Raw genomic sequence first — 230,686 nt, forward strand, 5'->3', positions numbered from 1 at the left:
AAGATTGATATCGTCCTCCCTTCGGCTTCGGGGATGAGGTTTGCAGCATTTTCAATGGCAATTTTCTTCTTTGTAGGATTAGTACTGATAAGGTTTTTAAAGCTGAATCCTCCCAAAAATAATTAATAGAAATAAATAACAATATGGAAGACACTTGCAAAAGTGTCTTTTATGTTTTATATAATATTGATTTTATTTTAAAGACAATAAATATTATTATTTTAATGGAACATGTGTTAAATTCATACTAATTCTAGATTTTTTTTGTTTATTTGTAAATCGTAAATTGAATATAAAAATGATAAAAAAAATACTCATATTCTGCATACTACAATGCGCAGTTTTTGGTTTTTCACAGGATTTGAAACCTGTTGCCCGGAAAATTTCCGAATATCACAATCAAAATAAAGATTTTCAACAATATGACTTGTTTACAGTCAATAAAACCTCAGAGAAGCTAGCTGAATACAAAAGGTCAGCAACAGATATTTCTGTTCTTAATATTGATGCTAAGCAACTGAAAAAGCTAGTGCATGAGAAGCCTGAATACTTTGAAATATCATTTCCATTTGACGGAAAGCAGATCACGATGGAACTTTACAAAAATAATATCTTTACAAATGAATTTAAAGTAAGAACCAGTAAAGGTGAAATTGTAAATTATACTCCCGGCGCCTACTATCAGGGAATTGTAAAAGGAGATAACCGGTCAGTTGCTGCCTTCAGTTTCTTTGATAATGATATTGTAGGTGTTGCTTCGACACCGGAGTCAGGAAATATTGTAGTAGGAAAAGTAAAAAATTCTGCAGATTTTGTAAGTTATTCAGATTCAAAACTCACAGGTATTAATCCCTTTATCTGTGGTGCTGAAGAATTGGCGGAAAATCACAAACAAAAAACTTCTTTTGACCCCAATGCCGGCAAAACAAGCGGTAAGTTACTGACTCAGAACTGTGTAAGGATTTATTATGAGATTTGCTATACTCCTTATGTTAACAACGGATCCGATACGACAACGACAACTAACTGGCTTACGGCCATTCATAACAATATTTCAACACTATATAATAACGATGATGTAAAGATTGCCCTTAATGAGATTTATATCTGGACTACCGCAGATCCTTATACAGGAACTCCCAATGCTAATCTGGGAAGTTTCAGAACAAACCGGCAGACCTTTAATGGAGATTTGGCACATTTGGTTAACCAGCCTTCTACAACGAGTGTTGCTTATGTGAACTCTCTTTGTACAAACAGCAGACACGCTTATTCAGGTGCTGCACAGACTTATAATAACGTTCCTGTATATTCATGGACGATCATGGCAATGACCCACGAAATGGGACACAGTATGGGTTCTCCACATACACACGCATGCGCATGGAACGGCAACAATACAGCCATTGACGGTTGTGGGCCTGCAGCAGGAGCTGATGAAGGCTGTACGGGGCCAATTCCTTCTACAACGGAAAAAGGAACCATTATGAGCTATTGTCATTTGATTTCAGGAGTAGGCATTAATTTCAGCAATGGTTTTGGACCTCAGCCGGGAGCTCTCATAAGAAATACGGTTGATTCCAAAGCCTGTCTGGGAACAAATTGTATTACAGCTTGTCCTACGACCGTTTCAGGACTTTCTGTGTCAAATATCACTCAGATTTCGGCCAATGCAGCCTTTACAGATGCGACCTCCACTTCATGGAAATACAGACTTACAAAATTTGACGGTACTAGTGTTTCAAGTGGTACGACTTCTACTCAGTCTTTGAGTCTTGCAAGTCTTCAGCCTGCGACATATTATCTTTTATCGGTTGGAACTGATTGTTCTGCGGGATACCAGAGAACACAGTTATTTATGACAGATGGTGACTGGTGCAATGATACTATTTTTACAGATACGGGTGGTACGACGGCTAACTATGGAAACAACCAGACGATTGTAAAAACGTTTTATCCAAGCTCAGGAGCGCTGACAATGAACTTTACAGAATTCGGGCTGGAAGAAGACTATGATTTTATGTATATCTATAATGGTCCCTCTACAAGCTCACCAATGTTTGCGAATGGAAATGGTTTAACGGGAGCTTCATTACCGGGAACGTTCACTTCTACACACCCTTCCGGAGCAATCACCGTAAGATTTGTCTCGGATCCTGCTGAAAATGATATAGGATGGAAAGCCAATTTTTCATGTGCAGTTTTGGCAATTGAAGATGTGAATATCAAAGATAATTCTGTAAGTATTTACCCTAATCCTGCAAAAAGCAGTATTACCATTTCGTCTAAAGATGGCTTGAAATCATTTAAGATTTATGATGAATCCGGACGTTTGATAAGATCAGAATCATCATTAAAAGGAAGCAGATTTGATGTTAATATATCTTCAATGCAAACCGGAAATTATGTGGTTACAGTTGAAACGGAAAAACAGAAAATTACCAAGAAATTAATTAAACAATAATTTTAAATAAAATACAATTAAAGCCTGAAATAATCAGGCTTTTTTATTAACTTTAATAAAAATTAAGCGTTTTTTTAATATTTAAAATTTGTCACTATTACAAATGTTAAATTATGTTAGAATTCGGCGCGGGTTTTGCTTATATTCAACAGAATAATTTTACATTTGCAAAAAATTTATTTACATTAAATGACAAACCCATTATTTTACGCGAAAATTCTTTTGTTCGGAGAATATGGAATCATTGAAGATTCCCAAGGTTTGACATTACCTTATAGTTTTTATAAAGGTACCCTCAAGTTCTCATCATTAGATTCCGAATTTGAAAAAAAATCTAATGAACATCTTAAGAAATATGCCGATTATCTTGAAAATCTGGAACTTCCACAAACTTTTGAACTAAATGTTTCAAAATTTAAAGAAGAAATTTATTCAGGTTTATTTTTCGACAGCAATATTCCTCAGGGATATGGAGTAGGCAGTTCCGGAGCGCTTGTAGCAGCTATTTTTGAGCGTTATTCTATTTCAAAACATGAACCAGACAATATTTCAAAAGACGAATTAAAAAGTCTTAGATATGTTTTTGGTTTAATGGAGAGCTATTTCCATGGAAAAAGTTCGGGGATAGATCCTCTGATCTGTTACATGAATCTTCCAATCCTTATTGAAAGCAAAGAAAGTGTAGACAGAGTTGCGATCCCGGAAAGTGAAGCAGGAAAAGGAGCTATATTCCTTATTGATTCCGGTATGACCGGCGAAACCGGGCCGATGGTTCAGATTTTCTTTGAAAAAATGAAAACCGAAGGCTTTAGAAAAACGTTGAAAGAAGAATTTATCCGCTATAATAACGCCTGTATTGATGCATTTTTGAAAAAAGATATGAATCCTTTCTTCAGAAACCTTAAAAAACTTTCGCACTGGGCATACGAGCATTTCCGTCCGATGATTCCGGAAAGTCTTTTCAATGTATGGAAAAAAGGTCTGGATTCTAATGCGTATTATTTAAAGCTATGCGGAAGCGGTGGCGGTGGATATATTTTAGGTTTTACCAAAGATTACGAGAAAGCTGAAAAAATGCTTGACGGCTTCAATAAAGAAGTTATTTACAGATTCTAAATCATTGGAAATGAATTCTGAAAAGGAAAATTTCCAGGAGAAAAATTATATAAAAAAATCTTTATATTACAGATTTTCACAATTTGTGGGCTTCCTTTTGGGAGCTCGCTTTTTTGTTGCAGTTCTGCTTACTTTTGCGCTGTACGTATCAACATTTTTCCTGTTTAATCAGGATGAAAGTTTTAGGAAATTTGTCTTTGATTTCAAAGTTCACGGGATCATTTTCTGTACCGTACTCACCATTCTTGCAGGAGGAATTATTAATCAGTTCTATGATTTTGAAAAAGATCATGTGGTAAAGCCTTTCAGAACAAGGATTCAAAGTTTTATCAAGCAGAAATATTTCCTGTATGCTTATCTTTTCCTGAGCTTGATCTCTTTAAGTGTCGCCTGGATGATTTCACATAAGGTTTTTGCTTTTTTTATTGTTTATCAATTTTTCATGTGGTTTTACAGCCATAAGCTGAGCCGTATTTTGATTTTAAACAATCTTACTTTTGTAAGCCTTACATTGTACCCTTTTTTTGGAATGATGGTGTACTATGAAACTTTCTCAAAAAAAATTTTGTTGATGGCCATTTTTCTTTTTCTGATTTTATTATGTATTGATATTGTGAAAGATACTTTGACAAAAAGTGTTGACAAAGCGTTTGGCTATACCACTATTCCAAATTATTTTAATGCTAAAACAACAAACGGAATTATCGTTTCTCTGATGATTGTAACAATGGCTGTTTCCATGAAACTTATTCTGCGTACAGGGATTGCCGGGTTTATGGCTTACTATTTCGCGGGTGGACTTTTTGTTTTTATTCTGTGCATCTACTTCATTATCAATCATTCAAGAAAAAATAAATTCCTGACCATTAATATCCTCAGATTATGGGTTTTTTTTGGAATTATCTCTATGCTTCTTAGTGGTCTGGAAGGTAAATTGTAGAAAAATTTCTTTAAAAAACCTACGGTTATGCTTACCTTTGCAAAACCTTAAATTTATATAAGTAATGCCCATTTTTAACGATACTAAAATCGCATTTGCGGATAAATCTGATGCACAGTTAAGAAAAGCGTATTGGATGTTCAAATTGATTGAACAGCCTTCACTCACAAAAGTCGGAACTTCTGTCCTTAATTTTACCGTTCACAACAATTTTCCATTCGTTACCGGAATTGTAAAAAATACTTTATTTGAACAGTTTTGCGGTGGAGAAACACGTGAAGAAAGTATGAAAGTTGTAAAGCAGCTTTTTAAAAGAGGTGTAGGGAGTATTTTTGATTATTCTATTGAAGGAAAGGAAGATGAAGAAACATTTGATGCAGTATGCAATGAGATCAAAGATATCGTTAAATTTTCCGTTGGGAATCCTGCTATTCCTTTTATTGTTTTTAAACCCACCGCTTTCGGAAGAATAGATTTGTATGATGCTGTTGGGAACAATGCAGAATTAACTTCAAGCCAGAAAGAAGAATGGGAAAGAGTAGTGAGAAGATTTGATGAGGTTTGTAAATTATGCCATGAAAATGATAAAAAAGTAATGGTAGATGCTGAGGAAACCTGGATGCAGGACGCTGCAGATCAGCTTTGCGAAGAGATGATGGAAAAATACAACCAGGAAAAACCTATCGTCTGGAATACCATTCAGATGTACCGCACCGGAAGACTGGAGTATATGGAGGAGCAATTACAGAGAGCAAGGGAGAAAGGATATTTTATTGGCTATAAAATCGTTCGTGGTGCTTATATGGAAAAAGAACGTGCGAGAGCTGCGGAAAAAGGTTATCCTGATCCGATACAGCCAAATAAGGAAGCTTCTGATAAAAATTATAATGCAGGAATTGATTTTGTGATGAATCATCTGGATAAAGTTTCAGCTTTTTTTGGAACACATAATGAAATTTCTTCTGAGCTTGTGATGGATAAAATGAAGAATAAAAACCTTGAAAATGGTAATCCTCATGTTTATTTCGGGCAATTGTATGGGATGAGTGATAATATTACATTTTACCTGTCAGATAAGGGATATAATGTAGCGAAATACCTTCCTTACGGACCTGTAAAAGATGTTGTGCCGTATCTTACCAGAAGAGCGCAGGAAAATACTTCTGTAGCCGGACAGACCGGAAGAGAACTTGGTCTTATCAAGAAAGAACTTGAAAGAAGAAAGCAAAGCAGATAATTTTCTGTTTTTTTTAATATAGATAGAACCTTGCAATTTGCAAGGTTTTTTTATGATCGATAATTTTTACCACTTTTATGGCTCGAAACTTTCAAATTTTCCGTTATCATAAAAAATAACAATACGTTTTATAGTACTTCCTTGATTTCCAGCAGATTGGTTTATAGATGGAATGTTGAAATTTTCTAATCGCTGAGAATCTGATATTTTTTCCTGTGCTTTACGTTGGGATGATATAAACGATTCTCCGGAGGTTACTTTCTCAGTTTCAATTTCTTTTTCTTCAATGCCAAAATCTTCATCATCATTCATCATTGTAAAAAGATCCGGAAGAGAAGTAGGTTTTGTTTTTTCTTCTTCAGGTAAATCATGAGTTTTATTTTCAGCTTCTTTAATTTCCTGCAAATCTGATTTCAGCATTTGACCTTCACCGGTTACGAGCCAATCCCAAAGAATTTCCGGAAAGCGGGATTTTATTTTGATGATAAATTCCAGAGACGGTTTATTTCTTCCGGATGTTACATGCGAGATAGAAGAGCGTTGTACATCAATCTCATCGGCAAACTCAGAAGGAGTCAGCCCGGAATAATCAATGACCTTAGAAATTCTTTCATTTAGACTCATAAAATACGCTTTATATTCACTTTACAAATGTAAAAATAAAATTTACAATTGCAAAATACAAAAGTAAATTAATTTCAAGTATTTTGATATACAAATGTAAATAAATAACCAATTGATTATCAAAACATTATACTTAAATAAATATAATACAAGAAATTTTATTTAACAAATTTTCCACAGACTGTAATATATTAGATTGTACTTCAAGTATTACATGAAGTAAGTGAAATATTGATTAATTAGAGATAATTTGCAGATAATTTTCTTAGTGTTAGTGGATGATAGCTGGCTTTTGGAGGCAAATATCTGAGAGAATAGAGTAGATATCCGTAAATCTCTGATTAACTGCTAAAATAATCGATAAATCATATAATTTTAAATATAATGAACCCTGTAAAGTACTATTAACATTGATATTTGATAGTACATTTCAAAACTAAAATATGCCTATATTTTTCAATCATTAAAATAAGTTACATTTTTAAAAGTTCTTCAATTTTCATCAGAATTTAGGATTTAAACTTCTAAATTATTAACAATTCACATTTGTATATTGAATGAATTTTAAAATTTTCCACAGCTGTACTTGTTTGACAGAATTACACGCAAATGTAGAAAACCACAGTTTTTACTACTTAAAGTAATCTTAAAATTAACATTTAAGTAAAAATTATAAATAACTCAATTTTAAATAATTAAATATATATTATTGAATTATTATTAATCCACAATTTTATCCACAGACATTTTGGCAATTAACATTGTTTAACTCAATTACAAATGTTAATCATATATTTTGGCAAAAAATCGTTAAATTTGACTCTTGTAAATTATTACACAATGACTTTTGAACAGATCTATCAGCAGAATACTAACTTCCCTAATCGTTATATTGCACCCGAAAAATTATTTTATTACTTACAGACGAATCTCAGCGATTATATTCAGGAGATCGGAAAATCCCATTTGGAGAAACCTATTTACAAATTGACCATAGGAAATGGCAACATTTCTGTGTTGGCCTGGTCGCAGATGCATGGAAATGAATCGAATGCTACTCATGCTATGCTTGATCTTCTGACAACTTTAGATAAAGCTCCGGAATTAAAGGATACATTGTTTGAAGCTGTAAAGCTTGATTTTATATTCATGCTAAATCCCGACGGGTCAGAAAAATGGACCAGAATGAATGCTTCGGATATTGATCTTAACAGGGATTTTCACAATGAAGCAAGCAAGGAGATTAAAGTGTTAAAAGAAGTTGCCTCAAAGAAAAAATATAATTATGCTTTGAACCTTCATGAGCAGAGAACGATTTTTACAACTGACGGAATTCATCCTTCTACGCTTTCTTTTTTAGCCCCTTCTGAAAATGTTGAACGTACCATTACAGAAAACAGAAAGAAATGTATGGCTGTAATCGCCAATGTTTATAATCATCTTAAAGAGATGATCCCAAACCAGATCGGGAGATATTCTGATGAATTTTATCCTGCTTCTACCGGAGATAATTTCATCAAAGCTGGAATGCCTACAATTCTTTTTGAAGGAGGACATTTTATAAATGATTACACAAGAAAAGAAACCCGAAAATATTACGCTGTCGCATTATATTATGCATTAAAAGCAATCGTTGAACTTAATTCAAGCATAGAAGGCTGGGAAACTTATCTGGAGATTCCGGAAAATAAGGAAACGCATTACGATATTATTTACCGAAATGTAAAACTGAATACCGATCATGAGTGTGTCCTGGATATTGCTGTTCAGTACCACGAAATAAAAGAAGATGGCAAAGATGATATATCTTTTATCCCTTTTGTTATGGAAGTGGGAGATGTGAAGAAACGAAAAGGATGGCTGGAAATAGACTGTACCGGGAAAAAGTTTGTTTCTCCTACTAAATATCCCAAACTTGATACAGAAGTAAATTTCATAATAGAAGACTAAAAAAAAGCAGATCCATTATGGATCCGCTTTTGTTTTTATGATAAAGCCGTTAAAGGCTTTTTGTTTGATGAAAAAAGTTTAGTTTACAACCTTGATTCCGTTGGCTACAAACCTGATCTCTTCTTTCGGAGTTGTGATAGCATCGATCTCAGACTGAGGCTTCTTAGCATCTTCTGCATAATGTTTCTGTTCGTCTACGGAAGTTACTTTTCTTTCTGCAGAACCTTCCAGAACTACATTCTTACCTTTCAAAGCGGTCGGAACAAAGAAAGCATAATCTTTCATCTTTACGAAGAACTGAGAATTGTCTTCTGTCTGAATGGTCAGCCAGCATCCTTTTTTATCGCATACATCTGTTACTTTGCCTTTTATGGCAACATTTTCGACTTTCTTATTGTCTTTCTTCAGCTTTTTGCTTAGCTTATCTACAGAGATAGCTTTAGATTCTGCGTTAGAAGCAACGCCTCCGCCATAAGTATCACCCACAACAGCATTTCCTGCCGGTGGACCGAATTTTTTTGATTCCTGTGCAAAAGCCAAAGTGGAAACACTTACTGCAACTGTCAATAATAATGATTTGAATTTCATTTTTAATATTTTTTTCAAAAGTACTAATAAAATCTGAATGATAAAATTGCTGAATACCTGATAAAAAACGGGTTATCTTTCTGTGAGTATAGCTTTATTTTTAAGCGCAAAGTCCGCAAAGAAATAATCAATCATCCTGCTAATTTGTTCGCAAGGGCGTTTCACTCAGCTAATGAGAGCAGCGTATTATACGTAAAGCCTTTGCTGAATAGAACGCCTTCGCACCGAAAAATATGCTCCCTGTTATTCAATGAACCTTAGCGCTTCCTTCGCGTTAAAACAATAAATGCCTCTTGATCATTCAATAAACTGTGCTCTCATTAGCTGAGTGAAACGCCTTAGCGACCGGAAAATATGCTTCCTGTTATTCAATAAAATCCTTGCGACCGTTGCGTTAAAAACAAATAAGACACCTTAGTCATAATTTAAAACAAACTAATCCTATAATTATTTATATTTGAAGCCTATACTTCACTATGCAGAAAAAACTAAAACTATGGGATGCCATTATGCTGGTAATGGGTTCAATGATCGGAAGCGGAATATTCATTGTAAGTGCTGATATGATGCGTAACCTCGGATCGGGCTTCTGGCTAATCGTTGTCTGGGTTATCACAGGAATCATGACGGTTGCTGCAGCGATAAGCTACGGTGAGCTTTCAGCCTTATTTCCTAAAGCGGGTGGGCAATATACTTATCTCAAAGAGATCTTTGGAAGAAAGATGGGATTTCTTTACGGATGGGGTCTCTTTACGGTAATCCAAACCGGAACGATTGCTGCTGTGGCTATGGCTTTCGGCAAATTTACCGCTTATTTGGTTCCCTCTCTCAATGATGCAGCACCGATTTTCCAAAGTGGTGAATTCAAGATTACGTGGATCCAGATGCTGGCCATTGCTATTATACTTTTACTTACTTACATTAATACAAGGGGCGTTGAAAGTGGTAAATTACTTCAGAATGTTTTTACTGGATCTAAAATTATTGCGTTGCTTGGACTTATTGCGGCAGGATTTATTTTGGTAGACATTTCCAAGCTTGCAGAAAATTTTAGTTTCGGGTATGATGCTTTTAATAATCTTGCAAAAGACAGCTTTGGTAATTTCCTGAAAGAAGGTTGGGAACCTATCGGCGGGATGACCCTTCTTGGAGGAATCGCTGCAGCGATGGTAGGCTCGGTTTTCAGTTCCGTAGCATGGGAAAGCGTAACGTTTGTATCGGGTGAAATTGAAAACCCTAAAAAGAATGTAGTCAAATCCATGATCTATGGAACAACAGCAGTGATGATTCTTTATATCGCCGTTAATTATGTTTACCTGAATGCACTTGACAGAGATTCCATTGCCTTCGCAGAAAATGACAGGGTAGCAGTTGCCGCTTCGCATTTTATTTTTGGAAGTGCAGGAACCGTTATCATTGCTATTCTTGTGATGGTTTCTACTTTTGGATGTAACAACGGATTGATTCTGGCAGGAGCAAGAGTTTTTCAGACCATGGCCAAAGACGGAATGTTCTTCAGACAGGCCGAAAAGAACAATAAAAATGATGTTCCTGAAAATGCACTCTGGATGCAGGGCATCTGGGCTTCGCTGTTATGTCTTAGCGGACAGTACGGAAACCTTCTCGACATGATTTCCTTTGTCATTGTTTTGTTCTACATGATTACCGTTTTCGGGGTTATTTATTTAAGATTTAAAAAACCTGAGCTGGAAAGGCCTTACAAAACATGGCTGTATCCTGTTACGCCTGTTATCTATTTGTTGATAGGGACGGGCTTCTGTATATTATTATTGATCTACAAGCAGCAGTACACCTGGCCTGGTTTTGTGATGGTGCTGATTGGGCTTCCGGTATATTATTTTATCAATAGGAAAAATCCTCAGCAGTAATCCCGGAAGGTTGCAAGATATGGAGTAAATCATCCTTTACTAAGAGTGTGCAGGATGTAATAAATGAAGTTTATATCCAAAAATACATCCTTACTTATAAGTCTTTCAACTCGTGCGCAGGAGTTGACAAAACCTAAGCACATGTTGCTCAACTCCTAAGCAAGAGTTGGTGAACTCCTGCGCAGGAGTTTAACGGATCATAAGTATGAGTTTAAAAAGAGGAAGGAAATGACTCAAGATTTATACCCGGATCGTTTTATTTTTTCTGGAGCTGAATCTTTTTTCCTCACCCTAAATCCCTCTCCCGAGGAGAGGGGCTTGTAGCCGCAACCCAAAAGGATGCCGCTGCAATCAAGGCTAGGGTATTCATATGTATCATTGCTATTGGACATACAATAAACAGAAAACCACATTAAAATCGATATAAGCAGATTCGCTAATACTTAATATCTATAAGGGGTACACCTTATATTTTTTGTTTATAAGTAATTATGCTTATATTTGCAGAATGATAGCTGTCATTACCGGAGATATTATAAATTCACAACAGGCGGATACGGAAGTTTGGATTACCAGACTTAAAAATCTTCTCGAAAACTGGGGAAGTGCCCCTAACACATGGGAAATCTACAGGGGGGACGAATTTCAGTTCAAATGTAATATTGATGATGTTTTCTGGCGTTTCTTAGCGATAAAATCATTAATTAAAAGTCAGGAAAACTTAGATGTAAGAATTGCCATCGGTATCGGTGAAGAAAACTTCTCTTCAGATAAGATCACAGAATCCAACGGAACCGCTTACGTTCACTCAGGAAGACTTCTCAACGATCTTAAAAATGACGGCCACACCGTATCTATCAAAACTTCCAATGACTCTGTAGACAGGGATCTTAACATTTTACTGAAATGGTCATCTAAAGATTTTGACAACTGGACGATGGCAACAGCAGAGATCATTCACGAAATGATTATGAACAAGGAGATCACACAGGAAGACCTTGCGAAGAAATTTGCCATCTCACAGTCCTCGGTAAGCCAGAGGCTGAAGCGTTCCAACTACGAACTCATCGTGGAAACCAATCAATATTTCAGAAAGAAAATTTCAGAACTCTAAGCATGATTTTTATTAAACTCATATTGGCGCATCTACTCGGAGATTTTATTCTCCAGCCGGATTCATGGGTTGCAGACAAAGAAAGCAAAAAGCTGAAAAGCATATATCTGTACATTCATGTGCTGATTCATACGGTTTTGAGCTTTGCGTTTCTCTGGGATATTCAGCTTTGGTGGATTGCTGCTTTGGTAGGAGTTTCACATTTTATTATCGATGCTTCAAAACTGAGTTTTCAGACGGTACAGAATAAAAAAAGCTGGTTTTTTGTTGATCAGGCTCTGCATGTTTTGGTCATTGCAGCAATATCTTTTTACAGTAATGAATTCAGCTTTGATTTTCTCAAGGATCATACTATTTTAAAAATACTGGGAGCAGCTTTGTTTTTAACGACGCCTGCATCTGTAATCATCAGAATATTGCTGTCTTCCTGGACACCCGCTCCGGAAACTGCCGGTAACATTCAGACTGATTCTTTATCAAATGCAGGAAAATATATTGGAATTCTTGAACGTCTGCTGGTATTTACCTTTATTATGGTAGATCATTGGGAAGGCGTAGGTTTTATGGTAGCAGCAAAGTCGGTGTTCAGATTCAGTGATCTTGCACAGGCCAAACAGAGAAAGCTCACGGAATATGTACTCATCGGTACGCTCCTCAGCTTCGGAATGGCAGTTTTAATGGGAATAGTAATCAAATAAATATAAATCTAATAAAGACAATTTAGAAATGGAAAAGAAAGAAATGTTGTACGAAGGTAAGGCAAAACAAGTATTTGCAACCGACAATCCTGATCAGGTAATCGTGCGTTTCAAAGACGATGCTACTGCATTTAATGCTCAAAAAAGAGGATCTGTAGATCTTAAAGGAGAAATGAACAACGCCATCACGACTCTTATTTTTGAATATTTAAATGAAAAAGGGATCAAGACTCATTTCATTAAACAATTGAACGAAAGAGAGCAGCTGGTAAGAAAAGTATCAATAATTCCTCTGGAAATGGTGGTAAGAAACTATTCTGCCGGAAGTATGGCTCAGAGATTAGGAGTGGAAGAAGGGATCAAATCTCCGGTTACCATTTTCGATATCTGCTATAAGAAGGATGAGTTGGGAGATCCGCTTATCAACGATCACCACGCCGTTTTCTTAGGTGCTGCAACGTATGAGGAGCTTGACGAAATGTACGAACTGACTTCAGATATCAATGAAATCCTGATTGATCTTTTCGACAAAATGAATATTATCTTAGTCGATTTTAAAATCGAATTAGGAAAAACTTCAGACGGCGAGATCATCCTTGCAGACGAAATCTCTCCGGACACTTGCAGACTTTGGGATAAAGATACCATGAAGAAGCTGGATAAAGACAGATTCAGAAGAGATCTTGGAGAAGTAACCGAAGCATATGTTGAGATCTATAACAGATTGAAAACTGTACTTAATAAGTAAGATTTCAGATCTTAGACATCAGATGCTAGATTGGCTCTGAAAATGATTTGTTATTTAACAAAATTATAATTGAAGTTAACTTAGACTAATTTCTAACATCTAATAACTAACTTCTAATTTAGAAAAAATAGAAATGAAAAGTTTAGACATTCATAAAAGTGAATATTTAAAACAGTTTGAAACTCAGACCTACGGAAGAAATCTTTTCAGAACGCAGGAAGAAGAGAGACTGGATGCTCCGAATGAGGAGTGTGGTATCTTCGGAATGTATTCTGATAGTGATCTCGATACGTTTTCACTTTCACAGTTCGGGCTTTTTGCATTACAGCACAGAGGCCAGGAAGCGTGTGGTATTTCTGTTTTAAAAGACGGAAAAATTACCAATATGAAAGATGAAGGTTTGGTTTTGGACGTTTATAAAGAGATCCATGATCCTGAAACTTTTATGGGAAATTCTGCCATCGGACATACTCGATATACCACGGCAGGAGACAAGAAAAAGTATAATTTCCAGCCTTTCTTTGCAAAGAATGAATATGACCAGATCATCCTTTCGATTGCGCACAACGGTAATCTTACCAATGCAAAAGAGCTGAAGGCAGAGCTGGAAGCAGAAGGAGTTGTCTTCAGGGCAACTTCTGATTCTGAAGTGATCCTGAGATTAATTCAGAAAAACCTTGATCTCGGACTTCGTGGTGCCATCAAAATGACCATGGAAAAGATTGAGGGAGCTTATTCGGTGGTGGGAATGACGAGAAATAAGTTTTTTGCTTTCAGAGATTTCAACGGGATCAGACCTCTTGTGTTGGGAGCAATAGACGAAAAATCTTATGTTGTTGCATCGGAGTCTGTGGCATTGGACGCAGTAGGCGCTCAGTATGTTCGTGATATTTTACCTGGTGAGATTGTTTATACCAATGAAAACGAACCGGGAAAACTACATTCTTACATGGCAGATGAAGCAAAAGGAAAACAGAGAATATGTTCTTTTGAATATATTTACTTTGCAAGACCTGACTCTTCGTTAGAGAATATTAACGTTTATGAAATCAGAGAAAAATCGGGAGAGAAGATCTGGCATCAGGCGCCGGTAGAGGCAGATGTTGTCATCGGAGTTCCTGATTCGGGAGTTCCGGCTGCAATCGGTTTTTCCAAGGCTTCAGGGATACCTTTCCGTCCTGTTTTAATTAAGAACAGATACATCGGAAGAAGTTTTATCGTTCCTACTCAGGAAATGAGAGAAAGAGTGGTAAATCTTAAGCTGAACCCGATCATTTCAGAAATAAAAGATAAAAGAGTTGTTATTATCGATGATTCTATTGTTCGAGGGACAACTTCCAAAAGGCTTGTTAAAATCTTAAAAGATGCCGGTGTAAAAGAAATCCACTTCAGAAGTGTTTCTCCGCCGATCATAGCTCCTTGTTATCTGGGGATTGATACCCCATCGAAAGATGATCTTATTTCAGCGAATATGACGATACCTGAACTCAGAGATTATCTCGGAGTAGATTCTTTAGAGTTTTTAAGTGTAGAAAATTTAAAAGAGATTTTAGGCTCTGCCAATCACTGCTTCGGATGTTTTACGGAAGAATATCCTGTAGGAAAAGGTGAAGAAGTAGAATTATTTAGTTAAAATATCTCCATTTATATAAAGCAAAAGGTCAGGTTTAATCATAAAACCTGACCTTTTTATTGAAATCAAAATTGTTTTAATTCCTAGAACTTAAATGCTACTCCAACTTGGAAAACATTGTTTCTGATAGCATCAGAGCCACTTGGTCTGTCTTTAGCAATATCCGTAAGACCTGCTACGTATCTTGCTGTGATACCAATATTATCTGTGAAATAATATCCTGCTCCTAAACCGATACCGAAGTTAAAAGTATTGATGTTATCCTTATCAATATCTTCTGAATAACTTGTTGTTGCGCTTGAACTACCTGAAGAGTTGCTAGTAGTCACAGTTCTGTCTCCTTTGTTTTTAGCAGTTACGTTGAAACCGAATTCAGGACCTGCTTCCACATAGAAGTTAGGCACGAAATTATACTGGAACATTACTGGTACTGTAATATAATCTAAGTGTGTAGAAGATGAGTTTACTGTTCTTGTTGTAGTACCAAGTACTGTAGATTCATTTACGCTTTCGATTTTAGCACCATACTGAGAATACATAACCTCCGGCTGGATGCTGAATGAACTTGCTAACGGAATGTTGGCAAAAACACCTGCGTTAAATCCAATCTTTGATTTTTGATCTTCAAGACCTGCATCTTTAGAAAGGGATGCTACGTTCATTCCTGCTTTCGCACCGAATCTAATTGGACTTGTTGAAGAACCTGTTGTAGTCTGAGCAAACGCTAATGAACCAGCTGTAAGAGCTATTCCTAAAATTAACTTTTTCATAACTGTAATTTTTAATAATTTACTTTTTCTAATTTTAAATTTTACTACTGTCAATCAATTTGACGGGGAGTATCTTTCAAATTGCTTGCCAAAAAAATAAATTATGATAAATGTCAGCGAAAAACAGTATTTAGTAATAATGAAATTAAATGCTAAGTTATTGTATTACTTGTTTTTATAGATTTAATTAAATGTATGTTTAGAAATGCTCTAAATTGACAATTTTGTTAAATATTTAATGATTCTAGGCTTTATCAGCCGTAAAAATCTCTAGGCATCATTCAGTTTTCTGTAAAAATCCAGGGAAGAGGAGATATTTTTCTTGCTGCACTGATAATCAAATGTACAGGATCCGATTCCTGAAATCAATGAAAAATTGATCTTACTATCCGTATTCTTTTTATCATTAATCAACAATTCGAAGATATCATCATCTTTAAAATCACTGATGTCCAGATAAGGATAACATTTCTGAATATTTTCAATAACAATGTTGCAGATTTCTTCCGAGATAAGCCCTTCCAAAAAAGATAGATGAGTTTCGGTAATCATTCCCATAGCGACAGCCTCACCGTGAAGAATAGGATTTCCCTGATTTAAACATAAACTTTCAATAGCATGACCGATGGTATGCCCAAAATTTAACGTTTTACGGATATTCTTTTCATGAAAATCCTGTTGAACAACATTTTGCTTAATTTCCATAGAGGTAGAAATATGAGGAATAACCGACTCAAAATCAAGTTTAGAAATATGGATAAGATTTTCCCAGTGTTTTTCATCTGCAATTAAACCATGTTTCAGCATTTCTGCAAAACCGCTTCTTAATTCTTTATAAGGTAAGGTTTCCAGGAATTTTGGATAAACAAATATCTGTTCCGGGAAAGTAAATGTTCCGACCATATTTTTATAATGCATCAGGTCAATTCCGGTTTTCCCACCAATGGAAGCATCACACATAGACAAAAGGGTAGTAGGAATGTTAATAAACGGAACACCTCTTTTATAAGTAGACGCTACAAATCCTCCCATATCTGTAATCACACCGCCTCCGAGATTGATTACCAAAGCTTTACGGTCCGCCTGCATTTCTGTAAGGATTTCCCAGAGCTGGTTGGCTGTCGTGATGTTTTTCATTTCTTCACCCGGTTCGATTTCAAGAATCTCAAAAGCCAGATCCGTTTCCAGATTTCCCAACAGAACAGGAAGACAATATTCATGCGTATTTTCGTCAACCAGAATAAAGATCTTGCTGAAAGATTTTGAGTGTAAAAAATCGTTTAACTGAGAAAAATTATCGTTTAATACTGTTATCATTTTTGGGTTTTCTGTTTAGTTAACATAAGACTATATTGCAAAGTTATGATTCTTAATTTTTAACTCGTTATTAAATATACTATCTTTGCAGAAATTTTTAGAATGAGCAGAGATAATAATAATTCAGAACGACCAAAGAGACCAAGAATTTCAACCAAGAAAAATTCTGATAATTCTCGTGCTTCCAGATCTGGAAATTCTTCAGAGTCAAAACCTTTTAAAAAGTCTTTCCCGAAAGCAGGAGAGAGAAATTCAGATTCGAGGAGAAGCGGTGACACCAGTTACCAGGCTCGAATGGATAAGAAATACGGAAAAACGGAACAGGAACCTTTTATAACCAGTTCAGGGGAAGAAAAAAAATCTTTTGGAAAATCTGCACCGAAAAGAGGAGGAAGCAGACCCAATAATTTTGATACCAGAGATAAATACGAAAGAGGCAGCCTGAAATACGGAAAAAGACCAGGAACAGAAAACCGTGAAGATAAAAATAAATCTTTTGTACAGAAAAGGAGGTTGAACAAAATTGAAAAGGATGTACATAAAGACACTATTCGTCTGAATAAATATATCGCCAATTCAGGGATCTGCAGCAGAAGAGAAGCGGATGATCTTATTACACAGGGACTTGTTGAGGTCAACGGGAAAGTGGTAACTGAAATGGGCTATCAGGTTCAGAAGACGGACAAAGTTGTTTTTGACGGACAGAATATTACCCCTGAAAAACCTGTTTATGTTCTTTTGAATAAACCTAAAGGATATATTTCTACCACAAAAGATGACAAAGCAAGAAAAACAGTGATGGATCTTGTGGCAAATGCTTCACCTTATCGATTATTCCCGGTGGGAAGGCTTGATCGCTCTACAACGGGAGTTATTCTTTTAACAAATGACGGGCATATGACCAAAAAACTTACGCATCCGTCTTTTGATGCGAAGAAAATTTATCACGTGACTTTAGATAAAAAACTTACTCATGAAGACATGAAGCTTATTGCTGAAGGGATTCGTCTGGATGAAGGGGTAGCAGAAGTAGATCAGATTTCTTTTATCGAAGGAAAACCTAAGAATGAAATAGGAATAGAGATCCATATTGGCTGGAATCGTGTGATCAGAAGAATTTTTCAGAGATTAGGATACGAAGTGGAAGCACTTGACAGAGTGATGTTTGCAGGACTTACTAAAAAGAATATCAAAAGAGGACACTGGAGAATCCTTACAGAACAGGAAGTCAATAATCTTAAAATGCTTTAATATAAGTATTTACAAATAATAGAGACGCTGAACCGGCGTCTTTTTTTATACCTTAAATTTAAGTTTTAAATGGTTATATTTAATTCCATTTAATCTTTAATGATAAAATCGAATTTCGTTAATTTTTTATCATAAAACTGAATTTTTCCCCTCATTATCATTAGAAATCAATGTTAAAATTCTATGCAATTCCGTATCTTTGGGAAAAATTTTTACAACAATGATCGAGTGGAAAACCGCCAAAGAATACGAAGATATTACCTATAAAAAATGTAATGGTGTTGCAAGAATCGCTTTCAACAGACCGGAAGTTCGTAATGCTTTCAGACCTAAAACTACCTCAGAATTGTACGATGCTTTTTATGACGCTTACGAAGATCCTTCGATAGGTGTTGTTCTGCTTTCCGGAGAAGGACCGAGTCCGAAAGATGGAGGTTGGGCTTTCTGCAGTGGTGGTGATCAAAAAGCAAGAGGACATCAGGGATATGTTGGTGAAGACGGAAGACATCGTTTGAATATTCTTGAAGTTCAACGACTGATTCGCTTTATGCCAAAGGTTGTGATTGCCGTTGTTCCGGGATGGGCTGTGGGTGGAGGACACTCTCTTCATGTGGTTTGTGACTTAACATTAGCAAGTGAAGAACACGCTATCTTCAAACAAACAGATGCTGACGTAACAAGTTTTGACGGTGGTTATGGCTCTGCATACCTGGCTAAGATGGTTGGACAGAAAAAAGCCCGTGAGATTTTCTTTTTAGGCAGAAATTATTCGGCTCAGGAAGCTTTTGAAATGGGAATGGTGAATAAAGTGGTTCCTCACGCTGAGCTGGAAGATACCGCTTATGAGTGGGCACAGGAAATTTTAGCAAAATCTCCGACTTCCATCAGAATGCTGAAATTCGCCATGAACCTCACCGACGACGGAATGGTAGGGCAACAGGTTTTTGCAGGAGAAGCAACGCGTCTCGCTTACATGACGGAAGAAGCCCAGGAAGGAAGAAACGCTTTCCTTGAAAAAAGAAAACCGGATTTCGGCGAAAATCAATGGATATCTTAACAAAATAAGTAATGAATAATTAGTAATGAGCAATTTTTTTCCATTACTAATTACTCATTGCCCATTACTTATAAATTATGACTGATTGGATAAAAGCCGCAAGGCTTAGAACATTACCACTTTCATTAAGTGGGATTATTATGGGAGCTTTCATTGCCAAATGGAGATTATATGGCGAAGGCGGAGCCTGGGACTGGAAGATTTTTGCTCTGGCACTTTTAGTGACTTTGCTGTATCAGGTTCTGTCAAACTATGCAAATGATTATGGTGACGGAGTAAAAGGTACCGACGCAAAAAGAGCTACGGAGGCAGAAGCAAGAGCCGTAGCCTCAGGAAAAATTACCGCAAAACAGATGAAAAATGCAGTAATTCTGCTTTCAGTTTTATCTTTTGCAGCAACGGTTGCTTTGCTGTATGTAGCTTTCATTCCGGATTATATGAATGAATTTTACATTTTTATCGGTTTGGGAGCAGCAAGTATCTTAGCTGCAATCGGATATACAGTAGGTAAAAAACCGTATGGCTATATGGGACTGGGAGACGTTTTCGTGTTCATCTTTTTCGGTTTGGTGTCTGTTTGCGGAAGTTATTTCTTATTTACAAAAACATTCAGTTGGGATATGTTGTTGCCAGGAACTGCGGTTGGAATGATGAGTATGGCTGTTTTAAACCTGAACAACATGCGAGATATCGAAAGTGATAAATTATCCGGAAAAAACAGCCTTGCATTAAGAATTGGATTTAAAAATGCAATGATTTATGAGATGATTCTTTTGCAGCTTCCTTTAATTTTAATGCTGATATTTTTAGCTGTAAATGGGTTTTTCCAAACTCAGAATTATTATGTTTTCATTGTGATGATTTTGATGCTTCCTTTGATGAAGATCAGGAGAAAAATAATGACCGTAAAAAATCCCAGAGAGCTTGATCCATTCTTAAAACAGGTAGGAATTATGACTTTAATGATGGCAGTGCTTACGGCTTTAGGGCTTAATTTCTTTCATTAAAAGCTGGTTTGTTAGCTCCACATCATGCTGAACTTGTCGAAGCATCTTAATTAAATAATCTTCAAAAATAAATTAAAAATGAAAATAAAATTCTTAGGACAAAATTGTTTTTTATTCACATACAAAGACAAAACAATTTTATCAGATCCTTTTTACAACTATAAAAAAGCAGAATCGGGGTTTGATATTTCTGCTCAGAAAATCGATTATATTTTATTGACTCACGCGCACGGAGATCATATTGCAGATGTTGAAGAGGTTTTGCATTATCACCCTGAAGCAACAATTATTGCTGTTCCTGAAATCTGCGGATATTTTAAAAATGCAAAAAACAAAGACGATGTAAACTTAGGAGGATCGGCAAAAATCGATGATCTTAAAATTTCGATGGTTCCGGCTCATCATACAAGTTCATTTCCGGACGGAAGCTACGGAGGTGTTCCTGTAGGATACATTTTCAGACTTCCTGAAGGTAAAAATCTGTATATGGCAGGAGATACCGGCGTAATGGCTGATATGGAGTTATTTCCAAGATTATACGGAAATTTACACCTTTCGATTCTTCCGATTGGCAGTCATTACACAATGTGTCCTAGAAAAGCGGCTTTCGCATCATCAGAATTATTAAAAACACCAAAAGTGATCGGATGTCATTTTGATACGTTTCCTGCGATTGAGATCAATCACGAAAGTGCAATGAAACATTTTGCAGATAAAAACGTAGAACTTGTTTTACCAAAATTGGGAGAGGAGTTCGAATTTTAAATAAAGTTGAAAGGTAATTTGAAAATTAAAATAGAAATGTTGGAAAGTTTAGACATAAAAAAAGATAATCTTCAAATTACCTCTCTTCAACTTAAACCAATAAAAAATGGCAAGCTACCTAAATCACACCGCTACGACCAATTACCTTTGCTGCGTTCCCACCCTGGAGGATTCTCAGGAGCTGGTTGTTTAGGACTTGCCGTTGCAAAGATAGGAATATTTTATAAAATTAAAAGTGTTATCAAAGAAAATTAATTGGAAAAAGCCTTAACCAACGCTAAATTGCTGAGATTAAGAGCAATAATTTTCAGAAATTTTCTAAAAATTTAGATATGACAAAAAGCCATTCCACATTAGGAATTTTATTATTTGGAGCTACGATGATCGTTTTTTTCGTGGTGTATTACTTCTTTTCAGGAGTTGAATATTTTGATATTTCATTGAAAGCCAATGCTTTCATTTTACCGATCATTTATGCCGGAGCAGCCTTTTGGTCAGTAAAAACATATTGGAGCAGCCATAAAGTGGTAAGTTTTAAACAAGCTTTTAAAAGAGCTTTTGTTCCGATGTTTATCGGTGGAATTTTATCGATTTTAAGCATTTATGCATTTCTGAATTTTGTTGATACAGATGCAAAAAAGCTGTTGAATTATCAGTATGTTACGAGACAAAAATCTGAGCTGGACAAAGAATATACTTCTGCCAGAAAGATTTTAAAGCATCAGAAAGATATCGACGAGCTTGATCACAAGTATAAAGAAAGGATTCAAAGTTTTACACCAGAAGCGGTTAAAGGAAAAGATATGCTCACAGCAAGTCATTTTTCAGGATATTTTGCGGCGATACTTATATTTTACGTAGTTTTGTCGTTGTTTTTCGGAGCGTTTTTCAGAACAAAAACAATCTATCAGGAAACAGAAATCAAAGAATAATTTTTTATCAGAATTAAATGAATTTATCTATAGTTATTCCGTTATTAAATGAGGAAGCATCTTTGGAAGAGCTTTTTTCACGGATTGATAATGTGTGCAGATCCAACAGTTTATCTTACGAGATCTGGTTTGTAGATGACGGAAGTACAGACTTGTCATGGAGTATTATTGAAAACCTTAAAGTTCAGAATCCACAGATCCATGCCATCAAGTTTTCTAAAAATTACGGAAAATCCCAGGCACTTCATGCTGCTTTTGAAAGAACCAGCGGCGATGTTATTATTACCATGGATGCTGATCTACAGGATTTTCCGGAAGAAATACCGGAATTATATTCAATGGTTGTCAATGAAAATTACGACATCGTTTCCGGATGGAAAAAGAAACGTTTTGATAATGTCATGACGAAAAATGTGCCGTCAAAATTGTTCAATGCAGCGGCGAGAAAAGTTTCAGGAGTTTATCTTCATGATTTCAACTGCGGCTTAAAAGCATACAAAAAGCAAGTAGTAAAAACCATTGATGTTTACGGAGATATGCACCGTTATATTCCGGTATTGGCTGCCAATGCGGGTTTCAGAAAAATTACAGAAAAAGAAGTTCAGCATCAGGCAAGGCCTTACGGAACTTCAAAATTTGGTACAGAAAGATTTATCAGAGGTTTTCTGGATTTGGTAACGCTTTGGTTTGTAAGTCGTTTCGGCGGCAGGCCAATGCATTTTTTCGGTGCGGTTGGAACTTTGATGTTTATTGTCGGATTTCTTTCAGCGCTCTGGCTGGGAATTTCAAAATTAATTGATGTTGCAAGAGGGATTTACGGACATTTAATCACAGATAATCCATGGTTTTATATTGCTCTCACAATGATGCTGATGGGAACATTGCTTTTCGTAGCAGGATTTTTAGGTGAAATGATTATCAGAACAAACAGAGAACATAAAAATTACAATATTGACGAGGTGATTTAAAGATGAACAAAAAAAGTTGCTTGAACTGTGGTCATTCAGTTTCCGATGAGTTTTGTCCTCATTGCGGACAGAAAACCGACACAGCAAGAATAACTCCACGTTCTCTTATCAAAAATGATATTCTTGGATCGATTTGGCATGTCGAAACGAAATTTTTCAATACTTTAAAAGATATTTTTTTCAGACCCGGTGAAACGGCAATGGATTATATTTCAGGAAAAAGAATCAGATACAGCAGTTTTATACCGTTGTTGCTGATTCTTTTCAGTTTCAATGTATTAGGAATACATTATTACGAAAAATTTGCACCACCTGAAGTTTTTGAAGATGATTTTGAAATAAGGAATTTTCTGTCAAAATATTCCAAAACAATATTATTTGTGATTATTCCGATGCTTGCAAGCAATGCTTATTTCATTTTTAAAAAAGTCAAATTGAACATTGCGGAACATTTTATCATTGGAACGGTTAGTCTTTTAGGAATTTTAATCATATTTTTGTTAGATGATATCGTGAGTTTAATAGGTCTGTGGCAGCCTGTTTCAAAAATTTTCGAATTTATCGACAAAATTATATTCGGTCTTTCTATTATCTTCCCGGCAATAACTTATTGGAATGCTTTTAAAAATTCATACTCAAAAACAGGCTTACTGTGGAGAGTATTAGTTCTTTATGTTTTGATGGGAGTGGAAAGTTCGGCGATAAGTTTGATTTTATATAAAATGTTTTAAATTAAATATGAAAAATATATTTTACACATTCATACTGGTAGCGTTAGTTTCCTGTGGAAAGGTTTCTCCGAAAGGAAATATTGAAAGGAAAGATGTAGATGTTTCGGAATTTGTAAATCTTGATCTCGAAGGGAAATTTCGGGTATTTTATGCAAGAGGAGCAAAAAATTTTGTTGAGATTGAAACTTATCCGAATGTAGCTGATAATCTCGATGTTGATGTAAAAGATAAAACATTGACAATTAAAGAAAAGCGCAGCACTAAAGGCGTAGATTTTTATAATATTACGATTTACTCAAAATACAATCTGGAAAAAGTTACCATTTCTGATTCGGTAGAAATGAACATTTCAAGTGAAATTAAGACTGACAATTTTAGGCTTAATTTAAAAAATTACGCTACATTTATGGGTTCGGTAAATACAAGAAGAGCGGAAGTTGAAATGCTGAACCGAAGCAGAGCTAATTTTTTAGGTCAAACGAAAGATGCTGTGATAAAGATCTCTGATACAGCAAGTTTGATTGCACCTTACTGGAAAATTGAAAATTTGGTTATTGATTCAAAAAATGGGAATTACGCTGAAGTAAACGTGAAAGATTCATTAAAAGGACATGTGCAGAATACTGCGAAATTTATTTATTATGATGATCCGATCCGGGCGTTTAAAATTGATAAAACAACTCGTGTAGAAAATAAAAAACTAGATTAAGAAGATCACAATAAGAAGGGCTTCTGATTCTGTTGCTCTTAATATTTCTGAAGGAAGTATTTTACAGTCAAGATTAGAGTTTAGAAAGTTTTTAGGATACTCAATCCGCTCTTTAGCTGAAGTTGTAACCTGCTTATATAAAGCGAAAAATAGGAAATATATCTCAGAAGATGATTTTGATAAATTATATAATGAAAGCTATAATATAATGAACCAGATTATAGCATTTAGAAACCAGATAAAAGAATAATAAATTAGCTGGGAGTTTGAAGCTGGAAGACTTCATGCTTCTATCTTCCAATTTCCGGCCCAAAAATATACGAAATACAAATATGACAACATTAGAAAAAGCAAAACTTTGGTTGCACGAATCATTTGATGAAGAAACAAGAAATGCTGTACAGTTATTGATTGATGGAAATTCACCTGATCTGGAAGACTCTTTTTACAGAGAACTGGAATTCGGAACAGGAGGAATGAGAGGAATTATGGGTGTTGGAACCAATCGTTTAAATAAATATACGTTAGGCCAAGCAACACAGGGACTTGCGAATTATATGTTAAAGCAATTTCCAAATGAAGAAATTAAAGTAGCGATTGCTTATGATGTAAGAAATAACTCAAAAGAATTCGGAAAATTGGTTGCTGATGTTTTAACGGCAAACGGAATTAAAGTGTTGCTTTTTAAAGATCACAGACCTACTCCGGAATTGTCTTTCACCGTTCGTGATAAAAAATGTAATGGAGGGATTGTACTGACAGCTTCTCACAACCCACCGGAATATAACGGCTATAAAGTATATTGGAATGACGGCGCACAAATAGTTCCACCACATGATGAAGCGATTATCAATGAAGTTTATTCCGTAAAATTTGACGAAATTAAATTTAATGGAAATGATGATTTAATCGAGTGGATCGGAGAGGAGCAGGACGAAGTTTACATCGATGCATGTATCGAAAATTCTACCTATCAGAATGTTGGAAAAGGAAATTTAAATATTGTTTTCACATCCATCCACGGCACAACCTACACTACAGTTCCGAAAGCTTTGAAAAAAGCAGGTTTCAAAAAGATAGATTTAGTTAAGGAACAAATGATTCCTAGCGGAAATTTCCCGACTGTTGATTCTCCAAATCCTGAAGAACCTGCTGCGTTGGAAATGGCAATGGATTTAGCAAAAATTACCAATGCTGATATCGTAATCGGGACAGATCCGGATGGCGACAGACTGGGAATTGCCGTAAGAAATCTGGATGGAGAAATTCAGTTATTAAATGGGAATCAGTGTAATACAATCTTAACGTATTATATTTTAAATGAATGGAGAAAGCAGGATAGAATTACAGGAAAAGAATTCATCGGTTCTACGATTGTAACTTCTGATATTTTCTTTGATATTGCTCAGAAATTCGGTGTTGAATGTAAAGTTGGATTGACTGGATTTAAATGGATCGGAAAAATGATCCGTGATGTTGAAGGGAAAGAAAAATTCGTTTGCGGTGGAGAAGAGAGTTTCGGATTTATGACAGGAGATTTCGTTCGAGATAAAGATTCTTGCGGAAGTATCGTGCTTGCATGTGAAATTGCAGCATGGTGCAAAGCCAACGGAAGAACAATGTACCAGTATCTTATTGAAATTTATCAGGAAACCGGAATGTATTACGAAGGTTTGGTGAATTTGGTAAGAAAAGGAAGAGACGGTGCGGAAGAAATTCAGAATATGATGAAAAATTTCCGTGAAAATCCTCCAAAAGAATTGGCAGGTTCTCCGGTAGAAGAAGTAAAGGATTTTAAAGAGCAGACAAATTTCATCGTATCAAAAGGAGAAAAAGAAGTAATGAACGACATTCCAAAATCGAATGTGCTTATTTATTATACTCAGGATGGAACAAAAGTCTGTGTAAGACCTTCCGGAACAGAGCCGAAAATCAAGTTTTATATCTCGGTAAAAGATGAGATTACTTCTGAAGCGGATTTCAGAGACAAATTAAAATCTTTGGAGGAGAAAATTAATCAGGTGAAAAAAGATTTACAACTAACATAACTAAATCTAACAATGTAACAGTGTAATAATATACCAATTATTGTTATCCTGTTACACTGTTATATTGTTACATTAAAATAATTAAATAAAAATAAAGTGAAAGTTTCAAAATTAGCGGCGAACCTGATCGGTTCTGAAATTGTAAAAATTGGTAATGAAGTAAACGATTTAAAGGCAAAAGGTGCGGAGATTGCTAACCTTACGATTGGTGATCTTAATTCTAATATTTATCCGATTCCTGCCAAACTGAAGGAGGAAATTCAGAAAGCTTATCAGAATAATCTGACAAATTATCCGCCTGCAAATGGACTTTTATCTTTAAGAAAAGAAGTTTCCAAAGATTTAAAAACAAGATGGAACCTTGATTATTCGCCCAACGATATTTTAATCACTGCTGGTTCAAGACCATTAATTTATGCGGTTTATAAGACAATCGTTGATGAAGGAGATAAAGTAGTTTACCCGATACCTTCATGGAATAATAACCACTATGCGTACCTTACTTCAGCTGATGCCGTAGAAGTAAAAACAACTCAGGAAAATAATTTCTTGCCGACTGCAGATGATTTAAGACCTCATTTAGAAGGAGCGGTTTTGGTAGCGCTTTGTTCGCCATTAAATCCTACAGGGACAATGTTTACAAAAGAACAGCTTTCTGAAATCTGTGAATTAATTTTGGCAGAGAACAAAAAAAGAGGAGAAGACGAAAAACCATTATATTTAATGTATGATCAAATCTATTCTAACCTTACTTTTGGTTCAGAACACGTTGATCCTGTATCTCTTTTTCCTGAAATGAGAGCATATACCGTTTACATTGACGGGATTTCTAAATGCTTGGCAGCAACCGGAGTTCGTGTGGGTTGGGGATTCGGTCCTTCTCATATTTTAGATAAAATGAAGGCTCTTTTAACGCACGTGGGAGCCTGGGCGCCAAAACCGGAACAGGAAGCTACTGCAAAATATTTTGAAAATCCGGATGATGTAAATGCCTTTGTAGAAGATTTTAAAGGAAAATTAGACGCTAGCTTAAAAGTTCTTCACGCCGGAATTCAGGATCTGAAAGGAAAAGGTCTTGCAGTTGACAGTATTGAACCAATGGGGGCGCTTTATTTGACTATTAAATTAGATTATATCGGAAAAACAAAACCGGATGGTTCTGTGATAGAAAATTCTTCTGATTTGGTATTCTATTTAATTAATGAGGCAGGAGTTGCTTTGGTACCTTTCTCTGCCTTCGGAGAAGAAAAATCTGAGCCTTGGTTCAGAGCTTCTGTTGGAGGTTTGGCTACTGAAGAAATTTCTACGATGATGCCAAAATTGGAAAATGCTTTGAACAATCTTAAATAAATTTATCAATGTAACAGTTTAACAATGTACCAATGTTGAATTCGTTTATTGCTAAACTGTTACATTGTTATATCGATACATTTTGTTATGAAAATAATCGCAGTTATTCCCGCGCGTTACGAAGCCAGCCGTTTTCCGGCTAAGCTGATGCAGGTGCTGGGCGAGAAAACCGTTATTACGACAACTTATCAGAATGTTGTGGAAACGGGCTTGTTTGATGAAGTTTTTGTGGCCACCGATTCGGAAATTATCTTTAATGAAATTGCTGAAAATGGCGGAAAAGCCGTAATGACCGGACAACACGAAACCGGAAGCGACAGAATTGCAGAAGCTGTACAAAATATTGACTGTGATATTGTGATTAATGTTCAGGGTGATGAACCTTTTCTTAAATTAGAACCTTTACAACAGTTAATTGAAGTTTTTCATCATGATGAAAACCAGGAAATTTCTTTAGCTTCATTAAAAATAAAACTTCAGAAAAAAGAAGAAATTGAAAATCCGAACAATGTAAAAGTTATTACGGATAACAACGGTTTTGCTTTATATTTCAGCCGTTCTGTAATTCCTTTTCACAGGGAAATTTCTTATGATGTAAATTATTTTAAACATATTGGCGTTTACGCTTTCAGAAAGCATGCTTTGATTCAGTTTTCAAAATTAGAAATGAAACCTCTTGAAATTTCAGAAAAGATTGAGTGTATCCGTTATCTCGAATATGGTATGAAAATCAAGATGATAGAGACCAATTTCATAGGAGTCGGGATCGATACGCCGGAAGATTTGGAGAAAGCCCGGAAATTGTTATCCAATTAATTGCTAAACTGATACATCGGTAAATTAATAAAACCTTATATTTGACTTTATAAATAAAATTAATGAAGAAGTTACTTTTAGTATTCGTCCTGATATTTTCACAGTCAATTTTTGCACAGACCGCAAAAGAAATCATTGATAAAAACATTGAATTATCCGGAGGATTAACCAACTGGAAGCTTTTAAATTCTGTATTGCTTCAGGGTAAAGTAATTTTAGGAATTAAAGATGAATACCCGATAAAAATTTATCAGCAACGTCCGAATCTTACAAAGACAGTGATCACAATCGGAGGAAAAGACACAGCGATCGAAGGCTACGACGGAACCAAAGGGTATGCAATGAATTACGCGGCCAATAAAGTTCAGGAATATCCGGATTATATTGCAGAAAGTTTTGACAATGATTTTATCGATTGGGAAAGCAAAGGTTTTGATGCAAAATATCTTGGAAAAGAAAAGATCGGAAATGTTTACTGTCATAAAGTGGAATTAACGAAAAATGTAAATAAAAACATCTATTATTTCGATACAAAAGATTATATGCTTGTAAAAGAAGTGAAAAAAGATGAAACTTTACTGTACTCGGAATACAAAAAGGTTGGAAATTTGTATATGCCTTTCAGGATTGAATCTTCCAGTACAAAGAAAGATGGAGATTATGTAATGCTAATCAACAGAATCGATATCAACAAAGTGTTTCCTGCCAATACATTTAAATTTTAATTAATAAATAAAGTTATGAAAAAAATATTTTTAATGCTGCTTTCATTTGTAGCATTTTTCAATAGTTGCGCTCAGAAAAAAAGCGATGTCTCTAAAGCTAAAACCAAAGAACTTATGGGAAAATCAATATATGATTTCAAAGTTGATGCTCTGGAAGAAGGCAAACAGATCAATTTTGCAGATTTTAAAGGAAAGAAAATTCTTATTGTAAATACTGCTTCAGAGTGTGGGTTTACTCCTCAATACGCTGATCTTGAAAAAGTTGCACAAGAGTATAAAGATAAATTGGTCGTTGTAGGATTTCCTGCCAATAATTTTGGAGGACAGGAACCGGGAACCAATAAAGAAATTGGTGCTTTCTGCCAGAAAAACTATGGGGTAACATTTCCTATGGCTGCAAAAGTTTCAGTAAAAGGGGAGGATACGGCGCCGATCTTTAAATATTTAACTGAAAAAGATTTAAACGGTGTAAAAAATACTACCATCCTTTGGAATTTTACCAAATTCTTAATTGATGAAAACGGAAAATTAATCGATTCTTTTGTAAGCACCACTAAGCCTACGGACGAGGCGATTACAAAGTATTTGAAATAACAGTATTATTTAATATAACAATATAACAGTGTAGCGGTTTACCAATTCAGTTCGGAATTATTAAATTGTTATACTGCTATATTGATACATTGTTAGATTATTGTATCATTTCTCTGCGAAACAGAATATATTCCCTAATTCTATACTTGAATAGCCATTGCTTTTTATCTTTGACGAATTAATCATAGCCTTCGCTAAAACATCTGTTGGTAATGGTTTCTGACTTTCAAGAAGTCCTAACTTATTGGCAAATTTTATAATCCGGCTTCCCAAAACTTCTCCGGCTCTGTCGGAATCTTTTCTTTCTAACATTCCTGGTTTGAAAATAGTAATTTTCTCAAAATGGAGCTTTTTAACGGCTTCTTCCAGTTCTCCTTTCATTTTGGAGTAAAAAATTTTGGATTTGGGATGGGCTCCATAAGAAGACACAAGAATATAATCGTCAACGTTGTTTTCTTTAGCTGCTTTGGCAAATTCGTATTGATAATCGAAATCAACCTTTCTTTGAGCTTCTTTGCTTCCTGCGGCTTTTAATGTAGTTCCCAGGCAGGAAAAAGCAACATCACCTTTCACTTTATCTTTCCATTCTTCGGGATTTTCAAAGTTTACGACATGTGCCTTTAGCTTTTCATTCTGAATATCAATAGGTTTTCGCACAAAAATATTGACTTCTTCAAAATCTTTATCCTGTAGCAGTTGATTAACCAAATCTTTTCCCGTAGCGCCTGTAGCACCGATGACTAAAGCTTTCATAATAATCTCGTTTGTGAAGTTGTTGTTTGCTTCTTAAATTTACTAAATTTGGAGCAATAAACGGTAAAGAAAGATAACTTTAGATAAACATCAATTATCAATTATTAATTATCAAAAAAATAGCCATTACCAATTACTTATTACTCATAAACAATGGATGCCAACGAAATTTTAGATTATTGTCTTGCTAAGAAAGGAGTGACAGAAAGTTTTCCTTTTGATAATGAAACTCTTGTACTTAAAGTAGGAACAAAAATGTTTTTATTAATGGCACTGGAAAAACAACCGTTGGCAATCAATGTAAAAACAGATCCGGAATGGAGTGCCGAACTTCGTGAGCAGTACCCGCAGATCACAGGCGCCTATCACATGAATAAAACGCATTGGAATTCGGTTATGGTAGAAGGTTTAAAACAAGATCTGATTTTAAAAATGATCGATCATTCGTATGATTTGGTATTCAATTCTTTGACGAAAAAAGCAAAAGAAGAGATTCTTAAAAATTAAATTCTTCAGTCAACCTTTTATCTTCATCCAGTCTTTCAATTAATTTCTCAAGCCCTTCAAATTTTATTTCGTCGTGAAGAAAATCTCTGAATTTTACGGTAATTTGTTCATCATAGATATCACCCTCAAAATCAAGAATATAAACTTCAATTGTTAGTTTTTCTCCATTTACGGTAGGGTTGGTCCCGATGCTCAACATTCCTTTGTATTGCTGATTTTTAACAAAAACTTCAACGATATACGCTCCTTTTTTAGGCAAAAGTTTTATAGAATCCGTTTCAATATTTGCCGTAGGATAGCCGATGGTTCTTCCAATTTTTTTTCCGTGTACCACAGTTCCGGAGACAGAATAGGGGTAGCCCAGCATTTCATTGGCTTGTTTAATATTTCCTTCTAAAAGAGCATTCCGTACTTTGGTAGAGCTGATGTTATTTTCATGAATATTAATGGCTTCCATCTGTTCAACCTCAAAACCAAGTTCTTTTGAAAGTTCTTGAAGGAGTTTGAAGTTTCCGCTTTTGTTTTTGCCGAAAGAATGGTCGTAACCAATGATCAGATATTTTACATTTAATTTGTCTACTAAAATCTGACGCACAAATTCTTCACCCGTTAAGTTTCTGAACTCTTCATCAAATTCTTTCAGAAATAAATTTTCAATGTCATATTTTTCCATTAAAAATTTTTTCTCCTCCCTTGTATTCAATAGTTTAAGATCTTCATTAGGATTGAAAACGAATCTCGGATGCGGCCAGAAAGTAAGAACGGCAGTTTCCAAATTGTTTTCTGAACCCACTTTTATCAATTCATCTATAATACTTTTATGACCAAGATGCACCCCGTCAAACATCCCTAAAGACAATGCTAAAGGCTTTTGAGGAGTATAATCATTAAAATTCTTAAAAACTTTCAACCGGAAAAAATTTGACTGCAAATATATGAAATAATGTAACAATGTATAAATATAACAGTGTATCAATAATTTTAATAGTATCTATTGTTATATTGGTAAATTGCTGTATTGTTACATTGCTTGAAAAGTATGATAAAAATCTGTTTTTTACCAATTGCGGGTTAAGCAAGAATCATTATATTTGCACCAAGAAAAAATTTAGCAATGGCAAACCAAATTAAAGGTAAAATTTCTCAAATTATTGGTCCGGTAATCGACGTTGTCTTTACTGATGTGGAAGCAATTCCAAGCATTTATGACGCGTTAGAAATTACAAAGGATAACGGTGAAAAAGTAGTTTTAGAGGTAGAACAACATATTGGAGAAGATACAGTAAGATGTATCGCAATGGACGCTACTGATGGTCTTAAAAGAGGGCAGGATGTAATCGGATACGGAAATCCTATTACAATGCCAATCGGAGAGGCTGTAAACGGAAGACTTTTTAACGTTGTTGGTGATGCTATCGACGGGCTTCAGAATATTTCTAAGGAGGGAGGTCTTCCTATCCACAGAGAAGCTCCAAAATTTGATCAACTTTCAACTTCTGCAGAAGTTTTATTTACAGGTATTAAAGTAATCGACCTTATCGAGCCTTACGCAAAAGGAGGTAAAATCGGTTTGTTCGGAGGTGCCGGTGTAGGTAAAACAGTATTGATTCAGGAGTTGATTAATAATATTGCAAAAGGACACGGAGGTCTTTCTGTTTTCGCCGGAGTTGGTGAAAGAACGAGAGAAGGAAATGACCTTTTAAGAGAGATGTTGGAATCTGGTATCATCAAGTATGGTGAGGATTTCATGCACTCTATGGAAAACGGAGGTTGGGATCTTTCTAAAGTGGATATGGAAGCTATGAAAGATTCTAAAGCAGCATTCGTTTTCGGACAGATGAATGAGCCACCTGGTGCAAGAGCGAGAGTAGCACTTTCCGGTCTTACATTAGCTGAATATTATAGAGATGGTGGTGAAAGCGGACAAGGTAGAGACGTACTTTTCTTCGTAGACAACATTTTCCGTTTTACACAAGCTGGTTCTGAGGTATCTGCACTTCTTGGTCGTATGCCATCTGCGGTAGGTTATCAACCGACACTTGCTTCTGAAATGGGTGCGATGCAGGAAAGAATTACTTCTACTAAAAATGGCTCAATTACTTCAGTACAGGCGGTTTACGTACCTGCGGATGACTTAACGGACCCGGCTCCGGCAACTACATTTGCCCACTTGGATGCAACAACGGTACTAGACAGAAAAATTGCTTCATTGGGTATTTATCCTGCGGTAGATCCATTGGCTTCTACTTCAAGAATCCTTGCGCCGGAAGTAATCGGTGAAGAACATTATAACTGTGCTCAGAGAGTAAAAGAAATCCTTCAGAGATATAAAGCGCTTCAGGATATCATCGCCATCCTTGGTATGGAAGAACTTTCAGAAGAAGATAAATCAGTAGTTTACCGTGCAAGAAAAGTTCAGAGATTCTTATCTCAGCCTTTCCACGTAGCGGAACAGTTTACAGGTATTCCGGGATCATTGGTAGATATCAAAGATACGATCAAAGGATTCAACATGATCATTGATGGTGAATTGGATCACTTACCGGAAGCTGCTTTCAACCTGAAAGGAACTATCGAAGAAGCTATCGAAGCCGGACAAAAAATGTTAGCTGATAACGCTTAATTAGACATAAGATTTTTAGATGTGAGATGAGAGACATTTAATGTTTGTCAAAATCTTTTAATCTTCAATCTTTTAATCTTTTAATCTAAATTAAAATGAATATAAAAATTTTAACACCAGAATACGTAGTTTTTGAGGGAGAAGTAGACTCAGTATTATTGCCTGGAAAAAATGGTGAATTCCACATCATGAAAAACCACGCAGGAATTGTTTCTTCTTTAATCGGTGGTAAAGTGAAATTGTACACAAAATCTGTTGATGAAGCGTATAATAAATATTTTACCAAAGAAAATGAGAAAGACTCTGTTTTTTCTTATCCTATCAAAAGCGGTGTTGTAGAATTTAATCATAATAAAGGAATCATCCTTTGTGAATAATTAAATGAAAAGCTAAATATATTTTCAAGAAAGTGTAACTTTGGTTACACTTTTTTTATGTTATGTAAAATCTGGTTTTTATGAAGAAGAATTTAATTATAGTGTTTACAATTTTAGGATTTTTGCTTCATGCCCAAACGGTCAAGATCAAAAGAGGAATCGTAACTCTTGAAGGAGTACACGTTGCTAAGATTTCAAATAAATCCAATATATACACTTTCATGGATCTTAAAGAAACCCCGATCTATACCGTAGAATTTGTAGATAAAAGTATAGTAGATTCTGTGAGAGACAGTTATATAAAACTAAACAGAATTTATAATAAAGATAAAACCCTTGAGTTAGATTATATTTCACCATCGGCATTTTCAGGTGAGGAAAAATCAGCGGCTTATACTTGTGTTAAAAGCTTAAAAATTATTGATGAAAGAGGAATCAATATCAAAAATTTAGATGAACTTTTCAAGAATTCTCCTAAAAGAAAACTGGATACCAAAACAAAAGATGCCTATACCATCAGAAGTAAGATTGACAGGTTAAATATCACGGTCAACACGGTAGGTGAAATTCTAAGTAATGGAAAACCAGTCGGTTATTTTACAAATTTACCTGTAAGTTTCGGAGCGGATGATACTATTGCCGATAAAACTTTTGTTGATATAGAAATTTATGATGCCAACAGCAAATATATCGGAAAATATATCACCACCACAAAACAAATAAAAACCGCCGGCGGAAAAACTTTCACTTTATATAGAGAAATGTCCGGTCGAGCATCAATTCTGAAATTTCCAACTTATAAAGCTATTGCGGAAAGAATGGCAATTCTGGATCCTAATTTTATTAAATTTCAGGAAAAAGTAATTGTAGGGGAAGTCACTAAGGACGGAGTTCAGAAATAAACATCAATAGAAACGGGCTTTAGCCCGTTTTAGTTTTAGTAAAGAACATTCAATTGGCTTTAGCCAAAATCTATCAGAGTTCCAAAAATTATCTGAAACTTTCCTATTTAAATTTTCAATAATTTGTCATAAAAATCAAAGTTATTAAAGTTTTATAAAAAATTTACAAACTTAAAATTACACCATTTTCTTTAAGTTGCTGTACCGGTTTTGAAAACCAGAACAATTCAAAATCATCAAAATTTTCTTCAAATTGAGTCTTAAGTTGCTGAAGGGTAACCTTTTTGGGATTTTCAATAGTATTTTCATTGAATATTTTCATCAGCCAATCTGCATGCTGATTATCAAGTTCTATGCTGACAATATTCGTTTTTAAGTGAATCGTAATTTTCGTGTATGAGTAATTGTATTTCTTTTTTGTTTTTACACGATTCTCAGCGATTACGCTTTTGGTTAAAAAAATAATTTTTGAATTGGCTTTAAATATAAAATCATCATCTTCAAGTAAACTGTCATGAATGTAATCCTGATGAATCGTTGTCCTTGGAATTTTAAAATCAAACCACTCTTGTAATGGAAGTTCAAAATTAATTCCGTGCATATAATTAAACAATGATTTTTTCAAACCGAAACTAAATTTTCCATGATCGATTCCGGTTTTGTCTTTAAAATCAATATCGTTATTGGCAAACAAAATTTCCTGTTTTATTGGTGTAACTCCAAATTCTTCAGGATTTAATCCGACAGGTGAGTGGGCAGTCATAGCAAACTGATGCCAGAATGCACTTTGTAAAATTCCCATTTCAAAAAGTTGGCGAACCATCTCCAAAGAATCAACAGTTTCCTGAACAGTCTGCGTTGGATATCCATACATCAGATAAGCATGAATCATGATTCCGGCTTCCGTGAAATTTCTGGTCACCTTCGCAACCTGCTCAACGGAAATTCCTTTATCAATAAGTTTTAGCAAACGATCACTTGCAACTTCAAGTCCTCCCGAAACCGCAACGCAACCGGAAAGTTTTAATAGAAAACAAAGATCTTTAGTAAAACTTTTTTCAAAACGGATATTCGTCCACCAGGTTACTACAAGATTTCTTCGCAAAATTTCCAAAGCAACTTCCCTCATCAAAGCGGGCGGGGCAGCTTCATCTACAAAATGAAATCCTGTCTCTCCGGTTGTCCGGATCAGTTCTTCCATCCGGTCAACTAAAATTTTTGCTGAAATAGGTTCGTAAATTTTTATGTAATCTAAAGAAATATCACAAAAAGTACATTTTCCCCAGTAACATCCATGAGCCATCGTAAGTTTATTCCACCTTCCGTCGCTCCATAAACTGTGCATGGGGTTAGCAATTTCAATAACGGAAATATATTTATCTAATTGTAAATCAGCATAATCGGGAGTACCAATGTCGGCTTGTTTGTAATCGTGTCTTGTAGAATTGTTTTTATAGACTACTTCTAGATTTTCAACTAAAAAAGTTCTTTTATATTGAAGCTCTTCGCTTTGTTCGGAAAGAAAGATATTTTCGCAGAGCAATTCGATCGGAAGTTCGCCATCGTCTAAGGTAATAAAATCAAAAAATTCAAAAACACGTGTGTCTTTAACTTCTCTCAATTCGGTATTCGGAAAACCGCCGCCCATCGCAGTTTTGATATGAGGAAAATTTTCTTTTATTAATTTCGCGCACCGAAATGCAGCATATAAATTTCCCGGAAACGGAACCGAAAAACAAACCAGCTTTGGTTGAATTAATTCTAATTTTTCTTTAAGAATTTTTAAAGTAATACTATCAATAAATGTATGATCTCCGGATAATTTTGAATATAATTCATCAAATGAATTGGCACTTTTACCTAAACGTTCCGCATATCTGCTGAAGCCAAAATCAGAATCAATATTTTCTATGATATAATCGGATAAATCTTCTAAATATAAGGTAGCCAGATGTTTAGCTTTATCTTGTAAGCCCATGTTTCCAAAAGCAAATTCCATATCATCCAGCTGATTAAATCTTGAGGCTTCCGGAAGAAAATTCATTGAACAGATCTGCCTTGCCAGTGTAGGCATTTTGCCTTGCAAAAAAGAAATAACCTGATCAATGGTTTTACTATATTCTTCTCTTAGTATAAAAATTCGCTGCGAGTTTTCTGAAACATTCTGAATATCAATTTCTTTATCAAAAATTTTATGAAGTCCGTCTTTTGAAAATAATTCCAAAATTACTTCAATTCCCAAATCAACCTGATAGCTTGAAATATTTTTTGTATTCAAAAAACCTTTAATGTAAGCCGTTGCCGGATATGGAGTATTAAGTTGTGTAAAAGGCGGAGTGATAAGGAGAAGGTCTTTCAACAGTAAAATTTTTGCAAAGTTAAGGTTTTCAAAATATATAATTTCAAAAAAAACCACTGATCACTCAGTGGTTTCTATTTATAATTTTTAAATTTCTTTAAAACTTAAACCTTGTTCGGCCAGCAGTTTTTGCTCCTGATCTTTATAATAGCCACCTACCAGTTTATCATGAATAGCTTCAAAAGCAGCAAGCGTTTCATTGATTTCAGAGTCTGTGTGAGATGCTGTAGGAATTAATCTCAGTAAAATCATTCCTTTAGGTATAACAGGATAAACAACTACAGATGTGAAGATTCTATAGTTTTCTCTCAAGTCTTTCACTAAGAGTGTTGCTTCTACGGGAGTTCCCTGCATCATAACCGGAGTTACACAAGTATTGGTATCACCGATATTAAATCCTCTTTCTTTTAAACCGTTTTGAAGTTTGTTTGTATTTTCCCAAAGTTTAGCTTTAATCTCAGGTCTTGTTCTCAGAAGCTCCAGTCTTTTTAAACCTCCGATTACCATTGGCATAGTCAGAGATTTTGCAAAAATCTGAGATCTTAAGTTAAATTTCAGGTATCTGATGATTTCTTTGTCACCGGCTATGAAAGCCCCAAATCCTGCCATTGACTTTGCAAAAGTCGAGAAGTAAACATCAATTTGGTCCTGGCAGCCCTGCTCTTCACCAGCTCCGGCTCCGGTTGCTCCCAAAGTTCCGAAACCGTGTGCATCATCTACCAAAAGTCTGAATTGATATTTTGATTTTAATTCACATATTTCTTTAAGTTTACCTTGCTGCCCTCTCATCCCGAAAACGCCTTCTGTAATAACAAGAATACCGCCACCAGTTTCTTCCGCTACCTTAGTTGCTCTTTCAAGATTTTTTTCAAGGCTTGCAATATCATTATGTCTGTAAGTAAATCTTTTTCCGGCGTGAAGTCTTACACCATCAACAATACATGCATGAGAATCAACATCATAAACGATCACGTCATTTCTTCCAACCAAAGCATCAATCGTGGAAACCATTCCCTGATATCCAAAATTCAATAAATATGCAGATTCTTTTTGTACAAAATCAGCCAGCTCTCTTTCCAGTTGCAGATGTTGTTCAGTTTCTCCGGACATTGCTCTTGCACCCATCGGATAAAACATTCCGAATTCTGCAGCAGCTTTTGCATCAGCCTCCAGAACTTCGGGGTGATTACACATTCCCAGATAATCATTAGCGCTCCAGAAAATAACTTCTCTTCCCTGAAACTGCATTCTTGGGCCAATCGGTCCTTCTAATCTAGGGAAAATAAAATACCCTTCACCATAATCTGCAAATTGTCCAAGAGGTCCTGGATTTTCTTTTATTCTGTCAAAAATATCCAACATTTTATTAATATTTTTAATTAAAAAAGCCTTTTATGGTTACAAAAGGCTTGGTTTGTATAAATTTATTTTATCCTTATTTGATGAATTCAGTTTTAAAAACTTCATCATAATTGTGTACACAGTTGTTAATAAATCCCTGCTCGGCCATCCATTTATCACTGTAGACTTTTGTGATATATCTTGAACCGTGGTCAGGATAAATAAGTACAACTAAATCATTTTCAGTAAATTCATGAGATTGTGCATATTGAATCAAAGCCTGGGTAACCGCTCCGGTTGTATATCCTCCCATAATGGCTTCCTTTAATGCAATTTCGCGGGTTCTGTAGGCCGACATTTCATCATTAACTCTTACAAATTCATCCACTTTATCAAAAAGAAGAGCGGAAGGGATAAGATTTTTCCCCATACCTTCGATTTGATATGGATGAACATCTTCCTTATGAATTTCTCCTGTTTCGTGATAGCTTTTAAGAATAGATCCGTCTGCATCTACCCCTATGATTTTAATATCAGGATTTTTTTCTTTTAAGAATTTTGCAGAGCCTGATAATGTTCCACCGGTTCCGGTACATGCAAAAAGGTGGGTAATTTTACCTTGTGTCTGTTCCCATATTTCCGGACCTGTCGTCTGATAATGCGCATCTATATTCAATTCATTGAAATACTGATTGATATAGATAGAATTAGGAGTTTCCAGGGCAATTCTTTTAGCCACTTCGTAATATGATCTTGGATCGTTCGCGGGTACATTCGCAGGGCAGATATAAACAGTAGCGCCAAGGGCTTTCAGATAGGCAATTTTCTCAGGCTTTGTTTTGTCACTTACCGCAAGAATACATTTGTATCCCTTAATAATGCAAACCATTGCGATTGAAAATCCTGTATTCCCGGAAGTAGTTTCTACAACTACTGAATCTTCTCTTAATAAACCTTTTTTCTCAGCGTTTTCTATAATATGAAGTGCGATTCTGTCTTTAGTGGAATGTCCAGGATTATATGATTCTAACTTGGCATAAACGGTTGCAGGAATATCTTTCGTCACAGTGTTAAGCTTCACCATAGGAGTATTTCCTATTAGGCCAAGTATATTATCGTAAACATTACTCATTATTTGTTATTTTTCAATAAAAATCTGTCGGCAAAAATACAAAAAAATAAATTTATTTCTAAACTTTTGTTTTGATTTCTAACGTCTAAAATAGATAAAAATTATTTTTCCCTCACTATCCAACGATGAAAGTTTTCAAAAAGTGAGCCAAAACCTTTAAATTTTGTTAAAAACCCTCTAAAATCATATAAAAGCCTTATTTTCGCGTAATTGATTTAATACTATGAAAAATTGGGCTTTCAGGCAATGGAACACCGTTCTAGGATGGGTGATTTTCGCCATTGCATTTATTACGTACTTGTCCACCATAGAACCGAATTTCAGTTTTTGGGATTGTGGCGAGTATATTTCCTCTGCGGTAAAACTTGAAGTAACGCACGCTCCGGGAGCTGCTTTATTCCAGATTGTGGGTGCTGTGGCAGCCATTTTTGCTTTAGGAAAAGGCGAAAATTATTCTATCGTGATCAATGCGATGTCCGCATTGTTCAGTGCGTTTACGATTTTGTTTTTGTTTTGGACGATTACCCACTTCGTAAGAAGACTTTTAAACAAAGATTTTGATGAAATCACAAAACATCAGGAAATCTCTATTCTTTTTGCCGGAATTGTAGGAGCGTTATGCTTCACTTTCTCAGATACATTCTGGTTTTCTGCGGTGGAAGGAGAAGTATATTCCATGGCGTCTATGTTTATCGCACTCTTAGTCTGGCTGATTACCAAATGGGAAAATGAATATCTGGCGGCGGATAATGAAAGATGGATTATCTTAATTTTCTTTATTCTGGGACTTTCTGTGGGGGTTCACATGATGTGTATGCTGGCGATCCCGGCGGTTTGCCTCGTATATTATGCAAGAAAATATACGTTTACCTGGAAAAATTTTATCTGGGCAAATGTGATTACTTTAGTGATTTTGGCTATAGTTTTTAAAGGAATTTTCCCGTTTATCATGACGATGTTCGGGAAGCTGGAAATTTTCTTTGTTAATGGATTAGGCCTTCCTTTTCATTCAGGGACGATTGCTGCATTTATCATAATGATCGCGATCTGTTATTTCCTGATTTCTTACACCAGAAAGATGAAGAGAAATGTTTATCAGACGATTGCATTATCAGTTGTTTTTATGATGATCGGATTCTCCTGCTGGATGGTAATTCCTATCAGAGCCAACGCCAATCCTCCGATGAACCTTAATGACCCTGACAATGCCATCGGAATGCTGGATTATTATAACAGAGAACAGTATGGTGACTGGCCGACAATTTATGGTCAGAATTATACAGCTTATCTTGATGCCAACGGAATTGAGAAAAATGAAGACGGAAGTTTTAAAACCCAGAAAACCGGGGAAATTTACGAAAAAGACGAAAAAACAGGAACGTACAGAAAGACTGGTGACAGATTCAATTATGTATTTAATAAAGCGCATGTAGGCTTCATGCCGAGAATGTTTAATGAAGATAAAGATGTCATGGCCAACTATATTTCCATGTATGGTGCGCCTGATTTTACTTTTAACTATTCAAATGAAGATGTTGCAGACAGTCCTGAAGCTAAACAAATTTTTGATGAGCTGAGAAAAAAATATGAAGACGGAACCATTACCGCCTCAGATTATTTAAAGGTAAGACCTTACAATCTTCTTAACGTTCAGAGACCATCTCTGGGACAGAACTTAGATTACTTTATCACATTCCAGAACGGATATTATTTTGTAAGATACCTGATGTGGAACTTTGTCGGTCGTCAGAATGATCTTGAAGGAAATATGGAAAGCACGAGAGGAAACTGGATCTCAGGTATTCCTTTCATCGATAATGCGCTTTGGGGAAATCAGAGTAAAATGCCTGCAAAATTCAAGAATGAAAGTACGGTGAAATTCTTCTTTTTACCGCTAATTTTAGGGCTTATCGGATTCTTTTTCCAATTGAATAAAGACTTCGGAAGATTCTACGCTATGCTTTCAATTTTTGTATTGATGAGTGTAGGAATTATTTTCTATACAGGGGTAAAACCTTTTGAACCCAGAGAAAGAGACTATGCAATGGTCGGCTCATTCTATGTTTTTGCCATATGGATCGGATTGGGAGCAGGAGCTATTCTTTGGTTTTTACAATCTAAAATCAAATCAAATGCTGCCAATATTGTAGCGGGTGTGGTTTTGCTGGGAGTTCCTTTTATGATGGGATTCCAGAACTATAATGTACACAACAGACACGACCGATATACTTCTTATGACTACGGATATTCTGTATTAAAATCATTACCTAAAAACGATATTTTATTTGTTTACGGAGATAATGATACGTATCCGGTTTGGGCCATTCAGGAGACTGAACAATTCAGAGACGATGTAAAAGTAGTGAACTTTACTTTAGCATCAACTCCATGGAATATCGATCAGATCAAAAGAAGAACGTATAATGCGGCACCGGTTCCGGGAGTATTAACGCATGATGACTACAGAGATGGCGTAAACGACCAGATCTACATGATGAAAAAATCAGACTGGGAAGGGCTTTTCTCTATGTTGAAAGAACAGGGCGCACCTGAGACGGAGTTTGCGGAATTCAGAAAGTATCTTACGCAGGATTCAATGACGATGAAACAGGCAATAAGCTTCCTTAAATATTCATCTCCTGCGAAAAATGAACTCCTTAAAATGTATTTCGGTGAAGAAAAATTTGAGAAATATAACATTCTTCCGGTTAATAAATTCATCCTTCCTGTCAATAAAGAAAATGCGGTAAAAGCAGGAATCATCAATGCGGCAGATCTTCCCAACACGGTAAACCAGATTATGATTACTTATAAAGCCAACACATTATATAAGAATAATCTGATTATGCTTGATATTCTGGCCAACTTTGACTGGAAAAAACCAATTAGCTTCTCTTCAGGAGGAATTTATGACAGTGAAAATATTTTCTATCTTGATGAATATCTCCAGTTTGACGGATTCAGTTACCGACTGATCCCGATCCATACACCTCAGACCCCGGACGGAGAGATGGGTAGAGTAGATCCGAATTCTCTATACAATGTCGTTAAAAACTTCAGATGGGGTAATTTTAAAAATCTGAATACTCATTTTGACGAAACAGCAACTTCAAACATTATGAGCTACAGAGCTTCAGCAAGCAGAGCAGCAGCGGCCTTAGCAACAATGGGACAAAAAGGAAAAGCGCTGGAATTACTGGATCTCGCATCAAAAGAAATTCCTGCAGAAAAATACAATGATCCTCGTTCATTAAGTTCAATGGTTTACGGATATATCGTTTCAGGACAGGAAGCTAAAGGCTTGAAGCTGGCGGAAGTTCTGAAAAAAGGTATTTTCGAAGAGTACGATTATTATATGAGTCTGAGTAAATCTGACCAAAGCTATCTGAGAAGACAGATCAGAACAAAACCAATGGAATATTCCTTAGTTGTTTCGGCTGTTACAGATGGTTATACAACAATCGGAAAGAAAGACAAGGCTTATGATTATCTTGTGAAATCCATTGAACCAATTGATAAGAAATTCAATACATTCATTGAGAATCTAAAAGAAATGGGCAAGGAAAAAGCAATGAATGAATCTGAGCAGGTACAGAAGATTACGCCATTCTACCAGTATTTATTTGATGTGATGGAACCTTTCGATTCCACTTACTCAAAAGAAAAGGAGGCACAGATCACCAATTCGATTATTAAAGCAACGCAATAATAACAAAACTTAAAACGGAACTTCGGTTCCGTTTTTTTATGTTGGGATTCAAAAGTATAAAAGATTATATTTGCGAGATCAAAGAAACACAATGTCAGAAGCAAAAACTCAAAAGATCCCGATGTATGCCGTATTGTTTACGGTTATTTTTAAACTGCTGTTTTTACTCACACACTACATTCAGGAAGATGCATTTATCACCTGGCGGGTAGCTCAGAATCTCTTGGATTACGGAGTGATAGGATTTAATGGTCCTACAAAAATTTCCGCCTCTACAACACATCTTTACGTCTTTATTTCTTATGTTTTTAATGCAATTTTCGGAAAAGAAAATTTCATTGAACCGCTTTTGATTTTCAATTCAATCCTTTTTACCATCGGAAGTCTTTTTCTCTCACATTTATTATTGAAAGATGCCTGGAACAAAGCAATATTTATATTTTTAATTGGAATTTTACCGCCATCCATAAAAATTTCCATCCTGGGAATGGAGTACGGTTTGCTCTTCTTTCTTGAAATGGCGTTATTGTATTATGGCTTTTATAAAAGTAAAAAATGGGCTCAGATCATCTTTCCGGTTTTAATTTTATTTACAAGAATTGATACTGCAATTTTTCTCGGAACCGTTTTTTTAATTGATTTTTTCTGGAATAAAAAAGTGAAATGGTCATATATTTTGGGAGGAATATTAGGAATTTCTGCAGTGCTGGGATTCAACTGGCTATATTTCGGAGAGTTCATTAATAATACGATCGTAGCTAAAAAAGTTGCCTATGACAACGATTTTACGCTTGAGCAGAATCTTGAATATTTTGTCCAGAATTTTGGAAATTTTTGGGGAATGCTTAAGCTTCCGGGAAATTTTAATCCGCTGACTGTTTTTCTGCTGATATTTGAATTGTTATCCTTTATTTATTTAATCAGGCAAAAAAAGTATAGAAACTATTTCCTCTGGATAATCTTTGTTTTCGGATGGATAAAACAATTGATTTTTCTGTCTCAGAGAAGTCTGTTCGACTGGTATTACTGGGTTCCTCAAATACTGCTTTTTGTTCCGGTTTTAATTTTTGTTTTAGAGCAAAGAGTAAAAAGAAATCTATGGCTTTTATTATTGATGACTTTCTATATAATACCGATGCTCGTTTTCCAGACTGTGCATTCTATAGCAACAGGGAATGGAGAATGGAATTACAGAAGAAGTATCGGATTATTTTTAAACACGTACGAAAAAGACAAAAATCAATGGATTTTTCTGGAACCAGCGGGTTATATACCTTATTTTTCAGGCTTAAAAACGATCGACGAAGTTGGCTTGGTAGACAAAGGAGTCCAGAGAGAGATTCTAAAAGACAAACCAAATTTTTGGATCAATACCGTAAAGGACAGAAAACCGAAATATCTGCTTACTTATGATAATTTATACCAAAGAAAAGATGCTGTATATTTCAGAATACATTATAAGCTCATTAAGGAATTCCGTGTCAAAGACCATCTTAAAAGCACTCATCGGATTATTGAAAAAATCTACATTTTGAAGCCTTCCGGATCAGATTATAATTTATACGAAAGGATTGATTAATTTGGTGGAATACAAGTTAAATTTTATATTTAAAATTCTTAACCATAATCTCAATTTTATAAAACAACCAAAATGAAATACTGTGCATTTCTCCGCGGCGTTAATGTCAAAGGAACCAATATGAAAATGGCCGAAGTCTGCGATGTTTTTAAAAAAGCAGGAGTTGAGAATGTTACTTCTGTATTGGCTTCAGGAAATATAATATTTTCATCTGAAAGAAAAGCCGAAGAATTAAAAGTACTACTTGAGAAATCAATGTCTGAGCATTTTTCCTATGATGCTTTTCTATTCATAAAATCTCAGGAGGAAATAGAAAATTTCTGGAACGGAAATCCTTTTCTAAAGGAGGATCACCTTCATTGCTATGCTTTTATAGGAAATAATGGTATAGAAAATATTTTAATGAAAGAATTTGAAAATGGTTCGAAGACTGAATATGAAGATGCGAAAATCGTTAACCATATTTTTTATTGGCAGATTTCTAAGGGAAATACTCTGGATTCTAATTTCGGTAAAATTTTAGGGAAGAAAACCATGAAAGACCAGTTTACAAGTAGAAATATAAATACTTTTGAGAAAATTTTAAAAGTTTTAAATAAAAATTAATGCAGATTATAGATATTGAAAGCTGGAAAAGAAAAGAACATTTCGAGTTTTTCTCCAAGATGGCAAGTCCTTATTTCGGCTTTACCTCTGAAGTTGATTGTACGATGGCATACGAGAAATCAAAAGATAATGGACAATCTTTCTTTGCAACATACCTTCAAAAATCGATGATTGCGGTGAATGCTGTTGAAGAGTTAAAGCTAAGACTTGTTGACGGGCAAATTATCCTTTATGACATGATTAACGCGGGAACCACCATCGGCAGGGCAGACGGAACGTTTGGCTTTGCATATATTCATTTTTCAGAGGATTTTGAGATTTTTAATGCTGAACTGCAGAAAGAGATTGATGAAGTACAAAACTCTGCAGGATTAAGAATGAATAATGGAGAATTGGGTAAGGACCTGATAAGGCATTCAACGATTCCGTGGACTTCTTTTTCTGCAATTCTGCATCCGACGCCACTCGATAAAACCGAGTCTGTCCCGAAAATTACATTTGGAAAGTTTGGCGTAAGAAATGGCAGAAAATTTCTCCCTGTTTCTGTGGAGGCTCATCACGGGCTTGCAGATGGCTTTCATCTGGCAAAATATTTTGAGGAATTCCAGAATCAATTAAATATATAAAATTTAAATTACTGATGCAGCTGTCATTTTAGCTGTTTCAAAATATAAATTTGGTTCGTTATTTTCTGAACAATAGATTATTGAAAATTCAATTTTGTGATTCATTATTCATTTATTTAAAAATTTATCATTATAATTCAGATATTAAATATTAGTCGTTTTTTTATAGTATAAAAGTAAGAGTTAAACTCTTATATTGTTGGAAATTTGATCATATAAGGTGCTACCATAACGGTACCACAAATCGTATCAGTTGATCTTAAATATGAATACTTTATGTAATTCATAATAAATATAACTCATATTTTTTAGGTCTATTGATTATAATCATAAAAAACAAAATTATAAAACAATAGTTTTGTTCTCAGATTAATGAAATATTATATATCCTGATGTAATATAAAGAGAGTATTAAAATTATTCGTGGTATGTATGTGGTATTTTAATTAAGGAAAATTTTAATCATTTTTTCTTTCTTTGCCTTTATTTAAAAGTATAATAGAAGATTTGAAGAAATATTTACCTATTAAAATACAATAATCAAGAATGCGTAATTGCTACTAATGCATGCCGATTTTCAAAATGATAAAATATCATGAATAAATTGGAAAACTTCAAAAAATAAAGAATAAATCTTTACTGAAGTTGAAAGCGAAAAAAATTAATGCAGAAGCTTACGAAAGCATCAGGATTACTAGAGATGAGAAAATATTATGAAAAACGAAAAAACTGAATTCAATTTAGAAGATTTAAACCAAAAGATTTTTGTACAGGATGAAATTCTGGCATTAGCAAAAGAAAATTCCCCACGTCTGTTGAGTAAATTCAGACTAGTGGATCCTCAATTTTTTAAGAAACTTGCTGCTATTCAGCCTGATTTAAAAAATTCTGAACTGATTTTCTGTATTTATTTAAAATTTAATTTAACAACAAAGGAAATCGCAACATACACTTATGTTACTCCTAAAGCTATCCAAAACAGGAAAAACAGGCTTAGAAAAAAATTGAATATTGCGTCAACAGTTGATATTTACAAATGGTTTAATGAACTTTAAACCATTTTTTCTTTTTGTGAAAGTAGAATAACTTTCACAAAATTTTCTAACAATTCTTATGTTTCTTTGCTGTTAATCCTTAGTTTTATCGTTTTCTCTACGTCAGGTAAATTGGTATTATAAATTTTGCACTAATTTCTGATCTTTGAAAGTTTTCTATCAATTGAAATCATCGTAAAACCGATACATTCTTTATTTTCTTTTGTTTCAAATTAAGTATTTTTGTATTTCAAATTTCTTAATTCTTAAACAAAATCTATGCATTTGAATTCTGCCAACGGTATTTCACGTACTGTAATTTGGTTGATGACGGTCATTTCGGGACTTGTTGTAGCAAATATTTATTATAATCAGCCTTTACTTTCACTTATTGCTGAAGATTTGCATGTTCCGGAAGCTGCGGCGAGTAAAATCTCTGTTCTTACCCAGTTAGGATATGCTGCAGGACTTTTGCTTATTGTTCCTCTGGGCGATAAATTTTTCCGCAAAAAACTTATTCTTATTGATCTTTTTCTGGTTTTTGCCTCTTTGCTGTGGATGACTTTCGCAAAAGAATTATGGATGCTGTACGCTGCGAGTTTGCTCATAGGTACAACTTCTGTTATTCCGCAGTTGTTTGTTCCGATGGCAGCAGAACTGTCTCCTGATAAGGAAAAATCGTCAAATATAGGCTTGGTAATGTCTGGTTTGTTGTTGGGAATACTTTTATCCCGATTTATCGGCGGAATCGTTGGAGAAGTGTTTGGCTGGAGAGCCATGTTTGGAATCGCTGCAGGAGTGATGATTCTGGTTTGGCTGGCAGTCTACAAAATGCTTCCCGAGCTTCATCCAAACTTCAAAGGAACTTATGGAGAGTTAATGAAATCGGTTTTTCATTTAGCTAAAACCCAACCTGTTTTAAGATTGGCATCATTTCGTGGTGCAATGGCTTTCGGCTCGATGTGCGCTCTTTTTACAACATTGGTTTTTCATATGGAGAAACCTCCTTTTAGTGCGGGTCCGTCGGTGGTGGGGAGTTTTGGTTTAGCCGGAGCAGTAGGAGCTTTAGCAGCTGCGAAAGTTGGCAAATTACAAAGGATACTGGATCTCAACAGGATTATTTTTTATGCATTAATAGTGGTTCTGATGAGCTGGGCCTTTACCTATTTTGCAGGTGAAACGTATTGGGGGTTGATCGCAGGAGTAATTTTGGTGGATCTGGGCGTACAGTCTAGTCACATCATGAATCAGACGAATTACTTTCTGATAAAATCTAATGCAGTAAACAGACTGAATACGGTTTATATGGTTTCCTATTTTATCGGTGGATCTATGGGAACCTGGCTGGCTTCAATCGCGTGGCAACATTTCCAATGGGGCGGCGTTTGTTTTGTAGGTGTTTCGATGGGAATACTTGCCCTGACTGCTCATCTGATTTTTAGCAGAAAAATTAAAAATTAATATAATTCAATCGAAAAATAAATACTATGAAAATAGAAATCTGGTCGGATGTGATGTGTCCGTTTTGCTATATCGGGAAGAATAACTTTGAAAGAGCACTTGAAAAATTACCTTTCAAAGATGAAGTGGAAGTAGAATGGAAAAGTTTTCAGCTTGATCCTACTTTAAATGCTGATGAGACAAAAACTACTTTTGAATATTTTAAAGAAAAAAAAGGATTTCCCGAAGCACAGGCTAAACAAATGATAGGGCAGGTATCCCAGATGGGAAAAGATGCCGGTATTGAATTTAACTTTGAAAAAGCGTTGATTACCAATACTTTTTCCTCTCATAAATTATTACATTTAGCTAAAAAATATAAATTGGCCGACAAGATGGAAGAAGCACTTTTTATTGCTCATTTTGTTGACGGAAGAAATGTGGGAGATAGAGATACATTGATTTCTATCGCCCAATCTTTAGGACTCGATAAAGATGAAGTTCAGCAGGTTTTAGTGTCGGAAGAATTTGATAATGATGTACAAAATGACATTTCCGAAGCAGGAAGTCATGGAATTTCAGGAGTTCCTTTCTTTATTTTAAATGGAAAATATTCTGTGTCAGGAGCGCAGCCTGTCGATTTTTTTGTCAGTGCCCTTCAACAGACGTATGATGAAACGGTATTTCCGTTAAAGAATCTTTCAGGTGATGGAAATTCGTGTGATGCAGATGGTTGTAGTATTTAATTTAAATTCAGCTTCTGTAAATTTTAAAAATACCCAGTTTTATTATGATTAAAGTAAATGAAGACCACCAGTTTCCCTTAGACGAAACTCTTTTTGTATTTGCATTGGATTCTGAAGCGGGAAAAGTTTTTAACGATAAAAATAAACTTATTACCGGTATCGGAAAAGTAAATGCCGCGATGGAGCTTACCAAAGAAATTCACCGCAGAAAGCCTAAATTGATTATTAATCTAGGTTCTGCCGGAAGCAAAAGTTTTCATAAAGGAGAAGTCGTGTGCTGTACAAAATTTATCCAGAGAGATATGGATGTAACAGGTCTTGGCTTTAGTTTATACGAAACGCCATTATCAGGAATCCCTCCGTTGTTGGAATACGGACTGAAAAAACATGATCTTCCTGAAGGAATCTGCGGCAGCGGAGACAGCTTTGAAATGAATCATTCTGAAAAAGATTATAATATTGTTGATATGGAAGCCTATCCGCTGGCTCTGATTGCTATGAAAGAGAAAATACCTTTTCTTTGTCTGAAATATATCTCTGACGATGCGGGAAGCGATGCTGCAGATGACTGGACGGTGCAGGTACATAGGGCTTCGGAAGCGTTTAACAGAATTTTATTTGTATAACAGCGGTTGCTGAAATCATATTTCATAAATTTCAGCATCAGTAAAAACATAGAATCTTCCTTTTTGGGGAAGATTTTTTGTATCCAGACCTGTAAATTCACTGAAGGCAGGCAAAAGAAGCTGGTTTTCTGTCACCACAAAACAAGGCAGTTTTATTTTTTTAACAGGAGAGTTAATGACAAATCCGGGATGGATGTGACCGGTAATCTGAAATTTCCTGTGTTTTTTTTCAAAGTCGTGAATCAGCATGAAATCATCAATTTCCAATGATTCAGATTTAAAATTTAAACATAATTTCGATTCCAGCTTTTTTGATATTCTATCGTGATTGCCTTCTATAAGATGAAACTGAAGATCATTATACTGATTTCTCCATTCGCAGAATTCATCTACATCGGAATTGTCACCTGCATGAAGCAAATCTCCGACAACAATGAATTTCTCCGGTTTGAAATATTCGATCAGTATTGAAAGCCTTTCCAAATCATTTTTCATGATCTGATTCGCAAGAGCAATGCCATTTTTCCTGAAATGTGCAGTTTTTCCGATATGTAAATCCGACAGAATAAGGGCTTTTTGTTCTTCCCAGAATAAAGCCCTTTGATTGGTAAGCGTAAATGTTTCCTGCTGTACGTTTATACTTTTTGTCTGTACATTCATTCTTTTACAGAATATTTATTTAAATTTTATCTTTAATAATATCTGATTCAGCAATCTTTCTTATTCTCTTAGCAGACATATTCAGGAATCTTTTAACCAAAAAAACTGCGGAAATCGTCAATCCGAGACCAAGTGCAATCCACATTCCGAAAGCGCCCATTTTCAGGGTTACACAAAGAAAATATCCTAACGGAATAGTAATGATCCAGTAAGCGATAAATGTGTAGATAGAAGGAATTTTTACATCCTGCATACCTCTCAGTGTACCCAAAGCGGTCACCTGAATTCCATCCGAAAGCTGAAACAGCGCCGCAATAATCATTAGCTTTGCAGCTAGCGTAATCACTTCAACTTCTTCTTTTTTCGTGAAAAATGTAGGCAGGATATTTCTTCCTAAAATAAACATCACTCCACAGATCGCCATGAAAATAAAAGCGATCTTCAGGTTATTAATTCCTACCTTTCTTAACTCAATAAAATTCTGCTCACCAAGCTTTCTTCCGATCATGACGGTAGAAGCAACACTGAACCCGATGCATAAATTGAATGTAAATGAAGCCATGCTCAATGCAATCTGGTGAGAAGCGATATCATGAGCTGAAATCAATCCGCAGATAAAAGCAGCGCCGGCAAAAGCGGTAACTTCAAAAAACATTTGTAGTGCTGTCGGTAGGCCTAAACGTATCATTTTTTCAAACATTTTCTTCGAAAAGGCTTCAACTTTTAGCGAAAAATCTTTGATATAGCGTCGTGTTTTATCTTGCTTTAAAAGAACAAAATAAAGGAACACCACCATGAAAATTCTTGCAATAAGACTGGCTAAAGCAGAACCCTTTACACCCATTGGCGGAAGCCCGAAAAGTCCTTTGATAAAGACATAATTAAGAACGATATTGATCACATTGGCAATAATTGTCGCTTTCGTTACGCCGATGGTATACGATAAACCTTCAGAAACTTCCCTCAAAGTCTGAAACGCCATAAACGGAACAATACTGATCGCCATAATCGTAAGGAAATCAACCGTATCGGGAATTATTTTATCCGGTTGTCCGGAATGGTAGAGTAGTGGCATTCCTAAAAGAAGGACAGCCATCAGTATAATTCCCACGGTCATATTAATAACAAATCCATGGCTGAATACTGAATTAATTGTTGGGTGATCATGCTTTGAATGTGCCTCCGAAACCAATGGCGGAATGGCAAAAGAAAAGCCTAATGCCAGCACAAACATTGAGAAAAATACGGCATTTCCTAAAGATACGGATGCCAGTGCGTCGGCTCCCAGTAATTTTCCCACGATAATATTGTCGAAAAGATTCACCGAGACCTGACCTACCTGCGTCAGCATGACCGGAAGAGCCAGGGTAAGGCATTCTTTCGTATAGTTTTTATGTAAAAATTTCATGATATTTTATGGTTCATACAGTTTTATTCAAAAAAAATTGCAGTAACAAATGATACTGCAATTTTCATAATTTATTTAAAATAATACTTACATTATTTCCTTACAAAACTTGCAACGTCTTCGGCAGAAACTGTATTTCCTCCGAGGATGATTAGTCTTTCCACAACGTTTCTCAGCTCTCTGATGTTTCCTGTCCAGGAAAGTGACTTTAAAGCTTCGATAGCTTTATCATCGAATTTTTTAATGGCTGTGCCGTGTTCATCTGAGATCACTCCTGCGAAATGTTCAACCAGTGATTTGATGTCTTCTTTTCTTTCATCCAATGGCGGAACATAGATTTCAATCACAGAAAGTCTGTGGTAAAGGTCTTCACGGAATCTTCCTGCTTCAATTTCCTTCTGCATATTTTTATTGGTAGCGGCAAGAACTCTTACGTCTACCTTTATTTCTTTATCACTTCCTACGGGAGAAACTTTACTTTCCTGTAAAGCCCTTAAAACTTTAGCCTGTGCAATCAGGCTCATGTCACCGATTTCATCAAGGAAAATGGTACCACCGTTAGCCTGTTCAAATTTTCCCTGTTTATCCTTGATTGCTCCTGTAAAAGAACCTTTTACGTGTCCGAATAGTTCAGATTCAATTAATTCAGAAGGAATTGCGGCACAGTTTACCTCTACCATCGGGCCTCTCGCTCTGTCGCTCTGGTTGTGAATAGCGTGAGCAACAAGTTCTTTTCCGGCTCCGTTTGGACCTGTAATTAAAACCCTTGCATCAGATACCGCTACTTTCTCGATCATATCCTGAATCTTTTTCAAACCTGCAGATTCACCGATCATCTGGTACTTTTTGCTTACCTTTTTCTTTAGCGTTTTGTTTTCTGTCTGAAGGTTTTTGTTCTCCTTCTTCAGTGTTTCTTTAGCTAAAGCATTTTTTACGCTGGTAATCAATCTGTTGATATCGATAGGCTTTGAAATAAAATCGTACGCACCATCTCTAAGGCAGGAAACGGCAGAATCGATGTCTGCATGCCCTGAAATCATAATGAAAGTGGATTCCGGCTTTAAGGATAAACTCTGTTTCAAAAGCTCAGTTCCTGAAAGTTTAGGCATTTTAATATCAGAAATCACCAGTGCGAAATCTTCTTTTTCTATCTGTTTGTAACCTTCAAGGCCGTCTTCAGCGATAACGAATTCATAGTCAGTAAGTTCATCGGAAAGAATACTTTGGAGTACTCCTGAAATTGTTTTTTCGTCTTCTACAATAAGGATTTTTTGCATAGTTGCAAATTTAGATTTTTTTGATTGAATTATTAGCAAAAACCATACCTAATCATCTATTTTGAGTAATCTCTTCTGCCGAAAATTGCCGATCCTACACGCACAGAACTGGCGCCGCATTCAATGGCAATAGGGAAGTCATCACTCATTCCCATGGATAAAGTTTCGAGAGTTTTTAGTTGATTTAATTCGTCAAAAAGTCTTTTAAGGTTTAAAAATTCCTTTTTTATCTGATTTTCATCGTCTGTAAAAGTTGCCATTCCCATTAATCCCGTGATGAGAACGTTTGGAAATTCTCCGCTGAGGTATTCTTGAAAGATATGTATTGCTTCTTCAGTTTCCAACCCGAATTTGGATTCTTCTTCTGCAATTTTTACCTGAAGCAAAACTTTTATTTTACGGCTATGCTTTGCTGCTTCTTTATCAATTTCCCGGATCAGTTTTTCAGAATCAACACTTTGGATGGTGTCAATAAATTCAGCAATATACTTTACTTTGTTTGTTTGCAGATGGCCGATCAGATGCCATTGGATATCTTTCGGAAGCAGAGGATACTTTTCTGTCAGTTCCTGTACCTTATTTTCACCAAAAACTCTCTGTCCGAGATCGTAAACTTCCTGAATGACGGAAGTAGGATGCGTTTTAGAAACGGCAACCAACTGTACATGTTCTGGAAGCTGATTTTTGATATGGCTGTAATTTTCCTGAATACTCATAACTGCAAATTTCCGAATTTTAAAGAGGAAAAGCTAACGAATATTAAAGTTTTTAGATTGAGAATTTTATTGAGGTAAAAACACAATGTTTGTCATTCTGACGAAAGAGGAATCTAAGCTATATTAGAGATTCTTCACTCTACTTTGTTTCGATCAGAATGACAAACATAATATTATATGCATCTGATGAGATTAATTTAAAACTTCATTAATATGAGGATATTCCGAGATTTTTCTAAAAACGAAACGATTGCTTTTTTGGAGCTTCTCAATAAAAAGATCCAGCTCATCAATGGAATCTGCATCCGTTAAATATTGATCATGCGTAAGAAATACAAGATGTCTGGACGTTTTTTCAAGGTCATTGAAGAAGATGCTGTCTACTTTTTTGAGCATGGCTTCGTGGTTTCCTTTTAGGGTCATTTTATGAGTTGGTTTCCATTCAAGATCCCATCCGATTAATTTGTAGCCTGCTTTTTTCAGACTATTGGCTGCTTCAGAAGAACTTTTAAGATCGGTTACCGTAATATCATTAAGCCTCCAGATATTTCTTCCCGGCGTTCTGGCAATTTTATCAAAGAGTTTCAGGCTGTCCTTTGCAGTGTCAAAATCACGAACTACCGCTACCGGATCCTTATAAAAATCGGTGTATTTATTGTGTGCGTGCGTAAAACTGTGGTTGGCAAGTTCTATCAGTTTATCCTCTCTGAGAAGCTTAAGATCTTCCTGCTGTTTCTTACTTCCGTAAGCGTGTTTTCCGACAAGGAAGGCAGTTGCACAGATATTTCTTTTGTGCAATATCTTAAGGAGATTTTCTGTTCCACGGTTGGGGCCGTCATCGAAAGTGAGATAAATAACTCTCTTGTCGGAAGGAACGTTTTCATCACCAATGTTAGGGACAATTTTTGCGACGGGATGATCTTTCTGAATCATTTTTTCTGATTCTTTCCTGCTTTTTTCCTGATTACAGCTGTTACATAAAATCGAAGTTGCACTCATCAATGCAAACATCCCTAGAAAAGTCTTTTTTACAGACTTTTCCGCAAAGTTTTTTGTCATAAAATTAAATGGAATTTATTGTTAAAAAATGTTAAATTTCACAAATAATTTTTAACAATAAATATGCCTGATTTTGTTAAATTTTGTTTTTTAATTTTATTTTAATAAAAACAATTTATTCAAGAATATCTTTAAGATAAAGCGAATTTTTAATAGCTGAAGTTCCCCACGTATTGTTGAAAAATACAAATGCTTTATGATGAGATTTTTTGAGGTTGTCGGCTAAGATTTTTAGAAATTCTTCGCTGTATTCGGATTTGTAGAGAACAGGCTTTCCGTGAAGTCTGTAGTACAAAATGTCAGGATGGTTGATGATAACATCTTTCGGCAGATTTCCTGGAAAACTTACTCCTGAAAAAACAATATTATTTTTTTTCAGAGTATTAAAGATTTCATCGTTCCACCATGATTCGTGACGGAATTCAATAACGTTTAAATACCCGGAATCGATATTAGTAAAAAGCATATCTAAATTTTCCGGAGTATTTTTAAATGACGGCGGAAACTGATACAGGAAACCGGAGAGTTTTTCTTTTAAATGAACCTGAATATGTTCACAGAAAGCGGCAATTTCTTCTTTGGAATCTTTCATCCTTTTTTCATGGGAAATTGTCTTCGGTATTTTTATAAAAAACCTGAAATCGTCAGGGGTTTCATCAAACCATTTCGTCAGCGTTTTCGCGGTGGGTTTTCTGTAAAAAGTTGAGTTGATCTCAACACAGTTGAATTCCTTAGAATATAAAATAAGAAAGTCTTTGCTTTTGGCATCTTCAGGATATAATGTGCCTTTCCAGTCATTATTGTAAAAACCTGAACATCCAATATAGAGATTTCCCTTTTCCATAATTTTATATTATTTGATATCTAAATCCACAGAATTCAGCCGCAATGAATTTAAGATGACAGACAGCGAACTTACACTCATCGCTGCCGCAGCAATCATGGGTGACAGCAGAATTCCAAAAAATGGGTACAATAATCCTGCCGCAACCGGAATACCTAAAACATTATAAATAAAGGCAAAAAATAGATTTTCTTTGATATTTTTAAGTAATTTTTCACTCAGCAGTCTGGATTTTGCCACTCCCGAAATATCGCCTTTAAGCAAAGTAATTTCAGCGCTTTCAATCGCAACATCGGTTCCTGTTCCCATAGCGATTCCGATATTGGCTTGTGCAAGGGCAGGAGAGTCGTTGATGCCGTCGCCGGTCATGGCTACTATTTTTCCCTGTTGCTGTAGCTTTTTCACTTCATTTAATTTATCTTCAGGCTGGCAACCAGCTTTGAAATGTTTTATTCCAAGCTCATCGGCGACAGCTTTTGCGGTATGTTCATTGTCTCCGGTCATCATGATGACTTCAATTCCTTCATTGGCTAACTGATGAATCGCTTTTTTTGCATTTTCTTTAATTTTATCAGTAAAACTAATAAATCCCAGTACTTTATCATCTTCTGCAACATAAGAAATAGTGTGTGCTTTCGCCTGTACTTCGGCGGCTTTTTGTTTCAGGTTTTCAGGAATTGAAATAGTATGAGTGGTTAAAAGACTTTCGTTTCCTACGTAGACTGTTTTTCCGTTGATATTTCCCTTTACCCCTTTACCGGAAATATTTTCGAAATTTTCTGCTTTTTCGGGTTTAATATTTTCTTCTTTCGCTTTTTTTATCACGGCATTCGAAAGCGGATGCTCTGAATTTTGATTTAAAGAATAGGCGAGTTTCAAAATTAAATTTTTATTGCCATCAATCGCTTCAATATATTCGGCAGATGGCTTTCCTTCGGTTAAAGTGCCTGTTTTATCGGTAATTAAAACATTTACTTTATTCATTTGTTCAAGTGCTTCAGCATTTTTGATTAAAATTCCGTTTTTGGCGCCTTTACCGATTCCTACCATTAAAGACATCGGCGTGGCAAGACCTAATGCGCAAGGACACGCGACGATTAGTACCGCAACGGCGTTAACGAAAGCGAACAGGCTTTTCTTTCCTTCAGGACCGAAAAGCTGCCAGAGAATGAAAGTAAGAACAGCTGCCAAAACAACTGCAGGCACAAATATTTTGGAAACTTTATCCGTTAATTTCTGAATAGGAGCCTTGCTTCTGCTGGCTTCGTTGACCATCTTTATTATTTGGGCCAATAATGTATCGTCGCCCACTTTTTCTGCCTGCATCACAAAAACCTGGTTTCCGTTGATGGTACCTGATGAAACTTTATCATTCACATTTTTTTCTACAGGCACTGGTTCGCCCGTAATCATACTTTCGTCGACGTAAGAATTTCCTTCTGTTATTTTTCCGTCAACAGGTATTTTTTCACCAGGCTTTACCTTTAAAAAATCACCGATTTTAACCTGAGAAAGCAGTACTTTTTTCTCTTCTCCGTTTATGATAAGATGGGCTTCGTCCGGAGAAAGATTCATCAGCTCTCTGATGGCATTTCCTGTTTTTCTATGTGCTGCAGCTTCCATCAATTGACCTAAAATAACAAGAGTTAAAATAACACAAACAGCTTCAAAATATAACGGACTCTCATGATTATGTCCACGGATTTCATGAGGAATACTATCTGGGAAAACCAACGCCACAATGCTGAAAACAAAAGCCGCAACCACTCCAAGTGCGATAAGACTGAACATATTCAGGTTCCATGTTTTAAATGAAACCCAGCCCCTTTTCATCAGAAACCAACCGGAATAAAAAAGTACAGGAAGGGTTAATATAAATTCAATAATTCCCTGAACTTGGTGGGAAAATGGAAAATTAATCAGCATTCCGCCCATTGAGAGGATAAAAACAGGAACTGTGAATATCAGAGAAATGATCAATTTTCTTTTTAAAATACGGTAGGTTTCATCTTCATCATCGTCTTTTTCGGGGATTCTGACAAGGTCCATTCCGCAGATTGGGCAATCTCCCGGTTCATCCCGAATAATTTCAGGATGCATCGGGCAAGTGTATTTTGCAGTTTTCTTTTCAGGATATTTCACAAGATCCATTCCGCAGACCGGACATCCGACATTGGAATTATATACTTTATCTCCTTCACAAAACATGGGACAATAGTATTTACCGGCCATTTCATCCGTCACTTTCGGAGCTTCGTGATGATGGTTATGATGATAGTGATGTGAATGAGCTTCTCCATTTTTTACCAGATCTTCCGTAATTTCTTCTAAATGCATATTGCAAACCGGACAATCTCCTTTGTCAGGATAAATCTTGTCTCCCTCACAGAACATGGGGCAGTAGTATTTTCCGATATTATCTTTAAAGTTTTCAGGAAGGTTGGCCGAAGAATAGGCAGGTTTAAAATTTGGATCCTTGGCTTGTTTTTCCTCAATCGGAACCAGGTACATATTACAGACCGGACATCTTTTCCCCTGTTGAAAATATACTTTTTCGCCTTCGCATTCCATCGGACAATAATATACCGAAGACGGAGAAATTCGATCCTGTGGCTTTATAAAAGTTTTATCCGGACTCGACGGGTCCTCAAGTTTGTAGTTTCCGATTTCTTCAAGAGCCTTATTTAAAACATGTAATTCAATTTCTTTATCAGAGATGATCGCGGCCGTATTTTCTTCGAGATTGATGTCAGCTTTGATGCCTTTCAGGCTATTGAGTTTTTCAGTAATTTTTTCCTGACAGCCCGAGCAGGTCATTCCGAGAATTTTATATTGATGTTCCATGATTCTTTATTTATACTACAAATTTCCAAAATGCATTCGGAAGGCTGTTATAAATTTAAGGATAATGTTTATAAAATTCTGTTTTTAAAGTAGGTGAGTTTTAGCGTTGGAGCGTTTTAGAGTAGGAAAATGTATTAAATTTCTCTTGTAGATCAGGCGGTTTACGAAGGTTTTTTTTAATTTAATACAAGAGAAACTACAAAAATATCTGTGCAATCTACGAGACTTTAAACCCAAAAAACTCTCCCATTCTTAAACCCTCCAACTTAAATTTGGTCGAGTGGTTTTCTGTTATGAACTTTCAGTTTTTTAAATTCGGTAGGAGTGAACCCCGTGACATTCCGGAATTGAGAAGATAGATGCTGAACGCTTTTGTAACCTAATTTTCCTGCAATTTCTGTTAACGTAAATTCATTGTAAAGGAGCAATTCTTTCACTTTTTCAATCTTTTGAAGAATAAAAAACTGTTCAACAGTGAGGTTTTCGTTCTGAGAGAAAGTTTTGGAAAGGGTGCTGTAATCTTTATGGAGCCTGTTGCTCAGGAAATCGGACAGGAGAAAGTTTTCATCAATATCAGTTTCGCTGATTTTTTGAATGATGAGGTTTTTCATCTTTTCGATCAGTTGGTGTGCGGAATCTTTTATCCTCTCAAAACCTGTTTTTTCCAACAGATCCTCCAGAATTTCCAGTTTTTCTTCTGAAATATCATATGCTGTTTCTATTTCTCCGAGGCTGATGTTTTTAACTTCAACATTTATTTCATTAAAAATATTTGAAACTGCAGCAATACACCTTCCGCACACCATATTTTTTATAAAAACTCTCATTCCTGATTCTGAATGTTTAATCTGTCTTTTACAAACTCGACTTTAGTTTTTCCGTGCGGTGCAGGATTTCCCTGTTCGTCAAGATTTACCATGACAATTTTATCAACGGTGATGATCGTCTGATGGGTCATTTTGTTTCTTACATCACACCTTAGCGTAAGAGAAGTAGATCCGAAAGAAGAAACTTCGATGCCAATTTCAATAATATCTCCCTGTTTGGCTGAGCTTACAAAGTTAATTTCTGAGATAAATTTTGTAACTACTTTTTTATTTTCAAGCTGAATAACTGCATACAAAGCGGCTTCTTCATCAATCCACTGTAAAAGTCTTCCTCCGAATAATGATTGGTTGGGGTTCAGATCTTCGGGTTTTACCCATTTTCTTGTGTGATAATTCATAATTCCTGATATTTCCGGGTACAAATTTACTATTTAAAACCGGCATCATCAAAGGATTTATATTTAGTATGATAAAGAGAATTATTTATTTTCTCGATGATAAATGAGGTAAAGGATCGCTTTGTATTCTCAATTATTTAAGAATTGCTTTATTATCAACAATTTTAATGATAATGAGTTTTTTACTAAATATTCATAAATATTTAATGATGAATTAATACTTTTTAACAAAGTAATATTTTGATTGAAAATTTTAATAAAAAAAAATCAAAAAACGTTTTGATATGAAATTATTAATCGTATCTTGCACCTGTCTTATATCTGGAATCAATATTTGTTCATTCTTTATGTTGTTTTTCTTTTATAAACCAAATCATTTTTAACATTTTTAATTTTTTTACTCAGATGAACATTTTTGTTTCAAACATCAATTACGCAACTAAAGACTATGAGTTGCAAGATCTATTTTCAGAATTTGGAGAAGTTTCTTCAGTAAAAATCATTACAGACAAAGAAACTGGGCGTTCAAGAGGTTTCGGTTTTATCGAAATGGAAGACGCTGAAGGTCAGCAAGCTATTGAAGCTCTTAATCAAAAGGATTTCAACGGAAAAACACTTAATGTTTCAGAAGCTAAACCAAGAGAAGAAAAGCCAAGAAGAGCTTTCGGTAGTAACAACGCAGGCGGAAACAGAGGCGGCGGTGGTTACGGAGGTAGCAGCAACAGAAGCGGCGGTGGTGGTTACGGAGGTAACAACAGAAGCGGCGGTGGTTACGGCGGTGGAGACCGTGGCGGTAACGGCGGCGGAAAACGTTGGTAAAAATACAAGCGGCTTCAATCTGAAGCCGCTTTTTTATTCTTTAAATCAGGAAAATTATTCCTTTTTCTTTTTTTTCTTCTTTTTGCTCTTTTTCTTATCTTTTTTCGGGTTGAGAATTTCGTTTACATAATCAAACTCCGGTTCTTTTCTTTCTACAGGATTAATGTCAATATTAAATTCTTTTAAATCTTTTGGTGAAACCATATGCTCACCAATCATAAATCCTAAAATTTCTTTTCCGGAACCATTGAAGAAATTCTCTGCGAGTTCTGTCAATAAAAATTTTCTGTATTCTTCAAATGGAACAACTGTCTGATACCTGAATATTCGGCCTTCCTTCTGTGTAGATAGATATCCTTTTTCAATCAATATTTTCAGATAGGTAGAAACTGTATTTTGGTGTGGTTTGGGATCCGGATGCTGCTCCATAATCTCTTTCAGATAAAAAGACCCTAGTTTCCACAATAATCTCATTAAGTTTTCCTCCGCGGATGTAAGATGATTTATTTTCATATAGAATTCTTAATGTTGAAACTGAATATTGCAATAAAGATATAGAAAAGATACCACAAATGCAATGCCGGCGCCCATGAATACTTCTTTCGGAGTATGTCTCTTTAAAATAATCCTTGTAATGCCTACCAAAGTTGCAATACCCAGCCAAAGGAGTCCCATATATTTATCCATCGCAAAGAAGAGTGCGGCAACAAATATATTAAATGCCGTATGCATGGAACTTTTAATGAAATAATTGCTGATCTGCATGGTTAAAAGCAGAATGAAAATGAAAAGCATTACAAAATCAACATATCCATTTTCAAAATAATTAAAAATAAGATACGAAATAACACATCCTGCAATGAAGAAATAAAGGCTTTTTCTTTGCCTGCGGTCAGATACATCCATATTCGTATATCTTCCGGTCTTTACATTCCATACTAACCAGATTATGATGGGAAGGATAATCATTAATAAAATCGGAACAAAGTAGAGTAGAGAGTCTTTCACAGCGTAATTTTTGATGCTCATGTAGATGAAAAAAATCACCAGCGAAATTAAAGGATTGAAAAAATCTGATATAATTCTTGAAATTTTACGAATGAATGAAGGCTGTTTTTCTTCCATAATTAAGTTTGACCATGTAAATATAATATTATAACTAAAAAAACAATTGGTATCTATACAATAAAAACAAAGTTTTTTTTATAATTTTGCTCAACTATTTCATAATAAATAAGCAAGAGCTCAACACATGAAAGAATTTTCTAAAGAGGTATACCTGAAGTGGTATGAAGATATGACAATGTGGAGAAGGTTTGAAGACAAATGCCGTTCTCTTTATCTAAAACAAAAAATCAGAGGTTTTTTACATTTGTATAACGGTCAGGAAGCCATTCCTGCCGGATTTACACATGCAATGGATTTAACTAAAGATAGTATGATCACTGCTTACAGATGCCACATCCATCCTATGGCGATGGGAGTAGATCCTAAAAGAATTATGGCAGAACTCTGTGGTAAAGCTACAGGTACGTCAGGAGGTATGGGTGGATCTATGCACATTTTCAGCAAAGAGCACCGGTTTTACGGAGGTCACGGTATCGTTGGAGGACAAATTCCATTGGGAGCCGGTATTGCTTTTGCAGACCAATATTTCGACAGAAAAGCGGTGAACATCTGCTTTTTCGGAGACGGAGCAGCCAGACAGGGATCATTACATGAAACGTTTAACATGGCCATGAACTGGAAACTTCCTGTAATTTTCGTTGTTGAAAATAATCAGTATGCAATGGGAACTTCTGTAAAAAGAACTGCCAACCACGAAGATATCTATAAATTAGGTTTAGGATATGAAATGCCTTGTCTTGCAGTAGATGCAATGGACCCTGAAAAAGTGGCGGAAGCTGCTTATGAAGCAATCGAAAGAGCAAGAAGAGGAGATGGTCCTACTTTCATCGAAGCGAGAACATACCGTTACAGAGGACACTCAATGTCTGATGCTGAACCTTACAGATCTAAAGAAGAAGTTGCGATCCACAAAAATGATGACCCTATTGAATTGATCAGACAAAGAATTCTGGCTAACAGCTGGGCTACTGAAGAAGAATTGGAAGCAATGGATAACAAATCAAGAGACTTTGTTGAGGAATGTATCGAATTCATGGAAAATTCACCATATCCGGATGCAGAAAAAATCTATGAGTATGTATATTCTCAGGAAGATTATCCGTTCTTAGACAAATTAGAAAACTAAAAGATAATAAGTCAATTTGAAAGTTTGAAAATTTGAAAATGATTTATTATCATATCTTTTTTAATTTTCAAATTAACAAATTACCAAATTTTCAAATTAAAATAAATTATGGCAGAAGTAATTACAATGCCACGTCTTTCCGATACAATGACGGAAGGAAAAGTGGCTAAATGGCATAAAAAAGTAGGAGATAAAGTAAAGGAAGGAGATATCTTAGCTGAAATTGAAACCGACAAGGCTGTTCAGGATTTTGAATCTGAAGTAGAAGGAACCCTTTTATACGTTGGTGTGGAAGAAGGTGGCGCGGCAGCTGTAGATTCTGTTTTGGCAATTATCGGTAATGAAGGAGAGGATATCTCCGAACTAACAGGTGGTGAGGCTCCGAAATCCAATGATTCTGAAGAGAAAAAAGTCGATGAAGATCATAAAACAGAAAATAACTCGACCAGTATAGAGCAAGCTGATGCTGAAATTCCTGCAGGAGTAGAAGTCATTACCATGCCACGTCTTTCCGATACAATGACGGAAGGAAAAGTAGCAAAATGGCACAAAAATGTAGGTGATACTGTAAAAGAAGGAGATCTTCTTGCGGAGATCGAAACAGATAAAGCCGTTCAGGATTTCGAATCTGAATTCAACGGAGTACTGTTGAAGCAAGGTGTTGAAGAAGGTGGTGCTGCTCCTGTTGATTCAGTTTTAGCGATCATCGGACCTGAAGGAACAGATGTTTCAGGAGTTGGTGCTCCAAAAGCAGCTTCATCATCAGAAGAAAAACCGGCTGAACAAAAACCGGAAGCTAAATCAGAAGAAAAAGCTGCTCCGGTTGCAAATTCTTCATCTTCAGACAGAGTTGCTATTTCACCACTAGCCAAGAAAATGGCTCAGGATAAAGGTGTTGATATTAACAGTATTCAGGGTTCAGGAGAAAACGGAAGAATCGTTAAAAAAGATATTGAAAATTATCAGCCTTCTGCAAAACCGGCAGCTTCAGCTTCATCAGCAAGTCCTGCTGCGGCTCAGGTTGCATTAAGCTTCGTTCAGGGTGAAGATACAGAAACTCCGAATTCGCAAGTAAGAAACGTTATCGCAAAACGTCTTTCTGAAAGTAAATTCTCTGCGCCTCACTATTATCTGATGGTAGAAATCAATATGGATAAAGCGATTGAAGCAAGAAAAGAAATCAATTCTTTACCGGATACTAAAATCTCTTTCAACGATATGATCATTAAGGCAACAGCTGTTGCATTAAGAAAGCATCCGCAGGTAAATTCAAGCTGGGCTGGTGACAAGATCATTCACAGAGGAAACATCAATGTCGGTGTAGCAGTTGCAATTCCGGACGGATTGGTTGTTCCGGTTCTTAAGAATACAGACCAGATGAACTACACGCAGATTTCTGCCGCAGTAAAAGATATGGCAGCAAGAGCGAAAAACAAAGGTCTTAAAGCTAATGAAATGGAAGGTTCTACTTTCTCAATTTCAAACTTAGGAATGTTCGGAATCGAGACCTTTACAAGTATTATCAATCAGCCAAACTCTGCGATCCTTTCAGTAGGAGCGATTATCGAAAAGCCTGTTGTGAAAAACGGTCAGATCGTAGTCGGAAACATTATGAAGCTTTCATTAGCTTGTGACCACAGAGTGGTAGACGGAGCTACTGGTGCTGAGTTCCTGCAGACTTTAAAGACATATTTAGAAAATCCTTTAACTTTGTTACTGTAATTTCTAACGTTTTGAATATAAAAACGCTTCTCAAGTTTTGAGGAGCGTTTTTGTTTGATTATATTTAAATGAGATGTTTCGACAGGTTCAGCAAGACATCTCAATATTATTTATTTAATATTCATAAATTTATGTAATGGTCATAAAAACAGTTAGTATTCGCAATGTCATGCTGAGCGCAGTCGAAGCATTTCTTTATATCTGAAGGTAAATATTTGACGAAAAAGAGAATTTTTCAAGATATAAATCCATTTAAAACTATCCAATATTTCAAATCAATTCACTATTTTTGAACTATGATTAAAGCAAGAAATATCCATAAATCTTATGGGAATTTAGAAGTACTGAAAGGGGTTGATATTCATATCAAAGTCGGTGAGGTTGTTTCAATTGTAGGGGAATCCGGAGCAGGGAAATCAACTCTTTTGCAGATTCTCGGCACATTGGACCAACCAACAAATTCCGGTAAGTATGACACGGAAATTAGTATTGCCGGAGAATCTTTTATCAATATGAATGATAAACAGCTTTCTAAATTCAGAAATCAAAATATTGGTTTTGTATTTCAGTTTCATCAGTTGCTTCCGGAATTTACAGCTTTGGAAAATGTTTTACTGCCCACAAAAATTGCGGGAGCGAACGAAAAAGAAGCGATTGAAAAGGCTTATGCTTTATTTGAAGATTTAAGGATTGAACAGCGTCTGCACCATAAACCCAATCAGTTATCCGGTGGTGAAGCACAAAGGGTAGCAGTGGCGAGAGCTTTAATCAATTCACCGAAAATTATCTTTGCGGACGAACCAACAGGAAATCTTGATTCAAAAAACGCAGATGACCTTCACCGATTATTTTTTGATTTGAGAGATAAATATAACCAGACATTTATCATCGTCACTCATAATCCGAATCTTGCAGAAATCACTGACCGGAAACTTGTGATGAAAGATGGGATGATCATCGAATAAATAAAGCTCCGCAAATGATGAAACACTTTATTTTTTTATTCCTTTTATTCTTTTCATGCTCCCAATTTGAATCTCAGATTCAGACCTATTCTGATTTGCCAAAATCTAAAATTTCGCAGATTAAAGACTATCTGAGAGGAAAAAACTATAATCAGGATCTTGCTATTTTTATCAACTTTAAAATCCATTCAGGAAAATACAGATATTTTGTCTACGATCTGAAAAATGATAAAATATTACAGAAAGCGATTGTTGCACACGGAGACGGTTCCGTTGTTCAGAATTCACAGACTTTACGTTTCAGTAATATTGACGGCTCACATCAGTCTTCGTTAGGTAAATACGAAATCAGAGAAAGTTATTCCGGAAAGTTCGGAAAAGCTTACCGTCTTGAGGGCCTTGATGAGACAAACAGTAATGCAAGATCCAGAGCAATAGTTCTTCATTCATATTATTGTGTTCCTGATAAAGAGTCTGAAGAAGTTACATGCCTGAGCTTTGGCTGCCCGATGCTTTCAAAAAATGCTTTTAACAAGACCGCAAAATATATAGACGAATCGAAACAGCCCGTGATCTTATATGCGTTTTACTAAACAATTTCATAATTCTTAACTTATACTCTTAAAATGTCTATTAAATTTTTAGCTGAAGACGACCGACCACGGGAAAAATTTCTGCTTAAAGGCAAAAGTTCGCTTTCTGATTCCGAGCTTCTGGCTATCATTATGGGAAGTGGAAGCAGAGACGAGACAGCGGTTGAACTGGCGAGGAAAATTTTAGCCTCCGTTGGCAACAACTGGCATCAGTTGAGCCTGCTTTCTATTCGTGATCTGATGAAATTTAAAGGAGTGGGAGAAGTTAAGGCCATCAGTATAACTGCTGCGTTGGAGATAGGCAGGAGAAGAGCCAAACAGGAAATTTCAAAGAAAAAAGTGATATCAGGCAGTAATGATGCTTATTTAATTTTTAAAGATGAATTATCAGATTTAAGGACAGAAGAATTCTGGGCTATTTTTCTTAATCAAAGCAATAAAGTTATTTATCTGGCGCAGCTCACACAAGGCGGAATAAGCCAGTCGATTGTGGATATAAGAGTTTTGTTTAAAACTGCTTTCGATCATTTTGCAACGGGAATTATTGTGGCACACAACCATCCTTCAGGTAATTTAAAACCGAGCAGGGAAGATATAGAGATTACTCAAAAGATAAAAGAAGCAGGAAAAATACTGGGTATTCAGCTCCTTGATCATCTTATTATTACGCAGAATTCATATTTTAGTTTCTCAGACGACGGATTACTATGATTAGACGACTGAAATATCACGAAATCGACTTCGAAAAATATATAAAATGTCTTGAAAATTCTGAGCAGCGGAAATATTCTGCGTCCAGACTTTTTCTTGATATCACATCACGAAGAAATTGGGAAGTTTTAATTTTTAATGATTATGAAGCAGTAATGCCAGTACCTTTTATCAAAAGATTCGGAATAAAAATCGTCATCAATCCCAGACTGTGCCAGCAATTGGGTGTTTTTTCAGAAAAAGATGATAAGAAATTGAATGAGTGTTTCCTTACCTATTTTAAGAAGAATTATAACATATGGTATTATGCTTTTAATGATAAAAATTCATTTATAAGCTCTTTAAAAAAAAGAAAAAACTTCCTGATCTATCCTGATGAATATGAAAAGGTAAGACAAAAATATTCACCGAAAAGAAAGAGAAAATTAAGATTGGATGAAGATGTCCTTGCGGTATCTGAAATCCGTGATATAAGAATAACTGAAGCACGTGACTTTATCTCAGAAAATATGATCGGTGCAAAAAATGATGATGACAAAAATAAGTTTCTGAAGATTTTTGAGGATTTTGATAAGTCGGGATCTCTTACCATTTCTGCATTCTTTTATAAAAACAGAATCATTAATGCCATCGCAATTTATCATGATGAAAAAACATCTGTTTTGTTGGGAACATTCAATGATCGTGAGTTTGTAAAGCTTGCCGGCTCTTCAGTTATCATCGATGATGTGATCAGAAAAAATATAAAAGAAAAGATTTTCGATTTCGAAGGAAGTGAAGTTCCGGCCATTGAAGAATTTTTTAGAGGTTTTCGACCTGAGCTGAAACCTTATCCATTTATAAAACATTCTAAGAAAGAAATGTTGATAAAAGTTTTTAAATTGAATACAGGACACTTATTTATTAGTAAGCGTAATTAAAAAAACAATTAAAATGTCAAAAGCAGGTAAGGGTATCGTCGGTTTTCTGTTAACAGTTTATTTATGCATAATGTCATATTATCTGTACACGCACCAATATTACAATGCAGATATTGAAGCATATATGGGGATCGTTTACAAGTACAATTTTCCTGATATGAAGATTGAAGACATCCACAAAAAAGTGTACGACGAGCTTAAATCGAAAGATTCTGATACCGGTAAAAGTGATCTCAGCCATAAGGAAGAAGCTGCAGGTGAAAATACTTACTATCAGATTATATCTGAAAATCCAAAAGCGTATGAAGAAGAACTGCATCTTTTTACGGTGAAGCCATTGTACAATTTTGTTAATTCAGTTTTTTTCAGACTTGGGTTTGATGCGTCTACATCTACTTTTTTGATTACTATAATTTCCTATGTTCTAATTGTAGCGCTCATTTTTATTTTTCTATCGGATATTCTTAAAAATTATTATCTGGCTTTCGCCTTAACCATTTTAATCTCTTTATTTAAGCCGCTTTTAGATACTTCGCGCCACGCAACGCCTGATGGTCTTTCCACATTGCTTCTTTTACTGAGTTTTTATTTTGCTGTTATGAAAAGAAATCTCTGGATCGCCGCTGCTTTCGGAGTTTTATGTATTCTTACCAGACCGGAATATTTTATTTTTTACAGTTTTTTATTGATAGTATTATACATTTTCAGATCAGATTTTAATTTCAAGGCAAGAAATATTGCTTTTACATTTATCTTTTTTACATTAGCTTTTGGTGTCATACAATATTTCAATCAGATTTCCTGGTCGGTATTATTTATGAATCAGTTTACGAAAGTTCAGCTTTATCCGGTATCAAATCCGGATTCTTTTAATTTTTACGAATATCTGGCTTGTATTAAAAGTAAGTTGCTTTTTGAGTTCAATACTTCTTACTTTCCGCTGCTTTTGATTTTTATCATGATTATTCTGAATTATAAAATGCTAAAACAAAAGGACAGAAAGAGTCTTATGTATCTTGGGCTTTTCCTGGCCGTTTATTTCACTGTATTTATCCGGTTTTTTATGTTTCCGAGTCTGGTAAACAGGATGATGGTAGGCTTTTATCTGATTATCATTTTGTCGCTTATTGCCTATCAGAATTCCAAACATCAAATAATGGCTAAGTCTGCATAATTATTCTAAAATTATCGTTAATTTTGCTACCTCAAATTATGGCAAGTTTTTCAGGATATTTACCGTATGCTTTTGCATTAATTATTGCGATACCGTTTCTGGTTTTGCTCAGACAGTTTGTATTTACTTACATTAAACTTAAAGAACAGGAAATCAAGTTACTTGCCGTAAAATCAAATAGCGGCAACAAGGTTCAGTCTTACGAAAGGATGACGCTTTTTATGGAAAGAATTAAACCTTCCAATCTTATTCAGCGTTTTGATAAAGATCTTGCCGTTCACGAGTTCATTTTCCTTACAGAAAAAACGATCAATGAAGAATTTGATTACAACTCTTCCCAGCAGCTTTACATTACCAAAAATTCATGGAAAAATATCATGGATTCCAAAAACGCCGTTATTGAGCTGCTCCATAAAACGTATCGTGAGATCAGTGGAGATGCAACGCTTGATGAATTCAAAACAGTCTTTATCATGAATTTCATTAATGGTGAAGATTATATAACCGCGACCATTGAAGACCTGAAAAGAGAAATTTTAATAATAGCTTAACTAAAAAAATAAAATTAAATAATGATTCCAAATTTTAAAGCACATCCATGGCACGGGGTTTCTGCAGGAGAAGATGCGCCAAATGTTGTAAATGTTTTCGTGGAGATTGTTCCTTCGGATACCATTAAATATGAAGTGGATAAAGAAACAGGATTTTTAAAGGTAGACAGGCCTCAGAAATTCTCAAACATTATTCCGGCATTGTATGGTTTCGTTCCAAGAACCTATTGTGATACAGGTGTAATGAATTTAGCGATCGAAAGAGGGGCAAATGATGTTACCATGGGAGATCACGATCCGTTGGATATCTGTGTTCTTAGCTCGCACAATATTCATGCAGGAGGTTTATTGATGGAAGCTATTCCGATCGGTGGTTTCAAAATGATTGACGGAGGAGAAGCTGATGATAAAATCGTTGCTGTAATGATCGGTGATCATGCTTTCGGACATTTCAGAGATATTTCAGAATTGCCTGAAGCGGAAGTGAAACGATTAATGCATTACTTTTTAACGTATAAAAACTTACCGGATGAACCTGCAAAATGCAGAATCCAGGAAGTTTACGGTGCTGAGCATGCTAAAAAAGTAATCAGAGCCTCTCAGGAAGATTACGCAAACAAATACGGAGGATAATTTTCTTCTAAACATCATAAAAAAAGGATAAATGAATTTTCGTTTATCCTTTTTTTATTTTCCTATGATTCAATATTTCATTAGTTGTAATTCCTTCGGCGTTTAAATAAAAAGAATTATAAGATTATTATTTTAAGATTGGGAAAATTATTCAATCCTTTATTGATCGACATTTCCGGGAGTATGTCAATCCCATAAAAAAAGTAGTCTATCGTAGACTACTTTTTTCATCTACAAATGTAAACAAATTCTTTTTACTTGCAAACACAACAAATTGTTTTCTAATTTCTTAGTTTTGTTCATCATAAAGTCTTTATGTAAGCTACCCAATTTTGTGACCATTCTAAATGATAGATTCTTTCATTTTTTGTTTATATTTTTTAGGGCTTATATTTCCTAATGCTTCGTGCGGTCTGTTGTAATTATATTCTATCCACCACTGATTTGCTTTTTCTTCGGCATCCTGTAGATTTTTAAAGACATACATATTGAGAAGCTCATTTCTACAGCTTTTATTCAGTCTTTCAATAAGGCTGTTTTGTGTAGGTTTCCCTGGTTGTATATAATGGATCTCTATTTTATTTTCCTGAGCCCATAGCTGAAGATTTTTAGATATAAACTCAGGGCCATTGTCAACTCTTATGCGTTTAGGCTTACGCCCTTGTTGTTTTAACTGTTCTAAAACTCTCACTACTCTTGCAGAACAGATACTTGTATCAATTTCCATAGACAGTAATTCCCGGTTATAATCATCAGCAATATTTAATATTCTGAATCTTCTCCCGTCATATAAACTGTCGCTCATAAAATCCATACTCCAACATTCATCAGGCTCCAGAGGAATATTGATGTTTTCTTTGATTCTGGTGGGAAGTCTTTTTCTTACCCTTCTGCGAATGCTCATTTTTAAGGCCACATAAACCCTATGAACCCGTTTATGATTCCAAATATATCCCAAATTCCTAAGTTTATGATATAGCTTCCAAAAACCATAACCTGGATGCTCTTGCGAAAGTCTGGTCAGAGCATCAATTAATTCATCGTCGTTCTTTCTGCTTTTGTACCGATAGCTGCGCCTGCTGATACCAATTGTTAAACAACTTTTCCTCTCACTGAAATTATATTTCTCCCGGATAAAGTTGACAATTTCACGCCGTCCAGAAGGCTTTACCACTTTTTTGACAGAACATCTTTTAAAGCTTCAATCTCTAAACATCTTTCTGCATAAAGTTTTTTAAGTTTAGAATTTTCGGATTCCAGATCCCGCATCTTTTGAATATCCGAACTTTCCATCCCAGAATATTTACTCTTCCAACGATAAAATGTACCTTGTGTAATACCATGAGTACGGCATATTTCTATCACACTCTTCCCAAGTTCTTGTTCTTTCAAAATTCCAAAAACCTGACTCTCTGAATACTTACTCTTTTTCATATTTAAATTTAAAGTTTTTTAAAGCAAAAACTCTATCTTTAAATGGATACATTTTCAGGGAAGTTTACATTTAAAAAAAAACTTGTAGCAAAACAGCCGGAATTTTACACCCCGTTTTACACCTGTTTTTAAGAAGTTTTGCAATGGTGAGCTTTGTATGTAAAAAGTAGTCTACGATAGACTACTTTCTTACAAAACATGAGACTACAAATGATATTTCCCTCTAAAGCCCTCTCCCTCCAACGCTTTTGCGTGGTATTGTTGTGCTTTTTGGTGGTCTTGGTATCATCATTGTTGAGCGCTCAAACCTTTTTACAATCCGATTCTGTAGTCTTTGTATCCGAAGACTCGTATTTGTATGCAGATTCTCCAATATATATTTCCGGTCAAACTTTTAGAAAAGGCTCTTTTAAGAAGTGGCCCAAAACAATTATTAAAAGATCCTCTCCAAGAACTTCCACTCAGAAGTCAATGAGTAGTCCAACGCATAATGCTTTCTATAAAAGCAGTCCAACAGGCAGACATACCTTTGCACTCCTTTTTAATTCTTCTTCAATGGCTGTTATCGGAAGCTCTTCTCCGGTAAAACTTCAGCATAAAACAATACCATCTTCCTTTTTTCTATTAACAAGCGCAAGAAGGGATAAAGAAAAATGTATTTATATCATTCCTTATCCTTTCCAGCTAAAACATATTATGATCAATCATTTCGGGCGTCCTCCGCCCAATTTTAAACACGGATAACACTAATGTTTTATCACAAATGGTACAAATTGTTGAACGCCAATAAAAACAAATGCTTTAGCAAAGGAGATTATCCACTCTATTTGTCATCCCGTAGGGATCTCAGCAAAGAATTCCACATAATATTTGTGAAATTAGTGTTCAACCATTAGTGCCATTCGTGTTTCGTCAATTCGAGTGTTTTTTCGTAACAAGGTGAAGAAAAAATGTATCGGGAATGAATTTATCCTCAAACTCACAAACTTCTCGATACGATTTTTTCAAAATCTACTCGAAGTGACGAGCCTGTCGAAGCTATTATTGAGTCGGAGGGTTTGAGAGTGGGAGGGTTTTAGGGTGGAGTGGAATATGGGAGGATTTAAGAGGGAAAATAGTGGCTTCGAGTCACCTCAGCCACCAGGACTCTTCCACGCTCAAACTCTAAAACCCTCCAACTCTAGAAACTCCACAAGCTCTTATAAGTGCAACGCCTTTGTGAAACTTAAAAACACATCATAGATAAAAAAAATCTTCGTGTACTTAGTGTTCAAATGAACGCTGACTAAGTCACCAAAACATAAACATAAATACAAACAATGAAACATTTAATTACAACAGCTGTTCTGCTTTTCAGCATTACAGCATTCGCTCAAGTGGGGATTAATACAACAACTCCCAATGCTACCCTCGATATCAAAGCCAAAACAACCGATGGCAAACCTCAGGGATTGATTTTCCCTCAATTAAGTGGTACTGAAATCCAGAACAGAACCTATGGGTCGAACCATGTGGGAACGATCATTTATGCTACTGCGGCTCCTTCCGCTCCGAATACCATTACCGCAGAAATTACCGAACCGGGATTCTATTATTTTAACGGAACCAAATGGAAAAAGATAAACAGCTCAGGGAGCACAATAAGCTACACCACTATTGCAGATCCTAATATTTTGGGGTACGTACCCAGCACTACGGCAACAGCTTCCGTAGATGCACCGGCGACTTTAACAGTGGGCTCTGCTACCGCAACACGAAGAGGAACGGGAACATTTGGAGGGCATACCTATGCATCGTATTCTACAAGTGGATCTGTAACATGGTATGAAGCTTATAATGCCGCAAAAAACATGGGAGGCTATCTGGCCGTATTCACTACTGATGCAGAATGGCAGTATGTTGAAACCAATTTATTGACAGCTTATACTATATTCAATACCAATGGTGCTTGGATTGGTATGGCTAAGTTTTCTTGGTCAGCAGGTTCTGCTATGACTCCAGATCCGGAATTAAAATGGATTACGGGGGAACAACCTAATCATGATTATTCAGCGGGAGGAACTGGAGCAATAAGAAAAGTTAATTGGTTTAATTCAACAGAACCCAATAATGCAGGTAATACTGAAGGATTTATTCATGCCCACGCTAAAAATGCGGCTTATACAAAAACCGTTAATGGTTATACAAGTACACACCCATGGAATGATGTACAAGCAAATAATACAACTATTGGCTACGCAGGTGGTTTTATTGTAGAATTTCAGCAATAAAATTAATAAATCCTAACCCTGACAGGGTTCTCAACCCTGTTAGGGTTTATAATAACTTTTAACAACCATTTAAAATATACAACAATGGCAACAATTCTTCACAAAATCAAAGCGTATCTCTATGATAACGTTTTAACCAAAGACAATCCTAATGACCTAACCGCCAAAACAGTAAGCGAACGCAGTCTCAATGTACAGCAGATCTGCCAGTCAGCCGTAAGCCGCGGTGGGGCAGATATCTCCGCCTCAGCGATGGAGCATGCCACAGAGTTGTTCCTTAAGGAAATGGCGTATCAGTTGTGTGATGGATATTCTATTAATACTGGTTACTTTATGGCCAACACCACCATTCGTGGGGTTTTTGATAGTCCGTCAGAGACATTTAATAAAGACAAGCACAGCATCATCTTTCAGTTCAACCAGGGAGAAAAACTAAGGGCAGAGATTCCTAATATTGAAGTCGAAATCCTGGGCGTGGCAGAGGCTTCTGCAATAATCTTGCAGGTAACGGACGTGAAGAGCGGTTCGGTCAATGATCTTCTTACTTCGGGTAGAAACCTTAAGATTGCAGGAAGCAAGATCAAGGTAGCAGGCAACGATCCTTTTGTTGGGGTATTCTTTGTCAATACCTCCTCTAATGTCAGAACAATGGTAGAGGAAAGTGATATGGTAACCAATAATCCTTCGGAGCTTATCGTAGTGGTTCCTCCATTACCCGCAGGCACCTATTACCTGGAAGTGGTGACGCAATATGCGGGAAGTATCACGCTCAAAGAACCCCCTACCGCTGTTTTTGACCGCGAACTCACCGTACAGTAAAACAGGAGGATTGCAACGGTGCTTGCAAGGGGTATGCAAGGGCGCTAACAAGGCTCTTACACCGAGGCTTGCAAGGTGGTTGCAAGGTACCATGCAATAGGATTGCAAAAAAGAAGCTCTTTTCCGGCCGGCAAAGGAGCAGTTCATCATAAAGTCCGGCTAATATCATTTGTCTGCGCTCCGGTTAGGTTTTGGGTCCTGGCCGGAGTTTTTTTGTGGAAGGGTTTTTGAGTTTGAGGGTGAGAGTGTTTTTGAGTATCTGAGTATGAGAGTTTCTACGGAACGACAAAGAGTTGTAAAATGCCGGTGACTGAGGATCTCGAAGTCACATCCTCTTCACATAATGGGAATGGATTTCAAACGCAAGGAGCGCAAGGTTTTATTTGAAATTAATTGCGCATATTTTCCGTTCGCAATGGCGCTCTGCTCAGCAAATGATAGCTAAATTTAATATTGCATTGTTTTTTTTGAACACGAAGCCCACTAAGATTTTTTGAAAGTATGGCGCATATTTAGTTTCACAAAGCCGTTTGACTACGTCGAATCTTCGATTTCACTTAAAAGAGAACACAAAGCCAACTATTGTAATGGCTGACTGCAATTGATAATAGGGACAAATTAAAAATTCCACTCCTTCGGAGGGGAGGCGAAAATTCAAAGAATTTTTGTCGGGGTGGTTCAAAAATACTGCCTACACAATAACCTCCATTCTATCCATCCCAATTGTCATCCCGATAGGGATCTAAGCCCGAATATTTCCATGCTACTATTACCAACGATGCCGAGATTCCTACCGGAATGACAAAGTGTGTGTGTTAGGGTGGGAGAGTTGTAGAGTGGGGAATCTTGGTGGCTGAGCGGAGCCGAAGCCACCATTAATGTTGAGTTTAATAAAACGTACTGAGAAGGGTTTGATTTTAACTAGGATGAAGCCGGTGTTACTAAAAAAGCTTTGTATTTTTTGAATAAATAGAGTCATTAGAATAAAGATTAACCGTTTAACTTTATGATTTTTAAACAGGTATGATGTTTTTCGGTAATTTCATCAGAATAATTCATTATATTTATTACTCTATTACCAAAAAAATATTAAACTATGGATCTATTTGTGTTAGTACCAATTTTTGGTGTTGTTGCTTTACTGTACACTTTCTTTCAAAGTAACTGGGTAAGTAAGCAAAATGCCGGAAATGAAAAAATGAAAATAATCAGCGGACACATCGCTGACGGTGCAATGGCTTTCCTCAAAGCTGAGTACAAGATTTTAACCTACTTTGTTATCGTTGTAGCTATTTTATTGGCCGTGATGGGTTCCAGTAATGCGAATTCTCATTGGAGTATAGGCCTTGCATTTGTTTTTGGAGCCGTATTTTCGGCACTGGCAGGTTTTATCGGGATGAAAATTGCCACAAAAGCTAATGTAAGAACAGCAGAAGCTGCAAGAACTTCACTTTCAAAAGCTTTAAAAGTTTCCTTCACAGGAGGTTCCGTCATGGGAATGGGCGTTGCCGGTCTGGCAGTTCTAGGGTTGGGAACTCTTTTTTTAATTATCAAACAAATCTTTGCACCGAATGCACATGTTGACTCCGAGGAAATGGAAAGGACAATTGAGATCCTAACCGGTTTTTCACTGGGTGCAGAGTCTATTGCTTTATTCGCGAGAGTAGGTGGCGGTATTTATACGAAAGCAGCAGACGTAGGCGCTGATCTTGTAGGAAAGGTAGAAGCCGGAATTCCTGAAGATGATCCCAGAAACCCGGCTACAATTGCGGATAACGTTGGGGATAATGTTGGCGACGTTGCGGGGATGGGCGCCGACCTGTTCGGTTCTTATGTGGCCACGGTTTTGGCTACGATGGTCTTAGGGAGAGAAACGGTTTCAGAAGATGCATTCGGAGGCTTTGCACCGATTCTCCTGCCAATGCTTATTGCAGGTACAGGAATTATCTTTTCCATCATAGGAACTTTATTTGTAAGAATAAATGATAATGAAGATTCATCGACATCAAGCGTTCAGAATGCATTAAATCTGGGAAACTGGGGAAGCATTGTGATCACAGCGATATTTTCTTATTTTTTGGTGAATTATCTTTTACCTGATAAAATGATTTTGCGGGGACACGAATTCTCTAAAATGGGAGTCTTCGGAGCTATCATGGTAGGATTGATAGTAGGAACATTAATGAGTATCATAACAGAATATTATACGGCCATGGGAAAAAGACCTGTTTCCAGTATTGTAAGACAATCTTCTACAGGCCATGCCACCAATATCATCGGCGGACTTGCCGTGGGAATGGAATCGACCTTGCTTCCGATCATTGTTCTGGCCGGAGGAATTTATGGTTCTTATCTGTGTGCAGGATTATACGGCGTTGCTATTGCAGCAGCCGGTATGATGGCCACTACAGCCATGCAGCTTGCCATCGATGCTTTCGGACCGATTGCCGATAATGCAGGAGGAATCGCCGAAATGAGCGAATTGCCAAAAGAAGTTCGTGAGAGAACAGATATCCTGGATGCGGTAGGAAATACAACGGCAGCTACCGGAAAAGGGTTTGCCATCGCTTCAGCAGCTTTAACCGCTCTTGCTCTCTTCGCAGCGTTTGTGGGAATTGCAGGGATCGACGGAATTGATATTTACAGAGCTGATGTTTTAGCCGGACTTTTTGTCGGCGGTATGATTCCCTTTATATTTTCCTCACTGGCCATTACAGCAGTAGGACAGGCTGCCATGGCAATGGTGGAAGAAGTAAGAAGACAGTTCCGTGAAATCCCCGGAATTTTGGAAGGAAAAGCACAACCGGAATATGAAAAATGCGTTGCCATATCCACCGATGCTTCCATTAAAAAAATGATGCTTCCCGGCGCTATTGCTATTGTTTCACCTTTACTAATCGGTTTTATTTTCGGACCTGAAGTGCTGGGAGGATTTCTTGCGGGAGCAACAGTAAGCGGTGTTTTAATGGGAATGTTCCAGAATAATGCAGGAGGGGCATGGGATAATGCTAAAAAATCTTTTGAAAAGGGAGTAAACATCAATGGACAGACTTATTATAAAGGTTCAGAACCTCATAAAGCATCCGTGACAGGAGATACGGTAGGTGATCCGTTTAAAGATACTTCTGGCCCTTCGATGAATATTTTGATTAAACTGATGTCCATCGTTTCATTAGTGATTGCTCCGACATTGGCTGTTCTTCATAAAGATAAAATAGAAGCCAACAGAAAAGCAAAAATCGAAAGTTTAACAGGAATTAAAAGTACAGGAAATACCGCAGTAGTAGCTATTCCCACGGAAGTAAAAGGATATCTGAATGAAAATGGTGATTTTGTTTACGATACAGGAGCATTAAAAGAAGTGCAGCTGGAAAGCGGAAAGAAAATTTCTATTGGTGAAAACAGCCAGTTGTATGATATGTATGAAATGGTTAAAACTAAAGATCAGGCACTGCTGGATCCCAACAAATGGTTTACCATTGAAAATCTTTACTTTGAAACAGGATCAAGCGAATTGAAAACCGGCGCTGAAGCACAGCTTTTAAATCTGGTGGAAATAATGAATGCTTACCCGACAATGAGAATAAAATTAGGGGGTTACACTGACAATACAGGAAATGAGGAAAGTAATCAGAAACTTTCTAATCTGAGAGCGCAAACTGCAAAACTGAAATTACTGGAGCTGGGAATTGCCGGTGACAGGGTAGAAGCGGAAGGTTATGGCTCGCAGCATCTCGTATGTGTGGCCAATGATACTGATGAATGTAAAGCAAAAAACAGAAGAATTGACGTAAGAGTTTTGGGTCTTTAAGCTGGAATAATTTTTCTAAATAATAGTAAGCACTGCTTTTGCGGTGCTTATTTTTTATGTCTAATGTTTTAAATTCTAATATATTTTTAACATTAAGGAATTTAGGTTTAATTTCTTCATTAACTTAATCTAAATCAATTAATTGATTTCTTAATTTTTCCCGGCTTAATAAACTGAATTTCTTAATGTTAATATTAAGAAAAAACTTCGTTATTTAGATGAAGCAACGTTAAGCAGAAGTCCATAAAAAATTATTGGATCAAATTTAAATAGCCCTAAGTTTAAAGATTTTTCCTAAGATGTTCCAATGCGTTAATAATAAGATCATCTTTTTTCGCAAAGCTGAAACGTACATAATCTGAATTCTGTTTCGAATTGTAAAAAGCAGAAAGTGGAAGGCAAGCGACCTTTTTTTCTACTGTAAGCCATTTTGAAAATTCCACATCAGTCATCGTTTGGGAAATATTCCTGAAATTCACAACCTGAAAAACAGCGCCTTCAGCTTTATTCTCAACCATAAAAGGAGTTTCTTTAATAAGATCATTAAAAATATCACGCTTTTTCTGCATCAGCTGCTGATTTTCAGAAGGATCAAATATATCAAGATATTTAGCTATAGCGTATTGACATGGAGCATTAGCACTATACGATATATATTGCTGATGACATCTGAATCTGGCTGTAAGATCTTCAGAAGATAAAAGATAGCTCACTTTCCAGCCGGTAGAATGAAACATTTTCCCAAAAGAAAAGATACAGAAAGTCCTTTCCTTAAGTTCAGGATGCAAAAATGAACTGTAATGCTCAGTTCCGTCGTAACAATACGTATCATAAATTTCCTCTGAAATAAGATAAATCTCGTGATCTTTTATGAGTTCATACAGCTGATTCCATTCATCTTGAGACCATACTTTTCCGGTGGGATTCTGTGGAGAATTGATAATAATTGCTCGCGTTTTTTCTGAAATACAATCTTTTAATTTTTCCCAGTTGATGGTGAAATCGTTATCAAGATCATAATAAACAGGAATTCCATGATTTAAAACAATCGACGGACCGTACGTATAATAAGAAGGCTGTATAACAATCACTTCATCTCCTTGATTGATAATGCATTTAAGAGCAGTATATAATGTAAAGGTTGCACACGGCGTAATGGTAACCTGCTTATCATTCAGCAAAATACTGTTGTTTCTTTTTGAATTATAACGGATGATACTTTCTATCAATAAAGGATTTCCTGCGAGAGGTTCGTAATGATGTGTTGATTGATCAGCTGCTTCCTTTAAAAACTCTTTCAGGTGAGGATCAATATCAAAATCCGCAAGACCCAAAGAAAGGTCAAAGCTGTTATTTTTTAAAGCCAGCTCAGACATTTCAGAAAAAAAGGAGTAATGGGTAAATCCGTAAACTTTCTCCATATATTTTGCATTGATATCAAATATAAGAAATTTACAGATGCATAGAGATTTAAATAAATTTTGTTATTTTTAAACAAATTAAGTTTACAATGACAAAATTATTAATCCCTATATTTTCAATAGCTCTGTTAATAAGCTGTGGAACGGCAAAAACCGGTTCTGATGTTTCTTCCGGTCAGAATTCATCAACAATAAAAAATGATAAGGCATTTCTTTCTGCTTATAAGGAGATTAAAGCATCTGACTTGAAGAAAAACTTGTATATCATCGCTTCAGATGAAATGGAAGGAAGAGATACCGGAAGTCCCGGACAGAAAAGGGCAGGAGAATATATGGTAAATTACTATAAAAATCTTGGAATTTCATATCCTAAAGCACTAGGCTCTTACTATCAGAAAGTTCCTTCTGATTTTATGAAAAAGCGCGGAGGTGACAGTCTTCCGGATTCTGAAAATATTCTGGCATTTATAGAAGGTTCTGAAAAACCAGAAGAGATTGTTGTGATTTCAGGGCATTATGATCATGTAGGTACAAAAAATGGTGTGGTTTACAATGGCGCCGATGATGACGGAAGCGGAACGGTGGCTGTCATGGAAATAGCAAAAGCATTCCAGAGTGCAAAAAAAGCTGGGAAAGGACCGAAAAGATCTATTTTATTTCTTCATGTGACAGGAGAGGAGCATGGCTTATTCGGGTCTGACTATTACACCAGCAATCCTGTATTCCCGCTTGCCAATACGGTAGTTGATCTCAATATTGACATGATCGGCCGCGATGATCCCGAAAACAGAGGCAAGCAATATGTGTATGTAATCGGTTCTGAAATGCTGAGTTCTCAACTAAAAGTGATTACCGAAGCAGCAAATAAAAGAACCAATAATCTTGAGCTGAATTATAAATATGATGATCCTAGCGATCCTCAAAGATTGTACTACAGATCAGATCATTATAATTTTGCTAAAAATAATATTCCTGTCGCATTCTTCTTCGACGGTATTCATGAAGATTATCATAAACCGACCGACGATGTTGAAAAAATCGATTATGATTTGCTGGCAAAAAGAACTCAACTGGTTTTTACAACGGCTTGGGAGCTTGCCAACAGACCCGAGAGAATTACAGTAGACAGAAAATAATAATAACAAAGAAACAAAAAGAAGGCAAATTGTTAAATGCAGTTTGCCATTTTTCATTTAAATACAAATTATTATGAATCAAAATCTAAAATCTATCCGACCTTTTATTGGGTCTCAGAACTTTGAAATCAGCAGGAATTTTTACCAAGATCTTGGTTTTAAAGAAATCATTCTTGAGCCAAAGCTTTCTTTATTTCAGTGGAAAGAAATTTCATTTTATCTTCAGGATGCCTATGTAAAAGACTGGATAGACAATACCATGCTTTTTATTGAAGTAGACGACACCGATGAATTCTGGAATTATCTCCAGAGTCTTCAGCTTACTGATAAGTATCCGACAGCAAAGTTGGCACCTGTAAAAACAATGCCTTGGGGCAAAGAGTGTTTTGTACACGATCCATCCGGTATTCTATGGCATTTCGGGGAATTCTTTAATAAATAATAACATAAAAAGGCAAATTCATTTGCTTTAATGACTTTTAAAAATGATTTACGCATTTGACACCTATTATTTTGAGAATTATGCTAATACGGTCTGTATCGCCTTTGAAGACTGGAATTCTGATCAGGAAACAGAAATTTACAATGCTAAAACAGCAATTATATCCGACTATGAGAGCGGTGCTTTTTACAAAAGAGAACTGCCCTGCATTATCAATCTGTTGAAAAATATTGAATTAAAAGAAGGAGATCTTATTATTGTTGATGGATATGTAACATTGGATAATGATGGCAAAATTGGTCTGGGCGGACACCTTTTTGAAGCACTGGATCATAAATTTCCTGTAATAGGAATTGCAAAAAACGGATTCAATTCGGCGGATGACATGAGAAGAGAGGTGTACAGAGGAAATAGCATAGCACCGTTATTCCTTACGGCAATAGGAATTGATGTGGATGAAATTAAGATAAAAGTGAAGGAGATGCATGGAAATTTCAGGATACCTTCATTGTTAAAAAAACTGGATCAGCTTTCAAGAATGCCATGAACAGATATATTTGAAAATATGATAAATATCACCGCGATATTATTTAGATTAATTCTAAATAGATGTAAATTTGTTTCAGTCGAAAGAATATGAAACACATATCTTAATCATATCCATATCAATTTTTGTTTTTAAAACCGGCAGATATTCTGTCGGTTTATTTTTTTAAACTTGTGGTCTCACCAAGAATCGAACTTGGATCTAAAGTTTAGGAAACTTCTATTCTATCCGTTGAACTATGAGACCGCGGTTCAAATGTATTAAAAAAATTTAAGAATAGAAATAAAAGAATCCGCTCTTTAGGAACGGATTCAGTAGATAAAAACATCTCATTTTTTTAATTAGACAACAATAAAAAAGCACAGCCGACGATGCTGTGCTTAAATTTTTATAAATTTAAATGCGATTTCAAAGTTGAAAAAAGCAAAATATGTTTCCACTTCAGTTTGTATTTCATAGTAAATGTAGAAATAAAAATCCGTAAATACAATAACTGAATGTTAAAATTCACACGTTATCCACATTTTTTTGTGGATAAGTTATAAGCTATTTATTTTTAACCAAAATCTTATCAGTAGCCTTTCTGCTGAGAATTTCCTGCTTTCCATCAACTTCCACGGTAACAGATTTATCGAAGCTTTCAATTTTTACAATCTTAATTTTCTTGTTTAAAAGCAAATTCCGTTCAGTAAGATAATTGAGAAAAGCATCATCAGAAAGGGTAACAGACTTGAAAGTTACTGTTTCACCTACCTCACATGAGCTCAGTCTTTGCAAATCCTGCGCTATGATATTTCCGTCTTTATCAGGAATGGGTTCACCGTGAGGATCAAATTTCGGATGATCCAGGATTTCATCCATTTTATCAAAAAATATCGTTGAATGTACGTGTTCCAGCTGTTCTGCAATTTCATGTACATTTTCCCAGCCGAAGTTCATTTTTTTTACCAGAAACATTTCGGTAAGTCTGTGTTTTCTTACAACCAAAGCTGCTTCACGTCTTCCTTTTTCTGTAACAATGAGTGGCTTGTAGGTTTCATAGATGACCCAGTTTTTGTCGGCAAACTTTTTCATCATGTTGTTTACACTCGGCATTTTTACGGATAAAAACTTGCTGAGTTCATTAATCGTCACTTTACTTTCACTGTCGACCAAATGAAATAAAGCTTTGAGGTAATTTTCTTCCGTGAGTGTTGTTTTCAAAATGTTAGAGTCTTTGTATTACAAATCTAACAAAATATTTATTAATATTATACGGTTCTTCCTCTTAGTTTTTTTAATTTTACCTTATGAAATTTTCATTCAAAAACGACTATTCGGAAGGTTGTCATCCTCATATTTTACAGGCTTTAGTATCTTCAAATCTTGATCAGCAGGCGGGTTACGGAGAAGATCAGTATTCTTTGGAAGCTAAAGAATTAATTAAACAAAAAATTAAAAATTCAGATTCGGAAATTTATTTTGTTTCCGGCGGAACACAAGCAAACTTAATTGTTATTTCTTCGGTTTTAAAGCCTTACCAATGCGCGGTTTCTGCAGGTACGGGACATATTTTGAATAATGAAACGGGAGCTATTGAAGCAACGGGTCATAAAATTTTGAGTATTAATAAAGAAGACGGAAAATTAACCCCGGAAGATATTATTCCTGTTTTGGAAAGTCATAGAAACGTTCCGCATCAGGTAATGCCAAAGCTTATCTATATTTCAAATTCTACAGAGCTGGGAACGATCTATACGCTTGGGGAACTTGAAGATCTGTCAAAATTCTGTAAGGAAAATAATCTTTATCTTTTCATGGACGGCGCAAGGATGGGGTATGGGCTGACAGCCGAAACCAGCGACCTGACACTGGAAAAAGTTGCAGAGCTAACTGATATTTTTTATCTGGGTGGAACTAAAAACGGAGCTTTGATAGGAGAGGCCATCGTAATTAATAATAAAGAACTTCAGCAGGATTTTGCTTTTAACATTAAACAAAAAGGAGCTTTACTGGCAAAAGGCAGACTGCTTGGCATCCAGTTTCTGGAACTGATGAAAAATGATCTGTATTTTGAGCTGGCCAGGCACGCCAATCAACAGGCCATGAAAATGAAAAAGGTAATGCAGGAAAGGGGAGTCGAATTTCTTTCGGATACTTATACCAATCAAATTTTTCCTATTTTAGACAATAATCTTATTGAAAAATTATCTGATAAATTTGAATTTTACGTGTGGAAAAGAATTGATGAAAATTTTTCTGCCATCCGCCTGATCACTTCATGGAATACCTGCGATGAACCCATCAATGAATTTATTGAGATTATTAAAAATGAATTATAAAAAACAGCCTGATTTGCAGGCTGTTTTCATTTATATATGTTAGAACGTTTCTTAATTTAAAGCTTTTGCAACAAGATTACAGTCTGCCACTTTGAGGTTTCGTCCGCCTGTATATTTTATTTTTTTCTCGTTTGCATATTTTGTTCCGGTTTCAGGATCTCTGTCTCCAATACCTTCGTTCAGTCCATTTTTAGTTTGGAGAAAATAGATTTCGTTTTTATTTCCTGTTTTGCCTTCAGACGCAAAATTGTACGTAAGCTTTAGTGTATCACCTGATTTAAATCCGGATAATTCTCCTTTGTTACTGTCTTTTTCGCTGTTTTTGGCAGCCATTTTTCCGGTTATTGTTCCCAGATTATCATCAATACTCACAAAAACGGTGTCTTTTCCGGTTACTCCCATGTAGCAGAAAGATTTTGCAACGAGGGTATCAACAATTTTTTCTGTTGCGGCAGTAGTATCCGGTTGTGGTATTTCAGCGACAGGAGCTTCCGGCTTTTTGTTGCAGTTCAGTAAAAAAACTGACAATAAGCTTAATAAGATTAATTTTTTCATATCCCTTTTTATTAAGTTAGATTAATTTCATTTTGGCTAAAATAACAATACTATTTTATTTGAAAATTAAATTGGAGTAAACAAATCAATTTGTAGTCCAAAAATTTTTAAACCTTAAGACAGCCTCTGAAGCCTCTTGCTGCATAGTACGATTCAGCACCGTTGTGGTACATGAAAACCGTGTCGTATCTTCTGTCACAAAAGACAGCGCCACCCATTTCTCTTATTTTTTCCGGAGTTTTTATCCAGCTAGACGTTTTAAGGTCAAATTTTCCTAACTCCTGAAGCTTTCGATATTGCTCTTCAGTTAATATCTCTATCCCCATTTCAGCCGCTTTATCTAGGGCATTTCCTTCAGGTTTGTTAGCTTTTCTTGAATTCCAGGCCTGATAATCATAGCAAAGACTTCTGCGTGCCGGACTTTCAGGTGAGCAGTCGAAAAACAGATATTCTCCCGTGGCTTTATCATAATCTACAACATCCGGTTCGCCACCGGTGATCTCCATTTCATGGAGTGACCAGAGTTTTTCGGGATGATGTTCCAGCTTTTGCTGAATGGCTTTCCATTCAATATTATGATGTCTTGAAAGGTTTTTTTCAAATCTAATTTTCAGAATTTCAACGAATTCACGGCTTTTTTCTGGTGATAGTTTTTCAGTAGTCATTGTTGGATGAAGGTTTATGTTTGAAAATGCAAAATACGAAAGTTTAATTAATCCGGCTTTTGATTTATTTAAAGTTAAAAGAAATCATCTAATTTTAGATCTTTTTTTCCCTTCGTTTTGTTTTTTCATCTTTATTTTGCTCTTTGCAATTAATAAAAAAAGATAAAATGATTAAAATAAAATATTCATTATTATTTTTTATCTATCAATCCATTTTTTGTTATAATGTAATCAGCTTTATTAATTAATTTTTCATTATAAAATTGATTAATACTTATCTTATAGTCTTTAGAAATATTATAAGTTATATATTTTGAACCTCCATTATCAATTTCTTCATTTGTATATAAAATAATATTAGAAATTACTTTATATTGACTATTCAAAACTAAAAGATACCAAGTTGATTGACCATTTAAGTCATGTGTTATTAAAATAACAGGTTTAATATCATTATTGATGGTGGACAGTTTTGCCATTTTATAGTTATCTTGGTGTTCAAATGGAAATAGCTTATAATATTCTTTGCCTATATCAATAAACCCTTTTTCTTCATTTATTGCATCGAAGTCATATTTGACTGGTAGTGAAAGCTCATTACAAATACCATAAACTTTTTCTAATGTATTCTCTACTATTACTTTAGAAGAGCAAGAATCAAACAATTCTTTCCATTTCTTATTATATTTTAATTCAACAGGTCTATCTAAATTGGCAGAAGTATTAAATAACTTACCATCATTTTTATGAAATTCTATCCATCCAATTGTTCCTGTACCTTCGGTATCGACGAATACCTTACAAGATATTATACGATTATTATCATTATCAATTAAAAGATTTACTTTATTTTTTTCCATTTTCCATTCTGAAAATGGAAAGTTACTGCTTCTCACAAGTTCTGTAAGGTAATCATAACAATTATCAGATACTTTGCTTGAGTAATTAATGGTTCGACCTTTTGTATCTTTTTTTAAAGGCTTTCCATTGCAAGAAAATAGCAATAAAGTTAAAATGACTAGTATTATTTTATTCATGTTTTTATTTGTTTTCAATTTCATTTATAAATCTTGGTTTTATACTTTTTATGTAGATTTCATATACTTTTTGATTAGATTCGTTAGTTGAATGCCATCTTGCCCAATTTCCATTATACTTTTTTATATAAAATGCTTTGTATTCCATTCCTGCTATTACAGAAGGTAGTATGACAAACTCCTTTTTTCGGTCAGTTACTTGCTGATTTCCTCCTTTTCCACTCATTCCTTTGTTTTCATATGCACTCCATACGCCAATTGGTCTAAACTGTGGATTTTCTTCAAAAAAAATTTTATCCCAGCCATAATACGGAGCTGAACCAAATACTTCCATCCCTCCGGTTCCACAAGCTTTGTATTGTTCTGACTGAAAGTGACGTGTCTCATCTCGATACATTTGCTCAATTATTATAGCGATGTCTCTTCCATATTTATCATAAATTATTTTAATAGCTTCTTTTGCGTCTCTTTCATTAAAATTATTAATTAAAGACGTTGCAAGGATAGCGGGAGTGTTTATTTTTTTTACTGTGCCATTCCCCACACAATTACAAATATTTTTGTTAGTTTTTTTTGCAATAGCAACAATGCTTTCTCCATTTGCATGATTTATATCTTTTACGAAAAATTCATCCTTCAAGTATTTTAGTTCAAATTGACGTACATCATAATGAATCCATGTACTCGCAATAAACTCACCTTTATATACAGGTATACCTGGTTCTAATGAAAACTGATTAATTTTTCCCCATCTAACTTGATTGCCTAAATATTTAACATATATTTTTTGCCGTATTTCCTCTATTTCTTTAGGTATTTGTGTTCGCTTTTTATTTTTTTCAAAATGTATATCCAATGCTTTTCCCATATGGTTTGTTGATGTTCTTTTATGTTGTCTGTTATTTTCATGACATCTATAACCAGAAAAAATACATTTAACAGAATATTTCAAATCTTTTTCTATAACAGTTGTATAAAACATTGCAGCCCTTAATGCCCAAATTAAGCTTCTATGAATTCCAGGATATTCATACTTACGATAAAGCTCTTTTATTTTAGAATCTTGCTTTTGTTGAGAAAATTTTCCATTTCCAAAACCATTGCATTTACCACATGAACATTTTACATCATCAAAAGCAATAATATATTTATTCTGAAACTCATCTATTGCTTTCAAAACATTACCACAAATCTTTCCCGTTTCTGGCACACCCATATAATGTCTTTGAAACTGTTTTATCATTTTTTCTGTTCTATCTGTAAATTCATCAGTAGGAATATTTCCTCCAAAACCTGCTAAACGGATGTTAATTTCCCTTATCAATTCGCTTTTGTCTCCTTTCTTAATACAATATTGTTCTCCACAATTATTAATTTTTTCAGTTTTGTCATTACTTCCTACAACACTCACACTTCTTCCTGTGCTTGCGATAGGATTGATGCCCATTTGTTTTTTATATTTACCTTTTATGATGACTTCCTCAATTAAGGTTTCGCCATACACTTTTTTGTGATCTGTTACTTTTCCGTTTTCATAAGTTTGGTGTACAATATAATCAGGATTATCTATTTCAGTATTTTTACTTGCTTTCTTCCCGTATCATCTGCCATAAAAAGCTTCACTCGGTGAATTTTCTTTTTATCGCCTGCAACTACTTTTATTTTCAGCCCTGGAGGGATTTTCATTTCCGGCTTGTAAATGTAAGCTTCTATCAAAAGTTCTTTTCCAACCAATTTTTGATTGGTAATAGTATATGAAACTTCGTCACCTTTCTTCACCGGATCAGTAGGACTGGGTTTCAATTCTCTCCAGGAGCCATTTTCTTTTACATAAATTTTCCACAAAGCATTTTTTACTTTGTCATGGTCTTCCATGCGGTAAATTCTGCTGACTTTGTACAATGCTTTTTCACCGAGTTTTATTTCGGTTTTACCTGTAATCTGGGAAATTCCTCTTTTTGGCGTTTCCATATTTGTGTTTTTATTAGAATTTCTATTCAAAATCAAAGGAATCTTCTTTCTCTTCAATTTTATTAATAAATTCATTAAAGTTAATAACAGGATTCATTATACTCATCATGATAGGATTTGCGTTTTTCAGATTTTGCTTGCTGATTTCCACGGTTTGTCCATGATTCATGACTTTAATTTTACCGCCGCTAGCGCATTGAAGCTCAGAGATTTCTGTAAGGCAGCTTTTGCCTATTACTTTTACTTTTTCGTAGGGTTTTGTCCATTTTCCAATGGGGGAGAAACTGCAAGGCTGTCCATTTTGTATGGAACAGTTTCCGAAAGGAACAAGATCAGGATTGAATTGTAAATCGTCTTCGGTTACTGCCAGATAATCGGCTTTTCCGTTTGCATCGTTCCAATAATGTTTTTGGTGGCTGGTTACTTTGAAGTTTGGAAAGCTCGTGCCTTTATCGCAAATTGCTTTTCCTTTTTGAATAACAAAATGTTTTCCAGTGTGTTCTGAATTTTTCATCATGTATGGTTCTGTAATTTTTAAAATTCTGTATATCTTAATTTTACAAGAACCAAATATGGAAAATATACCTTGTTTCAAATATAGAAATATTTTTTAAAATGCAAAGCAATAATGAATTGGGGTGAATAATATTTCATGTAGATAATAAAAATTAAATGAGATTTTGTGAGAAATAAATTTGTCCTATAATTTATATTATGTTAAATAGAATGTGTTTCTAACTCTTATATAAGTCTTAATTTGATGTGGATTTCTTTAGTTGCAAATTTTTTAATTTAAAAAAATGAGACAGCCAAAATTACAGCATCAGGCGCATAACGTTTGACACTCTCTATACCAGAATCTCTGGCATAAGTTGATGAGTACATTTCGCTTGTTCCCAACACTTGATTATTATTGGCATTTTGAGTAAAATATGGCTCATTTCTTATCGATAAAAGCCTTCTGAAATTTGAATCTTTTATGCTTACTTTGCTACTGTTTATACCCTCAATACAATTTTGCTTTGTAGTGTACGTTTCGCTGGTTATTAAAATTTCTCCATTTGAAGCTCTCAAAACCCACCAATATTGACCATTGGATGTTTTACGGATAATGTATTTTCCCATTTTAATAAATTTTTGAATTGTTAATAATTATTTTATGAATATCCAAAAATAAATTAAATGATTTTGAAGTGATTACGGTTTCCCACAATACAAAAATATTTATTTATTGTACTACGCCGATTCTCGCTTTCACAGGAATATTAGACGTATTAAGGCTTGGTGTCTGTCCATGAAAATCAAAATCTATATTAACGCCCGGACGGAATATCAGACAATGGGTAGATCCTCCAAAATGGAATGTACCAATCGGATCGCCTTTTCTTACATGATCTCCTTCACGAACGGTAATTTCACAGCTGGAAACTTCTGCCATTCCGATGGCTACAAAGCACATAAGCCCGATTTTATCGTTATCAGACTGAATAAAGATCAGTGCACGTGCTGCCAATTCAGCGATATATCCCTGAGAATCATTTGGTCCCGCTGGATCATAACCTTCCGCAGGAGCTTCCGAGTAATAAGTTCCCGGAACATTTTGAATGGCGACCACTCTCCCATCCACCGGACTGTTCCAGCGATGGTATGTTTTAGCACATAGAAATGCTTGATAAACAGTACTGTTATCTCCAAATTCTCGGGCAAGTTTATGATTATCCATAATATCCAATAGTGAATATGGCTGACCTTTCATCCAGAATTTATCTTTCATCATCGCATTCGTTACACAGTTGTAAGGTGCCGATTCGCAGGCATTTACAATTACGGCCGGATCCCAATCTTCTTCACTGACTTCCCGTACTCCGGGATTGAATTCACGGGTGAAAAAATCGTCCCAGCTTTTATAGCCAAAATGTGGCTGGTCTGGCTGACATTGATAATTGTAGATGAAATTTTTTAGTGCATCATACGGATCGTTGCCCTTTCCTCTTAACGGATCCATGCTGGCGATAGCTTCCAGAGCTACCGGCGAAAACCATCCTACAGGATTGGTATAGTCCGGTTGTGGCTGATTTATAAGGCCGTCTACGAGTACATAAGTTGAATCAGGAGATTCAAGGAAAGCCTTCCATTCATTAAGGATGATCTGCAGTTTTTGATTGACTATCGAATTGGTAAATGTCAGGTATCCACCTTGTGTTCCCATCGCCCAGTCGAGAATGGCATTGATGGGAAATCCTACCAATCCGATTTTGTCTTCAATCTGGCTGTAACACGGACCTTCGTGTAAGATTTGATTCATGATCTGAAGCATGGTTTCAAAGTTTTTCACCTGGTCGTTGTATCCCTGAGGAACCTGGTCATACATGCTGGTAAAGCCCATATAGAGCACCGCATCATTGTAAATGGCATTTCTGAGGTCTTCAATAGCCGGATTTAACGGAAGCGGATTTGCATTTACCTGGGCAACTTTCTTCTCAATCCAGCGGTTCAGGAAATTTCTGTCGGATGGAAGCCATTTTCCCACTCTGTACTTTACGTGATTCATAATTAAGGTGTTTTTTCCTTACTCGTGTGGCTTTTCAGGATTGCGCCCCGTTTGAAATGGTTTCTGGTCTCCATGGTTATTAGTTGGGATAAATTTACATCTTAAATACACTTACAATCAAGAGTAATTTTACTTAAAACAAAATCTCGGTATTAATACGGAAACTTTCATTTTTTTTCAAAAATAAATCAGGATATTTCAAAGAAATATCCTGATTTATAGTAAGGTATATAGTTTTAATATGATTAAATATTATTTATATCTGCTCATATTTTCAAACTGATGATAAGAATCTTTAATGTTTTTTAAATGTTCCGAAACGACATCTAAGCTTTCCTGGCTTAGCTTGCCGCTGTCGATTGCATTTTGATAAGCATCAATAGCTGCTTTTTCACCAAAAATAACATTTTCAATGGTAGATTCTTCTTTGTTTCCCAATGTAAAAGAATTTTTAATGTCAATCCAAGTTCTATGAAGGGCACCTGCTACAGAAGATGAGTCATCCGGCGTTTCCCCATCATCCTGAATCAGATTGATCAATTCATTTTTCATCACTCTTGAAAGTGAATTTAGGCGTGCATATTCTGATTTCACATCCGGATAATTTTCCCAGATTTTTCCTTCTACTTTCGAAAATCCTTCAATTCGGTCGTTGGTAATGTGCAACAGGTCATTGAGTACTGATGCTTCTTCTTTATTTTTCATACTATTATAATTTTGGTGTGATGAGAATTGTACAAGAATTATACCTAGTAGCATAACCATGATACCATATTTCCGTATTTAAAGGAATTATGAATTAATAATAATAAAAGTTGAGCATAGATTTTTTGTGCGTATTTTTGTTCTATCATTCACAAAATTCAATATGAGTTCACTAGAAAAACTTAATATAAAAGCTGTATTTCTCGATGTCGATGGCACTTTAATCAGCTTTAAAACCAATAAGATCCCCGAATCTGCGGAACAAGCGATCAAGAGCCTGCGTAATAAAGGAATTAAAGTAATTGTGGCTACAGGCCGTTCCATTAATTCTTTGGATCATATCGGGCATATTACTTTTGACGGATTTATTACCTTTAATGGTGGCTATTGTATTACCACCAATGGAAAAGTAATGTTTAAAAAATACATTAATCCTGCAGATATAAAGAATCTTGTGAATTATTCACAACGTTTTCCTTTAAGTTATTCATTAATGTATGAAGATAAAGTGGAAATCAGTGATGCCACTCCTGAGGTGGTGGGAATGTATAGTCATGTTAATATTCCTGTTCCACCGGTTCACGATAAAGATAATATTGATATGGAACGTGTACTTCAGGCAAATATTTTCCTGGGACCTGAGGATGAGGAAAAATTTATGGAAACCATAATGCCGCATTCAATAGCATCCAGGTGGACTCCCCTTTTTGCTGATGTGAACCCCGGGGAGATCAATAAATTTACAGGAATTGAGCATTTCTGCGATCACTTCGGTATTGATATTTCAGAAACCATGTCTTTTGGGGATGGAGGAAACGATATTTCAATGCTGAAACACACAAAAATTGGTGTTGCTATGGGAAATGCCAATGATAATGTAAAGAAAATTGCTGATTATGTGGCTAAAGATGTTGACAACGATGGAATAGAATCAGCTCTCATTCACTTTGGAGTTCTTTAGTTTTCAGCGGGTTTTATAATATACAAGAGTTCTTTTTATTCTTTGTGGTATCTGTTTTTACAGAATTAAATATAAAAAGGCACAATATGTGTATATAGTTAATCGAATCACTTAAAATATTTAATTATGAGAAGTATATTATGGTTAGTCGCAGTAATCTGTATAGTTGTGTGGCTTTTAGGAATGTTAGGTATCGTACCGGGAATGGATACAGGATATTTAGTTCATATATTGCTGGTAATCGCAATTATTGTAGTTCTTTATAACCTCATATCAGGTAGAAAGCCACTCGATTAAATCTGGTATAAGAAACGAAAAATAAAAAGCTGGAAACATTTATAGTTTCCAGCTTTTTTATGGTAAATATTTAGCTTTATTATTTAGCTGCCGGCTTTGCAGTACCTGCAGTTGCGCCAAGTTTAGATTTTACTGTTTGTGTAATGTCTTCACCACCATCTACGTATGCAAGATTACTGTTCCCCTGCGAAGTAGCAATATCAAATACGTACGCCAATCCTTTCTCTTTAGCAACGGTAGAGATCATGGTACTTACTTTTTTCTGAATGGGCGTAAACAGTTCAGACTGTTTTTTAGATACATCCTGAGCTGCTTTTGTTCTCGCTTCTTCTATACCTTTTCCTAAAGTCTGAAGCTCCGTCTGCGCAGCTGTAAGTTCTTTAATGACAGTTTCTTTGTTGGCCTCACTTATTGTTTTTTCCTTATCCTGAGCTGCTTTTAGCTTTGTTTGATAAGTGGTGATCAATTTTTCGATTTCACTTTGCTTCATTTTTGTGAAAGCATCTAAAGAAGCTTCTGCTGTTTTTGCTTCAGGAAGGTTGACAAAAATATCATCAGAATTAACGTGACCGATTTTTTGTTGTGCATTCGCCATATTGGTAGTCAGGAAAAGTCCTGCTGCTAAAGAAAATGCTGTGATTAACTTTTTCATCTTAATTATATATTTAATTTTATCTTTTAAAGACAGCAAATATAATAAATATACCTATATGCTTAGTGATATTATTAAAAAAGAAGCCCGGAATAGTTCGTCCGGGCTTCTATCGAAAGTATAAGCGTAAAATATAGTATTAAAAAAACTAAATACATCCAAGTAATACTATTGATTTTTATTATTCAGGAACCTGTGCTTTTTCATAAATTAATCCTTCCGATTTTAATTCCTTCCAGAAGTCAGCCGGAATGTTTTTGTGAAGAGCATTTACATTATCTTCTACCTGTTCCGGTTGGCTTGCTCCGGGAATGATGGCAACAAATTCATCGGCTGCGAGTACAAACTGAAGCGCGGCATCTACGATATCGAGATCATATCTTTTAGCGATCTCTTTGATTTTATCACGCTTTTCGGTCATGCCTTTAGGGATAACATCTTTGTAATTATATCGTGGTCTTCCGTTTATAAATCCTGAATTATACCCTGCCCCGGAAACAAGCTTCACGCCTGCTTTCTTAACGGCCGGAAGCAGCCTGTCAACAGCATCTTCATGCTCAAGGATAGAATACTGCGTTGCGGAAAGACAAATATCAGGATCCGCAGAATCAAGACAATCCAGGATAGGCTCTATTTTATTGACCCCCATTCCCCAGGCTTTTATAACGCCCTGATCTCTCAGTTCTGATAAAACCTTGAAAGCTCCTTCCCTCGCCTGTTTAAGGAAATAAGGATACCGGTCACCTACCTGATCTTCCGAAAGGTCATGGACATACACAATATCAATATGGTTAAGTCGTGTTCTTTCAAGGCTTTCTTCTATTGATCTCTTAATAGCGTCTGCAGTATAATTATGTTCAAAGTCGAAATTAAGCGGATCCTGCCACATTGTCGGCGGAACTTCATCTTCTGGAACTTCAACAAATAAACGTCCCACCTTCGTGGAAAGTACAAATTCGTCACGGTCCATTCCATGCAGAAAATTCCCGAATCTTCTCTCACTTTTGGTAAGTCCGTACCACGGCGATGTATCATAATATCGTATTCCAAGATCCCACGCTTTCTGCAGAACTTCGTAAGACTGCCCGTCCGTAAGCGGCTCAAAAGCAGTTCCTATCGCTACTCCTCCTAATCCTAATCTGTGTTTTTCCGTTAAAATGTCTGATTTCATATGATAATATTTAATTATTTGGTTTCTTATCAGGTACAAACATTGTGCAGATACGTCTCAAAAACATAATATTCTTTAATTTTACCACAATTTAATTGACATGGCGAAGACTGAAATACTTTTTCACCGGGATGAGCTGAAATCTGCAGGCATTGAAATCATTACTATGGAAGGACTTGAATTTAAAGAAAAGGTTCCCCATCGTGATGACCATTTTATGTTGATTATTCAGGAGAAAGGAAGTTTTACTTTGGAATTGGATTTTCGTAAAGTTATTTTATCAGGACCCTCACTATGTTATATTGCCCCAGGCCAGGTACATCAATATCTGAATCAGGAGAATAACGAAGGTTGGCTTATTTTTATAGAAACTTCTTTGATTGCCAAACCTTATCTTGAAATTTTAAATACATGTCTTAACGCTTATCAGACTTGCCAGATTTCATCGGATAATCTTATTTTTAATTTTGTTTCTCTTTTCAGATCTATTCTTATAACGCAAAAAGAAGCTTTTAGTGATTCAATTACAATATCTCTTACAGACGGTCTGTTGGGAATGTTTATTCAAAATTTACTGCAAAACCGAAAACCTGAAAATCTAATTGGAGGGCAGAAATATAAAACCGTAGTTGAATTTAAACATCTGGTTCAGCATCAGTACAAGAAACTCAAACAGGTAAAAGAGTATTCTGAATTACTGAACATTACTCCGCTTTATTTAAATGAAATGGTAAAAGAAATAACAGGATTTTCTGCGAGCCATTGGATCAGGGAAGAAATTATTCTGGAAGCGCAGCGGCTTTTGTATTACACCGATCTGGATATTAAGCAGATTGCCTATCAATTAGGCTATGACGATCATGCTTATTTTTCAAGATTCTTCAAAAAGAATACCGGCAATACTGCTTCCCAATTTAGGATTAAAAAACATCATTTGTCCAATGATCCCCTTTAATTAGCCATCGATCCTACTTCTTCAGCACTTTAATTTTGTCACCGTAAATAATAAACATAAAACGGTATGACACAAAAAAATACAAAACCAGTCACAACATCCGGCAAAGAAATTATTCAGACACAAAGATCACTGACGAATATTCTCTATCCTCTTATCTTTTCTGTCTTTGCAGTCTATCTTACTATGGGGATCTCTCTGGGAGTATTACCGGGATTTATCAAAAATGATTTGCAATTCGGAAATCTTGCCATTGGAATAACGATTGGCCTGCAGTCGTTGGCTGCTTTGCTCACGAGAGCTTATGCAGGGAAAATTACAGATACTTTGGGAGCAAAAGTAAGCAATCACCGGGGTGTCTTCTTAATTTTTATGGCGGGCTTACTCTACATTTCCGCCGGCTTTTCAGTAGGTTTTCCTATGTTGGCTTTAGGCTTACTCATTATTTCAAGAATTATTCACGGAATTGGAGAAAGTATGCTCGTTACAGGGGCTTTGACCTGGGGAATCGGGCTTCTCGGAGTCCAAAATTCAGGAAAAGTAATGACGTGGAACGGTATAGCCATGTATGCAGGAATAGCGTTAGGTGCCCCTCTGAGTATTTGGCTTAAAGATCAGTCCGGGATTATATTTCCATTTGCTCTGATTACTCTTTTGTCGATTGTAAGCTTGCTGCTAACCGGCAAACTGGCTGTTATTTCTGCTGATGCTTCGCATATTCGTATTCCATTTTACAAAGTAGTTGGTAAAGTGCTGAATCAGGGACTGGCGTTGGCCTTTTCATCAATGGGTTTTGCATGCATTGCTTCATTTATAGCATTGCTTTTCGCAGATAAAAACTGGAGTGGTGCCTCGTTAGGATTTCTTTGTTTTGGCGGATTTTATATTGCCACAAGACTTTTTTTTGCTTCTTATCCGGATAAATTTGGAGGATATAAAGTCGCAATGGTGTCGTTTGCTGTTGAAATTATAGGGCAATTGCTCATTGGGTTTTCAACTTCAGGATGGATGGCAATTGCAGGCTGTGCACTGACGGGGATCGGCTTTTCTTTGGTATTTCCGGCGTTGGGAGTATTGGCGATCAAAAAGGTTCAGTCCCAAATGAGAGGAACTGCGTTAGGAGCCTACTCCGCATTTTTTGATCTTTCTTTGGGGGTAGCCGGTCCGGTAGCCGGGTTGATTGCGGGTTGGTTTAATTATCAGTCAATTTATATTTTCGGAGCAATAAGCGGTTTATCTGCAATTCTTATTTTATTTAAAGAAAAGAGTTCCGGACGGTAATAATAATCCTGAAGTTAAATTTTAAAGAGATGAATTAATTGCATTCATCTCTTTGTTTTTATTCAGAAAGTAAATAACAATTTGTGCTGATAAATAACCAAAGCTGTTCTCCTTTAAAACCTGCGCACCTTTTCAGTAAAACGTAGGCAGGTTTTGGGTTAAACCTGCTTACCTTTCAGGCAAAACCTGCTCACGTTTTTACAGGTCCATAATGTTGAAATGAGAATAATGTGTATTAATTGGCTGTAAATAAGTATTTTATGCTTGTTTTAATGTTGAATATAAAACGTAAGAAAAAACATCACTACAGCTCCTACATTAATCTTAAATGAATTAATACCACATGGCCGTTTTTTGGCTTTATTCTTGGACTGATTCATGCACCATTTCAATATATATTTATGAAAAAGCATATCGTTATTGTCGGCGGCGGATTCGCAGGAGTTAATCTGACTAAATCTCTGGTTAATGACAGCCGTTTCAGAATTACACTGGTAGATAAGAACAATTATCACTTCTTTCCACCGCTTATTTATCAGGTGGCTACTTCTTTTATTGAAGCATCCAACATCAGCTATCCATTTCGTAAAATGATTTCCAATTATAAAAATGTGAATTTTCACATGGGAAGTCTGGTAAAGGTGGATCCGGAACATCATATTCTTGAAACAGACAGCGGTACCTTAAAATACGACTATCTCGTACTGGCACTGGGAACAGAATCTAATTTCTTTGGAATGGAGAATGTAAAGAAATGTGCTTTACCGATGAAAACGATCGATGAGGCACTTTATCTGAGAAATTATATGTTGCTGACACTGGAAGAAGCCGCAAAAAATAAAAATGTAAAAGAAGCTCAGAAACTTCAGAATATTGTGATCGCCGGCGGAGGCCCAACCGGTGTAGAGCTAGCTGGCATGATCGCCGAAATGGGAAGCTACATCGCCGAAAAAGAATATCCGGAAATAAAACTGGGACTTTCCAGTATTTACCTTATTGATGCATTACCGACACTTCTTTCTCCAATGAGTAAAATGGCGCAGGAAGCGGCTTATGAAAGACTTAAGAAGTTGGGAGTAAAGATCATTCTCAATACGGCCGTGAAAGATTATGTCGACTGCAAAGTTATTCTCGCAGACGGACAGGTCATCGAAACAGAAACCCTGATCTGGACTTCAGGAGTTATAGGACGCGAGGTTCCGGGCATTCCTGAAGGAAGTATCGGTAAAGGAAGAAGGTTGCTGGTAGATGCCTACAATAAAGTAAACGGAACCGCCAATATCTATGCTTTGGGCGATATTGCCTTACAGCTTACTGAGGAAAAATATCCTAAAGGCCATCCCCAACTGGCTCAGGTCGCCATTCAGCATGCTAAGAACTTAGGAAAGAATTTCAAAAGAATTGAAGACGAAAAAGTTCTGATTCCTTTTGAATATAACGATAAAGGAAGTATGGCTATTATTTCCAAGTTCAATGCAGTGGTCGATTTGCCGAAGTTTTCATTTAAAGGATTTTTGGCTTGGCTCACATGGCTTTTTATTCATATCATTCCGCTTGTAAGTTTTAGCAGCAAAGTGCGGCTGGCGTTCAATTGGTTGCGACTTTTCATTACCAACAATCCTTCAATCCGATTGATTTTAAGGCCGAAAAGAAACACTGCTGAACACTCATGATTTTAATATTCATGATATATTTCATAAATTTACGGAGCTGTAAATATTCTTTTACGGTATAAAATCTCAAAAGTGAATATTCATCATAAGAAAAAGTTTCTGAGCTTTCTTAAGTTTAAAAGAGACTTTCAGAAGTACGGACTTGAAAAAGCGCGCAGTTACGAACTCATTCTTCACTGGCTCAACAACAGATTAAGCAGAAATCAGTTTCTGGTACTGTCAGGGATTCTTGTGGGCTGTACTGCAGGTCTGGCCGGTGTGCTTCTGAAGTCGTTGGTTCACGCGATTCATCATTTTATTACCACGAAAGTTCATTTTGAGTACCAGATTCTGTTTTATATTATTTTTCCTTTTCTGGGAATTGTTTTAACGACAAGCATCGTTCTGACGATATTTAAAGGACAGGACAGAAAAGGGATTGGTGCTATTTTATACGAAATTGCACAAAACTCAAGTATCGTTTCTTCGGTAAAAATGTATTCACAGATCGTGCAGAGTGCTGTAACGGTTGGTTTAGGAGGTTCGGCAGGTCTTGAAAGCCCGATTGCGGTGACAGGTGCTGCCATAGGGTCAAATTTTGCCCAGACGTACCGTTTAAGTTATAAAGAACGCACGCTTTTACTTGCTGCCGGTGCTACTGCCGGTATTGCATCTGCTTTCAATGCACCGATTGCGGGTATCATGTTTGCTTTTGAAATTTTGCTTACAGGGGTGGTTTTTACAGATTTTATTCCGCTTGTTGTGGCTGCAGTCTGTGGAAGCTTGCTGTCGAGAATCCTTCTTCAGGAAGATGTGCTTTTCAGGTTTTATACCAGGGAAGCATTTAATTATAAGAACGTCCCGTACTACCTTATTTTAGGAATCGTTACCGGTTTGTATGCGCGATATTTCGTTATTATTTCTCAGAAGGTTGAACATTTTATAAAAAAATTAAAAATGTCGAGGCTGCGCAAGGCGATGTTTGGCGGTGCAGTTCTGTCGTTATTGTGTGTTCTTTTTCCACCGTTATTCGGGGAAGGATATGAAACGGTAAAAGCTTTTACCAATGGCGATATGCACAGAATTATAGAAAACAGCCTGTTCCGTTATGTTGAGATCGGCGATTTTACGATTATTGTATTTCTGATTCTAGTATTATTGTTAAAAGCATTTGCCACTTCTTTCACTATTTTCAGTGGCGGAAACGGGGGGAATTTTGCTCCTTCTCTTTTTGCAGGCGGAACAGTAGGTTATTTATTTGCGATTATTTGTCAGCATATAGGATTTCCTGATGTACCGGTGACAAATCTCGTTCTGGTAGGAATGGCTGGTGCGATGAGTGGTGTCATGTACGCTCCGCTTACTGCGATTTTTCTTATTGCTGAATCTAGCTTCGGATATGATCTTTTTATTCCGCTGATGATTGTTTCCATTATTTCTTACCTGATTGCGAAATGGTTCTCTCCTATCTCCCCGGAGTTGAAATCGCTGGCTGATCAGGGTAAAATATTTACCAATAAACATGATAAAAACATCTTATTTTCATTAAAAACCGAAGACTTTATTGATCGTTATTCGCAGGCTATTAACGAGAATGCACCGATTGCAGAATTATTTGAATTGGTAAAGAACGGAAACAAAAATATTTTTGCGGTAGTTAATGATGATAAAATCTTGCGTGGAATTCTGACTTTAGATGACATCCGTCCGTATCTGTTCACCAATGATGAGGTTTCTGTATCAATGAACCAGATCATGAAAGCACCTCCGGCTATTATTCATCCTGAAAATCAGCCCTTGGAAATCCTTCAGGCATTTGATGACACCGGAGTATGGAATCTGCCTGTCGTAGATGCTCAAAACAGATTTATCGGTTTTATCTCGAAATCGACTATACTGATGAGCTACCGTCAGATCTTAAAAGGATATTCTGAGTAGATTTATAATTTAATCAATAAAAAAGATCAGCATTCGATTTGCTGATCTTTGTATTTTATGGTAAGTCAGGAGATTATATTTCGCCCATGACGTACATATTTTCCATAGTGGGAACAGGGCTTCCTCCCTGTTTTTCGAGCGTAATGGCAAATGCCTGCGCTTTTGGAATATTGGCAAGCGCAACTTTACTGTCTTTTTCTTCGGAGTACATTCCTGCACTTACAGGTTTACCGTCGGCGATCGCCCACAGCTGATACTGCATTCCCTCAGGAGCTTTCGGCAGACTTTCCGCATTGAGATAAACTTCTTTTGTTTTGGTATCCCAGAAAACCATTGCTTTGGAATCTGTGTGCTTTTCCACGCCTTTCAGCATAACCATTTTCATATCAGGATTAGAAACCATTCCCATTTTCTGATTCATCTTTTGCATAGCGAGATCCTGATTTTTCTTTTCAGTTTCCATTCTGGCAATTTCCTGTCTGGTCTTTGTCTGGTCATTCATCCAGAAAATATTTCCTGCAACACTGATCAAAAATAAAACGGATGCGGCCACGGCATATGCTTTCCAGTTGCTGTTTCCCTGAATTCTTATTTCGTCCTGAGGTTTTGCGGCGGGAATATCTACAGAAACGGCGGGTGCTATCTCTTCAGGAGTCTGTTCCTGCTGAATTTTGTTCCAGATCTTTGTTCTGAGATCGTCTGGAGGTGTTACAGCCTGCGCTGTAGCGAGATCTTCCAACGTTTTCTGTGCTTCTTCGAAAGCAGCTTTCACTTCAGCATTATTCTTCATCACACACTCCAAAATGCCTGCTTCTTCTGGAGAAGCAAGACCTAGAATATAAGATTCTATAATTCCGGATGATATGTATTCTTTAGTGTTCAATTTATTGATAATCTTTTAACAAATCTTTTAATTTCATCAATGCATTCCGCATCTTGGTTTTTACCGTTCCCAGGGGAATCTTCAGCTTTTCTGATATTTCGTTCTGAGTGTATCCCTGATAATAAGCCAGATCGATAAGTTCTTTTTTATCGCTTTCCAGACTTTCCAGCACGTTATTGAATCCGATAAAATCGGATGAGTCGTTTGTCGTGGAAAGTTCTGCAGAATTATATACGAAATCAGGTAACGATTGGTTTTTAAGCTCATTCTGAAAGCCTTTAGACTTTAAATAATCTATCGCTGTATTTCTGGCAATATTGATCATCCAGGTATAAAACCTGCCTTTTGAAGAATCATATTGTTGAATGGAGTTCCAGATTTTAACGAAAACATCCTGAATAATTTCTTCGGTATAGTCTTTTGACTGAACGATTCGGAGAATAACACCATAGAGCGCACCGGAATAATGGTCATACAAATAATGAAAACCATTCTCGTTTTTCTCTTTTAGCAAAACGATCAGCTGCTCTTCCGAATACTGTGTTTTAATAGTTGATATTTTTCTTTCCAAATGTAATAAAATAAAACAGATAATAAGCAATACTTACACCATCATTTAAAATCTTAATAAAATTAATGAAGTGTTTAAAAATCTTTAAGATAAATATAAAATCATTTAAAATTTAATAATTAGGTTTAAGTGATTTTAAGTTTAACGTAAAAATAATTGATTGACTATTAATTGGTTATAATTTATTTGAAAAAAAATAAAACTAAAATGAGAACGCTCTCGTAAATGGATTTAGAAACAAATTCAAATACATATTAACTTAAAAATCAAAAAATGAACACTAGATCAAAAATCGCAGTTTTTAGTATGGTAGCTTTATCATTTGCATTCAGTGGTAAAATGTCTGCCCAGATGATGAAGGAGAAAACAGTTATGGTGGGCGGAGCGCCAATGTATCCATCTAAAAACATTATTGAAAATGCCGTAAATTCTAAAGATCATAAAACTTTAGTAGCAGCGGTAAAAGCAGCAGGATTGGTTGAAACATTGGAGGGAGCAGGTCCGTTTACCGTATTGGCTCCTACTGATGCGGCTTTCGCAAAACTTCCGAAAGGCACAGTGGAAAATCTTGTGAAGCCTGAAAATAAAGCAATGCTTACCAAAATTCTTACCTATCATGTTTTACCGGGAAGATATAGCGCAAAACAAATCTGGGCGGCCGTAAAAGCAGGAAACGGGAAAAGCATGATGAAAACCGTAGAGGGCGAAGAACTTACTTTCTGGACGAAAGGCAAAGATCTTTATGTAAGAGATTCTAAAGGCAAAGATGCAAAAGTTACCATAGCTGATGTTAATCAGTCAAATGGAGTGATTCATGTTATAGATACGGTTTTGATGCCGTAGTGGTTTTAGTTGAAACAGCATATTATGTATGCTGTTTTTTTATATTCTTTATGATAAAACAACACTTAAACAATATTATTATGAAAAAAACTATTAATGTTTCTAATCAGGGAGTCACCCTGGATACAGGCAGAAGAAATTTTTTGAAACTGAGCGGCGTAGGGCTGGCAATGGCAGGACTTACTCTGATCGGTTGTGACGATAATGAATTCGATTTCATGGAAACCAGCGTCTTCGATCTCGGTAAAGGTGATGTTGGCGTTTTAAACTATGCTTACGCACTTGAACAGTTGGAAGCTGATTTTTATACCAAAGTGGTCAATAATTTCTATTCCGGGATTTCAAACGCGGAAAAACAAATTTTCACAGACCTTTATCATCATGAGGTTATTCACAGAGATTTTTTCAAAGCTGCGATCAGCGGGGCAACGTCTAATGTTCTGCCAACACTGGAGTTTCAATATCCGAATGTAAATTTTAATGACAGGAATTCTGTTCTGGCTACGGCAAAAGCGCTGGAAGATACAGGAGTAGCAGCGTATAACGGTGCCGGGAAATATATTACCAATGCAGATTATCTTGTGATTGCCGGAAAAATTGTTTCCGTAGAAGCAAGGCATGCTTCAGCGATCAGAAACCTTATCAATCCCGGAAGTGCAGCATTTTCAGGTGATGATGTTATTGATGCTAACGGTTTGGATCTGGCAAAAGAACCTAAAGATATTGTGATGGTGGCCGGAGGATTTATAAAAACTCCTTTCACATGGAAAGAACAGGGAATCGGATAATTTACTCACTTCAAAAATTTACATTATGAACATTCTTAAATTACTAGATAAGCTTTCTGACGATAAATTCTTTACTACAGAAGCCTCAAGATTAGATACTCTTACCGGGATTTCCAAATTCGGAAAAAAAGCAGCTATTGCTTCTATTCCATTGGGATTAGGCGCTTTGATGACTACGCCTGCAAAAGCAGCACCTTTAAATGGAGATAATACCTTTAAAAGTGCCTTGACTGATGCGCTGCAATTAGCACTGGTTCTTGAATATCTTGAAAATGAATATTATGCAATCGGCCTTTCTACAGCCGGTTTAATTCCTAATGCAGACAGAACGGTTTTCATGCAGATTTCCAAACATGAGTCAGCTCATGTTACATTCCTGAAAAATACATTAACTTCACTTGGTGTAACTCCCGGAGCGAAGCCTACATTTGATTTTACGGCCGGGGGGAATTTTATGCCTTTCGCCGATTACAATCAGTTTCTGGTGTTGGCTCAGGCATTTGAAGATACCGGAGTTCGTGCCTACAAAGGACAGGCAGGAAATGTAATGTCAAACAAAACTGTTTTGCAGGCAGCTTTGCAGATTCACTCTGTAGAGGCTAGACACGCATCGCAGGTAAGAAGAATGAGAGCAAATAAAGGCTGGATAGAACTGGCAGATGGTGGCAATATGCCTCCTGCAACCAACCCTGTTTATGCAGGAGAACAGAATACTAACCAGGCAGGCTTTAATACTGCGATGGCTTTCGGAGCGGCAGCGGGTTCGGCAGCCTATGACGAGATTTTAACAGGAAGCGAGGCTCAGACAATTGCATCTTTGTTTATTGTTTAAAGCAGATTTCTTAATGTTAGGTGTGATCCCTTTCTCTTTCGGAAAGGGATTTTTGGATATTTTTTTAATAAGTAATTTATATAACAAACTCCCCGTAAAGAGGAGTTTGTTGCCTTTTAAAACTTGAAATAATATGGAGTGTAGTATATTATTTCAAAAGTACATAGTCTTGCATAGTTTATTTATGATTACAATCATATAGCTGTTTATTGAAATCACGTTTGTTTTGATTCTTTTAAATTTTGTAACTTTAATGTATGAAAACAAAGGAATGCTCTTCTGTTCAGGAAAAGAAATTATCTGACGGGGAAGGAATCAAAAAAACAGTAAAAGTGTTTACTGTAAGTGTTTTGGCGTTACTTGCGCTTGGGTTTTTTACAACTTCACAGAAACTGAATGCAGGATAAAAATAAAATTTTTATATTTTATAAATAAGTTTTATTTTAAGTTTTGACATATATATATTTTTATCTATATTTGTGAATCGAAATAATTTTTTTTCATCATTTGTGTTTTTTTAGGCTCCTTTTAGGGGCCTTTTGTTTTATGTAATCCTTTTTCTATTGCTGGATGTTACCCATTCTTCCTTTTTACACTTCGGGCAGCTGCCTGCTTTTCCCGAATGTTTTTCTTCGGTATGACCGCAGAATGTACACGAATAATATGCTTTTTCTTTAATAACATATAAGGGGTTGCTTAACGAACCGGGCATAATCGGAAGGCCATATTTTACTTTTCCATCTTCAAAATAAAAAACGCTTATTTCTCCTGAAACCTCCTCAATGGCCTGCTCAATCTGACCGAGTTGCGAAATTCCTTTCAGTCGTAATTCTGCAAAAAACTCATCACTTCCGAGATTTTCTTTTTTAAAGTTTTCAATAGAAAATTCTCCGTTTTCTATAAGGCAAATTGATCTGCCTTCTACCAACGTTTCAAATTTCTTGCTTTTTCCGATGAGATAAGTCACAATCGTGTACATTAAAATAATGAGTACAAATACAAGAATTGAAGATATAATGCCCACTTCCCTGTAGAACATGGGATCTCCTGCTGCCGATCCTAAACCGATGATAACAACAAGTTCAAAAAGTGAAAGCTGCTTTACTCCCCTTTTTCCTAAAATTCTGAGTCCGAAAATAATCGTTACGAACATAATTATTGTCCGAAGTGCAATTTCGAGAAGGAAGGACCATTCTTCCTGTCCCATCAGAAGTTCTTTCCAGTCAAACTTTAAAAGAAATACGGATAACATATTGTAATTATTTTACTGGAAAATTCAAATAACAAGCCAAGAAGTAATCTTAATTTTTAAATATTTATTATCTAAAACTTCTATAATCTGATGATAAATATAATCCAGCTCTTCAGATGTAATGCAATAAGGTGGAACCAGATACATTATGTTTCCCAAAGGGCGGAGGATAATTCCTCTTTTTAAAAATTCCTGATACAACATTTTGCCGATGTCATTAAAGTAAGAAGTTTTTTCACCGCTCACAATTTCCCAGGCCAGAATTGTTCCTGTTTGTCGTACATTTTCAACTTTTGAATGTCTGCTGAGAATTTCTGAAAATGCCGAATGTTTTTTAACAATAAGATCAATATTGTTGAGCGTTTCAGCCTGTAGCAAAAGTTCCATGCTTGCCAACGCAGCTGTACAAGCCAGTGGATTAGCCGTAAAAGAATGTCCGTGGAAGAGTGTTTTATATTGATCATCTGATAAAAATGCTTCAAAAATTTTTTCAGAACAGCTGATAATACCCATTGGCATTGTACCGCCTGTCAGTCCTTTAGAAAAACACATAATATCAGGTTGTTCTGAAAGATGATCAGCGGCAAAAAGCTTTCCCGTCCTTCCGAAACCGGTAAAAACCTCATCCTGGATCATCAGAATTTTCTGTTCTCTGCAGAATTTCATTAATTCTGACAAATCTTCCGGCTTATGCATCAGCATTCCTGCTGCTCCCTGTACAAGCGGTTCGTAAATGAAACATGCTATCTCATCTGAAATACTTTTGATGAAAATCTTAAGATCGTCAAGATTTTCCGAAGTCGGAACATCAATAAAGATCACTTCAAAAAGCATTTCCCCAAAAGGATTTGTCCACACACTTCTTCCGCTTACGGACATCGCTCCGAAAGTGTCGCCGTGATAAGCATTTTTAAAAGCAAGAATTTTTGTTTTTTTATGTTTTTGATTGTAAGCGTATTGAATACACATTTTTAAAGCAACTTCTACCGCGGTAGAACCGTTATCAGAATAAAAAAATTTCTTTTGATTTTCCGGCAGAATTTTCAAAAGATTTTCAGAAAGCTGTATCGCCGGTTCATGAGTAAATCCTGCGAAAATAACCTGTTCCAAAGTATGCAGCTGTTCGGAAACTCTTTTTGCAATGTAAGGATGTGCATGGCCGTGCAGCGTTACCCACCATGAAGAAACTGCATCTATATATTGATTTCCTTCATCATCAAAGAGATAAATACCTTTTCCCTTTACTATCGGAATGATATTATCAGCCGTTTTCATCTGGGTATAAGGATGCCAGTTGACAGCTCTGTCGCGTTCGGATAAATTCATAAGTATTTTAAAAAACTAACAATTAACTATTCACCATTCACTTTTTCAGCACATTGTTTTTCTTTCACCATTGGTTTAAGCCCCAACGTTCTCAGCATTTGTAAATCTTCTGAAACTCCAGGATTTGGAGTAACAAGTAATGTTTCTCTTTCCCCTGTAAAGATGGAATTTGCTCCTGCCATAAAACACCAGCCCTGTTCAAATTCTGTCATTTCAATCCTGCCGGCACTTAAGCGGATCATTGAAGAAGGCATAATGATTCTTGCTGTGGCAATCATTCTTACCATTTCCCACGTATCCGTTTTCTCATTGTTTTCAAGTGGTGTACCTTTTACCCTCGCTAAAGCATTTATTGGAACTGATTCCGGGTGCTTTGGCATTGTTGATAGCGTTAAAAGCATGGAAATCCTGTCGCCATGAGTCTCTCCCAAACCGATAATTCCTCCTGAACAGACGGTAATACCCGCTTTTCTTACATTGTTGATGGTATTGATTCTATGATCAAAAGTTCTGGTAGAAATAATTTCGTCATAATATTGCTCGGAAGTATCCAGGTTGTGGTTATAAGCATACAATCCGGCTTCCTGAAGTCGAATAGCTTGTTCTTCCGTTAGCATTCCCAAGGTACAGCAAACTTCCATTCCCAAGTCATTGACTCCTTTTACCATATCAATGACCCTGTCAAAATCACGATTATTTCGAACTTCTCTCCATGCCGCGGCCATACAAAATCTGGACGAACCGCCTTCTTTTGCTTTTCTGGCGTGTTCGATGACTTTTTCCGTTGGCAGTAATGCCTGAACTTTGATATCGGTGTGATATCTCGCTGCCTGTCCGCAATACGAGCAGTCTTCGGGACATCCGCCGGTTTTTATCGATAGCAAAGTTGACATCTGTACTTCTTCCGGATTATGCCACTCGCGGTGTACTGTTGCTGCTTTGTATATAAGTTCCAGCAACGGCAGGTGATAAATTTTCTCAATTTCCTCTTTTGTCCAGTCGTTTCTTAGTGTTAATGTATCTTTCATAATTCTTCTAATTGTTTTGTTGCAGCTTCAATTTGTTCTTTTGTTATTTCGTTTAAATGAGGAATTTTTATAATTTTTGTTTTTTGATGAATATTTTTAATAATAATTCTCTCTGTATCAGGTGGAAAATTTCCATTAAGAATTAAATACTTCAGTTTAATTTTTCTTTGATGTAAAATCATCATCGACAATAAAGTATGATTGATGCAGCCTAAATAATTCTTTACGACAAGTGCAACCGGAACATTAAGTTTTTCAATCAAATCAATTATAAATTCATTATCATTTAATGGGACCATCAGCCCTCCTGCCCCTTCGATGATCATATTGTTGTTGGTTTCAGGAATTTTAAACTTATTTAAATCAATTTTGATCCCTTCTTCCTTTGCAGACTGATGGGGTGATGCCGCTAGCTGAAATCTGTACGTTTCAGGATGGCAGACTGTATTTTTGCCGGCCCAGTTTTGTATCTTCATAGTATCGGAAAAATCCAGATCACCTGATTGCAAGGGTTTCCAATAATCTGCTTTGAAATATTTCGTTAAAATAGCTGAACAGACGGTTTTTCCTATTTCGGTACCAATTCCGGTAACGAAAAGTAATTGTTGATGGCAATTTTGTATTTCTGATTTTTTATCTTGTAACATCATGTTCTATTGATCGATAGTAATTCATTTTAAATAAAAATCTTTAATAATCTTAGTTAAACCAATTATTTCTTCCGTTTTGTTAAAACTATGCAGGCAAATTCTGAGTCTTTCCGTGCCTTTCTTCACTGTCGGGCTGAAAATGACATATGTTAAAAATCCTTGATCTGATAAAGTATTTCTTAATGCTTTTAATTGGTCATTGTTGGGAATAATTACAGCTTGTATCGGACTGTTTTCATGGGAAAGAGTTTTTATTTTCTGTTCGCGAAAGATTTTAATGTTTTCCTGAAGCTGAGTTAATAATTTGCAGTTTCGACTTAAAAAATGATATCCTTTAAAAATGCTCATCCATAGAAAATCATGTGATGAGGTTGTATAGATAAAAGGTGAAGCAAAGTTGACGAGATAATGTTTTATCAGATTATTCGTAAGAATTGCCGCTCCGTGTGTTCCGAGTGCTTTTCCATAAGTCACAACTGTTGCAAGAACTTTTTTTTGAAGCTGAAGCTGTTCAACAAGACCATATCCGAAAACCCCTAAAGCATGCGCTTCATCTACAATAAGTTCCGCGTTGTATTTTTCTGCGAGTTGAGCAATTTCGGGTAACGGAGCAATATCTCCATCCATTGAATACAAGCTTTCAATTGCGATGTAAATTTTACCTTTCTGTCTTTTCAGAATACTTTCCAGGTGGTCGCAGTTATTATGTTTGAATTTTAACTTTCTGCAATTGGACATTTTGCAGGCATCATGTATTGATCTATGGATTTTCTCGTCAATAATAATCGTATCATGACGTTGCAGAAGTGTTGAAAATAAAGCTAAATTGGCATTGTAACCCGAAGGAAAAAGAAGAGCTGATTCATATTGATGTTCTTTAGCAATGAAATTTTCAGTTTCCGTAACAATAAAAGAGTTTCCGCTGATTAATCTTGAACCGGTGCTTCCGGTTAGTAATTCAGGATTTCCCTGGACTGTTTTCAGTAGTAAATGCTGAAATTCATTATTTCTTGCCAATCCAAGATAATCATTGGAATAAAAATCAATTCCATCTCTCCGGGCTTGTAAAGTTCTTAAAATGCCGTTCTGCTGTCTTTTTTCTAAAGCTTCTTCAAATTGCAGAAAATCCTTAAACATAATTTTCCTGAAAAACTTCCTGTGAAATAGACTTAATCCATTGCTCATGCAGATTATTTTCTATTTTTAAAATATATTCTGCATGAATTTTCCAATCCGGTGAAAATTTATCCAACTGACTGACCATTTCCTCCAAATGGCCTTCTTCCTCAAGAATGATTGATTTTACCATAATTTTTGAAGAATATTTTGTCAGAATTTCCTGATATACAGGATATAATTCATCTGCACGAACCTCAATGGCATAGGTTACAAAAAGATAAGCAGCATATTTTAATTCTTCTTTATTTAAGTGAAAAACTTCTTGTAAATATTTACAAGTTTTAATGTCAAGATTGTGAAGATATTGTCTGGTAGCAATGGATGCAAGCAATTCTTTATTTCTGTAATTTTCACAAATTGATGAAGTAATCTTAAGGATTTGTTTCTTAAGATAATATGCGTGTCGATGTTCTTCTGCAGCATGCTTCAGCTGGATAAGATTTACATCTGATGGATGCTCACAGGCAGAAATTTTCCTGGCTCCTGCATTTTCCATATAAGATAATGTATTCAGCCATCTGGCATGGGTTTCATCATGCTGAACAATTTTTTCTAAAAGATTATAAATTGTCATTTTAATTTGTTTTGGTTCAAAAGTAGTATATTGCCGGATGGTTATATGGTACCAGTTTTAAGATAATGAATAGTCCGGCTGAAATTCCCTATCAAAGTTTTATAATAATTGACAGATTTTCTCAGGTATCTGTTTATATGCAAATTTCAAATCAGCTGATTAATGCCATTCAGCGGGGATTCATTCCATTCGGAACAAAACTTCCGGGAACAAGAACGTTAAGTATCATTCTGAATGTTCACCGCAATACAATTGTAGCTGTTTATGATGAATTGCTGGCCCAGGGCTGGGTAGAAAGCTTTCCTAATAAAGGTACATTCATTATCGGAAAAGATCAGAATAAAGCTGTTGAAATTAAAAATTTTAAGAAAACTCATCTCGAAAATTATCCAAAAACAACAGGATTTTCTTTTAAAACTTCGAATATTTTAGACAATCCTTTTGAACATTCTGAATGTGAATACATTTTCAACGATGGAATTCCTGATATCCGGCTGACGCAGGTTGATCAGTATTCCCGGAACTACAGTTCTATTGTAAAGAGAAAAGCCCATAAAATCGGGCAATACAATTATGACGGAAGTGAATTTTTTAAACAAAATCTGTCACAATACTTAAATTTATCAAGAGGATTGCTGATCTCAAAGAATAATCTTCTCATCACAAGAAGTACGGAGATGAGTATGTACATTGTTTCAGAAATTCTTTTAGCTAAAGGAGATACTGTACTCGTCGGCGAACTGAGCTATTTTTCAGTCAATATGATTGTTCAAAGAACCGGCGTTACAATCTGCTCAGTTCCGATTGATCAAGACGGAATCAACGTTGGTGAAGTTCGAAAAATTTGTGAAAGACAGAAAATCAGAATGTTATACCTTACGCCACATCACCACTATCCTACTACGGTTACGCTGAGTGCAGCCAGAAGACTGGAGCTATTAAATCTTGCTCAGGAATATGGTTTTATCATTCTGGAAGATGATTACGATTATGATTTTCATTATGATAAAAGCCCGATTCTTCCTTTGGCAAGCGCAGATACAGAAGGAATGGTGATTTATATAGGCTCGTTTGGTAAATCATTGGCACCCGGTTTTCGGACGGGCTTTATTGTGGCTCCGGAAAATATAATGGTCGAAATGAGAAAATATCTCGGCATCATCGACAGACAGGGCGATATTCTCATGGAACATGTTCTTGGTGAAATGATTGCGGAAGGAGAGATCAGCCGTTATCTGAAAAAATCTCTTAAAATTTATAAGGAGCGCAGAGATTATTTCACTTTTTTATTGAAAGAAAATTTGGGTGAATACATTGACTTTAAAGTTCCTTCCGGCGGATTAGCTATCTGGACGGAGTGGAAAGTTCCTGTAAACCTGATGAAACTTTCAAGGCAATGTGTTCAGGATAATCTTTTCATTCCAAAAACTTTACTTTACCAAAACCGAAAACTTACCGCTATGCGATTGGGATTTGGAAATCTCAATGGTAATGAAATGGAGAGAGGAATTGAAATTCTTTCAGAGAATATTAAAAAGATTCTGAAATGAGACAAAATCAGCATACTCTATTTTGGTTGGATTTTTGAATATAAAATTTCAAATCTTACATCATTGAAATTAATCACATTCACAAACAAAGGTATTTACTGTCCGCAGGGAAAATTTTATATTGACCCATGGCGACCTGTTGATCTCGCGGTCATCACTCATGGACATGCCGATCATGCCCGCTGGGGGATGAAAAAATATCTTTGCCATCATTTTACCAAGCCGATTTTATACAAAAGAATCAGTGAAGATATCGAATGTCAGAGTGTTGGATATGGTGAAATTGTTAATATCAATGGTGTAAAAGTTTCACTCCATCCTGCCGGTCACATTATCGGTTCAGCACAGATCAGGCTGGAATATAAAGGCTATGTAAGTGTCGTCTCCGGTGACTACAAAGTTCAGGATGATGGACTGAGTACCCCTTTTGAACTGGTAAGATGTAATGAATTTGTCACAGAAAGTACTTTTGGCCTTCCTATTTATAACTGGTTGGAAGTGGATGATTTAAATAAAAAACTTCAGAACTGGGTATTAAGAAATAAAGAAAATCAGAAAACATCGGTGTTTATCGGATATTCTTTAGGAAAAGCACAAAGGATCATGAAAGCAGTTGAAGGTTTGGGAAAAATTCACGTTCACTACTCTATTGGTAAGCTGAATGAAGCTTTTGAAAACGTAGGAATCGATCTTCCTGATTATGAAATTCCTGATTTCAGGGAAAGTGTAAAGCATGTTCAGGGTGAAATCGTGATTGTACCTCCGGCCCTTTTGGACAGTAATGTCATTAAAAAAATTCCGGATGCGGCAACAGCGATCTGTTCCGGCTGGATGCAGGTACGCGGCTCAAGAAGATGGAGAAGCGCTGATGCGGGATTTGCCATGAGTGATCATGCCGACTGGAAAGGTTTGTTGCAGGCCATAAAAGCTACCGAAGCTGAACTGGTGCATGTAACCCACGGACAGACAGAAGTTTTTTCTAAATATTTAAATGAAATAGGAATACAATCTGATGTCGTAGAAACCCTTTACGGTGACGATGATGAAGAGGAAACAGAAAAAGAAATTATAAAAGACGAAAAGCAGTCGTAACGACTATATTTAATACAAGGTTCTCCGCAGCCCGGCTTGAACGGAGCTCTCCCGAAATGTAATGCCAAAGCCCTGGCTCGGGAAGCGGGAGTGGAAGACGGAAAAAGCTGCCCACGAAAATAGACGCAGAAATTTATGAAACATTTTGCTGAACTTATCAACGCTCTGGAAAGTACCAATAAAACCAATGCTAAAATCGATGCCATTATCGACTACCTTGAACGTGCGCCTAACGAAGATAAAGTTTGGCTCATCGCTCTATTTACAGGGAAAAGACCGAAGCGGAATGTCAATACGAATTATATGAAAGAATGGGCGCTGGAAATTACACAGCTTCCTTTCTGGCTGTTTCAGGAGAGTTATTCTTCGGTAGGAGATCTTGGGGAAACAATTTCGCTGATTCTTCCGCCACCTGAAGAAAAAATAGAACGTTCATTATCCGAATGGATGAATGAAATTATCGGACTGAAAAATAAAACCGATCTTGAAAAAAAAGAATTCGTACTCCGTTCATGGAATGGTTTGGATTATACGGAACGTTTGATTTTTAATAAATTACTGGGTGGAAGTTTCAGAATTGGCGTTTCTGATAAGACGTTGATTAATGCGCTGACTAAATTCACCGAACAGGAATCGAGTACGTTAATGCATAGCCTGATGGGAAAATGGCAACCGGAAGAAGTTTCTTTTCGTGAGTTGATTTCCGCTGAAAACATCAATCCGGACAATTCAAAGCCTTATCCTTTCTGCCTTGCTTATCCTCTTGAAAAAGATCTGGATGAATTGGGCGAGCCGGACGAATGGCTTATCGAATACAAATGGGATGGTATCCGTGGACAGATCATCCGTAGGAATGATGAAGTTTTTATCTGGTCGAGAGGCGAAGAGCTTGTCACCGAACAATTTCCTGAAATCAAAGATGTCGTTCAAAATATGAAAGGTGATTTTGTTATGGATGGAGAGATACTTGCGGTAAAGGATGGTAAAGTTTTAAATTTTAATGAGTTGCAAAAAAGGCTGAACAGGAAAACTTTAACAAAGAAAATGCTTTCAGAAATTCCAATTCAGGTTTTTGCCTATGATTTGCTGGAGCTTGAAAATCATGATCTCCGTGAAAAGCCAATCTCTGCACGAAGAGCAATGCTTGAGGAATTATTGTTAAATGAAAATCCGGAAAACATTAAAATCTCCCAGATTATAGAGTTTGATAATTGGGATGAATTAGATCGAATCAGGGAAAATTCCAGAGACATCAACAGTGAAGGCCTGATGCTCAAACAGAAGAATTCCCAGTATCATTCCGGAAGGAAAAAGGGTGATTGGTGGAAATGGAAAATTAATCCGTTGACGATTGATGCCGTGCTGATCTACGCCCAAAAAGGTAGCGGCCGCCGGAGTGCCTATTATACGGATTATACGTTTGCCGTAAAAAACGAAGATAAACTGGTGACGATTGCCAAAGCGTATTCCGGGCTGACTGATAAAGAAATTATGGAGGTCAGTAAATTCGTAAATAAAAATGCGATCGAAAAATTTGGTCCGGTTCGTACGGTGAAAGCAGAGCTTGTTTTCGAGATTGCATTTGAAGGAATCGGATTCAGTAACCGGCATAAAAGTGGTGTGGCCCTTCGTTTTCCGAGAATTTTAAGATGGAGGAAGGATAAAACGGTGGATGAGATCGATGATATTGATGAGATTAAGAAATTGATACAGTAAAATTTAGACGCTAAATTCACAAAAATTATTTTTAAAATTTGAAACGTTAACATAAACAATATTTCAAAGTTTGACAACATTCGAAAATACCGACGGCTACCAAATCATCCAAAACTGGATGATCGATAAAGGTATTTTCCCTTTCAGATTTCAGGTAGAAACCTGGCGTAAGTTCGGAAATGGTTATAGCGGAATGGTAGTTGCTTCAACAGGTTTTGGTAAGACCTATTCTGTTTTTTTAGCCCTGATCTCAGATTTTCTGAACCATCCTGAAAAATATAAAAGAGGCCTGAAAATGATCTGGATTACCCCACTCCGTTCACTTTCAAAGGATATTGCCAAAGCGATGCAGGAAGCAATTGATGAGATCGGACTGGACTGGGCGGTCGGCGTACGGAACGGTGATACGGATCCGAAAGTTCGGCAACAGCAGATTAAAAATATGCCTGAAATTCTGGTTGCCACTCCTGAAAGTCTTCATCTGCTTCTCGGACAGAAAAATCATGAGCGTTTTTTTCAGAATTTACAGACGATTGTTATTGATGAATGGCATGAATTGCTCGGATCAAAGCGTGGTGTAATGGTTGAACTCGGCATCTGTCGGCTCAGAAAGTATGTTCCTAAAATGAAAATCTGGGGAATTACTGCGACCATTGGTAATCTGGATGAGGCCATGGAAGTTCTTATTCCATACGATATTAAAAAAACAAAAATTACCGCTAAAGAAAAGAAGAAAATAGATATTCTGTCTGTCTTTCCGGATGAAGTGGAAATTTTGCCATGGGCAGGACATCTGGGACATAAGTTGGCAGATAAAGTCGTTCCTATTATCCTCAATTCCAAATCCACGATTGTTTTTACCAATACCAGAAGTCAGAGTGAAATGTGGTATCAGCTTCTGCTGGATGCTTATCCTGATTTTGCCGGGCAAATTGCCATTCACCACAGCTCGATAGATGCACATTTAAGGATCTGGATTGAGGAAAATCTCAGTAATGGTAAACTCAAAGCGGTAGTGTCTACCTCATCTTTAGATTTGGGAATTGATTTTAAGCCCGTTGATACCGTAATTCAGATTGGTTCTGCAAAAGGGGTCGCACGATTCCTACAGCGGGCCGGGCGTAGTGGTCACTCTCCTTTTGAGACTTCTAAAATTTATTGTGTTCCCACACATTCATTAGAACTTATTGAGGTTTCTGCATTAAAAGAAGCTGTTAAAAATAATGTCATTGAGCCGAGAGATCCGCAGGTATTGTGCTTTGATGTTCTTGTACAGTTTCTGATGACGTTAGCGATTGGAGACGGATTTTATCCGGACGAGATGTATCCAATAATTAAAGAAACATTTGCCTTTCAGGAAATGACCGAGGAAGAATGGAAAAATATTCTCGATTTCTTAACGATTGGTGGAAAAGCATTAAAAAGTTATGAAGAGTTTCATAAAATTGTCATTGATGAAACCGGTTTATATAAAGTAACATCACGCAGAATTTCTATGCTGCATCGGATGAATATGGGTGTGATCGTAAGTGATGCTATGCTGAAGGTAAAATTTATTTCAGGAGGATATATTGGAATGGTGGAAGAATATTTTATATCAAGGCTAAAGAAAGAAGATAAATTTATCCTCGCAGGACGTGTTCTGGAAGTCGTTATGATTAAGGATATGATTGTATTTGTAAGGGCTTCCAAAGGGAAAGCTTTTGCACCGAGCTACCTGGGCGGAAGACTTCCGTTGAGCTCGAATCTGGGGCAGTTTTTAAGGCAAAAATTATCCGGCGCACTTAATCCGAAATCATCTGAAAAAGAATTGAAATTTCTTCATCCGTTACTGACCAATCAGGAAGAGCGATCTCATATTCCGGACGAAAACGAGTTTTTGGTGGAATTAATTAAAAACCGGGAAGGTTATCATCTCTTTATGTATCCTTTTGAAGGACGTCTGGTACATGAAGTAATGGCTGCCCTGATTGCTTACAGGATTTCTAAACTGGCTCCGATTTCATTTTCAATGGCGATGAATGATTATGGTTTTGAGCTCTTCAGCGATAAGGAAATTCCGCTGAATGAAAATAATTTAGAACAGATTTTAACCCGTGACAACTTAATGACCGATGTTATTTCAAGTATCAATGCCGCAGAGATGGCGAGACGTAAGTTCAGAGATATTGCCGTAATTTCCGGTATGGTAATTCAGAATTTTCCGGGTCAACAGCGTTCCAACAAATCTTTGCAAAGTTCTGCAGGATTAATTTTTAAGGTACTTGAAGATTATGACCCCGAACATTTCCTTGTAAGGCAGGCTTATACGGAAGTTTTTAATATGCAGCTGCAGGAACAGAGATTGGTGGAAGCTTTCAAAAGAATTGAAAAATCAAAAATCATCCTGAAATTTGCCAATTCATTTACTCCGCTGAGTTTCCCGATCAAGGTAGACAGTCTTCGTCAGACACTTTCCAGTGAAGATCTGGATTCCCGAATCAAACGGTTGGTAGAGCAGGCGAAAAAAATCAGATAATCAGTCGATCCTTTTACCCAGAATTATTAATGTTCTTTCTATTCCGTCTAAAACCGCAACATTGGGAAAAGTTCCCCAATTTTCAAATCCGAAATGCCTGAAAAGCTTTAAACTTGGCTCATTGTGCAGGAATATGAATCCCAGCAGTGTTTTGATACCGAAATTCTTCGCATTCTCAATGCAATATTGCAGAACTTTTTTGCCGAACCCTTTTCCCCGGCAGCTTTCGTCCATATAAATGCTGACTTCCACGGTACTGTTATAAGCCGGGCGCCCATAAAATGAAGAAAAGCTGACCCATCCCAAGACATTTTTCTCGTGATCTTCAACCATCCAGAGCGGCCGGCTTTCCGGATTATGCTCATGAAACCAATGAATTCTGCTTTCTACAGAAATATCTTCAGTATCGGCAGTGACCATTCTTGAAGGGATGGTAGAATTATAAATTTCAACGATTTTAGGTAAATCTTCAAAAGCAGCATTTCTGAAGGTCAGTTCTTCCATAAAGCGACGGCATTTATTTGCAAATATACCCAAAGATTTTTCTATTCATCAACATTGTTTTCTTTGATTTTTTCAAGGGTTTCATTTAAACTTTTAACCGTAATTCCCAGGTAAGCGGCCATGTCTTCTTTTGAAATCTCCATTTCTTTTGATTTTAATTCCAGGAGCTGAGTCAGCGTATGTTCTGTAGCCCGAAGCTTCTGGTAAGATGCCCTGCTTGAAGTATTTACCATACGTTCTGCAAAAACATCAAGGAGAAAACGATTCAGCTTTAATTCATTTTTAAGTAAAGTCCTGAAATATGGGATGGGCATCGAATATACGGTCACTTCGGTCATGGCTTCGATCGTGCACAGGCAGGAAATATTTTTTATAACTTCAATTTCACCGATGATTTCACCTTTGCCGAGAAACTCAACAATGTACTCCTTATCATTTTCTTCCACAAAATAGCATTTGGTAATTCCCGTTCTGATGAGCATTATTTTAGTGGAAGATTCATTTTGAATGAGGATTTTATCACCTTTACCGTAAGAGGTCAACGTGATATTTTCTTTGTGAGACTTCTTGCTGTACAGCTTATCAAAATAGTCGGAAAATGGTTGATTGGTTCGCAACATAGGATTTTTGGTTTGGTGATTAATTTTTGAATCCTGAAATTACAAAATCTAACTTTAACTTGTTATGAATTCAATCAATACAGCGTTTTCGATCATTCATTTATTACGCCAGGAATTTTTTTACCTTTATATAAAATCATTACGGCAAACAAAAAAGCAGCAAAATTTGCTGCATGTATTTTATTGATTACCAGTCACTGGCTCTTTTCCTCTTTTCGATCATGTAATCTACAGATATTTTTCCGGGACCAAAAGCCATGAGAAGCAGATATACTGAAAGATAAATTAAGCTCATTTCCCGTTTCTCAAAAGGATCGGCTCCGTGAACAAAAAAACCTGCAATAATCATTGTAAAGATCAGAAATCCTAAAGCAACTCTGGTGAAAAGACCTAAAATAAGAAGAATTGAGCATACAAATTCTGCGAAAACAGTTAGTGTTAAAGATATCGTGGGCCCCATTCCTAAAAAATCATAGAACTCAATATTGCCACCTTCCAAAAGCATCTGAAGTTTCGGAAATCCGTGAGACAGCATTGCGAAGCCAATAAATACTCTTACTATTAATAAAATAATATCTTTAAAAACTGAATTAGAATTTGTACGGTTCAAATAGTTCATTAAGCTAAAATTTAAATTAAATATAATGAAAATCTTTTAATACAGCGGTTTTTAATCTATCGGTATCCGAAGTTCTTCAGATCTCTGTCGTTTTTTCTCCAGTCTTTTTTCACCTTTACGAAAAGATTCAGGTGAATTTTCTTGCTGAAAAATTTTTCAAGATCCAGTCTTGATTCGGTTCCTACTTTTTTGATTGCTTCTCCTTTATGACCTATCAGAATTCCTTTCTGCGTATCTCTTTCTACGTAAATAATAGAATCAATAAAAATAATTCCTTCTTTTTCCTTAAACTGTTCTGTTACAACTTCTACAGAATATGGAATTTCTTTATCATAATTCAGTAAGATTTTTTCACGGATCGCTTCGTTTACAAAAAATCTTTCCGGTTTATCAGTATATTGATCTTTGTCGTAGTATGGTGGATTTTCCGGAAGTAATGATTTTAATTTAGGTAAAATAATGTCTGTATTAAAAGCATTTAATGCAGAGATGGGAAGAATTTCCGCTTTGGGAATTCTCTCATGCCAGGTTTCTACCAGCTTTTCAAGACCTTCCTGATTGGTCTGGTCTACTTTATTCAACAGCAATAAAACTGGTACCGGGATTTTATTAAGTTTATCGATTAAGAATTCTGAAGGTTCAGCTTTATCGGTAACATCCACGATAAACAGGAAAACATCTGCGTCCTGAAGAGAATCCTTCACAAAATCCATCATTTTTTCCTGTAAGCCGTATTTCGGATCCAAAACTCCCGGAGTATCGGAGAATACGATCTGCAAATCTTCTTCATTATAAATTCCAAAAATCCTGTGGCGTGTCGTTTGTGCTTTCTGGGTAACAATGGCCAGCTTCTCTCCCATCAGCTGATTGAGTAAGGTCGATTTTCCGGCGTTCGGTTTCCCGACGATATTTACAAATCCTGCTTTGTGCATAAAAATTATATTGAGCTGCAAAGTTAATAAAACAAATCTGGTCTTTCGGTCTATTCTCGAGATTTAAAATGATAAGCCCCCGAAAACACTTTATTTCCGGGGGCTTTTTCAATTAAATATATACTTTTATCTGTTGTTGATATCTACTGTTACCGGCATTACATAAGTATAAGCAACCATATTTTCAGTTAATTTTTTACGGTCTACTTTGTAAGGCAAGTCACTTAAAACCGTTTCAATTTCCTTGTTTACATTTTTGCAGTCACCACTGGCATGTACATTCACTATTTTACCCTTTTTGGAAATATCAAATTTGACTACGGAGTTCACTACTCCCTGCTTATAATCTGTATTGGTAAAATCAAAGTTCTCTATCAATTGGGTTCTTATATCATTAAAAGTCTGATTCTTAATCAGCTGTATTTCTTCAATCGTATTGTTTACACGACTTTGCGCTTTGGCTGTACTAAAGATCACTGTGCCTCCACAAATGATTAAGGCAATAAATATTTGAATTTTATTTTTCATAACGCTTTGGTTTTAATGTCATTAAGCTTTTTTTTAGCTGTCTCTATCAAAGGTATGAAAAAATTCATATTAAATTCATGTTTAGTTAATATTCAGTTAACATTGAAAATTAATTTATTGATTTACAGTTAATTAATTTTTAAGAATGATTGAAATTTAATATTGGAGAATTAATTTGGTAACAAAAAAGGTCTGAAATAGATAAATTCAGTATAATCAAAGTGTACTACTTTAATATTATTTAATTCATACTGTTTAATTAAATTCTTTCTGGATTATTATAAAGACACCAAAACCCAAACTATCTTCGGCTTTTACTTTTGTATATGTAAAATCTTCAAATCGGTAACCCGAATAAAAAGGAAACATAAATTCTTTTATAATAAGAAAGTATTCGTTATCAAAAGAAAAATAAAATTGGAAATAATTAGTTTTTTCATGGAATTAGAATTGTTATAAAAATAAAAAAAGGAATCTGCACTCACAAATTCCTTTTCTATTATTAAGTTAATATTTTCTTACTCCAATTCCCTCTTCAAAAATTTCCCCGTCAAGCTCTTCTTCGACTTCACAATTTCTTCGGGTGTTCCTTTAGCTACGATCTCTCCGCCATGTTTTCCGCCTTCCGGACCAACATCAATAATATGATCGGCTAATTTAATCACGTCCATATTATGTTCAATAATGATAAATGAATTTCCTAATTCCACTAACTGATTAATGGCATCCATCAGAATTTTCACATCCTCAAAATGAAGCCCGGTTGTCGGTTCATCGAGAATATATAATGTATTTCCTGTTTGTCTTTTGGCAAGTTCTGTAGCCAGCTTGATACGCTGAGCTTCTCCCCCGGAAAGTGTTGTCGACTGCTGTCCTAAGGTGATATATCCTAAACCGACATCCTGTAAAGTCTTCACTCTTGCAAAAATTTTAGGGATCGGCTGGAAAAATTCTACGGCCTCATCAATCGTCATATCCAGAACATCGGAAATCGATTTTCCTTTGTAACGAACTTCCAGCGTTTCTCTGTTGAAACGTTTTCCGTTGCAGGTTTCGCAATGCACGTAAACATCCGGCAGGAAATTCATTTCAATGACCTTTAAGCCGCCTCCCTGACAGGTTTCACATCTTCCACCTTTTACATTAAAAGAAAACCTTCCCGGTTTGTAGCCGCGGATCTTGCTTTCCGGCAATTCTGCGAAAAGATTTCTGATATCGGTAAACATTCCGGTATAAGTTGCCGGATTGGATCGTGGTGTTCTTCCGATCGGAGTTTGATCTACATCTACGATTTTATCGATATTTTCGAGGCCTTCGATTTTTTTGTAAGGTAAAGGCTCCTGAACGGCTCTGTAAAAATGCTTGTTAAGAATCGGGTATAAAGTTCCGTTAATAAGCGAAGATTTTCCGCTTCCTGAAATCCCTGTTACCACGACCAATTTACCCAAAGGAATATCAAGTGTTACATTTTTAAGATTATTTCCGGTAGCCCCTTTAAGGACAATTTTTTTCCCGTTTCCTTTTCGTCTTTTCTCAGGAATTTCGATTTTTCTTTTTCCGTTAATGTATTGTGCAGTGATTGTATCTGCCTTCAACAAATCTTTAGGTTTCCCCTGCCAAAGGATTTCTCCCCCGAATTTTCCTGCTCTCGGACCGATATCTAAGACTTCATCGGCTTCCAGAATCATATCTTTGTCATGTTCAACTACCAGTACGGAATTCCCGATATCCCGAAGGTTTTTTAATGAATTAATTAATCTTTCATTATCTCTCTGGTGCAGTCCTATACTTGGTTCATCAAGAATATACAAGACATTTACGAGCTGAGATCCGATCTGGGTGGCCAGACGAATCCTTTGAGATTCACCGCCGGAAAGAGTTTTTGAGCTTCTGCTTAGACTTAAATAATCCAGGCCGACATCCAGCAAAAACTGAAGTCTTGTTTCGATTTCTTTTAAAATTTCATGTGCAATAATTGCTTTTTTCTCTGAAAATTTATTTTTGATATCCGCCAGCCAGTCCTTTAAATCAATTAAACTTAAAGCATTAACCTCAGCAATATTTTTACCGTCGATCTTAAAGCTTAAACTGGAAGGCTGAAGACGGGTACCATTACACTCCGGGCAGTTTTCTTCCGTTGTAAAGTGTCTTTCCAGCAAGATGGCTTCGTAAGATTCTTTATCATCGATCATTTCGTCCATCAGAGGAACAAGACCTTCAAAGTTGATTTTAACTTTCTTGGTGATTCCTGCCAGTTTAAGAACTTTGGTAACTTCTTTGTTGCAGCCGTAGTAAATATAATCTAAAGCTTCTTCCGGAATATCTCCCATGGGTGTTCCCAGCCCTAATCCGAAAACCTCCAGGATGTTCTTGATTTGGGAAAGGATCCATTTGTTGGATTTCATATCCTCAAGGGGCAGCAAACCTCCCTGATTAATCGATAATTTTGGATTTTCAACAAAATAATCGGTATTGATTTTTTTTACAGTTCCCAAACCTTTACAGCTCGGGCAGCTTCCTTTTGGCGAGTTGAAGGAGAAAGTATTCGGTTCCGGTAAAGCCAGCGAGTGGCCGGTTTCCGAATCCATCAGATTTTTGGAAAAATATTCAATATCTGTACTTCCCAGCTTTTGAATCCCGATAAGTCCCTCTCCCATTTCCATCGCGGTACGCAGTGATTTTTCCATTCTGCTTTCAGAGGCGCTTTCTCCAATGATCCAGCGGTCGATAACGATGTCGATATCGTGGGTTTTATAACGGTCAAGCTTAAGATCATATTCAATATCCTGCAGCTCGCCGTCAATTCTTGCCTGGCCATATCCTTTTTTTGCCATCTGTACGAAAAGTTCATGATAATGTCCTTTTCTGGATCGGATAACAGGGGCCATCAGCATGATTTTTTCGCCTGTATAATTCTTTTTGATCGTCTCAAGAATCTGTTCCTCGGTATAGCTTACCAGCTTTTTCCCGGAAGTCTGGGAATAAGCATCTGAAACTCTTGCAAAAAGGAGACGCAGGAAATCGTAGAGTTCGGTAACTGTTCCTACCGTTGAACGTGGATTTTTATTGGTAGTTTTCTGTTCAATGGCGATTACCGGCGAAAGCCCTTCGATCTTATCGACATCGGGACGTTCCAATCCGCCTAAAAATTGTCTTGCATAGGCAGAAAATGTTTCAATATAACGTCGCTGACCTTCTGCAAAAATGGTGTCAAAAGCCAGTGATGATTTACCACTTCCCGACAGCCCGGTAATCACTACCAGCTCGTTTCGGGGTATTTTGACATTGATGTTTTTCAGATTATGCTCGCGTGCACCGTAAACTTCTATATATTCTGTTGATTTACTCATAATTTGGTGTGATTTTACATGAAAATCACGATGTGCAAAATTACGGAATTTTATGGAATTTTCTGTGTTAAAAAATATTAGATTATTTATCGCAAATACATAGCTTTTGGTTTTTAAAAATTTGACAGTAAAGAAAATACCGGCGAAAATTTCACCGGTATTTGTCTATTTAAAATAAAACTTTTTTATTGTACAAAAGAATTGTAAGAATTCAGAACAGAGTCATACGCAGAGCTTATCTCCTGAATATTGCTGTCCGGAATCTGGTTGGAAGACTTTGAATCCCGTATCAGCTTTCTGTATTTATCAAGAAATTCTGTAGCTCTCTTATTGAAGTTTTCAAACAGGGTTTTCTTGTAAGCATATTGCTGTCCCTTCACATCAAATTCTTTTTTAGTGTTTACATCAACCGCTTTTTCAAGTTCGTTATACTTTTTCTGTGCTTCAGCTTCATTGAAACCCTGTGTATATTGTTTGTCGAGAATATCCATAACAGCATCAAGATCATTCATTACCGATTTGGATGAAACAATATAATCTCTCAGCGGGTGATCTTTTAAAATGATTTCTTCGGCGGCTTCGGTTGCAGGTTTTATTTTTGTCACAATATTTTCACCTACCGTAAAAAATACTTTTGCTTCTGTGTCAATATCTTTCTGCAAAGCCAGTGCTTTTGCACCCTGATCATCTTTGTAATCTTCGGAAGTGATGTAAGATTTCAGTTCTTCATATTTTTTTTCGATGCTTTCTCTTTTTGCTTTATAGGTGTTCAGGTCTGCTTCGATAATTTTTTGCTCACTGTCAAAACCGGAAGGGACTCCTTTTATTTTACTTAAAGAATAATCCATCGAGTTAATAACCATAGGCATACTGTAGACTGTCTCGCCTTTCGATTTTTTAACCGCCGCTTCAGCATATTTAATGATATTGTCTACATGTCTCGAAGAACTCTTGTAAGATTCCAGGAAGTTGTTATTAAAATCAATAATAGCCTGAGACTGATCTTCTCCTGCCTGCTTCACTGCATTTTCTATTTTATCAAGACCTTTTTTGCAGCTTACTACCGTTACACTCACTGATAAAGCGAGTGCAATCATCATCATTTTTTTCATATTATTTAAGTTGGTATTTATGTATTAATTATCAGGAGAAATCGGTGTCTTCATTAGTTACTTTCACCAGGTATTCTATTCCGTCGATGGCTTTTAAAATAATCTGATTACGGAGTATATTGGCCATGTTTTCCCAATAAACTCTTCCATAGAATGAATAATTATTCGGGATGATTTCAACTTCTACCGTTCTTATAAAACCTTCTTTAGGCTTATTACTGATCATGGTTCCGCGCTTCACACGTACATCCTTCAGCTCATCTTTCAGTACCATTCGGCAATAATTTTTAACATCTTCAAGGGAGATGATCTTGTCTCTTGTCGTTAAAGCATATTTATAAGCCTGAATACTGTCTGTTCCTTTCTGTTCTTCCGCACCGCCGATGGTTTCAGAAAGAAGTACCAGGATCTGTGATTTCAGCTGATTGGAAAGTTCCGTGCCGGGACGCATATGATTGGCAAGTGTACAGTGAGTTATCCAGAACGATGCATACGTATGATCTGTTTTATCGACCGGCTCCATGATGACATAGTTCAGCTCCTGTTTGATGCTTCTTTTTGCATTGTTCACCTTCTGAACCATCGATCTCATCTTGTCAGACATCTCGCTCAGCATTCCTTTCACATTATCTCTGTTCAGTAAGGAAAAAGCAGCGATTTCATCGCGTGTCAGTTCGAGAACATTAGCGATCATGTCGACGGCGTTTCTGTTGGTAAACCTTTCCATACCACCTTTTCTTACGGTATATAATCCTTTTTTAAGATCATCATTCGGCGTAAAAGGTATTTCTGTATATCGTCTTCCGTCTCCATCCTGAACTTCATCCACATACAGAAAATGTTCGCCTTCATCCGTGACCAGCGGAATGTTGTTGCCCATGATATCAAGGCTGTATTCTGTTTTTTTCCAGCCACGGTTATAGATCGGGAAAGCATTCAGAACAAAAGAAAAGTTATCCAGGATCTCGGCGGAAAACTGCGGAGGGAATTCAAACGTGAGCCATAGATATCTTTTGCCGTCGATATGTTTTGTGATCTCTTCTTTATAATCAATAAAATTCAGATTTTCAGGAAGCTTTCCGGGTTCGGAAAAGAGTGAACTCGAAATTCCACTTACTTCAATGAATTTATGCATGTAGATGCTTTTTACATCTTCAATAATTTTATTCCGGATAGACTGTTCGTAAAATATCTGCTCGTATCCATCCGTCTGGTTGTTTTTATAATAGGTTAATCCTTCCTTGATAAAAAGAGGATTTCCATTGCTCATTACCGTGATGTACGGTAATAATTTATAGGTAAAATCAAGATGCTCAAATGCAGGATTGGAGCAGTAAATACTTAAATATTTCGGAAATGTTTCCTGTGAATATTTGCTGACATCGATTCCTATGGTAACTTTTCGGTAATCTTCGGGTCTGCCCTGGAATCTGGCGATGGGAATCTTATTCAGTCTCTCATCAATGCTGTAGCAGGTATTGCCGACAAACATCACGGCTGTCTGCACTTTATTGATCCTTACATTTCCTACCGGCGTGAAAGGAATGTTGATTTGTTTGTCCGATTCAGATTTTACGGTGGAAGTCATCTGTTTTCTGAAGAAAAACTCGGTGTGTTCCAGCAGAATTTCAGATGATTCGTAAGGCTGCGTAAATGCTATGGCATGTGCCGGAACCGGATGTGTATAAATAGACGGCGTTAATAATTTTGCAAGCTTTTCCAGGATTCTGGCATTAACGGTCTGTATTTCGTTGTTGGCTTTAAAGACTTCTGTGCTGAAAGCATCGATCAGTAATTTCACAAACGGATCCAGCGACTGCGGACTTTTTAGTCCCCATACTTTGGTGGCGTTCTGAAGCATTCGTGCTTTTACAGATTCTTTGGAATAAATATTCTGGTCTAAGTTCATAGATGGTGGTTACAGGGTAAGGAATTAATCAATTGACATTGGGCTCAGAAACAATTCTGTGGAGAAGCTGAAACGCTCTCCTGTAGCTTCCATTTTGGCATTAATGGCAATTTTTACTTTCTTCTTGATTTCGGTATGTTCTTTTGTGTCGTAAGTATGCTCTACAATCTGAATATGAGCATCAATCTGCGGATTTACAATGCGTGGTTCGTATTCCTGGATCTGTCTTCTGAGGCTTTTGATGAAAACGTTTTCCCAGACAGCACTGGTGACGCCATTGTCGAATTCGAGATTCCAGACGTCGTTTCCGTAATTTTCATCATATCTGTTTTCGCCTTTTTTGGTGGTGATCAGCAGCATGATATTATGGGCAATACTTTCTCCCATGTCGCAGGTGTCAATACTTCCTCCTTCCGTCATTAAGGTCGACGGAACAAAAGGCATTCTGTAATTTGGTGTGTCCATAATTTCTACTTCTTGGTTACTTCATAATTGTCATTTGCCTGAAGAGAATACCAAATTAATGAATTTTCATGAAATATGGTACGGTCATATTGTAAAATTGGCTAATATTTTTAATAATCATATTTACCGGTGAACAAATCCTTACCCTATTTTTTTGAAGTTGTTTAATTTTTTTCAGAAAAGGCAAGGATATCTTTTTACTCTGTTTCAAAATATGGCAAATGTATAGTTTCATAAAAACGGAGCTTCGTTTTAAGGAATTTTTTTTAAGAAATTAATTATTCTATACAACTCTTACTTTGTGTCTCATCGTGTTCAGGTGAAAAATCTTTATCTTAGCCTATTTCAGGGCATTTGTAGGGTTTAATCTAAATTTTTTTTGGGGTGTTCTTAAGAAGATTTCAGAATTTATCAGGATAAATCAGAAAAATCATCAGGATAAAATGACAAAGTTATCCTGATAAATTTCCGAAATGATGCGGATGAATTTTCAATGGTATGCAGATGAATGTTTTTACCTGGAAATAAAAAATGATCATTTTTTATTTATTCATCATTTTGTGGTATCTGTTTTTTTTATACATTCGTACTCAAAATACAAAATGTTTAACTTTTTAAAATGAAAAAAAATGCCTATTACATTTAATGTTATTTCGAGAAGAAGCCCTCTTGCTCCAAATGAACCTCCAAAATTTTACGCTGATATTGTAGGAAATAGCCAGACTACTTTTGATGATCTTGCCAAATACGCATCTACCGTTTCAACGGTTTCCAAGGCCGATATTCTTGCCGTGCTGGAAAGTACATTCTCTAAAATTGCCGATGATGTGGCTGATGGTAAGATCGTTTATGTCGGGGAATACTTTACCCTCCAGGCCGGAGGTTCCAGCGAAGGAAAAGAAACTGCAGAAGAAGTAAATGCTTCCTGTATTACTTCCCTGAAAACTATTTTTCGTCCGGGTAAGTTGATCAAGCAGGCTATGAAGCTTGCTGAAATCAGGAAAAAAGACTAACCAAGAGGCTGTCCTAAAAGTTTGGGCAGCCTCTTTTTTTACGCCTGAAAATTAAACAAGTAATTTTTATGCTCCGGAGGAGCAATATCTGTGTAGCAGAAAAAAATAATAGAATATCGCAAGCACGCTGTAGGTGTGCTATGATAAGATAGAACTCCTCCGGAGTTCTGGTACAATATGCTGATATTGATCTACACAGATATTGCTTCCTTCGGAGCAAATTAGAATGATGGTATCCTACGCTGTGCTATAAAATCATTATTTAAAAACCCTAACTGTCAGATAAAGTCGTGGCTATAACAAAAAAGGACTATCCAAACTTTTCCCGGTGCCCGCGATGTAAAATAGGAAAAGATAATCATTGCGGGACTTGGAAGTTTTCTTACAACGTTAAAAATTGGATGACTAATCGTAAATTAATATGCTTGGTTTTTATTAAGCAATTTTTGATTTTAAGAATATAAAAAACTGAAAATTAAAAATTTGCGAGTGACTCATCATGCATAAAATAATTTTTTTGGACGTTCCGTCAATTTGGTTATCTTTGGGAACTAACTATATATATCTATATGAATACAGAGACTATTGACAACATTAAAATGATAGCGGAAACGGCAAGAGAGTTTGCTGAAAAAAATATTAGACCTAATATTATGGAGTGGGATGAAAGTCAGACTTTCCCGAAAGATTTGTTTCATGAGTTAGGAGAAATGGGGTTTATGGGAATTGTTATTCCTGAGCAGTACGGAGGTTCAGGACTTGGATATCACGAGTATGTTACGATTCTGGATGAGATTTCCCAGGTTGATCCCTCTATCGGGCTTTCCGTAGCAGCACACAATTCACTTTGTACCAATCATATTTATGAATTCGGAAATGAAGAACAGCGAAATAAATGGCTTCCTCAATTAGCATCAGGAAAAGTGATCGGTGCATGGGGACTTACTGAGCATAATACTGGATCTGATTCGGGGGGGATGTCTACCACTGCAGTGAAAGATGGTGATGAGTGGATCATCAGCGGAGCGAAAAACTTTATTACGCATGCTATTTCCGGTGATATCGCGGTAGTAATGACAAGAACCGGTGAAAAGGGTGCAAAGAATAATTCAACAGCTTTCGTATTAGAAAAAGGAATGCCTGGCTTTTCTTCTGGTAAAAAGGAAAATAAACTGGGAATGAGAGCTTCTGAAACGGCAGAATTGATTTTCGATAACGTTCGTGTTCCGGATTCTCACCGTTTGGGAGAGGTTGGTGAAGGTTTCAAACAAGCCATGAAAATCCTTGACGGAGGAAGAATTTCTATTGCGGCTTTAAGTTTGGGAACTGCCAGAGGGGCTTATAAAGCGGCTTTAAAATATGCAAAAGAGAGACATCAGTTTGGAAAGTCAATTTCAGAATTTCAGGCCATCAACTTTATGCTGGCAGATATGGCGACTGAGATTGATGCATCAGAATTACTGATTCAAAGAGCAGCTACTCTGAAAAATGCCAAGCAGAAAATGACTAAAGAAGGCGCTATGGCAAAACTATACGCTTCTGAAGCTTGTGTGAGAATTGCCAACAATGCCGTTCAGATCTTCGGAGGTTACGGTTATACCAAAGATTTCCCGGCAGAAAAATTCTACAGAGATTCCAAGCTTTGTACAATCGGGGAAGGAACTTCAGAGATTCAGCGATTGGTCATCGGAAGAGATATCACCAAATAGGTGACTTAAAAAATTAGAATTATATCTTAATAAGTTAATAGTACACGTATTTTGCGTGTACTATTTTATTTTTATGGAATGTAAAGTCGTAATGTATTGCATAATGAATTAGATGGATTATCTAAATATTTCTTAAATAATTTTGTTTTTCGTAATTAAATTTTTATTAGCTTTGGAATTCCACAATCAAAAAAGAATATATATGAAAAAACAATTATCATTGTTAGGAATGCTGTTTCTTTCCGGCATTTCATTCGGTCAGACCGACCGGCTATGGTCACCAAACTCAGGAAAAGTAACTTCTGAGATCTTTGAGAATAAAAGCAATATTATTAATCCTAAAGTTTACAGCCTTGATATTAACGGATTAAAAAGTGTTCTTGCCAAAGCACCTAAAAGGCTTACTGCGGGAGAAAAATCGGAAATTATTATTTCTTTTCCGAACGCTGAAGGAAGAATGGAAAATTTCAAAATCAGAGAAAACTCCAATTTTGATCCACAGCTTGCCGCTAAGTATCCTGATATCAAATCTTACGTCGGTGAAGGCCTTGAAAATCCTGCCTCAACAGTTTATTTCAGTGTTTCATCTTTGGGATTATCGTCCATGGAAATCTATGGCGATAAATCTGCGGTCTTCATTGAGCCGTTTACCAAAGACCTTTCTGCTTATGTTGTTTATAAAAAATCTGATAAAAAAGATAATCTCAGTGCATTTGAATGTACTGTACTGGATGTTGCTCAAAAAGGTGCTGCAACGTCAAGTAATGTGGCAGCAAGACCTAATGCTGATGATGCCAAATTAAGAACCTTCAGACTGGCTTTATCTTGTACAGGAGAATATACGGCGTACTTCGGAGGTACAAAAGCCAATGCCTTAGCCGCAATGAATAACACGATGACCCGCGTTAACGGAGTTTTTGAGAAAGATTTCTCCGCCAGAATGGTTTTAATTTCCAATAACGATGCTGTAATTTATACCAGTGCATCTTCAGATCCCTACTCTGCTGCATCGCAGATGAGTAACTGGAATTCTCAGCTACAATCGACTTTAACGTCCGTTATTGGTGAAGCCAATTACGATATTGGTCACCTTTTCGGAGCTTCCGGAGGCGGAGGAAACGCAGGATGTATCGGCTGTGTATGTACCAACGGATCAAAAGGAAGCGGCTATACTTCTCCTGCTGATGCCATTCCGTCGGGTGATAATTTTGATATTGATTATGTTGCTCATGAAATGGGACATCAGTTTGGCGGAAATCACACTTTTTCTATGAGTAATGAAGGGACAGGAGCCAATATGGAACCTGGATCCGGATCAACAATTATGGGATATGCAGGAATTACAAGCCAGGATATTCAGCCGCACTCTGACGCTTTCTTTCACGCTATCAGTATTCAGCAGATTACCAATAATATTAAAGCTAAAACCTGCCCGGTAAGCACAAACACCGGAAATTCAATTCCGACAGCTAACGCAGGATCAGATTATACCATCCCGAAAGGAACACCGTTTATGTTAACCGGAACAGGAACCGATGCCAACGGCGATTCTTTAACCTATATCTGGGAACAGATGGATAATGCTTCTTCATCTCAGACGGGAGCAAGTTCGGCAGCCAGTGCTACCAAATCTTCGGGTCCTACTTTCAGATCATTTACTCCAACAGCTTCACCAGTAAGATATTTCCCGAGAATGGCTTCTGTTTTAGCCGGAGCAACTATTACAGCCGGTTCAGAGATTACGGTGGAAGCTTTATCTACTGTAGCAAGAACCTATAATTTCAGATTTACAGTTCGTGACAACAGATCCGGAGGTTCAGGAAATAATTCCGATGATGCAGTAATTACAGTGAATGGAACAGCCGGACCTTTCAGTGTAAGCTCACAGAATTCAGCGACAACATATACAGGAGGAACATCTCAAACCGTTACCTGGAATGTTGCCGGAACTACTGCAAATGGTGTAAATGCCGCGAATGTTGATATTCTTTGGTCTACAAATTCCGGAAATACATGGACTACTCTACTTGCCGGAACGCCTAATGACGGTTCTCAGGCAGTAACAATTCCGAATTCATCTACGACGACGGGAAGAATCATGGTAAAAGGATCCAATCATATTTTCTTTGATGTTAATAATGCTAATATCACGGTAAATGCAGGATCCGGAACGGTAGATACAACAGCGCCGACGGCGCCTTCATTAGCAGCTTCAGGAACCACTTCTACAACGACTAACCTTTCATGGTCAGGTGCGACGGATAACGTGGCGGTAACTGGCTACGATGTTTATCAGGGATCTTCACTGATTGGTTCTACAGCATCGACCACTTATACCGTAACAAGCCTTACTCCTTCTACAACATACAGTTTCTCTGTAAGAGCGAAGGACGCAGCAGGAAATGTATCGTCTTCAAGCAATACAGTAAGTGTGACCACGCTCGCAGGAAGTACCGTTTCTTACTGTTCAGCTTCTGCTAATAATACGTCTGATGAAAGAATCGGAAATGTAAAATTCGGTTCGATTAATAATACTTCGACAGGAACTGCCGGTTATGAAAACTTTACATCTGTTTCTACCAATGTTACCAGAGGAACTGCCTATACTATTTCTGTAACTCCTGTCTGGACATCGACTGTTTACAGTGAGGCCTACGCTGTTTACATTGATTATAACGGAGATGGAGATTTTACAGACAGCGGAGAGTTGGCATGGTCTAAAACAGGTTCAACAATAAGCCCTGCAACCGGTTCGATCACCATTCCGTCTACAGCAACAATAGGAAGCACAAGAATGAGAGTTATGATGCAGTATAATTCTGTTCCTTCTTCATCATGTGGAACTTATACATACGGACAGGTAGAAGATTATACTTTAAATATTGTGTCATCCGGAAGAAATGAAACAGGGATAAAAGATCTTATTACAGATATTAAATTATATCCGAATCCTGCAAAAGATATCTTATATATCTCAAATACGAAAGCAGAAGATTACAAAATTTTCGATATGGGTGGAAAACTAATCAATTCAGGAAAACTTGAAAGAGGCTCTGTGAATGTAAGCAATCTTATCAAAGGTGCTTATTTGATTCAGATCGGAGAAACTTCCAAGAGATTCATTAAAAACTAATAGCTTATTCAATTAAATTTGAAGACTGTCCGAAAACGGGCAGTCTTTTTTTATGAAACCATTTTAATCCTCAATGGAGCTTATTATTTCATAAGCATAAGATTCAAATTAAGTGAAATTAAGTAATTAAAACTAAACATTCTTGTATTATTCAAAATATTTGTTTAAATTCACCATAACATAAAATACTAATAATCAACATTATGGAAAATTTAAAAAAAATTACAAGATCTGGATTAAAAGGAATTCACGGAGGAATTGAAACATGCATTCAAGATTGTTTTCAAGGATATAGAAAATGCTGTATCAAAGGAAAACCCTATCAATGTATACCAGATAGCCAAATGTGTGCATAAAATAAGCTGAATAAAAAAGAGGCTGTCTCAAAAGCGAGACAGCCTCTTTTTTTGAGTTTACTTCAAGATATTCTAAAAGGCTTTCCATCTAATGTCTAATCGATGAGTGAGCAAGTACCGAAGATGACCCAGTGGTTGTTTTAAACTTACAAAATTACTTCTCATTTTTATTTGCGGTAAACTTGTATATACTTACCTAAATTTAAATAAAACCTAAGTCTCAAATCCTGATTTATGAAACCTTATTTTTATATTTGCGTAAATAAAAAATATTCATGGATAAAATTGATAGTCTGAACCAGGTAGCAGAATTCCACACCACTTTTAAAGCACCCATTTTAGAAACTCCGCAGATTCCTTCACCGGAAAGATGTAATTTGAGGGTAGAACTTTTGCAGGAAGAACTGAACGAATTAAAGCAGGCTATTGCCGACAATAATATCGTGGAAATTGCCGATGCATTGTGTGATTTGCAGTATGTTTTAAGCGGTGCTGTTCTCGAATTCGGACTTGGCAGTAAATTTGTAGAACTGTTCAACGAAGTTCAGCGATCCAATATGTCGAAAGCGTGTGATAATGAAGAACAGGCACAGGAAACCGTTGAATTTTACAAAGAAAAAGACGTAGAATCTTTTTATGAAAAATCTGGTGAAAAGTTTAATGTTTACAGAAAAGCAGATCATAAAGTTCTGAAGAACAAATATTACTCCCCTGCAGATTTAAAGACCATTATTGAAAAATAGCATGAAAAAAATTATTACAAATCTTGTTGCCGCTTCCGCTTTATTAATGGCAAATCAACAACTTACTGCACAAAAAGTAGTAGTGGGCCGTGAAGTGGAAACTACCAGCGATGGCAAAATGCTTTTAGGAAACCAACTTAAAGAAAAATTTCTCGAAGCTCCTTATGCCGACTGGTATGTAAAAGAGCATGACGAATATGCAATGGATCAGAAAGCCATCAGCGAACTTAAAAAAGATAAAATTAACAGTTACAATATTGTTGTTTTTATGGGAACCTGGTGCGAAGACAGCCACAGAGATTTCCCAAGACTGATGAAAATCCTGGAGGAAGTGAAATATCCTGAAAGTAAGCTCACGATCATTGCCGTTAATCGCAAAAAAGAATCGCCAACAGGAGATGAAGCACGCTATAATATTCAGAAAGTTCCTACGATCATCTTAGAAAGATATGGTAAAGAAATCGGGAGAATCATAGAAATGCCTACTACAGGATACATCGAAAGAGATTTGGTTCAGATATTAAAAAAAGATGATACATCAGTAATCAAAGAAATTTTTAATAAATAAATTTTGAGAAATCTAAAAATAATACTACCGTTTCTGGCAGGAGCTGTTTTAATGGTTATCCTGTTTTTCAGCTTTAAATCCTGCTTCAATCCTGCGGAGAAAACTGAAAAATCAGATTATTATATTCTGACCAACCAGATTTCAAAGATGAATAAAATGGTCGTTCTTGAGCAGAATACTTCATCAATGCAGAAAACAAAGATGGGCTATGAGTTTTTCGGAAAAGAAATGTCCAGCAACAGTATTATTACCTATACCAAAACCAATGCGCAGGTTTCTTATGATCTTAATAAAATGAAAATTGAGGTTGATTCTGTCAATAAAAAACTCATTATTACAGAATTGCCGGAAGCGGAAATAAGAATTACCCCAAGTGTTGAAATCCAGTCACTTGATGATTCTTTCTTTAACAGGATTTCTGAAAAGGATATTAAAAATGTAACACAGAAAGCCAAAACTACCGCAATTAATTCAATCGATCAGAACAGGCTGAGAAATGAAGGCCGTCAGCAATTAATGGAAAATCTTAATACTATTTTTGTTTTGGCAAAGGCTTTGGATTACAAGATAGAAGACCAGACAGGAAAGCTGGGTATTTTAAAATTGTAAAACGTAAAAAAGCTATGGAACCGCAAGAAAAAGACAAAAAGCAGGAATCTGCAAACTCCGCAGAAACAAAAAAACAAAATCAGGATTTCCCGAATATTCCTGCATCATCAAAAAAGACAAATCCGTCTGATGTAGATAAAGAAGATGTTCAGAAATCTTCAAACAACAATAAATCAGGAAAGACGGATAATACTGAAGAATAATAAAAAGGTTCTGCTTCAAAAGAAGCGGAACCTTTTTCAGAAAAAAAATATACAAATAAAAATCAAACCGTAAGAAAATCGCTCCGCCGTATGAATTTATGGACTCTTTACTACTTATCTAATTGCAGCGAAGCGAAATTCATATTAGACAATGGTAGATTTTCCGAGCTTTACATTTTCAAAGTTGTAATAAGATTTCTCGGAATATTTAATAAAATCTGCAATAAAACTTCCCACTTCACTCGTAGAATAAGGTTGTTCAGCATTCAGATCTACCGTTACATATTTATTTTCAATAGCGTGTTCTACAGACTGTCTTAATTTTTCCGCTGCCTGTTCCAGCTTTAAATAATCAAGCATCATCGCCGTACTCAGAATGGAAGCAATCGGGTTGGCGATTCCTTTTCCTTTCGCCTGTGGATAAGACCCGTGAATAGGCTCAAATAAAGCATTACCATTACCTATCGAAGCTGAAGGAAGCAATCCGATTGAACCACCGATCACACTCGCTTCATCCGAAATGATATCTCCGAACATATTTTCTGTTACAATAACGTCAAACTGTTTTGGATTTAAAATCAATTGCATGGCAGCATTATCAACAAACATAAAATCCAGTTCTACATCGGGATATTCTGCCGCAATTTCTTTGCATATTTTTCTCCACAGCCTGGAAGTATCTAATACGTTGGCTTTATCGATTAGCGTTAATTTTTTTCTACGCTTCTGTGCTTCCTGAAAAGCCATGTGAACGATCGGAGCAATTTCATCACGGTTATATTTACAAATATCGTAAGCATATCCGGCTTCTTCATCCGTGAATTTTTCACCAAAATAAATTCCGCTCACCAACTCCCTGAAAATCTGAATATCAGTTCCTTCAATGATTTCTTTTTTTAAAGGACTTTTCTCAATTAAGGAACTATAAGTTTTCAACGGTCTGATGTTTGCAAAAAGCCCGAGCTCTTTACGGAGTTTCAGCAAGCCTTGTTCGGGGCGTACTTTTGCATCAGGATTATTGTCAAAAGAAGGATCTCCGATGGCACCGAAAAGTACTGCATCTGATTCCTTACAAATATCCAGTGTTTCATCCGGTAAAGGATTTCCTGTTTTATAAATCGCTTCGGCGCCCATCAACCCATATTTAAATTCAAACTGATAATGAAAAGCTTCAGCAATTGCATCCAGAATTTTAATGCTTTCCGCTACTACTTCCGGCCCGATTCCGTCTCCCGGAAGAACTACAATTTTAAAGTTAGTTTTCATAAACTTTTTGTGTTTTTAATTCAAATTCTGTGATTGACTTCTTTCTGCTGATTAAAAAGTCAATATCATCGTAACCATTCATCAGGCATATTTTTTTGTAAGAATCAATTTCAAAACTTTCTGTTTTATCGTTAAAAGTAATCGTTTGCTTTTCAACATCTACTAATATTTCTTTTTCAGGATTTTCAGTAATATCCGCTAAAATTTCTTTTAAAAAACTTTCGGAAATTTTTACAGGCAGCAACCCGTTATTTAAAGCATTTCCTTTAAAAATATCTGCAAAAAAGCTGGAAACAACAACTTTAAAACCATAATCCGTTAAAGACCACGCCGCGTGCTCACGACTGCTTCCGCAACCGAAATTATTTCCTGCAACCAGAATCTCACCGCTGTATTTTGGATTATTCAGAACAAAATCGGGATTCGGCTCATTTGTATGAACATTGTATCTCCAGTCTCGGAAAAGATGATCTCCAAACCCTTTTTTATCAATACTTTTTAAAAATCTGGCCGGAATAATCTGATCTGTATCTATATTTTCTACCGGCAAAGGAATCGCCGTGGATTTTATTGTGATTAATTTTTGCATTTTTATCTAAATTATTAATGTGAAAAGTGAATTTAACTTCGTAAGTGAGTGATCAATTTATTTCATACTGAATATTCACGATTAACTATTGATTTTAAAAAAATTCACCTTTAAATCAGTTTTCAAAAACCGAAATTTTCCCTTCAACGGCAACTTTAGCCGCTGTCAACGGACTTGCCAGAATTGTTCTTGCACCTTGTCCCTGTCTTCCTTCAAAATTCCTGTTGGAAGTCGATACGCAATATTCACCTTCCGGAATTTTATCGTCATTCATCGCCAGACATGCGGAACATCCCGGCTGCCTGATCTGAAACCCGGCTTCATTAAAAATAGTATCCAGACCTTCTTCAAAAATCTGTTTTACCACCTGTTGTGAACCCGGAACAATTAAAGCCTGTACATGCTCTGATTTTCTTTTTCCTTTAATATAATTTGCCGCAGACCGGAAATCTTCAATTCTTGCATTGGTACAGCTTCCGATAAAAACATAATTCACCTTGATATCAGAAAGTGCCTGTCCGGCTTTTAATCCCATATATTTCAATGCTTTTTCCTCAGAATCATTTTGCGGATTCGGAATATTTTGTCTGATGGAAATTCCCATTCCCGGATTGGTACCGTATGTAACCATCGGATAAATTTCGGACGCATCGAAAGAAAATTCTGCATCAAAAGTTGCGTCGTCATCCGTTTTCAAAGTTTTCCAGTAATCTAATTTCTCTTCCCATTCTTCACCTTTTGGTGCGAAGGTTCTTCCTTTTACATAATTAAATGTCGTTTCATCAGGAGCGATCATTCCGCCGCGGGCGCCCATTTCAATGCTCATATTGCAAACCGTCATTCTGCCTTCCATCGACATTTCTTCAAAGACATTTCCGGAATATTCGCAGAAATACCCTGTTCCGCCATCGGTTCCGACTTTAGAAATAATGTATAAAATCACGTCTTTTGGCTGAACGTTTTTATTTAACTGACCATTTACTGTAATTCTCATAGATTTAGGTTTGTTCAGCAATAAACACTGACTTGCAAAAACCTGTGCGACCTGGCTTGTTCCGATTCCGAAAGCAATAGATCCGAAAGCGCCATGTGTTGAAGTATGACTGTCGCCGCATACAATGCTCATTCCAGGCTGTGTAACGCCTAACTCCGGAGCAATGATATGAACAATCCCCTGATAAGGATGGCCTAAACCATATAATTCAATATTATTTTTTTTACAATTTTCAGTTAGCTGTTCAACCTGATTTCTGGAAGAATCATCGCGTATCGGCTTATCCTGATCCCATGTCGGAACATTGTGGTCTGCCGTGGCTACAATCTGCTTTGGCCTGAAAACTTCCAGACTTCTGGATTCCAGCTCTGCAAAAGCTTGCGGACTCGTCACCTCGTGAATCAGATGCTTGTCTATGTATATAATTTGAGGCCCGTCAGGAATTGTTTCTACTACGTGTGCATCCCAGACTTTGTCAAAAAGTGTTTTTTTATCGTTATTCATTTTTAATTATATCTAAAAGAAAATCTATCCTTCTATCCTATTTTTCTCGTTACATTTTCGATGATTAAACTTAAGTCGTCATTATCAACTTCTTTCTTACGATCTGCCACTTTCAGAAATTCCTCATACAAAAAGTCGAGTTCATTTTTGGTAACATCAAAACCAATATGCTTGAATCGATAAGCCAGAGCAGAACGTCCGCTTCTTGCGGTTAATACAATGGTTGAAGCATTTACACCAACCTCTGCCGGATCAATAATTTCGTATGTCTCCCTATTTTTAATTACCCCATCCTGATGAATTCCTGAGCTGTGCGCGAATGCATTAGCACCCACGATGGCTTTATTGGGCTGCACAGGCATACCCATCAATTCTGAAACCAAAATGCTTATAGGATTAAGCATTTTAGACTTGACATCAGTATGCAGCTGTAAATGCGGATGCTGTCTGAGAATCATCACAACCTCTTCCAAAGCGGTATTTCCGGCTCTTTCTCCCAGTCCGTTGATGGTACATTCGATCTGTCTCGCTCCGTTGATCACGCCTGCTATGGAATTAGCAGTTGCCATTCCCAAATCGTTGTGGCAGTGACAGGAAAGAATTGCTTTATCAATACCTTTTACATTTTCTTTTAAATATTTTATTTTTGCGCCATATTCTTCGGGTAGACAATATCCTGTTGTATCAGGAATATTTAAAACGGTAGCGCCTGCTTTAATTACAGCTTCGCAAACTTTTGCCAGGTAATCATTATCCGTTCTTCCGGCGTCTTCAGCGTAAAATTCTACATCCTCCACAAAAGTTTTAGCATATTTTACGGCTTGTACCGCTCTTTCAATAATATCTTCCCTGTTGGAATTGAATTTATATCTGATATGAGAATCCGATGTTCCGATACCTGTATGGATTCTTGGTCTTCTGGCAAATTTTAAAGCTTCCGCCGCGGTTTCAATATCTTTCTGATTTGCTCTTGTCAGCCCGCAAACTTTTGCATTTTTCACTAATTTTGAAATTTCCGAAACGGAATGAAAATCTCCCGGACTTGAAATAGGAAAGCCAGCTTCGATAACATCTACTCCAAGTTCATCCAGTTTTTCGGCTATAATTAATTTTTGCTCCGTATTCAATTTACAACCCGGCACCTGTTCTCCATCACGCAGCGTGGTATCAAAAATTTCGACTTTTTCGGAATTCATAATGAAGTTTTTTACTTAATTTTGAATCAAAACTAGAGAGTTGAAACGTTTTTTTCTTTTCATAGTTTTAAAAAAATACAATACTCAAAATATTATATTTTAATTTTAAATATCTGATTATCATTATTTTAAATTTCATGAATTTACAATGGCAGAATTGCATAAAGATTTTTTATTTGTACTGATTAAATCATTGACGACTTCAGAAAAAAGGCAATTTAAGCTGTATGTAAACCGTCTCGGAATTAATGTTGATGCAAAATTTCTCCTTCTCTTTTCAGAAATGGACAAGATGAAGGAATACGATGAAAATATTATCATTGATAAAAAAATTTCGACGAAACAACAATTGTCAAACCTGAAAGCTCATCTTTACAAACAGATTCTGGTAAGCTTAAGGCTGAACCCGAGTCATCAAAACTACAGAATACAACTACGTGAGCAATTGGATTTTGCGAATATTCTCTACCAGAAAGGTCTTTATAAACAGGCTTTGAAAATTTTAGATAAAACAAAACAATCAGCATTAGAACTTGACGAAAAAACAATTGCTTCGGAAATTATAGATTTAGAAAAAGTAATTGAATCACAGTTTATTACAAGAAGTATTGAAGGGAGAGCGGATGAGCTGATCAGGCAATCTACGGAAATCAGCAAGCAAAATCACTATGCCACAGAATTGTCTAATCTTTCCCTGAAATTATACAGTGAAATGCTGACGCACGGCTATGTGAAAAATGATGAAGACCGCGCTGAGATCATGGAGATTTTCAATGCTCAGATTCAGAAAATTGCTTTTGAAAAATTGAATTTTACTGAGAAGCTATGGTACTTTAAGGCTCATGTCTGGAAAAATCAATTGCTTCAGGAATATAAATATACATTGAAGTACGCTTTTCAATGGGTCGATTTATTTCACAAAAATCCTGAGATGATTATAAGCCACCCCGTTTGGTATATCAAAGGAAATACGTATCTCCTGAAAATTCTTTTTCTGTATGGAAATATTGATATTTTAGAAAATAGTTTCATGGAGTTTAATAAAAGAGTTCATTCTTCAAGTTTTGCTCAAAATGAGAATTTGCAATCTCTTATTTTTCTGACACATTACAATACTTTAATGAATATTCACTTTGTAAAAGGTGAATTCTTTTCCGGCTCAAAACTGATTCCTGAAATTGAGTTGAAAATGGATAAACTTCGTGATAAAATTGATGAGCATCATTTTATGATTTTGTACCTAAAAATGGCCGCCATGTTTTTTGGAAGTAAAAAGTTTAAGGAATCAATAAAATATTCTGTAAAGATTATTGATTCAAAGGGCAATGTGCAGGAAGATTTGCTGTTTCATACACGGATTTTGATCTTAATGGCCAAACATGAGTCGGGAAATGATGAAGACTATGATGAATTTATCAAAGCAACTTCAAAGTTTGTAAAAAAGATGAAAAAGCCTGATGAATTTCATTTTGAAAGCATTCAGTTTTTCAAAAATTTAAATGATGTAGCACCTGATCAGCAATTGGGATCTTTCAGAAAGTTTGATAGAAAACTGGGCTTTTTTGCTGATAACGAATATTACAGAAGGTCATTATTGTATATAGATATTCACGGCTGGGTAAAATCTAAATTAAGAAACGTGGATGTGATTGAGATTATTAAGGAAAAAGTGAGATACAAAAGAAAGAATTAATGTAATTGTTAAATTCGTAGTAATCAATGTTTTGAATATTTTCCAAACAGTAAAAACGATTTTTATTTCATTTTAGTATTAAATCTCGCTGTAAATATGGGCGGATGTAGCATACTAATTAAAAAATTCGTATTTTTGCCTCTTAAAAATTTCTTAGTAAACAATGATAAAAATTACACTTCCAGACAATAGCGTCAAAGAATTCGAGGCAGGAGTTACTCCGCTAGACGTGGCAAAATCTATAAGCGAGGGATTGGCTAGAAATACCATTTCCGCAATTGTTAATGACAAACAAGTAGAGACGACCACGCCTATCACCACGGATTCTACGGTACAGCTATTAACATGGAGTGATGATCTTGGAAAGAAGGCTTTCTGGCATTCTTCGGCCCACCTTTTGGCGCAGGCGATCCTTGATTTTTATCCTGATGCTAAGCTGACCATCGGTCCTGCTATAGAAAACGGATTCTATTATGATGTAGATTTCGGTGCCGAAACTTTATCTGAAAAAGACTTTGAGAAGATTGAGAAAAAAGTATTGGAAAATGCCAAAAAAGGCTCAACATTCTCACTATATCCTATTTCTAAGGAGGAAGCATTGAAAGTTTATGCAGATAATCCTTATAAAGTAGAACTGATTTCTAATCTTAACGACGGAGAAATCACTTTCGTAACGCATGACGATTTTACAGATCTTTGTCGTGGAGGACATATTCCGAATACGAGTATTGTAAAAGCGGTAAAGATTTTAAATGCAGCCGGAGCTTACTGGAGAGGAAATGAGAAAAATCCTCAATTAACAAGAGTTTACGGTATTTCTTTCCCTAAACAGAAAGAATTGACAGAATATCTTGAAAGATTAGAAGAAGCCAAAAGAAGAGATCACAGAAAATTAGGTAAAGAGTTGGGAATTTTTGCTTTCTCTGAAAAAGTTGGAGCCGGTTTGCCGCTTTGGCTGCCAAAAGGAACTGCTTTGAGAAGAAAACTGGAAAATTTCCTTTCAGATGCTCAGAAAAAAGGAGGTTATGAATTTGTAATATCTCCTCATATTGGTTCTAAAGAATTGTATGTAACTTCCGGACACTGGGATAAATACGGGGCAGACAGCTTTCAGCCAATAAAAACGCCGAATGAAGGAGAGGAATTTATGCTGAAGCCGATGAACTGCCCGCATCACTGTGAAATCTATAAAACTTCACAATGGAGTTACAGGGATTTACCGAAAAGATACGCAGAATTCGGAACCGTTTACCGATATGAACAAAGCGGAGAGCTTCACGGGCTGACAAGAGTTCGTGGATTTACCCAGGATGATGCTCACCTTTTCTGTACTCCTGATCAGCTTTTGGGGGAATTTGAGGCGGTAATTGATCTTGTATTATACGTTTTCAAATCTTTAGGTTTTGAAGATTTCATGACGCAGGTTTCATTAAGAGATCCTGATAATAGAGAAAAATATATCGGTTCTGATGAGAACTGGGAAAAAGCAGAAAATGCGATCATCACAGCAGCAGCAAACAAAGGTCTGAAAACTGTTGTTGAATATGGTGAGGCCGCATTCTATGGTCCGAAACTGGATTTCATGGTAAAAGATGCTTTGGGTAGAAAATGGCAGCTTGGAACCATTCAGGTTGATTATAACTTACCGGAGAGATTTGATCTTCACTATATCGGAAATGATAATGAAAAGCACAGACCGGTAATGATTCACAGAGCGCCATTTGGCTCTCTTGAACGTTTTATTGCTATTTTGCTTGAAAATACTGCGGGAGATTTTCCATTATGGCTGAGTCCGGATCAGTTTATAATTCTACCAATCAGTGAGAAATATGTTGATTATTCTAAAAAAGTTTCACAATTCTTAGAAAATCACGATATTAGCGGTCAGATTGACGACAGAAATGAAAAGACCGGTAAGAAGATCCGTGATGCGGAATTAAATAAAATTCCATTCATGCTGGTGGTAGGAGAAAATGAAGAGAAGGATGGCACAATTTCTGTACGCAGACGTGGTGAAGGCGACTTGGGAGTGATGAATTTAGAAGATTTCGTTTCTTATTTCAAGAAAGAAGCCGCGATTTAATCATTAAAAGATTAAAGGATTTAAAAATTGAAAAATTACTTCATGTAAAATAATCTTTTAATCATTTAATTTTGAATATTTAATAAATTAGAATTAACCAATAAAATTATAATACAATAGCACAAAGATTTAACAACAGGGGCCCACAAAGACGTCCTGTACAGGAGGACTTACACTTGATCAACGATAAAATTCGTGTGAGAGAGCTTCGTTTGGTGGGCGATAACGTAGAGCCGGGAGTATATCCTACAGATAAAGCAAGACAAATTGCTCAGGAGCAAGAGCTTGATCTGGTAGTAATTTCCGATAAGGCTGAACCGTTTATTGCGAGGATATTGGACTATAAAAAGTTCTTATATGAGCAAAAGAAAAAACAGAAGGAACTGAAAGCCAAGCAGGTAAAAGTGGTTGTAAAAGAGATCCGTTTCGGACCTCAGACTGATGAACACGATTACGAGTTTAAGAAGAAGCATGCTGAGAAATTCCTTGAAGAAGGTTCAAAATTAAAGACTTACGTATTTTTTAAAGGACGTTCGATTATCTTTAAGGACCAGGGAGAAATCCTACTTTTGAAACTTGCCCAGGAACTGGAGCATGTAGGAAAAGTAGATCAGCTTCCTAAACTTGAAGGAAAAAGAATGATTATGATGATGAGTCCTAAAAAACCGGCTAAATAATCTATAATTATAATCATTAATTTTAAAGTTCATGCTTTATTTAATGATTTAAAATAAACAAAAGGAGATTTTCTTTGAAAGTCTCCTTTTGTATCATTATTTTTAGTAATTTTGCAGACGCAATTATTGCGTGAGGGATAGTAATATGAAAAGCCCGCAACAAGCGAAGAAAATAGCGCTGAGTGAGGACTTGCAATGAATAGCCCGGCCCGAGTGAGTGAGTGGAGCAAAGCGGAACGAATGAGCGAGGGACACGCGCGAAAAGCTAATTGCCAAAAGCTTTTAGCCGATAACCAAAGTATTGATAACAAAACAATAAAAAGCAAGACAATGCCAAAATTAAAAACGAAATCAGGTGCTAAGAAACGTTTTGCTCTTACCGGATCTGGTAAGATCAAAAGAAAAAACGCTTACAAAAGCCACATCTTAACTAAGAAAGAAACTAAGCAGAAGAGAAATCTTACTACTACTTCTTATGTTGCTAAAGTGGACGAGAAAAGTGTTCAACGTCAATTAGCAATCAAGTAGTTTTTATAAATCTAATTCGGTTTATAAGAATTAAACAATTCAGAATTTTTAACCCTGAAACGGAGCAACCAAGTACAATGAAACAGATTGTCGCCCTTTTCAAAAAAACAATTTAAATTATGCCAAGATCAGTAAATGCCGTAGCTTCAAGAGCTCGCAGAAAGAAAATTTTAAAGCAAGCTAAAGGTTTTTTCGGTAGAAGAAAGAACGTTTGGACTGTAGCTAAAAACGCGGTAGAAAAAGCAATGCAATATGCTTACCGTGGTAGAAAAGAGAAAAAGAGAAATTTCAGAGCCCTTTGGATCATGCGTATCAACGCTGGTGCAAGAGAGCAGGGAATGTCTTACTCTCAGTTTATGGGAGCTCTTAAAAAGAACAACATTGAGCTTAACAGAAAAGTTTTAGCAGATTTAGCAATGAATCACCCTGAAGCTTTCAAAGCAGTTGTAGATCAAGTAAAATAATGTAAAATTTTTGTTATCAATATAAATCCCGGCTTTGCTCGGGATTTTTTTATTTATACATTTGCTTTTATTAATTTTTGTACAAGTGAAAAAATCAGTTACCGTTTTATTTTTCTCTTTAATGTCATTGGCATTTAATGGGCAAAGTTTTATTCAGGCCTATCAGAACAGAGCCAATCAGGTTTCACAGACCAATATTACCACTCTTCTTCAGGATTTTGAAAATCTCGGGGTGAAAACTACCGGGTCAGCAGCAAATACCAATGCCTTAAACTGGCTTAAAGCAAAATATCAGTCGTACGGTTATTCTACAAGTCAGATTACTGAGGATCCTTTCACATTTGGCGGTAATGTAAGTTCTAAAAATCTAATTATAACAAAGACAGGAACGCTTTATCCTAATATTTATGTTATCATTTGCGGACATTACGATACGATTACAGGTCCCGGTGTGAGTGATAACGGCAGCGGAACTTCAATTATTCTCGAAGCCGCAAGAATTTTAAAAGATGTTCCTACAGAGTATTCCATTAAGTTTATTCATTTTTCCGGTGAAGAGCAGGGATTACAAGGAAGCGGTCATTATGCGGATAATGTCGTTTTTCAGAATAATACCCGACAGCTAAATGTGAGACTGGTTTTCAATATAGATCAGGTTGGAGGTAAAATTGGAAATAATAATAATGCCATAAAATGTGAAAGTGATCAGGCTGGTTTAACTACAAATGATGCCCAATCTCTTGCATTTACTCAGCAATTGGCTAACTGCACCACGCTCTATTCGCCATTGCAGACTGTTATGTCTAATGCTTATTCTTCAGATTACATCCCATTCGAACAAAATGGAGATATCATCACTGGATTTTACGAAAACGTAAGAAGCTATAACGAACATACGGTAAATGATACTTTTGCCAATGTAGATCCGACTTACGTATTTAATGTAGGGAAAGCAGCTGTAGGAGCATTACAGCATTTTGCTACGGCTACGACAGTATCATTGGGTACACAAGAATTAACTTTAAATTCTCTGGAATCTGTAAAAATCTACCCCAATCCTTCAAAAGATTATCTGAATATTGAATTGCCGAAAGAAATTAAAAGTTTTAAGGTTGAAATTACAGATATGAATGGACGTTTAATTTTGAATAAAGAAAATGCGGGTAAAATTAATGTTTCAGGATTAACCAACGGTGTTTATTTATGTAATGTAAAAGCAGATGGAAAAACTGCAGTACGAAAAGTCATTATCGGAAAATAATTTAATTTTGATATAAGAAAATGAGGTTTCGGCGGGCTTTGCCCGCCGAAACCGTTTAATAAATGCATATATTTGATTTTTAACATTCATCGATTACGCTGTTCCAATATTTCTTCAATATTCTGCATTTGCATTCCTTTGGCTTTAAGCAAAATTAAATAATGATATAAAAGATCTGCGGCTTCATTTTTAAATAAATCATCATTATTATCTTTCGCTTCGATTACCAGTTCCACGGCCTCCTCGCCTACTTTCTGAGCTATTTTATTGATGCCTTTTTGAAACAAAGAATACGTATAAGAATTTTCTGATTTTTCATCAATACGTTGATTAATCATTGTTTCCAGTTCGTAAAGAAAACCTTTTGCATCTTTCTCTCCAAAACAACTGAAACTTCCTTTATGGCAGACTACATTTTGGGGAATAACTTTAATTAAAATTGTATCATTGTCACAGTCGATGTCAATACTTTTTACTGTCAGAAAATTTCCGGACTCCTCCCCTTTTGTCCAAAGTCTGTTTTTAGAGCGGCTGAAAAATGTTACAATACTTTCCTGTGAAGTTTTTTCAAATGCTTCTTCATTCATATAGCCCAGCATAAGTACCTGCAAAGTTCTGTCGTCCTGAATGATAACAGGGACTAAACCGTCGTTGTTTTTGCTAAAATTTATATTCATCGGATAGATATTTTTTTTGATTTTAATTCTCTTTTAAGACTCTCAATTTCAATTTCTCCAAAATGGAAAACGCTTGCGGCTAAAGCCCCGGAAGCTTTTGTTTCCATAAAAACCTGCTCAAAATCTTCTACTTTTCCGGCTCCTCCTGAAGCAATAACCGGAATATTGATAAGATCTGCAACCTTTCCGGTGATCCTGAGATCAAAACCGTTTTTGGTACCGTCTCCGTCCATGGAAGTCAGTAATATTTCTCCGGCGCCCAATGATTCGGCCTGTTGAACCCAATCAAGCGTTTTTAGTTGGGTTATTTCTCTTCCGCCCTTGATATGCACCCAATCTGAACTATTTACAAATCTTGTATCTACAGCTACAACAATGCATTGGCTGCCAAATTCTTTAGCTAGAACAGAAATTAAAGCCGGATTTTTGACGGCCGATGAATTGATGCTGATCTTATCAGCACCAGCTTCTAAAAGAATTCTTACATCCTCCGGCGAGGAAATTCCGCCTCCAACCGTAAAAGGAATGCTGAGTTCTGCAGCAATGGTACGAACGAGCGACGCAAAAGTTTTTCTTTCTTCCAAAGTAGCAGTGATATCAAGAAATACCAGTTCATCGGCGCCGTCATATTCATATTTTTTAGCCAGTTCTACAGGATCTCCGGCATTTCGGAGACCCTCAAAATTAATTCCTTTCACTGTGGTTCCGTCTTTGATATCCAGACAAGGGATAATTCTTTTTTTTAACATTAATAAACTTTTATGATTTACTTTTATACTTCCATAAACTTCTGCAGTTCATTTAAATTGATTCTCCCTTCATATATCGCTTTTCCGACAATAGTTCCCGAACAGCCAATTTCTTTCATTTTATAAAGATCTTCCATGCAGGAAATCCCACCGCTCGCCGTCAGCTGAATGGATGTATTATTTAAAATTTCCTGATATAAATTGGAAGATGGTCCTTCCAGCATTCCGTCTTTTGAAATATCGGTACAGATTACATTTTGTACTCCTTTTTCCTGGTATTGAAGGATAAAATCAATCACATCAAGATTACTTTTCTCCAGCCAGCCGGAAGTTTTTATCTTGCGGTTTTCACAATCGGCTCCCAGAATGATTTTTTCCGAACCGAACTGTTTGACAAGACCAAAACAAAACTCCCGATCCTGAACGGCAATACTGCCGATTGTAATCTGGCTGGCTCCGGAATCAAAAGCGATTTCAATATCCTGTTTTGTTTTCAGTCCCCCACCGAAATCAATCTTCAGATCAGTTTCACGGGCGATCGTTTCAAGGACTTTTTGATTGACGATATGCTTTGATTTTGCTCCGTCCAGATCCACGAGATGAAGATTTTTGATTCCGTGATCTTCAAATGCTTTAGCAACTTCAACCGGATTTTCATTATATATTTTAAGTGTACTGTAATCTCCTTTCGAGAGCCGTACACATTTTCCGTCGATAATATCTATGGCGGGAATAATTTTCATTAGCTTAATTTTAAAAAATTCATTAAAATTTCATTTCCTGCAGCTCCTGACTTTTCAGGGTGAAACTGTACTGCGAAGAAATTATCTTTCTGTAAAGAAGCGCTGAAAGGCAGAATATAATTACAAACCGAAGTTGTGTAATCTGATAATTCACAATAATAGCTGTGAACGAAATAAACATCATCCCACTGTCTCAAGCCTGAAAAAAGAAAGGATTTTTCATTATGAAATGTATTCCATCCCATGTGAGGAACTAAATCCTGAGGCGGAAATTTTTTAACTTCAATATCAAAAATTCCCATTCCGGAAGTATTGCCTTCCTCATTTCTACCGCACATCAATTGCATTCCCAGGCAAATGCCTAAAACAGGTTGTTTCAGATTGGGAATCAACTCATCAAGTCCTTTTTCCTTCAGAAGTTTCATTGTGGATGATGCTTCGCCTACGCCGGGGAAGATAACTTTGTCGGCATTCCGTATGGTTTCAAAATCATCTGTGACTACAGAATCTGCATTCAAGCGGTTAAGTGCATTTTGGACGGAATTCACGTTTCCTCCATTGTATTTAATAATTGCAATCATATTATAAACTTCCTTTGGTAGATGGAATGTTAAAATTGGTATCAGTCTGCTGCACCGCCATTTTCACTGCTTTTGCAAAAGCTTTGAACACTGCTTCAATTTTGTGATGCTCATTATTTCCTTCTGCTTTGATATTCAGGTTGCATTTGGCGGAATCAGTTAAAGATTTAAAAAAATGAAAAAACATTTCAGCAGGAACATCTCCTATTTTTTCTCTTTTAAATGCCACATCCCACATCAGCCAGGGACGACCTCCGAAATCTACAGCCACCTGCGCCAGGCAATCATCCATAGGAAGTAAAAAACCGTATCGTTCAATTCCTTTTTTATTTCCGAGGGCTTTACTAATAGCTTCTCCTAAGACGATTCCGGTGTCTTCAATGGTGTGATGTTCATCTACTTGCAGATCACCTTTAACTTTTATCACTACATCAAGGTTTCCGTGTTTTGAAATCTGTTCCAGCATATGATCAAAGAAATGCAAACCGGTTGAAATCTCAGATTTTCCTTTGCCGTCGAGATTAATTTCGATCTCTATTTCGGTCTCATTAGTTTTACGAAATACTTTTGCTTTTCTCGGAATTTGCTTTAAATGCTGATAAATATCTTCCCATTTTGTGGTCGTTAATTCGGCTTCACTATTTTCCAAATCATTGATGAAAATAGCTTTAGCTCCAAGATTCTTTGCCAATTGGATATCCGTGATACGGTCTCCGATAACAAAAGAATTTTTAAGGTCATAATTGCCGTAAATGTATTGATTCAGCATTCCTGTTCCGGGTTTCCTGGTGGGAAGATTCTCATATTCAAAACTTTTGTCGATTAGAATATCCTGAAATATAATACCTTCATTTTGAAATGCTTTCAGCATCTTTTCATGCGGAGGCGTAAAGTCTTCTACTGGAAAACTATCTGTTCCCAAACCGTCCTGATTGGTTACCATGACCAATTCATAATCCAGTTCTCTGACAATTTTTGACAGATTTTGAAAAATATCCGGATAAAATTCAAGTTTTTCCAGTGTATCAATCTGAAAATCTTCCGGTTCTATAATCAACGTTCCGTCACGGTCTATAAATAATACTTTTTTCATGAGTTAATATTTTTTAAAACATTAATAAGTTTCTGATTTTCATCATGACTGCCGACATTGATTCTTATACATTCCGGAATCTGCGGCGTTCTTTTGCTTGTGAAAATATTTTCATCTAATAAAGTCTGATATACGGTCTCAGCATCTTTAAATCTGATCAGGAAAAAATTGGCATCAGTTGGAAATATTTTAATAACACATGGAACAGATTTAAGCTCATTTTCTAGGCTTTCTCTTTCAGTAAGAATATTTTTAAGATTTTCATTAAAAATTTCCTGATCGTCAAGCGCATTAAGAATCAGTTCCTGACTGATACTATTGACATTATACGGTGCTTTTACGGTATTGATTAAGTTAATGATCTCTTCGGAAGCATAGGCAACTCCTAGCCTTGCGCCGGCCATTCCCCAAGCTTTTGAAAAGGTCTGAAGTACGATAAGACTGGGATATTTTTCCAGAAGCGAAAGAGCAGAATCTTTTTCAGAAAATTCAATATAAGCTTCATCCACTACGACAATTCCGTTATAATTCCGGATAAAAAATTCCAGATCATCTACACTGTTTCCTGTAGGATTATTAGGCGAACAGATGAAGAATACTTTTGAGGAGTTGCTTTTTATTTCATCTAAAAAATATTCTTTATTGATTTCAAAATCATCATTAAGATTCAGTTTTATCACTTTGTTTTCATTAACAGTGGCATAAAATCCATACATCGCAAATGAAGGATTCATCACCAGAATGGAATCTTTTTTAGGCTCACAAAAAATCCTGATGATCAGATCGATCAGTTCGTCACTTCCGTTTCCAACAGCAATACAGTCTGGGGAAATGTTTTTGCATTCTGCCAGTTTAATTTTAAGTTTTTTCTGAGTAGAATCCGGATAGCGGTTATACGTTCCAAAGGGGCTTTCATTGGCGTCCAGCAATACCGGATTTTCAGGATTTTGCTGATCTCTGTAGCTTGTATAAGGCTGTAGCTGCAGAATATTTTTTCTTACTAAATTATTGATGGTAAATGTTGTCATTATTATGATTTTAAACGGATGGATACAGCATTTTTGTGTGCCAGCAGACCTTCTGCTTCGGCCATAATTTCAATGGTTTTTCCAAGATTTTTAAGTCCATTTTCCGTTATGTGCTGAAAGGTGATTTTTTTAACAAAACTGTCAAGTGAAACTCCACTGTAATTTTTGGCAAATCCGTTAGTTGGTAACGTGTGATTGGTTCCGCTGGCATAATCTCCGGCACTTTCACAGGAATAATTTCCAAGAAAAACCGAACCGGCATTCTGAATTCTTGGGATATAATTTTCGAAAGATTTTACCGCCAAAATCAAATGCTCAGGAGCATACAGATTGCTGAATTCAAGAGCTTCTTCTATGGTGCTTAATAAAATGAAATAACTGTTTTCTAAAGATTCAGCTGCAAATTCATTCCTTGGTAGTGCTTTCAGTTGTTTTTCAGTTTCTTTAATAGTTTCATTTAAAATTTCCTCATCTGTAGTGATAAAGACTACCTGACTGTCACTACCATGTTCAGCCTGTGAAAGAAGGTCTGCCGCACAGAATTCCGGTACCGCATTTTTATCGGCAATAACGAGGACTTCACTGGGTCCGGCAGGCATATCCATAGCCACTCCGAAACGTTGGGCATACTCTTTTGCCGCTGTAACATATTGGTTTCCCGGACCAAATATTTTATAAACGGAAGGAATACTTTCGGTACCGAATGTCATTGCCGCAATGGCCTGTGCACCACCAACTTTAAAAATACTGCTGACTCCGCAAAGTTTGGCTGCATATAAAATTGCAGGATTGATATTTCCGTTTTGATCCGGCGGTGTACATAAAACGATTTCCCGGCATCCGGCGAGCTGCGCAGGAATGGCCAGCATCAGAACAGTTGAAAATAGAGGAGCGGTTCCTCCGGGAATATAGATTCCTACTTTTTCAATCGCACGGTTTTCTCTCCAGCAGATTACGCCTTCTACAGTTTCAATCTTTTCGATTTCGCTTTTCTGAGCTGTATGGAAAAGAGTAATATTTTCTTTAGCTTTTAAAATAGCGACTTTCAATTCTTCACTTATTTCTTTCTCGGCATTTCTGATTTCAATTTCTGAAACAGCAACCATTTCCAGACTGGCCTGATCAAATTTTCTACTGAATTCAAGTAATGCTTTGTCACCTTGAGACTGTACCGCTTCGAATATGGTTTGGACAATATCGGAGAGTTCTTCTCTCTGAATTACGGGACGTTGGGTCAATGTTTTCCATGCTGTTTTTTCGGGATATCTGTATGTTTTCATTATATGACCATTTTATCGATTGGAATAATTAAAATATCTTGCGCTCCTTTTTCTTTTAGTTGATCGATCACTTCCCAGAATCTGTCTTCGTCGATCACAGAATGAATGCTGCTCCACCCTTTTTCTGCTAGCGGAATCACGGTCGGGCTTTTTAAAACAGGAAGGACTGCAGAAATTTCTGAAATTTTATCATCAGGGACATTCATCAGGATGTATTTTGAATTTTTGGCTTTAAGAACAGCTTTGATCCTGAAAAGAAATTTTTCAAGAATAGCTTCCTTTTCAGGATTTAATAAAGAACTTTTTGCTAATACGGCTTCAGACCGCAAAAGTGTAACGGTTTCTCTTAGTCCGTTTTTGAATAAAGTACTTCCTGAACTCACAATATCACAAATCCCATCTGCCAGTCCGATATTGGGAGCGATTTCCACTGATCCGGAAATTACATGGATGTCAGCGTTAATTCCCTGTTCGGAAAGGAATCTTGTAAGGGTATTAGGATAGGAAGTTGCAATTTTTTTTCCCTGAAAATAGCTTAGTTCATCAGTTTCCACCTCTTTCGGAACGGCTAAGGAAACACGGCATTTTGAAAAGCCCAGCTTCTGAACTATATCACTGTTTTTCTGCTTTTCCGCCAACAGGTTTTCGCCTACGATGGCCACATCTACTACGCCGTCTTCAAGATATTGCGGAATATCAGAATTTCGCAGATACATGATTTCCATCGGGAAATTGTTTACCGAAACTTTCAGCTGGTCTTTTCCGTTATTGGTGTCTATACCGCAATCTCTGAGAAGCTGGAGAGAGTCTTCGTACAAACGTCCGCTTTTCTGAATGGCAATTTTTAATATACTCATTTTGATGGTTTTGGGCCTGAGCAAATAAAAACTGGTTGAATTGAAGAAAATTCCCGGGATATTCAGAAACAAAAAAACCGTCTATTTACTCAGACGGTTTTTAATTATTTTGATTTTTAACATAAATTATCGATCAATCAATTCCGTCTTAGCAGAGATGATGATGATAATGATGTACTGTTAAAAAAATCGGTTTCATTGTTGAAATTTGTAATGCAAAGGTAAGAGATTATTTTCGAGACGTGCAAATTTTTTTACATTATTTTTCGATAAAGGTTCATCAGTTGTTCCGCAATAGGCTTGTCATTAAATTTCTGAACGAACTCAAAACCCTTTTCAGCACGGCGTTTTCTCTCCGATTCGGTTTGCCATAAAAACTTAATTTTTGCCTGGATATCGAGAGGATTTTTTGGATCAATATAGACAGAATCCGGACCACCGGCTTCGGGAAGACAGCTTGTATTGCTTGTGATGACTACAGTTTTAGAAAAAAGCGCTTCAATCACAGGAATTCCGAATCCTTCAAAAAGGCTTGGATACACAAAAATATCTGCAAGTTTATACAACACTGCAAGCTCATCCATAGAAACGCCTTCAAGAAAACTGATTTGCTTTTCCATTTTATTATTTCGGATGAAAGTTTCTACCGTTTTAAAGTATTTTGTTTTTCTTCCGACTATTACTAAAGGTATTTCCTTGTCTTTTACAGCTTTAACGATATTCAGAAGATTTTTGCGCTCTTCAATGGTTCCGACATTCAGGATGAATCTTTCAGGTAAGATAAATTTCTCTTTTACCGACTCAATATATTCATCTGGTTGATTTTCCTTAAATACCTTGTGACACCCTTGGTAAATCACTTCAATTTTACTTTCAGGAACATTCATAAATTGAATAATATCTCTTTTAGTCTGTTCAGAAATTGCTATAATTTTATCTGCCGAAGCAGCGGCTTTTTTAAATTTCCATAAATGAATTTTACGGTCAAAAAATGAATAATACTGCGGATAACGGACAAAGATGAGATCGTGAATAGTCACTATTTTCCGAATCGGTTTTTTGTTCCATTTTAGCGGAAGTTCGCCCGACAGTCCGTGAAAAATATCAGCATTTTGGTTTTGAGCATCTATTCCCATTTTGAATTGTCTCGACATATTGCCTCTGGACGTTTCCACAAAACGGACACTTTTATGATTCAAAATGTTTTCTCCTCTTTCGGATTTGTTTTTATTGAGCAGAATGTATTCATTTTCAGGATAATAATCTGCCAATATTCTTATCAGATCACGGGAATAATTTCCCAGTCCTGATGTATTATGGAAGAATCTTTTCGCATCGTAAGCTATTTTCATGAGCCGATTTGTTTTTGAAATTCCTGAAAAGTTCCGAAGGTGTAATTCTTTTGTTTAAGCCACGAAATAAAATCATCAAAACGCTTAATCATATCTTTTCCTGAATTTTTAACAGTAAAACCCGGTAATTTATATGCATCATCTTTGATTTCTGCAAACTCCCACGGATGAAAATAAACATTAAGATAATTGTCTTTTTTTAAGGTATCTAAAGCTATTTTTTTATAGAATGATAAAGGGAAATTATGAAAGCTCAGCCAGAACAGCGGAATCCTGAAATTCGGAGAAACCGAAGCCGGAATCTGTGTTACATTTCCTTCCTTAAAATAGGTTCTCGACACTTTCAGGTTGTTATATCTTCCCGGAAGAAACGTTGGATTAACGGATGAATTATAGGAATAACCAGCTTCTTCCACTGCATTTTTGCTTACCGGCATCATTCGTGGCATTCTTAAACCTGTTATGTGAGTGGAAAATAATTCTTCCAGCCTTTCTTTTGACTCCTTCAAATGTTTTTCTTCAAATTCTGAATGATACCAGGTGTGAGAAGCCAGTTCATGATCTTCTTCCAGTAATCTTTCAATAAGTGATTTGCTGTTTTCCGCAAAAACTACAGTTGAAAAAAAAGTAGCTTTTACCTGATGTTTTTTAAGGAGATCCAATATTCTTTCAAGCCCGGTTTGGGAAACGGAAATCTGTTTTTCGAAGGGGATTTCACCTTTATATTCCAATGGCATATCAAATTCTTCGATATCAAAACTCAATAAAACCATGTTAAAAATTTTTGTTTTTAATGATGTAATTCGGCCGGTCTTTCACCTGTTTGAATATTTTACCTAAATAAATTCCGATAATTCCAAGAATAATCAATTGCAATCCGCCAAAGAAAACAATGGTCATAATCAGCGATGCCCAGCCGGAAATCTCCGTTTTGGTGATAAATGAATAAATCACATATATTCCGTAGCCTACCGCAGAAATCCCTGAAAATAAAAATCCCAGATATGCTGCGATATACAGCGGTTTTACACTGAAAGCAGTGATTCCTGTAAAAGCAAAAGTAATCATCTTTTTCAGGTTATAACTGCTCTGTCCGGAAACACGTTCATTAGCTGTAAATTCAATTCCGGTCTGCTTAAAGCCCATCCAGCTGGTAAGTCCGCGTAAAAAGAGATCGTCTTCATTGAAATTTCGCATGACTTCCACTGCACTGGCATCCATTAGCCTGAAATCTGATCCTCCGCCTTTGGTAAGGTCAACATCCGACATTTTCGATAGGATTTTGTAGAAGAAATCTGAGGTTTTCCTTTTAAACATTGAAATTTCTTTAGGATATTTTCTTACCGTAAAAACAATATCGTATCCTTCTTCCCATTTTCTGATCATTTGCGGAATAAGTTCCGGCGGATGCTGAAGATCACCATCCATAGAAATTACCGCATTTCCGCGGGCATAATCCATCCCTGCTTTTACGGCAGGCTGATGCCCGAAATTCCTGGAAAACTCAATGAATTTTACTTTTTCATACTGATGCGAAAGCTCTTCCAGTTTTTGTTGAGTTCTGTCTCTGCTTCCGTCATTTACAAAGATTATTTCAAAATCATAATCGCTTAATCCGGAAAAAACAGCGTCGATTTTTTCATAAACCAAAGCAACATTTCCTTCTTCGTTATGGGCAGGAATGACAATGGAAATTTTCTTCATAATAATATTAATTCAGGCTGTAATTTTTTTCAAAATCTTTGGTAAGAAGCTCATAAATTACCCTCAGCCAAACTACAATGCAAGGTACAGCTTTTAAAGAATATTTAATGATATAATTTTCTTTCACGAATTTCGGGAACAGATCCGATGTGGAAAAGCAGGTGAAAATAATCACAAAAACCAGTAGTCCTATGATAAAAGGCGTTCTTTCTTTTTGAAGAAAAAACCAGATCAGCACGCCTACAACGGCAATGATATATGTAGGAGATTCTGAACTTGAACTGAATAATACCAAAAATAATAATGTAGAAGCCAGAATCATCAACTGGAAAGCGTAGTTTTTGTATTGTTTGATTCTAATGTATGGCGCTCCAAAAAGCGGTAATCCGAATGCAAGAAACACAAGATTTGAAATAGAAGCATCCCCAAGAATTCTTCTGAAAAAGCCCATCAGCGAAATATCCTGCATATTCCCCAAAACCTGATTTTCATTGTTTTTTTCTACGATAGACTGAAACCAGTCTGCATAGCACTGAATCACAAATTTCGGACTTGAATATGCCATAGGCAGAACAAAAAATATTAATGCTATAACCAATCCTGACAGGATGAATTTCATTTTATTTTTAATGAAAAAGAACTGTGAAAGCCCGACAATCCCATAGATTTTTACGAAAACACCAATTAAAATTGATGTCGCAGACTTTACTTCTTTTCTTTCATAAATGTACACTGCAGACAGCAACAAAAGACCTGTAAGAGCAACATTGAACTGTAAGCTTAAAGCAGCTGTAATGTATTCCTGTAAACAGAAAAGGCCAAAAAGAGCTTTTTTAGCATCGGAAAACGGGAGTTTGTAAATACCATAAATAAAGATAAACGTATTGGCAACATTCCAGAGAGAAATCCCCAGCCAGTCGGGCATTATTGCAAAAGGAGCAATGAGCGCACTGAAGAAAATACCGTAATGATTTAAATCAAAATAAAGATCGGGATAATGAATGAACAGATTTTTCTGATTGATGGTATTAAAAAAAACATTTTTAAAAATCAGATAATTGTTGATGGCGTAATCTCCTCTCAGGTATTTGGAAATTGCGGTAACTACCGATATAATAAGATAAACCCCAAATATATATTTAGGGTTTAGGATTATTTTAAGAAATTTATCTTTCAAAATATTAGTTTTAGTTTAAAATTTACTCTTAAACAGCAACATTATTATCTCTCAACGCATCATTTAAAGACGTTTTTTTGTCTGTGGATTCTTTTCTCTGACCGATGATCAAAGCGCATGGAACCTGATATTCTCCGGCCGGATAGTGTTTCGTGTAACTTCCCGGAATGACCACTGAACGAGCAGGAACTCTCCCTTTGATTTCGATGGGTTCAGGGCCTGTAACATCGATGATTTTTGTAGATGCCGTAAGAACAACATTGGCTCCTAAAACAGCTTCTTTTTCTACGTGAACACCTTCCACGACAATACATCTTGAACCTATGAAACAGTCATCTTCAATGATTACCGGAGCAGCCTGAAGGGGTTCAAGAACACCACCGATTCCTACGCCGCCACTCAGGTGAACATTTTTACCGATCTGCGCACAACTTCCTACTGTAGCCCAGGTATCTACCATTGTTCCTGAATCTACATATGCCCCGATATTGACGTAAGAAGGCATCAAAATAACACCTGACGCAACAAAAGATCCTTGTCTGGCGATTGCATGAGGTACAACTCTTACTCCTTTTTCTGCATAGTTTCTTTTCAAAGGAATTTTATCATGAAATTCAAACGGCCCCACTTCAATGGTTTCCATTTTCTGAATCGGGAAATACATTACCACTGCTTTTTTTACCCACTCATTCACCTGCCATCCGTTTTCTGTAGGCTGCGCAACACGAAGTTCTCCGGAATCTAATAAAGAAACAACTTCTCTGATGGCCTTCTGGCTGTCTTCATTCTGCAAAAGCTCTCTATTATCCCAAATGTTTTCAATAGTTTGTTGTAACGACATGTTTCTAGTTTAAAATTATTTGCGCCAAAGATACAAAAGTTAAGGGAAATATTCTGACAGTTGTAAGGTAGGAAACCGTTTTGTTACTAAATATTTCTTATTTAAATGTGCCATTAAAGCACTCTCTGAGCGTGAAGATAAGCCTTATTCCAATACTTTTCATTCAGCGATGAGATGATGACTCCTTTTGTGGTGGAAGCGTGAATAAATTTCACCTCTCCGTCATTTCCGATATCGTGAACGATTCCGACATGAGAAACTCTTGTGCCACCAGCGGTTGCGAAGAACAAAAGATCTCCGGGCTTTACTTCTTTGATATCAATTTTATTTCCGGTCTCTGCCTGATCTGACGATCTTCTGGGAAGTTTATAATCATTTTCTTCAAAAACTTTTAGTGCAAATCCCGAACAATCAAAACCTGACGAAGTATTTCCACCGAATTTGTAGGGGGCGCCGAGATATTTTTCAGCATCTTTAAGAATTTCATTTATTGATCTGGAAATTTTACCATTAAATTTAGATTCCAGATTTCTGAGATTTTCGGCTTTGGAAACGGATTTTGTACTTGTATTTTTACCGGAAGCAACATTTTTTGAACTTCCGCATGATATTGTAATTAAAGATGCAATGAGTAATACATGAATTGTTTTTAAATGTAGACTTTTATAATGCAGGCGGTTCTTCATAATTCTTTTATTTTACACACAAAATCAATACAAATATATATAAATTATGTTTTCGTTTTGCTCAATTTGTGGTATGAAATAATTCATTAGCAATATGTAAAAATAAAAAAAGCTATTCGTCTGAATAGCTTTTGTATAATGAATGATGTATTACTTGGATGTTTTTTCACCTTTCCATGTGCCGGATCGGGTTGGTGTCGGAACTGCATTTACCCATGTTCCGCTTGCTTTTTTATCTCTTGTAAGAGTCCCTTTGAATTCGCCGTCAGAAGGTGAACCGATTGTCGCATTAAGTTCTCCGGAGTCACTCAGCTGGCCGGAAATGGTATAATTTTCTGAAGTTTGCTCAGAATCTAATGTTCCGGTTACTTTTCCGTCGGTTGCTACTACGATGTTCCAGCTGCCTTTTTCTGTTCCTTCGTATCTTCCGGCCCAGGTTCCTATGAAGTCATAGATGGTGTCTTCATCTTTGCCGCAGCCAATAAACAAAAAAGCGGTGAATAAAAGTAAAAATATTTTCTTCATAGTTTTTGTTTTATAAACAAATTGTGGAGAATACGGGGATCGAACCCGTCACCTTTAGACTGCCAGTCTAACGCTCTAGCCAGATGAGCTAATTCCCCTTTTTTTCGGATCAGTTTTCTGAAGCGGTACAAAAGTAAGTATTTAAACCACATATACAAACATTTTATTAAATTTTCTTTAACGAGAATATGAAATTTGTAGCTAATCATCAATTTTTCAAGGGTTTTCGATTTAAAATAAAAATGCACGTTAATGAGTTTTAACGTGCATTTTCTTACTTTTTATATTGAAATTATTTCCAACCACCTCCAAGAGCCTGATAAAGCTCTACAGCAGCCTTCATTTTATTGTATTCCGCATTGGTAATATTCAGTTCTGCATTTAATGAATTAACACTTGCATTTAATACTTCAAGATAATTAGCCATACCGTAATTTACGAGTTCCTGGGAATATTCAACCGAGTTCTTATAGGCATTCAGCTCTTTTTGTTTTAATTCTATGAAAGAATCCTGAACAGAGAAAACTCTTATGGCATCAGACACTTCTTTTCCTGCGGTGAGTACTGCTTTTCTAAAATTCAGATAAGCTGTTTCCTGATTGGCCAGACTCACATCATAATTGGTTCTGATGGCTCTTCTGTTTAAAATAGGTTGCGCCAAACCGGCTACAACGTTGGCAAATAATGAATTCACACTGAATAAATGATCAATATCCACAGACTGTATTCCTCCACTTCCTGTAAGCTTTAAAGTAGGATAAAACTGAGCTTTTGCTGAATTAGTCAATTCAAAAGCATTCATTAGATTATACTCTGCTCTCATGACATCAGGACGATTGGCAAGCAGCTGTGCCGGATATCCAAGTTTTACGTCTATAGGCAGCTGTTGGCTTTCCAACGTAGAACGTTCTATGGTATGGGAAGGCTCTCCCATCAAAAGACTCATGGTATTTTCCAAAAGCTGGATTTGAGTGTCGATGTCAATCAGTAACGATTTTGCGTTGAAAACCAGCGCTTCACTCTGTTGAACGGCAACCTCCGTCAATGTTCCCGCAGTTTTTAAAGCTCTTGTGGTTTCAAGATTTTTTTCACGAACGGCGATAGTTTCATTAATAACTCTCTTTTGCGCATCAAACGTCAGCAACTGATAATATGCCGAAGCAATGGAAGCTACAAGATCACTTTTTACCGCTTTATGTGCTGCCACAGTTCCGAGATAAGCCGCAAACTGAGCTTTTTCCTGTGACTTTAATTTTCCCCAGATATCAGCTTCCCATCCGATGCTCGCAGTGATATCAAACTGATTCACGTATCTTCTTTCTCCGATGATTTGCCCGAACTGTGTATTGATAGACTGGGTCTGGAATGTATAGTTGGGTCCGACGGATAATGTAGGCTGATAAGCTGCTTTGCTTTGTTTTAAATAAGCCTCCGCGGAAGCGATACTCTGCAGTGCAATTCTGATATCAAGATTATTTTCCAGCGCCTTAGAAATGTGTTTTTGAAGGATCGGATCCGTAAAAATCTCTTTCCAGGAAACATTGGCGATATTTGTGCTGTCGGAAGAAAGCATATCGGTACGGTATAGCTTTTCATCAACCACATTGTTGGGTCTGTTGTACTCTTTTCTTACCATACATGATGAAACGACAGCAAGAAGCACAAATGAAAAAGCAAGTCCTTTTATGATGTTTAAAATATTCTTCATTTCTTTTAATTAGAAGTTAGAAATCAGACGTTAGAAGTTAGATTAAAGCTCAATCCAACCTCTAACTTGTCCAATAATTTATTCTGCTAAATTGATTTCTTCTTTTTTAAGAGGTTTTACTTTTTCCTGCAGATATTCGAAAATAACATATAATACAGGAATTACAAAAAGCCCTAAGATGGTTCCTATCAACAATCCGATTGCTGCTCCTGTAGCGATTGATCTGTTACCAACTGCACCGATTCCACTTGCTAAAACCAAAGGCAATAGACCAAAGATGAATGCAAATGAGGTCATCAGGATAGGTCTTAATCTTGCTTTTGCTGCATTGATGGCAGACATGACGATTGTTTCTCCGTGATGTCTCCTCTGAACTGCAAATTCAACAATCAAAATGGCATTCTTCGCTAAAAGTCCCACCAACATGATCAGGGCAATCTGGAAATAAATATTGTTTTCCAATCCCATGATTTTCTGTCCGAAGTAAGCTCCCATTACCCCGAGAGGAAGTGAAATTACAACGATCAAAGGAAGAATATAACTTTCATATTGTGCAGAAAGAATGAAATAAACAAAAATCAAACTTAAAGCAAAAATCAGAACGGTCTGAGATCCGGAATTTAATTCCTCTCTCGTTAATCCTGTAAATTCGACATCATAATTTTGATTTAATGTTTCTTTTGCTACCTGCTGCACTGCCGTAATAGCGTCCCCGGAACTGAATCCAGCTGAATTGGCACCTGTAATTTTCACAGAAGTAAATAAGTTGTAACGGCTGACAGATTGTGGTCCGTAAGCTTTTTTCAATGTCACAAACTGTGAGATCGGAGACATTACGCCTGAACCTGTTTTTACATACAATTCGTTCAGGTTGTCAATATTTTGTCTGTTTTCAGGAAGTGCCTGAACCATTACTCTGAACTGTTTTCCGTATTTGGTAAAGTCAGCTGTATAAATTCCTCCGATATAGCCCTGCATTGTCGCGAGGATGTCGCTTACAGAAACACCAAGCTGCTTGGCTAAAGGAACGTTGATCTGCATTTCATACTGCGGGTATTTCGTGTTGAATGAAGTCTGGGCAAACTCAATTTCAGGTCTTTGCATAAGTTTACCAATGAATTCGTTCGTTTTATTATCCAGGTCGGCATATTCTCCACCGGATTTATCCAGCAGAACCATCTCGAAACCGGCACTGCTACCAAAACCAGGAACACTCGGCGGCTGGAAAAATACGACTTTAGCGTCAGGAACTGCCCCCGTAATACCGAATAATTTTTTGGTAATATCTTCCGAAGTTTGTCCGTCTTTTTTTCTTTCGTCAAATGGTTTTAGCTTAACAAAGGCAAGACCATTGTTGCTTCCGTTCCCGGAAAGGAAACCTCTACCTGTGGAAATGGTAACGTTCTGAACACCCGGCACTTTTAAAGCCTTAGCCTGAAGTGTTTTTAAAGCATTATATGTTCTTTCCATAGAAGCGCCCGGAGGAAGCTGAACATCGGTGAAGATAATCCCTCTGTCTTCCGTAGGTACAAATCCTTTTTTCATAGTGGTGCTGGCCCAGTATAAGATTCCTCCTGTAATGGCAAAGATGATCAGGGTTACCCATTTATGTCTCAGAAGAAAAACAAATCCCCTTCCGTAACGTTCTGTTGTTGTTTTAAAGGCGATATTAAACTTATAGAAAAACTTTTGAAGAAAGTTTAAATTTTTATATTCTGTATGATGTGCATCATGAGGTTTTAAGAATAATGAGCATAAAACCGGACTTAAAGTCAATGCGTTGATCGCAGAGATAAAGATGGCAACAATCAGGGTGATCCCGAACTGTTGGTAGAAAACTCCCGTAGGACCGGTAATGAATGTTACCGGGATAAATACAGATGCCATTACCAGCGTAATTGAAATAATTGCTCCTGTAATTTCGTCCATTGCTTCCACCGTAGCTTTTTTTGCATCTGAAATCCCATGTTCCATTTTGGCATGAACTGCCTCGACGACGACAATGGCATCATCCACCACAATACCGATGGCCAGAACCAAAGCGAATAACGTTAATAAGTTTAATGAATATCCGAATAAATTCAGAAAGAAAAAGGCTCCCACAATCGAAACCGGAACAGCGATAGCCGGGATAAGTGTAGATCTGAAATCCTGAAGGAAAATATACACGACAATGAATACAAGAATAAATGCTTCAATTAAGGTATGAACTACCTTTTCAATCGAAGCTTCCAGGAATTCATTGGTATCAAAATTGAAAGTGTATTTAATCCCTTCCGGAAAGCTTCCTTCTGATGATTTTAGGTATGCTTTAATATTTTTAATAATCTCCTGAGCGTTTGATCCCGGAGTCTGGAAAATCCCCATACTGATTGCTGGATTGTTTCCGTTTTCCCCGATTCCTGAGTAAGACTGTCCAGCCAATTCTACTTTGGCAACATCTTTCAGCATTAAATTTTGTCCGTCGGCAAGAGATTTAATGATAATATTGTCATACTGCTCTTTGTCATTGAATTTACCTACATATTTAATGATATATTCAAAAGAGCTTCCGCTGTTTTGCCCGATGGAACCAGCTGCTGCTTCTCTACTCTGTTCGTTGATCGCATTGGTAACGTCGGTTGGCGTTACTCCGTAAGCTGCCATTTTTGCAGGATCCAGCCACACTCTCATGGAATAGTTTTTCCCACCGAAAACGTTGGCATCACCCACTCCGTTAATCCTTTTTAAATTTGGAATAACATTGATATTCAAAAAGTTCTGAAGGTAAACATCATCAAGATCTTTATTTTCAGAATAGAAAGACATATACATCAAAGCACTTGTCTGCTGTTTCTGCGTAACAACCCCGGAACGTGTGACTTCACTTGGTAAAAGCGGCGTTGCTCTTGTTACACGGTTCTGAACGTTTACCGCTGCAATATCAGGATCAATTCCCTGTTTAAAGAATACCTGAATATTGGCAGAACCGTCATTTCCAGCGCTGGATGTTATATAATCCATACCTTCCACCCCATTGATCTGCTCTTCCAGAGGCACTACCACACTTTTCATTACAGTTTCTGCATTGGCTCCGGTATAGTTTGCCGTAACACTTACCGTAGGAGGCGCAATATCAGGGTATTGCGTCACCGGAAGCGCAGTCAGTCCCAATACCCCGAGAATCACAATCAAGATTGAGATTACCGTGGATAAAACCGGTCTGTTTATAAAATTTTTAATCATTTTTTAGAATTTCGGTTTTATAGATTGAACAAGACTATCCATTTTTACAGGCTGTTTTTTCACTGCAGTTCCGGGTTTCAATCCTCCGATTCCTGCTGCGACAACGGTTTCACCTTTATTTACTCCGGATTTTATTAAAGCCATATTGTCGATTCTGTCGATCACATTGATGACAACATTTCTTGCCGTATCGCTTTTATCGACTTTATATACGTAAACAATTCCCTGTTGTTCGTAGGTTGCACTTTCCGGAACGACAAGTACGTTATCATAACGTTGAGGGAATCTTATAGTTCCACTGTTACCATTGCTCAGAAGCTTTTGCGCATTAGTGAAAACTACTCTGAACTGTATGGTTCCTGTTGTAGGATCAATTTGTCCTGTGATCGCTTCTATTCTTCCTTTTTCAGGATAAATGCTTCCGTTGGCCAGTTGTAATTCTACCATCGGAAGATTTTTTATCTTTTGTGGCATGGTAGCACCCGGTGTTTTTTCAAGGAAATCAAAATATTCTTTTTCGTTCATTGAAAAGTAAGCGTAAATTTCTGAAGTATCTGAAATAGTCGTCAGAGGAGTCTGATCTGAAGGTCCTACAAGACTTCCTACTTTCAGAGGCAGTTTACCGATAACTCCTGAAATAGGCGCACGGATAATTGAATATTCAATATTGGCTTCTATTCCTTTGTAATTGGCAACAGCCTGGCTTTTAGCTGCCTGGGCCTGCTTCAACTGAGCCTGAGCCTGAGCTAAATTGGCCTGCGCTGTCTGCAGCTGAACATTACTGATGATATTTTTCTGGACAAGCGGTTTCAACTTATTTACTTCCACATTAGCTGCACTCACGGCAGCCTGGGCCGCAGCAATATTAGATTCAGCGGCGCCGATGCCCGCTTTGGAAGCTGCTGCATTTTCGTTCAGAATATTGGTTTCCAGTCGGAATAAAGGCTGCCCTTTGGTTACATACTGCCCTTCATCTACCAAAACCTGTGTAATATATCCCTGAATTTTGGCACGAACATCATTGTTTACTCTACCCTGAATGGTCGCCGGGAAAGTCTGATAGCCCACTATATTTTTTGCTTCCACATTTACGACAGGATATGGTTTAGGGCCATCCTGCTTAGGAGCTTCTTTTTTGCAGGCCACTAAAAAAAGGGCCGCAACAGAAAGTATAACTAGCTTATTATTCATTTTATAGTTTATTAAGAGATTGCTGAATATTAATTATGTTTTTATTTAAAAGAGCTTTATATGCTTCAATCTTTTCATTGTGACTTACATCATGATTTTTTTTAAAATCGTCAAGATCGTCCAACAGCTTCAGTTCATCTTTCATTTTCTGTACAATCTTTTCAAATCTGATTTTCTTGTAACCGTCATTGATGAAAAAATACCTTTTCCGTTCATCCATTTTATTATGATCTACAATAAGCTCAGCATTCAGAAGAAGTGAAATACTTGTAGAAACCGAACTTTTACTTGCAGAAAGCACTTCCACGAATTCGTCAAAAGCTATGCCCACCTTTTCATAATCAAATAAAAGATACGCATATATTTTTGATGCCAGTGGAGGTAAATTGAAAACCGTACCATAGAATTTCACGGCATCCTGAAAAATTTTCTCATCAATTTCTATACTCTTATGCATGGTATATAAATTTTAGCAAAAGTAGAAATTAGTTCTGAACTAAACGAACAAACGCAATAGAGTTTATAAATCTATTGCTTTAAAAACAATCAATGATAATGGATTTAACTTTTGGATTAAATTATAATCTTCTCAAAAGCTTTTCTCATACCACCTGCAAGAAAAACTTCTCCGCAATAGGTATATCCCTTACTTTCCAGAATTTTAAGCATTGCAATATTATCAAAATTCGTATCTACTTTAATACTTTGAATCTTATGGGATTTTGTAAATTTTTCGATATGATCAAATAATATTTTGACCATTCCCTGACCTGCAAATTTTTCATCCACAGCAACTCGGTGTACGACAACAAATTCGCCGTTACTCAGCCATGCGCCTTCGATGGTGCTGTAAGCTGGTTCGTCATTTAAAATCAAAGCTACGTAGACAGCAATTTCACCGTCAACGGTCATTACGTATCCAAATCCTTTTTCAATATCGCTTTCCACAGTATTGATGTTGGGATATCCTTCCTGCCATTGTGTACTTCCGTCTTTTCGTCTTCTTTCTATGGCCTGCTGCAAAATATTCCAGATTATATCTCTGTCTTCCATTTCTGCCTTTCTCATTTTGATTTCTGAATCCATTGCTGTAAGTATATTATTTAGAGTAAAAAATTATTAAGAATATAAACTAAATATAATCTTATAATTTCCTTTAAAGTTTGTTCACAAAAAACCGAAAATTAACTTTAATTAATTTTCGGTTCGAAGTAGTAAAATTTAAAATTATGAAATTGTTTTATTGATTTTCACTTTGCTGGAGATAAGCATCAATTATTTCAAATGCTTTTTTTTCGTCTTCCAGTTTTACCAATACTTTCAGTGATGTTGCCGTTGGCGTAGTTGTAAAAGTAAGGTAGTTGTTTTCTACTGAATTCTTGATTTCCGCATCATCCAGCTTTGATTTAATAAGCTGAATTTCTGCAGGTTTGTCACTTTCAAAAACTGATACTCTTGTACTTCTTTCCATGTTCTGTTTCGTTTGAGTATCTAAATTTATAAATTTTTTTTGAAAATTACAAATCCGTAATTTAAATTTTATTAATGTTATTCTCTATTTTATCCAGCGCAAGTTGAATTTCTTCTTTTGTAACATTAAGGTGTGGTCTGAAACGTAAAGACAGATCACCACAGGATAAAATGATCATTCCGTCATTCCAGAGTTCGTCTCTCATAGCGTTTCTCTGCTCGTGGGTTGGGAGGTCAATTGCACACATCAATCCTCTTCCTCTTGCATTTGATAATTTTTCAGGATATTTTTGTTCTAAAGATTTAAGGCCGTCTAATAAATAGTCACCTACTACTTTTGCATTTTCTACAAGGTTTTCTTTTTCAATAACTTCCATTACCAACTGAAAACGGAGCATATCAATAAAATTGCCACCGAAAGTAGAATTAATCCTTGAGCTTTCACGGAAGACATTATCAGGAATTTCATCAAACTTTTCTTTATTGGCTAGAATACCGCAAACCTGTGTTTTTTTACCGAAAGAAATAATATCAGGTTTCGCTGTAAAATGCTGGAAAGCCCACATTTTTCCTGTGATTCCTATTCCGGTTTGTACTTCATCAAAAATAAGAAGGATCTCATTCTGATCACAGATTTTTCTTAATCCTGATAAAAATTCATCTCTGAAATGATTGTCGCCGCCCTCTGCCTGAATGGGTTCAATGATAATACATGCGACTTTGTTAGGATTCATCAGAATAGCTTCTTCGATATTTAATAAAGCTAATCTTTCATTTTTAATGGTTTCTTCCAGATTTTCTTCCGTGATTGGGAACGTCAGTTTGGGATTAAGGATTCTTGGCCATTCGAACATAGGGAAATACTGGTATTTTCTTGGGTCCGAAGTGTTGGTAAGACTTAATGTATATCCGCTTCTTCCGTGAAAAGCCTGTCTGAAATGAATGCACATTCCAGCTTCAATGTCAAGTCCTTTTTCAAAATTTTTCCGTGTTTTCCAGTCGAAGCACGCTTTCATTGCGTTTTCAACAGCTAATGTGCCGCCTTCGATGAAAAAGGCATATTGTAGCTCTTCAGGAATCACTACTCTTTCAAAAACTTCCAGAAAATGAGCATATTCTTCAGAATAAACGTCGGCTAAAGTAGGTTTGTTGATAGCCATTTTCCCCAACCATGCTGATTTTTCAACCAGATAAGGATGATTGTAGCCTATGGATGCTGATGCAAACATGGAGAACATATCCAGATATTCTCTGTTCGTCAGTTTATCGTAAAGCCATGATCCGTGTGATTTTTCAATATCCATCACGAAGTCGAATCCGTCTGCTAAAACGTGTTTTCCTACTGTTTCTTTTACTTTATTTATTTGTATATCAATTGTTTGTTCCATTTTAATTAATCTTAGGGTTGATTAATGATAAAAAATTAATGATTTAGAAACAAAGAGATTATGGTATTCAAAAGTTGACAATTTTTAATTTTTAAATCTCTGAATTTCCTGATGTTTTATGCTTAAAGATCAAATTTAATTCCTTGTGCTAAAGGAAGGTTTGTTGTATAATTTATTGTATTCGTCTGTCTTCTCATATAATATTTCCATACATCTGAACCTGATTCTCTTCCGCCTCCGGTTTCTTTTTCACCACCGAATGCACCGCCGATTTCTGCTCCTGAGGTTCCGATATTCACATTGGCAATACCGCAATCTGAGCCTGCATGAGAAAGGAATAATTCCGCTTCTCTCAAATTTTGGGTCATGATGGCAGACGATAAACCTTGAGGAACATCATTCTGAATAGCTATGGCTTCTTCCAGCGTTTTATATTTGATAAGATATAAAATCGGCGCAAATGTTTCATGTTGCACAATTTCGTAAGAATTCTTCACTTCTGCGATACATGGCTTTACATAACATCCGGATTCGTAACCTTTTCCTTTTAGTACTTCACCTTCAACGATGAATTTTCCACCTTCTTTCTTACATTTTTTGATCGCTTCCTGATATTGGTTCACCGCGTCAGTATCAATAAGTGGTCCCACATGATTCGTTTCGTCCAGCGGATTTCCGATTTTTAATTGTCCGTATGCTTTGGCCAATCTGTTTTTCACTTCATCATAAACACTTTCGTGAATGATAAGCCTTCTTGTAGATGTACATCTCTGTCCTGCTGTTCCTACAGCTCCGAAAACGGCACCGATGATAGACATATTGATATCAGCATCCTGAGTAATGATAATGGCATTATTTCCTCCTAATTCAAGAATAGATTTTCCGAATCTTTGTGCAACGTTTGTAGAAACCATTCTTCCTACTCTTGTAGAACCGGTAAAAGATACTAAAGCTACCCTTTTGTCATCAACAAGTCTTTGTCCGATCTCATGATCTGCAACCAAAACACTTGAAATTCCTTCAGGAAGATTATTTTCCTTTAAAACTTCGTTCATGATATTTTGGCAGGCTAATGCACAAAACGGTGTTTTTTCTGATGGTTTCCAGATGGTTACGTTTCCGCAGATCCATGCCAGGGCAGTATTCCACGCCCATACGGCGACAGGAAAATTAAAAGCGGTGATAATTCCTACAATTCCCAGCGGATGATATTGTTCGTACATTCTGTGGCCAGGTCTTTCCGAGTGCATTGTATATCCATGAAGCTGTCTCGAAACTCCTACGGCAAAGTCACAGATGTCGATCATCTCCTGAACTTCACCTAAACCTTCCTGCAGAGATTTTCCCATTTCATAAGAAACGAGTTTCCCCAAATCGTCCTTATATTGTCTTAATTTTTGGCCCAGCTGCCTTACAATTTCTCCTCTTTTGGGAGCAGGAATCAGCCTGAACTCTTTAAAAGCCTTTTCTGCAGCTTCAAGTACTTTGTTGTAGTCCGACTCTCCGGAGGTTTTCACTTTAGCAATAAGATTCCCGTCTACCGGGGAATAACTTTCTATCGTTTTTCCTGTTGCAAAGTATTTTCCGCCTGTTGAAGTTCCCTTATTTTCATCCTTAATTCCTAGATTTTTGAGCGTTTTTTCAATCCCAAAATCCTTTACTTTTTTAGACATAAAAAATTTACTTTTCGTTTTCCCTAAAGTTAAAAATATTATGCGAACCGCAAAATTTAATTTTTTTTAATGACTTTTTATTTGGACTAATTATAAACATGTTTATCTTTGTATAGTAATCTTTTGACACTCAGAAATGGAAAACTCTCAGGAAAATAATTCGAAGTTTAAGAAGTGGTTTAAACGTGTTGGCTGGGCAGGATTTGCCTTCTTTACCATAAAAGGGCTGATCTGGCTCGTGATATTTTACTTCGGTGCAGATACACTTCAAAGCTGTATAAAATAAAAAATCAGAGAAATTTCTCTGATTTTTTGTTGTTTAAGTATTTTATTATAAATTATGTATTTCTCTATTCCTGTGTTTTTTATATTTTTGAAAAAACATTCAGATGAAAAAAGTAGTATGGTCCGTCAAAGCCCAGAAAAACTACAGAGATAATTTATTTTATTTAAAAGAGTTCTGGACTAAAAAAGAAATCAAAAGATTCATGAAGTTGGTAGACATCGCTGTGGTGAACATTTCTCAAAATCCGTATATAGGCTCTGCCTACGAAGAAAATACCCATTACAGAAAATATTTAATTGTAGAACAAATTTATTTATACTACCGATTAACCGAGAAGGATGAAATCCTGCTGGCATCTTTCTGGAATAATTATCAGAACCCTGAAAAATTAAAGAAACTCCTGCCTTAGTTCTTCCGTAAATTTTTCATGCTCTTTTACATTGCCCTTTGCATAATCGTCTTCCGCATCCTGTAGTTCCATTAAAAGTGCTTCTTTAGGGTATAATGCTTTGGTCAGCAATTCAATCTCTTCCACAGAAAAAGAATTTTCTTTAAGTTTCCGGTAATAAGTTGGGGTTTTAAGACCCAATAGATTGATGAAATATCCTGTCTTATAATCAGAATTCTGAATAAGTTGCGGAATACTGTCCCGGTATTTCTTAAATTCAAGCACTGTATTTATCATAATGTGGGAATTATTTTATACAAAAATAAGAAAAAATTATAATTTTATTACTAAATTATTGTTTCTTTTTCCTGCCTGAATCCATTAAACTTTGATGAAGCAAATACTCAATTTGTCCATTTACACTCCTGAATTCATCATTTGCCCATTTTTCCAAAAGTTTGTACGTAGACTCATCTATCCTTATAACAAAAGATTTTTTGCTTTTGTTTTCGGAAGAATTCTGAGTTTTTTCTGATTTCATTTTTTTGTTACTTTTCTGATTTTTACCTCATGCTTTGGTTTTTAACGCAAAGATTTTTTTTATTTATTATGAATATTTTTTATTCGCAAAGACGTATATTAATTTCTAACGCTTCATTATTAATTATACAAAGTTCCTGCATTTAGGATAGGTTGCGCAGCTTTTTCACCACAAAGAACTACCATCAGATTACTTACCATCGCGGCTTTTCTTTCATCATCAAGCTCAACAATATTTTCTTCAGAAAGTTTTTTCAAAGCCAAATCTACCATTCCGACTGCGCCCTCTACGATTTTTGTTCTTGCTGCTACGATGGCTGTGGCCTGCTGTCTCTGAAGCATGGCTCCTGCGATCTCCGATGCGTAAGCAAGGTGTGATATTCTCGCTTCCTGAATAGTAATTCCTGCTTTTGAAAGTCGTTCCGTAAGTTCCTGCTCAAGAATAGCATTGATTTTTTCTCCACCTTCTCTTAATGTAATCGGGGCGTGATCGTCTTCAAGATTGTCATAAGGGAAACTCATTGCCAGATGCCGTACTGCGGCTTCACTTTGCATTTTTACAAAATCTGAATACCGTTCAACATCAAAAGCAGCCTTGTAAGTATCGCCAACTTTCCAGACGATAACAACAGCAATTTCAATCGGATTTCCCATTTTATCATTTACTTTCAGCGTTTGTCCCTGAAGGTTTTCAGAACGAAGACTGATTTTTTGAGACGAATATAAAGGATTGATAAAAAACAGTCCGTTTTCCTTTACTGTTCCTACATACTTTCCGAAGAAATTCAGTACTCTTGAATGGTTTGGCTGGATAATCATTAATCCTTTTAAGAAAAAACAAGAAAGGATAAAACAGAGTAATGCCAAAACGACAAAAGTAATACTGTAGTCAACTCCTGTGATAAAGAAATACACTGAGGCAACAAACAGTACCAGACAAATAACCAGAGTAAGGTATCCCGACATTGGTTTTAGAACTTTTTCCATGATATTGATTTTTTTTAATTTGATATTATTTTGATATCATAAAGATATGAATAAATTTCAATTTAATCAATGACAATTTATATTTTATACTAAAAGTTTTTTAATCAATATGCATTTAATGATAGGCTAATGATTCTTAAACGTGAATAAAATCGACGACAAAGTCTTATTATGATTTTGCATTTTTGAAGGAAGCAGAGCGGAGCGGCAGAGTCGCTGATAAAGCGTACAAGTTATACACGCCTTCATCAGATCAGTTTGCTGATCCTTTCTTTGCCTACTTATACTATATGTCAGTACCTGCAAACTTTGCGTCTGATAAATATTAGTTGATTATAATAATTCTAATATTGTGTTTTTAACAAACGAAAAATCCCGAAAATTGCTTTCCGGGATTCTGTTTTTATACATTGAAAAATCTATTTTTTAGTCAGAACTTTAAATTTAACATAAGATGCAATGGCCAATGCCAACATGGTTCCAAGTCCGATGTACACCCAGGCCGGAACAGGAACAGGATCCCCAGCTGCGTAAGAGTGAAGTCCGCTCAGGTAGTAATTTACTCCGAAATACGTCATTACCATCGAACAGAAAGCGAACATCGTCGCCACATGGAAAGCCCATCTGCTTCTCAACCCCGGAACCAATCTCATGTGAAGTACAAACGCATACACCATAATGGAGATGAAAGCCCAGGTTTCCTTGGGATCCCAGCTCCAGTATCTTCCCCAGGATTCGTTGGCCCAGATTCCTCCTAAGAAGTTTCCGACTGTAAGAGCGAATAATCCTATCGTAAGCGACATTTCTGAAACAATTGCCAGTTCCTTCAACGTTGTATCGTGATGAATGGTATGAGTGCTTTTATTGGAAATGATATAAAATACTAAACTGATCACGGCAATAATCATCGACAGGGCAAAGAATCCGTAGCTGGACGTAATAATCGCAACGTGTACAATCAGCCAATAAGATTTCAGTACAGGAACAAGCGGCGTTATCTGTGGATCAAGAGCAGAACCTCCATGCGCGAATCCCATCATGATAACCGCTACCATAAATCCGGCAGCAGGGATCAGTGCATTTGAATTTCTGTACAATAATAAACCTGCTGAAATTCCAACCCACGAAATGAAAATAATCGCTTCATAACCGTTACTCCAGGGTGCATGACCTGAAATATACCATCTCGCTACCAAGCCCAGGAAATGGAACAAGTATCCTACAATTCCTAATACTATGATTGCTTTGATCGTTTTATTTAAAACTTTTTTCGGCTTAAATAATTCAATGAAACCTAAAATAAGAAGAAGCCCTCCGATGATAGTATAGAAAATCAATAATTTGAAATTGATATTTACTTTATTCATGAAAACTTCAAGATCTACTTTTGATTTCGCAGGAACGACTGCTTTACCCCATTTCTGCTGATAATCTGAAAGCTTAGCCAGCTGCTCATCGGCTTTTGACCAGTTACCCGATTTTTGGGCCTGTAAAACTTCCGCGAAATAAGGTCCCATTACCTCCTGAGATTCCGTATCTGGCTCCATTTTCTGGTCCAGCCATGAATGCCATGTATGATTAGCATCGTTTTTCACGGGAACAATTCTCATAAACTGACCGCTGAAAAATTCGTTAAAAATCTGAACTCTTTCGTTTACCGCGATAACTTCTTTGTCATAATTGGTCTGTTCAGAAGCTTTTTTACGAAATGCTGTGTTGTAATCGCTTTCAAGAATATATCTTAGATTTCCGTTGGCATCTGCCGGGAAAAGATTCATCAAAGAAGTGTATCCTTCATCATTTGCTTTTGTTTTTTTCTGCAGTTCATCACCTCCTTTTGTTCCTATTTTAATCATCGGAACCATTGTCCAACTTGGCGTATCAATATTGACTGATAAAAACCATTGATTCGCAGTAAGTGATTTTCCATCTGTTCCTTTGAATTCATCTTTTTTATACAGTTTTCTTAAAACATCCAGAGCTTCCGTATTAATAGGAACTATTCTTCCTTCAAAATTCTGAACCAAAAGATACCCGAATTTATCTGCATGTTCCTTATCTATTTTATTTCTGGCAATAATTTCGTCAGCTGAAACCATTTTCATCTTTGTAAATGGCTGTGCTCCTTGTGGCTGAACCGTTTCAGGAGCAGGAGCGTGATTATGTCCGTCCCCTTCTGTATGAATGTGTTCTTTGCTTCCGTCGGTTGTCCCGTGTGTTTCTATTTTTTGTGCATTCAGACCGAAACTTAACAACAATAAAAATACCGTTACCGCTCTTTTTTTATTGACGTCTTTCAGCATTTTGTTTAATTTCCAGAAATGAGTTCCCTTCCAGAAGAACATGAAGAACATCCCTCCGAATAAGAAAGTATAACCGATATAGGAAATCAGCGTACCCCAGAAATCGTGGTTTACGGAAAGTACAGTCCCCATTCTGTCGGGATCAAAACTTGACTGGAAAAATCTGTATCCTTTATGATTCAGAACATGGTTCATATAAATTTTAAAAGGAGTCTGTTTTCCATCTTCAACAATTTTAATATGGCTTTCATAAGCACTCGGAGATGAACTTCCCGGATAAGTTTCCATAACGAAATCATCTAATTTAAGCCAGAAAGGTGTGTTGTAAATTTTAGGACCGAAACCGATCATAATATTCAGTCCGTCCATCGTTACCTGTTTATAAGCATTCGGGTTTCCTTTTTCAACAGAAAGTTCTACCAGTTGTTTTGTTTTTGGACCCTGAAGTTCAACCGTTAACATATCAGGAACACTCTGATCTTTCTTTCTGTCACCTTCAATAGACATTAATTTTCCTTTTTTAAGACCTTCAGGAACAACCAGTTTAAGCTCGTTAATTGAATATAAGCTTCTTAAGGCCAACGGTTGAAATTCGTCTTTCTTTGTATTTCCTGTCGCCTGGGTTGCCATGGTCATATAGCTTGCATCAACAGGAGTTTTGATGAATAATTTACCGTTTTCATTTTTGAATTCCACGGCGCCTTCAATGGCTCTGTTAAAAGTTACCAGAGTTCCGTTGATCGACTTTGTTTCACCAGGTTTGATGAAAATATTCTGTCTTCCGGTCTGTCCTGTGGATACCAGATGTAGGTATTCCGCACCATTCGGATCAGCGACAAGACTGTCTTTTTTCCGTTGAACATATTCTTTTGCAATTACTTTCACTTCTTTTCCGTGAAAATCATACGTTGCCTGCAAATCTTTGTGTAAAGGAGACATTAAATAAGGAATATCCTGATAATTAAGGACATCCCCCTTTTCTTCAATCTGAATTTTAAGAAAGTTTTTGTCCGTTACAATTTCATTAGACATTTCGCCCTCTCTGATGTGCATTGTACCTTCAAAACTGATGTATCTTGTAATCGCTCCACCAATAAAAATAAGCACAAATGCAAGGTGAAAGACCAGTACCGGCCACTTTTCTCTTTTCCAAAGTCTGTATCTTGCGATATTTCCTATAAAATTGAGGATGAGTAAAAGCATGATCAGTTCAAACCACCACGCTTCGTAAATTAATGCTTTTGCTGTCGGAGTTCCGTAATCGTTTTCTAGGAACGTTGCATATGCCATCGCAAATGCGTACACCAGCAGCAACACAGCCATTGTTCTGGTCGAGATAAGAATATCCTGGATCTTCTTCATGATAAATATATACTTGATAGGCAAAAATAAGGATGATAAACTATAAAGCCGTTAAAAAAAACTGTTTTTTATCACTTTGAAGGCGATAAGTGTTATTTTTAAAGATTCTTAATAATAATATTTTTATTGATAAATATTGAATGATTCAGAGTCTGTTTTTTGAATTTGATGATGATTGCTGTACTTATAATATTTTAAAGTAATTTAAGAGGTGTTGCTAATGAAAAACGGCTCCAATATCTTATTTTATTTTAAAGAAAGGTTGGAGGAAAAATTAAATCATATTTAAATTATTTTAAATATTTTAGTCATGGAAACAGGAAAACGGTAATGATTTTCTCTCAAAAAATTATATTTTCTTTTTAAGTAAACACACATTTTTAATGTCTAAAAACATTAAATTTGCCACAACATATTATGGATAAAAACACGCAAAAAAAACAACAGGAGTCGCCTGAAAAAGGCAAATTTTTATCGAAGCCGAGAGTGTTCTTCGGTCTTACTTTTATACTTTTTTCCGTCGTTCTTACCTTCTCTTTTGTTTCATATCTCATGAACTGGAAGGCAGATCAGAGTCAGGCAGGAACCATGCTGGATAAAAGCATAAAATCTTCGAATCTTTTCGGGAAACTCGGCGACTGGCTCGGAAATATTTTTATTTTTGAAAGTATCGGAGTGGCTTCCTTTATTATTGCATTTTTATTTTTGGTGTTCGGGACCGTTATTCTTAAAAAGAAAATGTTCAAACCCTGGAAAACCGTTGGCCATTCTTTGTTTTTCATCTGCTGGTTGCCCATTTTCTTCGGTGCTGTTACCAAAGGCCAAGGGGTTCTTAGCGGAGTGTATGGGTATCAGATTATGGATTCGCTCAACGCCATCATCGGTACAATCGGTCTTTGGCTGGTTCTGGTGGCGAGTATTGCTTTGTATTTTATTTTGGAATTTAATCTTCGCCCGAGTTCTATCAAGTCAAAATTTAATGATATTAATGAAAATACGATTGGCAGGGTAAAATCTATGTTTCCTAATTCTGACGAGAATTTTGAAGCGGATGACGAACTTATTGAAGAATCTGAAAATACAGAAATTAATCCATCTAAAATTACCGTTACAGAAACTTTAAAATCTAAAAAAAATAATGACGCTCTTGAAGTTCCTGCCGCTTCAGATGTTGAAACAATCGTCACACCAAATAAGACCTCTTTCGAAGAAGATAAAAATGATTTTTCACAATCATTGCATTTAAATTTAACCCCAAAACCTTCAGTTCCCGTATCAACTCCGGAGCAGGCTTTTGATATTAAATCTACAACTTCTACAGCCGTTGCGACAGACGATAATATTAAATTTAAAGTAGAAGTAGCTCCTGTTATTGATATTCTGGATGATTCCGACAGAAAATCACAGGAATTGGTAGAAAAACATGGTCTGTATGATCATAAGCTGGATCTTGCGAATTTCCAGATGCCAACTGTAGATTTGCTGAAAGATTACGGAAATGAGGAAATTTCTATTAATAAGGAAGAATTAGAAGAAAATAAAAATAAGATTGTCGGATTGCTGAAAAATTTTAACGTAGGAATTGCGGAAATTAAAGCAACCATCGGCCCGACAGTAACATTATATGAAATCGTTCCGGAGGCGGGAATTCGTGTTGCGGCCATTAAAAAACTCCAGGATGATATAGCCCTTAATCTTTCGGCTTTGGGAATCAGGATTATTGCTCCGATGCCGGGCAAAGGTACGATCGGTATTGAAGTTCCGAGAAAAAATCCTACGATGGTTTCCATGCGTTCGGTGATTGCTTCACAAAAATTTCAGAATACGGATATGGATCTTCCGGTGGTTTTCGGTAAAACAATATCCAATGAAATTTTCATGGCCGATCTTTCCAAAATGCCTCACTTACTGATGGCAGGTGCTACAGGGCAAGGTAAATCGGTGGGGATTAATGCGATTTTAACTTCTCTCCTTTATAAGAAACATCCGAGCGAATTGAAATTCGTTATGGTAGATCCTAAAAAAGTAGAGCTTTCATTATATTCAAAAATAGAAAGACATTATTTGGCAAAACTTCCGGATGCTGAGGAAGCGATTATTACAGATACAAATAAGGTAATCAATACCCTGAATTCTCTTTGTATTGAGATGGACACAAGGTATGATCTGCTTAAAAATGCATTCTGTAAAAATTTAAAGGAATACAATAAAAAATTCACTGAAAGAAAACTTAATCCTGAAAACGGTCACCGTTACCTACCCTATATTGTTTTGGTGGTTGATGAGTTTGCAGATCTGATCATGACTGCAGGAAAAGAAGTTGAGCTCCCGATTGCGAGATTGGCGCAGCTGGCCAGAGCGGTGGGTATTCACCTGATCGTTGCTACGCAAAGACCGTCTGTAAACGTTATTACGGGGATGATTAAAGCAAATTTCCCTGCAAGAGCGGCATTCAGAGTAATTTCAAGTGTAGATTCAAGAACGATTTTAGATTCTCCAGGTGCAGATCAGCTGATCGGTAAAGGAGATATGCTTTATTTTAACGGAAATGAAATCTTAAGGCTTCAGTGTGCTTTCGTGGATACACCGGAAGTGGAAAGGCTGGCTGAATATATCGGCGAGCAGAAAGGGTATGCTTCGGCATTTATCCTTCCTGAATATGTGTCTGAAGATTCTTCCGGTAGTGTAGCTGCTTTTGATCCTAACGAAAAAGATGCGTTGTTTGAAGATGCGGCAAGAATTATTGTTTCCACACAGCAAGGCTCTACATCAATGTTGCAGAGACAGTTAAAATTAGGATACAACAGGGCAGGTAGAATTATGGATCAGCTGGAAGCAAGCGGCATTGTTGGAGGATTCAATGGGGCGAAGGCAAGGGAAGTTTTGATCAGTGATCTTCATTCTTTGGAACAGTTTTTGGAAGATTTGCGCAGTTAAAAGAATAAACTGATATTTTAGTTTAACTTTCAGCATTTGAAAATGTCTAAAGATTAAAAGATTTAAATAAAAATGAAAAATATTATTTCAAAAATTATAGTAAGCAGTCTGGTTGTAGGAGCGGTAAATATTGCCAATGCGCAAAAAATTGATGCAAAGGCTAAAAAAATATTGGATGATATCACGGCAAACTATAATTCCAAAAAGAATTCTTATTTTAAATTTTCTTTCGGAACAGGAGCCAGCGGACAGATTTCCAAAACAGAGCCTGGAATTTATTACTCCGCCGGAGATAAGTACAAATTAAAGATCATGGAAACTGAACAGATCTTTGATGGCAGCAAAATTTATAATATCAACACAGAAGATATGGAAGTGACGATCGCCAAACCAAATGGAAGCGGCTCTATGTTCTCCCCTATCAATTATCTTTCGACTTACAGAAACGACTATAACGTAACTTATAACGGAAAGAAAAACGTAAATGGTGTGAGTACGGATTTTATTAAACTGACTCCTGTAAAATCAAACGGAATAAAGTATGTATATCTCTTTGTAGATTCTGCAAAGAAGCAGATGGTAAAACTTGAACAACATGGCAGCAATCAGGATGTTGCGGTGATTGCCATTAAAGAGTACAAGGAAAACCAGAATCTTGATCCGGGAATGTTTATGTTTGATAAGAATAAATTCAAAAATTATCTTATTACCGAGCTTTAAAAAATAAAATCGTAAATGGGTAAGGTTAAACCTTTTCTTCTAAAGGTTTTTACGTTTCAAAATTTGGCGATTTCAATTATTATAAAAATTTCATAAAATATAAAAGCTGCAAAGGAAACTTTGTGGCTTTTTCATTAATTTTGGCAAATGTTAAAAATACTAGACCGATATATCATAAAAACTTTCTTCGGACCGTTTTTCTTTATATTCAGCGTACTGTTTTTCATATTTATTGTGAATATTATCTGGGTTCAGCTAGGCCAGTTCATGGGGAAAGGGCTCAGCACTTTTCAGATTGTCAAGTTGCTTTTCTACCTTGGAGTGAGCGTTATCAGTATGGTTCTGCCACTTACCATTCTTTTGGCGAGTATTATGTCTTTTGGAGAATTCGGCGAACGGTACGAACTTGCAGCCATGAAGGCAGCAGGAATTTCTCTGACGAGAGTTATGGTTCCTTTACTGGGAGTGACGGTTATTCTCTCGGTCATGCTTTATTTTTTCTCCAATAATATTATCCCGGATTTTCAGCGGAAAGCAAAAAATATGCTTTTCAATATTGCTCAGACAAAACCGGCACTCAATTTTACGCCGGGACAGTTTATTGATCAGATTCCAGGTAACATGGTTAAGTTTGATAAAATTTATGGCGAGAACGCAGAAAATATCGAAGGCGTTTTTGTTCATAAAAAAGCAACGAGCTACGAAAATCAACAGACAATTGTTGCAGAAAAAGGAAAATTTGTTCCTGCAGTCAATAATAATTACCTTAAGCTTGTACTTTACAACGGATATGTTTACGAAGATAATTTTGCCGGAAAAGCAGAAAATGTTCGTCTGAAGCAGCCGGATCAGGCAATTAAATTTGACTCACTGGTTTCGCATTTTGACATTAGTGAAATTATTAATAAGGCGATTGAAGAGGAAAAGATAACGGATGATTATCGTTTTCAAACATTCAACCAACTGAACAAAACGATCGATCAGACCAAAAAAGAAAATGATAAATTCTTTACGAATATCAATAATGATGTCTTGAGTCAAACGAATTCGATAATGACCTATATGGATGCCAAGCAAAATAAAGCGAAGGTAAAACCGAAGCAGATTTTGAAACTTGATACTGTAAAAGGCGACAAAAAGCTTGATATCATCAACAATGCCTACAGCAGGCTGGACAATCTTAAAAGTACTCTGGAATCTAAGAACAATGAGATTGATCCCGGTGTGAAATATTATAGTAAAGTAGTGATTTATCAGCAAAGAATCGTCACCTACTCTTTTACCTGTATTATATTCTTCCTGATCGGTTCAAGTCTTGGATCTATCATCAGAAAAGGGGGAATGGGGCTTCCCGTGATTATTGCGATCGTCATTTTTATTATATTTTATGTAATTAATGTAGGTGTGGAGAATATGGCATGGTCAGGAAAAATTAATCCTTATCTGGCTGCTTGGGTTCCCAATCTCGTTCTTTTTCCTTTCGGGATTTGGATGACCTATAAAGCTTTGACAGATTCTCAGTTATTCGATGCAGAAAAATACAAAGCATTCTTCAAACCCATTACAAAGCTATTCGTCAAAAAAGAAGAGCATAAAAGATATCAGTAATTCAGCATTACTTTAAGAGATTCGGGATTTTTTCCGGATCTTTTTTATTATAAACCTGTTTAAGCTAATATTGAATTTAACCGCAAAAGTTACAAAAGACAAATTTAAAAAGTTTTTTATGAGCTAATCAAAGTTTTCAAAAGAACAAAAATCAAAGATTTTTAAAACTATTGTCAGCTTTTTTCTTATGATAGAAATTTTTAATCTTTTGTAACTTTTGTGGTTAAATAAAAAACATTGTTTATTTAAATATTATCACAGCATATTTTTTGTATATGTTAATGGAACCAAAATATTGATCTATATGAAAATTACAGTTCTGATTCTGAGTTTACTACTGGTTATGTCCTGCAAGAAAGAAGGAACAAAAACATTGCAAAATAGTGATTCAAAAGAGAGTTTAAGGGTAAAGAATGATTCTTTGCGAATTCCTGATGATTCTATAAAGAATACAGCTGACATTAAAAAAGAGTATGAAAATGTCAACAATTTATTAACTTCAAAAAAGCTTGATTCAACAACATTTACCTATAACTGTGATGAAAGAGAAGGCGAAGTTACCCTTTATTATCAGGACAAAAAGCTTAAAGTGGTAAAGGATTTTTATTCTGAACACAGTCATTTTTCTTCCTCAACAAAATATTTTGTGAAAGATGATCAGGTATTTTTCATTTTTAATAATGAAACCGTCTGGAATTTTAATGATGGTGGAACTCCTGAAAGGCCGGAAACGAAAGACGATATTAAAGAAAAACGAATATACATTTTGAATAATAAAGCGGTACAGTGTTTCGAGAAAAATTATTCCGTACGGTCTAAAGGAAATAATCAGGATCCGGGCAGTATTGCCAATAAGGAAACGAAATGCGATATTTCGGAATTGATGAAAACATATCAGCTTATCCTGAAAAATAAAAATAAAAATGGGAATATTAACTGCCTGTAAAAACAAAAGCGGCTTCGAAAGAGCCGCTTTTAATATTTGAAATTTCTGAATTATACTTTCATAATTTCAGCTTCTTTTACTTTAAGATGCTCATCACAGATTTTCACATATTTATCGGTAAGAACCTGAATATCTGCTTCAATACCTTTGATCAGGTCTTCAGATACGCCATCAAGTTTTTTAAGTTCTTTCAATCCGTTCTGTCTGGCATTTCTTACCACGACTTTTGTGTCTTCAGTTTCTGCTTTTGCCTGTTTTGCCAGTTCGCGTCTTCTTTCCTCCGTTAATGGCGGGACGTTAAGAATGATGTTGATACCGTTGTTGGAAGGTGCAAAACCAAGATTTGAATTAATGATTGCTTTTTCAATATCATTAATCGCTTTAGAATCCCAGGGTTGAATAGAAATCGTCATTGCATCCGGAATAGAAACATTCGCAACCTGATTGATCGGTGTCAGGGCTCCGTAATATTCTACCATTACATCCTGAACCATATTGGTGGACGCACGTCCGGCTCTGATTCTCTGAAATGCATGATCCAGGTGCTTAACAGCTGCTTCCATATCGTATTGTACAGACTCTACTATAAGATCTAATTCTTCCATTATATAATAAAAATTTGATAAGTTACACATACTAAATAGTTTTTGATTATCAGTAAATTACAATTCTGTAAGTTCGTTACAAACGCTTATTTTTACTGTTTTTCTTACTATTTTTTACTGCTTCCAAAGATAGTAAAATATCCGGAAAATGCTGTTATAGCTAAAAAAATTAAAATTGAGAAAATTGAATTTTGGAAAGGAAAAATATATATAAAAAGAATAAGTAAATCTATTTTGATATGGCTTTTGTTCATTAAATATATTATGAATAAAAATAAGCTCCAAAGTCTTGAGACAAAGGAGCTTTATAGATTTAGCAAAGTGGCGGTGGTGAATCCGGACATGTTGTATTTCCACAATAACCGGGATCCCAAGATCTACAGCAACCTTTTGTCTGATTCCAATCATTACACCCCAGAGGTGGCCTTCCACCCTGAATGGTTTTCAATTCTTTCTTCGGCAATTTTCTTAGATTTTTCATAATTAATACTTTAGTTGATTGTAAATCAAATATAATAAATTTCTCCTTACAGAGATTTAAATTTTTAAATAATTTATTATAAATCAAATCATCTTGTTGAAATGAAATCTGTGTCTGAAATATTAATCGGTCCATGAATTTTAGAAAGTTGCAGAGCTTTATGAAAAATGCCCGAATATTAGCTGTCAACTAATATCCGGGCAATTAATTTTTTTATGAATTTAAGAAGCGGATATACTTAATAAGTAATCTCTAAACTACAAATCAACTAAAGTACCAACGTTTTCTCCATCAACAATCTTTTCAAGATTTCCGTCTTTGTTCATATCAAAAACAATGATCGGTAATTTGTTCTCATGGCTTAAAGTAAATGCTGTCATATCCATCACTTTAAGATTTTTAGCATACACTTCGTCGAAAGATAATGAATTATATTTTACGGCATTTACATTTTTTTCAGGATCGCTGTCGTAGATTCCGTCTACTCTTGTTCCTTTTAAAATTACATCAGCTCCGATTTCGATCGCTCTTAATGTTGCTGCAGTGTCGGTCGTAAAATAAGGGTTACCTGTTCCAGCTCCGAAGATTACTACTCTACCCTTTTCAAGATGTCTTACCGCTCTTCTTTTGATAAAAGGTTCAGCAACTTTATCCATTTCAATGGCAGATTGAAGTCTTGTCTTAATTCCTGCATCCTCCAGAGCGCCCTGTAGTGCCATTCCGTTAATTACGGTTGCAAGCATTCCCATATAATCCCCCTGCACGCGGTCCATTCCTTTTGCCGCTCCTGCCACACCACGGAAAATATTTCCTCCTCCAATCACAATGGCAATTTCGCAGCCCTTGTCAACTACTTTTTTGATCTCAGCTGCGTATTCCTGTAGCCTTTCGTTGTCAATACCATATTGTCTGTTCCCCATCAAGGCTTCACCACTAAGTTTCAGAAGGATTCTTTTATATTTCATCTTTATTTTTAAATAACTTTTATTTGTTGGTCGGTTAGAAATTTGACTTTGCAAATATAATCATTAATAATATTGATTTTTAATTCTGCATTAAATTTTTAAATGTTCCTTTTTAAGTTGTTTCTATAGACCGTTTTTTAATAAAAATGACGAGCCTTTAATATTTAAAATGACACAAAAAACAAGGTATTTTCACAAAACTCAAATATTTACTCGTAAATAGTGCGATAAATATTTTGACAAGTACGAAAAAGGATTATTTTTGCATTAATAATAAACTGAATTGAAGAAAATTATCATTTTTTCATTATTTCTGTCAGGAATTGTTTCTTATGCGCAAACAGGAACAAACGTTTATCCGTTTCTGAATATTCCTGTATCTGCAAGACAGGCTGCGTTGGGCGGTGATGCCATTTCTGTAAGAGATCATGATGTTTCCTTTGCAATTGCAAACCCATCTTTGCTGAATAAAGATTCTGATAACCAACTTTCTGTAAATGCAACTGCCTATCTTGCAGATTCAAAATACGGAACAATAGCATATGCCAGAGATTTTGACAATGGTCATATGGCAACGATCAATGCGCGCTATATGAGCTATGGAGATATTCCAAGAACTGATGAAAGTGGTTTTGAAAACGGTACATTTAAAGCTTCTGATGTTGCTATCGGTGCAGGATATGCCTATCAGTTTGAGGAAGACTGGACCATCGGCGGAGGATTGAATTTTATCACTTCCAAAATTGACAACTATACTTCTTCTGCCATTTCAGGAAACGCCGGAATTACCTATCATAATAAAAAGAATAAAGAAACAGCTTCTTTGGTCTTCAGAAACTTCGGCTATCAGTTCAAATCTTTTAACGGTACAAGAGAGAATCTTCCTTTCAGGGTAGATTTAGGATATACAAGGATTTTAAAGGCGATTCCTTTGGCGATTACCATTACGGCACACGATTTACAGGAATTTAATATCTCTTCTCAATACAACGTCAACGGTCAGGAAGTAAATGCCGGAAGGAAAATTGCCGACCACTTCTCTCTTGGTGCAGAACTTTTTCCTGAAAAAGGATTTAATATCAGACTCGGTTATAACGTAAAACGAGGTAATGAACTTGCAGTGGCAGATCAGAGAAATTTCTCGGGCCTTTCCGCCGGATTCGGAATTAAATTGTCAAGATTCCGTATCGATTATGCTCATGTAAGATACCATAACTCCTCAAATGTCAACCAGATCGGGGTTTCTATAGATCTTACCAGTCATGCAGGTTATTAGATTTCAACCATAAATTTTATGCTTTAGAAATTAATTCATAAGATTTTAGATGTAAACAAGTTAATTTAAAATAAAACAGAAACCTTAAGAAATATCTTAGGGTTTCTTGATTTTTAAGAAAATTTCTTGAAATTTGCAGTATGAAAAAACCTGTAATAGCGATCGACGGGTACTCGTCTACCGGAAAGAGTTCTATATCTAAAATCATTGCCGAAAAGCTGGGGCTTATCCATCTTGATACGGGTGCGCTTTACAGAGGAGTTACCTGGTTTGCACTTCAGAATTGCCTGAATGAGGACGGATCTATAAATATTCAGAAGTTATTCTCTTCTTTCGATCAAATCGATCTTGAATTTAAAAATGATGGCGGAGAATTAGTTCTTTTTCTTAATCATATCGATATTTCCAAAGCTATCAGAACAAATGAAGTGTCAGAAAATGTAAGTTTTGTCGCAAAACAAAAAGAAGTAAGGGATTTTCTTCTTCAGGCGCAACGTTCTTTGGCAGAAAAAGGTGGTATTATTATGGACGGGCGTGACATCGGGACAGTCGTTCTGCCAAATGCTGACTATAAATTTTTCATGACAGCAAGCATTGATGAAAGAACAAAAAGACGTTATCAGGAACTTCTCAGTCTTGGAATTGACGCGGATGAAGAGCAGGTGAAAAAAAATCTCATCATACGTGATAAGATTGATAGTGAGCGGGAAATAGCTCCTTTGAAGAAGGCGGATGATGCTGTAATTATTGATAATACTCACCTTTCTAAAAAAGAGACGATTGAAAGTATTCTGTCTCATATCAAAAATTTTTAACATTTTTAATTGATTAATGTCTCCTTTGGTATATTAATTGTACATTTATTAGCAAGTAAAACTAGTATTATTAACTAATTAAAAAAAACGAAAATGTCTAAAAAAAACAATACAGCGGGTATTTTGGCAGGACTTCTTGCAGGTGCTGCGGCGGGTGTAATTTTAGGAATGCTTTATGCTCCGGAAGAAGGTAAAGAAACCAGAAAAAAAATAAAAGATAAGGCAAATGATCTTAAAGATCAGGCTAAAAACAAATACGGAGAAGTTTCCGAAAAAGTGAAAGATCAATATGGTAATATTTCTTCTACTTTTAAAGAAACAGCAAATAACGTTGCTCACACGGTGAAAGACGGATATGACAAATACAAAGATCAGATTGTTTCAAAGACTGCAGATGTTGTAAAAAATGTAGAATCTGAACTGAATGATCTAAAATCATAATAATTTATTTTTAAGATAAATTATCACAAGGAACTTTATAAACGAAAGTTCCTTTTTTTGTAACTTTAAAGAAAAACAATGATTGAAACTATTAAAGAATACGCATCGAAAAGAATTGATCTGCTGAAAATTGAAGCCACAGAAAAATCATCACTTTCGGCCGGAGTCATCACATACTTTGTCTTAATGCTGGTTGCCTTTGGTTTTTTCATTATCCTGTTCAACTTTGGGATCGCATTCCTGATTGGAAAAGCATTGGGAAACAGTTCGTACGGGTTTCTTATCGTATCAGCATTTTACTTCGTGATTATGATAATTCTTATGATATTTAAAAAGAAACTCGTAAATTATGTGGCAGATCAGGTTATTAAATTTTTAAATCATTAAACTATGGGCAGAAAGTATGAGAGCTTAGAAGAATTAAGAAGAAAGAAGAAACTTTTGAGACAGGAAATAGACGGTCTTGAGGATCTTCTGACATTCAAAAATACAAAAGAAAGTTTGAGTGCGTTCACTAATGGTTTAACCGATCAGTACCTGCAGGAAAAAGTAGATGAAGATGGTGACGAAAAAGTGGTACTGAGAAAAGACGTAATTGCTAAACAGATCACTTCCGAGATAAAGGGAGCGTTTATCAATAAAAATACAGCAATGGGAATTGCAGGCTCTGCTTTCAAAGGAGATGCGGTAGATACATTAATCAAACTGGGAGTAACTGCTATCGTAGGAAATTATGCAAGGAAAAGCCTTAAAAGTTCAAATTGGAAAAGAAAAGTTGCAGGAGTTGCTTTAATTTATCTTGCTCCGATCGCATTAAGATTTGTAAGAAAGAAACTGGAAAATTACCAGAAAAATCAAAGTGTTTCAAGCATGGAACAGCTTATCTGAAGTTTTAGAGTTGGAGAGTTGATATCAATCACTTTACCCTCCAGCTCTATTACTCTCTCACTCCGAACAATTGGCCTAAAATAATTCCCGCCGCCATCGAAACATTCAGGCTTTCGGTAGACTGAGACTTTCCGAATCTTGGGATCATAAGGCTTTTTTCCACATATTCTTCCGTTTCAGGGCGCATTCCATTACCTTCATTTCCTAAAATAAGATTCATTTTTTCAGGTTTTTGAAATGAGTAGATGTTTTCTCCTTCCATATCTGTTCCGATATTGACGTTTTTTGTCTCGGAAAGATATTCCCCCAGATCTTGGTAAATGATATTCACTCTGGTGAAAGATCCCATACTTGCCATAATAACTTTCGGATTATAAAAATCAACAGTATCTTTGCTGCAGATAATCTGTTCAATACCAAACCAGTCTGCCAGGCGTATAATTGTTCCCATATTTCCGGGATCCTGAATTCCGTCAAGAACCAGCTGAAGGTCGCTGTCATCCAATTTTTTTTCTTCATTAAGATAACAGACGGCTACAGAATCTTTTGGATTTTGCAGAAAACTGATTTTTTTTAACTCATTTTCAGAGATATGGGTGATAGAGATATCCGGGCGGTCCAGTTTTTGCGGATCGGTAGAAAATATTTCTTTAATTTTAAAGTTAGAATTAAAAAGTTCAGTGATTGTTTTATTGCCTTCAACCAAAAACAAATTGTATTTTTGCCTGAACTTCTTTTTATCCAAAGATTGTAAAATTTTTATTGTATGAGCTGTAAGCATTATAAGAATTCTCCTCAAAAGTATTATAAAATTATATCATTTGCAACATTTGTAGGTCTCCTTTATGCTTGTAGTACCACCAAAAAGGTTCCTGAAGGGGAATATTTGCTTGTCTCCAATAACTTTCAATTTGAAGATAAAAAGGCTCCTTTTGATAGTGAGCTTAAAAACTATGTACAGCAAAAACCCAATAAGAGACAGTTTCTTTTTATGCCGCTCAGCTTATGGCTGTACAATGCTGCAAACCCTAAATACGATACCCTTCTCAATGAATACATGACCTATCCTAATGAACTGAGAAACCAGAAACTGAGAGATTCTCTTTTCATTAAATATAATATGAAGAGCAGTGTCGGCAAAAGTTTGTTTTTCGACAGGTTGTATCACAATTGGGGTTCAGCGCCTGTCATTCTGGATCAGACAAAAACTGAAAAAAGTGCAGAATCAATTGAGAAAAGACTCACTTACCGTGGCTATTGGGATTCGGAAGTTAAATTTAAACATGATCTTGATTCGGCTTCAAAAAAGGCTGCCGTTACTTATTTTATTACCCATAGAGATCCTACGTATATCAAGGAATATTATTACAATATTACCGATACGAACGTAAAGAATATTTATCAGCAGAAAATAAAAGAGAGCCTGATCAAACAGGGACAAATACTGGATCAGACGGTTCTTGAGAAAGAAGTTACAAGAATTAATGACCTTATGAAAGACTATGGTTATTATAAATTCAATAATCTTGGTGATGAGATCTATTTTGTGGCAGATTCCCTTAAAAGCAGAAAACAGGTTCCTTTAACCCTTGAAATTCATAAAGATTCTCTCGACAGGCCCTATAAAGTTTCTACGATCGGAAATGTAGATGTAGCGATTGTTGATGAAATTGGAGATTATCCCAAGAATACAAAAAAAGACAGCTTAAGAGGAATAAGATTTCACAAAGTTAATAATCAATACAATTCAAGGGCGATCTGGCGCGCTATCACTATCGGAAACAAACAGGTGTACGACCAGAAAAAGTTTGATCTTACGAGACGAAACCTTTTGGCTATGAATAATTTCAGTATTCTTAAGTCAAGAGATTCTTTAAGACATGGCGGCGGAGCTGTTCCCAATGACAGTATCATCGATGTAATGTATGTTCTTAAACCTCTTCCGAAATATGAACTGAAAGTAGGTACTGACATCAACTATTCTCAGCTGCTGAATCTCGGAGTGTCTCCTTCTGTGGATTTGACTACAAGGAATATTTTCGGAGGTGCAGAAAATCTTTCTACCAGTCTTGCCGGGACATTCGGATCGATAAGGAGTACGAAAAATATCGACAAAAGAGTTTTGGCTTACGAAATTTCGGCTCAGGCTTCTTTAAGTTTCCCCAGATTGCTGCTGCCATTTGATTACTACAAATTACTGCCTAAAAAATACAGCCCTACTTCATCGATTGTACTGGGAGCTTCGGTTCAGAATAACATAGGTTTGGGAAGAGTCAATTTTAATACAGGTTTAAATTATCTTGCAACGGTAAACGATAAAGTTTCTCACAGGCTGACTTTATTCAATACTCAACTGAGTTTGACCAAAAATAAAGACGCTTATTATGATTATTTTGTAAATGACGAAGCGATAAGAAGTGAAATATTTGACGATTATTTTGCTTTTAAACCTTCTGTAGCCCAAGATTTCAGTGCAGGAAAACTGACAATAGATGAAGTTTCAAGGTTGATAACGCTGGATCAACAGTATGCATCAGGGCTTAATCAACAAGGAGCTGACAGATTTATTGCCTTTGTAGGCTCATTAATTAATAAAGACCGTCAGACACAGGATGTTCTGATTTCTTCATTCATCTATAATTTTGTTTACAACGAAATCGGTAAAAAAGATTATCCGAATTCTTTTTATTTTAATGGAAAAATAGAACTTGCCGGAAATATCTTCAGTATTTTTAATCAGAAAAGAAATGACGGCGGAGTTATTACCAGCCCGGAAAGGACAATTTTTGGGGTTCCGTATGCTCAGTTTGTGAAATTCGATTTTGACGTAAGAAAATATTTTAAATTTAATAATAATACTCTGGTTCTCCGTCAGTTCGTGGGCGTTGGGATTCCGTATGGGAATTCCTCCAATATGCCTGTAATACGATCATACTTTAATGGTGGTGCTAATGATATCAGGGCTTGGATTCCTTTTGGCGGCCTTGGTCCTGCAGGTTCACAGATTGACGAAAGAGTTCGTACTTTCATGACGGAAAATATGAAACTGACAACCAATGTTGAATTCAGAGTTCCTTTTAATAATACATATGAGGGTGCCCTTTTCACAGATATCGGTAACATTTGGGCTTTGAAAACCACCAATGACGGATCGGGGGACGAATTTAAATTTAACAGTTTCCTAAAACAGGTCGGTATCGGCAGTGGTTTCGGATTAAGGGTAAATATTGCTTATATTACACTGAGACTGGATCTTGCTTATAAAATGTACGATCCCAACAAACCGGAAGGAGAGCGTTGGAGACTGAAATATTTCCAGCCATTTAAGCCAACCCTGAATATCGCATTCGGATATCCTTTCTAATCAGGAGAAATACCCAACGCAAAATAAACGACAGCAACTGTTCTGGCCAATATTTCCCTAAACTGGTTTCTGTAATAACTTTCAGGTTTTGTAACATCCTGAGCGTCAAATCCAAGAGCATTCATATTATTATTTCTTGCAAAAAGCAATGCCCGAAGGTTATGAAATCCCTGGGATACAATAATTACATTGTCTTTTTTGTAAACATCTTTACAACGCAGAATGCTTCTGTAGGTATTAAATCCTTTCGGATCTTCTATGATAATTTCTTCCGGTACGCCTTCCTGGTAAATGAGGTAGTTCTTCATAGCGGCCGGTTCATCATATCCCCTGCTTTTTTCCCCGCTTACAAGGATTTTCCTGATCTTTCCGTGATGATACAGCAATGCGGCGGCATCCATTCTTTTTGTAAAATAAGGATTGGATGCACCTGATCTCATTTTTGGTGAAGTACCTAAAACCAGTGCCACTTCTCTCGGCGGAATTTTGGATATTTTGTTATAAGTCCGTCCGTCCGTGAGAGCAAATACCCATGCATTAGCAAGACATATCAGCAGAATCATCATTTCTGTTGATATGAAAATCAGGTTAAATATGTTTTTAATTATTCTCAACTCAGATCAAAGTTAAGCTTTATTTTCTTGCTTTTTGCTATCGACATACACGCAAGGATATGTCCTTTTTCCTCTTCCCTTTCTGTTAAATACTCGTTTTCCAGCAATTCCACTTCACCTTCCTCAAGAATACACTCACAGCTTCCGCAAATCCCAGACTTGCATGAGTACGGAACAGCAAATTTCTGAATTAATAACTGCTGTAAAATCTTCTCTTTATTATCCGGTAATTCTGTAAAATATTTTTTGCCAAGCATTTTAAATTCCACATCAATATTTTCAATCAAAGGAAATTCTTTTTCTACAGGATAAATATCGTCATTATATTCCTCAAAAAGCTCAAAATGAATGTTTTTCTTAGGAATTCCGTGGTGATAACAGGCATTTGCCAACGTTTTGATCATATCGCCTTTGCCACATATCAATACTTCATCGACCGCATCCCAGATGGTTGATTCTTCATCGGTATCGTCAAGGTGCAGAATTTGGTTAATGATCAGACTTAATTTTTTCTCATCGAGCCTTCCATGAAAGAAAGTGTTTGATATTTTTTCCTGTGAATAGAAGTAAAATATCTGAAGTCTTTCGCCACAGTTTCTGGCAAGATTATCCAGTTGTTCCCGATAAATCAGATCTTCACGGGTTTTGTTACTGAAAAAAAGAAAAAGTCTCGTTCTCGGTTCGTTATGAAGAATATTTTTAAAATGACTTAAAATCGGGGTAATTCCTATTCCTGCAGCAAAACCTACAATAGTTCTGAACTCACTTGGTTTTGAAACAAGCGTAAACCTTCCTCCCGGCTCGCTCACCAGTAATTCATCACCGATATTATAATTTCTGAATAATGCTGAAGCATCACTTTCCGGAGAATTTATTTTTATCCCTAAAGCAATCTTTTTCTCGAATGGCGCCGATGTCATCGAATAATCTTTGATAACATCTTTGGCGTGGGAATGAAATTTTATGCTTACGAACTGCCCTGCATCAAACTTAAAATTCTCCTTCAGGCTCTCGGGAATTTCAAACTCCAGTGAGAAAGTATTTTTGGTCAGTTCTTCCTTTTTCGTTATTTTTAACCAATGAAACTTTGTAAGTTTCCCTTTATAGATTTGTTGTTCCATACTTCAATTCAAAAATAGATAAAAAATAATGAAAAAGATAATCTTATCAACGCTTTTCTTCGTATCTCTCTTCAGTTGTAAAAAGGAGGATACAAAAACAGAAGACGGCAAAATGGCTGCAGATTCTGCTTCTGTATCAGAAAACTCCAAAGCTCCTGAAGCTTTGAAAATGCTGACCTCTCAGGAAACTTCGGCTTTTTTAGGTAAAAAGAATGACACACTTTACGTTACTAATTTTTTTGCAACCTGGTGCGGACCTTGCGTAAAGGAAATTCCTCACTTTAAAAATAAAATACAGGAACTGAACGGAAAGCCCGTGAAAATTACATTTATAAGTCTCGACAACAAGGAAGACTGGAATACAAAAGTATCTCAGTTTGTGGATGAACAAGGAATTCGGAAGAACACGGTATTACTTGATGGCCAGAATCTTGAAGGTAATTTTTTTGCAGCCAATTTTAAAAAATGGGATGGCGGAGCAATACCGTTTACGTACATGAGAAAAGGCGATAAAACTGATGAAACTTTAGGAATGATGAGCGAAGAACAGCTCAACGAAAAAATCAATTCTCTTTTAAAATAAACGTCAGACTTTTATGTCAGATAAATTTAAGATTCTGTGTTCGGTTTTATTGCTTGCTATTCTATTGGCAATGGTAATTAATCTGAATACAGGATTTTTAAGTTTAAATTTTCAGGATTTCTTTACAGAGTCTTCTAATAGCCTTATCGCTGAAATTCGTGTAAACCGTGTTTTGGTAATGCTTTTAGCCGGAATTTCAATTCCTACGTCGGGATTTCTCATGCAGGAATATTTTCAAAATCCTCTTGCAGGTCCTGATATTCTGGGCATTACTTCTGTGGCAAGTCTTTCCGTGGCATTTTATATATTTTTTTCATACAATATTGTGCTGCCGGATTTTCTCCAGAATACCTTTCTGAGCTTGTCGGCCATTATCGGAAGTATGGTTTTGATGTTTCTTTTGCTTTCTGTTTCCAGCCGGTTTCATGATAAATCTTATCTGATTATATTTGGTTTTCTTGTTTCCGCTTTTGCAGGAGCTATCGTTTCGCTGCTTCAGTTTTATGCAGAAAATCAAAGTTTAAAAAATTATATTCTATGGTCTTTCGGAGCCAATAATATGGTTTCCCGAAATCAGATTTATGTATTGTCAGTTTTAATTTTTGGAGGATTACTCATCTGTTTTAGAACCATAAAACCTTTGATCGGAAATTCTTTGGGAGTATCCTACGCGCAGAGTTTAGGTGTTAATTTAAATCAGCTGAAGATCCTCATCATTGTATCTTCTTCACTGCTTTCGGCATCAGTTACCGCATTTTTGGGTCCTATTTTATTCATTGGTATTATTATTCCTCATTTCTGCAGACTGATCTACAATCCTTCGAAGCTCTGGCAGCAATGGATATTAAATATGCTATTGGGAATGTGTATTATGCTTATATTTTCGATTATAGCAGAGAAAACTCAGATTCCTATCAATGTGATAAGTTCTATCTTCGGAATTCCTGTTATTCTGATGATGCTTTTGAGACAGAATAAAGGATGAAAAATGAATGTTGAATTTAAGTTATATAAAATATTTAGCATTTTGTCATTTTGTAGAATCTAAGTTAACTTTACAGATAACAAAATAATATAAGGAAATGAAATCTGTCTAAATCCGCGAGAACTCCGGGCAAATAAAAAAGAAAATGCACCTACAAGTCAACCAAGCAAATATAGGCTACAATAAGACCTTAATTTCAAATGCAACAGCCAATTTGAATTTGGGAGAAGTATGCTTGTTAATTGGTAACAACGGTGTCGGGAAAACAACATTAATCAAATCTATTTTACATCAAATTCCTCTTTTACAGGGAGAAATTTATCTTCATGGTAAAAATATCAAACATCTTTCAGTGAAAGAAATAGCGGAAAATATTGCTGTTGTATTTTCAAAAGCTGTAATTCCACAGAATTATACGGTTGAAGATCTCATTTCGTTGGGAAAATACATTCATTATCCGTTTTATTTTGAGCTTAATAAAGAAGACCGGAATGAAGTTTCATCGATTATTGAAGAACTGGACTTGCTGCAATACAAGGATACTTTACTTAAAAATCTTTCGGACGGCAATCTTCAAAAGGCTTTTATCGGAAGGGCCATTACACAAAATTCACCTGTTATTATTCTTGATGAACCTACAACGCATCTGGATGAGAAAAACAAAGTTATGATCCTGAAAATTCTCAGAAAATTAGCTTTGGAGCATCAGAAACTTATTCTTTTTTCATCACATGACTGGCGTTTAGCTAAGGAATTTGCCGATAAAATATGGTATGTTAAAGATAATCAATTATATACAGGAATTGTAGAAGATGTTCTCTTGCAACATGATGAGCTTACGAGTCCTACTTTATTTCAGATGAATGAAAATTTCGTTCCTCCAAAGATTGTTGCTCCTCACGTCTACAAGGAAATGCTATATTCACTTTTGCAGAAAAATTTTCCTATTGACCTTTCTTTATTGACCTTCGAATTTAAGGATTATTGGATTATCTCTCATTTTAAAGATAATTATCAATGTGAATCTTTTGAAGAAATTGTAACTTTATTGAATACCATTTATTAATATACATCTTTCTTTATTAACTTGATATATTATGCATGCATAGTATTATGCTAGTCATATCAATTAATCCATTTATTTTCAACGTATTAACAAATTTTAACGTAAATAAATATTATGCATGCATAATATTTTACTAAATTTGAGTAAAACCTTGATATCGTAAAATGATGGATAACAAAAAAGATAAAATAGAAAACGTTGATTTAATTCTTAAACAAACCTGGCTTGCTGTTTCTAAGATGTACACAGAAATGGCTCAGGAACATGATTCTACGGCAGTACAGGCACTTACTCTTCTTAAAATAGATCCTAAAGAAGGAACCAGAAGCACCAATCTGGGACCAAAAATGGCTATTGAGCCAACTTCTCTCACAAGAATTATTAAACTTCTTGAGGATAATGGATATATATATAAAGAAAAAACAACTACAGACAAACGTGAGGTTATTATAAAGCTTACAGATAAAGGTCTGAATTCAAGAAATATGTCAAAAGAAGTGGTTGTCAACTTCAACAAGAAGATCATGGAGAAAATTGCTCCCGAAAAGCTTGAAACTTTTAAAGAAGTGATGACCGAGATCATGAAAATTGCCACAGATCTAAATAACAGAAAATAATATAACAAATCAAATAAATCAAATGAAAAGAAGAATCAAACACGTTACAGTTCTTGGTTCAGGAATTATGGGAAGTGGTATCGCTGCGCACTTTGCCAATATTGGCGTACAGGTTTCGCTGTTGGATATCGTTCCTTTTGAACTCACTGAAGCGGAACAGAAAAAAGGTTTGACCAAAGATGATAAAGCGGTAAGAAACAGAATCGCGGCAGAAAACTTTGAAAAACTGAAAAAAGCAAGTCCGGCTCTACTCTATTCTCCGAAATTTGCGGACAGAATAAAGATCGGTAATTTTGATGATGATCTGTCAAAAATAAAGGATACCGACTGGATTATTGAAGTTGTTGTTGAAAGGCTGGACATCAAAAAATCTGTTTATGAAAAAATAGAACAGTTCAGAAAACCAGGAACCTTAATTTCTTCCAATACGTCCGGGATTCCTATTCATCTTTTAACGGAAGGTAGAAGTGATGATTTTAAGTACTATTTTGCAGGAACACACTTTTTCAATCCGGTGAGATACCTTCCTCTTTTAGAGATCATTCCTACCAACGATACAACTCCTGAAGTGATAGATTTCTACATGAATTATGGAGCGAAATTCTTAGGGAAAACAACCGTTTTAGCAAAAGATACACCGGCATTTATCGCCAACAGAATCGGAGTTTTTTCTATGATGGATTTGCTTCATAATGTTCAGAAATTAGGACTTACTGTTTCTGAAGTAGATAAATTAACAGGTCCTGTTATCGGTAGACCAAAATCTGCGACGTTCAGAACTGCGGATGTTGTCGGACTGGATACATTGGTAATGGTGGCAAACGGCGTTCGTCAAAGCGGAGCAGAAGCCAATGATTTCAACGATGTCTTTGCACTTCCTGATTACATCCAGAAGATGGTTGATAATAAATGGCTCGGTTCAAAAACACAGCAAGGTTTCTATAAAAAGGTAAAAAATGCAGAAGGAAAATCTGAAATTCACGGTTTAAATCTTGATACTTTAGAATACGAACTTCAGGGCAAATCTTCTTTTGCAACGTTAGAATTAACTAAAAATATTGATAAGCCGATTGACAGATTTAAATTGTTAATTGGCGGAAAAGACAAAGCCGGAGAGCTTTACAGAAAATCCCTGGGAGCGTTATTTGCTTATGTTTCGCACAAAGTACCTGAAATTTCCGATGAAGTTTATAAAATCGATGATGCAATGAGAGCAGGTTTCGGATGGGAAAACGGGCCATTTGAAATCTGGGATGCCGTTGGCGTTCAGAAAGGTATTGAATTGGCTAAAGAAGCAGGATACGAAGTTTCAGACTGGGTAAAAAATGTAGAAACTTTCTACAAAGTTAATGAAGAAGGACAAAGTATTTATGTTGATAAAAATTCAGGAGAATACAACAAAATTCCCGGACAGGACGCTTTCATTATTTTAGATAATATCAGAAAAAATAAAACGCTTTGGAGTAATTCCGGTGCTGCGATTGAAGATTTAGGTGACGGAATTATCAACTTTGAGATCCGTTCTAAAATGAATTCTTTAGGAGGTGAAGTTTTGGATGGGTTGAACAGAGCGATTGATTTAGCTGAAAAAGAATATGATGGTTTGGTAATCGCAAATCAAGGAACTAATTTCTCTGTAGGAGCCAATTTAGCAATGATTTTAATGATGGCCATCGAGCAGGATTGGGATGATCTGAATATGGCAATTGCTTATTTCCAGAAATCAATGATGAGAGTTCGCTACTCCTCGATTCCGGTGGTTGTCGCTCCTCACGGAATGACCCTTGGCGGCGGATGTGAAATGACGATGCACGCCGACAGAGTTGTTGCAGCCGCAGAAACCTATATCGGATTGGTGGAAACCGGAGTTGGTGTAATTCCCGGTGGTGGCGGAACGAAAGAGCTTACGTTAAGAACCTCAAGGGAATTTCATAAAGATGATGTGAAAAACAACCGTCTTCGTGAAGCTTTCATGAACATTGCGATGGGTAAAGTGGCCACTTCAGCTTATGAAGCTTACGATATGGGAATTCTTGAGCATGGAAAAGATATTGTTGCCGTTGATAAAAGAACTCAGATCAAAACGGCCAAAATGCTGGCAAAAAGCTTAGCAGAACACGGCTATACTCAGCCAATCGAGCAGAAAGTAAAAGTTTTAGGTAAAGATGCATTGGGAATGTTCTATGTTGGAACCGACCAGATGTTAACCGGAAACTATATTTCTGAACACGATAAGAAGATTGCAGATAAATTAGCCAACGTAATGGTTGGAGGAAATCTTTCGGAAGAGACAGTCGTAACGGAACAGTATTTATTGAACCTTGAAAGAGAAACTTTCCTACAGCTTTGTGGAGAAAGAAAAACATTGGAGAGAATTCAGTACATGTTACAGAATGGTAAACCGTTGAGAAACTAAATAACCAAGGTAAAAGTAACCAGGTTTTTGAGCCCTGAAAGGGCGAAACAATAATAGAATCGGGTGAAACCCGATTGCAAACAAATAAAAAACAAAAAATGTCAAAGACAGCATATATAGTAAAGGGTTTCAGAACTGCCGTTGGAAAAGCTCCAAAAGGAAGTTTACGATTTACAAGACCCGATGTAATGGCGGCAACCGTAATTGAAAAATTAATGGCTGAACTTCCGCAATTAGATAAAAACAGAATTGACGACCTTATCGTAGGAAATGCAATGCCTGAAGCTGAACAAGGATTAAACGTGGCACGTTTGATTTCACTAATGGGTTTAAATACGGACAAAGTTCCTGGGGTTACGGTAAACAGATATTGTGCATCAGGAAGTGAGGCGATTGCGATTGCATCTGCAAAAATTCAGGCCGGAATGGCGGATTGCATTATTGCAGGCGGTACAGAATCCATGTCTTATATTCCGATGGGTGGTTACAAACCGGTTCCGGAAACGGAAATTGCTAAAACCAATCCGGATTATTACTGGGGAATGGGCTACACTGCTGAAGAAGTTGCAAAACAGTACAATATCACAAGAGAAGAACAGGACCAATTTGCTTTCGAATCTCATATGAAAGCTTTAAAAGCGAATCAGGAAGGCAGATTTGTCAGTCAAATAGTTCCGATTCCTGTGGAATATAATTTCCTTGATGAAAACCAGAAAATGCAGACTAAGAAGTTCGACTTCTCAGTGGACGAAGGTCCTAGAGCAGATACCTCTCTGGAAGGTTTGGCAAAATTAAGACCTGTTTTCGCCAACGGAGGAAGCGTAACGGCGGGAAATTCTTCTCAAATGAGCGACGGAGCGGCTTTCGTTATGGTGATGAGTGAGGAAATGGTAAAAGAATTAGGATTGGAACCTGAAGCGAGATTAGTTGCCTACGCAGCTGCAGGATTAGAACCGAGGATTATGGGAATGGGACCAATTTATGCTATTCCAAAAGCTTTGAAACAAGCCGGCATGGAATTAAAAGATATCGAATTAATCGAGTTAAACGAAGCATTCGCCTCACAATCTGTTGCCATTAAAAAAGAATTAGGCTTAAACCCTGATATTCTCAATGTGAACGGAGGCGCTATCGCTCTTGGTCACCCGCTTGGATGTACCGGAACAAAATTAACTGTTCAACTACTTGACGAAATGAGAAAACGCGGAAACAAATACGGAATGGTTTCGATGTGTGTAGGAACGGGGCAGGGTGCAGCTTCAATCTTTGAACTTCTTTAATTAATTATAGATTTTAAATTATAAATTTTAGATGGGTAACTACAAAGAAGATAATTTGATTCAATTAAAAACATTCAACTTTGCATTAAGAATTATTAAATTTTATACTCAGTGTAAATCTCAAAATGAATTCATTTTATCAAAACAAATTCTTCGCTGTGGAACTTCAATCGGTGCAAATGTAGAAGAGGCAATTGCAGCTCAGTCAAAAAAAGATTTTATTTCAAAACTTTCGATTGCGAATAAAGAAGCAAGAGAAACCAGATATTGGCTAAGGCTTTATCAATCATCAGATTTAGTTCAAATCGAAGTTGATACTTATTTGAAAGAAATTGAAAGTATAATTAATATTTTAACTAAAATTATCAAAACTTCATCTGAAAATTTATAAACGAGAATCAATAATTTAAAATTTATAATATAAAATTTAAAATCATAAAATAATGACTACAATTAATAAAATACTTAAGGGGGGCGAATTCTTAATCAAAGAAGTTCCTGCCAGCGAAATTTTCAGTCTTGAAGAACTGAACGAAGAACAAAAAATGCTTCGCGATTCTGCGAAGGAATTTATAGACAGAGAAGTAGTTCCGCAAAAGGAACGTTTCGAGAAAAAAGATTATGCTTTTACAGAAGAAGTAATGCGTAAGCTTGGTGAAATGGGAATGTTAGGTATTGCAGTTCCCGAGGAATATGGCGGTCTTGGAATGGGATTCGTGACAACAATGCTTGCCTGCGATTACCTTTCAGGAGTTACAGGTTCATTGGCAACCGCTTATGGAGCACACACCGGAATCGGAACGTTGCCAATTGTTCTATATGGAACTGAAGCTCAGAAGCAAAAATACCTTCCGGATTTGGCTACAGGAACAAAATTCGGAGCATATTGTCTTACTGAACCGGATGCAGGTTCTGATGCCAACTCAGGAAAAACAAGAGCAAAGCTTTCCGAAGACGGGAAACATTATATCATTAACGGACAGAAAATGTGGATTTCCAATGCAGGATTTGCGGATACTTTTACTTTGTTCGCAAAAATTGATGATGATAAAAATATTACAGGTTTTGTAATTAATCGTTCAGAGCTGGAAAATCCGGGAAGCCTTACTTTCGGTGAGGAAGAACATAAACTGGGAATCCGTGCCTCTTCTACCCGCCAGGTTTTCTTTAATGATATGAAAATTCCTGTCGAGAATCTTTTAGGAGAAAGAAACAACGGTTTTAAAATCGCTTTAAATGCACTGAACGTTGGTCGTATCAAATTAGCTGCAGCTTGTCTGGATGCTCAAAGAAGAATTTTAAACCATTCTATTCAATATTCAAACGAGAGAAAACAGTTTGGGGTTTCTATTTCAACTTTCGGGGCGATCAGAAAGAAAATTGCTGAAATGGCAACAGGAGTCTTCGTAAGTGAGGCTGGTTCTTACAGAGCAGCAAAAAATATTCAGGATAAGATTGATGAACTGGTTGCTGGTGGAATGGATCATCAGGCTGCAGAACTGAAAGGTGTTGAAGAATTTGCAGTGGAATGTTCCATCCTTAAAGTTTTCGTATCAGATCTTGCCCAACATACAGCTGATGAAGGAATTCAGGTGTACGGCGGAATGGGATTCTCAGAAGATACGCCAATGGAAGCAGCATGGAGAGATTCAAGAATTTCAAGAATTTACGAAGGAACCAATGAGATCAACAGATTACTTTCAGTAGGAATGTTGATCAAAAGGGCAATGAAAGGAGAATTGGACTTATTATCTCCTGCAATGGCGATCAGTAAAGAATTGATGGGAATTCCGTCATTCGATGTTCCTGATTATTCCACATTTATGAGCGAGGAAAAAGCAATTATTGCGAATCTTAAGAAAGTTTTCTTAATGGTTTCCGGAGCAGCTCTTCAAAAATATATGATGGATATTGAGAAACAGCAACATTTGTTATTGAATGCTTCTGAAATTCTTAACCAGATTTATATGGCAGAATCTGCTGTTCTAAGAGCAGAAAAACATTTTTCTCCTGAATCTGTAGAATCAGCCATGGCTCAGTTAAACCTTTATAAAGCAGTAGAAAAAATCACTGTTGCTGCAAAAGAAGGAATTGTTTCCTTTGCTGAAGGCGACGAACAGAGAATGATGCTTTCAGGTTTAAGAAGATTTACAAAATACACCAACCATCCGAATGTAGTGGCACTGACAGAGAAAATCGCTGCCCATTATATCGAAAAAGGAGCTTATTAGTCTTTTATATATAAATTTGATTTCAAAGCGTCTCAATTTTTTGGGACGCTTTTATTTTGTTGTAAGCTATATTTCATTTAAATTATTTTAATGAAAAAGATAAAATTAAATTTAAATGTAATAAAATTGAACCTTGAATTGTCGTATCATTTATAAGTATAATTTTATTTAATTTTTAGAGATGAAAATAGTAGTAACTTCATTTATAATAATTTCAGTGTCAGTTTCAGCACAGCAAAAGAAACTTGTATTACCTAAAAAGGATACTGCGAAAGTGCATACATTTGATCCCCTCAATCAGGATCTGAAAGCTACAGATCATCAAAAGAAAATGTATGAAATACCTTCTGTAAAACCCGATGAATCGATGTACTCAAGCCTTAAGGACAAAAGAAAAGATACTACAGATTATAAAATGCTCAACTCCTTAAAGCCTGAGAAACCGGAGCCGGAATTGCCACCTAAAAACGAATAGTAAAATAAGATTTCTGTAAAGAAAAACGAATTAAAAATATATCAAAATAATTCATCAAAAAGTGTCTCAAATCTTGGGGCATTTTTTATTTTTGCATTCTACTTTAGATACAATGACAAAAGAAGAACTGCTCAACAGAGCCATAAAAATAGCCGATAAGGCACACAAAGGTCAGACAGACAAATATCATGCACCCTACATTGCCCATGTTATGCGTGTAATGGAATACGGAAAAACTCTTGATGAAAAAATTGTAGGCGTACTACATGATGTTGTTGAAGATCATCCGCAGGAGTTCAGCCTGGATTATTTGCGAAACGAAGGCTTTCCGGAATACATTATTTTTGCGATAAGCTGTCTTACAAAATTTGATCCGGAAGAGGATTACGACGATTTTGTAAGAAGAACCGAACGCTCTCCACTGGCTGTCGCCGTAAAACTGAATGACCTCCGCGACAATATGGATTTACGAAGGGTAAACAGAGAACTCACCCCGAAAGATATTAAAAGATTCAATAAATACCTGAAAGCCTATCATTACCTGATTGAAAAATATTAAAATAAATCCTCCATAGATTGGATCTTGGAGGATTTAATTAAATTGAAATATTTTAATCTGCTCCCGGGAAATGATATGTTTTTGCAGGAGGATTTGTATCATCAATATTGATGTTTAAAGCAAGATAAACAAAATGAAAGTTTTTATTTCCTTTGGCTTCAAATTCTCTCTGCCAAAGATAGCCTCCTAAAACTCCGAAGTTTTCGTTGATCTGATATCCAAGGCCACCATATACCCTGTTTCTTGCAAAAGCAGGCTTTATGGGCGATACAATGAAAATCTCATCATACACATTGGCAAATAATGTTTTGGGACCTATCTTTTTTGCATTCAAAGGAACAGAAACGTTCAGACGATATCGGTAACGCATTCTTTGAGAGCTTTTATCCGTCTGAGGCTCATAAAACCATGATTTCTCTGCACGGAATCTGTTTTCAAACTTTACCACTCCTTTTTTAAAATCAATCACATCCTGTAGCCAGATTCTGAATTCTTCTTTATTAATGGCATGTTCTTTATAGGTTGCATATCTTCCTAATCCCACAAAAGGCTTATGATTCTTGGTAAGATTGTAGCCCAATCCTCCTTTTATCTCATAATAATCGGGATAAGAATATTCTTCAATTCCTCTTGACTGACCTTCTGCAAAGAGGAAAAATTTAGGATGAAATTTATAAGTAATCGTAAGTGCATTAAAGCTGGAAATATGTTCCTGTGCCTTGAAAAATGTTGTACTTAAAAATAAACTCAGACCTAAACCTACTGACAATTTCATCTAAAAAAAATTTTTGCAAATGTAAATGAATTAACAATTTGTTAATATTAACTTTAATTCAATAACAGTTAACAATTATTTAATATTGATATTGTAAGATAACCCAATATGGAACCATCTTTGAGGCATTTGTACTCCAAAAGTTTCCGTATATGAAGTATTTGTTAAATTATTAATAAGAATATATATCGAAAAATCATTATTAACAAAACTTAATTTGTCATCCAAAAGATTGTAGCTACCGTTATTCAGTCTTTCGTTATAACGGTAAATGATCTCATTGGTGAAGTTTTTCAGGAATTTTGTTTCAAGCTTTGAGATAAACTGATGTTTGAGATTATCCAAAACATATCTCGCTACAAAATCGGCCGGATTTTTAAGTTTATTATCAAGATAAGTGTAGCCAACAGTATATTTCAGCCAGCCTGTCAAGCGATGATTAAGCTCTGCTTCTATTCCTTTAACGTTTGTTGCGCCTATGTTTTGTGCATACCAGACGTTGTCATCAGTCTTGATTTTTGTCCAGTCGATAGCATTATCAGAATCTCTTAAAAATCCGCTTACTTTTGCTAATATATTTTTTGTCTGAAATTGATAACCAATTTCTGCATACACTGCATTTTCGGGCAATAAATTGGGATTTCCCTGTTCTGTTTTACTTACATAATAAAGATCGGTAAAGGTCGGAATACGGTGAACTTTGGCAATATTTCCGTATATTTTATTATTAGAGTTAAAATTATACCCCACATCCAATCCCGGATAGAAAAAATTTCCCTCTTTGGAATAATTTGCCCACGAAATTCCCGGACTGATGTTTAGCCTTTTATCTAGCAAAGAAAAATGATGCTCAAAGAAAACCTGAGAAACAAATCTGTTTCTTTCGCCAAGATTATTACTTGCCAGAAACTCTTTTCTTAGCTCAACACCAACTCCTGTTGTTCCCAACCCCCATTCATAATTGGAATTTACTTCTCCGCCAACATTATTCCCGATATGCATATTCCTGTAGATTTCAGGTTTTTCCCTGTTGTACAGATACATATCCTGCCCTCTTCTCCAATAGACATTTGAGCTTAATTTTAATTTACCAAAGGTCTGCTGATGTGCCAGACTTATTATCGAAGCCTGAACTTCTTCATACTGATCTACTGCTTTCGGTGAAGAATAAAATCCGTTGGCACCGAATTTTTTCTCTGAAAATCCCGCTTGCAGCCTGATATCACCATTTTTGATATTCAGCTTATTCTGATAAAAAATGTTTCTGATTTCATAATCCGTATTATACATATATCCCTGCGAAGATGAGGAATTAACCTGTAAAGAATTTGAGAATTTTTCATTTCCCAGCTGAGCATTTAGTCCTAAGCCATAGGTTTCATAGTCTCCGGCTTCAGCACTGATTTTTACTCTTTTTCCCGGATTTATCTTTGTGATAATATTGATTACACCTGCGTAGGCATTTTGCCCGAAACGTCTTGCGGCAGGACCTTTTATGATTTCAATTCTTTCTACATTATCAAGATCTACCGGAAGATTCATTGAATTGTGTCCGGTTTGGGAATCATTCATCCTGATACCATTTAAAAGCAAAAGAACCTGTTCAAATGAGCTTCCCCGAAAACCAATATCACTCTGTACCCCATTGGCTCCTCTCCTTCTGATATCCATTCCTGTTACCTGCTGCAGGACTTCATCGATACTTTTTGCAGGAGAATTGATGATTTCTTCTCTGGTAATCACTGTTATATTCTGGTTGGCACTTTTATAGGGCGTAGAAAACAATTTACCCTGAATTTCAATGGTTTCAATATCCGTTGAATTTTCCTGTGCCTGTGCAAAGAACAATGTTCCAAGAAAAAAAATACTTCCTGCTTTTTTAATCATATGTCAGAATTATAGTTGATTATTTTACTGGGCCAAAAGTAATGGAGTTCTGCAACACATACAAATGATAGTTGTCATAAAAAAAATGCAGTTGGGGAAACTGCATTTCGGGGAAGTAATTTCGTTATTTTTCCTCTTTAAATAAATAAACAGATTATGGCGAAAATTTTTCTCATTTTCTGTATTATCTATTTATTATTGCAATTTTATAGAATTTTATAATATAAAGCAATACTAAACAATTAAAATAATGTTAAAATATCAAAATTTAATGTAATAATATTAATTTGTCTAATTGTTTATCAAGGATAAAATTAAACTTAAATAATTCCCACCGCATCGATATTGTTTTGAATGAAAAGCATTTGTCTAAGTTAACCGGAATTAATAACAGAAAATCCGCTAAAAATTTCGTAATTTTGTTGGTCTTAATTTTACTATGGCTAATACAACAGATATAGATATTAAAAAACAGATTTTTGTTAAGAATGCACATCTTAACAATCTGAAACACATAGATGTTCTTATCCCTAAAAATAAACTTATCGTCATCACCGGAGTTTCCGGAAGCGGAAAATCTTCCTTGGCATTTGACACCATTTATGCGGAAGGACAGAGAAGATATGTAGAAAGTCTCAGCTCTTATGCACGACAGTTTTTAGGTAAGCTTGAAAAACCGAAAGTTGATGATATCAAAGGGCTGGCGCCTTCGATAGCGATCCAGCAAAAAGTGATTTCCTCCAATCCACGTTCAACGGTCGGAACTTCTACCGAAATATATGATTATTTAAAGCTTCTTTTCGCAAGAATCGGTAAAACATTTTCTCCGGTTTCCGGCGAGGAAGTAAAGAAAGATTTCGTTTCTGATGTGGTAGATTTTATTAAATCTTCCCAAAAAGATGCTTCGTTTTTGCTGACGGCTCCACTGGAATATGATGCTGATAATTTTTCGGAAAACCTGAATGTTCTTAAGCTTGCAGGATTTACCAGACTCGAGATCAACGGAAATGTAGCAGGGATTGAAGACCTTGAAAGCTTCGGTTTTGCCCCTGAAAAAGGAATGGAAATCAATCTTGTGATTGACCGTTTCACTTACGAAGAAGACGAAAATTTTCTTCAGCGTCTTGCAGATTCTATCCAGATGGCTTTCTATGAAGGACAGGGATACTGTTCTTTAAAAAATACGGATACCGGAAAAATAAAGGAATTCTCAAACAAGTTTGAACTGGACGGAATAGAATTTCTGGAACCTAATATTCATTTTTTCAGTTTTAATAATCCCTATGGCGCATGTCCGACGTGCGAAGGATATGGAAAAGTAATCGGAATTGATGAAGATCTGGTGATCCCCAACAGAACATTGTCAGTGTTTGAAGATGCAGTAGCATCATGGAGAGGAGAAAGCATGAGCGAATGGAAGAAAGACTTTATTAAAAAAGCCAAAGATTTTCCTATTCATAAGCCTTATCATCAATTAACCAAAGATCAGAAGAAATACCTCTGGAAAGGCGATGGCAAAAACACTTTCCCATCCATTGACAATTTCTTCAGAATGCTTGAGGAAAATCTGTACAAAATTCAGTACAGGGTGATGCTTTCCAGATATCGTGGAAAAACGCTCTGTCCTACCTGTGAAGGACTAAGGCTTCGTGAAGAAACCAGCTGGGTGAAAATTGACGGACATAATATCCAGTCGATGATCGAGCTTCCTTTAGATGAGTTGTCTCCTTTAATCAACAGTTTAAAATTATCTGAACACGATCAGGAAGTTGCCAAGAGATTACTTTATGAAATCACGACACGTCTTGAGTTTTTATTAAAAGTTGGGTTAGGATATTTAACGCTGAACCGCACATCCAATACACTTTCAGGAGGTGAAAGTCAGAGAATTAATCTTGCAACAAGCTTGGGAAGTTCACTGGTGGGTTCCATTTATATTCTGGATGAGCCTTCAATCGGACTGCATTCCAGAGATACGGAAAATCTTATCGGTGTTCTGAAAAACCTGCGTGATCTTGGAAATACCGTTATCGTTGTAGAACACGATGAAGATGTCATGAAAGCGGCGGATTATATTATTGACATTGGCCCTGAAGCAGGTTACCTTGGTGGCGAACTGGTATTTGCCGGAGACTATAAAGAATTGAAAGATGCAGATACATTAACCTCAAAATATCTTACCGGCAGGCTGGAAATTGAAGTTCCTGAAAAACGCAGAAAAGCAAAAGAATGGATCCATATAAAGGGCGCTCGCCAGAACAATCTTAAAAATATTGATGTAGATGTCCCTCTCGAGAGTCTTGTCGTTATTTCCGGAGTTTCGGGAAGTGGAAAATCAACTTTAATGAAAGAAATCCTTACCAATGATATCCAGATCCAACTTGGGATGGGTGGTAAAAAAGGCGATTATGATTCCGTGGATTTTCCTAAAAAACTGATTAAGCATATTGAGCTGATCGATCAGAACCCGATCGGAAAATCTTCACGCTCCAATCCTGTTACGTATCTGAAAGCCTATGATGACATCAGAGATTTATTTTCCAGGCAAAAAATGGCAAAAATGATGGGCTATAAACCTAAACATTTCTCTTTTAACGTAGACGGAGGAAGATGCGATGAATGTAAAGGTGAAGGCGTAATCAACGTGTCCATGCAGTTTATGGCAGATATTGAGCTTGAATGCGAAGTTTGTAAAGGAACACGTTTCAAGAACGAAATCCTGGAAGTGAAATATGATGAAAAGAATATCTCGGATATTCTGCACATGACGGTAGACGATGCCCTGGAGTTTTTCAAAGATAATAATGAAGATAAAATCGTGACCAAACTGAAACCTCTGCAGGAAGTTGGCTTAGGATACCTTCAGCTGGGACAGAGTTCTTCTACCCTTTCCGGAGGTGAGGCACAGCGTGTAAAACTGGCTTCATTCCTGGTAAAAGGAGCGACTACCGACAAGACCCTTTTTATTTTTGATGAACCTTCTACCGGTTTGCATTTCCATGATATTAAGAAACTGCTGAAATCTTTACAGGCATTGATTGATCTTGGACATTCTGTGATCGTCATTGAACATCAGCCAGATATCATCAAGAGTGCAGATTATATTATTGATATCGGTCCGGAAGCCGGAAAATACGGCGGCGAAGTTGTATTTACAGGAACTCCCGAAGATCTGGCAAAAAACAAAAAATCTTACACAGCCAAGTATATTAAAGAAAAGCTGGAACAATAAAATGAAGAGAGTCGCAAGGCTCTCTTTTTTGGTTGATAGTGTGTAGTTGTTAGATTAGATTAAAGGTAAGTTTACGTCAATTCGAATGAAATTCTGAAAGAATTTTATATTGAGAATGGTGTTTTTGTTATAAATTCTCGATACGGTTTTCTCTATTGCACTCCGAAAAACCTACCCGAACTGACGCTCTTTAAATTAATAGGGAAAATTAAACAGTTTGTAGATTTTTTAAACTTTTATCCTGTAATTTCAAAAAATAATTCTTTTTTTCTGTTTAATTTTATGAATCTTGGGATCTCCGTTTTTGATTAATGCTGATCATTCAAAAAAATTATCAGGATGAATTGGAAAAATTATCAGCATTATTTTTCGGATTTATCCTGATAATTTGATCAGTTTATCTTGATAAATTTAAGAGCTTTCCATCTTTAAATTTTAAAAATGAGTGTATGTTATTAAAATACAAAAGGTTATAAATATTATTAATATCTTATTCAAGCTAGAGAATCATATTTCTTTTGCAGGTCAACAAAATCACAATTATAAATTGTTTTTTCATCAGTTGACGGTCTCCTTTTGAATGAAGCATTAAATAAGAACTAAGGTTTCCTGGCCTTGTGAAAATTAAACAGTGAAATAGAATTTAAGTTGAACTGATATTACGTGTAACCAGCTTGCCCTTAAAAATGATCATTAATATCTTATGCAGCTAAAGCAGGCTTTGTTTTAACAGCTCTGATACTGTTTCAATTTCCTCTTCTGTATTAAAATAATGTGGGGATAAACGCACAATACCATTGATGTTTTTCTTCGTAAAATCAATTAATGCAGAATTTTTGTAAGTTGTTGAAAAGAATATATTATTTTCTTTCAAAACCTTCTGAATATTCTCAAGATCTCCCTCAGGACCGGAAAACGTAACAATACTGCTCAGATTTTTACCAATATCCCATATCTTAAAACCACTGTTCTGAAGATTATTCCGCAGTGTCTGTGAAAGGTTTTTATTGTAATTTTCAATAGCATCCATACCGATAGCATTAGCATATTGTAAAGCTTCAGTAAATCCGAGCAAAGAAGCATACGAAAGTTCCCAATGCTCAAATCTTTTAGCAGAATCAAATAACTCATAATCGTCAAATTCTGACCACTTCGCTCCTCTCATATCTAAAAGCAACGGCGCATAATTCTGCTCAAGAACTCCATCTGAAACATATAAAAATCCGGTTCCTCTAGGTCCTCTCATGAATTTCCTTCCCGTTGCCGTAAGAAAATCACAGTTTATTTTTTCAACATCAACAACCATTTGCCCAACTGACTGACAGGCATCTACTAAGTATAAAATATCGTATTCACGGCAGATTTTCCCCACACCTTCCACATTTTGAATTAATCCCGAATTGGTGGGAATATGAGTGACTGCCACAAGCCTTGGATGATATTTTTTGATCAAAATCTCCAAATCATCCAGATCAAGCTCATTATCCGGAAGATTTTTTATCCTGATGATGTTCAGATTCAGTTTTTTCTGAAGAGAAATAAAGGTAATCTGATTGGATATATAATCGTCAGCAGTAGTAATAATAGTATCACCTTCTTTAAAAATAATACTTGATAATGCCATAGCATAAGCTTCTGTAGCGCTTGTGGCAAAAGCAATATTGGAAGGTTTAGCATTGATTAATGCTGCTGTTTCGTTATAAAATTTTTCCAGATGATCTGCATTTCTTTCTGCAACTTCGTAACCTCCTGACTGTTCTTCCTGCTGCAAATAATTAACCATAGAGTCAACAACTACAGCTGGCATTAATGAAGATCCTGCATTATTAAGAAAAATTTTCTTGTCTTCCAGTCCCCTGATGTCGTGTCTTATTTTATATATGTCCATTTTTTTTAATTTATCGGAAACAATTTTACATAAAAAATCCCGAAGAGAATAACGGGATTTATAATAGGTATGTTGAATTTATTTTAATCTAAAACACTCCAACCTCTTTTTGGATTGTTGTTGTTTGAAACTTCCTGTTCGTTGACGATGATATTTTCTTTTCTCTGGCCAATATAATCCAGCTCGCTCAGTTTAGAGAAAATTGTTTCAAGGCTTCTCAGCATCTGCTGAATGTATAGCAATGGTTCGCCACAATTGTGATGATCATAATTGGTTTCGGCTACGATTGATAATTGATTAAGCAAGGTATGAGGGGCAATTTCACTCCACTCAAGACTATAATTAAGCATTTCTTCCAACTCTGCAGGAACCAGAACCTGAGTGGCATTATACAGACGAAGCGCCAGTTTTGCAAAAGATTCGATCAGAAATACCGGCGGCTGATAAGGCGTAATATTCCTGAACTGGAAATACATATCTCCGAATGTATTAATCATGGTATTACACAGGAACTTAACATTCTGGGCCAAAGCCGTATTCTGGTTTTTATGAGAAGATTTCTGGACAATTTTAAAAGCATATTGCTGAAGGTTTCCGATAGATTTTGCAAAGTTGTTATAATAATCCAACAACGCCGGATGGCTCTGAATTGAGGTACATGGCGGAATAAAATTAGAATCAACCTGTGCAATATTTCCTTTAAGGTCTACTTTCCCTATGATCAGATAATTTCCTCCGGAATAGCTGCTGTTCAGAGATGTTACAGGAAGAAGTTCAATGTGATGATTAGGTTGCGTATTCGGGTGGCGCGGCGGAATTTCTTCAGGATCAATATCCCCGAACGGCACTTTATCAAAAGGATTTACGGAAATTAAAATATAATAATCTCCGTCTGCCTGCTCATCATTCATCATTTTTGCCAACGACTTTACACTGACTCTTCTATCGTTCAGCTCAATTCTGTAACCGGCAAGTGTTACGGCGCTGCAGTGCTTGATTACCAGCTGCACATCGTTTGTTGCCGTATTGTGGACATCAAAAATCGTACGGTCCGTAAATTCATTCGAAATAGGCAAAAGCCCATAATTATATGTCGTGATTGCCAATGAATTGGCATCCCTGATGGTATCGATTAAAAAATTATCCTGATCATTAAGATGTCTCTGGGAAACCTTCATCCCGTCAACCCAATTGATGGCAAAATGCTTAATAGGCTGTATCATATTCAATATTTTTAAACTGTGTGTGATGGTGTTCTTCTTACTCCTTCCTCTTCATGCTGGATTACCCTTTTGCAGATAACGACGTCGTTTTCGGCAATCCTGTTTTCTGTGATATCCTGATCGAAATCAATATATTTTCTAAAGCTGAAGAATGACTTTTTAGTATAAAAAATCCAGTAATAAGGCTCTCTCTCCTGATCCGACAAATGAATGATGGAATTGGGATTCTTGTGATTATAGTCATCCACCACCCTGTAAAACCAGTCGCCGAAAGTTACTCCTGTCGGTAATGTTTTAGCTTTAATTCTGAATCTGTTGGCATCTTCAAGATTTTTGCTTAGCTCGACATTAAGTACCATTAATCTGTCGAAATCTGCACCTTCAAAATCAGGAAGTCTCTGGTCTGGCGAATATCTCCAGGTTTTATAGATGTCTACCGGAATACTTATAAGCTGGATATAGCAGTAATGAAAAACAAGTGGAACCAGAAATGTGAGAATACTGGTGGCTGCCATTATCGGATAACCCGTTCCTCTGCTTATCCAGTTAAATATCAGATAAAACAGATATCCTCCCAAACCAACGCATGTAATCGATAATATCGACTCAAACAGAATGCTTTTTGTTAAAGAATTAAAATGTTTTTTAAAATATCTGTCGGAAAGATTTACATGTATAATTCCCAGAATAATATAAATAATTTGTGCAATAAGATACCAGTACGGATTGAACAAATTCCCTGCAAAACCGAAAATTCCCGGAATGGCAAGACACAAACTGCACAACAGAACGTATATGATAATGGTTTTAATCTTTATGGCAGGCTTATTTCGTCTGATAATTCCAAGAATTACCATCATAATTACCGCAAATAAAGGCATTAAAATATACCTTAAAAAGATTCCCTTTACTGAAGAAATTTCCATGTGTCTTTTTCGAATTAATATTTTTAATTGGTGAAGTAAATATAGTTAAAAATTTTCAGAGGAATGTAGAGTATCCGAGCCGGTTTGCATTTCTCTCATCATCCTCCAGAGCGAAAGAATATTCCTGTTTTTCGGTGATGAAATTCTCCTCAATATCAACGCTTACCGGAAGAAAATAATCATACATGGCCTGAAGAACCTTCCGAAAAGAACTTCCGTCAATATACTTTTTCATTTCCGTATAAGGGATAGGCCCGATGTTTATGACCCAGTTTCGCTGTCCGTCCATGTGATCTCCACTCGGAATATAGGTGACGCCAAGCCTTGAATTTCCCAGCAGCATGGAATCGTCTTCCTCTATACCGTCAATAATATTGGGAGCAAAAGTTACCTTAACAGGAATTTGCAGAAAAGCAGACATACATCTTTCAAACCACGATTTATCTCCCCGGATCTGATGAAAAAACGGTAAGATATAGATGAAAACATAAGCATTTTGCTTGTCCATCATTTTGATCAGAGGCCACAGTTCGCTGATCGTGTCCAGCAGGGCATCGGTGTCACTGGAAACATCAAAGTCATATTCTTTAAGTAAAGCTCCGATTTCTGTAAAAAAAATTTCCAGCTCAAAAGGCTTGAAAAACTTTCTTGCATCTTCCTCTACCCTTTTCTGTTTACGGATTTCCCTTACAACGCTTTCCACATTTTTTCTTGTGGCACCAAGCGACGGCGGATGGAAAAGACCCTCCGGAAGGTAGTCGTAAATACCTTCTCTGTAGGTTTCTATGGTGAAAACCTCTTCATCGAAACCCAGATAATCGCTTGTTATACTTTTTATATCCTTAAGATAAGCACGGTCGTTGATCCCGATTCTTTCGATAAAAATATTGCTTACTGCTCTGTGATATTTCAAGAGGTTCACTGCGACAGCTTCCGCTTTGAAATCTGTCTGCAGTTTATTGTAATGCATTTCTACAATATTATTCTCATACATAGTGTTCGCTGTGATTTTGGCTGTAAAAATAGTATATCTCAAAATATTGAAAAAATATTTTTACCTTAATTTTATTCTAAAAATAGTAAATAATTATGAGTAAAAGAAGAAAAAAATAAAAATAAGGTTAAGATTAAGACTGAGCCTGAGAATGAGATGATATGAATAAATCAGTGTCACAACTTGACTAAATGTTAGCCTTAGCCTCAACCTTTAACCTTCTCCACTTAAATTAAGATTTAATTAAATTTTTCCAATCCTTCTCTCAACCTTAATCTTAACCTTAAAATTAACTGTATCTTTGCTCCCTGAAAATGTTATGTACAATGAAAAGTATTTATTCTAAAATTCTGATTTTAGCATTTATCGCATCTTCACTTTATTCATATGCGTGGGGATTGACGGGACACAGAATTATTGCAGAAATTGCGGAGAACCATCTTTCCGGAAAGGCAAGACGGGAGATTAAAAAAATGATGGGAAGAGAAAAGCTTGCTTACTGGGCAAACTGGCCGGATTTTATTAAATCTGATACTACCGGTGCCTGGAAACAGGCTTCAGCCTGGCATTATGTAAATATCGATCCACAAACTGATTTCAAAGTTTTTGAAGGGAAACTAAAAGCTCAGGCCGGACCAAGTTTATATACTCAGGTAAAGGTTCTATCCAGCCAGATCAAAGATGAAAAAACTTCCGAAAAAGACAGAAAAATTGCTTTAATCTTCCTGATCCACATTATGGGAGATCTTGCACAGCCAATGCATGTCGGAAGAGCTGATGATTTAGGAGGAAATAAAATTAATGTTACCTATTTCGGAGAAAAAACAAACCTTCACTCTGTATGGGATGGAAAACTGGTTGATTCTCAAAAATACAGCTATACAGAGTATGCAAAACTTCTCGACATTAAATCCAACGATGAAGTAAAACAGATCCAGAAAGGAACGCTTGAGGACTGGCTATATGATTCTCACAAAATTGCTAACAAAATCTATGCACAAACCCCTATGGATTCTAAACTGTCTTACGATTATCAGTACAAATTCAATGATGTTATGGAAAGACAGCTTTTGTCAGGAGGCTTGAGACTTGCAAAATGGCTGAATGATCTTTTTAGTTAATTAATGATTAATCCAAAGTAAGATTTACTTTTCGATTAAGTATATATAGGCGGAGCTTTGGTTCCGCTTTTTTTATTCGTTGAAACTAGGGCAGTTTGAAAGAACAAATAAATAGACCTCTCCCATTACAGCAGCATTCTTAAAAAGTCACTCTCCTCGGGAGAGGGATTTAGGGTGAGGAAAAAGATATTCGTATCACAAGAGCGATAATTTACAACTAATTTTTCATATCCAATTTAATTAAATAAAAAATTATTAAAAAGGTTGTAACCTTTTTGATATCTCATACGTATAATATATACAAACTCTTTTTTGAGGAATAAATAGATGAGACAATTAAAAATCACTAAGCAGGTAACCAACAGGGAAACTGCTTCATTAGACAAGTATTTGCAGGAAATTGGTAAAGTGGAACTAATCACTGCGGACGAAGAAGTAGAATTGGCACAAAGAATCCGTGCGGGCGACAGAGCTGCGCTGGAAAAATTAATCAAAGCCAACCTTCGTTTCGTAGTATCGGTATCCAAACAGTACCAAAATCAGGGTCTTTCTTTGCCGGATTTAATTAATGAAGGTAATTTAGGACTGATGAAAGCGGCAAAAAGGTACGATGAAACTAGAGGTTTCAAATTTATCTCTTACGCAGTTTGGTGGATCCGTCAGTCGATTTTACAGGCTTTGGCAGAACAGTCAAGAATTGTAAGATTACCATTGAACAAGATCGGATCGATCAATAAGATCAATAAAGCTTACGCTCACCTTGAACAGGAAAATGAAAGACCTCCTTCACCGGAAGAATTGGCTGAAGTTCTTGATATGAGCGAGGAAGATATCAAGGAATCGATGAAAAACTCCGGAAGACATTTGTCTATGGATGCACCTTTGGTAGAAGGTGAAGATTCCAATCTTTATGATGTATTACGTTCAGGAGAATCTCCAAGCCCGGATAAAGATCTGATGCTTGAATCTCTTCAGATCGAAATCGAAAGAGCATTGAATACGCTGACTCCAAGAGAAGCGGATCTTGTAAGATTGTATTTCGGTTTGAACGGAAAACATCCTATGACTTTAGAAGAAATCGGTGAAACTTTCGACCTTACGAGAGAGAGAGTGCGTCAGATCAAAGAGAAAGCGATCAAGAGATTGAAGCACAATACCAGAAGTAAGATCTTAAAATCTTATTTAGGTAAATAATTTTTAAGTTAAAAATATTGGCGGAGTTTGATTTTCAGACTCCGTCTTTTTTATTTGACGATATTGAATTTTTTTAAAATAAAAAGAAGCCCAAGTCGGACTTCTTTATAATTTTTTTCAAAATACTGTCTAAAGTTATTGTTGATTTTAATGATATAAAAGACTTTTTATAAGTAATTTACGATAGTTTATTTAATTGTTGACTTTACCTTTCCGCAAGACAACATAGACTTTCCATAATATGGATTTACAATTTTAGATTCGTCACTCAGCCAGCTTCCGTCGGCCATTGGGCAATATTGCACATAAACCGGATTTTGTGATAATTTAAATTCATTTGCCAAGCCGATCATATTATCCGATAGTTTATGAAAAGATTCTCTCTGTGCGGAAATATTCTTAGAGCCGGCAATTATTTTGGCATCTTTTCGCAGATTGTTCAATTCCGCTTCAGAAACCGTTTTATTGTTGATTTCGGAAGATGTTTTAATGAATTGTGTAGCTGCTAGTGAGGCTTTGTTAGCATCATCAGAAGCAAGAGCAGATTTTATGGCAATATAATTATGATACAATCCGGAAATTTTTGCATCTTTCTTTACCTGCGCAGAGACTGAAATTATTGATAATATAGAGAATACGGCCGTAATGATATATTTTTTCATATCTACTTTTCTTTATAATTTATTTAAAGCAAATTTAAAAATATATACTGAGCTTATGGTATAAAATTTCGTATTGTTGTTAAAGAATTATCAAAAAAAGAACCTCTGAATATCAGAAGTTCCTTGCGCTTATATTAAATTATTTAATTTTAAATTCAAGCTTTACATTAAAGAATCTTCCTGTAAGACGTACCGGAACAGGATACATATAATTGGTATTCGCATCAGTAATCCATTGGTTGGCTACTGTATTTCTGATGTTAAATGCATTGAAAACCTGCACACCTAAAGTCAGTTCATCGAAATTACCCCAAAATCCATATCCTCCTTTTTTTTCCTTAGGATCTATAAACGCATAAGAAAGTCCAAGATCTACCCTTTTGTAGGAAGGTAAAGTTTTCTGATACTGATAGGGATCTGTAAGCACCGGTGCTCCTGTAGGAAGCCCCATCGCGTAGGTTAATGTAAGATTGACACGCATTTGTGGAAATGCCGGCATATAATCCTGATAGAACATCGCAAATCTGAACCTTTGGTCCGTAGGCCTTGGAATATTTCCTTTATCATCGATGTTTTCAAATACTCTTGCATAACTTGCCGAAAGCCACGAGTCTACACCCGGAACGAACTCTCCGAAAAGTCTTGTATCAATTCCGTATGAATATCCTGAAGCGTTATTCTTACCTGTGTAACGAATTCTGACATTATCCATATAATATGGGATCAGATCATTCATTTTCTTGTAATAAAGCTCCGTTGTCAGTTTAAAAGGTCTGTCATACATATAAAACTCATAATCATTGGCAAGAATAGCCTGAATGGATCGCTGAGATTTTATAGAAGAGTTGAAATTTCCATCAAGGTCTTTTATTTCTTTATAAAATGGTGCCTGATAATATACGCCTCCCGAAAGTCTGAACAACATATCCGTATCCCAATCCGGTTTGATGGCAAACTGTGCTCGTGGGGAAAAAATCGTTTCATTATTAAAGCTCCAGTGGGCAACTCTGGCACCCGCATTCAGGAAAACTTTACTGCTGCCCCAGAAAAATTTCTGAGAATATTGTGCATAGGCAGAAAATCTCGTCGGCTGAATATGATTTTTACCTGCAATATTATACATCAGCTGCAGGTCCCCAGCATTTCTTGGATCAATGAATTCCTCATGAGGAAGACTGTATCCTGCGGAATCCACCAGTTTCCATTCGTTGGTAAGATCTTTTAAATTTTCCTTCTCATATTTGAATCCCAGTTCGATATCCGTATTGACGTTAGGCGAAAAACGGGTTCTGAACTGCGCTCCATAAGTTTTCACATATAAATCGTTTCTTGCATGTTCTATCTGACCACCCGAATCGTACGAAGTAACGGGAGCGCCGGTTACCGGATCAAAAGTTTCTAAGGAATAACTGGAATTTATTGTATAATACTCTCTTTCACGATTCTGGTAAGCAAAGGCATCAAGGGTAAAACGCCATTTATCAGATGGCTTGAAGTTCATTGATGCGGTCCCCATCATGTTCTTATATTTATCATCTTCGCTGCCGACATATCCTACATTAAGCTTAAGCGGTTGCAAAAGACTTCCGAAATCAACTTCTCTTGTTTTCGGAATCATTTCGTAATCATTTTTAGAATAATATCCTATAAATGACAACGTTAATTTGGGGCTGAAATGATAATTGAGATACGTCTGAAAATCCATATACTTAGGATTAAAGTCTGTATCTTCTTTTAAAGTATTGAGAACAAGGTTTGTATTTCTGTATCTCCCTGAAAATAAGGCTGTGAATTTTCTGTTACCTTCCTGATCTTTTCCTGCCGCAAAACCCGTAGTCAGCCTTCCGCCAATTAAGCTGCCTTCTCCTGAAAGCTCAAATTTTTCAGGTTCACGATAGTAGATATTTAATGCTGAAGACATTTTATCACCATATCTCGGCTCAAAACCTCCGGCAGAGAAATTCACAGTGGAAACCATGTCGGGATTAATGATGCTTAAACCTTCCTGTTGAGAATTTCTGATCAGAAAAGGTCTGTAGATTTCAATATCATTAATGTAGATAAGGTTTTCGTCATAGTTTCCGCCACGAACCATATACTGTGAAGAAAGCTCCGTATTGGAGTTTACGGAAGGTAATGTTTTAATAATTCCTTCAATACCTCCGGAAATGCTCGCTACATTTTGAGCATCTTTAGCTGAAATTTTCACAGTGGTAAGATCATTGGTTCTTCCTGCTACTTTTTTCTGAAACACCACTTCTTCAATCGTTGCGGTTTTCATCGTATCCTTCTTTTTTCTTACCTGAGAGAATACTAATGCAGGAACCATAAGGCTCAATGGTAAAACTAGTTTTTTCAAAAGAAATGTTTTAGAATTTCAAACGTGAATATATAAATTTTATTTTAACTTATTTAAACTTTATTAACATTTGTTAAGATAGCTGCAAAACGTTTAATAAGAATAAAAGAATAAATTAAAGAATCGCTTCTCTTACTCTGGTTAATTTCTGCAACAGATCTTCTAAAAGATCAAGTCTCAGCATATTGGCACCATCGGATAAAGCAGTTTCCGGTGTCGGATGTGTTTCAATGAAAATTCCGTCTGCTCCTACTGCAATTCCGGCTTTTGCCACCGTTTCGATAAGATCCGGTCTACCTCCTGTAACACCTGAACTTTGATTCGGCTGCTGTAAAGAATGGGTCACATCAAGAATCACCGGAGCATAATTTCTCATGGTTGGAATTCCTCTGTAATCTACGATTAAATCTGTATATCCGAATGAATTCCCTCTTTCGATAATGGCCACTTTCTGATTGTTGGAATCTGTAATTTTCTGAACGGCAAACTTCATGGATTCCGGAGAAAGGAATTGTCCTTTCTTTAAAGTCACACACTTTCCTGTTTCTGCAGCAGCCACCAAAAGATCTGTCTGGCGCACGAGAAACGCAGGAATCTGCAGTACATCCACATATTGAGCAGCAAGAGCCGCATGCTCATTTTCATGGATATCTGTTGTTGTCGGAATATTGAAGGTCTCTCCTACTTTTTTAAGGATCTCAAGAGATTTTTCTTCTCCGATTGTGGTAAACGAATCTACCCTGCTTCGGTTGGCTTTCTTGAAGCTTCCTTTAAAGATATAAGGAATATTATATTTATTAGTCAGCTCAACTACCTTTTCGGCGATTTTAAGCGCCATATCTTCACCTTCGATGATACAAGGTCCTGCAATAAGAAAAAAGTTTTTTGAATCTTTGTGATGAATATTATCTAAATACTGGATCATTTTATATTTAATTAAAAACTTCAGTAAAAATACTGAGAAAGTTTCAGAATCAGAAATAATTTAGAGTAAATACGAAGTCCTTGCTGTAATGTGAAAAAATAACCAACAACCTTTCGATTAAAACCTGCGCACCTTTTACCTAAAACCTAGGCAGCTTTTGATCAAAACCTAAGCACCCGTTAAGCAAAACCTGCGCAGGTTTTTTGTAATACCTCCGCATCATTGTATTATATCCGCTAGTGCGAACGTCTCGCTCGTACTTCTCGCTTTCTAAGGGAAAGGTATCACAGGACACTAGCGGGACACTGGCACCAGCAGGGATTCAAGCTAAGAGAATATTTAAATTTAATCTAATAATTTTTTATGGACTTCTGCTTAATGTTGCTTCACCTAAATAAACGAAGTTTATTCTTAATATTAACATTAAGAAATTCAGTTTATTAAGCGGGAAAAATTAAGAAATCAATTAATTGATTTAGATTAAGTTAATTAAGAAATTAAACCTAAATTCCTTAATGTTAAAATATATTAGAATTTAAACAGGTTCTAAATATTTCAAGTTTCTATATTGAAAAGAACAACATTTATAAATGCTACTTAATTGTATGTAAATTTTGAACACACCGTTCATTATGGTCGGATTTTTGAATAGTAATCAGTACTTTTTATTATCCAATCACTAAAATATAATATTATGTCAACAGAAAATCTTACACACCACGACGCTGTAAAAAAAATCAAAGATTTATCCGAAAGTACAAAAATCTGTATGTTCTGTACAGAATTGGATACGCTGCCGATCAATTCCAGACCGATGTCTTTACAGGAAACTGATGATGAAGGAAATCTTTGGTTCATCAGCAGTGATACCAGCAACAAAAATTTTGAGATTAAAGAAGATAAAAGAGTCCAGCTTTTCTTTATGAATAATGGCGACTATCAATATCTTTCCGTTTTTGGAGATGCTACCATTTATAAAGACCGCTCAACAATTGAGGACAAATGGTCGCCAATGGCAAAAGCATGGTTTGAAGACGGTAAAGATGATCCTAATGTTTCGATTATCCGCTTAGAGCCAAGAGAATCTTATTATTGGGATACAAAAGTTGGCAAGCTGGTAAGTCTGATGAACTTTGTGACTGCGGCTGTTACCGGCAAGACTACCGATAATTCCGACGGTGTTGAAGGAAAAGCAAAAATTTAACAATAGTAAATTTATGAAAAAGAGCAGGCTGCATCACATCGATGCAGCCTGTTTTATAATGTAATGAATTGAGGAAACTAAGGTGTTTCATCGTGAGACATATCCACAGGTTTAGATTCCGGAGAACCTTTTTCACGCAGCCAGATCGAAAGAATCACCAGTGAGGCAACAGCGAGAAATTCGCTTTGCCAGTTCTGAAAAGATTCAAACCAGAAACGGGATTCCGTGATGTACTGTGATGCACTGATGGTTGGCTTTTCTTTTGAGATCTGTTCTTCATTATACTCTTTCAGACTTCCATAGAAATGAAGCGAAAAACTGATAATAAACAGAACGGCAAAAGCCATTGATAAGGAATGTTTATACATCTTAAGCCATATACCGCCTTTTTTTACCGGCCATGGGGCATTGACATGTGGTACGGGTTCTTTATCGACATCCTCTTCTTTGTCCAAAGATTTAGATTCGCTTGAACCTTTCTGACGAAGTGAAACCGTCAATAACACATACAGCATCATCTGCAGGAACTCACTTTCCCAGTTTTCAAATGTAGCCTGTATGAAATGCCCGCTATAAACGTATTGTCCTAAACTTAATGCAGCACTTCCATTTTCCATGAGTTCCTTATTTTCTGTTTTCCAGCCTGTAAAAAACTGTGCAGTAAGACAAGAAATCATAAAAATGATCAGAACAATACTTAAACTGTTTCGATATAAAAATCCTTTTTTAGACATATTTTTAAAGATTAAATTCCCGAATCGGCATCCACCCGCGGCAGATCTCTCACAGTAGGTCCTGTAAGCAGTTTTCCGTTGATATTGAATCGTGACCCGTGGCACGGACAATCCCAGCTGAGCTCTGCACTGTTCCATCTCACTTCACATTTGGCGTGCGGACAGGTGCTTTTCACCAGATGTACGGTTCCGTTCGTTTCCTTATACAAAGCGTAGGATTCCCCTTCGTATTTCACCACTTTTGCCTGTCCTTCTTTTACTTCTGAAAGCGAATGGATCTTTTCGGCAAACAGTTTATCTTTAATAAAATCGTAGGCTACCACCGCATTTTCTTTCACAAAATCAGCAAAGCCTGCAATCGGCTTGATGCGTGACGGACTGAAAATGTCTTCATATGTATTTTCTCCTTTAATAATTAAATCTGAAAGAATCTGTGAAGAAATGGTTCCCAATGTCATTCCGTTTCCTCTGAACCCTGTTGCGGTAAATATTTTCCCGTCACTTCCCGGAAGTTTACCGATATAGGGGAATCCGTCTACAGGTTCATAATATTGGCTTGACCAGCTGTAATATACTGTTTCTACATCAAAATATTTTCTGACATAATTTTCAAGCCTTGAAAAGCATTCTCCGGTATCTTCTTCATGACCGGTTTTATGGTCTTCACCACCGGCGATCAGTAGTTTCTGTCCGTTAATTTCCTGAACTCTGTAATAGTGATAAGGATCGATGAGATCGTATCCCAGATCTTCCGGATATTTTCCGTCTTTCAGGCTGAAAGCTAAGGCATAGCTTCTGTAAGGTGAGTTGGTAATGTGTAAAACACTAAGACCAGGAGGAATATGAGTGGCATAAACGACATTTTTGGCTTTAATTTCACCTTTTGATGTTTCCAAAACAACATAATCGTCCTGCTCATCATGGCTTTCACAACGACATTCCTCAAGGATCACACCTCCCAAGCTGAGAAAAGCTTCACATAATCCCTTAATATATTTTATAGGATGGAATTGTGCCTGGTCAGGAATACGCACCGCTTCTTTAAACGGAATCGGAAAAGGAATATCTTCTACATACGTCATCTCATGGCCTACCTCTGAAGCGCCTTCCGCAATATCTTTCAGCTGCTTCTGTTGTTTTTCATCCAAAGCAAAAAGATAGGCTGTCTTTCTTTCGAAATCACAGTCAATACCAAAGTGTTGAATATTGCTTTCTATGATACCAATAGCTTCCCGGCCTACATTGGCAAAGAGTTTTGCGTTATCTAACCCAAAATCATCAATTGCCTCTTTAAAAGTGGTGTCAAAGAAATCATTAAGGTGTGCGGTTGTTCCTCCGGTTGTTCCGAAACCAATATTGGCAGCTTCCAGAAGAATACATCTTTTCCCGGCCTGCTGCAGCTTCAAGGCAGTGGAAACCCCGGTAATCCCGCCCCCGACTACTGCTACATCGTAGAGCTGTTGAAGGTCGGCCTCCGAGGAAAATTTCCTGATTTCTTCCTGCCAGATACTTTTTCTTGCTCCGTCTCTGTACATGAATTAGAATTTTCGTTAAACTTATTTAATCTGCAATGTGTCGCTTTCTGCTTTATTGCTGTCGGAATTCTTGTTGTCGTATTTGTTTTTCGGTTCGTCCTCATCAAACCCGCATCTGCAGGATGAAAATGCGAACATGCTTAAAATTCCTAAAACTAAAGTGGTTGTTTTCATAATCACAAATGTTTTTTGTTTTTAAAATATTATCCATTCACAACAAGGCCTCCATTAGGATGAAGTACTTGTCCGGTGATCTGAGCCCCATCATCACTTGCAAGGAACAGATAGCTGGTCGCCACTTCCTCAGGGGTTGCATTTCTTTCGAAAGGTGGTTTGTTCGGATCGTCTTCTTCTTCTCCGAAAGTCTCTTTGGTTAATGGTGTTGCTACCGGACCCGGCGCCACGGCATTGACACGGATTCCTTTAGGTTTGGACTGTAATGCCAGCGAACGGGTGAAGGAAACGATTGCTCCTTTTGTAGCCGAGTAATCCAACAATTCTTCATGCCCTTGGTAAGCTGTTGCCGAAGTCGTATTGATAACAGAGCTTCCCTGTTTTAAATGAGGAAAAACAACTTTAGTAAGAAGAATCATTCCTATAATATTAGAATTAAAAGTTGTTCGGATATTTTCTTCCTCAAGATCAATGATATTATCTGCAGGGAACTGCACGCCGGCGTTATTCACTAAAATATCAATGCCTCCGAATTGCGAAACCACTTTTTGAGTAGTTTCTTCGCAAAACTGATAATCATTAACATCTCCTTTAAATATGGCCGCTTTTCTTCCTAAACCTTCTATTTCTGATTTCGCTTTTTCTGCGTCTTTATCATCAGAATAATAAATAATGGCAATATTTGCGCCTTCTTTTGCGAAAAGTAAAGCGACCGCTTTACCGATTCCGCTGTCTGCTCCAGTGATCAGGACAGTTTTATTTTCTAATTTTAAATTCCCCATACTCATCTACTTTTCATTTACCGGTTTTTGCATTTCTGCCATTCTGTGTGCAGCCATACTGTCTGTTGCGATATTCGACATGGCTACGGTTAGTTTGTTTTTTAGGCCTGAAACTACTTTGTCATCACCATTCATTAAAGCATTGAATCCGTCAATAGCAACTTCTTCGGGCGAAGAAAGATTGTCTTTATCTTCCAGAATTTTGCTTTCATTCATGTCGGCTTTGTTAAAGAAATCTGTATCTGTAGGTCCCGGCAGTAAAGCCGTTACCGTAATTCCTGAATCCTTAAGTTCTTCACGTATCGCTTCAGACCAGGATAGAATAAATGCCTTTGTTCCATGATACACCGAATGCCAGGGGCCGGGAGCCTTACTTGCAATCGAGGCAAGATTCAGGATTTTCCCTGATCCTTTGGGTAGACGGTCTTTTAAGAACATTTTTGTCAGGATAATAACAGAAACAATATTTAAATTAATAATATCAACTTCCCGGTGAATATCGGTATCCTGAAATTTGCCATACACACCCTGCCCTGCATCATTTACGAGAATTGCAGGACTAATTCCGTTTAGCTTCAACTCTGAATATAAAGCATAGGCATCTTCTTCAATAAAGAGATTCTTAGCAATAGTAATTACATTAACGCCATAGTTTTTAAATTCATCTGCCTTTGTTTTCAGTTCGTCATGATTCCGGGCAACCATAACGAGATCATAACCGTTTTTTGCAAATTGTTTAGCAAGCTCATAGCCGATCCCGCTGGTTGCTCCCGTAATCAGCGCATATTCATTTTTCCTGTTCATCATTCTTACTTTAAAATTAACAGTTGATTTATTTCACTTTTAAGACATCCCAAAATAAACTCTGTGTAATACAGCTGTGCATTCAGTGCCTGCGTTTTAGGATGCAGCTCCAATTTTTTTGTTAAAACGATTTCGCCTTTATAAGAAAATGAAAAGTAGGCAAAGATTTTATAAGAAGAATTGCGTATTGGTGTACAATATCCTGTTGTAGCAATCGACCAATCCGACTGGAAAAGCTTTGCTGCATTCAGCGCCATTGTTTCTGCAATATTTTCTGAAACACAGTCGCATTCTTCTGCTTCATGGGCATCTACATTCAGTAATCTTACTTTTTCCTGCAGAGTATAAGCGGTAAGACCGCCTTTGTAAAACATAGAGGCATTCGGCATCTGTGAGAAAGCCAATTGTAAACAGCCTGATGTAACGCTTTCCACCACGCAAATGGTTTCGTCTGTGGTCATTAAAGACTGGCTGATATACTCCAGAAGATTTTTTTGAAATTCCATAATTCTAATATTTATGTGTTTGTGTGTATTTTTTAGAGACTTGAAGCCTTCCACGGATCAAGAACAACCTTTACACATCCGTCCTGTTTCTTGTCGAAGATTTCGTAACCTTTAGAAACGTCTTCTAAAGACAGACGATGGGTAATAATGTCATTCAGTTGTACTCTGCCGCTCTGTACATGGTCCAGCAAATCATCGATGATCGCATGAACGTTGCACTGGCCGGCTTTTATAGTAATTCCTTTATCAAAAATCTGTCCAAGTTTAAAATTATCATAGTTTACAGGATAAACTCCCAACACAGAAACGATTCCGCCTCTTCTTACAGCACTCATGCAGGCCTCTAAAACTTTAATAGAACCCTTCTCAAAATTGATCACGGCTTTCGCACGGTCTATCAAATTTCTGTCCGGTTCAAAGCCTACTGCATCGATGCAAAGATCTGCTCCTCTCCCATCTGTCATATCACGGATCTGATCGATCACATTCTGGCCGTCTTCCCATAAAATCGTATCACAGCCTGTAAGGTTTTTAATCTGATCCAGCCTGTACTGCTGGGTATCAACAACGATTACCTTTTTTGCATTATGCAGAATCGCTGATTTTACCGACATTGAACCTACAGGTCCGGCTCCGAAGATGGCCACCGTTTCGCCACCTTTTAATTCGCCCCACATTACTCCTGTGTAGCCGGTCGGAAAAATGTCAGTGAGAAATAAAACCTGCTCATCAGTAAGGTTATCAGGAACTTTTCTAGGGCCAAAATGAGCGTAAGGAACTCTTACATATTGTGCCTGGCCACCGTCATAACCTCCATAGAGATCTGAATAACCGAACAGTGCTCCGCCTTTGTCGGTAAGAATCCCACCTTCCGGTCCATAATGCTCAGGGTTGCTGTGTTCGCAGGCTGTCGGAAGATCATGCTGACAGAAATAGCAGCTTCCGCAGGAAATCGGGAATGGTACCACTACCCTGTCTCCTACTTTAAGGTTGGTGATGTGCTGTCCCACTTCTTCAACAATCCCCATGAATTCATGCCCCATAACCATAGGCCTTGCCTGGGGAATTCCCCCTGAATACATATGCAGGTCGCTTCCGCAAATGGCTGTTGAGGTAACTTTTAAAATAACATCCCGAGAATCTTTAATAATCGGATCGTCGACCGTATCGCATTTGATGAGTCCCGGTCCGTGGATAACTGCTGCTTTCATAATTTTAATATTTAGTGTGGTGTAAAGTGTGTTTATATCTGATTAATTTTGGGCATTTCTTTCTAATTCTAAATCCCAGACTCTGTGATTGGCAATAGCTGTAATGAATTTATCTGAAGGATTTTCGTCTTCAGCAACAATGATGGCAGGATCGATATGACTTTTCGTGCTTACATTGCTGTTCATGTAAAGAGGTTCGGTTCCTTCTCCGAAGTAAATAGCCTTACAGTGTTTGTATGCCTCGTTGATAAAATTCAAAGCATGTTGTTTATTTTCCTGAGTAAGAAGCTCTTTCGTTGAGTTTTCTCCTGCCGCAATATAAAGAGCATCGAAAGAAACGCTGGCATTGCTCGTTAAAGAATGTTTAGGAGTCAGTAGAGATCCGTCATCCGTTTTTACCGGAGCCATACTTGTTCCTATGATTTCTACGACTGCATTTCCGGATTCCAGTTTGGTTTTTAAATCATTAATAGCTGTTGCATCTGCGCCATTTGCCATAATGAAACCGATTTTCCTGCCCATAATGGTATCTTTAACAGTATTCTGCATGCTTAAGGCATCTGAGAGCTGAGTATCAGGCTCCCTTTCTTCACTCTGTAATGTTGACGGATCTGCATCTGCCGGAATACTTTGATTCGGGAACTTAAGTTTTTTCACTTCCACGCCTAATTTTGCTGCAACTTTCGAGGCGAGATCTTTATCAACAAAATTCAGCAGGCTTACCATTCTTTCTCTTATCTCCGGTATTGTAACTTTAGAAAGCTCAAAGATCAATGCATTCTGAAGGTGCATTTTCTCCGGAGCCGACTGGCTGTTGTAGAATAATTTGGCCTGCGAATAATGATCTACAAAGCTCTGGCTTCGTTCTCTTACTTTAGCCCCGGAAACTCTCGCCTCCTGAGATACAAAACCTCCTTCTTTCATCATCGCCTGGAAAGGACATCCTCCGCCGATCGAATTCGGCTCGTAGCTGACTTTACCTTTGGCGATCTGCTGTCTCATGTGGCCATCTCTCTGGTTGTTGTGAACCACATTTATAGATCTGTTGATCGGGATTTCGTGAAAATTAGGACCTCCTAATCTGATCAGCTGTGTATCTGTATAGGAAAACAGCCTTCCCTGCAGTAACGGATCGTTTGTAAAATCGATTCCCGGAACAATATGCCCCGGATGGAAAGCAACCTGTTCTGTTTCTGCGAAAAAGTTTTCCGGATTTTTATTTAAAGTTAAAGTTCCTACCAACTGCACAGGTACTACTTCTTCGGGAACGATTTTGGTTGGATCAAGGAGATCGAAATCATATTTAAATTCATCTTCTTCAGGAATCAGCTGTACCCCGAAATCCCATTCCGGGAAAACACCGTTTTCTATAGATTCCCAAAGATCCCTTTTGTGAAAATCAGGGTCTACTCCGGAAATTCTCTGTGCTTCGTCCCAGGCAACTGAATGTACGCCCAGTTTTGGTTTAAAATGGAATTTAACAAAATGTGCTTTGCCTTCATCATTAATGAATTTAAATGAATGTACCCCAAATCCTTCCATTCTTGAAAAGCTTCTTGGGATTGCCCTGTCACTCATCAGCCACATGATCATGTGCATACTTTCCGGCATTAAAGAAATAAAATCCCAAAATGTATCGTGAGCAGACTGTGCCTGTGGTATTTCGTTGTGCGGTTCGGGCTTTACAGCATGGATAAGATCCGGAAATTTTATGGCATCCTGAATGAAGAATACCGGCATATTATTCCCTACAAGATCATAATTGCCTTCATCTGTATAGAATTTTACGGAAAAACCTCTTACGTCTCTTGCCAGATCCGTACTTCCTCTGCTTCCTGCAACGGTAGAAAATCTTACAAATACAGGAGTTTCCTTTCCCACTTCGGTTAAGAATTTTGCTTTCGTATATTTTGCAAGGCTTTCTGTAAGTTTAAAAACTCCGTGC

213 protein-coding genes, 2 tRNA genes and 1 other RNA gene (2 of these 216 running past the window's edge) are annotated in these 230,686 nt (G+C 36.3%); 108 read left to right on the top strand and 108 right to left on the bottom strand.

What is annotated here, in order from left to right:
* The 5 genes from ACWNCI_RS04065 to ACWNCI_RS04085 form a co-directional block, all read left to right on the top strand.
* A protein-coding gene (locus ACWNCI_RS04065) for an MFS transporter (protein WP_346985489.1) crosses the window boundary here: on the top strand, positions 1 to 126 show its 3' end. 1,410 nt of this gene lie to the left of the window's left edge; only the last 126 of its 1,536 coding nucleotides appear in the window; its start codon lies beyond the left edge, outside the window; it ends in the stop codon at positions 124 to 126.
* Between the two features lie 172 nt (positions 127 to 298).
* Positions 299 to 2,464, top strand: a complete 2,166-nt coding sequence (locus ACWNCI_RS04070; protein ID WP_449387281.1) for a T9SS type A sorting domain-containing protein — start codon at positions 299 to 301, stop codon at positions 2,462 to 2,464.
* 189 nt (positions 2,465 to 2,653) lie between these two features.
* Entirely contained in the window at positions 2,654 to 3,580 is a 927-nt protein-coding gene (locus tag ACWNCI_RS04075) for a mevalonate kinase family protein (RefSeq protein ID WP_449387282.1), read from the top strand.
* A gap of 10 nt (positions 3,581 to 3,590) precedes the next feature.
* Positions 3,591 to 4,520 (top strand): UbiA family prenyltransferase, encoded by a 930-nt coding sequence (locus tag ACWNCI_RS04080; protein WP_449387283.1) that lies wholly within the window; start codon positions 3,591 to 3,593, stop codon positions 4,518 to 4,520.
* A gap of 64 nt (positions 4,521 to 4,584) precedes the next feature.
* Positions 4,585 to 5,757 carry a proline dehydrogenase family protein gene (locus ACWNCI_RS04085; protein WP_449387284.1) on the top strand — a complete coding sequence of 391 codons (1,173 nt, stop codon included), beginning with the start codon at positions 4,585 to 4,587 and terminating at the stop codon, positions 5,755 to 5,757.
* Between the two features lie 75 nt (positions 5,758 to 5,832).
* On the opposite strand, the gene ACWNCI_RS04090 is transcribed toward ACWNCI_RS04085, so the two are convergent.
* On the bottom strand, positions 5,833 to 6,381 hold the full coding sequence (locus ACWNCI_RS04090) for a helix-turn-helix transcriptional regulator (protein WP_346985486.1): 549 nt from the start codon (positions 6,379 to 6,381) through the stop codon (positions 5,833 to 5,835).
* A gap of 840 nt (positions 6,382 to 7,221) precedes the next feature.
* On the opposite strand from ACWNCI_RS04090, the gene ACWNCI_RS04095 reads away from it, so the two are divergent.
* Entirely contained in the window at positions 7,222 to 8,331 is a 1,110-nt protein-coding gene (locus ACWNCI_RS04095; protein WP_449387285.1) for a M14 family zinc carboxypeptidase, read from the top strand.
* 78 nt (positions 8,332 to 8,409) lie between these two features.
* Here ACWNCI_RS04095 and ACWNCI_RS04100 read toward each other — a convergent pair whose 3' ends face one another.
* Positions 8,410 to 8,919, bottom strand: a complete 510-nt coding sequence (locus tag ACWNCI_RS04100) for a DUF4920 domain-containing protein (protein ID WP_449387286.1) — start codon at positions 8,917 to 8,919, stop codon at positions 8,410 to 8,412.
* A 476-nt stretch (positions 8,920 to 9,395) separates the two neighbouring features.
* Between ACWNCI_RS04100 and ACWNCI_RS04105 the strand changes: the two genes are divergently transcribed.
* From ACWNCI_RS04105 to purF, 5 genes are all read left to right on the top strand, one after another.
* Complete coding sequence (locus tag ACWNCI_RS04105) at positions 9,396 to 10,808, top strand: APC family permease (RefSeq protein WP_449387287.1); 1,413 nt, start codon at positions 9,396 to 9,398, stop codon at positions 10,806 to 10,808.
* A gap of 508 nt (positions 10,809 to 11,316) precedes the next feature.
* Entirely contained in the window at positions 11,317 to 11,922 is a 606-nt protein-coding gene (locus ACWNCI_RS04110) for a SatD family protein (RefSeq protein ID WP_449387288.1), read from the top strand.
* 2 nt (positions 11,923 to 11,924) lie between these two features.
* A complete protein-coding gene (locus ACWNCI_RS04115) occupies positions 11,925 to 12,620 on the top strand; it encodes a DUF3307 domain-containing protein (RefSeq protein ID WP_449387289.1) in 696 nt (231 codons plus the stop codon).
* Between the two features lie 28 nt (positions 12,621 to 12,648).
* On the top strand, positions 12,649 to 13,368 hold the full coding sequence (purC, locus tag ACWNCI_RS04120; RefSeq protein ID WP_100375651.1) for a phosphoribosylaminoimidazolesuccinocarboxamide synthase: 720 nt from the start codon (positions 12,649 to 12,651) through the stop codon (positions 13,366 to 13,368).
* 133 nt (positions 13,369 to 13,501) lie between these two features.
* Positions 13,502 to 15,001: an amidophosphoribosyltransferase gene (gene purF / locus ACWNCI_RS04125; protein WP_346985480.1), complete on the top strand. Its 1,500-nt coding sequence runs from the start codon at positions 13,502 to 13,504 to the stop codon at positions 14,999 to 15,001.
* Positions 15,002 to 15,084: 83 nt separating this feature from the next.
* Here purF and ACWNCI_RS04130 read toward each other — a convergent pair whose 3' ends face one another.
* Entirely contained in the window at positions 15,085 to 15,771 is a 687-nt protein-coding gene (locus ACWNCI_RS04130; RefSeq protein ID WP_346985479.1) for a porin family protein, read from the bottom strand.
* Positions 15,772 to 16,041: 270 nt separating this feature from the next.
* Positions 16,042 to 17,088, bottom strand: coding sequence for a 3-dehydroquinate synthase (gene aroB, locus ACWNCI_RS04135; protein WP_449387290.1), 1,047 nt, complete (start codon positions 17,086 to 17,088; stop codon positions 16,042 to 16,044).
* A gap of 102 nt (positions 17,089 to 17,190) precedes the next feature.
* Here aroB and ACWNCI_RS04140 point away from each other — a divergent pair, with 102 nt between their 5' ends.
* The 4 genes from ACWNCI_RS04140 (at position 17,191) to ACWNCI_RS04155 (ending at position 21,168) form a co-directional block, all read left to right on the top strand.
* Complete coding sequence (locus tag ACWNCI_RS04140) at positions 17,191 to 18,339, top strand: pseudouridine synthase (RefSeq protein WP_346985477.1); 1,149 nt, start codon at positions 17,191 to 17,193, stop codon at positions 18,337 to 18,339.
* A gap of 220 nt (positions 18,340 to 18,559) precedes the next feature.
* Positions 18,560 to 19,396, top strand: coding sequence for a 1,4-dihydroxy-2-naphthoyl-CoA synthase (locus ACWNCI_RS04145; protein WP_042723259.1), 837 nt, complete (start codon positions 18,560 to 18,562; stop codon positions 19,394 to 19,396).
* Between the two features lie 77 nt (positions 19,397 to 19,473).
* The gene (menA, locus tag ACWNCI_RS04150) at positions 19,474 to 20,403 is read left to right on the top strand and encodes a 1,4-dihydroxy-2-naphthoate octaprenyltransferase (protein ID WP_449387291.1); all 930 of its coding nucleotides are present in this window, start codon (positions 19,474 to 19,476) and stop codon (positions 20,401 to 20,403) included.
* 78 nt (positions 20,404 to 20,481) lie between these two features.
* Positions 20,482 to 21,168 (top strand): metal-dependent hydrolase, encoded by a 687-nt coding sequence (locus tag ACWNCI_RS04155; protein WP_449387292.1) that lies wholly within the window; start codon positions 20,482 to 20,484, stop codon positions 21,166 to 21,168.
* Between the two features lie 104 nt (positions 21,169 to 21,272).
* Here the strand turns inward: ACWNCI_RS04155 and ffs are convergent.
* Positions 21,273 to 21,370: signal recognition particle sRNA small type (gene ffs, locus ACWNCI_RS04160), an RNA gene on the bottom strand.
* Between the two features lie 130 nt (positions 21,371 to 21,500).
* On the opposite strand from ffs, the gene ACWNCI_RS04165 reads away from it, so the two are divergent.
* The 10 genes from ACWNCI_RS04165 (at position 21,501) to ACWNCI_RS04210 (ending at position 30,041) form a co-directional block, all read left to right on the top strand.
* Complete coding sequence (locus ACWNCI_RS04165) at positions 21,501 to 22,100, top strand: DUF4199 domain-containing protein (RefSeq protein WP_449387293.1); 600 nt, start codon at positions 21,501 to 21,503, stop codon at positions 22,098 to 22,100.
* 17 nt (positions 22,101 to 22,117) lie between these two features.
* Complete coding sequence (locus tag ACWNCI_RS04170) at positions 22,118 to 23,068, top strand: glycosyltransferase family 2 protein (RefSeq protein ID WP_449387294.1); 951 nt, start codon at positions 22,118 to 22,120, stop codon at positions 23,066 to 23,068.
* Positions 23,069 to 23,070: 2 nt separating this feature from the next.
* The gene (locus tag ACWNCI_RS04175) at positions 23,071 to 23,799 is read left to right on the top strand and encodes a DUF3667 domain-containing protein (protein WP_449387295.1); all 729 of its coding nucleotides are present in this window, start codon (positions 23,071 to 23,073) and stop codon (positions 23,797 to 23,799) included.
* A gap of 7 nt (positions 23,800 to 23,806) precedes the next feature.
* Positions 23,807 to 24,508: a GIN domain-containing protein gene (locus tag ACWNCI_RS04180; protein WP_449387296.1), complete on the top strand. Its 702-nt coding sequence runs from the start codon at positions 23,807 to 23,809 to the stop codon at positions 24,506 to 24,508.
* 10 nt (positions 24,509 to 24,518) lie between these two features.
* Positions 24,519 to 24,758 carry a four helix bundle protein gene (locus ACWNCI_RS04185; RefSeq protein WP_449389480.1) on the top strand — a complete coding sequence of 80 codons (240 nt, stop codon included), beginning with the start codon at positions 24,519 to 24,521 and terminating at the stop codon, positions 24,756 to 24,758.
* Between the two features lie 82 nt (positions 24,759 to 24,840).
* Complete coding sequence (locus ACWNCI_RS04190; protein WP_449387297.1) at positions 24,841 to 26,556, top strand: phospho-sugar mutase; 1,716 nt, start codon at positions 24,841 to 24,843, stop codon at positions 26,554 to 26,556.
* A 96-nt stretch (positions 26,557 to 26,652) separates the two neighbouring features.
* The gene (locus tag ACWNCI_RS04195; RefSeq protein WP_449387298.1) at positions 26,653 to 27,906 is read left to right on the top strand and encodes a pyridoxal phosphate-dependent aminotransferase; all 1,254 of its coding nucleotides are present in this window, start codon (positions 26,653 to 26,655) and stop codon (positions 27,904 to 27,906) included.
* An 87-nt stretch (positions 27,907 to 27,993) separates the two neighbouring features.
* The gene (kdsB, locus tag ACWNCI_RS04200; protein WP_449387299.1) at positions 27,994 to 28,722 is read left to right on the top strand and encodes a 3-deoxy-manno-octulosonate cytidylyltransferase; all 729 of its coding nucleotides are present in this window, start codon (positions 27,994 to 27,996) and stop codon (positions 28,720 to 28,722) included.
* A gap of 62 nt (positions 28,723 to 28,784) precedes the next feature.
* A complete protein-coding gene (locus ACWNCI_RS04205; protein ID WP_449387300.1) occupies positions 28,785 to 29,447 on the top strand; it encodes a histidine kinase in 663 nt (220 codons plus the stop codon).
* A gap of 15 nt (positions 29,448 to 29,462) precedes the next feature.
* Entirely contained in the window at positions 29,463 to 30,041 is a 579-nt protein-coding gene (locus ACWNCI_RS04210; protein WP_449387301.1) for a glutathione peroxidase, read from the top strand.
* 105 nt (positions 30,042 to 30,146) lie between these two features.
* Here the strand turns inward: ACWNCI_RS04210 and ACWNCI_RS04215 are convergent, their stop codons facing one another.
* Positions 30,147 to 30,794 carry an NAD(P)H-binding protein gene (locus ACWNCI_RS04215; protein ID WP_449387302.1) on the bottom strand — a complete coding sequence of 216 codons (648 nt, stop codon included), beginning with the start codon at positions 30,792 to 30,794 and terminating at the stop codon, positions 30,147 to 30,149.
* A gap of 153 nt (positions 30,795 to 30,947) precedes the next feature.
* Here ACWNCI_RS04215 and ACWNCI_RS04220 point away from each other — a divergent pair, with 153 nt between their 5' ends.
* Positions 30,948 to 31,301, top strand: coding sequence for an MmcQ/YjbR family DNA-binding protein (locus ACWNCI_RS04220; RefSeq protein ID WP_449387303.1), 354 nt, complete (start codon positions 30,948 to 30,950; stop codon positions 31,299 to 31,301).
* Here ACWNCI_RS04220 and ACWNCI_RS04225 read toward each other — a convergent pair.
* Positions 31,291 to 32,211, bottom strand: a complete 921-nt coding sequence (locus ACWNCI_RS04225) for a bifunctional riboflavin kinase/FAD synthetase (protein ID WP_449387304.1) — start codon at positions 32,209 to 32,211, stop codon at positions 31,291 to 31,293. The genes ACWNCI_RS04220 and ACWNCI_RS04225 overlap by 11 nt on opposite strands.
* Before the next feature lie 204 nt (positions 32,212 to 32,415).
* Between ACWNCI_RS04225 and atpD the strand changes: the two genes are divergently transcribed.
* From atpD to ACWNCI_RS04240, 3 genes are all read left to right on the top strand, one after another.
* Positions 32,416 to 33,924 carry a F0F1 ATP synthase subunit beta gene (atpD, locus tag ACWNCI_RS04230; protein WP_042720082.1) on the top strand — a complete coding sequence of 503 codons (1,509 nt, stop codon included), beginning with the start codon at positions 32,416 to 32,418 and terminating at the stop codon, positions 33,922 to 33,924.
* 95 nt (positions 33,925 to 34,019) lie between these two features.
* Positions 34,020 to 34,301 carry a FoF1 ATP synthase subunit delta/epsilon gene (locus ACWNCI_RS04235; RefSeq protein WP_066436270.1) on the top strand — a complete coding sequence of 94 codons (282 nt, stop codon included), beginning with the start codon at positions 34,020 to 34,022 and terminating at the stop codon, positions 34,299 to 34,301.
* Positions 34,302 to 34,381: 80 nt separating this feature from the next.
* Positions 34,382 to 35,203 carry a hypothetical protein gene (locus tag ACWNCI_RS04240; protein ID WP_042720081.1) on the top strand — a complete coding sequence of 274 codons (822 nt, stop codon included), beginning with the start codon at positions 34,382 to 34,384 and terminating at the stop codon, positions 35,201 to 35,203.
* Positions 35,204 to 35,366: 163 nt separating this feature from the next.
* On the opposite strand, the gene ACWNCI_RS04245 is transcribed toward ACWNCI_RS04240, so the two are convergent.
* From ACWNCI_RS04245 to ACWNCI_RS04255, 3 genes are all read right to left on the bottom strand, one after another.
* On the bottom strand, positions 35,367 to 37,562 hold the full coding sequence (locus tag ACWNCI_RS04245) for a B12-binding domain-containing radical SAM protein (RefSeq protein ID WP_449387305.1): 2,196 nt from the start codon (positions 37,560 to 37,562) through the stop codon (positions 35,367 to 35,369).
* Between the two features lie 87 nt (positions 37,563 to 37,649).
* Complete coding sequence (locus ACWNCI_RS04250; protein WP_346986664.1) at positions 37,650 to 38,921, bottom strand: aminotransferase class I/II-fold pyridoxal phosphate-dependent enzyme; 1,272 nt, start codon at positions 38,919 to 38,921, stop codon at positions 37,650 to 37,652.
* A gap of 76 nt (positions 38,922 to 38,997) precedes the next feature.
* The gene (locus ACWNCI_RS04255) at positions 38,998 to 40,035 is read right to left on the bottom strand and encodes a PLP-dependent cysteine synthase family protein (protein ID WP_042720078.1); all 1,038 of its coding nucleotides are present in this window, start codon (positions 40,033 to 40,035) and stop codon (positions 38,998 to 39,000) included.
* Between the two features lie 223 nt (positions 40,036 to 40,258).
* Between ACWNCI_RS04255 and ACWNCI_RS04260 the strand changes: the two genes are divergently transcribed.
* From ACWNCI_RS04260 to ACWNCI_RS04295, 8 genes are all read left to right on the top strand, one after another.
* On the top strand, positions 40,259 to 43,744 hold the full coding sequence (locus ACWNCI_RS04260; RefSeq protein ID WP_449387306.1) for a glycosyltransferase family 117 protein: 3,486 nt from the start codon (positions 40,259 to 40,261) through the stop codon (positions 43,742 to 43,744).
* A 91-nt stretch (positions 43,745 to 43,835) separates the two neighbouring features.
* Positions 43,836 to 45,323, top strand: coding sequence for a hypothetical protein (locus ACWNCI_RS04265; protein ID WP_449387307.1), 1,488 nt, complete (start codon positions 43,836 to 43,838; stop codon positions 45,321 to 45,323).
* Between the two features lie 72 nt (positions 45,324 to 45,395).
* Positions 45,396 to 45,929, top strand: coding sequence for a DUF1697 domain-containing protein (locus tag ACWNCI_RS04270; RefSeq protein ID WP_449387308.1), 534 nt, complete (start codon positions 45,396 to 45,398; stop codon positions 45,927 to 45,929).
* Complete coding sequence (locus ACWNCI_RS04275) at positions 45,929 to 46,555, top strand: CatA-like O-acetyltransferase (RefSeq protein ID WP_449387309.1); 627 nt, start codon at positions 45,929 to 45,931, stop codon at positions 46,553 to 46,555. Before ACWNCI_RS04270 ends, ACWNCI_RS04275 begins: the two co-directional genes overlap by 1 nt.
* Positions 46,556 to 47,268: 713 nt before the next feature.
* Positions 47,269 to 47,610, top strand: coding sequence for a helix-turn-helix transcriptional regulator (locus tag ACWNCI_RS04280; RefSeq protein WP_050009551.1), 342 nt, complete (start codon positions 47,269 to 47,271; stop codon positions 47,608 to 47,610).
* A 258-nt stretch (positions 47,611 to 47,868) separates the two neighbouring features.
* Entirely contained in the window at positions 47,869 to 49,050 is a 1,182-nt protein-coding gene (locus tag ACWNCI_RS04285; RefSeq protein WP_449387310.1) for an MFS transporter, read from the top strand.
* Positions 49,051 to 49,076: 26 nt separating this feature from the next.
* A complete protein-coding gene (locus ACWNCI_RS04290; protein ID WP_449387311.1) occupies positions 49,077 to 49,775 on the top strand; it encodes a DsbA family oxidoreductase in 699 nt (232 codons plus the stop codon).
* Positions 49,776 to 49,819: 44 nt separating this feature from the next.
* Positions 49,820 to 50,401: a 5'-methylthioadenosine/S-adenosylhomocysteine nucleosidase family protein gene (locus ACWNCI_RS04295; protein ID WP_346985452.1), complete on the top strand. Its 582-nt coding sequence runs from the start codon at positions 49,820 to 49,822 to the stop codon at positions 50,399 to 50,401.
* Between the two features lie 15 nt (positions 50,402 to 50,416).
* Here ACWNCI_RS04295 and pdeM read toward each other — a convergent pair whose 3' ends face one another.
* The 9 genes from pdeM to ACWNCI_RS04340 all read right to left on the bottom strand — a co-directional run bounded on the left by pdeM (position 50,417) and on the right by ACWNCI_RS04340 (position 60,434).
* Positions 50,417 to 51,061 (bottom strand): ligase-associated DNA damage response endonuclease PdeM, encoded by a 645-nt coding sequence (gene pdeM / locus ACWNCI_RS04300; protein WP_449387312.1) that lies wholly within the window; start codon positions 51,059 to 51,061, stop codon positions 50,417 to 50,419.
* A 19-nt stretch (positions 51,062 to 51,080) separates the two neighbouring features.
* Complete coding sequence (locus ACWNCI_RS04305) at positions 51,081 to 52,469, bottom strand: MATE family efflux transporter (protein ID WP_449387313.1); 1,389 nt, start codon at positions 52,467 to 52,469, stop codon at positions 51,081 to 51,083.
* A 92-nt stretch (positions 52,470 to 52,561) separates the two neighbouring features.
* On the bottom strand, positions 52,562 to 53,746 hold the full coding sequence (locus ACWNCI_RS04310) for a sigma-54-dependent transcriptional regulator (RefSeq protein WP_346985448.1): 1,185 nt from the start codon (positions 53,744 to 53,746) through the stop codon (positions 52,562 to 52,564).
* 56 nt (positions 53,747 to 53,802) lie between these two features.
* On the bottom strand, positions 53,803 to 54,462 hold the full coding sequence (locus ACWNCI_RS04315) for a YggS family pyridoxal phosphate-dependent enzyme (RefSeq protein WP_449387314.1): 660 nt from the start codon (positions 54,460 to 54,462) through the stop codon (positions 53,803 to 53,805).
* A 192-nt stretch (positions 54,463 to 54,654) separates the two neighbouring features.
* Positions 54,655 to 55,521 (bottom strand): polysaccharide deacetylase family protein, encoded by an 867-nt coding sequence (locus ACWNCI_RS04320; RefSeq protein ID WP_449387315.1) that lies wholly within the window; start codon positions 55,519 to 55,521, stop codon positions 54,655 to 54,657.
* 115 nt (positions 55,522 to 55,636) lie between these two features.
* Positions 55,637 to 56,365 carry a DUF72 domain-containing protein gene (locus ACWNCI_RS04325; RefSeq protein WP_449387316.1) on the bottom strand — a complete coding sequence of 243 codons (729 nt, stop codon included), beginning with the start codon at positions 56,363 to 56,365 and terminating at the stop codon, positions 55,637 to 55,639.
* Positions 56,366 to 56,374: 9 nt separating this feature from the next.
* Entirely contained in the window at positions 56,375 to 59,209 is a 2,835-nt protein-coding gene (locus tag ACWNCI_RS04330; protein ID WP_449387317.1) for a heavy metal translocating P-type ATPase, read from the bottom strand.
* 266 nt (positions 59,210 to 59,475) lie between these two features.
* Complete coding sequence (locus tag ACWNCI_RS04335; RefSeq protein WP_449387318.1) at positions 59,476 to 60,036, bottom strand: helix-turn-helix domain-containing protein; 561 nt, start codon at positions 60,034 to 60,036, stop codon at positions 59,476 to 59,478.
* Entirely contained in the window at positions 60,033 to 60,434 is a 402-nt protein-coding gene (locus ACWNCI_RS04340) for an acyl-CoA thioesterase (RefSeq protein ID WP_346985443.1), read from the bottom strand. The genes ACWNCI_RS04335 and ACWNCI_RS04340 overlap by 4 nt, the downstream gene beginning before the upstream one ends.
* Before the next feature lie 405 nt (positions 60,435 to 60,839).
* Here ACWNCI_RS04340 and ACWNCI_RS04345 point away from each other — a divergent pair, with 405 nt between their 5' ends.
* On the top strand, positions 60,840 to 61,253 hold the full coding sequence (locus tag ACWNCI_RS04345) for an RNA recognition motif domain-containing protein (protein WP_346985442.1): 414 nt from the start codon (positions 60,840 to 60,842) through the stop codon (positions 61,251 to 61,253).
* Positions 61,254 to 61,307: 54 nt separating this feature from the next.
* On the opposite strand, the gene ACWNCI_RS04350 is transcribed toward ACWNCI_RS04345, so the two are convergent.
* Together ACWNCI_RS04350 and ACWNCI_RS04355 are read right to left on the bottom strand one after the other, a co-directional pair.
* Positions 61,308 to 61,766, bottom strand: coding sequence for a BlaI/MecI/CopY family transcriptional regulator (locus ACWNCI_RS04350; protein WP_449387319.1), 459 nt, complete (start codon positions 61,764 to 61,766; stop codon positions 61,308 to 61,310).
* A 9-nt stretch (positions 61,767 to 61,775) separates the two neighbouring features.
* Entirely contained in the window at positions 61,776 to 62,378 is a 603-nt protein-coding gene (locus ACWNCI_RS04355) for a phosphatase PAP2 family protein (protein ID WP_449387320.1), read from the bottom strand.
* Positions 62,379 to 62,505: 127 nt separating this feature from the next.
* On the opposite strand from ACWNCI_RS04355, the gene pdhA reads away from it, so the two are divergent.
* The 9 genes from pdhA to ACWNCI_RS04400 all read left to right on the top strand — a co-directional run bounded on the left by pdhA (position 62,506) and on the right by ACWNCI_RS04400 (position 70,776).
* Complete coding sequence (pdhA, locus tag ACWNCI_RS04360) at positions 62,506 to 63,507, top strand: pyruvate dehydrogenase (acetyl-transferring) E1 component subunit alpha (protein WP_346985438.1); 1,002 nt, start codon at positions 62,506 to 62,508, stop codon at positions 63,505 to 63,507.
* Positions 63,508 to 63,615: 108 nt separating this feature from the next.
* Positions 63,616 to 65,229, top strand: a complete 1,614-nt coding sequence (locus tag ACWNCI_RS04365) for a 2-oxo acid dehydrogenase subunit E2 (RefSeq protein ID WP_449387321.1) — start codon at positions 63,616 to 63,618, stop codon at positions 65,227 to 65,229.
* A 296-nt stretch (positions 65,230 to 65,525) separates the two neighbouring features.
* Positions 65,526 to 66,194, top strand: a complete 669-nt coding sequence (locus tag ACWNCI_RS04370) for an ABC transporter ATP-binding protein (protein WP_346985437.1) — start codon at positions 65,526 to 65,528, stop codon at positions 66,192 to 66,194.
* Between the two features lie 14 nt (positions 66,195 to 66,208).
* On the top strand, positions 66,209 to 66,787 hold the full coding sequence (locus tag ACWNCI_RS04375) for a murein L,D-transpeptidase catalytic domain-containing protein (RefSeq protein ID WP_449387322.1): 579 nt from the start codon (positions 66,209 to 66,211) through the stop codon (positions 66,785 to 66,787).
* Positions 66,788 to 66,820: 33 nt separating this feature from the next.
* Positions 66,821 to 67,498 (top strand): RadC family protein, encoded by a 678-nt coding sequence (gene radC, locus ACWNCI_RS04380; RefSeq protein WP_449387323.1) that lies wholly within the window; start codon positions 66,821 to 66,823, stop codon positions 67,496 to 67,498.
* Positions 67,495 to 68,418, top strand: coding sequence for a hypothetical protein (locus ACWNCI_RS04385; protein ID WP_449387324.1), 924 nt, complete (start codon positions 67,495 to 67,497; stop codon positions 68,416 to 68,418). Before radC ends, ACWNCI_RS04385 begins: the two co-directional genes overlap by 4 nt.
* A 13-nt stretch (positions 68,419 to 68,431) precedes the next feature.
* Positions 68,432 to 69,592, top strand: coding sequence for a hypothetical protein (locus ACWNCI_RS04390; RefSeq protein WP_449387325.1), 1,161 nt, complete (start codon positions 68,432 to 68,434; stop codon positions 69,590 to 69,592).
* A 38-nt stretch (positions 69,593 to 69,630) separates the two neighbouring features.
* Positions 69,631 to 70,143: a DUF7935 family protein gene (locus ACWNCI_RS04395; RefSeq protein WP_346985432.1), complete on the top strand. Its 513-nt coding sequence runs from the start codon at positions 69,631 to 69,633 to the stop codon at positions 70,141 to 70,143.
* A 21-nt stretch (positions 70,144 to 70,164) separates the two neighbouring features.
* Positions 70,165 to 70,776, top strand: a complete 612-nt coding sequence (locus tag ACWNCI_RS04400; protein ID WP_346985431.1) for an inorganic pyrophosphatase — start codon at positions 70,165 to 70,167, stop codon at positions 70,774 to 70,776.
* Between the two features lie 343 nt (positions 70,777 to 71,119).
* On the opposite strand, the gene ACWNCI_RS04405 is transcribed toward ACWNCI_RS04400, so the two are convergent.
* Positions 71,120 to 72,210, bottom strand: a protein-coding gene (locus ACWNCI_RS04405) for an IS3 family transposase (protein ID WP_449386732.1) whose coding sequence is annotated in 2 segments (ribosomal slippage) — positions 71,120 to 71,958 and positions 71,958 to 72,210 — 1,092 coding nt in all. Because the reading frame shifts where the segments join, the coding sequence is not laid out codon by codon here.
* Between the two features lie 471 nt (positions 72,211 to 72,681).
* On the opposite strand from ACWNCI_RS04405, the gene ACWNCI_RS04410 reads away from it, so the two are divergent.
* From ACWNCI_RS04410 to ACWNCI_RS04425, 4 genes are all read left to right on the top strand, one after another.
* The gene (locus tag ACWNCI_RS04410; protein WP_449387326.1) at positions 72,682 to 72,954 is read left to right on the top strand and encodes a hypothetical protein; all 273 of its coding nucleotides are present in this window, start codon (positions 72,682 to 72,684) and stop codon (positions 72,952 to 72,954) included.
* Positions 72,955 to 73,529: 575 nt separating this feature from the next.
* A complete protein-coding gene (locus ACWNCI_RS04415; RefSeq protein WP_449387327.1) occupies positions 73,530 to 74,480 on the top strand; it encodes a hypothetical protein in 951 nt (316 codons plus the stop codon).
* Positions 74,481 to 74,564: 84 nt separating this feature from the next.
* A complete protein-coding gene (locus tag ACWNCI_RS04420) occupies positions 74,565 to 75,299 on the top strand; it encodes a DNA-binding domain-containing protein (RefSeq protein WP_449387328.1) in 735 nt (244 codons plus the stop codon).
* A 1,096-nt stretch (positions 75,300 to 76,395) separates the two neighbouring features.
* Positions 76,396 to 79,110, top strand: coding sequence for a sodium-translocating pyrophosphatase (locus ACWNCI_RS04425; RefSeq protein WP_449387329.1), 2,715 nt, complete (start codon positions 76,396 to 76,398; stop codon positions 79,108 to 79,110).
* Positions 79,111 to 79,391: 281 nt separating this feature from the next.
* Here the strand turns inward: ACWNCI_RS04425 and ACWNCI_RS04430 are convergent, their stop codons facing one another.
* Positions 79,392 to 80,531: an aminotransferase class I/II-fold pyridoxal phosphate-dependent enzyme gene (locus ACWNCI_RS04430; protein WP_449387330.1), complete on the bottom strand. Its 1,140-nt coding sequence runs from the start codon at positions 80,529 to 80,531 to the stop codon at positions 79,392 to 79,394.
* 89 nt (positions 80,532 to 80,620) lie between these two features.
* On the opposite strand from ACWNCI_RS04430, the gene ACWNCI_RS04435 reads away from it, so the two are divergent.
* The 3 genes from ACWNCI_RS04435 (at position 80,621) to ACWNCI_RS04445 (ending at position 82,656) form a co-directional block, all read left to right on the top strand.
* Positions 80,621 to 81,667, top strand: coding sequence for a M28 family metallopeptidase (locus ACWNCI_RS04435; protein ID WP_449387331.1), 1,047 nt, complete (start codon positions 80,621 to 80,623; stop codon positions 81,665 to 81,667).
* Between the two features lie 73 nt (positions 81,668 to 81,740).
* Positions 81,741 to 82,109 (top strand): VOC family protein, encoded by a 369-nt coding sequence (locus tag ACWNCI_RS04440; protein WP_288244973.1) that lies wholly within the window; start codon positions 81,741 to 81,743, stop codon positions 82,107 to 82,109.
* A gap of 43 nt (positions 82,110 to 82,152) precedes the next feature.
* Positions 82,153 to 82,656, top strand: a complete 504-nt coding sequence (locus tag ACWNCI_RS04445; RefSeq protein ID WP_449387332.1) for an endonuclease V — start codon at positions 82,153 to 82,155, stop codon at positions 82,654 to 82,656.
* Positions 82,657 to 82,830: 174 nt separating this feature from the next.
* Here ACWNCI_RS04445 and ACWNCI_RS04450 read toward each other — a convergent pair.
* Both ACWNCI_RS04450 and ACWNCI_RS04455 read right to left on the bottom strand, forming a co-directional pair.
* Positions 82,831 to 82,902: transfer RNA gene (locus ACWNCI_RS04450), tRNA-Arg, on the bottom strand.
* Positions 82,903 to 83,202: 300 nt separating this feature from the next.
* Positions 83,203 to 83,859, bottom strand: coding sequence for a metal-dependent transcriptional regulator (locus ACWNCI_RS04455; RefSeq protein ID WP_346985425.1), 657 nt, complete (start codon positions 83,857 to 83,859; stop codon positions 83,203 to 83,205).
* A gap of 86 nt (positions 83,860 to 83,945) precedes the next feature.
* Between ACWNCI_RS04455 and ACWNCI_RS04460 the strand changes: the two genes are divergently transcribed.
* A complete protein-coding gene (locus ACWNCI_RS04460) occupies positions 83,946 to 84,977 on the top strand; it encodes a threonine aldolase family protein (RefSeq protein ID WP_449387333.1) in 1,032 nt (343 codons plus the stop codon).
* Positions 84,978 to 85,028: 51 nt separating this feature from the next.
* Here the strand turns inward: ACWNCI_RS04460 and ACWNCI_RS04465 are convergent, their stop codons facing one another.
* The 9 genes from ACWNCI_RS04465 to ACWNCI_RS04505 form a co-directional block, all read right to left on the bottom strand.
* Entirely contained in the window at positions 85,029 to 85,532 is a 504-nt protein-coding gene (locus ACWNCI_RS04465; RefSeq protein WP_449387334.1) for a hypothetical protein, read from the bottom strand.
* A gap of 107 nt (positions 85,533 to 85,639) precedes the next feature.
* Positions 85,640 to 86,197 carry a DUF4256 domain-containing protein gene (locus tag ACWNCI_RS04470; RefSeq protein WP_449387335.1) on the bottom strand — a complete coding sequence of 186 codons (558 nt, stop codon included), beginning with the start codon at positions 86,195 to 86,197 and terminating at the stop codon, positions 85,640 to 85,642.
* 191 nt (positions 86,198 to 86,388) lie between these two features.
* A complete protein-coding gene (locus ACWNCI_RS04475; protein WP_449387336.1) occupies positions 86,389 to 87,234 on the bottom strand; it encodes a hypothetical protein in 846 nt (281 codons plus the stop codon).
* 4 nt (positions 87,235 to 87,238) lie between these two features.
* Positions 87,239 to 88,738: a peptidoglycan-binding domain-containing protein gene (locus ACWNCI_RS04480; RefSeq protein WP_449387337.1), complete on the bottom strand. Its 1,500-nt coding sequence runs from the start codon at positions 88,736 to 88,738 to the stop codon at positions 87,239 to 87,241.
* A gap of 62 nt (positions 88,739 to 88,800) precedes the next feature.
* Positions 88,801 to 89,205, bottom strand: coding sequence for a hypothetical protein (locus tag ACWNCI_RS04485; protein ID WP_449387338.1), 405 nt, complete (start codon positions 89,203 to 89,205; stop codon positions 88,801 to 88,803).
* Between the two features lie 22 nt (positions 89,206 to 89,227).
* The gene (locus tag ACWNCI_RS04490) at positions 89,228 to 89,722 is read right to left on the bottom strand and encodes a DUF4280 domain-containing protein (RefSeq protein WP_449387339.1); all 495 of its coding nucleotides are present in this window, start codon (positions 89,720 to 89,722) and stop codon (positions 89,228 to 89,230) included.
* Between the two features lie 275 nt (positions 89,723 to 89,997).
* Positions 89,998 to 90,330, bottom strand: a complete 333-nt coding sequence (locus ACWNCI_RS04495) for a YegP family protein (protein WP_449387340.1) — start codon at positions 90,328 to 90,330, stop codon at positions 89,998 to 90,000.
* A gap of 103 nt (positions 90,331 to 90,433) precedes the next feature.
* Positions 90,434 to 91,756, bottom strand: a complete 1,323-nt coding sequence (locus ACWNCI_RS04500) for a phophatidylserine decarboxylase associated domain-containing protein (RefSeq protein ID WP_449387341.1) — start codon at positions 91,754 to 91,756, stop codon at positions 90,434 to 90,436.
* Positions 91,757 to 92,008: 252 nt separating this feature from the next.
* Complete coding sequence (locus ACWNCI_RS04505) at positions 92,009 to 92,461, bottom strand: PA2169 family four-helix-bundle protein (RefSeq protein WP_449387342.1); 453 nt, start codon at positions 92,459 to 92,461, stop codon at positions 92,009 to 92,011.
* Positions 92,462 to 92,624: 163 nt separating this feature from the next.
* Between ACWNCI_RS04505 and ACWNCI_RS04510 the strand changes: the two genes are divergently transcribed.
* A complete protein-coding gene (locus ACWNCI_RS04510; protein ID WP_449387343.1) occupies positions 92,625 to 93,422 on the top strand; it encodes a Cof-type HAD-IIB family hydrolase in 798 nt (265 codons plus the stop codon).
* A 126-nt stretch (positions 93,423 to 93,548) separates the two neighbouring features.
* Positions 93,549 to 93,719, top strand: a complete 171-nt coding sequence (locus ACWNCI_RS04515; RefSeq protein WP_148285310.1) for a lmo0937 family membrane protein — start codon at positions 93,549 to 93,551, stop codon at positions 93,717 to 93,719.
* Positions 93,720 to 93,798: 79 nt separating this feature from the next.
* Here the strand turns inward: ACWNCI_RS04515 and ACWNCI_RS04520 are convergent, their stop codons facing one another.
* Together ACWNCI_RS04520 and ACWNCI_RS04525 are read right to left on the bottom strand one after the other, a co-directional pair.
* Positions 93,799 to 94,371, bottom strand: a complete 573-nt coding sequence (locus tag ACWNCI_RS04520; RefSeq protein WP_449387344.1) for an OmpH family outer membrane protein — start codon at positions 94,369 to 94,371, stop codon at positions 93,799 to 93,801.
* 181 nt (positions 94,372 to 94,552) lie between these two features.
* On the bottom strand, positions 94,553 to 95,542 hold the full coding sequence (locus ACWNCI_RS04525) for an aldo/keto reductase (RefSeq protein WP_346985415.1): 990 nt from the start codon (positions 95,540 to 95,542) through the stop codon (positions 94,553 to 94,555).
* A gap of 100 nt (positions 95,543 to 95,642) precedes the next feature.
* On the opposite strand from ACWNCI_RS04525, the gene ACWNCI_RS04530 reads away from it, so the two are divergent.
* The 4 genes from ACWNCI_RS04530 (at position 95,643) to ACWNCI_RS04545 (ending at position 101,368) form a co-directional block, all read left to right on the top strand.
* Positions 95,643 to 96,497, top strand: a complete 855-nt coding sequence (locus tag ACWNCI_RS04530; RefSeq protein ID WP_449387345.1) for a helix-turn-helix domain-containing protein — start codon at positions 95,643 to 95,645, stop codon at positions 96,495 to 96,497.
* A 66-nt stretch (positions 96,498 to 96,563) separates the two neighbouring features.
* Positions 96,564 to 97,778 (top strand): MFS transporter, encoded by a 1,215-nt coding sequence (locus ACWNCI_RS04535; RefSeq protein WP_449387346.1) that lies wholly within the window; start codon positions 96,564 to 96,566, stop codon positions 97,776 to 97,778.
* A gap of 401 nt (positions 97,779 to 98,179) precedes the next feature.
* Positions 98,180 to 99,451, top strand: a complete 1,272-nt coding sequence (locus ACWNCI_RS04540) for an NAD(P)/FAD-dependent oxidoreductase (protein ID WP_449387347.1) — start codon at positions 98,180 to 98,182, stop codon at positions 99,449 to 99,451.
* 72 nt (positions 99,452 to 99,523) lie between these two features.
* Positions 99,524 to 101,368 carry a chloride channel protein gene (locus ACWNCI_RS04545; protein ID WP_449387348.1) on the top strand — a complete coding sequence of 615 codons (1,845 nt, stop codon included), beginning with the start codon at positions 99,524 to 99,526 and terminating at the stop codon, positions 101,366 to 101,368.
* 73 nt (positions 101,369 to 101,441) lie between these two features.
* On the opposite strand, the gene ACWNCI_RS04550 is transcribed toward ACWNCI_RS04545, so the two are convergent.
* Positions 101,442 to 102,251: an anti-sigma factor gene (locus ACWNCI_RS04550; protein ID WP_449387349.1), complete on the bottom strand. Its 810-nt coding sequence runs from the start codon at positions 102,249 to 102,251 to the stop codon at positions 101,442 to 101,444.
* Position 102,252: 1 nt separating this feature from the next.
* Positions 102,253 to 102,822, bottom strand: a complete 570-nt coding sequence (locus tag ACWNCI_RS04555; protein WP_244428630.1) for an RNA polymerase sigma factor — start codon at positions 102,820 to 102,822, stop codon at positions 102,253 to 102,255.
* A gap of 273 nt (positions 102,823 to 103,095) precedes the next feature.
* On the opposite strand from ACWNCI_RS04555, the gene ACWNCI_RS04560 reads away from it, so the two are divergent.
* From ACWNCI_RS04560 to ACWNCI_RS04575, 4 genes are all read left to right on the top strand, one after another.
* Positions 103,096 to 103,665: a fasciclin domain-containing protein gene (locus tag ACWNCI_RS04560; protein ID WP_042721591.1), complete on the top strand. Its 570-nt coding sequence runs from the start codon at positions 103,096 to 103,098 to the stop codon at positions 103,663 to 103,665.
* An 80-nt stretch (positions 103,666 to 103,745) separates the two neighbouring features.
* Positions 103,746 to 104,453, top strand: a complete 708-nt coding sequence (locus tag ACWNCI_RS04565; RefSeq protein ID WP_449387350.1) for a ferritin-like domain-containing protein — start codon at positions 103,746 to 103,748, stop codon at positions 104,451 to 104,453.
* Between the two features lie 25 nt (positions 104,454 to 104,478).
* On the top strand, positions 104,479 to 105,285 hold the full coding sequence (locus ACWNCI_RS04570; RefSeq protein WP_449387351.1) for a ferritin-like domain-containing protein: 807 nt from the start codon (positions 104,479 to 104,481) through the stop codon (positions 105,283 to 105,285).
* A 257-nt stretch (positions 105,286 to 105,542) separates the two neighbouring features.
* On the top strand, positions 105,543 to 105,692 hold the full coding sequence (locus ACWNCI_RS04575) for a hypothetical protein (RefSeq protein WP_449387352.1): 150 nt from the start codon (positions 105,543 to 105,545) through the stop codon (positions 105,690 to 105,692).
* Positions 105,693 to 105,829: 137 nt separating this feature from the next.
* Here the strand turns inward: ACWNCI_RS04575 and ACWNCI_RS04580 are convergent, their stop codons facing one another.
* From ACWNCI_RS04580 to ACWNCI_RS04605, 6 genes are read right to left on the bottom strand one after another with little or no spacing between them, the layout of a single operon-like run.
* On the bottom strand, positions 105,830 to 106,537 hold the full coding sequence (locus ACWNCI_RS04580; protein ID WP_449387353.1) for a DUF421 domain-containing protein: 708 nt from the start codon (positions 106,535 to 106,537) through the stop codon (positions 105,830 to 105,832).
* A 24-nt stretch (positions 106,538 to 106,561) separates the two neighbouring features.
* Positions 106,562 to 107,863 (bottom strand): adenosylmethionine--8-amino-7-oxononanoate transaminase, encoded by a 1,302-nt coding sequence (bioA, locus tag ACWNCI_RS04585; protein ID WP_449387354.1) that lies wholly within the window; start codon positions 107,861 to 107,863, stop codon positions 106,562 to 106,564.
* Positions 107,864 to 107,889: 26 nt separating this feature from the next.
* Positions 107,890 to 108,891, bottom strand: a complete 1,002-nt coding sequence (bioB, locus tag ACWNCI_RS04590) for a biotin synthase BioB (protein WP_449387355.1) — start codon at positions 108,889 to 108,891, stop codon at positions 107,890 to 107,892.
* Positions 108,888 to 109,541, bottom strand: coding sequence for a dethiobiotin synthase (bioD, locus tag ACWNCI_RS04595; RefSeq protein ID WP_449387356.1), 654 nt, complete (start codon positions 109,539 to 109,541; stop codon positions 108,888 to 108,890). Before bioD ends, bioB begins: the two co-directional genes overlap by 4 nt.
* A 21-nt stretch (positions 109,542 to 109,562) precedes the next feature.
* A complete protein-coding gene (locus tag ACWNCI_RS04600) occupies positions 109,563 to 110,678 on the bottom strand; it encodes an aminotransferase class I/II-fold pyridoxal phosphate-dependent enzyme (protein WP_449387357.1) in 1,116 nt (371 codons plus the stop codon).
* Positions 110,671 to 111,294, bottom strand: coding sequence for a hypothetical protein (locus ACWNCI_RS04605; RefSeq protein ID WP_449387358.1), 624 nt, complete (start codon positions 111,292 to 111,294; stop codon positions 110,671 to 110,673). Before ACWNCI_RS04605 ends, ACWNCI_RS04600 begins: the two co-directional genes overlap by 8 nt.
* A gap of 65 nt (positions 111,295 to 111,359) precedes the next feature.
* Here ACWNCI_RS04605 and ACWNCI_RS04610 point away from each other — a divergent pair, with 65 nt between their 5' ends.
* The 4 genes from ACWNCI_RS04610 (at position 111,360) to ACWNCI_RS04625 (ending at position 118,170) form a co-directional block, all read left to right on the top strand.
* Positions 111,360 to 112,844: an aminotransferase-like domain-containing protein gene (locus ACWNCI_RS04610; RefSeq protein ID WP_449387359.1), complete on the top strand. Its 1,485-nt coding sequence runs from the start codon at positions 111,360 to 111,362 to the stop codon at positions 112,842 to 112,844.
* Positions 112,845 to 112,907: 63 nt separating this feature from the next.
* Complete coding sequence (locus tag ACWNCI_RS04615; protein ID WP_449387360.1) at positions 112,908 to 113,936, top strand: ligase-associated DNA damage response exonuclease; 1,029 nt, start codon at positions 112,908 to 112,910, stop codon at positions 113,934 to 113,936.
* A 135-nt stretch (positions 113,937 to 114,071) separates the two neighbouring features.
* Complete coding sequence (locus ACWNCI_RS04620; protein WP_449387361.1) at positions 114,072 to 115,652, top strand: ATP-dependent DNA ligase; 1,581 nt, start codon at positions 114,072 to 114,074, stop codon at positions 115,650 to 115,652.
* A gap of 70 nt (positions 115,653 to 115,722) precedes the next feature.
* A complete protein-coding gene (locus tag ACWNCI_RS04625; RefSeq protein WP_449387362.1) occupies positions 115,723 to 118,170 on the top strand; it encodes a ligase-associated DNA damage response DEXH box helicase in 2,448 nt (815 codons plus the stop codon).
* Here the strand turns inward: ACWNCI_RS04625 and ACWNCI_RS04630 are convergent, their stop codons facing one another.
* The 9 genes from ACWNCI_RS04630 to ACWNCI_RS04670 form a co-directional block, all read right to left on the bottom strand.
* On the bottom strand, positions 118,171 to 118,674 hold the full coding sequence (locus ACWNCI_RS04630; RefSeq protein WP_449387363.1) for an N-acetyltransferase family protein: 504 nt from the start codon (positions 118,672 to 118,674) through the stop codon (positions 118,171 to 118,173).
* A gap of 41 nt (positions 118,675 to 118,715) precedes the next feature.
* Positions 118,716 to 119,294 (bottom strand): Crp/Fnr family transcriptional regulator, encoded by a 579-nt coding sequence (locus ACWNCI_RS04635; RefSeq protein WP_449387364.1) that lies wholly within the window; start codon positions 119,292 to 119,294, stop codon positions 118,716 to 118,718.
* Between the two features lie 187 nt (positions 119,295 to 119,481).
* Positions 119,482 to 119,913: a DoxX family protein gene (locus ACWNCI_RS04640; protein WP_346985396.1), complete on the bottom strand. Its 432-nt coding sequence runs from the start codon at positions 119,911 to 119,913 to the stop codon at positions 119,482 to 119,484.
* Between the two features lie 56 nt (positions 119,914 to 119,969).
* Positions 119,970 to 120,845, bottom strand: coding sequence for a GTPase Era (gene era / locus ACWNCI_RS04645; protein WP_346985395.1), 876 nt, complete (start codon positions 120,843 to 120,845; stop codon positions 119,970 to 119,972).
* Positions 120,846 to 120,971: 126 nt separating this feature from the next.
* Positions 120,972 to 121,373, bottom strand: coding sequence for a hypothetical protein (locus ACWNCI_RS04650; RefSeq protein ID WP_449387365.1), 402 nt, complete (start codon positions 121,371 to 121,373; stop codon positions 120,972 to 120,974).
* Between the two features lie 518 nt (positions 121,374 to 121,891).
* Entirely contained in the window at positions 121,892 to 124,723 is a 2,832-nt protein-coding gene (gene uvrA / locus ACWNCI_RS04655; protein WP_449387366.1) for an excinuclease ABC subunit UvrA, read from the bottom strand.
* Positions 124,724 to 124,908: 185 nt separating this feature from the next.
* Positions 124,909 to 125,835: a DUF3829 domain-containing protein gene (locus ACWNCI_RS04660; RefSeq protein ID WP_449387367.1), complete on the bottom strand. Its 927-nt coding sequence runs from the start codon at positions 125,833 to 125,835 to the stop codon at positions 124,909 to 124,911.
* A gap of 31 nt (positions 125,836 to 125,866) precedes the next feature.
* Positions 125,867 to 127,744, bottom strand: a complete 1,878-nt coding sequence (locus ACWNCI_RS04665; RefSeq protein WP_346985389.1) for a type VI secretion system baseplate subunit TssF — start codon at positions 127,742 to 127,744, stop codon at positions 125,867 to 125,869.
* Positions 127,745 to 127,768: 24 nt separating this feature from the next.
* Entirely contained in the window at positions 127,769 to 128,209 is a 441-nt protein-coding gene (locus ACWNCI_RS04670; RefSeq protein ID WP_346985388.1) for a GPW/gp25 family protein, read from the bottom strand.
* A 629-nt stretch (positions 128,210 to 128,838) separates the two neighbouring features.
* Between ACWNCI_RS04670 and ACWNCI_RS04675 the strand changes: the two genes are divergently transcribed.
* The 8 genes from ACWNCI_RS04675 to ACWNCI_RS04710 all read left to right on the top strand — a co-directional run bounded on the left by ACWNCI_RS04675 (position 128,839) and on the right by ACWNCI_RS04710 (position 136,543).
* Entirely contained in the window at positions 128,839 to 129,222 is a 384-nt protein-coding gene (locus ACWNCI_RS04675) for an HU family DNA-binding protein (protein WP_449387368.1), read from the top strand.
* 569 nt (positions 129,223 to 129,791) lie between these two features.
* Complete coding sequence (locus ACWNCI_RS04680; protein WP_123851716.1) at positions 129,792 to 130,931, top strand: acyl-CoA dehydrogenase family protein; 1,140 nt, start codon at positions 129,792 to 129,794, stop codon at positions 130,929 to 130,931.
* A 202-nt stretch (positions 130,932 to 131,133) separates the two neighbouring features.
* Positions 131,134 to 134,064, top strand: a complete 2,931-nt coding sequence (locus tag ACWNCI_RS04685; RefSeq protein WP_449387369.1) for a reprolysin-like metallopeptidase — start codon at positions 131,134 to 131,136, stop codon at positions 134,062 to 134,064.
* Between the two features lie 203 nt (positions 134,065 to 134,267).
* Positions 134,268 to 134,420, top strand: a complete 153-nt coding sequence (locus ACWNCI_RS04690; protein WP_449387370.1) for a bacteriocin-like protein — start codon at positions 134,268 to 134,270, stop codon at positions 134,418 to 134,420.
* A 275-nt stretch (positions 134,421 to 134,695) separates the two neighbouring features.
* Complete coding sequence (locus ACWNCI_RS04695; RefSeq protein WP_042723091.1) at positions 134,696 to 135,163, top strand: pyrophosphohydrolase domain-containing protein; 468 nt, start codon at positions 134,696 to 134,698, stop codon at positions 135,161 to 135,163.
* A gap of 1 nt (position 135,164) precedes the next feature.
* Positions 135,165 to 135,731, top strand: a complete 567-nt coding sequence (locus tag ACWNCI_RS04700; protein ID WP_449387371.1) for a TlpA family protein disulfide reductase — start codon at positions 135,165 to 135,167, stop codon at positions 135,729 to 135,731.
* Between the two features lie 3 nt (positions 135,732 to 135,734).
* Positions 135,735 to 136,340 carry a DUF4230 domain-containing protein gene (locus ACWNCI_RS04705; RefSeq protein ID WP_449387372.1) on the top strand — a complete coding sequence of 202 codons (606 nt, stop codon included), beginning with the start codon at positions 135,735 to 135,737 and terminating at the stop codon, positions 136,338 to 136,340.
* A gap of 14 nt (positions 136,341 to 136,354) precedes the next feature.
* Entirely contained in the window at positions 136,355 to 136,543 is a 189-nt protein-coding gene (locus tag ACWNCI_RS04710; RefSeq protein ID WP_346985380.1) for a hypothetical protein, read from the top strand.
* 144 nt (positions 136,544 to 136,687) lie between these two features.
* Here ACWNCI_RS04710 and leuB read toward each other — a convergent pair whose 3' ends face one another.
* The 4 genes from leuB to ACWNCI_RS04730 all read right to left on the bottom strand — a co-directional run bounded on the left by leuB (position 136,688) and on the right by ACWNCI_RS04730 (position 141,092).
* On the bottom strand, positions 136,688 to 137,809 hold the full coding sequence (gene leuB, locus ACWNCI_RS04715) for a 3-isopropylmalate dehydrogenase (RefSeq protein WP_449387373.1): 1,122 nt from the start codon (positions 137,807 to 137,809) through the stop codon (positions 136,688 to 136,690).
* A complete protein-coding gene (leuD, locus tag ACWNCI_RS04720; protein WP_346985378.1) occupies positions 137,799 to 138,398 on the bottom strand; it encodes a 3-isopropylmalate dehydratase small subunit in 600 nt (199 codons plus the stop codon). Before leuD ends, leuB begins: the two co-directional genes overlap by 11 nt.
* Positions 138,399 to 138,513: 115 nt before the next feature.
* Complete coding sequence (leuC, locus tag ACWNCI_RS04725; protein ID WP_449387374.1) at positions 138,514 to 139,896, bottom strand: 3-isopropylmalate dehydratase large subunit; 1,383 nt, start codon at positions 139,894 to 139,896, stop codon at positions 138,514 to 138,516.
* A 32-nt stretch (positions 139,897 to 139,928) separates the two neighbouring features.
* Positions 139,929 to 141,092 (bottom strand): 2-isopropylmalate synthase, encoded by a 1,164-nt coding sequence (locus ACWNCI_RS04730; RefSeq protein ID WP_449387375.1) that lies wholly within the window; start codon positions 141,090 to 141,092, stop codon positions 139,929 to 139,931.
* 148 nt (positions 141,093 to 141,240) lie between these two features.
* On the opposite strand from ACWNCI_RS04730, the gene ACWNCI_RS04735 reads away from it, so the two are divergent.
* The 6 genes from ACWNCI_RS04735 to ACWNCI_RS04760 all read left to right on the top strand — a co-directional run bounded on the left by ACWNCI_RS04735 (position 141,241) and on the right by ACWNCI_RS04760 (position 147,798).
* Complete coding sequence (locus ACWNCI_RS04735; RefSeq protein ID WP_449387376.1) at positions 141,241 to 142,785, top strand: hypothetical protein; 1,545 nt, start codon at positions 141,241 to 141,243, stop codon at positions 142,783 to 142,785.
* A gap of 163 nt (positions 142,786 to 142,948) precedes the next feature.
* Positions 142,949 to 144,868 (top strand): threonine--tRNA ligase, encoded by a 1,920-nt coding sequence (gene thrS / locus ACWNCI_RS04740; RefSeq protein ID WP_449387377.1) that lies wholly within the window; start codon positions 142,949 to 142,951, stop codon positions 144,866 to 144,868.
* Between the two features lie 176 nt (positions 144,869 to 145,044).
* On the top strand, positions 145,045 to 145,545 hold the full coding sequence (gene infC / locus ACWNCI_RS04745; RefSeq protein ID WP_175608770.1) for a translation initiation factor IF-3: 501 nt from the start codon (positions 145,045 to 145,047) through the stop codon (positions 145,543 to 145,545).
* A gap of 330 nt (positions 145,546 to 145,875) precedes the next feature.
* Positions 145,876 to 146,073 carry a 50S ribosomal protein L35 gene (gene rpmI / locus ACWNCI_RS04750; RefSeq protein ID WP_002979658.1) on the top strand — a complete coding sequence of 66 codons (198 nt, stop codon included), beginning with the start codon at positions 145,876 to 145,878 and terminating at the stop codon, positions 146,071 to 146,073.
* A gap of 119 nt (positions 146,074 to 146,192) precedes the next feature.
* Entirely contained in the window at positions 146,193 to 146,537 is a 345-nt protein-coding gene (gene rplT / locus ACWNCI_RS04755) for a 50S ribosomal protein L20 (protein WP_346985375.1), read from the top strand.
* 85 nt (positions 146,538 to 146,622) lie between these two features.
* On the top strand, positions 146,623 to 147,798 hold the full coding sequence (locus ACWNCI_RS04760; RefSeq protein ID WP_449387378.1) for a M28 family peptidase: 1,176 nt from the start codon (positions 146,623 to 146,625) through the stop codon (positions 147,796 to 147,798).
* 86 nt (positions 147,799 to 147,884) lie between these two features.
* On the opposite strand, the gene hisIE is transcribed toward ACWNCI_RS04760, so the two are convergent.
* The 24 genes from hisIE to amaB form a co-directional block, all read right to left on the bottom strand.
* A complete protein-coding gene (gene hisIE, locus ACWNCI_RS04765; RefSeq protein ID WP_449387379.1) occupies positions 147,885 to 148,475 on the bottom strand; it encodes a bifunctional phosphoribosyl-AMP cyclohydrolase/phosphoribosyl-ATP diphosphatase HisIE in 591 nt (196 codons plus the stop codon).
* Positions 148,472 to 149,224: an imidazole glycerol phosphate synthase subunit HisF gene (hisF, locus tag ACWNCI_RS04770; RefSeq protein ID WP_449387380.1), complete on the bottom strand. Its 753-nt coding sequence runs from the start codon at positions 149,222 to 149,224 to the stop codon at positions 148,472 to 148,474. Before hisF ends, hisIE begins: the two co-directional genes overlap by 4 nt.
* A gap of 23 nt (positions 149,225 to 149,247) precedes the next feature.
* Positions 149,248 to 149,967, bottom strand: coding sequence for a 1-(5-phosphoribosyl)-5-[(5-phosphoribosylamino)methylideneamino]imidazole-4-carboxamide isomerase (gene hisA, locus ACWNCI_RS04775; RefSeq protein WP_449387381.1), 720 nt, complete (start codon positions 149,965 to 149,967; stop codon positions 149,248 to 149,250).
* The gene (gene hisH, locus ACWNCI_RS04780) at positions 149,967 to 150,548 is read right to left on the bottom strand and encodes an imidazole glycerol phosphate synthase subunit HisH (RefSeq protein WP_449387382.1); all 582 of its coding nucleotides are present in this window, start codon (positions 150,546 to 150,548) and stop codon (positions 149,967 to 149,969) included. Before hisH ends, hisA begins: the two co-directional genes overlap by 1 nt.
* 1 nt (position 150,549) lies before the next feature.
* Complete coding sequence (gene hisB / locus ACWNCI_RS04785; RefSeq protein ID WP_449387383.1) at positions 150,550 to 151,641, bottom strand: bifunctional histidinol-phosphatase/imidazoleglycerol-phosphate dehydratase HisB; 1,092 nt, start codon at positions 151,639 to 151,641, stop codon at positions 150,550 to 150,552.
* Entirely contained in the window at positions 151,638 to 152,669 is a 1,032-nt protein-coding gene (hisC, locus tag ACWNCI_RS04790) for a histidinol-phosphate transaminase (RefSeq protein ID WP_449387384.1), read from the bottom strand. Before hisC ends, hisB begins: the two co-directional genes overlap by 4 nt.
* A gap of 2 nt (positions 152,670 to 152,671) precedes the next feature.
* Entirely contained in the window at positions 152,672 to 153,949 is a 1,278-nt protein-coding gene (gene hisD / locus ACWNCI_RS04795; protein ID WP_449387385.1) for a histidinol dehydrogenase, read from the bottom strand.
* Entirely contained in the window at positions 153,949 to 154,806 is an 858-nt protein-coding gene (gene hisG, locus ACWNCI_RS04800) for an ATP phosphoribosyltransferase (protein ID WP_449387386.1), read from the bottom strand. The genes hisD and hisG overlap by 1 nt, the downstream gene beginning before the upstream one ends.
* Positions 154,807 to 155,060: 254 nt before the next feature.
* Positions 155,061 to 156,158 (bottom strand): glycosyltransferase family 4 protein, encoded by a 1,098-nt coding sequence (locus ACWNCI_RS04805; protein WP_449387387.1) that lies wholly within the window; start codon positions 156,156 to 156,158, stop codon positions 155,061 to 155,063.
* A complete protein-coding gene (locus tag ACWNCI_RS04810; RefSeq protein WP_449387388.1) occupies positions 156,155 to 156,931 on the bottom strand; it encodes a polysaccharide deacetylase family protein in 777 nt (258 codons plus the stop codon). Before ACWNCI_RS04810 ends, ACWNCI_RS04805 begins: the two co-directional genes overlap by 4 nt.
* 1 nt (position 156,932) lies before the next feature.
* The gene (locus ACWNCI_RS04815) at positions 156,933 to 157,862 is read right to left on the bottom strand and encodes a glycosyltransferase family 2 protein (protein WP_449387389.1); all 930 of its coding nucleotides are present in this window, start codon (positions 157,860 to 157,862) and stop codon (positions 156,933 to 156,935) included.
* Between the two features lie 7 nt (positions 157,863 to 157,869).
* A complete protein-coding gene (locus ACWNCI_RS04820) occupies positions 157,870 to 159,039 on the bottom strand; it encodes a glycosyltransferase family 87 protein (protein WP_449387390.1) in 1,170 nt (389 codons plus the stop codon).
* A gap of 28 nt (positions 159,040 to 159,067) precedes the next feature.
* Positions 159,068 to 159,880 (bottom strand): 2,3,4,5-tetrahydropyridine-2,6-dicarboxylate N-succinyltransferase, encoded by an 813-nt coding sequence (locus tag ACWNCI_RS04825; protein WP_346985362.1) that lies wholly within the window; start codon positions 159,878 to 159,880, stop codon positions 159,068 to 159,070.
* A 113-nt stretch (positions 159,881 to 159,993) separates the two neighbouring features.
* Positions 159,994 to 160,566 (bottom strand): C40 family peptidase, encoded by a 573-nt coding sequence (locus tag ACWNCI_RS04830; protein WP_449387391.1) that lies wholly within the window; start codon positions 160,564 to 160,566, stop codon positions 159,994 to 159,996.
* A gap of 150 nt (positions 160,567 to 160,716) precedes the next feature.
* Positions 160,717 to 161,091, bottom strand: coding sequence for a hypothetical protein (locus tag ACWNCI_RS04835; RefSeq protein WP_346985360.1), 375 nt, complete (start codon positions 161,089 to 161,091; stop codon positions 160,717 to 160,719).
* Positions 161,092 to 161,115: 24 nt separating this feature from the next.
* Positions 161,116 to 161,189 (bottom strand) — tRNA-Ala (locus tag ACWNCI_RS04840).
* 194 nt (positions 161,190 to 161,383) lie between these two features.
* Positions 161,384 to 162,799, bottom strand: coding sequence for an efflux transporter outer membrane subunit (locus ACWNCI_RS04845; protein WP_449387392.1), 1,416 nt, complete (start codon positions 162,797 to 162,799; stop codon positions 161,384 to 161,386).
* Between the two features lie 78 nt (positions 162,800 to 162,877).
* On the bottom strand, positions 162,878 to 166,024 hold the full coding sequence (locus tag ACWNCI_RS04850; RefSeq protein ID WP_449387393.1) for an efflux RND transporter permease subunit: 3,147 nt from the start codon (positions 166,022 to 166,024) through the stop codon (positions 162,878 to 162,880).
* A gap of 3 nt (positions 166,025 to 166,027) precedes the next feature.
* Entirely contained in the window at positions 166,028 to 167,215 is a 1,188-nt protein-coding gene (locus ACWNCI_RS04855; protein WP_449387394.1) for an efflux RND transporter periplasmic adaptor subunit, read from the bottom strand.
* A 1-nt stretch (position 167,216) separates the two neighbouring features.
* A complete protein-coding gene (locus tag ACWNCI_RS04860; RefSeq protein WP_346985357.1) occupies positions 167,217 to 167,672 on the bottom strand; it encodes a transcriptional regulator in 456 nt (151 codons plus the stop codon).
* A gap of 116 nt (positions 167,673 to 167,788) precedes the next feature.
* Entirely contained in the window at positions 167,789 to 168,301 is a 513-nt protein-coding gene (locus ACWNCI_RS04865; RefSeq protein WP_449387395.1) for a GNAT family N-acetyltransferase, read from the bottom strand.
* Between the two features lie 154 nt (positions 168,302 to 168,455).
* Complete coding sequence (locus tag ACWNCI_RS04870; RefSeq protein WP_042720804.1) at positions 168,456 to 168,686, bottom strand: DUF2007 domain-containing protein; 231 nt, start codon at positions 168,684 to 168,686, stop codon at positions 168,456 to 168,458.
* Positions 168,687 to 168,747: 61 nt separating this feature from the next.
* Positions 168,748 to 170,073: an L-lysine 6-transaminase gene (gene lat / locus ACWNCI_RS04875; RefSeq protein ID WP_449387396.1), complete on the bottom strand. Its 1,326-nt coding sequence runs from the start codon at positions 170,071 to 170,073 to the stop codon at positions 168,748 to 168,750.
* Between the two features lie 122 nt (positions 170,074 to 170,195).
* Positions 170,196 to 171,746 (bottom strand): L-piperidine-6-carboxylate dehydrogenase, encoded by a 1,551-nt coding sequence (gene amaB, locus ACWNCI_RS04880; protein ID WP_449387397.1) that lies wholly within the window; start codon positions 171,744 to 171,746, stop codon positions 170,196 to 170,198.
* A 389-nt stretch (positions 171,747 to 172,135) separates the two neighbouring features.
* Here amaB and ACWNCI_RS04885 point away from each other — a divergent pair, with 389 nt between their 5' ends.
* A complete protein-coding gene (locus ACWNCI_RS04885; protein ID WP_449387398.1) occupies positions 172,136 to 172,441 on the top strand; it encodes a hypothetical protein in 306 nt (101 codons plus the stop codon).
* Here the strand turns inward: ACWNCI_RS04885 and ACWNCI_RS04890 are convergent.
* The 4 genes from ACWNCI_RS04890 to ccsA form a co-directional block, all read right to left on the bottom strand.
* Positions 172,421 to 172,717 carry a hypothetical protein gene (locus tag ACWNCI_RS04890; RefSeq protein ID WP_346985353.1) on the bottom strand — a complete coding sequence of 99 codons (297 nt, stop codon included), beginning with the start codon at positions 172,715 to 172,717 and terminating at the stop codon, positions 172,421 to 172,423. The genes ACWNCI_RS04885 and ACWNCI_RS04890 overlap by 21 nt on opposite strands.
* Positions 172,718 to 172,772: 55 nt before the next feature.
* Positions 172,773 to 172,961 carry an Arc family DNA binding domain-containing protein gene (locus tag ACWNCI_RS04895; protein ID WP_346985352.1) on the bottom strand — a complete coding sequence of 63 codons (189 nt, stop codon included), beginning with the start codon at positions 172,959 to 172,961 and terminating at the stop codon, positions 172,773 to 172,775.
* 119 nt (positions 172,962 to 173,080) lie between these two features.
* Entirely contained in the window at positions 173,081 to 173,947 is an 867-nt protein-coding gene (locus ACWNCI_RS04900; protein WP_346985351.1) for an SPFH domain-containing protein, read from the bottom strand.
* A 419-nt stretch (positions 173,948 to 174,366) separates the two neighbouring features.
* The gene (gene ccsA / locus ACWNCI_RS04905; protein WP_449387399.1) at positions 174,367 to 177,612 is read right to left on the bottom strand and encodes a cytochrome c biogenesis protein CcsA; all 3,246 of its coding nucleotides are present in this window, start codon (positions 177,610 to 177,612) and stop codon (positions 174,367 to 174,369) included.
* Positions 177,613 to 178,029: 417 nt separating this feature from the next.
* On the opposite strand from ccsA, the gene ACWNCI_RS04910 reads away from it, so the two are divergent.
* The 4 genes from ACWNCI_RS04910 (at position 178,030) to ACWNCI_RS04925 (ending at position 183,823) form a co-directional block, all read left to right on the top strand.
* The gene (locus ACWNCI_RS04910) at positions 178,030 to 180,549 is read left to right on the top strand and encodes a DNA translocase FtsK 4TM domain-containing protein (RefSeq protein WP_449387400.1); all 2,520 of its coding nucleotides are present in this window, start codon (positions 178,030 to 178,032) and stop codon (positions 180,547 to 180,549) included.
* 72 nt (positions 180,550 to 180,621) lie between these two features.
* Positions 180,622 to 181,269 (top strand): LolA family protein, encoded by a 648-nt coding sequence (locus ACWNCI_RS04915; RefSeq protein ID WP_449387401.1) that lies wholly within the window; start codon positions 180,622 to 180,624, stop codon positions 181,267 to 181,269.
* A 147-nt stretch (positions 181,270 to 181,416) separates the two neighbouring features.
* Positions 181,417 to 182,877 carry an LptF/LptG family permease gene (locus tag ACWNCI_RS04920; protein ID WP_449387402.1) on the top strand — a complete coding sequence of 487 codons (1,461 nt, stop codon included), beginning with the start codon at positions 181,417 to 181,419 and terminating at the stop codon, positions 182,875 to 182,877.
* Between the two features lie 304 nt (positions 182,878 to 183,181).
* Positions 183,182 to 183,823, top strand: coding sequence for a hypothetical protein (locus ACWNCI_RS04925; protein ID WP_449387403.1), 642 nt, complete (start codon positions 183,182 to 183,184; stop codon positions 183,821 to 183,823).
* 50 nt (positions 183,824 to 183,873) lie between these two features.
* On the opposite strand, the gene frr is transcribed toward ACWNCI_RS04925, so the two are convergent.
* The 3 genes from frr to pyrH all read right to left on the bottom strand — a co-directional run bounded on the left by frr (position 183,874) and on the right by pyrH (position 185,874).
* Positions 183,874 to 184,428, bottom strand: a complete 555-nt coding sequence (gene frr, locus ACWNCI_RS04930; RefSeq protein ID WP_346985348.1) for a ribosome recycling factor — start codon at positions 184,426 to 184,428, stop codon at positions 183,874 to 183,876.
* Positions 184,429 to 184,741: 313 nt separating this feature from the next.
* Positions 184,742 to 184,909 carry a bacteriocin-like protein gene (locus ACWNCI_RS04935; RefSeq protein ID WP_346985347.1) on the bottom strand — a complete coding sequence of 56 codons (168 nt, stop codon included), beginning with the start codon at positions 184,907 to 184,909 and terminating at the stop codon, positions 184,742 to 184,744.
* A 257-nt stretch (positions 184,910 to 185,166) separates the two neighbouring features.
* Positions 185,167 to 185,874 carry a UMP kinase gene (pyrH, locus tag ACWNCI_RS04940; protein WP_346985346.1) on the bottom strand — a complete coding sequence of 236 codons (708 nt, stop codon included), beginning with the start codon at positions 185,872 to 185,874 and terminating at the stop codon, positions 185,167 to 185,169.
* A 283-nt stretch (positions 185,875 to 186,157) separates the two neighbouring features.
* Between pyrH and porQ the strand changes: the two genes are divergently transcribed.
* The 5 genes from porQ (at position 186,158) to ACWNCI_RS04965 (ending at position 189,294) form a co-directional block, all read left to right on the top strand.
* Positions 186,158 to 187,150, top strand: a complete 993-nt coding sequence (gene porQ / locus ACWNCI_RS04945) for a type IX secretion system protein PorQ (RefSeq protein WP_346985345.1) — start codon at positions 186,158 to 186,160, stop codon at positions 187,148 to 187,150.
* A gap of 140 nt (positions 187,151 to 187,290) precedes the next feature.
* Complete coding sequence (cmk, locus tag ACWNCI_RS04950) at positions 187,291 to 187,965, top strand: (d)CMP kinase (RefSeq protein ID WP_346985344.1); 675 nt, start codon at positions 187,291 to 187,293, stop codon at positions 187,963 to 187,965.
* Positions 187,966 to 188,058: 93 nt separating this feature from the next.
* Complete coding sequence (locus ACWNCI_RS04955; protein WP_449387404.1) at positions 188,059 to 188,406, top strand: YtxH domain-containing protein; 348 nt, start codon at positions 188,059 to 188,061, stop codon at positions 188,404 to 188,406.
* A 78-nt stretch (positions 188,407 to 188,484) separates the two neighbouring features.
* Positions 188,485 to 188,793 carry a phage holin family protein gene (locus ACWNCI_RS04960; protein ID WP_449387405.1) on the top strand — a complete coding sequence of 103 codons (309 nt, stop codon included), beginning with the start codon at positions 188,485 to 188,487 and terminating at the stop codon, positions 188,791 to 188,793.
* Between the two features lie 3 nt (positions 188,794 to 188,796).
* Positions 188,797 to 189,294 (top strand): phosphoribosyl-ATP pyrophosphatase, encoded by a 498-nt coding sequence (locus ACWNCI_RS04965; protein WP_449387406.1) that lies wholly within the window; start codon positions 188,797 to 188,799, stop codon positions 189,292 to 189,294.
* Between the two features lie 49 nt (positions 189,295 to 189,343).
* On the opposite strand, the gene ACWNCI_RS04970 is transcribed toward ACWNCI_RS04965, so the two are convergent.
* Complete coding sequence (locus ACWNCI_RS04970) at positions 189,344 to 190,075, bottom strand: TrmH family RNA methyltransferase (RefSeq protein ID WP_449387407.1); 732 nt, start codon at positions 190,073 to 190,075, stop codon at positions 189,344 to 189,346.
* Here ACWNCI_RS04970 and tamL point away from each other — a divergent pair.
* Positions 190,061 to 192,658 carry a translocation and assembly module lipoprotein TamL gene (gene tamL / locus ACWNCI_RS04975; protein WP_449387408.1) on the top strand — a complete coding sequence of 866 codons (2,598 nt, stop codon included), beginning with the start codon at positions 190,061 to 190,063 and terminating at the stop codon, positions 192,656 to 192,658. The two genes, ACWNCI_RS04970 and tamL, sit on opposite strands and share 15 nt — an antisense overlap.
* On the opposite strand, the gene ACWNCI_RS04980 is transcribed toward tamL, so the two are convergent.
* Entirely contained in the window at positions 192,655 to 193,272 is a 618-nt protein-coding gene (locus ACWNCI_RS04980; protein WP_346985339.1) for a SanA/YdcF family protein, read from the bottom strand. The genes tamL and ACWNCI_RS04980 overlap by 4 nt on opposite strands.
* Positions 193,269 to 194,393 (bottom strand): flavin reductase family protein, encoded by a 1,125-nt coding sequence (locus ACWNCI_RS04985; protein ID WP_449387409.1) that lies wholly within the window; start codon positions 194,391 to 194,393, stop codon positions 193,269 to 193,271. Before ACWNCI_RS04985 ends, ACWNCI_RS04980 begins: the two co-directional genes overlap by 4 nt.
* Positions 194,394 to 194,421: 28 nt before the next feature.
* Between ACWNCI_RS04985 and ACWNCI_RS04990 the strand changes: the two genes are divergently transcribed.
* From ACWNCI_RS04990 to ACWNCI_RS05035, 10 genes are all read left to right on the top strand, one after another.
* Positions 194,422 to 194,976: a TlpA family protein disulfide reductase gene (locus ACWNCI_RS04990; protein WP_449387410.1), complete on the top strand. Its 555-nt coding sequence runs from the start codon at positions 194,422 to 194,424 to the stop codon at positions 194,974 to 194,976.
* Positions 194,977 to 194,989: 13 nt separating this feature from the next.
* On the top strand, positions 194,990 to 195,961 hold the full coding sequence (locus ACWNCI_RS04995) for an iron chelate uptake ABC transporter family permease subunit (protein ID WP_449387411.1): 972 nt from the start codon (positions 194,990 to 194,992) through the stop codon (positions 195,959 to 195,961).
* Positions 195,962 to 196,106: 145 nt separating this feature from the next.
* The gene (locus ACWNCI_RS05000; protein ID WP_449387412.1) at positions 196,107 to 197,027 is read left to right on the top strand and encodes an ABC transporter ATP-binding protein; all 921 of its coding nucleotides are present in this window, start codon (positions 196,107 to 196,109) and stop codon (positions 197,025 to 197,027) included.
* A 167-nt stretch (positions 197,028 to 197,194) separates the two neighbouring features.
* The gene (locus ACWNCI_RS05005) at positions 197,195 to 197,644 is read left to right on the top strand and encodes a MarR family winged helix-turn-helix transcriptional regulator (protein WP_346986658.1); all 450 of its coding nucleotides are present in this window, start codon (positions 197,195 to 197,197) and stop codon (positions 197,642 to 197,644) included.
* Between the two features lie 22 nt (positions 197,645 to 197,666).
* Complete coding sequence (locus ACWNCI_RS05010) at positions 197,667 to 200,060, top strand: 3-hydroxyacyl-CoA dehydrogenase/enoyl-CoA hydratase family protein (RefSeq protein ID WP_449387413.1); 2,394 nt, start codon at positions 197,667 to 197,669, stop codon at positions 200,058 to 200,060.
* 98 nt (positions 200,061 to 200,158) lie between these two features.
* The gene (locus tag ACWNCI_RS05015; protein WP_449387414.1) at positions 200,159 to 201,340 is read left to right on the top strand and encodes an acetyl-CoA C-acyltransferase; all 1,182 of its coding nucleotides are present in this window, start codon (positions 200,159 to 200,161) and stop codon (positions 201,338 to 201,340) included.
* Between the two features lie 31 nt (positions 201,341 to 201,371).
* Positions 201,372 to 201,731, top strand: coding sequence for a four helix bundle protein (locus ACWNCI_RS05020; protein ID WP_449387415.1), 360 nt, complete (start codon positions 201,372 to 201,374; stop codon positions 201,729 to 201,731).
* Positions 201,732 to 201,783: 52 nt separating this feature from the next.
* Positions 201,784 to 203,571, top strand: a complete 1,788-nt coding sequence (locus tag ACWNCI_RS05025) for an acyl-CoA dehydrogenase family protein (RefSeq protein WP_449387416.1) — start codon at positions 201,784 to 201,786, stop codon at positions 203,569 to 203,571.
* A gap of 181 nt (positions 203,572 to 203,752) precedes the next feature.
* On the top strand, positions 203,753 to 204,046 hold the full coding sequence (locus ACWNCI_RS05030; protein WP_449387417.1) for a hypothetical protein: 294 nt from the start codon (positions 203,753 to 203,755) through the stop codon (positions 204,044 to 204,046).
* 112 nt (positions 204,047 to 204,158) lie between these two features.
* A complete protein-coding gene (locus ACWNCI_RS05035) occupies positions 204,159 to 204,605 on the top strand; it encodes a phosphohydrolase (protein WP_346986656.1) in 447 nt (148 codons plus the stop codon).
* A 52-nt stretch (positions 204,606 to 204,657) separates the two neighbouring features.
* Here the strand turns inward: ACWNCI_RS05035 and ACWNCI_RS05040 are convergent, their stop codons facing one another.
* Together ACWNCI_RS05040 and ACWNCI_RS05045 are read right to left on the bottom strand one after the other, a co-directional pair.
* On the bottom strand, positions 204,658 to 205,380 hold the full coding sequence (locus tag ACWNCI_RS05040; RefSeq protein WP_449387418.1) for a DUF2490 domain-containing protein: 723 nt from the start codon (positions 205,378 to 205,380) through the stop codon (positions 204,658 to 204,660).
* Positions 205,381 to 205,455: 75 nt separating this feature from the next.
* A complete protein-coding gene (locus ACWNCI_RS05045; RefSeq protein WP_449387419.1) occupies positions 205,456 to 207,267 on the bottom strand; it encodes a TonB-dependent receptor plug domain-containing protein in 1,812 nt (603 codons plus the stop codon).
* A gap of 439 nt (positions 207,268 to 207,706) precedes the next feature.
* Between ACWNCI_RS05045 and uvrA (ACWNCI_RS05050) the strand changes: the two genes are divergently transcribed.
* On the top strand, positions 207,707 to 210,499 hold the full coding sequence (uvrA, locus tag ACWNCI_RS05050; RefSeq protein WP_449387420.1) for an excinuclease ABC subunit UvrA: 2,793 nt from the start codon (positions 207,707 to 207,709) through the stop codon (positions 210,497 to 210,499).
* Positions 210,500 to 211,208: 709 nt separating this feature from the next.
* Here uvrA (ACWNCI_RS05050) and ACWNCI_RS05055 read toward each other — a convergent pair.
* From ACWNCI_RS05055 to ACWNCI_RS05070, 4 genes are all read right to left on the bottom strand, one after another.
* Positions 211,209 to 212,387: an aminotransferase class V-fold PLP-dependent enzyme gene (locus ACWNCI_RS05055; RefSeq protein ID WP_449387421.1), complete on the bottom strand. Its 1,179-nt coding sequence runs from the start codon at positions 212,385 to 212,387 to the stop codon at positions 211,209 to 211,211.
* 83 nt (positions 212,388 to 212,470) lie between these two features.
* Positions 212,471 to 213,610 (bottom strand): hypothetical protein, encoded by a 1,140-nt coding sequence (locus ACWNCI_RS05060; RefSeq protein WP_346985326.1) that lies wholly within the window; start codon positions 213,608 to 213,610, stop codon positions 212,471 to 212,473.
* 11 nt (positions 213,611 to 213,621) lie between these two features.
* Positions 213,622 to 214,536: a TssN family type VI secretion system protein gene (locus tag ACWNCI_RS05065; protein ID WP_346985325.1), complete on the bottom strand. Its 915-nt coding sequence runs from the start codon at positions 214,534 to 214,536 to the stop codon at positions 213,622 to 213,624.
* A gap of 55 nt (positions 214,537 to 214,591) precedes the next feature.
* Positions 214,592 to 215,530, bottom strand: a complete 939-nt coding sequence (locus tag ACWNCI_RS05070) for a type VI secretion system baseplate subunit TssG (RefSeq protein ID WP_449387422.1) — start codon at positions 215,528 to 215,530, stop codon at positions 214,592 to 214,594.
* A 326-nt stretch (positions 215,531 to 215,856) separates the two neighbouring features.
* Between ACWNCI_RS05070 and ACWNCI_RS05075 the strand changes: the two genes are divergently transcribed.
* Positions 215,857 to 216,651, top strand: a complete 795-nt coding sequence (locus ACWNCI_RS05075) for a S1/P1 nuclease (RefSeq protein WP_449387423.1) — start codon at positions 215,857 to 215,859, stop codon at positions 216,649 to 216,651.
* Between the two features lie 327 nt (positions 216,652 to 216,978).
* The gene (locus ACWNCI_RS05080) at positions 216,979 to 217,845 is read left to right on the top strand and encodes a sigma-70 family RNA polymerase sigma factor (RefSeq protein WP_002979276.1); all 867 of its coding nucleotides are present in this window, start codon (positions 216,979 to 216,981) and stop codon (positions 217,843 to 217,845) included.
* A 188-nt stretch (positions 217,846 to 218,033) separates the two neighbouring features.
* Here ACWNCI_RS05080 and ACWNCI_RS05085 read toward each other — a convergent pair whose 3' ends face one another.
* From ACWNCI_RS05085 to kdsA, 3 genes are all read right to left on the bottom strand, one after another.
* Complete coding sequence (locus ACWNCI_RS05085) at positions 218,034 to 218,507, bottom strand: DUF3347 domain-containing protein (protein ID WP_449387424.1); 474 nt, start codon at positions 218,505 to 218,507, stop codon at positions 218,034 to 218,036.
* Between the two features lie 139 nt (positions 218,508 to 218,646).
* The gene (locus tag ACWNCI_RS05090; RefSeq protein ID WP_449387425.1) at positions 218,647 to 220,866 is read right to left on the bottom strand and encodes a TonB-dependent receptor plug domain-containing protein; all 2,220 of its coding nucleotides are present in this window, start codon (positions 220,864 to 220,866) and stop codon (positions 218,647 to 218,649) included.
* A gap of 115 nt (positions 220,867 to 220,981) precedes the next feature.
* On the bottom strand, positions 220,982 to 221,791 hold the full coding sequence (gene kdsA / locus ACWNCI_RS05095) for a 3-deoxy-8-phosphooctulonate synthase (RefSeq protein WP_042720039.1): 810 nt from the start codon (positions 221,789 to 221,791) through the stop codon (positions 220,982 to 220,984).
* Positions 221,792 to 222,485: 694 nt separating this feature from the next.
* On the opposite strand from kdsA, the gene ACWNCI_RS05100 reads away from it, so the two are divergent.
* Positions 222,486 to 222,995: a pyridoxamine 5'-phosphate oxidase family protein gene (locus ACWNCI_RS05100; RefSeq protein WP_449387426.1), complete on the top strand. Its 510-nt coding sequence runs from the start codon at positions 222,486 to 222,488 to the stop codon at positions 222,993 to 222,995.
* Between the two features lie 77 nt (positions 222,996 to 223,072).
* On the opposite strand, the gene ACWNCI_RS05105 is transcribed toward ACWNCI_RS05100, so the two are convergent.
* The 8 genes in view from ACWNCI_RS05105 to ACWNCI_RS05140 are tightly spaced (at most 42 nt apart) and all read right to left on the bottom strand, a layout consistent with a single transcriptional unit that may run on beyond the window.
* Positions 223,073 to 223,729, bottom strand: a complete 657-nt coding sequence (locus ACWNCI_RS05105) for a DUF6766 family protein (protein ID WP_449387427.1) — start codon at positions 223,727 to 223,729, stop codon at positions 223,073 to 223,075.
* Positions 223,730 to 223,740: 11 nt separating this feature from the next.
* Positions 223,741 to 225,264 (bottom strand): FAD-dependent oxidoreductase, encoded by a 1,524-nt coding sequence (locus ACWNCI_RS05110; protein WP_449387428.1) that lies wholly within the window; start codon positions 225,262 to 225,264, stop codon positions 223,741 to 223,743.
* A 21-nt stretch (positions 225,265 to 225,285) separates the two neighbouring features.
* Entirely contained in the window at positions 225,286 to 225,438 is a 153-nt protein-coding gene (locus ACWNCI_RS05115) for a hypothetical protein (RefSeq protein ID WP_346985318.1), read from the bottom strand.
* A 29-nt stretch (positions 225,439 to 225,467) separates the two neighbouring features.
* Positions 225,468 to 226,220, bottom strand: coding sequence for an SDR family oxidoreductase (locus ACWNCI_RS05120; RefSeq protein ID WP_449387429.1), 753 nt, complete (start codon positions 226,218 to 226,220; stop codon positions 225,468 to 225,470).
* A gap of 6 nt (positions 226,221 to 226,226) precedes the next feature.
* Entirely contained in the window at positions 226,227 to 227,027 is an 801-nt protein-coding gene (locus tag ACWNCI_RS05125; protein WP_346985316.1) for an SDR family NAD(P)-dependent oxidoreductase, read from the bottom strand.
* Positions 227,028 to 227,029: 2 nt separating this feature from the next.
* The gene (locus ACWNCI_RS05130; protein WP_346985315.1) at positions 227,030 to 227,530 is read right to left on the bottom strand and encodes a CinA family protein; all 501 of its coding nucleotides are present in this window, start codon (positions 227,528 to 227,530) and stop codon (positions 227,030 to 227,032) included.
* Positions 227,531 to 227,562: 32 nt separating this feature from the next.
* Entirely contained in the window at positions 227,563 to 228,741 is a 1,179-nt protein-coding gene (locus ACWNCI_RS05135; RefSeq protein ID WP_449387430.1) for a zinc-dependent alcohol dehydrogenase, read from the bottom strand.
* A 42-nt stretch (positions 228,742 to 228,783) separates the two neighbouring features.
* Positions 228,784 to 230,686, bottom strand: partial view of a catalase gene (locus ACWNCI_RS05140; RefSeq protein WP_449387431.1) — the 3' portion only. Its footprint extends 239 nt past the window's final position; the window shows 1,903 of its 2,142 coding nt (coding positions 240–2,142); its start codon lies off the right edge, out of view — the gene reads right to left on this strand; the stop codon is at positions 228,784 to 228,786.

This window comes from Chryseobacterium lineare, assembly GCF_977014045.1.

What these genes read in the sequence shown, in the direction of transcription:
- ACWNCI_RS04070 (WP_449387281.1), top strand. Translation starts at nt 299, where the DNA reads ATGATAAAAAAAATACTCATATTCTGCATACTACAATGCGCAGTTTTT.
- ACWNCI_RS04075 (WP_449387282.1), top strand. Translation starts at nt 2,654, where the DNA reads ATGACAAACCCATTATTTTACGCGAAAATTCTTTTGTTCGGAGAATAT.
- ACWNCI_RS04080 (WP_449387283.1), top strand. Translation starts at nt 3,591, where the DNA reads ATGAATTCTGAAAAGGAAAATTTCCAGGAGAAAAATTATATAAAAAAA.
- ACWNCI_RS04085 (WP_449387284.1), top strand. Translation starts at nt 4,585, where the DNA reads ATGCCCATTTTTAACGATACTAAAATCGCATTTGCGGATAAATCTGAT.
- ACWNCI_RS04090 (WP_346985486.1), bottom strand. Translation starts at nt 6,381, where the DNA reads ATGAGTCTAAATGAAAGAATTTCTAAGGTCATTGATTATTCCGGGCTG.
- ACWNCI_RS04095 (WP_449387285.1), top strand. Translation starts at nt 7,222, where the DNA reads ATGACTTTTGAACAGATCTATCAGCAGAATACTAACTTCCCTAATCGT.
- ACWNCI_RS04100 (WP_449387286.1), bottom strand. Translation starts at nt 8,919, where the DNA reads ATGAAATTCAAATCATTATTATTGACAGTTGCAGTAAGTGTTTCCACT.
- ACWNCI_RS04105 (WP_449387287.1), top strand. Translation starts at nt 9,396, where the DNA reads ATGCAGAAAAAACTAAAACTATGGGATGCCATTATGCTGGTAATGGGT.
- ACWNCI_RS04110 (WP_449387288.1), top strand. Translation starts at nt 11,317, where the DNA reads ATGATAGCTGTCATTACCGGAGATATTATAAATTCACAACAGGCGGAT.
- ACWNCI_RS04115 (WP_449387289.1), top strand. Translation starts at nt 11,925, where the DNA reads ATGATTTTTATTAAACTCATATTGGCGCATCTACTCGGAGATTTTATT.
- purC (WP_100375651.1), top strand. Translation starts at nt 12,649, where the DNA reads ATGGAAAAGAAAGAAATGTTGTACGAAGGTAAGGCAAAACAAGTATTT.
- purF (WP_346985480.1), top strand. Translation starts at nt 13,502, where the DNA reads ATGAAAAGTTTAGACATTCATAAAAGTGAATATTTAAAACAGTTTGAA.
- ACWNCI_RS04130 (WP_346985479.1), bottom strand. Translation starts at nt 15,771, where the DNA reads ATGAAAAAGTTAATTTTAGGAATAGCTCTTACAGCTGGTTCATTAGCG.
- aroB (WP_449387290.1), bottom strand. Translation starts at nt 17,088, where the DNA reads ATGATAACAGTATTAAACGATAATTTTTCTCAGTTAAACGATTTTTTA.
- ACWNCI_RS04140 (WP_346985477.1), top strand. Translation starts at nt 17,191, where the DNA reads ATGAGCAGAGATAATAATAATTCAGAACGACCAAAGAGACCAAGAATT.
- ACWNCI_RS04145 (WP_042723259.1), top strand. Translation starts at nt 18,560, where the DNA reads ATGATCGAGTGGAAAACCGCCAAAGAATACGAAGATATTACCTATAAA.
- menA (WP_449387291.1), top strand. Translation starts at nt 19,474, where the DNA reads ATGACTGATTGGATAAAAGCCGCAAGGCTTAGAACATTACCACTTTCA.
- ACWNCI_RS04155 (WP_449387292.1), top strand. Translation starts at nt 20,482, where the DNA reads ATGAAAATAAAATTCTTAGGACAAAATTGTTTTTTATTCACATACAAA.
- ACWNCI_RS04165 (WP_449387293.1), top strand. Translation starts at nt 21,501, where the DNA reads ATGACAAAAAGCCATTCCACATTAGGAATTTTATTATTTGGAGCTACG.
- ACWNCI_RS04170 (WP_449387294.1), top strand. Translation starts at nt 22,118, where the DNA reads ATGAATTTATCTATAGTTATTCCGTTATTAAATGAGGAAGCATCTTTG.
- ACWNCI_RS04175 (WP_449387295.1), top strand. Translation starts at nt 23,071, where the DNA reads ATGAACAAAAAAAGTTGCTTGAACTGTGGTCATTCAGTTTCCGATGAG.
- ACWNCI_RS04180 (WP_449387296.1), top strand. Translation starts at nt 23,807, where the DNA reads ATGAAAAATATATTTTACACATTCATACTGGTAGCGTTAGTTTCCTGT.
- ACWNCI_RS04190 (WP_449387297.1), top strand. Translation starts at nt 24,841, where the DNA reads ATGACAACATTAGAAAAAGCAAAACTTTGGTTGCACGAATCATTTGAT.
- kdsB (WP_449387299.1), top strand. Translation starts at nt 27,994, where the DNA reads ATGAAAATAATCGCAGTTATTCCCGCGCGTTACGAAGCCAGCCGTTTT.
- ACWNCI_RS04205 (WP_449387300.1), top strand. Translation starts at nt 28,785, where the DNA reads ATGAAGAAGTTACTTTTAGTATTCGTCCTGATATTTTCACAGTCAATT.
- ACWNCI_RS04210 (WP_449387301.1), top strand. Translation starts at nt 29,463, where the DNA reads ATGAAAAAAATATTTTTAATGCTGCTTTCATTTGTAGCATTTTTCAAT.
- ACWNCI_RS04215 (WP_449387302.1), bottom strand. Translation starts at nt 30,794, where the DNA reads ATGAAAGCTTTAGTCATCGGTGCTACAGGCGCTACGGGAAAAGATTTG.
- ACWNCI_RS04220 (WP_449387303.1), top strand. Translation starts at nt 30,948, where the DNA reads ATGGATGCCAACGAAATTTTAGATTATTGTCTTGCTAAGAAAGGAGTG.
- atpD (WP_042720082.1), top strand. Translation starts at nt 32,416, where the DNA reads ATGGCAAACCAAATTAAAGGTAAAATTTCTCAAATTATTGGTCCGGTA.
- ACWNCI_RS04235 (WP_066436270.1), top strand. Translation starts at nt 34,020, where the DNA reads ATGAATATAAAAATTTTAACACCAGAATACGTAGTTTTTGAGGGAGAA.
- ACWNCI_RS04240 (WP_042720081.1), top strand. Translation starts at nt 34,382, where the DNA reads ATGAAGAAGAATTTAATTATAGTGTTTACAATTTTAGGATTTTTGCTT.
- ACWNCI_RS04255 (WP_042720078.1), bottom strand. Translation starts at nt 40,035, where the DNA reads ATGAGTAATGTTTACGATAATATACTTGGCCTAATAGGAAATACTCCT.
- ACWNCI_RS04260 (WP_449387306.1), top strand. Translation starts at nt 40,259, where the DNA reads ATGAAAAATTGGGCTTTCAGGCAATGGAACACCGTTCTAGGATGGGTG.
- ACWNCI_RS04265 (WP_449387307.1), top strand. Translation starts at nt 43,836, where the DNA reads ATGTCAGAAGCAAAAACTCAAAAGATCCCGATGTATGCCGTATTGTTT.
- ACWNCI_RS04270 (WP_449387308.1), top strand. Translation starts at nt 45,396, where the DNA reads ATGAAATACTGTGCATTTCTCCGCGGCGTTAATGTCAAAGGAACCAAT.
- ACWNCI_RS04275 (WP_449387309.1), top strand. Translation starts at nt 45,929, where the DNA reads ATGCAGATTATAGATATTGAAAGCTGGAAAAGAAAAGAACATTTCGAG.
- ACWNCI_RS04280 (WP_050009551.1), top strand. Translation starts at nt 47,269, where the DNA reads ATGAAAAACGAAAAAACTGAATTCAATTTAGAAGATTTAAACCAAAAG.
- ACWNCI_RS04285 (WP_449387310.1), top strand. Translation starts at nt 47,869, where the DNA reads ATGCATTTGAATTCTGCCAACGGTATTTCACGTACTGTAATTTGGTTG.
- ACWNCI_RS04290 (WP_449387311.1), top strand. Translation starts at nt 49,077, where the DNA reads ATGAAAATAGAAATCTGGTCGGATGTGATGTGTCCGTTTTGCTATATC.
- ACWNCI_RS04295 (WP_346985452.1), top strand. Translation starts at nt 49,820, where the DNA reads ATGATTAAAGTAAATGAAGACCACCAGTTTCCCTTAGACGAAACTCTT.
- pdeM (WP_449387312.1), bottom strand. Translation starts at nt 51,061, where the DNA reads ATGAATGTACAGACAAAAAGTATAAACGTACAGCAGGAAACATTTACG.
- ACWNCI_RS04305 (WP_449387313.1), bottom strand. Translation starts at nt 52,469, where the DNA reads ATGAAATTTTTACATAAAAACTATACGAAAGAATGCCTTACCCTGGCT.
- ACWNCI_RS04310 (WP_346985448.1), bottom strand. Translation starts at nt 53,746, where the DNA reads ATGCAAAAAATCCTTATTGTAGAAGACGAAAAAACAATTTCAGGAGTA.
- ACWNCI_RS04315 (WP_449387314.1), bottom strand. Translation starts at nt 54,462, where the DNA reads ATGAGTATTCAGGAAAATTACAGCCATATCAAAAATCAGCTTCCAGAA.
- ACWNCI_RS04320 (WP_449387315.1), bottom strand. Translation starts at nt 55,521, where the DNA reads ATGACAAAAAACTTTGCGGAAAAGTCTGTAAAAAAGACTTTTCTAGGG.
- ACWNCI_RS04325 (WP_449387316.1), bottom strand. Translation starts at nt 56,365, where the DNA reads ATGGAAAAGGGAAATCTCTATATTGGATGTTCAGGTTTTTACAATAAT.
- ACWNCI_RS04330 (WP_449387317.1), bottom strand. Translation starts at nt 59,209, where the DNA reads ATGGAACATCAATATAAAATTCTCGGAATGACCTGCTCGGGCTGTCAG.
- ACWNCI_RS04335 (WP_449387318.1), bottom strand. Translation starts at nt 60,036, where the DNA reads ATGAGAGTTTTTATAAAAAATATGGTGTGCGGAAGGTGTATTGCTGCA.
- ACWNCI_RS04340 (WP_346985443.1), bottom strand. Translation starts at nt 60,434, where the DNA reads ATGAATTATCACACAAGAAAATGGGTAAAACCCGAAGATCTGAACCCC.
- ACWNCI_RS04345 (WP_346985442.1), top strand. Translation starts at nt 60,840, where the DNA reads ATGAACATTTTTGTTTCAAACATCAATTACGCAACTAAAGACTATGAG.
- ACWNCI_RS04350 (WP_449387319.1), bottom strand. Translation starts at nt 61,766, where the DNA reads ATGAAAATAAATCATCTTACATCCGCGGAGGAAAACTTAATGAGATTA.
- ACWNCI_RS04355 (WP_449387320.1), bottom strand. Translation starts at nt 62,378, where the DNA reads ATGGAAGAAAAACAGCCTTCATTCATTCGTAAAATTTCAAGAATTATA.
- pdhA (WP_346985438.1), top strand. Translation starts at nt 62,506, where the DNA reads ATGAAAGAATTTTCTAAAGAGGTATACCTGAAGTGGTATGAAGATATG.
- ACWNCI_RS04365 (WP_449387321.1), top strand. Translation starts at nt 63,616, where the DNA reads ATGGCAGAAGTAATTACAATGCCACGTCTTTCCGATACAATGACGGAA.
- ACWNCI_RS04370 (WP_346985437.1), top strand. Translation starts at nt 65,526, where the DNA reads ATGATTAAAGCAAGAAATATCCATAAATCTTATGGGAATTTAGAAGTA.
- ACWNCI_RS04375 (WP_449387322.1), top strand. Translation starts at nt 66,209, where the DNA reads ATGATGAAACACTTTATTTTTTTATTCCTTTTATTCTTTTCATGCTCC.
- radC (WP_449387323.1), top strand. Translation starts at nt 66,821, where the DNA reads ATGTCTATTAAATTTTTAGCTGAAGACGACCGACCACGGGAAAAATTT.
- ACWNCI_RS04385 (WP_449387324.1), top strand. Translation starts at nt 67,495, where the DNA reads ATGATTAGACGACTGAAATATCACGAAATCGACTTCGAAAAATATATA.
- ACWNCI_RS04390 (WP_449387325.1), top strand. Translation starts at nt 68,432, where the DNA reads ATGTCAAAAGCAGGTAAGGGTATCGTCGGTTTTCTGTTAACAGTTTAT.
- ACWNCI_RS04395 (WP_346985432.1), top strand. Translation starts at nt 69,631, where the DNA reads ATGGCAAGTTTTTCAGGATATTTACCGTATGCTTTTGCATTAATTATT.
- ACWNCI_RS04400 (WP_346985431.1), top strand. Translation starts at nt 70,165, where the DNA reads ATGATTCCAAATTTTAAAGCACATCCATGGCACGGGGTTTCTGCAGGA.
- ACWNCI_RS04410 (WP_449387326.1), top strand. Translation starts at nt 72,682, where the DNA reads ATGAGTAGTCCAACGCATAATGCTTTCTATAAAAGCAGTCCAACAGGC.
- ACWNCI_RS04415 (WP_449387327.1), top strand. Translation starts at nt 73,530, where the DNA reads ATGAAACATTTAATTACAACAGCTGTTCTGCTTTTCAGCATTACAGCA.
- ACWNCI_RS04420 (WP_449387328.1), top strand. Translation starts at nt 74,565, where the DNA reads ATGGCAACAATTCTTCACAAAATCAAAGCGTATCTCTATGATAACGTT.
- ACWNCI_RS04425 (WP_449387329.1), top strand. Translation starts at nt 76,396, where the DNA reads ATGGATCTATTTGTGTTAGTACCAATTTTTGGTGTTGTTGCTTTACTG.
- ACWNCI_RS04430 (WP_449387330.1), bottom strand. Translation starts at nt 80,531, where the DNA reads ATGGAGAAAGTTTACGGATTTACCCATTACTCCTTTTTTTCTGAAATG.
- ACWNCI_RS04435 (WP_449387331.1), top strand. Translation starts at nt 80,621, where the DNA reads ATGACAAAATTATTAATCCCTATATTTTCAATAGCTCTGTTAATAAGC.
- ACWNCI_RS04440 (WP_288244973.1), top strand. Translation starts at nt 81,741, where the DNA reads ATGAATCAAAATCTAAAATCTATCCGACCTTTTATTGGGTCTCAGAAC.
- ACWNCI_RS04445 (WP_449387332.1), top strand. Translation starts at nt 82,153, where the DNA reads ATGATTTACGCATTTGACACCTATTATTTTGAGAATTATGCTAATACG.
- ACWNCI_RS04460 (WP_449387333.1), top strand. Translation starts at nt 83,946, where the DNA reads ATGAAATTTTCATTCAAAAACGACTATTCGGAAGGTTGTCATCCTCAT.
- ACWNCI_RS04465 (WP_449387334.1), bottom strand. Translation starts at nt 85,532, where the DNA reads ATGAAAAAATTAATCTTATTAAGCTTATTGTCAGTTTTTTTACTGAAC.
- ACWNCI_RS04470 (WP_449387335.1), bottom strand. Translation starts at nt 86,197, where the DNA reads ATGACTACTGAAAAACTATCACCAGAAAAAAGCCGTGAATTCGTTGAA.
- ACWNCI_RS04475 (WP_449387336.1), bottom strand. Translation starts at nt 87,234, where the DNA reads ATGAATAAAATAATACTAGTCATTTTAACTTTATTGCTATTTTCTTGC.
- ACWNCI_RS04485 (WP_449387338.1), bottom strand. Translation starts at nt 89,205, where the DNA reads ATGGAAACGCCAAAAAGAGGAATTTCCCAGATTACAGGTAAAACCGAA.
- ACWNCI_RS04490 (WP_449387339.1), bottom strand. Translation starts at nt 89,722, where the DNA reads ATGATGAAAAATTCAGAACACACTGGAAAACATTTTGTTATTCAAAAA.
- ACWNCI_RS04495 (WP_449387340.1), bottom strand. Translation starts at nt 90,330, where the DNA reads ATGGGAAAATACATTATCCGTAAAACATCCAATGGTCAATATTGGTGG.
- ACWNCI_RS04500 (WP_449387341.1), bottom strand. Translation starts at nt 91,756, where the DNA reads ATGAATCACGTAAAGTACAGAGTGGGAAAATGGCTTCCATCCGACAGA.
- ACWNCI_RS04505 (WP_449387342.1), bottom strand. Translation starts at nt 92,461, where the DNA reads ATGAAAAATAAAGAAGAAGCATCAGTACTCAATGACCTGTTGCACATT.
- ACWNCI_RS04510 (WP_449387343.1), top strand. Translation starts at nt 92,625, where the DNA reads ATGAGTTCACTAGAAAAACTTAATATAAAAGCTGTATTTCTCGATGTC.
- ACWNCI_RS04515 (WP_148285310.1), top strand. Translation starts at nt 93,549, where the DNA reads ATGAGAAGTATATTATGGTTAGTCGCAGTAATCTGTATAGTTGTGTGG.
- ACWNCI_RS04520 (WP_449387344.1), bottom strand. Translation starts at nt 94,371, where the DNA reads ATGAAAAAGTTAATCACAGCATTTTCTTTAGCAGCAGGACTTTTCCTG.
- ACWNCI_RS04525 (WP_346985415.1), bottom strand. Translation starts at nt 95,542, where the DNA reads ATGAAATCAGACATTTTAACGGAAAAACACAGATTAGGATTAGGAGGA.
- ACWNCI_RS04530 (WP_449387345.1), top strand. Translation starts at nt 95,643, where the DNA reads ATGGCGAAGACTGAAATACTTTTTCACCGGGATGAGCTGAAATCTGCA.
- ACWNCI_RS04535 (WP_449387346.1), top strand. Translation starts at nt 96,564, where the DNA reads ATGACACAAAAAAATACAAAACCAGTCACAACATCCGGCAAAGAAATT.
- ACWNCI_RS04540 (WP_449387347.1), top strand. Translation starts at nt 98,180, where the DNA reads ATGAAAAAGCATATCGTTATTGTCGGCGGCGGATTCGCAGGAGTTAAT.
- ACWNCI_RS04560 (WP_042721591.1), top strand. Translation starts at nt 103,096, where the DNA reads ATGAACACTAGATCAAAAATCGCAGTTTTTAGTATGGTAGCTTTATCA.
- ACWNCI_RS04565 (WP_449387350.1), top strand. Translation starts at nt 103,746, where the DNA reads ATGAAAAAAACTATTAATGTTTCTAATCAGGGAGTCACCCTGGATACA.
- ACWNCI_RS04570 (WP_449387351.1), top strand. Translation starts at nt 104,479, where the DNA reads ATGAACATTCTTAAATTACTAGATAAGCTTTCTGACGATAAATTCTTT.
- ACWNCI_RS04575 (WP_449387352.1), top strand. Translation starts at nt 105,543, where the DNA reads ATGAAAACAAAGGAATGCTCTTCTGTTCAGGAAAAGAAATTATCTGAC.
- ACWNCI_RS04580 (WP_449387353.1), bottom strand. Translation starts at nt 106,537, where the DNA reads ATGTTATCCGTATTTCTTTTAAAGTTTGACTGGAAAGAACTTCTGATG.
- bioA (WP_449387354.1), bottom strand. Translation starts at nt 107,863, where the DNA reads ATGAATTTATCCGAACGCGACAGAGCTGTCAACTGGCATCCTTATACC.
- bioB (WP_449387355.1), bottom strand. Translation starts at nt 108,891, where the DNA reads ATGAAAGATACATTAACACTAAGAAACGACTGGACAAAAGAGGAAATT.
- bioD (WP_449387356.1), bottom strand. Translation starts at nt 109,541, where the DNA reads ATGATGTTACAAGATAAAAAATCAGAAATACAAAATTGCCATCAACAA.
- ACWNCI_RS04600 (WP_449387357.1), bottom strand. Translation starts at nt 110,678, where the DNA reads ATGTTTAAGGATTTTCTGCAATTTGAAGAAGCTTTAGAAAAAAGACAG.
- ACWNCI_RS04605 (WP_449387358.1), bottom strand. Translation starts at nt 111,294, where the DNA reads ATGACAATTTATAATCTTTTAGAAAAAATTGTTCAGCATGATGAAACC.
- ACWNCI_RS04610 (WP_449387359.1), top strand. Translation starts at nt 111,360, where the DNA reads ATGAATAGTCCGGCTGAAATTCCCTATCAAAGTTTTATAATAATTGAC.
- ACWNCI_RS04620 (WP_449387361.1), top strand. Translation starts at nt 114,072, where the DNA reads ATGAAACATTTTGCTGAACTTATCAACGCTCTGGAAAGTACCAATAAA.
- ACWNCI_RS04630 (WP_449387363.1), bottom strand. Translation starts at nt 118,674, where the DNA reads ATGGAAGAACTGACCTTCAGAAATGCTGCTTTTGAAGATTTACCTAAA.
- ACWNCI_RS04635 (WP_449387364.1), bottom strand. Translation starts at nt 119,294, where the DNA reads ATGTTGCGAACCAATCAACCATTTTCCGACTATTTTGATAAGCTGTAC.
- ACWNCI_RS04640 (WP_346985396.1), bottom strand. Translation starts at nt 119,913, where the DNA reads ATGAACTATTTGAACCGTACAAATTCTAATTCAGTTTTTAAAGATATT.
- era (WP_346985395.1), bottom strand. Translation starts at nt 120,845, where the DNA reads ATGCACAAAGCAGGATTTGTAAATATCGTCGGGAAACCGAACGCCGGA.
- ACWNCI_RS04650 (WP_449387365.1), bottom strand. Translation starts at nt 121,373, where the DNA reads ATGAAAAATAAAATTCAAATATTTATTGCCTTAATCATTTGTGGAGGC.
- uvrA (WP_449387366.1), bottom strand. Translation starts at nt 124,723, where the DNA reads ATGAGTAAATCAACAGAATATATAGAAGTTTACGGTGCACGCGAGCAT.
- ACWNCI_RS04660 (WP_449387367.1), bottom strand. Translation starts at nt 125,835, where the DNA reads ATGAAAAAAATGATGATGATTGCACTCGCTTTATCAGTGAGTGTAACG.
- ACWNCI_RS04665 (WP_346985389.1), bottom strand. Translation starts at nt 127,744, where the DNA reads ATGAACTTAGACCAGAATATTTATTCCAAAGAATCTGTAAAAGCACGA.
- ACWNCI_RS04670 (WP_346985388.1), bottom strand. Translation starts at nt 128,209, where the DNA reads ATGGACACACCAAATTACAGAATGCCTTTTGTTCCGTCGACCTTAATG.
- ACWNCI_RS04675 (WP_449387368.1), top strand. Translation starts at nt 128,839, where the DNA reads ATGCCTATTACATTTAATGTTATTTCGAGAAGAAGCCCTCTTGCTCCA.
- ACWNCI_RS04680 (WP_123851716.1), top strand. Translation starts at nt 129,792, where the DNA reads ATGAATACAGAGACTATTGACAACATTAAAATGATAGCGGAAACGGCA.
- ACWNCI_RS04685 (WP_449387369.1), top strand. Translation starts at nt 131,134, where the DNA reads ATGAAAAAACAATTATCATTGTTAGGAATGCTGTTTCTTTCCGGCATT.
- ACWNCI_RS04690 (WP_449387370.1), top strand. Translation starts at nt 134,268, where the DNA reads ATGGAAAATTTAAAAAAAATTACAAGATCTGGATTAAAAGGAATTCAC.
- ACWNCI_RS04695 (WP_042723091.1), top strand. Translation starts at nt 134,696, where the DNA reads ATGGATAAAATTGATAGTCTGAACCAGGTAGCAGAATTCCACACCACT.
- ACWNCI_RS04700 (WP_449387371.1), top strand. Translation starts at nt 135,165, where the DNA reads ATGAAAAAAATTATTACAAATCTTGTTGCCGCTTCCGCTTTATTAATG.
- ACWNCI_RS04710 (WP_346985380.1), top strand. Translation starts at nt 136,355, where the DNA reads ATGGAACCGCAAGAAAAAGACAAAAAGCAGGAATCTGCAAACTCCGCA.
- leuB (WP_449387373.1), bottom strand. Translation starts at nt 137,809, where the DNA reads ATGAAAACTAACTTTAAAATTGTAGTTCTTCCGGGAGACGGAATCGGG.
- leuD (WP_346985378.1), bottom strand. Translation starts at nt 138,398, where the DNA reads ATGCAAAAATTAATCACAATAAAATCCACGGCGATTCCTTTGCCGGTA.
- leuC (WP_449387374.1), bottom strand. Translation starts at nt 139,896, where the DNA reads ATGAATAACGATAAAAAAACACTTTTTGACAAAGTCTGGGATGCACAC.
- ACWNCI_RS04730 (WP_449387375.1), bottom strand. Translation starts at nt 141,092, where the DNA reads ATGAATTCCGAAAAAGTCGAAATTTTTGATACCACGCTGCGTGATGGA.
- ACWNCI_RS04735 (WP_449387376.1), top strand. Translation starts at nt 141,241, where the DNA reads ATGGCAGAATTGCATAAAGATTTTTTATTTGTACTGATTAAATCATTG.
- thrS (WP_449387377.1), top strand. Translation starts at nt 142,949, where the DNA reads ATGATAAAAATTACACTTCCAGACAATAGCGTCAAAGAATTCGAGGCA.
- rpmI (WP_002979658.1), top strand. Translation starts at nt 145,876, where the DNA reads ATGCCAAAATTAAAAACGAAATCAGGTGCTAAGAAACGTTTTGCTCTT.
- rplT (WP_346985375.1), top strand. Translation starts at nt 146,193, where the DNA reads ATGCCAAGATCAGTAAATGCCGTAGCTTCAAGAGCTCGCAGAAAGAAA.
- hisIE (WP_449387379.1), bottom strand. Translation starts at nt 148,475, where the DNA reads ATGAATATAAATTTTAGCAAAAACAACGACGGTTTAGTCCCTGTTATC.
- hisF (WP_449387380.1), bottom strand. Translation starts at nt 149,224, where the DNA reads ATGTTAAAAAAAAGAATTATCCCTTGTCTGGATATCAAAGACGGAACC.
- hisA (WP_449387381.1), bottom strand. Translation starts at nt 149,967, where the DNA reads ATGAAAATTATTCCCGCCATAGATATTATCGACGGAAAATGTGTACGG.
- hisH (WP_449387382.1), bottom strand. Translation starts at nt 150,548, where the DNA reads ATGATTGCAATTATTAAATACAATGGAGGAAACGTGAATTCCGTCCAA.
- hisB (WP_449387383.1), bottom strand. Translation starts at nt 151,641, where the DNA reads ATGAAAAAAGTATTATTTATAGACCGTGACGGAACGTTGATTATAGAA.
- hisC (WP_449387384.1), bottom strand. Translation starts at nt 152,669, where the DNA reads ATGACAACATTTACCATCAATAATTTAGTAAGAAAAAATATTCTGCAG.
- hisD (WP_449387385.1), bottom strand. Translation starts at nt 153,949, where the DNA reads ATGAAAACATACAGATATCCCGAAAAAACAGCATGGAAAACATTGACC.
- hisG (WP_449387386.1), bottom strand. Translation starts at nt 154,806, where the DNA reads ATGAGTATATTAAAAATTGCCATTCAGAAAAGCGGACGTTTGTACGAA.
- ACWNCI_RS04805 (WP_449387387.1), bottom strand. Translation starts at nt 156,158, where the DNA reads ATGAAAATAGCTTACGATGCGAAAAGATTCTTCCATAATACATCAGGA.
- ACWNCI_RS04810 (WP_449387388.1), bottom strand. Translation starts at nt 156,931, where the DNA reads ATGGTTTTATTGAGTTTTGATATCGAAGAATTTGATATGCCATTGGAA.
- ACWNCI_RS04815 (WP_449387389.1), bottom strand. Translation starts at nt 157,862, where the DNA reads ATGAAGAAAATTTCCATTGTCATTCCTGCCCATAACGAAGAAGGAAAT.
- ACWNCI_RS04825 (WP_346985362.1), bottom strand. Translation starts at nt 159,880, where the DNA reads ATGTCGTTACAACAAACTATTGAAAACATTTGGGATAATAGAGAGCTT.
- ACWNCI_RS04830 (WP_449387391.1), bottom strand. Translation starts at nt 160,566, where the DNA reads ATGAAGAACCGCCTGCATTATAAAAGTCTACATTTAAAAACAATTCAT.
- ACWNCI_RS04835 (WP_346985360.1), bottom strand. Translation starts at nt 161,091, where the DNA reads ATGAAGAAAATATTTTTACTTTTATTCACCGCTTTTTTGTTTATTGGC.
- ACWNCI_RS04845 (WP_449387392.1), bottom strand. Translation starts at nt 162,799, where the DNA reads ATGAAGAATATTTTAAACATCATAAAAGGACTTGCTTTTTCATTTGTG.
- ACWNCI_RS04850 (WP_449387393.1), bottom strand. Translation starts at nt 166,024, where the DNA reads ATGATTAAAAATTTTATAAACAGACCGGTTTTATCCACGGTAATCTCA.
- ACWNCI_RS04855 (WP_449387394.1), bottom strand. Translation starts at nt 167,215, where the DNA reads ATGAATAATAAGCTAGTTATACTTTCTGTTGCGGCCCTTTTTTTAGTG.
- ACWNCI_RS04860 (WP_346985357.1), bottom strand. Translation starts at nt 167,672, where the DNA reads ATGCATAAGAGTATAGAAATTGATGAGAAAATTTTTCAGGATGCCGTG.
- ACWNCI_RS04865 (WP_449387395.1), bottom strand. Translation starts at nt 168,301, where the DNA reads ATGGATTCAGAAATCAAAATGAGAAAGGCAGAAATGGAAGACAGAGAT.
- ACWNCI_RS04870 (WP_042720804.1), bottom strand. Translation starts at nt 168,686, where the DNA reads ATGGAAAGAAGTACAAGAGTATCAGTTTTTGAAAGTGACAAACCTGCA.
- lat (WP_449387396.1), bottom strand. Translation starts at nt 170,073, where the DNA reads ATGGAACAAACAATTGATATACAAATAAATAAAGTAAAAGAAACAGTA.
- amaB (WP_449387397.1), bottom strand. Translation starts at nt 171,746, where the DNA reads ATGTCTAAAAAAGTAAAGGATTTTGGGATTGAAAAAACGCTCAAAAAT.
- ACWNCI_RS04885 (WP_449387398.1), top strand. Translation starts at nt 172,136, where the DNA reads ATGAAAAAAGTAGTATGGTCCGTCAAAGCCCAGAAAAACTACAGAGAT.
- ACWNCI_RS04890 (WP_346985353.1), bottom strand. Translation starts at nt 172,717, where the DNA reads ATGATAAATACAGTGCTTGAATTTAAGAAATACCGGGACAGTATTCCG.
- ACWNCI_RS04895 (WP_346985352.1), bottom strand. Translation starts at nt 172,961, where the DNA reads ATGAAATCAGAAAAAACTCAGAATTCTTCCGAAAACAAAAGCAAAAAA.
- ACWNCI_RS04900 (WP_346985351.1), bottom strand. Translation starts at nt 173,947, where the DNA reads ATGGAAAAAGTTCTAAAACCAATGTCGGGATACCTTACTCTGGTTATT.
- ccsA (WP_449387399.1), bottom strand. Translation starts at nt 177,612, where the DNA reads ATGAAGAAGATCCAGGATATTCTTATCTCGACCAGAACAATGGCTGTG.
- ACWNCI_RS04910 (WP_449387400.1), top strand. Translation starts at nt 178,030, where the DNA reads ATGGATAAAAACACGCAAAAAAAACAACAGGAGTCGCCTGAAAAAGGC.
- ACWNCI_RS04915 (WP_449387401.1), top strand. Translation starts at nt 180,622, where the DNA reads ATGAAAAATATTATTTCAAAAATTATAGTAAGCAGTCTGGTTGTAGGA.
- ACWNCI_RS04920 (WP_449387402.1), top strand. Translation starts at nt 181,417, where the DNA reads ATGTTAAAAATACTAGACCGATATATCATAAAAACTTTCTTCGGACCG.
- ACWNCI_RS04925 (WP_449387403.1), top strand. Translation starts at nt 183,182, where the DNA reads ATGAAAATTACAGTTCTGATTCTGAGTTTACTACTGGTTATGTCCTGC.
- frr (WP_346985348.1), bottom strand. Translation starts at nt 184,428, where the DNA reads ATGGAAGAATTAGATCTTATAGTAGAGTCTGTACAATACGATATGGAA.
- ACWNCI_RS04935 (WP_346985347.1), bottom strand. Translation starts at nt 184,909, where the DNA reads ATGAAAAATCTAAGAAAATTGCCGAAGAAAGAATTGAAAACCATTCAG.
- pyrH (WP_346985346.1), bottom strand. Translation starts at nt 185,874, where the DNA reads ATGAAATATAAAAGAATCCTTCTGAAACTTAGTGGTGAAGCCTTGATG.
- cmk (WP_346985344.1), top strand. Translation starts at nt 187,291, where the DNA reads ATGAAAAAACCTGTAATAGCGATCGACGGGTACTCGTCTACCGGAAAG.
- ACWNCI_RS04955 (WP_449387404.1), top strand. Translation starts at nt 188,059, where the DNA reads ATGTCTAAAAAAAACAATACAGCGGGTATTTTGGCAGGACTTCTTGCA.
- ACWNCI_RS04960 (WP_449387405.1), top strand. Translation starts at nt 188,485, where the DNA reads ATGATTGAAACTATTAAAGAATACGCATCGAAAAGAATTGATCTGCTG.
- ACWNCI_RS04965 (WP_449387406.1), top strand. Translation starts at nt 188,797, where the DNA reads ATGGGCAGAAAGTATGAGAGCTTAGAAGAATTAAGAAGAAAGAAGAAA.
- tamL (WP_449387408.1), top strand. Translation starts at nt 190,061, where the DNA reads ATGAGCTGTAAGCATTATAAGAATTCTCCTCAAAAGTATTATAAAATT.
- ACWNCI_RS04970 (WP_449387407.1), bottom strand. Translation starts at nt 190,075, where the DNA reads ATGCTTACAGCTCATACAATAAAAATTTTACAATCTTTGGATAAAAAG.
- ACWNCI_RS04985 (WP_449387409.1), bottom strand. Translation starts at nt 194,393, where the DNA reads ATGGAACAACAAATCTATAAAGGGAAACTTACAAAGTTTCATTGGTTA.
- ACWNCI_RS04990 (WP_449387410.1), top strand. Translation starts at nt 194,422, where the DNA reads ATGAAAAAGATAATCTTATCAACGCTTTTCTTCGTATCTCTCTTCAGT.
- ACWNCI_RS04995 (WP_449387411.1), top strand. Translation starts at nt 194,990, where the DNA reads ATGTCAGATAAATTTAAGATTCTGTGTTCGGTTTTATTGCTTGCTATT.
- ACWNCI_RS05000 (WP_449387412.1), top strand. Translation starts at nt 196,107, where the DNA reads ATGCACCTACAAGTCAACCAAGCAAATATAGGCTACAATAAGACCTTA.
- ACWNCI_RS05005 (WP_346986658.1), top strand. Translation starts at nt 197,195, where the DNA reads ATGGATAACAAAAAAGATAAAATAGAAAACGTTGATTTAATTCTTAAA.
- ACWNCI_RS05010 (WP_449387413.1), top strand. Translation starts at nt 197,667, where the DNA reads ATGAAAAGAAGAATCAAACACGTTACAGTTCTTGGTTCAGGAATTATG.
- ACWNCI_RS05015 (WP_449387414.1), top strand. Translation starts at nt 200,159, where the DNA reads ATGTCAAAGACAGCATATATAGTAAAGGGTTTCAGAACTGCCGTTGGA.
- ACWNCI_RS05020 (WP_449387415.1), top strand. Translation starts at nt 201,372, where the DNA reads ATGGGTAACTACAAAGAAGATAATTTGATTCAATTAAAAACATTCAAC.
- ACWNCI_RS05025 (WP_449387416.1), top strand. Translation starts at nt 201,784, where the DNA reads ATGACTACAATTAATAAAATACTTAAGGGGGGCGAATTCTTAATCAAA.
- ACWNCI_RS05030 (WP_449387417.1), top strand. Translation starts at nt 203,753, where the DNA reads ATGAAAATAGTAGTAACTTCATTTATAATAATTTCAGTGTCAGTTTCA.
- ACWNCI_RS05035 (WP_346986656.1), top strand. Translation starts at nt 204,159, where the DNA reads ATGACAAAAGAAGAACTGCTCAACAGAGCCATAAAAATAGCCGATAAG.
- ACWNCI_RS05040 (WP_449387418.1), bottom strand. Translation starts at nt 205,380, where the DNA reads ATGAAATTGTCAGTAGGTTTAGGTCTGAGTTTATTTTTAAGTACAACA.
- ACWNCI_RS05045 (WP_449387419.1), bottom strand. Translation starts at nt 207,267, where the DNA reads ATGATTAAAAAAGCAGGAAGTATTTTTTTTCTTGGAACATTGTTCTTT.
- uvrA (WP_449387420.1), top strand. Translation starts at nt 207,707, where the DNA reads ATGGCTAATACAACAGATATAGATATTAAAAAACAGATTTTTGTTAAG.
- ACWNCI_RS05055 (WP_449387421.1), bottom strand. Translation starts at nt 212,387, where the DNA reads ATGGACATATATAAAATAAGACACGACATCAGGGGACTGGAAGACAAG.
- ACWNCI_RS05060 (WP_346985326.1), bottom strand. Translation starts at nt 213,610, where the DNA reads ATGATACAGCCTATTAAGCATTTTGCCATCAATTGGGTTGACGGGATG.
- ACWNCI_RS05065 (WP_346985325.1), bottom strand. Translation starts at nt 214,536, where the DNA reads ATGGAAATTTCTTCAGTAAAGGGAATCTTTTTAAGGTATATTTTAATG.
- ACWNCI_RS05070 (WP_449387422.1), bottom strand. Translation starts at nt 215,530, where the DNA reads ATGTATGAGAATAATATTGTAGAAATGCATTACAATAAACTGCAGACA.
- ACWNCI_RS05075 (WP_449387423.1), top strand. Translation starts at nt 215,857, where the DNA reads ATGAAAAGTATTTATTCTAAAATTCTGATTTTAGCATTTATCGCATCT.
- ACWNCI_RS05080 (WP_002979276.1), top strand. Translation starts at nt 216,979, where the DNA reads ATGAGACAATTAAAAATCACTAAGCAGGTAACCAACAGGGAAACTGCT.
- ACWNCI_RS05085 (WP_449387424.1), bottom strand. Translation starts at nt 218,507, where the DNA reads ATGAAAAAATATATCATTACGGCCGTATTCTCTATATTATCAATAATT.
- kdsA (WP_042720039.1), bottom strand. Translation starts at nt 221,791, where the DNA reads ATGATCCAGTATTTAGATAATATTCATCACAAAGATTCAAAAAACTTT.
- ACWNCI_RS05100 (WP_449387426.1), top strand. Translation starts at nt 222,486, where the DNA reads ATGTCAACAGAAAATCTTACACACCACGACGCTGTAAAAAAAATCAAA.
- ACWNCI_RS05105 (WP_449387427.1), bottom strand. Translation starts at nt 223,729, where the DNA reads ATGTCTAAAAAAGGATTTTTATATCGAAACAGTTTAAGTATTGTTCTG.
- ACWNCI_RS05110 (WP_449387428.1), bottom strand. Translation starts at nt 225,264, where the DNA reads ATGTACAGAGACGGAGCAAGAAAAAGTATCTGGCAGGAAGAAATCAGG.
- ACWNCI_RS05115 (WP_346985318.1), bottom strand. Translation starts at nt 225,438, where the DNA reads ATGAAAACAACCACTTTAGTTTTAGGAATTTTAAGCATGTTCGCATTT.
- ACWNCI_RS05120 (WP_449387429.1), bottom strand. Translation starts at nt 226,220, where the DNA reads ATGGGGAATTTAAAATTAGAAAATAAAACTGTCCTGATCACTGGAGCA.
- ACWNCI_RS05125 (WP_346985316.1), bottom strand. Translation starts at nt 227,027, where the DNA reads ATGATGAACAGGAAAAATGAATATGCGCTGATTACGGGAGCAACCAGC.
- ACWNCI_RS05130 (WP_346985315.1), bottom strand. Translation starts at nt 227,530, where the DNA reads ATGGAATTTCAAAAAAATCTTCTGGAGTATATCAGCCAGTCTTTAATG.
- ACWNCI_RS05135 (WP_449387430.1), bottom strand. Translation starts at nt 228,741, where the DNA reads ATGAAAGCAGCAGTTATCCACGGACCGGGACTCATCAAATGCGATACG.